Source organism: Cupriavidus sp. 94F1, assembly GCF_057798875.1.
Map to the genome: position 1 here is coordinate 1 of NZ_JBYOJT010000001.1, position 230,686 is coordinate 230,686.

The following is a 230,686-nucleotide window of genomic DNA, read 5'->3' on the forward strand; positions in this document are numbered from 1 at the left end:
CGCGGGACCTGGCTGACCTTCTACAGCCTGTACATGCACCTGCAGGACCTGGCTGGCTACGAGGACAGGAAGACGTTGCCCCGCCCGGCCCATTGGTCACCGGAGTTCAAGGTCACGACGTTCGCCCGGGATCAGCCACGCGCCAGGCCGGGCCTGCGCGCTGCGCCCGCCAAGCAGAAGGGGCTGCGCGTGCGGTCAGCACGGGCCGGCGGCACGGCGCTTGGCATCCTGCCGCAGGGCACACAGTTCAGTATCAGCGAGCGCACTGGCAACTGGGGAAAGATCGCACGCAGCGGCCCGCCGATTCCGGCCAGCGTTGGAGACTTCGTGGCGCCCGATGCTGCGGTCGGCGGCTGGGTATTCCTTGGGCGCGAGCATGGTGGACAGGTGGTCGAGGAATTCATACCCGACACCGCGCTCGACTGCATAGTCGTTCCTCCAAAACCGATCAAGGTCAAAGCGGGCCAGTTGCTCGGCCACCTTGGCCGGTACGACTCGCTCAATCATTCGGCGCCCACCCGCATGGTTCACATCGAGTTCTTCTGCGGCGAAGACATCAAGACCTTTCTTCAGACGAGCCGAGCCTGGATCCAGGAACACTCGCCGTATCCCGCGCGCTGGAAGGCGTTGGGGTTACCCGGCGAAGCCACGCTGCTGCGTATCGACAGGCGAACAAAGCTCTATAAGGCGGCCCATCAGGAGGGAAAGGACGCTCCGCGCACCGATGTCGTCCTAATGCTGTCGTTAGCGGAACTGGGCCGGCGAAAGGAACACAAGTTCAAAGAGACAAGCCCAGGCGCGGACAACCTGAAGCTCAACTGGTGGAAAGTGCACAGCGCCAATATGCTTGGCAACGAAATCAGTGGCTGGGTACGAGAACAGAATTTCGCGGGCGGTCGCGTCACGCGCGAGTATCCGCAGGGGTGGGTGGACTTCCAGACCATCGAGGGCGCGCATGACTCCGCCCATACGCTATGCGCCAAATCAGAAGCGTACGTCGACTATGCCTGCGACAAGGACATGCCGGCCACCGCTGCGCTGGACAAACTTAGTCCGCTAATGAAAAGCGTCTATCAGGCAATTTGCCCCGGCAGTAACGGCGACCGTGCCATCGACGAGCTATGCGTGGCCGCGAAAGACAGATGGCAGTCGCTGCGCGCGTCGCGCCTGATTATTCGGCACGAAAGCGAATGGGCCAACCCGTCCAAATGGAAATCGCTGACTGCGGAACTCGAAAAGGAAACGGGTGCGAATGCCCAGTACGCAGCCGAGCAACGGCGTATCGAGAAACTGGTGTGGTGGGAAGAGGTCAAGGCGAGACTGCCTGATTTACCTGGTCCGGCGGTGTTTCATATGCATCCGGTGGGGGTGGTGGGGAACTTCCAGGCAAAACATCCCTTAATTACCATCGAAATGCTTGTTGCGGCCAACCCATCAGGGTCAACCACCTATCACGAGAGCCTGCTAGTGCATCTCAATACGTTCGCCGAAAAATACAATGTCACAACACCAAAAAGAATCGCGCATTTTCTTTCGCAAATTGAAGCAGAAAGCAAATTTAGGAATGTCGAAGAGAATCTGTTTTACAACTCGCAACAGATGAAAGTGATCTTTGGATGCAAACCAAAACCACGTGGCGCGAGTGCCCCAGCAGTGACAATTTCCGAGAATGACGTTGTATGCAATTACGGAAAACTTCGACCCAAGCTTTGGTCAGAAACTGACATTTATGAAAATAATCCGGAAAACCTGGCGAATTACGTCTATGAAAACAGGTATGAAAATGGGGCGGAATCAACCGGAGATGGATATCGATATCGAGGAAGAGGCCTTATTCAGACAACTTTCAAAGCCAACTATAGGGTTCTTACTGAAGAACACAATCGTAGGTTTCCGGATGACCCACAAGATTTTGTAGCCCATCCAGATCTGCTTCTCACCAACCTGGCATATGGGATCGAGTCTGCATTTGTTTACTGGACCGTTACCCGCAATATTAACCCAATAGCGGACACGGGAGACGTTGCCACCGTATCCCGATTCGTGAATGGAGGAACCCATGGAATCGCGGCAAGAAGAGCGTCATATAACCGCCTCGCTCTCTTACTGGATCTTTCGATTGATCCCGGCCAATAAGGCGGCCTTCCAAAGAGGCTTACTGCTCGCCGCGTGTGTTGCATTTTGCACACCAGCCTTGTCACTTGACAACGAAAAATCAAGTGCCGCCGTTTGCCCCAAGATTTCCCCGAAAGAACAAACGTTTTCCGCCAAGAAACTAGAACAAGATAGCATCATAGCTATAGAGAGAAACAATTCGAGCTCCAGCCACCTGATATTTTATCGGAACGAAGGCAGTTATTGTCGCCGACAGGAAATAGCCACCTATCGCTGGGAGGGTGGCCCTCCCAGCGTGGATTCATTGTTCTTCGAAGAGATAGCGGGAAAGATGAATCTAATTACAATAGTCCGTTGGACGATAAATCATCGCGGGCTTGGAACATTTGGAAACCTCTACCAGGTTAGTGCATACCAAATGGATCCCGCAGGCACAGTCATTGAAAACAACGATTTTCTGAAAATGGGACAATGGACTGGGATTGACGGATATTCTGAGCACGAAGCGTCATCCTTTCCTTTTCGTACGGCGGCCAGCGTCAGAAAATACCTCAGAAGCATTAATAAAAACCAATCAAAGCCAAAAAGCCGATCAAAGTGACAACCCGCGACACCGGTTCGATGTCCGAATCTCCTCGACCGCCCCCTACTTCAACATAAACGCCATCGCCGAACAGCAATTCAGCATCCGCACTGCCGCCTGTACCGTCGGCGCCGTGAACGAAAGCGTTACGCCGTCCACGCGCTCGAATGTGGGCCATTGGCAGAACAGGTCGGCGTGGGCTGTGGTCAGGGTCTGCAGGCGGCAGGTTACCGGGCCGGACAGTTCGAAGCAGCGGGCTTCGGGGTGGGCGATGGCCTGGCGGGTGACCGCTTCGGCGGCCTGGGCGATGGCGTCGCGGGCGGCGGCAGGGGACAGCGTCGTGCCGCTGCCCTGCCCGCCTGCCGTCTTGGTCTGCACGTAGCGCACCCAGGGCATCAGCGGCCGGGTTTCGGCGATGAAGACGTCGTCGCCGCTGGCCATCAGCACGGGGACGTCGAATTCGCCGGCCAATGCGGCGTAGATGCCGGCCTCGCCCAGTTCCAGCCCGTTGAACCAGACGCGCGCGAACGCGCCGCTATTGATGGTGTGCGCCAGCACGCCGCGGCTCTGGGCGCGGCCGTGGTAGCCGATCATGAACACGCCGTCGCAGTCCTGATCGACGCCGGCCATCATGCTCAGGTAGCGTGGCTTGCCCAGCACCAGTTGGGCGCGCGGGTCGATCTGCTCGGGCAGCAGATTTCGAAAGCCGCCGTGCGAATCGTTGACCAGGACTTCGGTCGCGCCGCCGGCGAACGCGCCTTGCACGGCGGCATTGGCTTCGGCGGTCATCCAGGCGCGGGCGCGTTCGTATTCGCCATTGCCGGCACGCGTTTGCTCGGCGTGGAATACGCCGGCCACGCCTTCGATATCAGCGGAAATCAGGATCTTCATGGATTCGGGCTTTACAGCAGGTCTTGCAGCAGCTCACTCAGCGCGCGGCGGGTATGGCCGTCGCGGCCTTGCACGGTTTCGGCGTGCCAAAGCGCGTGGACGATGGCCTGCTCAACGCTGTCGGCCGCGGCGCGGAACAGCGGGTCGAGTTTCGATTCGTGCATCATCGGCACGGCCGGCATCGGCGCATCGGCCAGGTGCGGCACGGTATAGGCCGTCGAGAAGGCCAAAGCGATATCGCCCGATCCATGGCCGTAGATCGAACCGGTTCGCGCCAGCCCCGTGCCGGCGCGCATCGACAGGCGACGCAGCTGGCGCGCGTCCAGCGGGGCGTCGGTCGCCACGATCATGATGATCGAGCCCTTCTCCGGCTCCGCCGGTTGCTTCAGGCGGGCGGTGAGTTCGGCGCCCAGCGGGCGGCCGGCAAGGATCAGCGATTCCGGCGTACCGAAGTTCGACAGCACCAGCGCCCCGACCGTATAGCCGCCAGCCAGGCGCGATGCCGTACCGATGCCGCCCTTCGCACCGAACGACGACATACCGCGCCCCGCGCCGACAGCGCCTTGTGCGACGTCCGCGCCCGCCGTTACCAGGGCCGCGTCGTAGTGCTGGCCCTGCACGGCCATCGCCTGGATGTCATTCAGATAGCCGTCATTGCACTCGAATACCAGCGGATTGACGGTGGGCCACTTGCGCCCGATCTCCGGATTTGACGCAATCGCGTGACGGATCTGCGCCTGCGCCAGCGTGCCGACCGAGAACGTGTTGGTCAACGCGATGGGCGTTTCCAGCACGCCGAGTTCGTCCACCTGTACCAGCCCGATGCTCTTGCCGAAGCCGTTGAAGACGGTGGCGGCAGCGGGCACCTTGTCGGTGTAGACGTTCCCCGCGTGCGGACGGATCACGGTTGCGCCGGTCTGACAGGCGCCGTCGGCCAGCGTGCAGTGGCCGACCGAGACGCCCGCCACATCGGTCATGGCATTGCGCGGGCCGGCCGGCAGGCTGCCGACGATGGGAGCGTTGGCCATGGAATCAGCGACGGTCGATCTTCGGGTCCAGCGCGTCACGCAGGCCGTCGCCAAGCAGGTTGAATGCCAGCACCGTCAGGAAGATCGCCAGGCTTGGGAAGATGGCCACGTGCGGCGCGGTCACCATGTCGGCGCGCGCCTGGCTCAGCATCGCACCCCATTCCGGCGTGGGCGGCTGTGCGCCGAGGCCGATGAACGACAGGCCCGCGGCCGTGATGATCGACGTACCGATCCGCATCGAGAAATAGACCACGATCGACGACACCGTGCCCGGCAGGATGTGGCGCATCAGGATGGTCCAGTCGGACGCGCCGATACTGCGCGCCGCCTCCACATAGGTCAGGCGCTTGAGCATCAGCGTATTGCCGCGCACCAGGCGTGCAAACGCCGGCACGCTGAATACGGCCACGGCCATGATCACATTGACCATGCCATTGCCCAGGATGGCCACGATGGCGATGGCCAGCAGGATGCCGGGAAAGGCGAACAGCACGTCGCAGATGCGCGTGACGATGCGGTCCCACCAGCCTTCGTAATAGCCGGCCAGCAGGCCCAGCAGCGTGCCGATGATGGCGCCGATCACCACCGAGAACACGCCGGCGGCCAGCGAAATGCGCGTGCCGGCCAGGATGCGGCTGAAGATGTCGCGGCCCAGCGAGTCGACGCCCATCCAGTGGGCGGCCGACGGGCCGGCGTTCAGCGCGTCGTAGTCGAAGTAGTTCTCGGGGTCGTACGGCACGATGTGGGGGGCCAGGATGGCGATCACCACCAGCAGCAGCACGAAGACGCCGGCAACCAGCGCCAGATGCTGCTTGCGGAACTTGCGCCAGAACTCGGTCCAGGGCGTGCGGACGGCTTCGGCGGCCGGAGCCGGCGTGGCGGTGGCGGACGTGGAAAGCTCGGTCATGTCAGCCTCCTTACTTGTAGCGGATGGTGGGGTTGATCACGGTGTACAGCAGGTCCACCACCAGATTGATCAGGATGAATTCCAGCGAGAACAGCAGCACTTCGGCCTGGATCACCGGGTAGTCGCGCATTTCCACGGCGTCCACCAGCAGGCGGCCCAGGCCCGGCCAGTTGAACACCATCTCCACCAGGATCGAGCCGCCCAGCAGGAAGCCGAACTGCAGGCCCATCATCGTCACCACAGGAATCATGGCGTTACGCAGCGCGTGCTTGATCACCACCACGGTCTCGCGCACGCCCTTGGCGCGCGCGGTGCGTACGAAGTCTTCCTGCAGCACCTCGATGAACGACGCGCGCGTGAACCGCGCCATCACGGCGGCCACGGCGGCGCCCAGCGTCAGGGACGGCAGGATGTAGTGCTTCCAGCTGTCGGCCCCGATCGACGGCAGCCAGCCCAGCTGCACCGAGAAGATTTCCATCAGCAGCATGCCCAGCGCAAAAGCCGGGAACGAAATGCCCGACACGGCCAGCGTCATGCCCAGTCGGTCGGGCCACTGGTTGCGCCATACGGCCGAACTGATGCCGATGGCCATGCCGAAAATCACCGCCCAAACCATCGACGTGACGGTCAGGTACAGCGTCGGCAGGAAGCGTTCACCGATTTCCTGCGAAACCGGGCGCTTGGAGCGCAGCGATGTACCGAACTCTCCCTGCAGCGCATTCGAGAAGAAGCGCACGAACTGCTCGTGCATCGGGCGGTCGAGCCCCAGGTCCTTGCGGACCAGTTCGACAGTGGCCTGATCGGCTTCCGGGCCTGCGGCCAGCCGCGCCGGATCGCCGGGCAGCAGGTGGACGAACAGGAATACCAGCACTGCCACAAGCAGCATCGTCGGTATGACGCCCAGAAATCGTTTGAGGAAGTAATTCAGCATCCTGACACCAGAAAACCAGAAATTTGAGACCGATGGCCGCCCGCCCTTTCACCCCGCATACACGGGCAGGCGGCCTCTCGGCTTACCGCATTTATCAACAGCTTGTTATGTACTGCTTACCGCGACTGCTACCACTTCTACTGCACCAGCTACCCTCTCCCGCGTGCGGGAGAGGGGAAAAAACTGCCAGTCAGGCCCAGGCTTACTGCTTGATGTCGATCTCGTCGAAGTTGAACGAGCCGTCAGGCATCACGTAGGCACCGGTCAGGCGCTTGGCACGGGCGTACAGGATCTTCTCGGTGACCAGGAAGGCCCATGGCGCGTCGTTCCAGATGCGTTGCTGGGCATCCTTGTACAGCTTGGCCTTCTCGGCGCGATCGGTCGTGCGCAGCGCGCCGGCGATGTCGGCATCCACCTGGTCGTTCTTGTAGTACGCCGTGTTCAGCAGCTTCGGCGGCATCGATTCCGACGCCAGCAGCGGACGCAGCGCCCAGTCGGACTCACCGGTCGACGACGACCAGCCCACGTAGTACATGCGCACGCCGGCTTCTTCCGGCTTCTGCACCGATTCCACGCGCTCCACGCGCTGGCCGGCTTCCAGGGCCAGCACCTGGGCCTTGATGCCCACCTGCTGCAGCTGCTGCTGCACGAACTGGATCACCTTCTGCGCGGTGGTGTGGTTATAGGCCGACCACAGCGTGGTCTCGAAACCGTTCGGGTAGCCCGCTTCCTTCAGCAGTTCGCGTGCCTTGGCCGGGTTGTACGGCCACGGGCCCAGCTTCTCGGCGTAGTCCACGCCATGGGGCACCACGCCGTCGGCCGGCACGGCGTGCCCGGCGAAGGCCACCTTGGCCAGTGCTTCCTTGTTGATGGCGTAGTTGATGGCCTGGCGCACCTTCGGGTCGTTGAACGGCTTCACCGTCGTGTTCAACGACAGATAACGCTGGATGATCGACGGCGAGTCGATCAGGTCCACCTTCGGGCTGGCCTTGAGCACGGCGGCCTGCTCGAACGGAATGCTGAACGCGAAGTCAGCCTCGCCCGTCTGCATCACGGCCGAACGCGTGTTGTTGTCCACCACCGGCTTCCACGTGATCGAGTCGATCTTCGGGTAGCCCGTCTTCCAGTAGCCGGCAAACTTCTTGCCCTTCAGGTAGTCGGTCTGCTTCCACTCCACGAACTCGAACGGGCCGGTGCCCACCGGGTGGAAGGCGATTTCCTTGCCGTACTTCTTCAGCGCGGTCGGGCTGATCATCACGGCCGACGGGTGGGCCAGCACGTTGATGAACGGCGAGAACGGCTCCTTGAGCGTCACGCGGGCGGTGTACGGGTCAACCACCTCGGTCTTGGCCACGCGGTTGAACAGCGTATAACGCTTGAGCTTGTTGGCCGGATCGGTCACGCGGTCCAGGTTGGCCTTGACGGCCGTGGCATCGAACGTGGTGCCGTCGTGGAACTTGATGTTCTTCTTCAGCTTGAACGTGTAGACCAGGCCGTCCTTGCTGACGTCATAGCTTTCGGCCAGCACGTTGACCAGCTTCAGGTCCTTGTCGAAGCCGAACAGGCCCTGGTAGAACGATTTGGTGGCGGCCTGCGACAGCGTGTCGTTGGCGTCGTACGGATCGAGCGTGGTGAACGTCGAATACACGGCCATCACCGCATCCTTGGCGGCAAAGGCCGGCGCGGCGGCCAGCATACCCATGGCGCCGACTGCGGCAGCACCGGCCATCAGCCGGAAAGAAACCTTGGACATCTCTTCTCCTCTATCGGGAAAGCAGGAATACAGGGGATACAGCGACTTCGGTACTACGGAATTGGTCAATAGGCACCGCCAATGGCATGCCGTGCCACGAAGTGGCCATGCGCGCCACTGCCGGCCACGGCCACCAGCGGCTGCACCACGGGTTCGTCGCCGACCATGCGGATCGGGCTCGGAATCTCGTCATTCAGCGGTTCGCGCTTCAGATGGCGTCGCGCGGGGTCCGCAATCGGCACCGCCGACATCAGCTTCTTCGTATAAGGATGCTGCGGGTTCTCGAAGATGGCGCGGCGCGGGCCGATCTCGACGATCTGGCCCAGGTACATCACCGCCACGCGGTGGCTCACGCGCTCCACCACGGCCATGTCGTGCGAAATGAACAGGAAGGCCACGCCGAGTTCGCGCTGCAGGTCGAGCATCAGGTTGACGATCTGTGCCTGGATCGACACGTCCAGCGCCGACACCGACTCGTCGGCCACCACCACCTTTGGGTTCAGCGCCAGGGCGCGGGCGATGCAGATACGCTGCCGCTGGCCGCCCGAGAACTCGTGCGGATAACGCGACGCGTGCGCCGCCGTCAGGCCCACCTTTTCCAGCAGCCAGGCCACGCGAGCCTCGGCTTCCTTGCCGCTGGCCACCTTGTGCACCAGCAGCGGCTCCATGATCGAGTAGCCCACCGGCACGCGCGGGTCCAGCGACGCAAACGGGTCCTGGAAGATGAACTGGATATTGCGGCGCAGCGCCTGCAGCGCCGGACCCTGCATCTTGCTGATGTTCTGGCCCGCGAATTCGATCGTGCCGCTCTGGGCATCGACCAGGCGCAGCAGCGAGCGGCCCGTGGTGGATTTGCCGCAGCCCGATTCGCCCACCAGCGCCAGCGTTTCGCCGGGATAGAGGTCGAAGCTGACCTGCTCCACCGCATGCACGCGGCGCGTGACCTTGCCGAACAGGCCGCCTGGCACGTCGAAGCGCGTGACCAGGTCGCGCACGCGCAGGATCGGCGCGGCGCCCGCCGGCACCGTATCCTGCGGCACTTCCTTGACCGGGGCGGCGCCGTCGCTCACCTGCACCAGCGGGAAGCGGGCCGGCAGGTCCGTGCCCGACATCGCGCCCAGCTTGGGCACGGCCGACAGCAGCGCGCGCGTGTACGGATGGGCCGGCGCGTGGAACACGTCGTCGGACGTGCCCTCTTCCACCTTCTCGCCGCGATACATCACCAGCACGCGGTCGGCCACCTCGGCCACCACGCCCATGTCGTGGGTGATAAAGACCACGCCCATGTCCATTTCGGCCTGCAGGTTGCGGATCAGCTGCAGGATTTCGGCCTGGATCGTCACGTCCAGCGCCGTGGTCGGCTCGTCGGCAATCAGCAGCGCCGGCTTGCACGACAGCGCCATGGCGATCATCACGCGCTGGCGCATGCCGCCCGACAACTGGTGCGGAAAGCGGTCCAGCACGCGGCGTGCCTCCGGAATGCGTACCAGTTCCAGCATGCGCAGCGCCTCGGCACGCGCCGCGGCCTTGCCCTTGCCCTGGTGCAGGCGGATCGATTCGGCAATCTGCTCGCCCACCGGGAACACCGGATTCAGCGACGTCATCGGCTCCTGGAAGATCATCGCCACGTCGGCGCCGCGCACGCTGCGCAGCCGCGCTTCCGTTGAGTTGACCAGATCCAGCACCTCGCCCGAACGGCGGCGCAGCAGCATGCTGCCGTTGGCGATCTTGCCGCCGCCGTGCTCCACCAGGCGCATCAGCGCCAGCGACGTCACCGACTTGCCCGAGCCCGATTCGCCCACCACGGCCAGCGTTTCGCCGCGATCCACGTGGAAGGACAGGTTGCGCACCGCCTCGACCGTGCGTTCCGAGGTGGAAAAGCGCACCGTCAGGTTGTCCACCACCACCGCGCGTTCGGGCGGCAGCACGATGCCGTGCTTGGAAACAGTATTCTGCATATCAGCCGTAAATCCAGACGTTGACCGGTTCGCCGACGCGGGCCAGGCCGCGATACATGCCTTCGGTGTTGAACGGCAGCGTCACGTTGCCGGCGCGATCTACCGCGATCAGGCCGCCGCGGCCATGGATGGCCGGCAGCTTCTCCATGACCACGCGGCGCGCCGATTCCTCCAGCGACAAACCCGCGTAGCGCATCTGCGCCGACACATCGAACGCAGCCGCCGTGCGGATGAACATCTCGCCGGTGCCCGTGGCCGACACGGCCGCCACGTCATCGGCATAGCAGCCGGCGCCCAGCACCGGCGTATCGCCCACGCGACCCACCTGCTTGTTGGTCACGCCGCCGGTGGACGTTGCCGCGGCCAGGTTGCCGTGGGCATCGCAGGCCACCGCGCCGACCGTACCGAATTTCTTGTCCGCATCGAGCGGGTCGGCCTTGCCTTCCTGCGCGGCCCTGGCGGCCAGCGCGGCGGCATCGTGATCCAGCAGCGCCATGCCGGTGGTGCCCTGTGCGCGCTGCCACTGATCGTAGCGGGCCTGCGTGAAGTAGTATTCCGGCGCCACCAGCTCCAGTCCTTGCGCTTCGGCAAAAGCCTCGGCCCCTTCGCCGGCAAACAGCACATGCTCGCTCTTTTCCAGCACGGCGCGCGCGGCCAGCACCGGATTGCGCACGCGCTTGACGCAGGCCACGGCGCCGGCGTTCAGCGTGGCGCCATCCATGACCGATGCATCAAGCTCGTAAGTGCCGGCGTGCGTCAGCACGGCCCCCTTGCCGGCATTGAACAGCGGGCATTCTTCGAGCAGGCGCACGGCTTCGGTCACGGCGTCCAGCGCGCTGCCGCCTTCGGCCAGCACGCGCTGGCCGGCCAGCAGCACCTGTTCCAGCGCGGTGGTGTATTCGCGTTCGCGGTTGGCGTCCATGGCCGCACGGGTAATCGTGCCGGCGCCGCCGTGGATGGCGATAACAGCTTGAGGCATAGGTCCTTCTACTTCCCTTCTTGACTTCAGTCTGAGGATTTCTGCGTGCCGCGGTCGTCGCGCGCACCGGGCGCGCCGTACAGCCACGGCAGCAGGAATTCGGTCATCTCGGCCGCCGCCTTCACCGCGCGCACGGACCGGTAGGACACCGCCCCGCACAGCGCCTCGATCAGCGCCAGCACCGTGGCTTCCGAATTGGCGGACAGGCGGTTGCCGGCGTTGGCGTAGAGCGAAATATCGGCCAGCGGCGCCAGCGGTGAGGTCGGGCCATCAGTCAGCGCCAGCAGCCGGCCGCCGTGCGCCTTCACGCGCTGGGCCAGCTTCATCGAATCGGTCACATAGCGCGGAAAGGCGATGCAGACCACCAGGTCCTTCGGCGTCAGCTTGAACAGCTGCCGCGCCGCGTGCGAGGCCCCGCCCACCGTCGACACCGATGTCACCATCCGGCAATGCATTTCCAGCCCGTGCTGCATCAGGCCCGCCAGGTAGCCGCTGGCGCCAAAGCCCATCACGTAGACACGCTCGGCTTCCAGGATCGCATCGACGGCCCGCTCGATCGATTCCGGATCGAGGTTGCGGCGCGTGGATTCCAGGTTGCGGGCACCGTCCTCCAGCGACGCGGCAAACACGTCGGCCACCGTGCTCGGGCGCGCCAGTTCGTCGCGCAGCCGTTCCACCGGCGCCAGCGTGGCCTCGAATCCGCGCACCAGTTCGGCGCGAAACTGCGGATAGCCCTCGAAGCCCAGCGCCTTGGCGAAACGGTTGGCGGTGGCGACCGACACCTCCACGGCCGTGGCGAATTCGTCGATCCGCATCGTGGCCGCGCGAAACAGGTTGTCCAGCACGTAGTTCGCCATGCGCTGGTGCGCGGGCGTCAGTGTGGGCAAGGCGCGAGCGATGCGTTCGGAAATCGTCTGGCCGCTGGACATGTGAGGACGTCGGGGTAAAGGTTGGCACCGCCTTGAAGCATCGCCAACGGCACTGGCGACGATCCGGCAATGAAAAGGCACTTTCGCAGTGCAGCAAGCAATGTAAATAAATTTACACGCAAATGACGTGCCCGCAATGACCTAAGTGGTCGAATACGGGAAATCCCTCAATACATGGAAGCGGACATGCAAGCCGCCTGAAAGCCGGCGTCGCCGCCCGCGGGCCGGGCGACGGGCCAATGGCCCCCGGCGCGCTACAATGCCGGCCTGCCGAACGATCGGCTGCCCTGCACCATCCAGCCTGAAGCCCTTCACGTGATACGTATCGACCAGCTTGTCCTCCAGCGCGGCACCAAGGTGCTGTTCGACCACACCAGCGTGACGCTAAACCCGGGCGAACGCGTGGGCCTTGTCGGCGCCAACGGCAGCGGCAAGTCCACCCTGTTCGCGATGCTGCGCGGCGAACTGCATGCCGACGGCGGCGATGTGACCGTGCCCAGCCAGTGGCGCATCGCACATGTGGCGCAAGAGACACCGGCAGTGGATCGTACGGCCGTGGATTACGTGATCGACGGCGACACGCGGCTGCGCGAGATCGAATCGCGCATCGCCGCCGCGCAGACCAGCGGCGACGGATCGGCCGAAGCCGAGGCCCATGGCGCCTATGCCGATGCCGATGGCTACACCGCCGCCGCGCGCGCCGAGGCGCTGCTGCTTGGCCTGGGCTTCACGCTGCCGCAGGTGACGCAGCCGGTGGCATCGTTCTCGGGCGGCTGGCGCATGCGCCTGAACCTGGCGCAGGCGCTGATGTGCCCGTCCGACCTGCTGCTGCTCGACGAACCGACCAATCACCTGGATCTGGACGCCATCGTCTGGCTTGAAGACTGGCTGGCCCGCTACCCCGGCACGCTGGTGATGATTTCGCACGACCGCGAATTTCTCGATGCTATCTGCACCGTCACAGTGCATATCGAAAACCAGCAGCTCAAGCGATACGGCGGCAACTACACGCTGTTCGAAACCATGCGGCTGCAGCAGATGGCCCAGCAGCAGGCCGCCTACACGCGCCAGCAGAAGGAAATCGCGCACCTGGAATCGTTCATCACGCGTTTCAAGGCCAAGGCCACCAAGGCGCGCCAGGCGCAGAGCCGCGTCAAGGCCCTGGAAAAGATGGAACGGCTGGCCCCGGTGCACGTGGCGGCCGGGTTCGCATTCGAGTTCCGCGAGCCCGATTCGGCGCCCAACCCGATGATGGTGCTCGATCACGTCGACTGCGGTTACGCTGAAGCCGACCCACCCGTGACCATCCTGCACAAGTTGATGCTGTCGATCCAGAACGGCCAGCGCATCGGCCTGCTCGGCGCCAACGGCCAGGGCAAGTCGACGCTGGTCAAGACGCTGGCCGGCACGCAGCCGCCGCTCAACGGCACGGTGCGGCTGGGCAAGGGCCTGGTCATCGGCTACTTTGCCCAGCACCAGCTGGAAACGCTGCGCGACCACGATTCGCCGCTGCAGCACCTGGCACGGCTGGCTCCCGACGTGCGCGAGCAGGAATTGCGCGACTTCCTGGGCAGCTTCAATTTCCGCGGCGACATGGCAACTTCGCCAATCGAACCGTTCTCGGGCGGCGAGAAGGCCCGGCTGGCCCTGTCGCTGATCGTCTGGCAAAAGCCCAACCTGCTGCTGCTTGACGAACCGACCAACCACCTGGACCTGGACACGCGCGAGGCGCTGACCATGGCCCTGGCCCAGTTCGAGGGCACGCTGATCCTGGTTTCGCACGACCGGCACCTGCTGCGCGCCACGTCCGACCAGTTCATGCTGGTGGCCGACGGTACCATCAAGCCGTTCGACGGCGACCTGGACGACTATCGCGACTGGCTGCTGCAACAGGCCGCCGCCAAGCGCAATGCCGCCACGGCCGCCCACGCCGCCGAATCCACCCCGGCAGTCAATCGCCGCGATCAGCGCCGCGCCGAGGCCGACGAACGGCAGCGGCTGTCGGTGCTGCGCAAGCCGCTGACCAAGGAACTGGAAAAGGTGGAAAAGCGGATGTCGGTGCTGCAGGCCGACAAGACCGTGATCGACGCCTTCATGGCCGAATCTTCAAGCTATGAGGAAGCCAACAAGGCGAAGCTGATGGAGATGCTCAAGCGCCAGGGCGAGGTCACGGGCGAGCTGGACCAGCTGGAGGAACGCTGGCTGGAACTGCAAGAGCAGATCGAGCAGATCGCGTAATACCTGCCGAGCCGTAGTTGTTTGCTCCCCCCTCCCGCCTGCGGGAGAGGGGAGACAACCGCAGGCAGAACCGCCTCCAGCGGCTTGCTCCCTCTAGCGGTAGTTCTTCTCGCGGCGGATCAGCCCTACCGCAAGCGTCAGCGTCAGGATCACGAGCCAGATCAGCGACCAGGCCGGGATCGACAGGCCGAACAGCGGCGGCAGCGGCGCCGTGCACAGGCCGTCCGAATAGAACACCTGCGGCAGCAGCTTGGCCGTCGGCAGCGCGTTGACCCAGTTTTCCAGTGGATCGATGCCGCACGATGCCTTGGGGTTCAGCAGCAGCGACACGTGGTAGCCGGCCACCGCGATACCGGCCACGCCGGACAGCATGCCCAGGCCCTGCCACAGCGTGCGCGTGTTTTGCGCGATGGCCGCCAGCAGCGAAAACAGCCCGATGCCCAGGAACGCAAATCGCTGCATGATGCAGAGCGGGCATGGCTGGTAGCCCTCCACGTACTGCATGTACAGCGCGGCACCGAGCAACGCGAACGAGACCACGGCGATCAGCAGGAAATAGGCGCGAGAATTGGCTTGCATGGTGTGTCGAGGGCAAGATTGGCTTCGACGCGAATTATTACCCATTTTCCGTTGCGACACCGGGGTGCCCGAGCAATCCGCCACGGGGTGCAGTGTGGCGGATTGACGCACCTGCCCTTCCCCGCGGCCGACCGGCCAACTTTCCCGCCCGCTCGCGCGCCGTCAGCCTGCCGCCGGCGCGCCCAGGTACCGCTTGCGCCAGGGCTTCAGCACGGCAATGGCCAGCACCGCCGTGACGATGTCGAGCGTGATGGCCACGCCGAAGACCGGCATCCAGCTACCCATGCGCTCGTGCATCAGCGCCGCCAGCGGGCCGCCGAAGATCGAGCCGATGCCTTGGGAGATATAGAGCCAGCCGTAGTTGGTCGTGGCGAATTTGGTGCCGAACGTGTCGGTCAGCGTCGAGGGAAACAGCGAGAAGATCTCGCCCCAGCCCAGGAACACCACGCCGGACAGCAGCACGAACAGCACCGCGTTCTCGCGCGTCAGCAGCCACAGCGTCATGGCCACCGCTTCCAGCGCAAAGGCGAAGCACATCGTATTTTCACGACCCCAGCGGTCCGAGATCCAGCCGAACATCGGCCGCGTCAGGCCATTGGTCAGGCGGTCGATGGTCAGCGCCAGCGGCAGCGCGGCCATGCCGAACACCACGGCATTGGACACCCCGAAATCCTTGGCGAACGCGGCCATCTGCGACGTGACCATCAGGCCCGAGGTGGACATCATCGTCATCATCGCGAACAGCAGCCAGAACAGCGGCGTCCTGAGCATCTTGCGGGTCGGCACATCGGCCTCGTTCGACGGCGTGTAGGCCGGCCGCACCGCCACTGGTTCGCCGGCGGCCGGTGCGCGCAGCCCCTGTGACGCCAGGAAGCCGATCACCGCGAAGATCAGGCCGAATTGCCAGAGCGTCGATTCCAGCCCCTTGCCCGCCAGCGCGGCGGCAATCGGGAAGGTGGTCAGGATGGCGCCCATGCCGTAGCCGGCCGCGACCATGCCCACGGCAAAGCCGCGCCGGTCAGGGAACCAGCGCACCATCTGCCCCACCACGCCCACGTAGACGATGCCCGTGCCGAGCCCGCCCACCACGCCGTAGGTCAGGTAGAGCATGCTCACGCTCTGCGCCGACGCGGCCAGCACCCACGACAGGCCCGACAGCACCGTGCCCAGCGCGATCAGGCGGCGCGGCCCGAACCGTTCGATCATCGCGCCCTGGAATGGCGAGAAGAATGTCTGCAACACGATCAGCAGCGAAAACGTAACCTGCAGTTCCGACAGCGGCACGCCCAGCTTGGCGGAAAGCGGCTTGGTGAACAGCGTCCAGACATACTGCGGACTGGAAATCGCCATCATGCACACGAGCCCCAGCAGCAGCTGCAGCCAGCGCGTGCGCGCCAGCGGCACGGCGTGCGGCACACCCAGGGCCGCGTTATCAGCAACGGTACGCATCGAACCACTCCTTCAGACAGACTTCGAGAGAGATGCGTGGCCACGCGGCACCACGCCTTGTTGGAATCCAGTGCGGGGCGGCGCCCGTCTAGGTCACGACAGTTCCGCGATTTATGTATACATAAATTTCCCGCGTGGAACGGTCGCAATAGGCATGCCATGGGGGCCCCTACTGGCGAAGGGGGACGGATGCCGGACGGGCGCGAAGCGGGCTATGCCGCGTGGCGTGGGGGATAGCGGGCGATAAAGCGTCGCGACGCGATGCCGCGCGAAGTCGCCGGGGAAGAAACCGCTGGGATCAGCCGAACCGGCGGCGGCGCGCCGGTGCACCGGATTCGGTCGACGGCACGAAGCTGGTGCGGGCTTCCTCGAGGCGCGCCATGGTCAGGCGGCTGACTTCTGCGCGGCCATCCTCGATATGCGTGGACAGCAGTGCCACCGCGCGGCCGGCATCGGCATCGGCCAGCGCGGCCAGGATCGCGCCGTGTTCGTCGTAGGTCAGCGAGACCCGCTCGCCGAACGCGAAGTCGAGCCGGCGGATGATGCGGATGCGGTCGGTCACCTGCTGATGCACGGCCGCCGCTTCGGCGTTGCCCGCCGCATCGACGATGGCCAGGTGAAATGCCTCGTCAAGCTGCGCCACGGCGTTGCCGTCGGCCAGGCGCCGGGCTTGAGGCACGCGCCAGATGGCACCGAGCATGGCTACCAGCGCGGCGCGGCGCGTCGCGTGCGACGGCTGGCACAGGCGCGTCACGGCATGGGTTTCCAGCAGCGTGCGCAGTTCGTACAGGGCTTCGAAGCGGCCCAGGTCCAGCGGCACCACTTCCCAGCCGTTGCGGTAGTAGCCCCGCACCAGACCATCGCCCTGCAGCCGCTGCAGCGCCTCGCGCACGGGCGTGCGCGAGATGCCCAGCCGTTCGGCCACGTCGTTTTCGGTAAAGCGGTCGCCCGGCAGCAGCCGGAACGCGAAAATGTCGTCGCGCAGCGCGTGGTAGGCGGCCTGCGACCGCTTGCCACGCGCCACCGACCGCGACGCTGCGTCTTGGGTATCCCCGGCAGCATCGGCCATTGCGTCAGTCCAGATGCCGTACGCGGTCGATCGCCTGCTCCAGGCGGTCCACCGCAATGACTTCCAGCCCGTCGATGGCCTGCTTGGGCGCGTTGGCCTTGGGGATCACGGCCATCGTGAAACCGAGCTTGGCGGCTTCCTTGAGCCGTTCCTGCCCGCGTGGGCTCGGGCGGATCTCGCCGGCAAGCCCCACTTCGCCAAACACCACCAGCCCGCGCGGCAGCGGCTTGTTGCGCATCGACGAGTGGATCGATAGCAAAACCGCCAGATCGGCGGCCGGCTCCGTGATCTTGACCCCGCCGACCGCGTTCAGGAACACGTCCTGGTCGAAGCAAGCGATGCCGGCGTGCCGGTGCAGCACGGCCAGCAGCATCGCCAGCCGGTTCTGCTCCAGCCCCACCGCCAGCCGGCGCGGATTGGGCACGTTCGCCGTATCGACCAGCGCCTGCACTTCCACCAGCAGCGGGCGCGTGCCCTCCTGCGTCACCAGCACGCACGACCCGGCCACCTGCTCCTCATGCTGCGACAGGAACAGCGCCGACGGATTGCTGATGCCGCGCAGGCCGCGCTCGGTCATCGCAAAAACGCCAAGTTCATTGACCGCGCCGAAGCGGTTCTTGAATGCGCGGATCAGCCGGTGCGACGAATGCGTGTCGCCCTCGAAATACAGCACCGTATCGACGATGTGCTCCAGCACGCGCGGCCCGGCCAGGCTGCCTTCCTTGGTCACATGGCCCACCAGGATGATCGTGATATCGCTGCTTTTGGCGATACGCGTCAGCTGCGCCGCGCATTCGCGCACCTGGGCCACCGACCCAGGTGCCGACGTCAGCGCCTCGGAATACAGCGTCTGGATCGAGTCGATCACGGCCACTTCGGGCTTGTCGGCCTCCAGCGCGGCCTGGATCTTTTCCAGCTGGATCTCGGGCAGCAGGCCCACCGTGGCGGCTTCCACCCCCAGCCGCTGCGCGCGCAGCGCGATCTGGGCGCCCGATTCCTCGCCGCTGACGTAGAGCACGCGCCGGCTGGCCGACAGGTTGGCCAGCGTTTGCAACAGCAGCGTCGATTTGCCGATACCGGGATCGCCGCCGATCAGCACCACCCCGCCCGACACCAGCCCGCCGCCCAGCACGCGGTCGAACTCGTCGATGCCGGTGGTAAAGCGCGGCACCTCGGCGGCTTCGATATCGCTGAGCTTGCGGACCACGGCGGACGCCGCCAGCGGCTGGAAACGGCGCGCGGCCGACGATCCCGATTCGGCCACGGTCTCGACGAGCGTGTTCCAGGCATTGCACTGCGGGCATTGGCCCGCCCAGCGCGGCGTGGTACCGCCGCATTCGGTACAGGTATAGACAGTCTTGGTCTTGGCCATCGAAAAATCCGGACTCGGGCTGGATGGGGGCGCAGGCTGTCTTCAGGAGACGGAATCGGCCGTGGTCAGCATGGCCACGGTGGTCGGCACGCGCGGCGCCAGCGCGCACATCAGTTCATAGCCCACCGTGCCGCTGGCGGCGGCCACGTCGTCAATCGGCAGCCCGTGGCCCCAGAGCGTGACCGGCGAGCCAACCTTGGCCTTGGGGCACGGCGTCAGGTCCACGCAGATCATGTCCATCGACACCCGGCCCACCAGGTCGGTGCGCACGCCGTCCACCAGCACCGGGGCGCGCTTGTCGCCCCAGCCCGACGCGTGGCGCGGGTAGCCGTCGGCATAGCCGCAGGCCACCACGCCGATGCGCATTGCCCGGTCGGCCGTAAACATCGAGCCATAGCCAACCGTATCGCCCGGCTGCAGGTCCTGGATGCCGATCAGTTCGCTGTGCAGCGACATCGCCGGCTGCAGGCCGGTATCGGCGATGTCCGCCGACAGGCCCGTGGGAGAACCGCCATACAGGATCACGCCCGGCCGCACCCAGTTGCGATGGGCCGACGGATGCCAGAGCACGGCCGCCGAATTCGACAGGCTGACCTCGCCGGGCAGGTTGGCCGTGGCCGTCTCAAACGCCTCGATCTGGTGCGCGATGCCGCGCGCGCTGTCGGCATCGGAGAAATGGGTCATATGGACGATACTGCCCACGCACGGCATGGTGCGGGCGCGTTCCCAGGCCGCCCGGTACTGGGCAGGCCGGAAGCCCAGCCGGTTCATGCCGGTGTTGAGCTTGAGCTGGATGGCCAGCGGGCCCTTGGGCCGGGCCTGTTCCAGCATGCGCAACTGCTCCTCGCAATGGATGGCGGTGGTCAGGCGATATTGCTCGATGACGGGAACATCCTGGGGCTGGAAGAATCCCTCCAGGAGCAGGATCGGCCCCTGCCAGCCCAGTTCGCGCAGCAGCACGGCTTCGTTGAGGTCCAGCAGGCCAAAGCCGTCGGCGGCCTTCAGGCCGGCAAAGGCGCGGCGAATGCCGTGGCCATAGGCATTGGCCTTGACGACCGCCCAGACGCGGGAATCCGGCGCATGGCGGCGCACCACTTCCAGGTTGTTGGCCAGCGCGGGCTGGTGGATGACAGCGTGAATGGGTCTTGGCATGGATATGACTGCTTGCGTGGGCTGTCGAACGATGTTCTGCACCAGATGCGGGAAGACCCGGTCGGCAGGCCACTGGATTCGGGCGTTGAGGTGACACACACTGTGCGGTAACAGGCCTTCGGGACGAACCGGCCGGCGCGGACAAGCCGGCGCCACCTTGCGCAGGCGATATTTGACCACATCCGCAGGTCGATTCCGGGAATCCATCCGGGCATGTACTGTCCAATGCGCGTCCGCCGGTGTGCTGAAATGTCGCGGATTCGTGATATAAAGCCGGACGCTCCGGCCATGTTTTAAAAGAGAAGCAATATGTCAATGACGGTCAGGCAAGCCGCAAGGCGCGCGAAAGTAGCGTCGCCGCCCCACTTTGACAAGGCAGGCGCAGCAGGTTCCCGCCAAGCGACGGCACTACCGGCCGGTGCGCTTTTGCCCGTCCACATGGACGCCCGCGATGGAGACAAAGTCCAAGGTATGAAGAAGGGTTTCTACACGATCATGGCCGCGCAGTTTTTCTCGTCGCTGGCCGACAATGCCCTGCTGATCGCAGCCATTGCCCTTCTTGCCGAATTGCATTCCCCGCAGTGGATGACGCCGCTGCTCAAGCTGTTCTTCGTACTGTCCTATGTGGTGCTGGCGGCATTCGTGGGCGCCTTCGCCGATTCCATGCCCAAGGGCAAGGTGATGCTGATCACCAATGCCATCAAGATCGTGGGCTGCGCCATCATGATGTTCGGGCTGCACCCGCTGCTGGCCTATGGCGTGGTCGGTTTCGGCGCAGCGGCCTATTCGCCGGCCAAATACGGCATCCTGACGGAGCTGCTGCCGCCCGAGAAGCTGGTGATGGCCAACGGCTGGATCGAGGGCCTGACGGTCGGCTCGATCATCCTGGGCACGGTGGTGGGCGGCGCGCTGATCTCGGTGCAACTGTCGAGCCTTCTGCTGCACTTCGACCTGCCCTATGTCGACACCGGCATCAACACCCCGGCCGAAGCGGCGATGGTGGTGATCATGCTGTTCTACTTCATTGCCGCCGTCTTCAACCTGTTCATTCCGGACACCGGCGCCCGCTATCCCCAGCAGGAAAAGAACCCGATCAAGCTGATTGCGGAGTTTGGCGACTGCTTCATTGCGCTGTGGCGCGACAAGCTCGGCCAGATCTCGCTGGCCGTGACCACGCTGTTCTGGGGCGTGGGCGCCACGCTGCAGTTCATCGTGCTCAAGTGGGCCGAAAAATCGCTGGGGCTGAACCTGTCGCAAGGCGCCCTGCTGCAGGCCGTGGTGGCAGTGGGCGTGGCGGTGGGCGCTATCGCGGCCGCCGCGCGCATTCCGCTGCGCAAGTCGCTGTCGGTGCTGCCGTTCGGCGTGGCCATGGGCGCCACCGTGATCCTGATGGCGTTCTACACCAAGGACACCATGCCGGCCGTGACGCTGGACGTGCTGGGCATGGCGATGCCGCTCTACATGGCCATCGCCTACGTGTTCCTGATGATCGTGGGTGCCATGTCGGGCTACTTCGTTGTGCCGATGAACGCCCTGCTCCAGCACCGTGGCCATGTGCTGCTTTCGGCCGGCCATTCCATCGCGGTGCAGAATTTCAACGAGAACGTTTCGGTGCTGCTGATGCTGTGCCTGTACGCGCTGCTGATCAAGCTGAACGTGCCGATCGGCTTTGTGATCGTCGCGCTGGGCCTGTTCATCGTGGCGACCATGGCGCTGGTGATGCGCCTGCACAAGCACAATGTGAAGATGTACAACTCGCTGGCGATGATCGGCGAGGACAAGCACCACTGATCACACGCGGGGCGTCAGCCTTGCCGGCTCGCCCCGGTTCTCAGGGCGCCGCGGCCCGCAGCGCGGCCCGCGCCTCCCAGTCGTCCGGCACCACGAATCCGCGCGAGCATTCGCGCCAGATGCCGGGCGCGTCCTGATCCTGCACCAGTTCACAGACCATGACCGGCGCCTCGCGGCGCCACGCGTGGATCGGGTCGGCAAAGCGTTCGGCCAGCGCATCGTGCATGACCGCCGCCGTTTCGGTCGCGGCCTCGGCCACACGGGCCCCCGACAGCCAGTCGGACCTCGACAGCCGGCACCAGCGCACATGCCCCCTGGCGGAGTCCGACGCACGGGCGCGCCAGTCGGCCAGCGGCGCCCACCACCCGTTCAGGTGATCCGGCGCAATCCCCAGCGCTTCCAGGCCGGCCGGCACGACGCCGTCGCGGTAGAACAGCCAGCCCAGCAGATAGACTTCGCTGCGATCCACGGGATGCCCGACCAGCGCCTGGGCCTCGGCGGTGCGGCCCAGCGGCAACTGGCGCCGCACGATGTGATCGAGCTTGTCGCCCAGCCGGTCAACCAGGTTCGGCCCGACAAAGGCCCGATGCCCGGCCACGCCGTCCACCATCAGGTAGAACTTGGCCGCCATCTCCCAATGGACGACGGCCGCGCTGGCGGGGTCGCGCCAGATCACGTCGAGTTCGCCCAGCGTCTGCACGCCATGGCCGTTCGCACGCCGGATCGGCACATTGGCCGCCAGCAGATCCACGCCTTGCGTGTGCCGCAGCGCGAAGTGCAGAAGCCGCTCGGCATGACGGCCCAGGCGCAGGCTGCGGCTGCCGGTCGGCTCCGGATGCTGGCTCAGTTCGACGATGGTTTCGGGCAAGGTGGCCGGATCGGCCTGCGACAGCCAGGCCTGCCACCCCGCCTGCGCGCCGGGCGGCCATTCGGCCAGCCGGGCAGGCCCGTCTTGGTAGCCATCGGGCAGATGGGACAGCAGCGCAGGCGACAGCGAACACCAGGCCAGGTCGCGCGTGCGCTGCGAGGCCGCGCGACACCACAGCGGCAAAGGCGCGTCCGCCCCGGTCGGCGCGCAGCCGCCCGGTGGCGTTATCTGGGCGAAATCAGGCTTGAGCTCCCGCACGATCGTGGACCTCGCGCGCCAGGCACAGGTCTTCCCAGGCACGCGCCTTGTCGGTCAGCGTGCGCAGCAGGTAGGCGGGGTGATAGGTCACCACCACGGGGATGCCCTCGTAGGTATGCACCGTACCGCGCAGCTTGCCGATCGGCGTGGTCGATCGTAGCAGCGACTGCGCCGCAAAGCGGCCCAGCACCACGATGACCTTCGGCTTGATCAGCGCAATCTGGCGCTTCAGGTAAGGCTCGCACTGGGCGACTTCCTCGGGCTCGGGATTCCGGTTGCCCGGCGGCCGGCACTTGAGCACGTTCGCGATATAGACATTGCGTCCGCGCGCCAGGCCCAGCGCCCCCAGCATGTTGTCCAGCAGCTTGCCGGCCTGGCCGACGAACGGCTCGCCCTGCAAGTCTTCGTTCTCGCCCGGCGCCTCGCCCACCAACATCCATTCGGCCTGCGGATCGCCCACGCCAAACACGGTGTTGGTGCGGGTGCCGCAGAGGCCACATGCGGTGCAGCCTGCAACGCTGTCGGCCAGCTCCGGCCAGGGCATCCCGGCGATGGCGGCCTCGCGGCCAGCCTGCCCGGGCAGACGGACCAGCGGCTTGTCTCCGTGCGGGGCCACCGGCCGGTCCGGGTTCGGTGCATCGAAAGCCTCGACGGTCGCGGCCAGTTCGGTGGCGCTGATGGCGCTGTCGCCGGCGTGATCGATCCCGGCCGGCTCGTCCGCCAGCACATCGGCCAGCGGTCCGGTCGAAAGAGTCGAAACTTCGGGCGGCTCGGGCGGACGGGCGGACGGCGACGCCCGGACTTCCGCCAGCACTGCGGCTGCGGGTGCGGCGCTCGCATCGCCCACCGCTTGTGCGACCACAGCTTCCGCCGCCACGGCTTCGTCTGCCGCTTCGTCAATGGCCTGCGCCCGGCGTGGCACCCACTCGGTCGGAATGCCCAGGGCTTCCAGGAACAACGCGCGGCGGTTCATGCCGGTTCTCCGTCAACCCTGGCGGGCCAGACGCGGCGCAGCACCAGGGCGTCCTCGCGCCCCAGCGCCGTGGCCGGATAGTAGCCCTTGCGGCGACCGATCTCGACGAATCCTGCTTCGAGATACAGCGCCAGCGCGCCGATATTCGACGGACGCACCTCCAGCAACATCGTGTGCAGCCGGTGCGCATGCGACGTGGCCAGTGCGATGGCCAGCAGCAGCCGTCCGTAGCCCTGTCGCTGGTGGGCCGGATCGATCGTGATATTGAGCAGGTGCATCTCGTCAACCACCGGCATCAGCATCGCGTAGCCGATCAGCGCCGTCGAGGGGTCGCGCAGCGTCAGGCCGAAATGCCCGGCCTTGAGTGAGTTCTCGAAGTTGCCACGCGTCCACGGATGGCTGTAGGCGCGCTGCTCGATCTCGGCCACGGCCGGCAGGTCGCGCGCGCTCATGTGATCGAGCGCCCAGCCCTGCGCCAGCGGCGGCATGACCGGCACCGCCGGCCACTCGCGGTGGTCCGGACGCTCGGGCGGCAGCAGCGCGGCGCTCATCGGGCCGCTCCCTGCGCGGCCAGCGCGGCGGTCTTGGCGGCGGCCACGGCCTCGCGCTCGACGATGGTCTGGGCAACCTTGTCGCGCACATAGATCGGCATGGCATCCGCCGCGGCAATCGTCTCGCCACGCGACAGCGCACGCTGGGCGATCGACACCATCGCGCGGGCGTCGGGCATGGCGTCCGGCACGGTGCGCGAAGCCCCGGCCGCCGTCGCCAGGCGGTCGCCAAAGACGGTCAACGCGTTGCCGGCCAGCCAGAAATCGCCATCGGGTGCCACGATCGATTCCGGCGCGCCCACCTGCATGGCGCCTTCCATGGCCCATTCGTTCGCGGCATCGTCCCAGCGGAACGTGGCAGCATAGGCTTCGTCCATGCGGGCGTCGATGGCGACCAGCACCGCCGCGCCCGCAGGCAGCGTTTCACCGCCGCACGTGCCGTTGCGGACGCTTTCGGCACATGCCATCAGCACGTTGACGGGGATGACGGGAAGGTCCGCGCCGAAGGCCAGGCCCTGCACCACGCCGCAGGCGGTGCGCAGGCCGGTAAAGGAACCGGGACCCGCGCCAAAGGCGATGGCGGCGCAGTCGGCCAAGCGGATGCCGGCCTCGGCCAGCACCTCGCCAACGGCAGGCAGCACCCGCGACGACGAACGCGCGCCGGTGTGCTCATGACGGGAGAAACACTCGGCGGCGCGGCCGAGTGCGACGGAACACCACTCTGTGGAGGTCTCGACAGCAAGAATCCAGGACATGGCAGCGATTGTATCCGCTGGCGGGGCAAAGCAGTATTGGCAACGGCGCGCCCCCCCGCGCTGGCCGCCAGCGGGGCAACCTGAAAGCTTCCTCGACTTTTTTGCACCGAAACGGACGCCGGCGGCGCTTATCATCGCCTGTCCAACGCATTGCCACACGGAGACCCCATGAGCGACCTGCAAGCCCAATTCGACCAGGCCCAAATCGACGTCAAGACGCTGTCGGAGCGCCCCAACAACATGACGCTGCTGCGCCTGTACGCGCTGTACAAGCAAGGTGCCGAGGGCGACGCCCACGGCGACAAGCCCGGCATGACCGATTTCGTCGGCCGCTACAAGTTCGAGGCCTGGGAAGCCCTCAAGGGCACCACCCAGGACGAGGCCAGGCAGAAGTACATCGAACTGGTGGGCGACCTGCTGGCCGGCCGCGCCAGCTGAACCTGGCCTTGCCCCTGCGGACGGTCCCGGCCGTCCGCCGCTTTTGCTCCCCCCATTCAGCCCCTTGTCTTTCCTGCCGATAACCAGACCATCCGCAATGTATCTGGCAACAGTGTCGTGATTCAGGAAGACATGAAGACCTACCGAGTGCTGTTCAGCGTTTGCGCGCTGACGCTGTCCACGGCGCTGATGGCCGCGCCGCGTGCGCCGTCCCGTCCCGCCGAGCCTGCGGCCCCGGCCTACGATCCCGTCCGTTACAAGTCCTGCACCGTCTATGCCGCGACGGCGATGTCCGCCGCGGTGGACATGCGCACGCACGGCTATGGCGCGAAGCGCGCGCTGGTCGAAGGCGGCAACCCGCCCTCCGCCCCCATGGTGGCGCTGACCGAATTCGCCGTCTCGGCCATCCAGGCCCGCCCGGCTGGCGGGCGCGAAGCCGCGTCGGTGCTGAGCGGATTCCTGGCCGGCGTCTGCTACCAGCGCAACGAACTGCCCTTGCTGCAATAACCATCGGAAACGCCCGCAGGCGCGGGCGTCAGTTCCCGGGCAGCGGCCGCGGGCGGATACGCCACGCGGCCAGCATGGCCGTGGCGATCACGATCCCCACGGCCAGAAAGGTTTCGTCGAAGGCCTGGATGCGCGCGGCCTGCGCCGCCGCGTCGCCGCCGCGGCCCAGCACCGCGCCATGCTCGGCCAGGCGCCATTGCAGGCCCACCCCGGCCAGGCTCACGCCAATCGCCCCACCCAGCTGCCGCAGGAAGTTGATGCAGCTGGAACCCTGCGGAATCATCGAGAAATCGACGCCCCGCATCGACCCCAGCGTCAGCGAAGGCAGGATGCAGCCCAGGCCGATGCGGCCGATCACCGCGTACAGCACCAGCAGCACGTATGGCGTGGCCATCGATCCGGTGGCCATCAGCAGGAACGAGCCCGCCAGCAGCGCCAGCCCGAACGACACCTGGCGGTGCGGCAGGATGCGGTTGGTCAGGCGGCCGGCCACCGCGATGGTCACCGCCAGCGCAATGCCGGCCGGCATCAGCACCAGGCCCGCCGCCGACGGCGTATAGGACAGCGCCATCTGCATGTAGACCGGCAGCAGGTAGGTGGACCCGAACAGCCCCGCGCCATAGATGAAGGCCACCACGGCACCGGCCGAGAACTGGCGATAGCTGTAGAGACGCATGTTCATCAGCGGATCGGGCGCGCGCAACTGCCACGCCACGAACGCCGCCAGCATCAGCACGCCGAACACGGCCAGCCCGACGCCTTCGCCGGCGTTGGTGCGCATTTCCACCAGGCCGTTGAGCAGGCTCACCGTCGCCACGCCCACCAGGGCCAGGCCGCGCCAGTCCAGCGGCTTGCGCTCGCCCATCATCGCCGAATCGACGGCCATGTAGCGCCGCGCCATCCACCAGCCGGCCAGCGTCAGCGGCACCACCACGAAGAAGATGGACCGCCAGCCGAACAGCTCGACCAGGAAGCCGCCGACGCTGGGCCCGATGGCCGGCGCCAGCACCACGCCAAACCCGAACAGCGACAGCGCCTTGCCCTGCTCGCGTTCATCGAACACGCGCAGGATGAAGATATTGGGCAGCGGCTGCATGATGCCGGCCGCAATGCCCTCGGCCACGCGCATGGCCAGCATCACGCCGAAGGTGGGCGAGAATCCGCCGATCAGCCCGCCCCCGCCCAGCAGCACCAGCGTGCCGATGAACGTGCGGCGCAGGCCGTAGCGGTTGAGCAGCCACGGCGTCAGCAGCATCGACAGCGTCATGGCGATCATGAAGCTGGCCGCCACCCATTGGGCGCGCTCCTGGCCCAGGTCGAAATGCCGACTCAGATCGGGGATGGCAACGTTCACGATGGTCGACGACACGATCGACGACATCGTGCCCAGCATCAGCGTGACCAGGATCAGCCAGCGCAGGCGGTCGCCATGGCGGGCGCGCAGGTCGGCACGGGTCGGGCCGCCGCGACGCCCGGACGATGGCTCCGTCTCCCCGGGTCCGCCCGGCGCCTGCGGTCCGCCAGTTCCTCCTCCGTTGGCATCCCCGCTGCCGGTACGTGCCGGCGCAGTGGATGGGCGGCTCACCCGAGCCGTCCCGTCGCAGCGATTTCGCGAATCTTGCGGACCGTATCGAGATCGGTCTCGTGATAGGCGGATTTGACGATCTCGGCGTAGCGGTTGTCGCCGCTGGCGTCCACGTTGGGCATGGTGGTCTGGTAGATGAAGCGGACCAGCAGCGCGCCAGGCGCCGGGGTCTCGATGATCATCTCCAGCGTACCGCCCGCGTGCTCGGCCGTCGGGGCCGACTCGTACCGCACCGCGCGGCGCGGCTCGTAGGCCACGCGGTCGCTCACGCTGGCCTTGCCGAAATGCAGCACGCGCTCGATCCAGCCGTCGCCCCGGCCGACGATCTCGGCGCTATCGAGCCCGAGCATGAACAGTTCCGGCGATTCCGCCCGCAGCACAAGGCCCTGCCAGAGCTGGTCCGGCGTCAGCGGCTCCAGCGTGGGGTTGCCTGGGTCATTGATTTCCACCAGGTGTTCGAATCGCAACTTGACTCTCCAGATCGTAGATTTCCGTATTATGGGGCCTCCCGCGCGCCGCTGTCCGTCCCCGGGCCACCCGTTCGGGGTGGCGGCCTGCACATCACTCCTGACAGCTTGTGTCAGGAGGCCGGGCGCACAATGCTGGCCCGGTGTCCGGAATGCGTCAGGAGCCGTCAGGAGCGGCCGCCCTGCGCCGCGCATCGGGAGAACGCTCAGGAGGCAGGCATGGAGTTGTTGATCAACATCGACGTCGATGACCTTGACCGCGGCATCGGCTTTTATGAGGCAGGACTGGGATTGCGGCTCAACCGCAAGCTGTTCGACGGCACGGTGGCCGAGCTGCACGGCGCCTGCGCGCCGGTGTATCTGCTGGCCAAGGCGCCGGGCACGCTGGCCACTACCCGGGCCGACACCCGGCGCGACTACGTGCGGCACTGGACCCCGGTGCATCTGGATTTCGTGGTCGAGTCGCTGGAACCGGCCATCGAGCGCGCGCTCAGCGCCGGTGCGGAAATCGAAGACTGGCCACGGGAGTTCGACTGGGGCCGCCAGGCGATGCTGTCCGACCCGTTCGGGCACGGACTGTGTTTTATCGAGTGGAAGGGAACCGGCTACGGCGCGCGAGCAAGCGCCTGAGGGGGGCGCCTCTCCCGCATGCGGGAAAGGCGTTTGGGGGAGAGGGTCGGCGGTTCTGCCAGCCCCTCTCCCCTCTCTTCCGCCCCGCTCCCACAGGCGGGAGCGGGGCGCACACACAAGGCAACGGAGGGTCAGACTTCCTCGTACAGCGGCAGGGTCAGGAATTCGGCAAAGTCTTCGGACGTCGACATTTGCTCGAAGATCTTCGCGGCGCGGTCGTAGGTCGGGCCGCTGCCGGCCACTTCCTTGACCTTGGCCAGTTCTTCCGGAATCAGCGCGCGCACCAGTTCGGCGGTGACCTTGCGGCCGTCCTCGAGCTTGCCCTTCGGCGAGCGAATCCACTGCCAGACCTGCGAACGCGAGATCTCGGCCGTGGCGGCGTCTTCCATCAGGTTGTGGATCGGCACGCAGCCGTTGCCGGCCAGCCAGGCACCCAGGTAGTGGATGCCGACGTTGATGTTCATGCGCAGGCCGTGTTCGGTGATCGGCGTTTCGGGCTGGAAGTTCAGCAGGTCGGCGGCCTTCACTTCCACGTCCATGCGCTGCTTCTCGAACTGGTTCGGCTTGTCGCCCAGCACGGCCACGAATTCCTTCATCGCCGGCTCGACCAGGCCCGGGTGGGCCACCCAGCCGCCGTCGTAGCCGTCGGTGGCGTCACGACGCTTGTCGCTGATGATGCCTTCCATGGCGATGGCGTTCTTTTCCGGATCGTTCTTGATCGGGATCAGGGCGCTCATGCCGCCGATGGCGGGCGCGCCGCGCTTGTGGCAGGTCTTCAGCAGCAGCAGCGCGTACGAGCGCATGAACGGCGCGGTCATCGTCACCTTGGCGCGGTCGGCCAGGCAGAAGTTCTTGTCCACCTTGAACTTCTTGATGCACGAGAAGATGTAATCCCAGCGGCCGGCGTTCAGGCCGGCGCTGTGGTCGCGCAGTTCGTATAGGATTTCCTCCATTTCGAACGCGGCCAGGATGGTTTCGATCAGCACCGTGGCCTTGATCGTGCCTTGCGGCAAGCCAACTTCCTTCTGGGCCATCACGAAGACATCGTTCCACAGCCGCGCTTCCAGATGGCTTTCCATCTTCGGCAGGTAGAAGAACGGGCCGGCGCCGCGGGCGATCTGCTCGCGGGCGTTATGGAACAGGAACAGCGCGAAATCGAAAATGCCGCCCGAGACGCGCTTGCCGTCGATCGTGACGTGCTTTTCGTCCAGGTGCCAGCCGCGCGGACGCACCTGCAGCGTGGCGATCTTGTCGTTGAGCTTGTAGTGCTTGCCGTTGCTGTCCAGCGTCAGCGTGCGGCGCACGGCGGCCTTCAGGTTCACCTGGCCCTGCATCTGGTTGTGCCAGTTCGGGGTGTTGGAGTCCTCGAAGTCGGTCATGTAGCTGTCAGCGCCCGAGTTGAAGGCGTTGATGACCATCTTGGCTTCCACCGGGCCGGTGATTTCCACGCGGCGGCATTCCAGCGCCTTGGGCACCGGGGCAACCTTCCAGTCGCCTTCGCGGATGTGCTTCGTTTCCGGCAGGAAATCGGGAATTTCGCCGGCGTCCAGGCGCTTGGCGCGTTCCACGCGCGCGGCCAGCAGTTCCTGGCGGCGCGGCTCGAAGGCGCGGTGCAGCTTGTCGACCAGGGCCAGGGCTTCCGGCGTGAGGATGTCTTCGTAAGCCGGCAGGATCTCGCCGGTAATCTTCATGCCCGCGGGCAGCGTGATAGCCATCAGTCTTCTCCTGTAGGTGCGATGGTGCGATGGTGTGTTCAAGGGGGCCCGCCTGTCAGACCGTTGCGCCCGAGGCGGCAACGAAGGCAAGCAGGTCGTTCATGTCGTGCCCGGTGCCGGTGGGCGCCACGTCCAGGCGCTCCGCCGGATGGCCGGCACGGTTGATCCAGTAGGTGGTGTAGCCAAACCACGTGGCGCCACAGGCATCCCAGCAGTTCGACGAGACAAAGAGGATCTCGCCGGCCGGCAGGTCGAAGGCTTTCGGGCCCAGCGCGTACGCGGCCGGCGCGGTCTTGTACTGCTTCACGGCATCGACCGACAGCACATGGTCGAACAGCCCGTGCATGCCGGCGCTCTTGACCGCGATATCGAGCATCTCCGGGTTGCCGTTGGACAGGATGCCCAGCGGCAGGTTGGCCCGCCGCAGGCGCTTGAGCGCCGCCAGGTTTTCCGGAAACGCCGACAGGCACGCATATTCCTTGAGCAGCTGCGCCTGCGCGGTGTCATCGAGCTTCAATGCCAGCCGCTCGGCGGCATAGCGCAGGGCATCGATCGTGATGTCCCAGAACGGCTTGTAGCGCGCCCCGTCCGGCGCGGCCAGCGAACGCAGCCGGGTGTAGTCGATCTGCCGCTCGCGCCACAGCAGGGCCAGCGCCTCGCCCTTGCCCGGGAACAGCTGCTCGGCGCGCGCCGTGACCGAATACACGTCGAACAGCGTGCCGTAAGCATCGAAGAGGACCGCGCGGATTTTGTTCATCTCTCAAAACGCCAAGGACTGAATGGACCTGTACACGATTGAATGCATGGAATTCTAGTGATGCGCTGCAGTGCGGCAAATAGGCGCGCTGTCACTTGATCTTTTACTTTTGCACTACTAATCTTGGCCATCCTTCTCAAGACTCGCCTACAACCGAGCTATCTTTCGTGGACCACTTCAAGCAACTGGAGACATTTGTATCGGTGGCGTCACGTGGCAGCCTGTCCGCTGCCGCAGCCGCCGAAGGCGTTGCGCCGGCCATCATCGGCCGCCGCATCGATGCCCTGGAAGAGCGGCTGGGCGTCAAGTTGCTGGTGCGCACCACCCGCAAGATCACCCTGACGTTCGAAGGCTCCGCGTTTCTCGAAGACTGCCAGCGCATCCTCAACGACCTCCACAATGCCGAAGCCAGCGTCTCCGCCGGCGGGGTCAAGGCCAGCGGCCACCTGCGCATCACCGCGCCGGCCGGTTTCGGCCGCAAGCACGTGGCGCCGCTGGTGCCGCTGTTCATCGAATCCCATCCCGACGTCACGCTCACGCTCGACCTGTCCGACCGCGTGGTCGACCTGGTCAACGAGGGCTTTGACTGCGCCATCCGCCTGGGCGACCTGCCCGATTCCAGCCTGGTGTCGATCCGCCTGGCCGAAAACCGTCGCGTGGTCGTGGCGTCGCCCGAATACCTGGCGCGCGCCGGGACCCCGGCCCTGCCCGATGACCTGGCCCGCCACAACTGCCTGCACTTCGGCGCCAGCGCCAACGTGCAGCGCGGCTGGGTGTTCCAGCAGGACGGCCGCGCCGTCACCGTCAAGGTGGGCGGCAACATGGAATGCACCGACGGGGCCGTGCTCCACGCCTGGTGCCTGCAGGGTCACGGCCTGGCCTGGCGCTCCTGGTGGGAAGTGGGGCAGGAAATCGGCAGCGGCCGGCTGGTGACCGTCCTCGACGAATTCCAGGCGCCGCCCATCGGCATCCACGCCGTCTTTCCACAACGCAAGCACCTGCCGCTGCGCGTGCGACTGTTTATCGACCATCTCAAGAACACCTACGGCAACCCGGCCTACTGGCGCCGCGCCGAACAGGCGCCCAGCAGCGCCGCCGCCGAAGTCCACGCCGTCGTCGCGTAGCACCGTCCGTGCGCTGTCAATCGCAGAATCTTGATATTTCACAATGACGAACACTGCACACTGACTACAATCGATGCAGACAGGCGCCGCGCTGGCCTGCACCCGTTCCCACTCGCGAAAGGAGTCCGGTATGTTCAAGCACATCCTGCTGCCCACCGACGGTTCGGAGCTGTCCAAGAAGGCCATAGACGGCGGCCTGGAACTGGCCAAGGCCATCAATGCCCGCGTTACCGCCTACGTCTGTCTTGAGGAATATCCGTATACGCCCTTCAGCGAGATCGTGGTCGAGGCGCCCCAGGCGTTCAAGGAACGCATCGAGAACCAGGCCCGGCTGTACCTGAAGGAAATCGAGAACGCTGCCGTGGCCGCCGGCCTGCCCTTCGACGCCGACATGACCACCTTCGCCGTGCCGTACCTGGGCATCATCGACGCGGCGGAACGCCATGGCTGCGATGTGATCTTCATGGCCTCGCACGGCCGGCGCGGCCTGTCAGGCCTGCTGCTCGGCAGCGAAACGCAGAAAGTGCTCACGCATACCGATATTCCGGTGATCGTCTACCGATAGCTCCCACACCGAGAGGTGCCAGAAAAACGAAGGTGCCTCCCGAAAAAAGCCGCGCCGCAGGTCTTGCGGCGCGGTGCCAAACTGACGGCGCGATGGTCGCGCGCCGTCCCCGAATCCCCTTTCCGGTCAGGTGGCTCAGGCCACCTTCTTGTCGAAGAACTGTTCGTCTTCGGTCGATCCCTTGAGCGCGGTCGTCGACGACTGGCCGCCTTCGATGGTCTGCGTCACGGCGTCGAAGTACCCGGTGCCCACTTCGCGCTGGTGCTTGACGGCGGTGAAGCCCTTCTCGGCGGCGGCAAACTCGGCTTCCTGCAGTTCCACGAAGGCCGACATCTGGTTGCGCGCGTAGCCGTGGGCCAGGTTGAACATCGAGTAGTTCAGCGAATGGAAGCCGGCCAGCGTGATGAACTGGAACTTGTAGCCCATGGCGCCCAGTTCGCGCTGGAACTTGGCGATCGTGGCATCGTCGAGGTTCTTCTTCCAGTTGAACGACGGCGAGCAGTTATAGGCCAGCATCTTGCCGGGAAATTTGGCATGCACGGCTTCGGCAAACTTCTTCGCAAACTCCAGGTCCGGCTTGCCGGTTTCGCACCACACCAGGTCGGCCACTTCGGCGTAGGCCAGCGCGCGGGCAATCGACTGGTCGATGCCGGCCTTTGAACGGAAGAAGCCTTCCACGGTGCGCTCGCCGGTCAGGAACGGCTGGTCGCGCTCGTCCACGTCCGAGGTCACCAGATCGGCGGCCTCGGCATCGGTGCGCGCGATCACCAGCGTGGGCACGCCCGACACGTCGGCGGCCAGGCGCGCGGCGGTCAGCTTGGCCACGGCCTCGCGGGTGGGCACCAGCACCTTGCCACCCATGTGGCCGCACTTCTTCACCGACGCCAGCTGGTCTTCGAAATGGACGCCGGCGGCGCCCGCTTCGATCATCGACTTCATCAGTTCGAATGCGTTCAGCACGCCGCCGAAGCCGGCCTCGGCATCGGCCACGATCGGCGCGAAGAAGTCGGTGTCGCCCGTACCTTCGCTCCACTGGATCTGGTCGGCCCGCTGGAACGTGTTGTTGATGCGCTTGACGACCATCGGCACCGAGTTGGCCGGGTACAGCGACTGGTCCGGGTACATCTCGCCGGCCAGGTTGGCATCGCCAGCCACCTGCCAGCCCGACAGGTAGATGGCCTTCAGGCCGGCCTTGACCTGCTGCAGGGCCTGGTTGCCCGTCAGCGCACCCAGCGTATTGACGAACGGCTCGGTGTTCAGCAGCTGCCAGAGCTTTTCCGCGCCCCGGCGGGCCAGCGTGTGCTCGATCTGGACCGAACCCCGCAGCCTGACCACGTCTTCGGCCGTGTAATGACGTTGCACGCCCTTCCAGCGCGGGTTGCTATCCCAGTCCTTTTGAAGGGCATCGATCTGTTGTTGGCGGGTCGTCATGTTCACTCTCCTGTAGCAATGTCGAGATGGCATGGAAATCGGCGACGGCTCCCCGGCGGCGGCTTGCCCGGGGGACCCGGGACGCTGTGTCTTTGGCGTCTCAGGTCATGTGTCTTATATAAGAGTGTAGAGAACCTTCCCGCGTTGCAACAAGCGCCGATGGTCGCCGGCGCACAGTTTTTTAATTGATAAAAATCAAAGCGTTAGCTTCGTCTTTTCACGATACGGCAAGACATTTTTCAGGATGAGAAATGCCGGGGCCGTTATCACGCCCGGATTTTTGCGGACCAAAACATCATTCCGCATCATGAAATTCTGGCAGCCTCCGGGTCGACACGGGCGGCTTCCAGCGCAGGTGAAGCGGCCGCGCCATCGAGATGGTCGACAAACTCGCCCACCATCGCCGCCATGCGTTGCGGATGCGACAACGGCAGCCAGTGATGCGCATCGATCTGGCGGCGCCATAGCCGGGCCACCCAGCGGCCCAGATCCTCGGTCACGGCGGGCCGCACGTAGCGGTCGCGCGTAGGCACGATGACCTGCACCGGCGCATGCGCCCGGCGTTCGCGCGGCGCGCGCAGCCGTGCGCGGAGATTGGCGCGATACAGCCGCAGCCCGTGGATGCCGTCCGCCGTCTGCGTGGGATTGGCTGGCACGTGCAGCCCTTCGGTGTGGCGCAGCCAGAACGGCCAGCCGCGCCCGAGCCAGAGCTTCCAGTTCCATTCGGGCAGCAGCGGGATATGAAAGAACACGATGTACCACGACGCCAGCGCCTGGCGCAGCGTGGCGCCCCATTGCCCGAGACTGCGGCGGCCACCGGCACGCAACGCGCTGGCGGCGTGGTCCAGGCACGGCCCCGAGCACGACGTGAACGAGGCGATGCGGCCGTACAGGCGCGGATCGGTCACGAACTCCCAGCCCTGGATCGATCCCCAGTCATGGCCCACCAGATGCACCGGCCGGTCCGCCGACACGGCGTCGATCACGGCAATGAAGTCGTCGGCCAGCCGTTCCAGGCGATAGTCGGCCACGTCAGGCGGTGCATCGGACTGCCCCGCCCCGCGCACGTCGTAGGCAATGACATGGAACCGCGCCGCCAGTGCCTGCGCCACGCCGTGCCACACCTCGCTGTTGTCGGGATAGCCATGCACCAGCACCACCACGGGATGCGTGGGATCGCCCCAGGCCGAGGCGGCAAGGCGGACACGGCCGGACTGGACATGGAATCGAAGCGGAGCCCTTGCGGAAGGCGCGGGCGGGGGCGGCTGGGTCATGGGCGGGCGTTGTGCGTTGACAGCACCGGATGTCATCGCCAGCCATGCTACCGCCGTCACGTGCCGCGTGACGGCGTTTGAAATGTTTCGTCTTCAGGCCGCCGCGGCGGTGTCACGCGCCTGGCGATAGGCCACCCAGTCACCCCCGTCGATGCGGGCCAGCCCGGCCACCGCAGCGTCCGCCACCGGGTACAGCAGGCAATCGGTCGGCGCGCCGTCCAGCATCACGGCCTGCGTTTCGCGGATGAACAGCGTGGCCTGCCCGGGATAGACCTCTTCGATCTCGTCGAGCACCGGCAGCAGCGCGTCGGGAATGTCGTACACGTCGCCCAGCACCGGGCCGGCCGACGCATCGAGCACCAGGCCGGGATACGTGCCGAAGTCATAGAGCCGCCCGGCAATGCTGGCCGTGCCGACCAGCGTCGCCGCGCCGATGCCATGCCGCGCGGCGGCCCGGTTCAGATCGTTGACCTCGCCGGCACGAAGGGTGCCGTAGACAAACACTCGCTGCATGGCGCAATCCTTGGCTGACGGAACAGGGAACAGGGAACAGGGAACAGGGAACAGGGAACAGGGAACCCCATGGTAGAGGAAGCCGCGTGGCAGCGGAACCTTCGCGCCCGTTTTCCCCGCCGTGGTGCAGGCGGCCCATACCGGCCCGGTCGGCCCCGTTCGGCACCGGCCCGGGAGGCCCTACATCTGCTTGAACAGGTGCGCGTACTGCCGCGCAACCGGCAGCGACTCCGGCCGGTCGCGCAGCTTCAGCGACAGGCGCCCCAGCGACTGGTTCACGGCGCTGGCCACGCAATCGATATTGACTACCGTGCCGCGATGGATCTGCCAGAAGCGGTCGGGGTCCAGCTGCTGCGTCAGTTCGCGCAGGCTGGTGCGGATCAGCGCCTCGCCGCCGGTGGACACCACGTTCACGTACTTGTCGGTGGCCTCCAGATACACCACTTCATCGACCGGGATGATGCGTACTTCCTGCCCTACCAGCGCCTTGATAAAGCGCAGGTAGTGGCCGCGCGGGGCGGCGGCGGGCTGCTCCAGCGACTCCAGCCGCTGCAGCAGTTGCGCCAGCCGGTCGGTGTCGACCATGGTGCCGATGTCGGTGGCGGCTGCCTCGTCGCCGTCATCCCCCTCGTCGTTGCCGGCCGCCCTGCCCGCTTCGGCGGCCTTGGCACTCAGGCGCGCCTTCAGGCGCCCCACCGTGGCCTCCAGCCGTTCGTGCTGCACGGGCTTCAGTACGTAGTCCACCGCCGCGCGCTCGAAGGCTTCCAGCGCAAACTGGTCGTACGCGGTGACGAACACCACCAGCGGCGGGTGGTCGAACTCGATCAGTTCGCGCGCCACGTCCATGCCGCTCATGCCCGGCATGCGGATATCCAGGAAGGCCACGTCGGGCCGGTGGGCGCGCGCGGCGTCCAGCGCGGCCATGCCGTCATGCACCACGGACACGATCGTGGCTTCGGGCCACAGGGCTTTCAGTTCGGCTTCGAGAACGCGGGCGAGCAGCAGCTCGTCGTCGGCGATCAGCAGGGTCGGAGACATGGGGGACGGATGTCAGGGACAGAACGGTTCAGGGGGCGGGGCTCGGGCGCGCTCAGGTACGGGAGATGGCCGGCGCCACGGTGGCGGGCGGCGCAGGGCGCGCGTCCGGCGCGGCGCGCATCGGCACGAAGGTCGGCTCGGTGCTGCGCGTGAGCGGCAGCGTCAGCCGCACCACCACGCCGCGCGGCACGTTTTCTTCCATCTGCATCGTGGCCGCCGCGCCAAAAATGCGCGCCAGCCGTTCGCGCACATGGGTCAGGCCCAGGCCGGACCCGCTCTTGCCGCTCTGGCAGAAGCCCACGCCGGTATCGGCAATCAGCACCTGCAGGCTGCCGTCCTCGGCCTGACGTGCGGACAGCACGATCTTGCCGCCGCGCATGCAGGGTTCGATGCCATGCGTGACCGCGTTTTCCACCAGCGGCTGGATCAGCATCGGCGGAATCTCGGCATCGGCCAGCGCCGGCGGCAAATCCACGGCGTAGTCGAGCCGCACGCCGAAGCGCATGCCCTGGATGTCGAGGTAGCTGCGCAGCAGTTCGAATTCCTGCGCCAGCGTGCAATGCTCGGCGCGCGTGTGCGACAGCGACATGCGCAGGAAGCCGATCAGCCGCTGCAGCAGCTGGCGCGCCGCACGCGGGTCGGTGGCGATCAGGCCGTCCAGGTTGGCCAGCGAATTGAACAGGAAGTGCGGCTCGATCTGCGCCTGCAGCGCCATCAACTGGGCGCGCACCAGCTGCTTTTCGGCCTCCTCGCGCTGCAGGGCGTCCAGCGCCGCCTGGCGTTCCAGATAGGCCAGCTTTTCACGCGACCAGTAGAAATAGATCATGCTGGCCGACGCCAGCATGCCGACGATCAGGCACATGCGCAGCATGTCGCCGGTGGCGGCCGCGGATTTCTCGGGCAGGTGCAGCAGTTCGCGCGTGGCCCAGCTGCCCAGCACCACGCCCATCGGCACGGCTACCACGGCCAGGCACATGAACGGCCAGCGGCGCGGGCGGTCGTTCCACCAGATCAGCACGCGCGGCACGTCGATCAGTACCCAGATCGACAGGCCGATCAGCTGGCTGTAGACAAAGTTCTGTACCAGCGTGCCGCCGGTCTGGAAGCCATAGTTGAGGCTGACCGCGATGACGGTGTTCATGCAGAGCACGAACAGCAGGTCTCGCGCAAGAATATTGAGCCGTGACGGCACCGCGCACGACATGCGCATATCTCTCTCCCTCCTTCTGCTCCACAAACCGCGTGCAAATCTGTGATGCACTGCAGCATAGGCAGCGGCCCGGGCATTCGGTGGCTGCCGGGCGCTGCGATGAAGGGCACTTTACGCCGGAGCGCGACGGGAAGAAAGCGTCGTGCGACGAACCGGCGGGAAATGGCGCGATTGGTGCAGGGATTCGACCAGCGGGTCGTACGCCCGTTTGAAGGCATGCGGCGTCCCGGGCTGGCGCGGGACGGCCCGCCCGGGCGGTGCATCGGGTGGCGGGCCGGTGGCTGCCCGGATGGCCCGGGCAGCGGTCAAGGCGGCGATCGGGCCAGTATCCGGCGGCCCTCAGGCGGCCTCAGGCCGCCACGGCCAGGCGACTGGTCGCTTCGGCCAGCGCGGTTGATACGGTGTCGCGCGACAGGTGCGGCGCGAACATGTTGATGAACGCATGGGCGTAGCCGCGCAGGTAGGCGCCGCGCCGCACGGCCACGCTGGTGGTATTCGGCTCGAACAGGTGAGCGGCCGAAATCTGCGTCAGGCCGGCGTCCTTGCGCGAGTCGTAGGCCATCGACGCGATGATCCCCACGCCCAGTTCCAGTTCGGCATAGGTCTTGATCACGTCGGCATCCATGGCGGTCAGCACGATCTCCGGCTGCAGCCCGGCGGCGGCAAACGCGCCATCGATCTTGCGGCGCCCGGTAAAGCCGGCGTCGTAGGTGATGATGGGGAAGTTGCACAGGTCCTCTAGCGTGGGCTCGGGCAGGCGCGTCAGCGGATGCTCCGGCGACACCACGATCACGTGCTGCCAGCTATAGGCCTCGAACGACGTCAGCCCCGCCTCGCTCGCCACCGCCTCGGTGGCGATGCCGATATCGGCCTGCCCCGTCAGCAGCAGTTCCACGATATGCGACGGCGACGCTTCCTGTAGCGCCAGCGTGACGTGGGGATATTCGCGCCGGAAGCTCTGCACCACCTTGGGCAGCGCGTAGCGCGCCTGCGTGTGCGTGGTGGCCACGGTCAGGCGGCCGGTATGGCGGCCCGCGAACTCGTCGCCGGCCTGGCGCAGGTTTTCGGCTTCGAGCAGCAGCCGTTCGACGATGCGCACGATCTCGCGCCCCGGCTCGGTCAGGCCGGTCAGCCGCTTGCCGTAACGCTCGAAGATCTCCACGCCAAGCTCTTCCTCGAGCTCGCGGATCTGGCGCGACACGCCGGGCTGCGACGTGTACAGCGCGTTGGCCACTTCGGTCAGGTTGAACTGGCGGCGCACCGCCTCGCGAATCGAACGCAGTTGCTGGAAATTCATCGTGCCGCCCCTTGTTCCTGTGTTGTTGTCTGGTTGCGGTTGAACACGCGCAGCTGGCGCGGACGCACCGCCAGCAGTTCGCCCTCGCGGAAGCCCTGGTGCCGGAAGCGTTCCAGCGGCAGCGCCACCTCGATCACGTCCTGGTTGTCTTCGCGCTCCAGTTCCAGCTGGGCCACCGGGCCCAGCGTCAGCGCACGGCGCAGCGTGACAGCAATGCCATCGGTGCCCGGCGCGTAGCGTTCCAGTTCCAGGTCGTGCGGCCGGACGTAGGCCACCGCATCGCCCGCCGTCTCGTGGCCGCTGCCCACCACGGGCAGCACCGCCTCGCCCGTATGCAGCAGCCCGCCGCTGTCGCCCACTTCCAGCCGGCCGTGGAACAGGTTCACGTTGCCGAGGAAGCCGAACACGAACGGTGTGGCCGGATGGTTGTAGACCGCCTCGGGCGTGCCGAACTGCTCCACGGCGCCACGGTTCATCAGCACCACCTGGTCGGCCACTTCAAGCGCCTCTTCCTGGTCGTGGGTCACGAACACGCTGGTCACGTGCAGTTCGTCATGCAGGCGGCGCAGCCAGCGGCGCAGTTCCTTGCGCACCTTGGCGTCGAGCGCACCGAACGGTTCGTCGAGCAGCAGCACACGCGGCTCCACGGCAAGCGCCCGGGCCAGCGCGATACGCTGGCGCTGGCCGCCCGACAGCTGTGCCGGGTAGCGGTCGCCCAGCCAGTCCAGCTGCACCAGTTCCAGCAGCGACTTCACCTTCTCGCGGATCCTGGCCTCGGACGGGCGCTCGGCGCGCGGTTTCACGCGCAGGCCGAAGGCCACGTTCTCGAACACAGTCATGTGCTTGAACAGCGCGTAGTGCTGGAACACAAAGCCCACGTTGCGCTGGCGCACATGCGTCGACGAGGCATCCTGCCCGGCCAGCACCACCTGGCCCGCGTCGGCCCGTTCCAGGCCGGCGATGATGCGCAGCAGCGTGGTCTTGCCGCAGCCGGACGGCCCCAGCAGCGCCGTCAGTTCTCCTTCGGCAAAGTCCAGCGAGACGTCGTTGAGCGCCACAAAATCGCCAAACCGCTTTTGCACGTTCCTGACCTGAATGCTCATGATGGCTGCCCTTCCGATGCGTGTTCACGGCTGGCGCGCACTTCCACCAGCGTCTTGATTCCGAGTGTGACCAGCGCCAGCAGCGTCAGCAGGGACGCCACGGCGAACGCGGCCGCGAAGTTGTATTCGTTGTAGAGAATTTCCACGTGCAGCGGCATGGTGTTGGTCAGGCCCCGGATATGGCCCGATACCACCGACACGGCGCCGAACTCGCCCATCGCCCGCGCATTGCACAGGATCACGCCGTACAGCAGACCCCAGCGGATGTTTGGCAGCGTCACGTGCCAGAACGTCTGCCAGCCCGACGCACCCAGCACGATGGCCGCCTCTTCCTCTTCGCTGCCCTGCGCCTGCATCAGCGGAATCAGCTCGCGCGCCACGAACGGGAAGGTCACGAAGATCGTGGCCAGCACGATGCCCGGCACCGCGAACATGATCTTGATGTCGTGGGCCTCCAGCCACGGGCCGAACCAGCCCTGCGCGCCGAACATCAGCACGTAGATCAGGCCCGAGATCACCGGCGACACCGAGAACGGCAGGTCGATCAGCGTGATCAGCAGGTTCTTGCCCCGGAAGTCGAACTTGGCGATGGCCCAGGCCGCCGCCACGCCGAACACCACGTTCAGCGGCACCGCGATGGCCGCCACGGTCAGCGTCAGCTTGATGGCCTCCACCGCGTCGGGCTCGGTCAGCGCCGCCAGGTAGGTGTCCAGGCCCTTGCGCAGCGCCTCGTAGAACACCGAAGCCAGCGGCACGAACAGGAACAGCGCCAGGAACAGCACCGCCACGGTAATCAGCGTATAGCGCACCCACGGCGATTCGCCCGTGGCGTCGTGCGGATGTCGGGCGGCAGCCTGGCCGCCCAGTCGGGATACAGCGCCGGCCATGTCAGTTCGCCTCCGGGTTGCCGTCAGGCAGCGCGGCCGCGCGGGCACCGGTCTGGTGGCGGCGCGTCCAGGCCTGCAGCAGGTTGATCAGCAACAGCAGCACGAACGAGATCACCAGCATCACCACGGCCACCGCGGTGGCGCCGGCATAGTCGTACTGTTCCAGCTTCGAATAGATCATCAGCGGCGCGATCTCGGACACCATCGGCATGTTGCCGGAGATGAAAACCACCGATCCGTACTCACCGGTGGCACGCGCGAACGACAGCGCGAAGCCTGTCAGCAGCGCCGGCAGGATGGCCGGCAGGATCACCCGCCCGAACGTCTGCAGGCGCGACGCGCCCAGGCTGGCCGCCGCTTCCTCCAGTTCGCGTTCCACGTCTTCCAGCACCGGCTGTACCGTGCGCACCACGAACGGCAGCCCGATAAAGGTCAGCGCCACCACCACGCCCAGTGGCGTGAACGCCACCTTGATCCCGTGCGGCTCCAGCCAGCGGCCGATCCAGCCGTTGCCGGCGAACAGCGCGGTCAGGGCGATACCGGCCACGGCCGTGGGCAACGCGAACGGAAGGTCTACCAACGCATCGATAAATCGCTTGCCGAAGAAGCGGTAGCGCACCAGCACCCAGGCCACCACCAGCCCAAAGGCCGTGTTGACGATGGCCGCAATCAGCGACGCGCCAAAGCTCAGTTCCAGCGATGCCACCACGCGCGGGTTGCCCACCGTCGCCCAGAAGCCATCCCAGGTCAGCGTGAAGGTCTTCAGGAACACCGCCGACAGCGGGATCAGCACGATCAGCGTCAGGTAGAAGATCGTGAAGCCAAGCGACAGCCCGAAACCCGGCAACACGGTAAATCGCTGGGCCGGCGCCGCGCGCAGGGGCGCGGCATTGACCGTCGGCGGGGGCGCGTCCGCCAGGGATATCGAGGAAGGCATGCGTGTCTCGTCTTATGAAACCGGCGCATAAGGCGCCGGCGTACGAGACAAATTTTGCAGATGCGCCCTTATAAAAAGAACGAATCTTTCCGAATTTTCTTAGACGTTTTAGATATAAGGCGATGTCTGTGCGACATCCGCGGACGCTTCCCAGCTGTCCGATCCATCGCCAAGGTGCAGGATACGGCCCTCGGAGTCGATCCGTTGCAGCAAAGTGGCGAGCAAGGCTTGGCCTGCCGGCCAGTCGTCGAGGTGCGAATCGGCATTGATATGGCCAAGCGCCCCCGCATCCACCAGTTCGCTGCCCCACAGCGTGCCCCAGCTGAACGCGGTGCGTTGCGACATCCACGGATCATTGGTGCTGGCCACCAGCACCGTCGGAAACGGCAGCCGCCACGTGGGCAGCAAGCCGCCCACGCCGAACTTGTCCGGATCGGCCGGGGCCACCAGCAGCGCGCCGGCGATGCCCACCGGATCCAGCGACGCCTGGCGCAGCGTCGCCAGGCAGCCAAAGCTGTGCGCCACCAGCACCGCGCCGCGCGACGCCACGCGAAGTGCCCGCGATACCCCTTCCGAGACCCGCTCGGCCCACAGCGGCAGGCTGGGGCGTCCCCAGTCGTGCTGCTCGATGCGCTGCCAGTCCGGGTAGAGCCCTTCCCAACGGCTTTGCCAATGTGCGGGCCCGCTGCCATGCAGGCCCGGTACGGTCAGGATCTGCAGGCCGCGCGGCACTTCCAGCCGCGCGACACCGCCCGATAGAGTCGATGCCGCCATACGCGCTCTCCTTCTCTGCTTCGGTGCTTCGTTGTTCAGGACTTATGGGGAACTGCAACAAGATCGCCGAGCGCCGGTCGATGTTCGCAGACAGGCGCTACCGGCCAGCCAGTGCCGCCAGGGCGATGCCGCCTAGGAAGCACTGCCTGTCTGCAACGGCTCTCGCAAATGCCGTGCCGGCACCGGACCGCCGGCCACGGCCTCGCCCTGCCCCAGCGCGATGCCCGCGTTCTGCAGCCGCTCCACGGCTTCGTCGTTCTGCAGCCGCCGGCCGATCAGCGTGACACCGGCGCCCTCGGCGCTGGCGCGCAGGCCGGCAAGCTGGCGGTCCGTCCAGATACGGCGCATGTCGAGCTTGAGCCAGTCGGGCAGCGCATGCGCCATCAGTGCGCCGGCCTCGGCCGGGTCGGATGCCTGCAGGCTCACCGCAAACCCGTTGCGGCGATAGTTGCCCACCACGTGCAGCAGCAGCGGCAGGTCGTCATTGGCGCTGGCAGGCACCTGAATCACGAAACGGTCCACGGGCAGGCCCAGCGATTCCAACGCGCGTCGGAATGCCGCGCCGTGATCGTCGGCCACCGCCGCCAGCAGGCGGTTATGCACATTGAGCACGAGCTTGCGCTCGCCGTGCGCCGCGAAGTAGTTCATCGCGTGCACCAGCCGCGACAGGCGGTCCAGCGACACCAGCGACGCATCGTCGGCCGCCATCGCGAACAGCTTCCAGGCGGCCAGCCCCACGCCGTCTTCGGCATAGGTGCGGATGGAGCCCTCGTGGGCCACCACCTCGCGGTCGGCCAGCGTCACCAGCGGGTCGAACGCGCTGGTCAGCGAACAGTTGAAGTACTGGCCCTGCACCTGCCCGCGCGCGTCGCGCCACAGCTCGCGGCCGGGCACCGGCTCGCGCGGCAGTGTTTCAAGGTAGCGTTCGAGTGCGGAGGTTGCGGAAGGTGCAAAAGCTGCGGAAGCGTGGCTCATGGTGACGTCCATGTCGGTACGCGCGGTTCGCCTGATTGCTCATGATAGAAGCTCCTCGGCGGGCCGGGCGTGAAGATTCGTTGATGGTGCAGACACTGTCGATGGCTGCCGCATCACGCGGCGCAGGACGGTGTCTTCGAGTTGCGCAAACGCCGCCGATCCGCGCTGGCGCGGACGCTCAAGCGCCACGCGCTGGTCCAACGCGATGCGGCCGTCCTCGATCAGCACCACGCGATCGGCCAGCGCAATGGCCTCCGATACATCGTGTGTGACGAGTAGCGCCGTGAAACCGAGCCGGCGCCACAGCGATTCGATCAGCGCCTGCATGTCGATGCGGGTCAGCGCATCGAGCGCGCCCAGCGGCTCGTCCAGCAGCAGCAGGCGCGGATGGTGGACCAGCGCGCGCGCCAGGGCCACGCGCTGGCGCTGGCCGCCCGACAGCCGCGCAGGCCATTCGTCGGCACGCTCGGCCAGCCCCACCTGCGCCAGCACGGCCGCGGCATCGGCGCGGCGCTCGCGCGGCAGGCCCAGCGCGACGTTGTCGAGTACACGCTTCCAGGGCAACAGCCGCGCATCCTGGAACATCACGCGGATACTGTCCTGCAAGGTCCGGCTTTGCTGGCGATCCAGCTGGCGCCCATGCTGATGGTCGAGCAGCACCGCGCCCTCGTCGGCCGGCTCCAGCCCGGCCACCAGCCGCAGCAGCGTGCTCTTGCCGCAGCCGCTGCGCCCGACGATGGCGACGAACTCGCCCGGCGTCACATCGAGGTCGATGCCATGCAGCACTTCGCGGCCGTCGTAACACTTGACCACCTGCTGCACGCGCAGCGCGATGCCAGCGGCCGCCGGCGTCTGGCGCGCTTCGGCAGCTGCCTCGCGGCGGGCCACGTCACGCCGGGCCAGATCGCGCTCGGCCCACGCCAGCGCGGCCTGCTCCACGGGAAATAGCGTTTGCATGGGGATCTCTCCTTGTCAGTTGGTCTGGTAGCCCGGATGCCAGCGCAGCCAGAACCGCTCCAGCGCGCGCGACAGCACATCGGCCAGCTTGCCCAGCAGCGCGTAGAGCAGGATGCCGACCAGCACCACGTCGGTCTGCAGGAATTCACGCGCATTCATCGTCATGTAGCCAATGCCCGACTGCGCCGAAATGGTCTCGGCCACGATCAGGATCACCCACATCAGGCCCAGCGAAAACCGCACGCCCACCAGGATGTTCGGCAGCGCGCCGGGCAGGATCACTTCGCGATACAGGCGCCAGCCCGACAGGCCATAGCTGCGCGCCATTTCGACCAACCCCGGGTCCACCGCGCGGATGCCGTGGTACGTGTTCAGGTACACCGGGAAGAACACCCCCAGCGCCACCAGGAACAGCTTGGCGGTCTCGTCGATGCCGAACCACAGGATCACCAGCGGGATCAGCGCCAGCGTGGGGATGTTGCGCACCATCTGCAGCGTGCTGTCGAGCAGCGTGGCCGCCGTGCGGAACGTGCCGGTCAGCAGGCCCAGCGCCAGGCCCAGCCCGCCGCCCACGGCCAGCCCGATCAGCGCCCGCCAGGTGCTGACCCAGACGTGGCGCCAGAGCTCGCCGGATACGGCCAGCGACCACGCCGCCTCCACCACGGCCAGCGGTGCCGGCAACACCCGGTTCGACAGCCACCCCAGTTGCGAGGCGGCCTGCCAGACCACGATCAGCAGCACCGGCACGATCCACGGTGCCACGGCCTGCGCCGGGGTTCTCTTCGCCGCCTTGTTCGCGGTTTTTTTGGCGGCCTGGTTCGACAGGGGCGTCGTCATGTGTGCGCCTCCTCAACTCTGCGATGCCCGTGGCACGATGCCGGTGGCCATCACTTCGCCAAACGGGCCCGACAGCACCTGCCCGGGCAGCTTGTCGCGCACCGAGCGCGGCAGCAGCGGGAAGACCAGTTCGGCAAAGCGGTACGCTTCTTCCAGATGCGGATAGCCCGAGAAAATGAACGTGTCGATGCCCAGCGCGGCGTATTCCTCGATGCGCGCCGCCACGGTCTGCGGGTCGCCCACCAGGGCCGTGCCCGCGCCGCCGCGCACCAGCCCCACGCCGGCCCACAGGTTCGGGCTGATTTCCAGCGCCTCGCGGGTCCGCTTGGCGCCGCCGGCATGCAGGGCCGCCATGCGGCGCTGGCCTTCGGAATCCATCTTCGCGAAGACGGCCTGGGCACGGGCCACGGTGTCGTCGTCGAGCCGGCTGATCAGTTCGTCGGCAGCCGCCCATGCCGCCGCTTCGGTTTCGCGCACGATCACGTGCAGGCGGATGCCGAAGCGCACCGTGCGGCCATGCTTCGCGGCCCGGGCGCGCACATCGGCGATCTTCTTCGCCACCTCTGCCGGCGGCTCGCCCCAGGTCAGGTAGGTCTCTACCTGCTCGGCAGCCAGGTCATGCGCGGCCGCCGACGATCCGCCGAAATAGACCGGCGGATGCGGGCGCTGCACCGGCGGGTACAGCACCCGCGCGCCCTTCACGGTGATGTGCTTGCCCTCGAAGCTGATGTCGCCGTTGTCGTGGCTGGCCGCCAGCACGTCGCGCCAGACGCGGATGAACTCGGACGACGCCTCGTAGCGCGCCGCATGATCCAGGAACAGCCCGTCGCCTTCCAGCTCGGCCACATCGCCGCCGGTCACCAGGTTCACCAGCAGGCGGCCGCCCGACACGCGGTCGAACGTGGCGGCCATGCGCGCAGCCAGCGTTGGGGTCATCAGACCCGGCCGCACGGCCACCAGAAACTTCAGCTGGCGCGTCACGGCAGCCAGGGCCGACGCGGCCACCCAAGGGTCTTCGCACGAGCGGCCGGTGGGAATCAGCACGCCTTCGTAGCCCAGCGTATCGGCGGCCACGGCGATCTGCTTCAGGTAGTCGAAGTTGACTTCGCGCGCCCCTTCGGAGGTGCCTAGGTAGCGGCTGTCGCCGTGGGTGGGGATGAACCAGAAAACTTGCATGTCGAGCCTCTTGTTTTATCGGTTGCGATGTACGGCCTTGGCGATTCGACGATTCGGCGATTCACCGCTTCAGCGTTGCGCCGTGGCGGCCGGCGGTTGCCAGGCGGCATCGGCCACCTTGATCGGCTTCGGAATCAGCTTCAGCGTCACGAAGGCGTCGGCAATGCGCTGTTGTTCGGCCAGCACGCCAGCCGTCACAGGCTTCGCGCCATAGGAAAATCTTGAAACAGCAAGATCCAGCACGCTCGGGTCAAGCCCGGTTTCCTTGGCCAGGAACTGCGTGGTGTCCTTCGGATTTTTCTCAGCCCACTGGCCCAGTTGCGCCAGTTCGTCGAGGATCGCGTTCACCACGTCGGGGCGGGCATTCGCATAGGGGCGCGACGCCAGGTAGAACTGATGGTTGCTGACCAGGTTCTTGCCGTCGGCGGTACGGCCATCGGCCAGCACGCGGGCATCGAGCTGCTTTTCGGCGGCGGCCAGGAACGGGTCCCAGATCACCCAGGCATCCACGGCGCCGCGCTCGAACGCCGCGCGGGCGTCGGCGGGCGGCAGGTAGACGGGCTGGATCTCGCTCCAGGGAATGCCGGCCTTTTCCAGCTGGCGCACCAGCAGGTAATGCACGTTCGAGCCCTTGTTCAGCGCCACGCGCTTGCCGCGCAGGTCGGCCACGGACTTCAGCGTCGAGGTCTTCGGCACGACGATGGCTTCGGACGTCGGCGCCGGCGGCTCGTTGCCGATATAGGCCAGCTGCGCCCCCGCCGCCTGCGCGAAGATCGGCGGGGCCTCGCCGACGGTGCCGAAGTCGATGGCGCCCACGTTCAGGCCTTCCAGCAACTGCGGGCCGGCCGGGAACTCGGTCCACTTCACGGTGATGCCCTGCTGCGCCAGGCGCTTTTCCAGCGTGCCCCGCGCCTTGAGCAGCGTCAGCGTGCCGTACTTCTGATAGCCGATGCGCAGCTGCTTCGGATTCACGGTCTGCGACTGCGCCTGGGCCGGCTTGGCCAGCAGGCCGTAGGTCAGGCCGGTGGCCACCACGAGCGCGCCCAGCAGCAGGCGCCGGCGCAGGGAAAGCGGTTTGAACGATGTCATATCGGGGTTCCGGATGAGGAGAAGTTCGAAATCGATGGCGGCACGACGCCCTGCCGGCGCCAGCGCGCGGCATGCGGAAAACGTCATGCGTGGAGGAAACTTCAGGTCAGGCGGGACATCGCCCCATGGCGACGCGGGAAGGCAGGACAGCGCGAACAGCGGACATCTCGGGCTCCTTCGTCAGGCGCACCGGGGCGGCGGGCACGATCGCTGGCGCAATCGGCCGGGGCCGCCCCCGGCACTGTGATTACCGCTTGCCGGGCTGGTACACCTGGTCAAACGAACCGCCATCGGCAAAGTGCGCCTTCTGGGCCTTGGCCCAGCCGCCAAACACTTCGTCGATCGTGAACAGCTTCACCTTCGGGAAGTTGGCGGCGTACTTGGCAGCCACCTTTTCCGAGATCGGACGGTAATAATTCTTGGCCGCGATTTCCTGGCCCTCGTCGGTGTACAGGAACTGCAGGTAGGCCTCGGCGGCCTTGCGCGTGCCCTTCTTGTCCACCACCTTGTCCACCACGGCCACCGGCGGCTCGGCCAGGATGGAGACCGACGGCGCCACGATGTCGAACTTGTCCGGACCCAGTTCCTTGATCGCCAGGATGGCTTCGTTTTCCCATGCGATCAGCACGTCACCCAGGCCACGCTCGACGAACGTGGTGGTGGCGCCGCGCGCGCCCGAATCCAGCACCGGCACATTCTTCAGCAGCTGTCCCACGAATTCCTTGGCCTTGGCTTCATTGCCGCCCGGCTGGCGCAGCGCATAGCCCCAGGCAGCCAGGTAGTTCCAGCGGGCGCCGCCCGACGTCTTCGGGTTCGGCGTGATGACCTGCACGCCCGGCTTCACCAGGTCGTTCCAGTCCTTGATTTGTTTCGGGTTGCCCTTGCGTACCAGAAAGACGATCGTCGACGTGTACGGCGAGGCGTTGTGCGGCAGGCGCTTCTGCCAGTCGGGCTTCAGCAGGCCCTTCTCGGCGATGGCGTCGATGTCGTAGCCCAGCGCCAGCGTGACCACGTCCGCGTCCAGGCCGTCGATCACCGACCGGGCCTGCTTGCCCGAACCGCCGTGCGACTGGCGAATCTGCACCGTATCGCCGCTTTGCGCCTTGTAGGCCTTGGCAAACGCGGCGTTCACGTCCACGTACAGCTCGCGCGTGGGGTCATAGGAAACGTTCAGCAGGTTGGTGTTGGCCAGGGCGGCCGGCGCCGCGCCGATTGCGGACAGTACTGCGAGGCCCAGGGCCAGCTTGCGAATCATGTTCAATTGCTCCCGTCAGAGTTGTCGTGAATGCCCCCGCCTGGATCGGCGGGGTTTCTGTCAGGGAGAAAGGCTACCGGCCGGCCCTTCTGAACGGAACGAATGGTTTCGCCGATCCAAGCACGTTTTCTGCATAAGATCGGACGGGAATATGGGAATGCTGGAAAACGTGCGTCATGCTCTTGACAACGCAACATAAATGTTGCATTTTCAACGTTGTCAGGCACAACATATATGTTGCACAATGCCCGCCTCTCAACCGACAAGGGAGGGGCATGAAATACAGCGAGTTCAAGCGGTGGCTCGAACAGCAGGGTGCGATCTTCCAGAAGCACCGCAGCGGCTCCAGCCACTACCGGGTCACGCTGAATGGCTTCACGACGATCTTTCCCTACCACGGCAGCAAAGAGATGGGCAAGGATCTGGAACTGAGGATCAGAAAGCAACTCGGCCTGAAGTGACGGGCAGGCCCGCGAAGGGCCTCCTCTCACTCGAACTCGCCATCCCGTACCTGGCATCGACGACTTACTACAGGACGCACCACATGTTCTCGTACCCCGTAACGCTGACGCCCGATAGCAACGGCACGCTGCTGGTCACGTTTGCTGACATCCCCGAAGCCAATGCCGTCGGCGTCGATGAAACCGACGCGCTCAAGCAAGGGCTGGACGCCCTTGAAGCCGCCCTGGACATCTATTTCGACTTGCGCCGTCAGATTCCGCTGCCGTCCAAGGCCCGTCGCGGCCAGCCAACGGTCACGTTGCCAGCGTTGGTCACCGCCAAGGTGCTCCTTGCCAATGAGATGCTGGCACAAGGCGTGCGCAAGGCAGAACTCGCGCGGCGGCTCGATGTTCACATGCCGCAGGTGGATCGGCTCCTGAACCTGCGGCACTCCTCCAAACTGGAAATGATCGAAAAGGCGCTGGATTCGCTGGGTCGGAGGCTCGACGTCCAGCTTGCCTGATCGCCGGGCTGTCACTGCGCGTCCGGATGGGCGGGCCGTCGCCCTTTCCGGCGGCCGCTCAAAGAAAAAACCCGCAGCACCGGAGTTGCGCTGCGGGTCAAGTTTCCATTCCGGAAACGGGTAGACAAGTCATGAAGAGCGCCCCCGCATCTCCATGACGGTTCAGATATTAGCCATCCGCTCCCATTTGCAAGTTGATGCAGGTCAACCACCCCACAATCGGAGGCGGTGGGCAGCGAAATCAGGCCAACGCGGCCGGATGGCCCTGCGGAACGGTGCAGTTCAGGCGGCAGTCATGGCGTGAAGGTGTTGCCCAGCACAACGCCCTCGCGCCGGGCGTCGGTGCCGCCCTGCAGCACGGGCGCGCCGCCGGCCTGGCTGCGCAGGATCGTGTTGACGCCGCTGGACTGCGCCGAGGTGGAGATCGTGTGCCCCAGCGCCTTGAGGCCGGTGATCAGCGGATCGTTGGCGCCGCCGTTGCTGGCATCGATATCGGGATGCTCGCCGCCGAGGGTGGTGGTGGCGCTGTTGCTGGCGCCAAAATCCACCAGGTTCGACGCCTGCTGCGCGTCCAGCCCCCAATCGAGCACGCCCACGAGCGTCTTCACCACGTATTGCGGAATGGTGCCGCCGCCCGGCGACCCCGTGGCCATCAGGAAATCGCCCATCGACCCGTCCGGCGCCTTGCGGAACACCAGCGTGGGTGCCATCGAGCTGCGCGGCCGCTTGCCGGGCTGCACCCGGTTGGCCACCGGGTTGCCGCTGGCGTCGGTCGGGGCGGCCGAGAAGTCGGTCAGCTGGTTGTTGAGCAGGAAGCCGTTGGTCATATGAAACGAGCCCATGCTCGACTCCACCGACGTGGTGGCGCTGACCACATTGCCCTGCGCGTCGACGATCGAGTAGTGGTTCGTGCCGTGCTCGACCAGCGGCACCACACCCAGGGGCACCGCACCGAAGTTACCCGCCGTGGCCGTACCCATCGAACGGTTCGGATCGATCAGCGCGGCGCGCGTCTGCAGATAGGGCTTGTTCAGCAGCGTGTCCCACGTTCCGCCGGGCAGCGGCACGAAGTCGGTATCGGCCACGTACTTGTCACGGTCGGCATAGGCCAGCCGTTCGGCCTCGCTCACCCGATGCACGCCCTGCACGGTGGGCTTGCCGCCTTCGTTGTCGACGGGGTTGGGCTTGAGCGACGCCATATCGAAGTTCTCGATGATCTGCATCGCCGATGCCACGGTGATGCCGCCCGATGTCGGGGGCGGCGCGCCGCAGATCCAGTACGCGCGGTACGTCACGCAGACTGGCGTGCGCAGTTTGGCCTCGTACGCGGCCAGGTCGGCCAGCGTGGTCTTGCCCGGGGTGGTCGGCGTGCCGTCCGTGGCGGTGGTCGCCCCGATCTTGGCGATGATGTCGTTGGCGATGGCACCCTTGTACAGCGCGTCGGCGCCCTGCGCGGCCATGGCGGTCAGCGTGTTGGCATAGGCCGGGTTCTTGAGCACCGTGCCCAGCGCCTTGGGCGTGCCATCGGCGTTGAAGAAATAGGCGGTGGCTTCGGGGTCGCGTTTCAGGCTGGCAGCGTTCGACGAGATGGCCTGCGCGAGCCGCCCGCCGATGGGGAAGCCGTTGGTGGCCAGCGAGATGGCGTCGCCAAACAGGTCCTTCCAGGCCAGCTTGCCGTGTTCCTTCTGCACGCGCTCGATCAGCCGGGGCACGCCGATGGTGCCGATCGACCGGCCGCTGGCGCGCGCGCTGGGCTTGGGCGGCGTCTGGTCGGTGGCGTCGTCCACGTAGCGCAGGTAGTTCTCGGTGGCCGCCGCCGGCGCCGTTTCGCGCCCGTCGTAGGCCTGCACCGTCTTCGCGGCGGCATCGTAATAGAGCATGAAGCCGCCCGACCCCATCCCCGTGGCCTCGGTGACGGTCAGGCCCAGCACGGCCTGCACGGCCACGGCGGCATCGGCGGCCGTACCGCCATGCTTGAGCACCGCGCAGCCCGCCGCGCTGGCGTAGGCGTTCGATGTCGACACCATATAGGTCCTGGCGTAGACCGGCTTCAACCCGGTGCGATAGCCGGTGGCCGCTTCCGGCAGTGCCGGGTCGCCGGGCTGGTTCGACCCGACCACCACCGTGCTGCCGTTGCTGGCCAGCACCTGGCAACTGTTGTCGGCCTGTGGCGTGGTGGGCGTGGTGGGCTTCGAATTGTCGTCGCTGCCACCGCAGGAAACGACCAGCAGTGTGCCCGCAACCGCGGCAGCCAGGGTCAGGGGGACCTTCCGTATTGGCAACACCATATTTCCTCCAGACTACAAAGAAGCGCCAGGGGGAGGCGCGATCCGCGGATGTCGGACGGGCAGGCGTGGCGCAGCAAGCAATGGGACGTCTGCCGTTATTTTGTTGGATGCAAGGACGAACGGAGGCCGCCGGGCTGCATGGCTCGGAAAATTCAGGCGACGGACCGGGAAGCAAGGATTGCCCGCGCGGCGGCGCGGGCGCGGCGCGCTATGACGAATTGGTCAGGGCAACAGGGGGATTCATGACCGTGCTGACTGTTGGCTTGTCAATCAATGCAATGTGTCAACACTAGACCATCGGGATCGTGATGGCCAAGTATCTTTCGCGCGGTATGGGTGAGGCAGCGGACATACGCCCTGCCCCACCTTCCGGCATCAGCCTCAGGCCGCGGCCGCCTGCTCGATTACCGCTTCGCACCGGATCGGAAAATTGACCGAATTGGCGATGTAGCACTTCTCGTGCGCCACGTGATGCAGGTGCGCGGCGCGTTCCGCATCGTCGCCGGCCCGGATCGTCACGCGCGGGCGCAGCACGATTTCCGAGAACTGCCCGCCTGCCGGGCCATCGGTCATGGTGCCCTCGGCGTGGTCCACATAGGCCAGCACCGCAATGCCGGCGTCCGAGCACAGGTGCAGGTACCAGAGCTTGTGGCAGGCGCTGGCCGACGCAACGAGCAGGTCTTCCGGATTCCAGCGCGTGGCATCGCCCAGGAAGGCCGGGTCAGAGGAGCCGGGGATCTCCGGCTTGTCGCCGGCGCGGATCGTGTGATCGCGTCCGTAGGCGCGGTAGCCGCTGGTGCCGGTGCCGCGGTTGCCAGTCCATTCCACGGTGACGTGGTACTTGTGCTCGCCATGAGCCATGGGATTGCTCCAGGGGGTGGGAATCGGGCAGAGCCGGTATTGTGGCGCAAAAGGCCGAAGCCAACAGACAAAAAAAGGACCTCCGAAGAGGTCCCTGGTTCTGTGGCGATGCCGGCGATGCCGCCGGCCGCCCGGCTTAGTGAACGACGCGTCCGAACGTGAAGTGATCGCCCTCGTAGTCCACCGGCACCACGTCCTTGGCGGCAAACTTGCCTTCGAGGATGGCGCGGGCCACCGGGTTCTCGATCTGCTGCTGGATCGCGCGCTTCAGCGGACGCGCGCCGAACACCGGATCGTAGCCCGCGCTGGCTATCTTCTCCAGCGCACGCTCGCTGATATCCAGCGTCATGTCCATGCGTGCCAGGCGCGACTGCAGGCGCTGGAGCTGAATCCGGGCGATGGACTCGATGTTCTTCTGGTCCAGCGCGTGGAACACCACCACCTCGTCGATCCGGTTCAGGAACTCGGGCCGGAAACGCGTGCGCACCTCCTGCCAGACCGCGCCCTTGACCGCTTCCTGCGGCTCGCCGGACATGGCCTGGATGATGTGCGAACCCAGGTTCGACGTCATCACGATCACCGTGTTCTTGAAGTCCACGGTACGGCCCTGCCCGTCGGTCAGGCGGCCGTCGTCCAGCACCTGCAGCAGCACGTTGAACACGTCCGGGTGGGCCTTCTCGACCTCGTCGAGCAGGATCACCGCGTACGGCTTGCGGCGCACGGCCTCGGTCAGGTAGCCGCCCTCGTCATAGCCCACGTATCCCGGCGGCGCGCCGATCAGCCGGCTCACGCTGTGCTTTTCCATGAATTCGCTCATGTCGATGCGGATCAGGTGCTCTTCCGAATCGAACATGAACTCGGCCAGGGCCTTGCACAGTTCGGTCTTGCCCACCCCGGTCGGCCCCAGGAACAGGAACGAACCATACGGCTTGTTCTCGTCCGACAGCCCGGCGCGCGAGCGGCGGATGGCATCGGACACCAGCCGCACGGCCTCGTCCTGCCCCACCACGCGCTGGTGCAGCTTGTCTTCCATCTTGAGCAGCTTCTCGCGCTCGCCCTGCATCATCTTGGCGACGGGGATACCGGTGGCGCGGCTCACGACCTCGGCGATTTCCTCGGCCCCGACCTGCGTGCGCAGCAGCTTGTTGGGCTGCTTCTGCTCGGCCGCCTCGGCCTTGTTCGCGGCCTGCAGCTTGCCTTCGAGTGCCGGCAGCTTGCCGTACTGGAGCTCGGCCACCTTGTCCAGCTTGCCTTCACGCTGCAGGCGCGAGATGTCGAGCTTGATCTTCTCGATCTCTTCCTTCAGCGCGGCCGCACCCTGGGCGGCGCCCTTCTCGGCGCGCCAGATTTCATCCAGGTCCGCGTATTCCTTCTCCAGCCGCGTGATTTCCTGCTCGATCAGTTCCAGCCGCTTGCGCGATGCCTCGTCGGTTTCCTTCTTCACCGCCTCGCGCTCGATCTTGAGCTGGATCGTGCGGCGTTCGAGCTTGTCCATCGCCTCGGGCTTCGAGTCGATTTCCATCTTGATGCGCGCGGCCGCCTCGTCGATCAGGTCGATGGCCTTGTCCGGCAGGAAGCGGTCAGTGATATAGCGGTGCGACAGCTCCGCCGCCGCCACGATCGCCGGGTCGGTAATCTCCACGCCATGGTGCAGTTCGTACTTTTCCTGCAGGCCGCGCAGGATGGCGATGGTCGATTCCACGCTCGGCTCATCGACCAGCACCTTCTGGAAGCGGCGCTCCAGCGCGGCGTCCTTCTCGATGTACTTGCGGTACTCGTTCAGCGTGGTGGCGCCGATGCAGTGCAGCTCGCCGCGCGCCAGCGCCGGCTTGAGCATGTTGCCCGCGTCAATCGCGCCCTCGGCCTTGCCCGCGCCCACCATCGTATGGATTTCGTCGATGAAGACGATGGTCTGGCCTTCGTCCTTGGCCACGTCGCTCAGCACGGCCTTCAGCCGTTCCTCGAACTCGCCGCGGTACTTGGCGCCCGCCAGCAGGCCGGCCATGTCCAGCACCAGCACGCGCTTGTTCTTGAGCGTCTCGGGCACTTCGCCGTTGACGATCCGCTGCGCCAGCCCTTCGACGATGGCGGTCTTGCCCACGCCCGGCTCGCCGATCAGCACCGGGTTGTTCTTGGTGCGACGCTGCAGGATCTGGATCGCGCGACGGATTTCGTCGTCGCGGCCGATCACCGGGTCGAGCTTGCCCGCGCGGGCCCGCTCGGTCAGGTCCACCGTGTACTTCTTGAGTGCCTCGCGCTGCGATTCGGCGTCGGCACTGTTCACGTTCTCGCCGCCGCGCACGGCCGTGATGGCCGCCTCCAGCGACTTGCGCGACAGCCCGTTCTCGCGCGCGATGCGGCCGGTGTCGCCCTTGTCGTCGGACACGGCCAGCAGGAACAGCTCGCTGGCGATGAACTGGTCGTTGCGCTTGATCGCCTCCTTCTCGGTGGCGTTCAGCAGGTTGTTGAGGTCACGGCCAACCTGGACCTCGTTGGTGCCCTGCACCTGCGGCAGACGGCCGATGGCCGCATCCAGCGCGGCCTGCAGGCCGTTCACGTTCACGCCGGCACGCGACAGCAGCGTACGGGCCGAGCCGTCTTCCTGGGCCAGCAGCGCACGCAGCAGATGCTGGGGTTCGATATATTGGTTGTCGTGCCCCAGGGCCAGGCTTTGCGCTTCGGCCAGCGCTTCCTGGAACCGGGTAGTGAGTTTGTCAATTCGCATCAGGCGCCCTCTCTCTAGTCGATGAGTGTGTCCTGCTGCGGGGCGGCGGCGTGGCAGCACAGCGGCTGCCGTTCGCGGATGCCCTGCCGGACACGGTACTCCCGAAAGATAGGGCTTTGCATTGACATTTCAAGACACCCGCCACACAACTTGTACAGACTGCAAGTGCATGGCGGGCTACATCACCTTCCGCGCGCTGCCGCGCGGCTAGTTCGGCACGTCGACGGTCGTACCGCTGACCGAAATCGTATCGGCGGCGGCCGGGTTGGCCGCGATAGGCGGCACGTTGGAGGGCAGGATCTGCGGCCCCACCGCGACGGTGTTGCTACCGCCACGCGGGGTGGTCCGCACGACCTGCGACGGTGGCAGCGCGGTGCCGTTCTTGAGGTTCGCGTAGACGGCGTCAAGTGCGCGGTTCAGATACAGGTGCATCGGGATATACCGCGCACCGTAGCCGGCGATCACGTCGATAAAGCCGTCGAAGTGCTGCCCGTTTGTCACCTCGATATACGACAGCCGGCTGGCGCTGCCCTCCACCGACTTGTTCAGGCCCAGGTAGGGCCGCGACGTGTGGTTGACCGGCAGCAAGGCATCGCTGCGGCCGTGGACGATCATCGCCGGCTTACCGCGCAGGTTGCCGTTACGGTACGTCTGACCGATCCCGGCCATCAGCGCCGCGTTCCGGTTGTCGAGCAGGGCACGCAGACACAGGGCGCCGTCGAGGTTGGCATCGGCCAGGTTGGTCGATGGCGATTGCGAGACCAGATCGCGGAACGGGCCGCTGGGGTTGGCGTCGTTGATCAGCGTGACGGGCCCGGTCGGCGGAATGCCATTGCCGGTCGAGAACATGCCGACCAGCGATGCCGCCGGGATCGCCACCGGCGTCAGCGCCGTACCGACCGCCGCAAAGCTGTAGTTGCACAGCCGGTCCGTCACACTGGCGCGCGAATAGGCGTTGGCATAAGTGACCGAGATCGAACTGGCAACTTCCAGCGCCGACAGCGACGAATGCAGCTCATCGGATTCCGTTTCCCACCCAGCGGCATGCAGGGCCGCCAGTGCCGAGGTGCCCCGGTCGCCGGCAGTGGCCCCGGTCACCTTGCCCTTGCCGGTCAGCGACGCGCAGCGGTTGATGCCGATCTGGCCTGGCGCCGCCGCGAGCGGCGCGTTGACCAGCGTCGGGTCCTGGCTGGCACACAACTGGAACAAGTTCGCCGTCGTCGTGTAGTCATAAAGATGCTTGCCGGACGCCGCCACCTGCGTACCGCCGCGCCGCACGGTAATGACCGGGCTCGGCGGCATTTCCACGTTCGGCTCGCCCACGGCCACGCCGTCGATCAGTCCGTCGGTGTCCTGCTCGGCCGCTGCCACTGCCGCCCCGCCGCCATTCGAGATGGCCGACGCGATGACCAGCACGTTGTTCTTCGTAAAGGTGGCCTGCCGCACGCCGTCCGAGCCCATCGTGCCAAAGCGGTCATTGATGGCGAACAGGGCAAACTGGATGGCCTGCAGCGTGTTCTTGCCCCAGTCGGCTTCGGGGTTCTGCTGCGAATGGGCGTGCTTGAACGCCAGTCGGTGGGGGTTGGCCGTGGTGAAATCCGCCAGCGATTGCGCGCCCGGCTGGGCCGCAAACTGGGCCGCCTTGCCCGCGCCGCGCCGGTCGGCGCGCGTGCCGTCGATCAGCGGCACGGTGTCGGTATCCAGGTCGTGCGGTGCCGCGCCCGTGCCCTTGTCGGTATAAGCCACCGCACAGCCGCGCTTCAGACCCCACTCGCCGACCGCGATGCCACCGTACACCCCGCGCGAGCCGGACGACGTCGCGGAAATGACGCATGGGTTGCTTTTATCGAACGAATCCGGCACTTGCACCATCATCGTTACGTTTTTCGTGCCAGTACCGTCATCGGCAAAAGCCAGGTATTCGGTGCCGGGCACCTTGCCCTGGCTGTTTGTGACATTGCCTTGGGCGTCGACGTTCGGCCCATACAGCGAGCCGTATCCACCGGCCGCCTGCACGTCCACGATGGCTCGGTAGTTGACGAAGATGGCATTGCGGCGCAATTCCGCGGCCGTGGGCGCCGTCGGATCGGCAAATGCCGGGGCCGCAGCGGCCGCCAGCCCGTCCTTGCCCAGCCCTGCCGTCAGCAGGTCGTCCGATGTGCCGTCGTAGGATTTGACCGAAATCGTCCCGACAATAAACGTCGGCCGATTGTTTGGATTCTGTGTAGTGCTGCCTCCGCCACCTGGCGTGCTGTTTGAATCCCCGCCTCCACAGGCCGAGATCAACAGGGTGGCAGCGGCCGCGGCGACGGCGGTCTGCTGGAACCGGCGCCGCAGTTGCGGGCTTGCGGACGAGGCATGGCGATGCTGCATGGGGATGTCTCCTTGTTATGAACGGAACGGTAAGCCGCGATAAGACAAGGACTGCTTGGGGCAAAAACTGATGGCCACCGACGGATCGCCGGATTCTTGAAGGCCACGGCGGGCCGGCAAGCGACCGTAGCTGCACTTTCTAATGATTGTGAAAGCAGACAGGCAAACCGCGCGAGGTGCGTTGCACACCTCAATGCCCATGCGGGAAATAGTAGTCGGTCCCGGACGGCCCGGCAGTAGCAAAAGTATCGGGAATGTTACCTATGCCCCAGAACGGGGGATTCGTGCGGGAACTCCCGCCCGGTCCGACGGTTCACGACAGCGTGCGGTACGTCCAGATGCCCAGCGCGGTCAGCAGCAGCGAACCGCCCAGGTGGGTGGCCAGATGCGCCAGCGCCCAGCGATAGTCGCCAGCCAGCAGATTGCCGATCACCTCGCTGGAAAACGTCGAAAACGTGGTCAGGCCGCCGAGGAAGCCGGTGACGGCGAGCAGGCGCCATTCCGGCGGCAGCGACGGATGGGTGTCGAAGAACGCCACCGCCAGGCCAATCAGGTAGCCACCGACCAGGTTCGACGCCAGCGTGCCGTACGGCAGCGCCGGATTGATGGCATTCCACATCACGGAAAACCCCCAGCGCAGCCATGCCCCCAACGCGGCGCCCACGCCGACCGCCACAAACCCCATCGGACCCATCGATTCGACCTTTCGTCCGTTCGAATGCTTTCGAACTTATTTGTTGTTGTCGGGCGTGCCCGCCGCGTCGGCGTTGAACGATTCGATACCCCAATGGCGCAATGCCGCATCGTCCGACACCCGTGCATCGACCCAGCGCGCGCCCTCCGGCGTGTCTTCCTTCTTCCAGAACGGCGCCTCGGATTTCAGGTAATCCATGATGAACTCGCACGCGGCAAAGGCGTTGCCGCGATGCGCGGAAGCCACCGCGACCAGCACGATCTGGTCCAGCGGCTGCAACAGCCCCACCCGGTGCACGATCGTCACGCCCAGCAGCGCCCATCGCTGGCACGCGGCGGCCTCGATCCGGGCCAGCGCCTTCTCGGTCATGCCCGGGTAGTGCTCCAGTTCCATCGTGCTGACGCGGGTGCCATCGCTGACATCGCGCACCGTGCCGATAAAGCTGGCCACGGCACCCACGCCCGGGTTGCCGGCGCGCAGCGCGGCCACTTCGGCACCGAGATCGAAATCCTCCTGCTGCACACGGACCGTCATTTTCAGCCCCCGGTCACGGGCGGGAAGAACGCCACCTCGCAGCCGTCGGCCAGCGGGGTGTCGGCACGGGCCACGGCATGGTCCACCGCCATGCGCAGCGCCCGGCCTTCGGCCAGCGTCTCGGCCCAGGCACCGCCGCGCGCGCGCAGCCAGCCACGCAGATCGCCGACGGTACGGACGTCGGCGGGCACCTCGGCGCGTTCGGCGGCCCGGCCTACCTGCTCGCGCACACTGGCGAAATAACGAAGTTCAAGTTGCATCGGATAAAACCTAGGCCAGCAGGCTGGCAAACGGGATGAACTGCACGGTGTCGCCTCGCGCAATGGGCTGGTTGGGTGGATTGTCGATCAGGCCATCGCCCCAGACCGTGGACGTCAGCACGCCCGAACTCTGATTCGGGAACAGGTCGAGCCCGCCCGCATCGTTCAGGCGCGCGCGCAGGAATTCGTTGCGGCGGTCGCCTTTCGGCAGGTCGAAGTCGGCGCGCATGGCAATGCGGCGCGGCGTCACGTCCGCGACGCCCTGCAGGCGCAGCAGGAATGGCCGCACGAACAGCAGGAACGTGACGAAGCTCGACACCGGATTGCCGGGCAGGCCGATAAAGAAGGTCGGCTGGTCGGTGCCGTTGGCCACCTCGCCGAACGCCAGCGGCTTGCCGGGCTTGATCGCGATCTGCCAGAGATCCAGGCGCCCTTCCGCCGTCACGGCCGGACGGATATGGTCCTCCTCGCCCACCGACACCCCGCCCGACGTGATGATCAGGTCGTTGCCTTCGGCCGCGCGCCGCAGCGTGTCGCGCGTGGCGGCCAGGGTATCGGGCACGATGCCGAAGTCGGTGATCTCGCAGCCCAGGTTTTCCAGCAGGCCGCGCAAGGTGAACCGGTTGGAGTTGTAGATGGCGCCCGGCTTGAGCGGCTCGCCCGGCATCGCCAGTTCGTCGCCGGTAAAGAACACGGCCACGCGCACGCGGCGAATCACATCGAGCCTGGCCTGCCCGACCGAGGCAGCCAGCCCCAGCGCCTGCGGCGACAGCCGTGCGCCCACGGGCAGGATCTGGCTGCCGGCCTCGATGTCCTCGCCCGCGCGGCGGATCCACTCCCCCGACGCCGGCACATGGTTCACGATCACCGCATCGCCGTCGGCCTGGCATTGCTCCTGCATGACCACGGCATCGGCGCCCGGCGGAATCAGGCCGCCCGTGAAAATGCGCGCGGCCGTGCCCGGCGCCAGTTCGGACCCGACATGACCGGCCGGAATGCGCTGCGACACCGGCAGGCGCGTGCCTTCGGCCGGCACGTCGGCCGCGCGCATCGCGTAGCCGTCCATCGACGTGTTGTCGGCGGGCGGCACGCGCAGCGTACTGGTCACGGGCGCCGCCAGCACGCGGCCGTTGGCATCGAGCGTATCGACGGTTTCCGTTTCGGTGATGGGACGAACGCCGGCCATCAGGGCTTCCAGCGCCTGGGCCATCGTCAGCATCGGGGGGCGCGCTGCGGGTTGGGTCATGGGGGTCTTGGGGATCTGGGTTGGCCCCAGAAAGCAAAACAGCCCCCGGGGGTAACGTCCGGGGGCCGTGGCAGCGGGGCCCGGCAAACCCGATTGTAGCGAGTTGGCGCCGGAACCACAGGGGTCTGTGGCAATACCCCTTATTACAGGCCCGTGTGCTGCACGATATACGCCTTGACCGTGTCGGCGTCGGCCGGCATGACCTCGAACCGCTGCGGCAACGACTCGATGCCGTCGAACGCAGCCGGACGCTCGGGCTCGTGGCCCAGCGCCTCGCGGATCGTGTCGGCAAACTTGGCCGGCAGCGCGGTTTCCAGCACCACCATCGGCACGCCGGCCGACAGGTGCTCGCGCGCCACCTTCACGCCATCGGCGGTATGGGTGTCGATCGTCACGTCGTAACGCTGCTTGACGTCGCGGATGGTCGCCAGCCGGTCATCGTGCGTGCTGCGGCCCGACACGAAGCCGAACTGGCGGATGCGGTCGAATTCCGGCGTGCCGGACAGGTCGAAGCCGCCCTTGGCGTCCACGTCGCGGAACAGCGCGGCCAGCTTGCCGGCGTCCTGGCCCAGCAGGTCGAAGATGAAGCGTTCGAAATTCGACGCCTTCGAGATGTCCATGCTCGGGCTCGACGTGTGGTACGTCTGCGCCGACGTGCGCACGCGGTACGTGCCGGTGCGGAAGAACTCGTCCAGCACGTCGTTTTCGTTGGTGGCCACCACCAGCCTGTCGATCGGCAGGCCCATCATGCGCGCGATATGGCCGGCGCAGACGTTGCCGAAGTTGCCCGACGGCACGCAGAACGACACCTTCTGGCCCGGGCCATCGGTGGCCAGCAGCCAGCCCTTGAAGTAGTACACCACCTGGGCCACCACACGCGCCCAGTTGATCGAGTTCACGGTGCCGATGCACTGGCGCGCCTTGAACGCGTGGTCGTTCGACACGGCCTTGACGATGTCCTGCGCGTCGTCGAACACGCCTTCGATGGCGATATTGAAGATGTTCGGGTCCTGCAGGCTGAACATCTGCGCGGTCTGGAACGCGCTCATCTTGCGGTGCGGGCTCAGCATGAACACGCGGATGCCTTCCTTGCCGCGCATTGCGTACTCGGCCGCGCTGCCGGTGTCGCCCGACGTGGCACCCAGGATGTTGAGCTTCAGCCCGGCGCGCTTGAGCGCGTACTCGAACAGGTTGCCCAGCAGCTGCATGGCCATATCCTTGAAGGCCAGCGTCGGGCCGTTGGACAGGCCCAGCAGTTGCAGCCTGGTGCCGCCTTCCTCGCCCAGCGTGCGCAGCGGGGTGATGTCGGCGGTGTTGTCGCCCGGGCGCGCGTTGCAGTACACCTCGGCCTTGTACGTCTTGCGCGTCAGCGCGCGCAGGTCGTCGGCCGGGATGTCGTCGCAGAAGCGCGACAGCACTTCGAACGCCAGGTCGGCGTACGGCAGCTTGCGCCACGCTTCGAGTTCATCGGCGGTGACTTGCGGATACTGCTTCGGCAGGTACAGGCCGCCGTCCGGGGCCAGGCCTCCGAGCAGGATCTCGGAGAACGATTGCGGCATGTCATGGCCGCGCGTCGACTGGTATTTCATGGCAATTCGTCCAGTTTCGGCGTCTTAGTTCAGTTCTTCCATGCGCAGGCGCGTGACCGGCGACAGCACGGTCTGCAGGCCTTCGATGCTGCGGATGGCGGCATTGACGTGCTTTTCGCGCGTCAGGTGCGTCAGGATGATGATGTCGGTCTGCGGCTCGCCCTCGCGCGATTCCTTTTGCAGCATCGCGTCGATGCTGATGCCGGCTTCGGCCAGGATGCGGGTGATTTCGGCCAGCACACCGGTCTGGTCGGCCACGCGCATGCGCAGGTAGTACGAGCTGGTGACTTCGTCGATCGGCAGCACCGGCACGCTCGACAGTTCGTCCGGCTGGAACGCCAGGTGCGGCACGCGATGGTTCGGATCGGCCGTGTGCAGGCGGGTCACGTCCACCAGGTCGGCAATCACGGCCGACGCAGTCGGCTCGGCGCCGGCGCCCTTGCCGTAGTACAGGGTGGCACCCACGGCGTCGCCCTGCACGAGCACGGCGTTCATCGCGCCTTCCACATTGGCGATCAGGCGCGAGGCCGGCACCAGCGTCGGATGCACGCGCAGTTCCACGCCGTCTTCGCGGCGGCGCGTGATACCCAGCAGCTTGATGCGGTAGCCCAGTTCCTCGGCGTACTTGATGTCGATGGCGGCCAGCCGGGTGATGCCCTCCACGTGGGCGCGGTCGAACTGCACCGGCATGCCGAAGGCGATGGCGCTCATCAGCGTCACCTTGTGCGCGGCGTCGATGCCTTCGATGTCGAAGGTCGGATCGGCCTCGGCATAGCCCAGCTGCTGCGCTTCCTTGAGCACGGTGTCGAAATCCAGGCCCTTGTCGCGCATCTCGGACAGGATGAAGTTCGTGGTGCCGTTGATGATGCCGGCAATCCACTGGATGCGGTTGGCCGTCAGGCCTTCGCGCAGCGCCTTGATGATGGGGATGCCACCGGCCACGGCCGCCTCGAACGCCACGATCACGCCCTTCTTGCGGGCGGCCTCGAAGATCTCGTTGCCATGCACGGCCAGCAGCGCCTTGTTGGCGGTGACCACGTGCTTGCCGTTTTCGATGGCCTTCAGCACCAGCTCGCGCGCGATGCCGTAGCCGCCGATCAGCTCGACAACGATGTCGATGTCGGGGCGCGTCACCACGTCGCGGGCGTCGCTGACCACGTCCACGGTACCCCCGGTCAGTTCCCGGGCGCGTTCGGTGTTGAGGTCGGCCACCACCGCAATCTCGATGCCGCGGCCAGCACGGCGGCGAATTTCCTCCTGATTGCGCTTGAGCACGTTGAACGTGCCGCTACCGACGGTACCGATGCCGAGAAGGCCGACTTTGATGGGATTCATGGACGTCTGACTCTGGGTTGCTTGATACGAAAAGGGGGCGCCCCGGCGGCTCAGGCCGTGCCGTGACGTTTGCGATAGTTCTCAAGGAAGCGCGCCACGCGGCTGACCGCCTCGCGCAGGTCTTCCTCGTGTGGCAGGAACACGATCCGGAAATGGTCCGGCGCGTCCCAGTTGAAGCCCGTGCCCTGCACCAGCAGCACCTTCGACTCCTGCAGCAGCTCGTAGATGAATTCCTGGTCGTCCTGGATCGGATACATCGACAGGTCGAGCTTCGGGAACAGGTACAGCGCCGCCTTGGGCTTGACGCAGGTAATGCCGGGGATCTGCGTGATCAGTTCGTGGGCCAGGTCGCGCTGCCGGCGCAGACGCCCGCCTTCGGCGACCAGGTCGTTGATGCTCTGATAGCCGCCCAGCGCGGTCTGGATTGCCCACTGGCCCGGCACATTGGCGCACAGGCGCATCGACGACAGCATGTTCAGGCCTTCGATATAGTCCTGCGCCGGGCGCTTGTCACCCGACACCACCATCCAGCCGGCACGGTAGCCGCACGAGCGGTAGTTCTTCGACAGGCCGTTGAAGGTCACGGTCAGCACGTCGGTGGACAGCGAGCCGATCGACGTGTGCGCGTTGCCGTCGTACAGGACCTTGTCGTAGATCTCGTCGGCGAAGATGATCAGCCCGTGCTCGCGCGCGATGGTGACGATCGATTGCAGCAGTTCGTCCGAATACAGCGCACCGGTCGGGTTGTTCGGGTTGATCACGACGATGGCCCGCGTGTTCGGCGTGATCTTGCGGCGGATGTCGTCCAGATCTGGCATCCACTCGTTGGCCTCGTCGCACACATAGTGGACGGGCGTGCCGCCCGACAGGCTCACCGCGGCCGTCCAGAGCGGATAGTCGGGCGCCGGCACCAGCACTTCGTCGCCGCTGTTGAGCAGCGCGTTCATCGACATCACGATCAGCTCGGACGCGCCGTTGCCCACGTAGATGTCGTCCAGCTCCACGCCCTGGATTTTCTTTTCCTGGGTGTAGTGCATGATCGCCTTGCGCGCGGCGAAAATGCCCTTGGAATCGGAATAACCTGCCGAATTCGGCAGGTTGCGCATCATGTCCTGCTGGATTTCCTCCGGCGCATCGAACCCGAACACGGCCAGGTTGCCGATGTTCAGCTTGATGATCTTGTGCCCCTCTTCCTCCATCTGCTTGGCCTTTTCCAGCACCGGGCCGCGGATGTCATAGCAAACGTTCTGGAGCTTGTTCGATTTCTGGATGGGTTTCACGGCGGTTTCGGCGATGTCAGGGCAAGCTGCCGGTCTCGGCGGCAGCGGTCTTGGGAATCTTCTGGATTGTCCTGGACGTCTGGCGGCGCGCGTCGCTGGGCAGCAGTCGGGCGTGGCAGACCGGGAGGGTAGGGTAGGAGAAGGTCATTACTGACCCCCTCCCCCCTAAGAACCGTACGTGCGAGTTTCCCCGCATACGGCTCAAGCCTCTACAAAGTATATGGACGAATCATACACCGGCTTCACAGCAACTTGGCCGTGGAAATGGACTTGAACATGACAATCGGGGTGCACCAGAACGCGGTTTCCTAGAGCATCCGAGCCCCCGGATACCCGAGGTTCGATGTGATGGTCATCCCATCCTGTCTCTTTGGTAATCTTGCTCTGGCATACCGCACACAAGCCCCGCTGGGACATGAACAGCTTTGCCCACTGCCTTCGGTACGACATGCTTTCTGCCATACGTTCCTGCCGCAGCGTTTCGCCATACATTTCCTGCGCTGGGTCGAAGGGATGGTAGTCCCCGCGAACCTTCTTGTGCCTCCGGATAGGCGTACTCGGCATCGAATACAGTTCCATCCAGTAGCGCTCACCCGCCCTATTCCACATCGTGGCACCGAACACCCAGTTCCGGTTCCCAACTGAGGCGAAGTATGTCCTTCGCACCCACTCGGTATCCTTCCTTCGGTGTCGCCGCTTTGCCCACCTCCATAGAGACCTAAAGATCAGATGCTCCATGCGGGCGAACATCGCTTTCGCAACCACTGGGCTGTGATACTGCGCCCAGCCCCTCAGCATCGGGTTCAACGTCTGGATTAGATCTGCCGTCCGTTTCCCCCTATGTGCTCCGATGACCTCCGTGACCTTGCGATAGAACGCTTGCGCGTTTTTCTTGCTCGGTTTGATGAGCAGCGTTCCCGAGTATTTCCGGAAATTCCACCCAAGAAAGTCAAAGCCGTCAGCGATGTTGACGATTCGTGTTTTCTCCGTGGAGAGCGTCAGTCCCCGTGTTGCTAGGAACTGTTCTACCCACGGCTTCACTTCGTGCTCCAAAACTTCCGGCGTGTTGCCGGTAATCACAAAGTCATCCGCGTACCGTACGACGTTCACTTTCAGCTTCTTCGTGTTGGCAACGCCCAGTCTTGCCCGCAAGGACTCGATCAGTTGTTGTTCCAACCCGTTCAGTGCCACATTTGCCAAGGTCGGGGAAATGATGCCCCCCTGTGGTGTTCCAGCATCGGTCGCCTGAAACTGGCCCTGAAATACCACGCCCGCTTTCAACCACTTCCGTAGGATTGCTTTATCCATTGGGACATTGCGCTCCAGCCAGTCGTGGCTGATATGGTCAAAGCACCCTTTGATGTCTGCTTCCAGCACCCATTGAGCCGAGGCTTTCTTGGATAGGGAAACAAACAGCTGGGACATGGCATCCGCAGTAGAGCGATTGATCCGAAACCCGTAAGAGTTCGGGTCGCTCGTTCCTTCGGACACCGGTTCCAGCGCCAGCAGATACAGCGCCTGCATGGCCCGGTCGTGCATGGTCGGAATGCCCAGAGGGCGTTCTTTCCCATTTGCCTTGGGGATGTACACCCGCCTTAACGGCAGCGGGCGATACCCCCGGCGCTTCAACCGCCCGATGGCTTCCCATCGGGCTTCAGGTGAGTCCCACTCTACGCGGTCGACTCCTGCCGTCCGCGCACCTTGGTTCATCGCCACTCGCCTCACCGCCGATGCTTTGGCGGAAAACGAGCGGGTCAGGGATCGTTGCAGGGCTTTCACCCTGCGCCAATCCCCTTCCTGTGTTGCCTTCGCAATTCGAATCTGCATTGCCCGAACATTCCGGTCGACGCGGCGCCAATTGATGTCGCCCCATCGCTGCGGGATGCCGGAGGGCGCAGATTCATCCTCGCGGATCAATGCTTCCATGCTGCTCTCCTATCTTGAGGACTTCCCCAAACAGCAGAGACAACATGCCCCCTTGGGGGCATGTCACCCCCCAAAGGGAAGAAAATTAAACAAGCGAGTTCAGTCAGCCGTCTTGCGACGAAAGACCAGTTGGAAGTCTGCCCGCTTTCGCGTGAGGTAATGTTTCAACCCCTATCCGGATCATTACAACCCGGCGTTCGCTTTCTCCAACCTCCCATACCCGCACAGCCAACAGCGTCCCTTGCGGTTCGCCTGCCAGAGCCATATGGCGCTCCGGCAGCCATACGGGCTTACCACGTTCCCTGCGCATTACACGACTGGGTTAGGGCCTGCCTCTTCGCCGGTGATCTATCTAGCGACGTACTCCGACTTTCGAGCGGAGCATCCGATCACGTACCGTTTGGTTAGTGCCTATCAGCAGCTTTGGCACCGCCTTATTTACGACGTTTATCAGCAGTTCACTTACATTGCCCATACCAGTCAGCCTGGCTCCTTGACCCCATTGCTGCTCGGAGTCTCTGCGAACCTATCTCACGACAGGGACGCACCCTTACAGGGGCTACGTTGTCAGGAGAGCTTCACACCCCACCGTTACCAGTGACGCATGTCTCCCTAGGCTACTGCTAGTCGCATAGCAGGTTCTCTATCGAGGCACCCTCGCGGGTGTATTCGACCGAACCATAACGCGCAGAGCTATCGCTCCGGGAACCTCACTTCATTGCTTCAGTGCCTCCGTGCTGGCAGGCGCTTGACGACAGACGGGCTCTTGCGAGCGCATGGTCTGCGTCCCAAAGAACGTAGCGCCGCCCCTATTGGGCCGGTTTAAATGCTATGTAGCGAACACGCAGCGAAACTGCTGCTGCATGTCCACCCGCACCCTCCGGGGAGCGTGCGTACTGCAAAGACACCTGCCCAAAGGCAAGCGTCCACGCCTTTGGGCAATGGCTGGAAATCCATCCAGCAGAAAGCAAGCTGTGTGTTAGCCGATACGCTGGCCTTCCCACAACACATGGACTCGCTCCAACCTTGCGGCTGGGCTTGTCAAAGCAAGAAATGGCTGAGATTGGACGGTTCAGGCCGAGGCCTTCCCCTTGTCTCAGCAAAGGTCGATGCTCTATTGAGCGTGCTCTTAACGATGAGCTACCGGACACGAAAAGTGCGTGTCGCACCAAAAGCTATAAGATATCGGATTATGACAGACTTCGGCATGGATTCTTGCATTGCAGCGAGCCTTTTGGCTCCCCGCGCGCACGATCCTGCCACCAACCCGCCGCCCGCCCCTTCCGTAGCCGATCCGGCCGCCCGTCCCACCCCAGGGAGCGGCCTCCGGACACCCCGGGCGGCATGAGGCCCCCTCCTTGAAACTCCACGCCGACCAACCCCAGAACCTGAATACCGTGACCGGCTACGGCCCCGGCTATGTCGAAATCAATGCGGTGCGACACGACCAGTCGGTGCTGGTCATGCCCGAGGGCGATGTCGCGCCCTGGCCGGTGGGCCGCTTCGAAGACCTGGAACCGACCCACTTCGAGGCGCTGCTGGAGAAGAAGCCGGAAGTCGTGCTGCTGGGCACCGGCAACCGGCTGCGCTTTCCGCATCCGCGCCTGACGGCAGCGCTGGCGCGCCTGCATATCGGCGTGGACGCCATGGACCTGCAGGCTGCATGCCGCACCTACAATATTCTGATGGCCGAGGGCCGCAAGGTCGCGGCGGTGCTGCTGGTGGAGCCCGCTGCACAGGGCTGACGTGTCGGTCTCGGCTGCCCAGGCGCCGCTTTTTTGCCGGGTTGCGGCTGCGCCACGCTTGAAGTCCGGCCAACTGCCCCAATCTGCACCCGCCATGGCGCAGGTCCGGGCGAACACCACCAATAATCGGCCGCTGCCGTCACCGATGATGCACTGCCATCCAGGAGAGCCACCAGCATGACCGTCAGTCTCAACAAGGCCGTTCCCGACTTCCAGGCCCCCGCTACGGGCGGGGATTTCCGTCTTGCCGACCAGCGCGGCAAGACCACGGTGCTGTACTTCTACCCGAAGGACAACACGCCGGGCTGCACCACCGAGGCCATGAATTTCCGGGACCAGCATGACGCCTTCGAGGCCGCCGGCGTAAGGGTCTTCGGCATTTCGCGCGACAGCCTGAAGTCGCACGAGAACTTCAAGGCCAAGCTGGAGCTGCCCTTCGAGCTGATCTCCGACGCGGACGAAGCCATCTGCAGCCTCTTCGATGTCATCAAGATGAAAAAGATGTATGGCAAGGAAGTGCGCGGCATCGAGCGCAGCACCTTCATCCTCGACGCCAAGGGCGTGCTGCGCCACGAAATGCGGGGCATCAAGGTGCCGAACCACGTGGACGAGGTGCTGGAAATCGTCAAGGGGATGTGAACCGGAACATCCTCGGCGAGGCAACCCGCGCGTTGCGCGGCCCGATGACAGTTGCGCAACCGCGACGAGAGTCTGACCGATTGCAAAAGCCAAAACCTTCGGGTAGATTTGGCCTCAATGCGTTCCGATCACAGTTGCCACGCTGCAGTAACGTCCCGGCCCGACAGGCACAGTCCCAGGGCTGGTAGCGGACCTGCCGCGTCGCGGGACCGCAGACAAGCCGCCACCCCTGTATTCCAGGACTGGCGGCTTTTTTGTTTCCTGGTTGGTTTCCTTCCGGGACGCCTTGCGTCCCGCCACTCCGGTTTTCCCGATTTCCGCCGTTTCCTGGTTGTACGCCCGGCTGTAAGCCAGCTTTTTCGCCCCCGTTTGCTCCCCTGAAAGGAAAGCCAAGCATGCCGCTGCCTACCATGCCCGCCAAGCCTGCCCAACTGCTGGACCCGAGCGAGTTCGCTCCGGTGACACTGCCCAAGGCCAAAGCCGCGCAGGGTAAGAAACCCGTGCCGGTCCTCGAGCGTGTGGCACTGCTCGAGACCGGCGACACCGAGGCGCCCGCCACCCGCGCACGCGCCGGCAGCACAACCCGGGCCAAGACCGCCGACGCCCCGGCGCCGGTCGCCACCCCGCCGGCATCGCCGTCCGTCAGCCTGGTCAAGCCGGCCGCCGGCCCCACGCGCCGCACGCGCAAGTCCGCAGGCCCCAGCAAGCTGTTCGTGCTCGACACCAACGTGCTGATGCACGACCCGAGCTCGCTGTTCCGCTTCGAGGAACACGACATCTATCTGCCGATGATGACGCTCGAGGAGCTGGACAACCACAAGAAGGGCATGAGCGAAGTCGCACGCAACGCGCGCATGGTCAGCCGCACGCTGGACCAGCTCGTGGGCGGCACCGACGGCGTGCTCGACGAAGGCCTGCCGCTGGCCACGCTCGGCAACCGCGACGCGGCCGGCAAGCTGTTCTTCCAGACCCGCCTGAACGACATCAAGCTGCCCGAGGGCCTGCCACAAGGCAAGGCCGACAACCAGATCCTGGCCGTGGTCAGCGCGCTGCAGCAGCAGTATCCGGAGCGCCAGGTGGTGCTGGTGTCGAAAGACATCAACATGCGCATCAAGGCCCGCGCGCTGGGCCTGCCGGCCGAGGACTACTTCAACGACCAGGTCCTGGAAGACAAGGACCTGCTGTACTCGGGCGTGATGCAGCTGCCCAACGACTTCTGGGCCAAGCACGGCAAGGGCGTGGAAAGCTGGCAGGACCCGAAGTCGGGCACGATGTTCTATCGCCTGACCGGCCCGCTGGTGCCGTCGTTCCTGGTCAACCAGTTCGTCTATCTGGAGCCGATGGACGGCAGCCTGCCGCTGTACGCCCAGGTCAAGGAGATCAACGGCAAGACCGCCCTGCTGCAGACGCTCAGGGACTACACCCACAACAAGAACAACGTGTGGAGCGTGGTGGCCCGCAACCGCGAGCAGAACTTTGCGCTGAACCTGCTCATGAGCCCCGACGTCGATTTCGTGACGCTGCTGGGCCAGGCCGGCACCGGCAAGACGCTGCTGGCGCTGGCAGCTGGCCTCGAACAGGTGCTGGACCAGAAGCTCTACAACGAGATCATCGTCACGCGTGCCACCGTGCCCGTGGGCGAGGACATCGGCTTCCTGCCGGGCACCGAGGAAGAGAAGATGCAGCCGTGGATGGGGGCCTTCGACGACAACCTCGAAGTGCTGCAGAAGAGCGACGACAGCGCCGGCGAATGGGGCCGCGCGGCGACGCAGGAACTGATCCGCTCGCGTATCAAGGTCAAGAGCATGAACTTCATGCGCGGCCGTACCTTCGTCAACAAGTTCGTGATCATCGATGAAGCGCAGAACCTGACGCCGAAGCAGATGAAGACCCTGGTTACCCGGGCGGGCCCCGGCACCAAGATCATCTGCCTGGGCAATATCGCGCAGATCGACACGCCGTACCTGACCGAAGGCTCGTCCGGCCTGACCTACGTGGTGGACCGCTTCAAGGGCTGGAGCCATAGCGGCCATGTGACGCTGGCCCGCGGCGAGCGTTCGCGCCTGGCCGACCACGCTGCGGACGTGCTGTAACGCGTCAGTCACTGCAAACCTGGCACTTCCACGGCCGGCCTGTTCCATGGCCGGCCGTGGCCGCATCGCGTAGTGTGGTGCAACCCACAGCGTCGGCGTTTGGCCGACAGCCAGCACCGCACGACCCGGCTATGATGACCGGGTGTTCATGTCGATACGGAGGCGTCGATGAACAGGCAACAGTCTTTCAGCAGATACCTGTCCACCAGTAGGACCCTGTTTTCCCATAACGCGCGCGCCGCCCGGCGCAAGCGCCTTGCCGTGGCTGCGCTGATTGGCGCCACGGTCATCGTGGCGGCCGCCCTGCAGCCGGCCAAGGCCGCGGACGCCAGCACGCCGGCAGGCAGTGCCCCGGCAGCGAGCGCCCCGGCAGGCAATGAAATGGTGATCCGCACCATGGGCCCGGTCAGCTATGTCTGCGGCGGCATTGCCGAGGACGAACGGGCCAGGCTGGCCGAACAGGAGAAGAACTTCAACATGGGCATCCTGTTCACCCGGGGGGCCAATGGCGAATACCTGGCCGATGTTGACGTAAAACTGACACGCGACGGCCAGAATGTGGCCGATTTCCGTGCGGGCGGCCCGCGCTGCCTCATACGTGCGCCGGAAGGCAGCTACAATATCGAGGCCAGTTACAAGGGTCAGCCAAAGTCCATCAAGATCAGTACCGGTACGCGCAACGCGCAGTTGCGCTGGTAGTGCTACTTGGTAGTTCCACCTGGAAATTTTCGCTGGCACCCACCCTGTACGGTGGGGCGGACGCCTGACCCGGCAACCGAACGACAAGAAGGATGCCGCAGCGCCCGCTTTTATTGCCGCCCTCACCGCGCCCGGCGCGTGTGTCGATGTCCCCGGCTCCGCCATCGCGGAGTTCGTCCCGGCTCGCCCTGACTGCACTGTGTGCCAGCGCCCTGTTGCTGGCCGCTTGCGCCGGCGGCCCCCCTGCCCGCCATACGTCTTCGCTGCCCCGGACCCCGGGCAAGCCCATGATCGACCCGAGCGCCGGCCTGGAAGAAATCTCGATCCAGGCGATGTCGCTGGTCGGCACGCCCTACCGCTACGGCGGCAACACGCCCGATTCCGGCTTCGACTGCAGCGGCCTGGTCCGCTACGTGGTGCAGCGCGCCGCCAGCGTCAACCTGCCGCGCACCACCGAGCAGATGGGCCAGCGCGGCGTATCGCTCGACCGTAGCGACGTGGCATCGGGCGACCTGGTCTTCTTCAATACCACCGGCCGCGCCAACTCGCATGTCGGCATCTATGTCGGACAGAACCGGTTCGTGCACGCGCCGGCCACCGGCGGCACGGTCCGGCTCGAAGACATGGGCAAGTCCTACTGGGCCTCGCGCTACAACGGCGCGCGGCGTGTCGTGGCGGCCAGCAATCTGCCAATGACGCCTGCGCCTGCGCCGGCCCCTGCACCGTCGATCACGCCCGCCCCGACCTCGCCCATGCCGGCGCCCGCCGCACCCTCAGCCCCACCGCCGGACGACGACCCGATCGCGGCATTCGCTAATCAATAGCAAAAAAGCCAGGCGCAATGCCTGGCTTTTTCATCTGCCGATACGTCCGGCAAGGCTTACAGGATCTGCTTGCCGATCCACCAGGCGATGGCCGACATGAACGCCGATGCTGGAATCGTCAGCACCCACGCCCATACGATATTGCCCGCCACGCCCCAGCGCACGGCCGACATCTTCTGCGCCGAGCCAACGCCGACGATGGCGCCGGTGATGGTATGCGTCGTCGACACCGGCACGCCCAGCGCCGAAGCGATGAACAGCGTAATCGCGCCGCCGGTTTCCGCGCAGAAGCCGCCCACGGGCTTCAGCTTGGTGATCTTCTGGCCCATGGTCCGCACGATCCGCCAGCCGCCGAACAGCGTGCCCATGCCAATGGCCACGTAGCAGCTCACGATGACCCACATCGGCGGCTCCGCACCGCCGACGGCCACGTGGCCACTGGCGATCAGCAGCATCCAGATAATGCCGATGGTCTTTTGCGCGTCGTTGCCGCCGTGTCCCAGGCTGTAGAGCGACGCCGAAACCAGCTGCAGCCGGCGGAACCAGCGGTCCACGCGCGACGGCGGCGTCCGGAAGAACGTCCAGCCCACGATCACCATCATCAGCGAGCCCAGGATAAAGCCCAGCAGCGGCGAGATCAGGATGAAGGCCACCGTCTTCAGCAGGCCGTTGCCCACCAGCACGCCCGTGCCGCCCTTGGCCACCGCGGCGCCCACCAGGCCGCCGATCAGCGCGTGCGACGACGACGACGGAATACCGTACAGCCAGGTAATCACGTTCCACGCAATAGCGCCGACCAGCGCGCCGAAAATCACGTAGTGATCGACGATATGCACGTCAATCGTGCCCGTACCCACCGTGGCCGCCACCTTCAGGTGGAAGATGAAGATCGCCACCACGTTGCACATGGCCGCCATGGCCACGGCATGGTGCGGCTTCAGCACGCCCGTGGAGACCACCGTGGCAATCGAATTGGCCGCGTCGTGAAAGCCGTTCATGAAGTCGAACAGCAATGCCAGCGCCACCAGCAACCCGATGACCCACAAGCTCATTTGTACTGTTTGCATGCCAGTGGGAGCCTCAGGCGTTTTCCAGGACGATGCCTTCGATGATGTTCGCCACGTCCTCGCACTTGTCGGTGATGGACTCCAGCTGCTCGTAGATCGCCTTCAGCTTGATCAGACGCTTGACGTCGGTCTCGTCGCGGAACAGCTTCGACATGGCCGAGCGCATGACGCGGTCGGCTTCCGATTCGAGCTGGTCGATCTGCTGGGCCGTCTTCAGGATCGTGCTGGCGTTGCCCATGTCTTCGAGCAGTCCCACGGCGATCTTGACGGCTTCGCAGCACTGCACGCAGATCGTGGCCAGCCGGCGGGCTTCGTCGGTCAGGTGCGTGACGTCGTACAGCGAGATCGTCTCGGCCACGTCCTCCATCAGGTCCAGGATGTCATCCATGGTCGTGATGAGCTTGTGGATCTCGTCACGGTCCAGCGGCGTGATGAAGGTCTTGTGCAGCAGGTCGATCGTGTCGTGCGTGATACGGTCTGCCTTCTTTTCGGTAGCCTGCACGCGTCGGGCATGGCCTTCGGCGTTGGGCAGGTCATTGACCAACGCTTCCAGCTCGTGCGCGGCGGTAACGGCGCAATCGGCGTGCTGGTTGAAGTATTCGAAGAACTTGCCCTCGGTGGGCATGAAACGGCCGAACATGAAATGTCCTTGTGGCGTACCTGACGGCACGCTCGGTTGTGTGTTGCAAATGGGAGGCAGAGCAATCGCACGACAGCCGCCTCGTGGGCGGCTGTCATCAAAGCGCAATATTTTACAGGGTTGCACCGTCCAGCGGTGTAACCCCCTGAGAATCAGGTGTCGTTGTCGAAGAACGCCGGGCCGCCGCTGAAGTTGTCGAACTTCGTGAATTGACCCAGGAACGTGAGCCTAACGGTGCCGATCGGCCCGTTACGCTGCTTGCCGATGATAATTTCGGAAGTCCCCTTGTCCTGCGAGTCAGGGTTGTAGACCTCGTCGCGATAGATGAACAGAATGACGTCGGCATCCTGTTCGATGGCGCCCGATTCGCGCAGGTCGGACATGACGGGGCGCTTGTTCGGACGTTGCTCCAGGCTTCGGTTCAGCTGCGACAGCGCGATAACCGGGCAGTTGAGCTCCTTGGCCAGCCCCTTCAACGACCGAGAAATTTCGGAAATTTCCGTGGCCCGGTTTTCCCCGCCACCCGATCCCGACATCAGCTGCAGGTAATCGATGATGATCAGGCCCAGCTGGCCGCACTGGCGCGCCAGCCGGCGCGAACGGGCCCGCAATTCCATTGGATTCAGCGCAGGCGTCTCGTCGATGAACAGCTGCGCATCGTTCATGCGCTGGATCGAGTGCGTCAGCCGCGGCCAGTCCTCGTCCAGCAGGCGGCCGGTACGCAGGCGGTGCTGGTCCAGGCGACCCACCGAGCCCAGCATACGCATGGCCAGCTGCACGCCTGCCATTTCCATCGAGAACACGGCCACGGGCAAGCCCTGCTCTACCGCCACATGCTCGCCAATATTCAGCGAAAACGCGGTTTTACCCATCGAGGGGCGACCGGCGACGATAATCAGGTCGCCCGGCTGCATACCGCTGGTCATGCGGTCCAGGTCGATGAAGCCGGTCGGCACGCCGGTCACGTCCGTGGTGCTGTCGCGGTGATAGAGCTCGTCGATCCGCTCCACCACCTGCGTCAGCAGCGGCTGGATCTCCTGAAAGCCCTTCTGGCCACGCGAGCCTTCTTCCGCAATCGCAAAAACCTTGGATTCGGCCTCGTCGAGCAGTTCGCGCACCTCGCGCCCCTTGGGCGCGAAAGCCGCGGAAGCGATGTCGTCGGCAACCGTCACAAGCTTGCGCAGGACCGAGCGTTCCCGAACGATCTCGGCGTAGCGACGGATATTGGCTGCGCTCGGCGTATTCTGCGCCAGCGAATTCAGATAGGCCAGCCCGCCCACTTCCTCGGCCTTGCCGGCCACCTGAAGCATTTCGAAGACCGTGATCACGTCCGCCGGCTTGGTGGCGGAGATCAGGCGGGCGATGCTCTGGAAGATCACCCGATGGTCAAACCGATAGAAATCGGCTTCGGACAGGAAGTCGGCGATGCGGTCCCAGGCGGCGTTATCCAGCAGCAACCCGCCAAGCACCGATTGTTCGGCCTCGATCGAGTGCGGAGGAACCTTGAGGTTGTCTAGTTGGGGATCTGCGGCGGGCGCGTTCATGGGAGGGAATTATAACGGCGCCGGGCGCCACGCAAAAAACAAAAAAAGGCAGGAGCGTGGCTCCTGCCTTTTTTGTGCATCCGACGCGCCGGTCCGGACCGGCACATCGTGGACGCGTACAGCTTAGACGTGCTCGCCCAGCACCGAAACGGTGATGTCGACCAGCACGTCGGTGTGCAGCGACACGCCAACGGCGTAGTCGCCAACCATCTTCAGCGGGCCGTTCGGCAGGCGCACTTGCGACTTCTCGACCTTGAAGCCTTGGCCTTCCAGGGCTTGGGCGATGTCGGCGTTGGTCACCGAACCGAACAGACGGCCGTCCACGCCCGACTTCTGCGTGATCTGGACGGTCAGACCGTTCAGCTTCTCGCCTTCGGCTTGCGAAGCAGCCAGCTTGGCGGCAGCGGCCTTTTCCAGCTCGGCGCGCTTCACTTCGAATTCGGCGATGGCGGTTTGCGTAGCACGGCGAGCGCGCTTGGTCGGGATCAGGAAGTTACGTGCGTAACCGTCCTTCACGCGAACGATGTCGCCCAGGTTGCCCAGGTTGATGACTTTTTCCAGCAGAATGACTTGCATCGTGTATTTCTCCTTGCGGTCCCGGGACTATCAGTTCTTGTGCAGGTCGGTGTACGGCATCAGCGCCAGGAAGCGGGCGCGCTTGATGGCCGTATCCAGCTGACGCTGATAGTGCGCCTTGGTACCGGTCAGACGAGCCGGCGTGATCTTGCCGTTGTCGCCGATGAAGTCCTTCAGCGTGTCCAGATCCTTGTAGTCGATCTGTTCGACGCCAGCCACGGTGAAGCGGCAGAAGCGCTTGCGCTTGAACAGCGGGTTCTGTTGCTGGAAGCGCTTCTTGTTCTTGTTGTCACGTTTGACGAATGCCATGATTCAATCCTTTTCGAATGCTTTACATCGAGTGATGTGAAAGACCAGTGTCTTGCTGTTGCGGTGCTTGCGGGCCAGAAAGCCTTCGCAGTCGAGCAGCGTGCCGAGCGGCATGCGCTCGAGCCGCTGGCCAATCGGGCCGATGCCCATGGCCACCACTGCGAATTCCACCTGCCTGGGCGTTTCCGCCTCCATCACCTCGCCGGCATGCTGCAGGATGCAGTTGACGACAGGGATGCCGGCTGGCGTATAGCGCAGCGTATCTCGCTCGGCGAGCGTGGCGGTCAGCCGAAGCTGGTTCACCGCGACACAGCAGTCCGCACTCAGGCGGCCTGGCCTTCCGTGGTCGTTTGCGCGGCCTTGCGGGCTTCTTCGCGCTGCACTTCCTTCATCATCGGCGACGGCGCGGTTTCAGCCTTCTTGGTCTGGACGATCAGGTGACGCAGCACGGCGTCATTGAACTTGAACGCGTGCTCGAGTTCAGCCAGCGTGTCCTTGCCGCATTCGATGTTCAGACAAACGTAGTGAGCCTTGGCCAGCTTCTGGATCATGTAGGCCATCTGACGACGACCCCAGTCTTCCACGCGATGGATCTGGCCATTTTGCGACGTGACGAGCTGCTTGTAACGCTCGATCATCGCCGGCACTTGTTCGCTTTGGTCCGGATGGACGATAAATACGATTTCGTAATGACGCATTGACGCTCCTTTTGGGATGAGCCACCCGGGCGTCACGTCCGGTGCGGCAAGGTTGAATAGCCGGCGAGTATAGCCCGGAAACCCGGGAATCCGCAAGGTACGCGGTGCAGGCGGCTCAGCAGGCGGCAAAAAGCGACTGCAGGCGCCCGGCATCGACGCCGAGCGCGGGGTCGGCTGCCAGCGCCACCAGCAGCAGCACGCGCGCCTTGTAAGGGTTGAGGTCGGCCGCCGACGCAAACAGGCCAGCCCCCGCCGCCGGCCGCGCCGGAATCGACACATGGCCGGCGCCAGTACGTGAACTGCGCACCACTGCCACACCAGCCGCCGCCGCATCGGCCAACGCCGCCACCAGGGTTTCGTGGACCGAGCCATTGCCGGTGGCGGCCACGACCAGCCCCTTCACACCAGCCGACACCAGTGCATCCACGGCCACCCTGCCCGGCTGGGCATGGCTGACCACGATCTCCACCATCGGCCAGGCCGACGGCACCGGCAAGCACGGCGCCTCCCGCCGGGACGGCGTACGCGTGAATCGAATATAGGCGTCCTGCACGTAGCCGACCGGACCGGCATTCGGCGAGACAAAGGCATCGACGGCGGACGTATGCGCCTTGGTCACGTCGCGCCCGGCGTGGATCTGCTGGTTCAGCACCACCAGCACAGCCAGGCCCCGCGCGTCCGGATGGGCCGCGACGCGCACCGCATCGAGCAGGTTCAGCGGGCCATCCGCCGACAGCGACGTTGCCGGGCGCATCGCCGCAGTGATGATCACCGGCACGGGACACGGCTGCGTCAGGTGCAAAAACATCGCCGTTTCTTCAAGCGTATCGGTGCCGTGCGTAATCACGATGCCGGCCACGTCCGATTGGCCGGACCAGTACGCCACCCGCGCCGCCAGCTGCTGCCAGAGACCGAACGTCATGTCCTTGCTGTCGACCTGCGCCACCTGCTCGGCCTCCACGCGCGCGACATCGGCCAGCGCGGGCACGGCCTGGACCAGTTGCGACACCGGCACGGTAGCCGCCTGGTACTGGGCACTGCTGGCGGGGTCGCCGGACGATCCGGCAATGGTGCCGCCGGTGGCAAGCACGACGACACGGGGCAACGATGAGGAAGACGCTGACATGTAAATAGGCTGACTGAGGGGGCTGGCCGGGCGGGCGCGGCCCGGGATCTGGCCGACGATTGTAACTGCCACCCCGCCCCAGCGCCCCCTTGGCAAACCCGCGAAGCCACCGGTGCCGCCGTCGCCCATGTAGAGCCCACTGCGCAAATTGTGCTTGCACTTCACACGATACTGTATAAAATCACAGCATACTGTTTAAACATACAGTGCTTCGGCACGAGAGACCGGCGAACCATGGCGACCCTGACACCCCGGCAGCAGCAGATTTTCGATCTGATCCGCGACACGATCCGCAACACGGGCTTCCCGCCCACGCGCGCAGAGATCGCCGCCGAGTTTGGTTTTTCCTCGCCCAATTCGGCCGAGGAACATCTGCGGGCGCTGGCACGCAAGGGCGTCATCGAACTGACCCCCGGCGCATCGCGCGGCATCCGGCTCAAGGTGGCACGCAGCGATTCGGAACGTTCCGACCAGTTCTCGCTGCCAATGGCAGGCGTGCTGCAGTTGACGCTGCCGCTGGTCGGTCGCGTCGCTGCGGGCAGCCCGATCCTTGCCGCAGAACATATCGACCGTCAGTACCAGGTGGATGCATCGGTCTTCGACGAGCGTCCGGACTACCTGCTGCGCGTACGCGGCCTGAGTATGCGCGACGCCGGCATTCTCGATGGCGACCTGCTGGCCGTGAAGAAAGCCAGCGAGGCAGCCAACGGCAAGATCGTCGTAGCCCGCCTGGGCGAGGACGTCACGGTCAAGCGCCTGAAGAAACGCGGCGACACGATCGAACTGATCGCAGAAAACCCCGATTTCCAGAACATCGTGCTCCATTCGGGCCGCGACGAGTTCTCCCTTGAAGGTATCGCTGTCGGCCTGATCCGATCGTCAGGCTTCTAGCGTGATCGGAGGCGCCTGACAGCGACTCCGGCTCCCGAGACTTAGGCAGCACGGCCGTCTGCCCTGGTCACCCGCTTTGCTTTGCCCATGCCGCCCCGTCCTTGCTGGACGACGGGCGCGGACCACTGCTGTCGCAAATTACGAGGTGTTGCCATGCTGCAATCGAATCCCATCGCTTCCCGCCGCCCGGTCAAGCCGGTCCCGTTCCGGCAAATCAAGGGCGTCCGCGTCTACCAGGGCGCGCAACGTCGCACGATGGTCGGCAACATGGCAGCCATCTGCCGCATGCTGGAACTGGCAGAACCGACCACGAAACTGCTCGATTGAAATCTGGCCGCGTGCCACGCGGATCAGCGCGCAACCGCATCACTGCGCATTCGCGTCATGCGCAGAACCGGACCTTGTCGACCCCGCCAACGTCCGGTTTTTTTCGCCCATCGACCGGCTTCGCCTTGGCGTATGCGATCGCAATCGGATGCTGTCAGGTCGGTTGCACCAGGCGGAAGGGATGGTGGGAAGGGATGCGTGCAAAGCAAAACAGCCGCTTGACTAAGCGGCTGTTTTGCAAGGGAATTCTTTGGGGTGGCTGATGGGACTCGAACCCACGACGACAGGAATCACAATCCTGGACTCTACCAACTGAGCTACAGCCACCGTAGAGATTTTTCGTTGACCGTTGTGTCGATCAGCGAAGAACAAGACTATACAAGCATTCTCTGCTGATGGCTAGTATTCCGCACAAAAAAATTTCGGATTCGCTGGCGGATGGCTTCCGGACTTCATCGGGGGCCCACCCACTTCGCTTCCAGCAGCACGGCTTCCTTGATCGCAGCGATGATCTCTGCCTCGCTCGGAAAAAGTCCAAGCAAGCGTTTCGACTTGCCATTCAGGACGTCGCGCTGCAACGCCTTGCCGGCGTCGATCGATGTGCCTGGGTGCCAGCAATAGCGCGCAGTCCATTTGCCGTCCTGCAGTTGCTCGGCTACCCAGATCACCCGGTAGTCCTCGAAGACTTCACCGAATGGTTCTTCCGCTTCCATTTCGTTTCCTCAGGGCTCGCTTCCGATTCACTGGCTTCGACATTCCCCGTCACACCGCTCGAACCGGCCAGCCCAACTGCTTTTCCCCCACTTGGCGCCGCATCCGTGAAGATACGACTCCCACGCCATGCCGGCTAATGTCGCGGCATTTTTCAGCGCATCGTAACATGACCTACGCGCCGCTCGACAGGGCATGTCTTAACAATAGCCCGAGCTTGACGTATCGGCCTGCCCTTCAAAAGCGGAGGTCTTGCCCCACCACGGCAGGGTTCTGTCGCAAATAATGCTGTTGGATACTCTTCCCCGAGGGACATTGACCCCCTCGACATTCCCGACAGGCGATCACTCCCGACGAGCATCGCCTGCTTTTTTTTTGGTGTTCAGGTACGCCACGGTTTTATGCGCGATTCGTGCATGGCGCGACCCACGAAAAAAAAGAGCCCGCTCGCAAGCGGACTCTTAAATTAGCGATCTCAATGCCCTGAAGGCACATTCAATGTAGACCCCGAACGCACGGCGCACCATCCGGGCAAACCCACGGTTGCTGTGGTAACAACGAGACGGGGCAGAAAAAAAGCCCGCACACGGCGGGCTCAAAAATCAGTTGAAGAAAGCCCTGTATTCGAGGGCAGGCACAGTGTAAGAACATGCCGCAGGACTGGCGAATTAGGGGAATCCCTTTGCCCACGCGGGTTTCCAGTCACCTCAACCGCCGCAAACGCCCTTGGGGCATACATTTGCGGCATGTGCATAGCACGATCGTTCGAAATTAGAGTTTTTCCTCCAGTCCAGCCCGCATACGATCGTCACGTTCGGGGGTCGCTCAGGCCGCCTCCAGGAGGTCTGGACGCAGATGGGAACGCGCTTCTTCGAATAGCGCATCCACGTCGGCCCGGGTGCGGGCAGCGTTCATGCGCCGTGCATCCGACAGCACCCGGCGCCAGCCGCGTCCGCCATAGACCCCGCGATGGAGGCCCAGCATATGCCGGGTGGCAGCGCCCATATAGCCGCCCCGCTCCACCAGATGGCCGATATAGGCTTGCATGGCCATTTCGGCGTCTTCGCGCGTTGGAATCGGCGATTCAACGCCGTAGAAACGGCTGTCCATTTCGGCGAGGATATAAGGATCGTGGTAAGCCTGACGGCCGATCATTACCCCATCCACGTGGCGCAAATGTTCTTCCATTTCGCCATAAGAGACAATGCCGCCGTTAATCAGGATTTCCAGCTGCGGAAATTCTTTCTTCAGCTGGTATGCAACTTCGTACCGCAACGGCGGAATTTCCCGATTTTCTTTCGGGCTAAGGCCTTTCAGAATGGCATTACGGGCGTGCACGATAAATGTTTCGCAACCGGCGTCGGCAATAATGCCAACGAAGTCGCGAACAAAGTCATAGTGCTCGATCGTGTCGATACCAATGCGATGCTTCACCGTCACGGGCACCGACACCACATCCCGCATCGCCTTGACGCAATCGGCAACCAGCTGGGGCTCTGCCATCAGGCACGCGCCGAACGCACCGCGCTGCACGCGCTCCGAGGGGCACCCGCAATTGAGGTTGATTTCCTTGTAGCCCCACTGCTCACCCAGCTTCGCCGCCTGCGCGAGATCGGCAGGTTCACTACCGCCCAGCTGCAGTGCCACGGGCTGCTCGGCCGCGTCGAAATCGAGATGCCGCGCCACATCGCCATGCAGCAGCGCGCCCGTGGTGACCATCTCGGTATAAAGCCAGGTGTGCTGGCTCAGCGCGCGATGGAACGTGCGGCAGTGGCGATCAGTCCAGTCCATCATCGGGGCAACCGAGATGCGGCGCGGATTTGCAGTCATGGGTATGGCGTCGAGGGAGCGTCCGGGTACGGTTCTGGGTCCACGGACTGAGGAAGACCCGCAAGTATACGCGAGATGACGTTCCTGAGCAGCGCCCCGGAACGCTCACATCGGGTGCGCGGCACGCGGCCAGTAAAAACGGCGCCCGGAGGCGCCGTCTCTCATGTTGGGCGGGCTGCACTCAGTGCATGAAGAGCCAGATCAGGATCAGGACGAAGGCCGGGACGCCGAGCAGCCAGGCGAGAATGTACGGCATGGTGTTTCCTCCTTGTCTATGTGTTTGAACATGGCTTCACTATAGAAAGCAGGGGTCACTGCCGGTGTCGGGTCTCCCCCGCTTCGCCTTGTAGGACGGGGCTTACCGACGTTTGAATCGGACTGGCGCGATCGGCGGCCGACTGTCAGCGCGCCGCGGCGTTGCGGTCGATCCAGGCCGCGAAGGTCGTCAGGTACTTGCTCAGGAAGCCCCGGGTCGAGTCGTTGCTGATGCCGCCCTGCTCATCGAACAGCTTGTCCACCCCGCTGATATAGGCTTCCGGCTGTTGCAGCACCGGAATATTCAGGAACACCAGCGACTGGCGCAGGTGGTGGTTGGCGCCAAAGCCGCCGATATTGCCCGGCGACGCGCTGATCACGCCACCCGGCTTGCCGTCCCAGGCGCTTTCCCCATACGGGCGCGATCCCACGTCGATGGCATTTTTCAGCACGCCCGGCACCGAGCGGTTGTATTCAGGGGTAACGAACAGGACGGCATCGGCGCGGCGGATACGGTCACGGAAGGCCACCCATTCCGATGGCGGATTGGCGTCGTCATCCTGGTTGTAGTGGGACAACTGGCGAATCTCGACGATATCGAGCTTGAGCTGCGGCGGCGCAATCGCGGCCAGGGCCTTGGCCAGTTTCAGGTTCAGGGATTCCTTGCGCAGGCTTCCCACCAGTACGGCGACATCACGAGGATTGCTCATTACGGTTCCTTTCACTGTTCACACACGGTCGAAGTGAATCACAGGCCGGCTCCGGCAGCAGGGCCAGCCCTGCCCACACTGTACTTGACTTGCATGGCCGCCGCCGGCCACCGCGCGCAACGCCCATGCCGATGCAAATGGCGCAGCGGGCGGAGCGACTACGCCAGCGATGCCAGCGGATGTTCCTCGCGCCGCCACTTGCTGTCGAAGAACGCGCGCACGCGGCCCGGCGTCACTTCGTCAAGGCGGGCCGGATTCCATTTCGGCTGGTGGTCCTTGTCGATGACCAGCGCGCGGATGCCCTCGATGCCGTCGCCATGACGGAACACGTCGTACATCATGTCGAGCTCCATGCGCAGCTCGTCTTCCAGCGTCATCGTGCGCGCACGGCGGATCTGTTCCAGCGTGACGCAAAGCATCAGCGGTGACCGGCTGCGCAGCGTGGCGGCGGTCTGGGCCGCCCAGTCGCCGGCCGTGTCACTGACCGCGCTCAGAATCTCCTGCGCCGTGGCGCCGGCAAACAGCGTGTCGATCATGCCGGCATGCTGGGCCAGCGGGCTGGCGTGCGGCACGCACGCCGCCGCGTGCTGACCCGTGAAGGTGGCGATATGGGCCAGCACGGCGTCGCCGCTGTCAAACGCATGCGCCTGCAGCGATGCCGCCAGTTCCGCCATCACATTGGCCGGCAGATAGGCATCGGCCAGCTTCGCGTACAGGGCGTCGGCGGCGTGAATCACCGTGCCGGTCAGGCCCAGGTACTCGCCGATATGGCCCGGCGTACGCGCCAGGAACCAGCCGCCGCCCACATCGGGGAACAGGCCGATGTTCGTCTCCGGCATCGCCATCTTGGTACGGTCGGTGACGATGCGCAGCCGGGCGCCCTGCGAGATGCCCATGCCGCCGCCCATCACCACGCCGTCCATCAGGGCGATATAGGGCTTGCGGTAGCGGTGGATCAGATGGTTGAGCGCGTACTCCTCGACAAAGAACTGGTCGAGCATCGGGTCGTTGGCGTAGTACGCCTGATGGAACCAGCGGATATCGCCGCCGGCGCAGAACGCCTTGCCGCCCGCGCCGGCCACCACCACCGCATGCACGGCGGCATCGGTTTCCCACTGCTGCAACGCCTGCGTGATCGCGCGAATCATGTCGAGCGACAACGCATTCAGGGCCTGCGGGCGGGTCAGCGTCAGATAGGCCACACCGCCCTGCACCGCCGTCGATACAAACTCCGTCATATCCGTCTCCGTTCCAGTAGGCGGCAATTTTACGCCACCTGCCTTGCCCGGATTCGATGACGGCGCCGTTTCAGAATCGGCTTATCGTCTGTCGAGCCGCTGCAGCCCTGGCGATCACGCCAGCCGGAAGGCCGACATCAGCCCTGTCAGCCGTTGCGCCTGGTCTTCGAGCGACCCGGCCGCCGCGGCGGCTTCCTCCACCAGCGCCGCGTTCTGCTGCGTCATGCCGTCCATATGCGAGACGGCCACGTTCACCTGTTCGATGCCGCGCGACTGTTCGTCCGACGCCGCGCTGATGCCGCCGACGATATCGCTCACGCGGCGCACCGCATTGACGATGTCCTGCATGGCGCGCTCCGCGTCGTCCACCAGCGATGTGCCTTCGCGCACATTCGACACCGAGGCGCCGATCAGCGTGCGGATTTCCTTCGACGCCGCCGCGCACCGCTGCGACAGATCGCGCACGTCGCCCGCCACCACCGCGAAGCCACGGCCGTGCTCGCCGGCCCGCGCGGCCTCCACGGCCGCATTGAGCGCCAGGATATTGGTCTGGAAGGCGATCTTCTCGATCACCTCGATGATGTCCACCACCTTGTTGGCGCCGGTGTCGATCTGCTGCATCGTGCTCTGCACCCGCGACACGGCCTGGCTGCCGGTCTCTGCCAGCCGGCGCGCATCCACCGCCAAGGTGCTGGCCTCGCGGGCGCTATCGGCGTTGTGGCGCACGGTGCTGGTCAACTCCTCCATGCTCGAAGCGGTCTCCTGAAGCGACGCGGCCTGCTGCTCGGTACGCTGCGACAGGTTGGCATTCCCGCTGGCAATCTGCTGGCTCGCCGCCGCAATCGAATCGGCGCCGCTGCGCACTTCGCCCACCATCTCGGCCAGACGCCCCTGCATGCGCCCCAGCATGCCGAGCATGCGGCTGGTCTCGCTTCTTGCGTGCTCGTCGGCGATTGCAGCGCCATCGCGCATCGCCGAAATACTAAGATCGCCGTCCGCCATGCGCGCGAAACGGCCAATGGCGATATCCAGCGGATGGACGATCGACGCACGCAGGCGCCAGGCCACCACGGTGCTGAACGCCAGGCCAAGCACCAGGACCGCGATGGAAACGGTCAGCAGCCTGTCGTAGCGATGCTGGGAATTCTCGTAGACGGCCTTGGCGCTTTCCACTTGCAGGCGCCCAAGTTCCGTATTGACGGCGGTGAACTGGATATCGAGTTTCGGAATTGTCTCCATGACCGCCTTCATCATCGCCTCGCGGTTGCCCGCGTTGAGGGCGGCGATCATCGGCGTCACGCCCTCCTGGAACAGCGCGCGGCGTTTCTCTGACACATTCTCGGTGGCGCGTGTCTGCTCGTCGGTTCGCGGAATGGCCAGATACGACTGCCATGCGGCGTCGGACAGCCGCGCGAAGTCCTGGGCCGTGGCGGCGCGGGCCTTGGCATCGGCCGCCTCGGTGGCAAAGGCCGCCTGGTCCAGCAGCACACGCACCAGCAGTTGATTCGAGCGCGCCTCCGCCAGATACGTGGCGGCCGACAATTGCTGCTGGTAGATCTGGCGCGTGGCGTCGTTGCTACGCGACATGCCGATCCAACCAACGGCACCGACAATCAACAGCAACAAGTTTGTGACAATTGTCAGAAGCCACAAACGGGTTCCAATCGTAGTGTTGCGAAACATGGGGCAGTTCTCTCCGTGACTTGAATATCGGCCACTCCTCCATGGCCGTCGCCCCAATGACGGCATTGTCGTGGCCGACTTGATTGCCTCCCGGTGATAGTCAGTCCTTCATTTTCGTGATGGATCGCAAAACGTTAAGCGGGCGCCACTTGACGTGCGTATGGAGGAAATCCTCGGTGCGAATCTGGCGGAAATATGCACACTTGCGCCATGACATCCTCCATGACATCGGGCGCTACCCCCGCCCAGGGTTTTGACCCCGGCCTGATCCTGCTAGCCTTCGCGCCAGTCTTCGTGCTGACGATTGGCTGGGAGGCCTGGTACTGGTCCAGGCGCGACCGCTCGGTCTACAGTTGGCGCGACACGCTGTCGAACGCCACGCTGGCGCTGATGCACCAGGCATCGGACGCCTTCTTTCTCTGGTTGATGATCCGCACGGTCTACACATGGTGCTACGCCCACGGCCTGCGCGCCGTGCCCCAGACGTGGTGGTCTTTTGCGCTGCTGTTGCTGCTGCAGGACTTTCTTTATTACTGGTTCCACCGCGCCAGCCATCGGGTGCGATGGATGTGGGCGTCGCACGTGGCCCATCACTCGTCGGAAGGCATGAACTTCTCCACGGCGTTCCGGCAAAGCCTGACCTATCCGGTCTCGGGCATGTGGATGTTCTGGATTCCGCTGGCTTTTATCGGATTTTCTCCAGATTGGGTCATCCTGGCCGTCGGCCTGAACCTCGCGTTCCAGTTCTTCGTCCATACGCGGCTCGGACAACGCTGGCCGATCGTTGAGAAGATCGTCAATACGCCAAGTGTGCACCGCGTACATCATGCGAAGAATCCGCAGTACATCGACCGCAACTACGCCGGCGTGCTGACGGTCTGGGACCGCATGTTCGGCACCTTCGTGCCCGAGCAGGAGGCGCCGCAATACGGCATCACGCGCCAGGTCCGTACCTACAACCCGCTGACGCTGACGTTTCACGAATGGCGCGACATGTTTGCCGATGTGCGGCGCGAGCGCGATCTCCGGTATTTGTGGAAGCCGCCGGAGTGGCGAGGACCACGGGCTGCGGCTTCGGAGGTTGATATGCTTGCCCTCTCCCCCGGCCCCTCTCCCGCGAGCGGGAGAGGGGAGCAAACCTAAGTCGGGCGACGAAAAAAAACCGCGCCACATGGGCGCGGTTTTCGTTTCCAAGGACCGGCCAGCAGGCCGGACGCCGGAAATCAGTTCGCGTCGCGCGAAGCACGCTTGCGCTCGTGCTCCTTCAGGTGACGCTTGCGCAGACGGATGCTCTTCGGCGTGATTTCCACCAGTTCGTCGTCGGCGATGAATTCCACCGCGTATTCCAGCGACATCTGGATCGGCGGCACCAGGCGCACCGCTTCGTCGGTACCCGACGCGCGCACGTTGGTCAGCTGCTTGCCCTTGATCGGGTTCACGACCAGGTCGTTGTCGCGGCTGTGGATGCCGATGATCATGCCTTCGTACAGCGCATCGCCCGGCTTCACGAACATGCGGCCGCGATCCTGCAGCTTCCACAGCGCGTAGGCCACGGCGTCGCCGTCGTCCTGCGAGATCAGCACGCCGTTGTGGCGCTCGCCCAGGCCGCCTTCGCGCACCGGCGCGTAGTCGTCGAAGATGTGGCTGATCAGGCCCGTACCACGGGTCAGCGTCAGGAATTCACCCTGGAAGCCGATCAGGCCACGCGCCGGAATGCGGTATTCCAGGCGGGTACGGCCCTTGCCGTCCGACGCCATGTCGAGCAGTTCGCCCTTGCGGCGGCCCAGCTCTTCCATGACCGAACCCTGGTGGCCGTCTTCGACGTCCACGGTCAGCAGTTCGTACGGCTCGTGCTTGACGCCGCCGATGTCCTTGAACACCACGCGCGGACGCGACACGGCCAGCTCGTAGCCTTCACGGCGCATGTTTTCCAGCAGAATGGTCAGGTGCAGTTCGCCACGGCCCGACACTTCGAAGATGGTGTCGTCGCCGGTATCGGCCACGCGCAGCGCCACGTTCGACTTCAGTTCGCGGTCCAGACGCTCGCGCAGCTGGCGGCTGGTCACGAACTTGCCTTCACGGCCGGCCAGCGGCGACGTGTTGACGCAGAAGTTCATCGTCAGCGTCGGCTCGTCCACCTTCAGCATCGGCAGCGCGTCCTGGGCTTCCGGGGCGCACACGGTGCAGCCGATGCCCAGTTCCTCGATACCGTTGATCAGCACGATGTCGCCGGCTTCCGCCTCGGCCACGATTTCGCGCTCCAGGCCGCTGAACTTCAGCACCTGGTTGATACGGCCCTTGATCGGATTGCCTTCCGGGCCGAACTTGACCACCACGTCCTGCAGCGGCTTGGCGCGGCCACGGGAAATGCGGCCCACGCCGATCTTGCCGACGTAGCTCGAATAGTCCAGCGAGATGATCTGCATCTGCAGCGGGCCGTTCGGGTCGTCGTTACGCACCGGTACCTTGTCCAGCACGGTCTCGAACAGCGGCTTCATGTCGCCGTCGCGCACGTCCTCGGTCAGGCCGGCGTAGCCGTTCAGGCCCGACGCGTAGATCACCGAGAAATCGAGCTGGTCGTCGTTGGCGCCCAGCTTGTCGAACAGGTCGAAGGTCTGGTTGATCACCCAGTCCGGGCGGGCGCCCGGGCGGTCGATCTTGTTGATCACCACGATGGGCTTCAGGCCCAGGGCCAGTGCCTTGCGCGTCACGAAACGCGTTTGCGGCATCGGGCCTTCCACGGCGTCCACCAGCAGCAGCACGCCGTCGACCATCGACAGGACGCGCTCCACTTCACCGCCGAAGTCGGCGTGGCCCGGGGTATCGACAATGTTGATGTGCGTGCCGTTGTACTCGACGGCACAGTTCTTCGCGAGGATGGTAATCCCGCGTTCCTTTTCCAGGTCGTTCGAGTCCATCACCCGTTCGGCGATTTGCTGGTTGTCGCGGAAGGTGCCTGCCTGGCGCAGGAGTTGGTCGACCAGGGTGGTCTTGCCATGATCGACGTGAGCGATGATGGCGATATTACGGATGGCGCGGGTCATTCGGCGTCCCCTGAAGGCGGAGCTATCGGAAAAAATTAACCCGACATTCTAGCATGTTGCAGCGCAGAACACCCTATTGCTGTCCAGCATAGATCAAGACGCGTCATTGCGTTTTCCGCAATAACAAATTTCAGTGCTTGAACATCACTTGCGGCATGCTTATATTTGCCCAGGCAAAGATTGCAGCGACAAGAGATGACCTACCCGACACCCCTACCCCCGCCCGAAGACCTGTTCGACCCGGCCGACTATGAAATCGGCAAGAGCGTCGGCTACCTGCTGGGGCGCGCCAAGAACACGCTGTCGCAGGGCGTGGAGCAGGAGGTCAGCAGCCTGGACATGACCCAGGCCCAGGCAAGCTGCCTGATGATGCTGGCCAAGGGCGAGGCCACCACGGTGACCGACCTGGCCCGCAAGCTGAACACCGATGCCGGATCGGTCACGCGCCTGCTGAGCCGCATGGAAAAGCGCGGCCTGATCGCGCGCACGCGCCGCGACGACGACCGCCGGGTGGTGGACCTGTCGATCACCCCGGCCGGCAACGCCATGGTCGAAAAGCTCCCGGCCGTCTTCTGCAATGTCATGCGCCGTCATTTCGAGGGCTTCACCCATGACGAGATCGAGGCGCTGCGCGGCATGCTGCTGCGGATCCTCGCCAACCACGGCGGCCCCGACCCGGCGGGCTGTCCCTTCGAGCGCAACACAGGATAGGCGGGCCGCCCCGACACCGAAGAAGAATTCCAATCGTCAGACACGCCATTCCTGAAATCGCCAGACCGCGTCACAGTTCACCGCCTATGACCACCGCTCATTCTCTTTCCCACCGTGCCAGCCGCGCGGGCCAGCTTCGCCGCACGGGCACGCTCGCGCTGACCGTGCTGGCCGCTGCCGTGCTGGCCGGTTGCGCCGCGCTGGGCAATTCGCACAGCACGCAGACCATGACCGACGCCGGCACGCTGGCATCGCCGCAGACCTTCGCCAGCGAACACGGCCAGTGGCCGTCGCAGGACTGGGTCGATCAGTTCCACGATCCGCAACTGCGTGCGCTGGTGGACGAAGCCATCCAGGGCAATCCGAACCTGCAGGTGGCCTTTGGCCGCCTGGAAGCCTCGCGCGCGATGGCCGATGCCACGCGTTCGGCGCTCTACCCCGGCGTGGACTTTGAAGGCAGCCTGGTGCGCCAGCGTTTCTCGGAGACCGACCTGTTTACGGGCACGCCGCTGGCCGGGTCATGGCAGAACCAGTCGCGCCTGCAGCTGGGCCTGTCGTGGGACCTCGATTTCTGGGGCAAGAACCGCGATGCGCTGGAAGCCGCGCTGTCCGATGACCGTGCGATGGAAGCCGAGACCCAGGCCGCACGGCTGATGCTGACCACATCGGTGGCCCGCGGCTACAACCGCCTGGCCGCGCTGTACGCGCAGCGCGACGTGGCCGAACGCGCCATCGCCCAGCGCCGCGACCTGACCGACCTGTCGCGCCAGCGCCTGGCCGCCGGCCTCGACACCCAGGTGGAAACCACCCAGGCGCGCGGCACCGTGGCCGCCGCCCAGACCGACCTGCAACGCGTTGACGAGGAAATCGCGCTGGCGCGCAACCAGATCGCCGCGCTGCTGGGCAAGGGGCCCGACCGCGGTCTGCAGATCACGCGGCCCACGCTGCTGGCCAACGCCACGCCGCAACTGCCCGACGACCTGACCATCGGCCTGATTGGCCGCCGCCCGGACATCGTGGCCGCGCGCTGGCGCGTGGAGGCTTCGTCCAAGGACATCACCGTGGCGAAGAAGGAATTCCTGCCCGATGTGAAGCTGACCGCCTTTGCCGGGGTGGCCTCGCTCGATCCGTCGAACCTGCTGATGAGCATGAGCCGCACGTTCGGCGTGGGGCCGTCGGTCACGCTGCCGATCTTCCAGGGCGGCCGCCTGCGCGCCAACCTCAAGGGCAAGTACGCGCAGTACGACATCGCGGCGGCCAGCTACAACCAGACGCTGGTCGACGCGCTGCGCGAGACCGCCGATACCGTGACCAGCATCCGCAGCGTGGACCAGCAGATCGAGACGCAGCGCGAGGCGCTGAACCTGGCCGAACATGCCTACGCACTGTCCACCACGCGCTACAAGGCCGGCCTGGGCACGCAGCTGACGGTGCTCAACGCCGAAAGCAACGTATTGCAACAGCGCCGGCTCGCCACCGATCTGCAGGCGCGCCGGCTGGACCTGCAGATGAGCCTGATGAAGGCGCTTGGCGGTGGCTACCAGGAAGCCGAGGGCGCCAGTCACGGCGCATCCGGCAAGCCTGCAAGCGCGGCCCCGGGCACGCAGGGTTGAGGGCAGCGCCTGACGGAAACGGCTGAAACCAGACAAGACGACACATCGCAGAGATTCGAGAGATCCCATCATGAGCACCAACCAGCAAGCAGCCCCCGCGGGCGACAACAACGGCAAGCGCAAGCGCCTGCTCGTTTCCCTGACCGCCGCGGTCGTGGTGGCCGGCATCGGCTATGGCCTGTACTGGGGCCTTTACGCCCGCCATTTCGAGAACACCGACGACGCCTACGTCGCCGGCAACGTCGTGCAGGTCACGCCGCTGGTGGGCGGCACCGTGGTGTCGATTGCCGCCGACGATACGCAGCTGGTGACCGCCGGCCAGCCGCTGATCCAGCTCGATCGCGCCGACACCCAGGTGGCGATGGAGCAGGCCGAAGCCCAGCTGGCCCAGGCCGTGCGCGAGGTGCGCACGCTGTACGTCAACAATGGTTCGCTGTCCGCACAGGTGGCGTTGCGCGAAGCCGATGTGGCCAAGGCGCGCGATGACCTGCGCCGCCGCCAGGCCATTGCCGGTTCGGGCGCGGTGTCGAGCGAGGAAATCGCCCACGCCCAGACCGCGCTGAAGGCGGCCGAGTCGGCGCTGGTTGCCGCCCGCGAGCAACTGGCCTCGAACCAGGTACTGACCGACCAGACCACGGTGGAAAAGCACCCGAACGTGCAGCGCGCCGCCGCCAACCTGCGCTCGGCCTATCTGGCGTTCGCGCGCTCGACGATGCCGGCGCCCGTGACGGGCTACGTGGCCAAGCGTTCGGTGCAGGTGGGCCAGCGCGTGGCGGCCGGCACGCCGCTCATGGCCGTGGTGCCGCTGGATCAGGTCTGGGTCGACGCCAACTTCAAGGAAGTGCAGATCACGCATATGCGGATCGGCCAGCCGGTGGAACTGGAAGCCGACGTCTACGGATCGAAGGTCAAGTACACGGGTCATGTGGAAGGCTTTTCGGCCGGCACCGGCGCCGCGTTCTCGCTGCTGCCGGCGCAGAACGCCACCGGGAACTGGATCAAGGTGGTGCAGCGCCTGCCGGTGCGGATCGCGCTGGACGCGCAGCAACTGAAGGACCACCCGCTGCGCGTGGGCCTGTCGATGAACGTCACGGTCGACGTGCGCAAGGAAGAAGGCGCGTCGCTGGTCAGCGCCAAGTCCGCCAGGCCCCTGCAGACCGATGTGTACGACAAGGTGGCGCAGGACGCCGACGCGCTGATCGCCCGCATCATCGCGGTCAACAACGGCGGCCGCCCGCCGGCGCCGGGCGCGGCGGGTGCCGCAAGCGCGGCCAGCGCGGCCGCGGCGCGTGCGGCGGCCAAGCCCGCCCGTACCTGAATCGATCCGATCCGACCTGTTTGACTGGCTGACTGCCCATGGCAAATTCCACCACCGCGACGCCGGACAGCGGCGCGGCACCGGCCCCGAAGCCGGCGCCCGCCCGCCCCGCCGCGCATCCGCCGCTGACCGGCGGCAAGCTGATTCTGGGCACCATCGCGCTGTCGCTGGCCACGTTCATGAACGTGCTCGATTCGTCGATCGCCAACGTGTCGATCCCGGCCATCTCGGGCGACCTTGGCGTGTCGCCGAACCAGGGCACCTGGGTCATCACGTCTTTCGCGGTCGCCAACGCAATCTCGGTGCCGCTCACCGGCTGGCTGACCACGCGCTTTGGCGCGGTGCGGCTGTTCGTGCTGTCGATCCTGCTGTTCGTGGTGTCGTCGTGGCTGTGCGGCGTGGCGCCGAACCTCGAAACGCTGCTGGCCGCCCGCGTGCTGCAGGGCGCCGTGGCCGGCCCGATGATTCCGCTGTCGCAGGCCCTGCTGCTGGCCAGCTATCCACCCGCCAAGAGTTCGATGGCCCTGGCGCTATGGGGCATGACCACGCTGGTCGCGCCCATCATGGGGCCGCTGCTGGGCGGATGGATCTCGGACAACATGACCTGGCCGTGGATCTTCTACATCAATGTGCCGATCGGCATCGTCACCGCCTGGGTCACGTGGTCGATCTACCGCGAGCGAGAAACGCCCACCAAGATGCTGCCGATCGACCGCATCGGCCTGGCGCTGCTGGTGATCTGGGTCGGCTCGATGCAGCTGATGCTGGACAAGGGCAAGGAGCTCGACTGGTTCCATTCGGGCGTAATCGTGGCGCTGGGCGTGACCGCCGTGGTCGGCTTCCTGTTCTTCCTGGCCTGGGAACTCTACGAAAAGCATCCGATCGTCGACATTCACCTGTTCAAGGGCCGCAACTTCGCGGCCGGCGTGGTGGCGATCTCGGTGGCTTACGGCCTGTTCTTCGGCAATCTCGTGATCCTGCCGCTGTGGCTGCAGACCATCGTCGGCTACACCGCCACCGATGCCGGCCTGGTGACCGCGCCGGTGGGTATTTTCGCCATCATCCTGTCGCCGATCATCGGCCGGGTGCTGCCGAAGATCGACGCACGCTGGGTGGCCACCACGGCGTTCATCACGTTCGGGGCGGTGAGCTTCATGCGGGCCGGCTTCACCACGGGCGTGGACACGCGGGCGCTGGTGATCCCCACGCTGATCCAGGGCGCGGCCATGGCGATGTTCTTCATCCCGCTGACGTCGATCATCCTGTCGGGCCAGCCGCCCGAGAAGATTCCGGCAGCCTCGGGCCTGTCGAACTTCGTGCGGATCACGTTCGGTGCCATCGGGGCGTCGATCTCGACCACGGTCTGGGAAAACCGCTCGGCGCTGCATCATGCGCAGCTGGTCGAACAGGTCAACCCGTACAACCCGACATACCAGGCCCAGCTCGATCACCTGATGGCAATGGGCATGTCGAAGATGCAGGCCATCGGGCTGATCGAGCGGAACATCTCGCTGCAGGCGTCGATGCTGGGCGCCAACGACATCTTCTGGATCTCGGGCGTGCTGTTCTTCGCGCTGATCGGCTTTGTCTGGCTGACCAAGCGTGCCAAGGGTGGCGGCGGCGCCGACGCGGCCGGGGCGCACTGACCGGCCGGCTTGCGGCATGTGGCATGCGCCACGCGGCATGAAAAAAGGGCATCGATGCTGGTCGATGCCCTTTTTCTTTGGGATGCTTGCCGTCGGAGCCGGTAAAACTCAGAGTTTTACGAGCCGCTCGGGCCGCAGCGCGCCTTCCTTCATCCGCGCCACGCCCAGCAGTTTGCCTTCGGCATAGACGCGCGCCAGCGTGCCCGCTTCCGGCGCCTGGCCTTCGGGCAGGTCACGGTGCGCGATACGTTGGCCCTGCAGGAAGCGTCCGGCCGACACCGCATCCAGATGAACCGGCGGGCAACGCTGCAGCAGCGCGTCTACCGGCGCGAGCAGCGTCGGACGCACATCGTCCGCCTGTGCGTCGATCTGTTCCAGCGTTACTGCGCCGTCCAGCGTCAGGTCGCCCACGCCCGTGCGCCGCAGCCCGGTCAGATGCGCACCGCAACCGAGCGCCTCGCCGATATCTTCGGCCAGCGTGCGAATGTACGTTCCCTTGCTGCAGGTCACTCGCATCGTAAAACGGCTATTTTTCAGATCGACTTCGAGCAGCGTGATCGCGCGGATGGTCACCTGGCGTGCCGCGCGCTCCACGGTCTGCCCTGCCCTCGCATATTCGTAGAGCGGCTTGCCGTCCCGCTTCAGCGCCGAGTACATCGGTGGCACCTGTTCGATCTCGCCCGTGAAGCCCACGATTGCCGCATCGAGCGCCGCACGGTCGCACGTGACCGGACGTTCGCTGACGATATCGCCCTCCGCATCGCCGGTGGTCGTGGTCGCCCCCAGGCGCACGGCGGCTTCGTAGGTCTTGTCGGCATCGAGCAGATCCTGCGAAAACTTGGTGGCCTCGCCAAAGCACAGCGGCAAGAGGCCCGTGGCCAGCGGATCGAGCGTACCGGTATGGCCGGCCTTGTTCGCGCGCAGCAGACGCTTGGCGCGCACCAGCGCATCGTTGGACGACAGGCCAAGCGGCTTGTCGAGCAGCAGCACGCCATGCACGTCACGGCGCGGCAGCCGGGGCGGACGGTTGGCTTGGGAATCGGTCATTGCGGGGGGAAGAGGTTTGCGGCGCCAGCCCGGAGGCCGGCTCGCGAGAAAACGGCAAAAAACGCCGATGCCTTATTCGTCGTCCTTGGCGCGCGTCGAATTGGCTTCGTTGATCAGCTTCGACATCTCGATGGCATGCTCCACCGACGTATCGTGATGGAAATGCAGCGTCGGGACGGTATGGATGTGCAGGCGCTTGAACAGCAGCGAATGCAGGTAGCCAGCCTTTTCCCGGAGGACGCCGGCCGCCACTTCGGGCTCTGCGCCGAGCACCGTGAAGTAGACCTTGGCGTGCGCGTAGTCGGGCGTCAGCGCCACCGACTGCAGCGTGACCAGCCCCAGGCGCGGATCGCGGAGCTCGCGCTGGATCATCTCGGCCAGTTCCTTCTGGATCTGGTCGGACAGGCGCAAATTACGGGAGGAGATATTGCCTTTCTTGGCCATGCAAAACTTTTTGCTTTACCGATGATGTGAAAACGGCAGGCCGGAGCCTGCCGTCTTTGCGTATCGCCTTACAGCGTACGCGCCACCTCGGTGATTTCGTACACCTCGAGCTGGTCGCCTTCCTGAACATCGTTGAAGTTCTTGATCGACAGACCGCACTCGAAGCCCTGCTTGACTTCCTTGACGTCGTCCTTGAACCGCTTGAGCGAGTCCAGTTCGCCGTCGTGGATCACCACGTTGTTGCGCAGCACACGGACCAGCGACGTACGCTTGACCAGGCCGTCGGTGACCATACAGCCGGCCACGGCGCCAACCTTCGGCACGCGGAAGACCTGGCGGACTTCCACCTGACCGATCGTGGTCTCGCGCTTCTCCGGCGCCAGCATGCCCGACATGGCCGCCTTGATCTCGTCCACAGCATCGTAAATGATGTTGTAGTAGCGGATGTCGATGCCATTGTGCTCGGCCAGCTTGCGCGCACCGGCGTCGGCACGCACGTTGAAGCCGATGATCACCGCCTTCGAAGCGGTGGCCAGGTTGACGTCCGATTCCGAGATGCCACCCACGCCACCGTGCACGATCTGCACGCGCACTTCGGCGGTCGACAGCTTCTGCAGCGACTGCACCAGTGCTTCCTGCGAACCCTGCACGTCGGCCTTCACGATCAGCGGCAGCGTCTGGACTTCGCCCTCGGCCATCTGCTCGAGCATCGTTTCCAGCTTGGCCGCCTGCTGCTTGGCCAGCTTCACGTCGCGGAACTTGCCTTGACGGAACAGGGCGATTTCACGCGCCTTGCGCTCGTCCGGCAGCACCAGCACTTCCTCACCGGCGGCAGGCACTTCCGACAGACCCTGGATTTCCACCGGGATCGACGGGCCGGCTTCCTTGGCCGGCTTGCCGTTTTCGTCCAGCATGGCGCGCACGCGGCCATAGGCACTGCCGGCCAGCACGACATCGCCGCGCTTGAGCGTACCGCTGCTCACCAGGATCGTCGCGATCGGGCCCTTGCCCTTGTCGAGCTGGGCTTCCACCACCAGACCCTTGGCCGGGGCGTCCACCGGGGCGCGCAGTTCCAGCACTTCGGCCTGCAGCAGCACGTTCTCGAGCAGATCCTCGATGCCCTGGCCAGTCTTGGCCGACACCGGCACGAACGGCGAATCGCCGCCGTACTCTTCCGGCACCACCTGTTCCGCCACCAGTTCCTGCTTGACGCGGTCCGGGTTGGCTTCCGGCTTGTCGACCTTGGTGATTGCCACCACGATCGGCACGCCGGCAGCCTTGGCGTGCGCAATCGCTTCCTTGGTCTGCGGCATCACGCCGTCGTCGGCCGCCACCACCAGGATGACGATGTCGGTCGCCTTGGCGCCACGGGCACGCATGGCCGTGAAGGCCTCGTGACCCGGGGTGTCCAGGAACGTGATCACGCCACGGTCGGTTTCGACGTGGTACGCGCCAATGTGCTGCGTAATGCCGCCGGCTTCGCCTGCGGCAACCTTGGTGCGGCGGATGTAATCCAGCAGCGAGGTCTTGCCGTGGTCGACGTGACCCATCACGGTCACCACCGGCGGACGCGGCAGCAGCTCGGCATCGGTCTGCTCTTCGCCTTCCGTCACCAGCAGCAGGGCTTCCGGATCGTCCAGCTTGGCGGCATATGCCTTGTGGCCCATTTCTTCCACCACGATCATGGCGGTTTCCTGGTCCAGCACCTGGTTGATCGTCACCATCTGGCCGAGCTTCATCATCTGCTTGATGACCTCGGATGCCTTGACGGCCATCTTGTGGGCCAGATCGGCCACCGAGACGGTCTCGGGCACGTGCACTTCGCGCACCACCGGCTCGGTCGGCGCCTGGAAGTTGCTGCGGCCATCGTCACCATGCTGCTTGCCGCCACGGCCACGCGGGCCGCTGCGCCAGCCGCCGGTACCGCCCGACGAATCGCCACGGGTCTTCAGGCCACCGCCCTTGCCCTTGCCACGGCTGTCGTCCTGCCAGCTGCCGCCGCCCTTGCCCTTGCCACCCTTCTTGTCAGCGGTGGCAGTGGTCGTCGTGGCGGCCGGCGCGGCGGCGGTCTTCTTCTCGTCCTTCTTGACTTCGGTGCCAGCCGGCTTCACCGGCTTGTGCAGCGTGCCGGTCTGCTCGGCCTTCTTTTCCTCGGCCTTGCGCTCCGACGGCGCCTTCAGCACGCGGGGCGGCGCATTCAGCATCTGCTGGATGGCGCGGGCCTCGGCTTCGGCGGCTTCGCGGCGACGGCGCGCGGCGGCGTCCTGCTCGGCACGTGCCTTGTCGGCCGCAGCCTTGGCGCTGTCCTGCTCGGCGCGGGCCTTGTCGGCGGCAGCCTTGGCGTCGTCGGCGTTCTTCTGCGCCTGGGCGCGTTCGGTGGCCAGACGTGCCTTGTCTTCTTCAGCCTTCTTGCGCGCGGTTTCCTCGGCGGCGTCGGAGGCTGCCTGGGCGGCAGCGGCTTCCTCGGCAGCCTTCTGGGCCAGCAGTTCAGCCTGGCGGCGCTGTTCGGCCTCCAGGGCTTCCTGCCTGGCGCGGCGGTCGGCTTCCTCGCGCTCGGCGGCCTCGCGGGCCGCCTGGGCTTCGGCTTCCTGGCGTGCCAGGGCCTCGGCCTGCTCGCGGCGCTGTTCCTCGTCGCGACGGGCCAGCTCGGCAGCCGCCTCGGCTGCGTGGGCGTCGGCACCGTCGTCGTGCGATTCGACGTCGTCGCGCTTGATCAGCACGCGCTTCTTGCGCACCTCGACCTGCACGGTGCGGGTCTTGCCGGTGGAGTCGGATTGACGGATTTCGGACGTTTCGCGCTTGGTCAACGTGATTTTCTTGCGTGCGCTGTCATCGGCCTGACCGTGCGACCGCTTCAGGTAATCCAGCAGCCGGGTCTTGTCCGATTCGGTAATGATGTCTTCAGGCGTCGCCTTGCCCACCCCAGCTGCCTGCAATTGTTCCAGCAGTGCAGCAGGGCTGCGGCTCAGTTCTGCGGCCAGTTGGGCAACTGTTGTGCTTGCCATTCAAACCCTTTCAATGCTCGGTTTCTACGTCGGGACAATTCGTGTGCGGAAAGCGCGTCCGGGCGTTGAACCCGGACGTGTCCCTCAGTTAAACCAATGTTCCCGTGCTTTCATGATCAGCGCCTTGGCTTCATCCTCGCCAACGCCGGCCATCTCGACCAGCTCGTCCACGGCCAGTTCGGCCAGGTCGTCACGCGTATGGATGTTGCCTTCGGCCAGTTTGCCGATCAGCTCGGGGGTCAGGCCGTCGAGCGAACGCAGATCCTGCGACACCTCTTCCACCTTTTCTTCCCGGGCCAGTTCCATCGTCAGCAGCGCATCGCGGGCGCGGTTGCGCAGCTCGTTGACGGTGTCTTCGTCGAAGGCCTCGATTTCCATCATTTCGCTGATGGGCACGTAGGCCACTTCTTCCAGCGTGGAGAAGCCTTCCTCGATCAGGATGTCCGCCACTTCCTCGTCCACGTCCAGCTTGGCCATGAACAGCTTGCGCACCACTTCGCTTTCCTCGGCCTGCTTCTGCGCCGATTCTTCCTGCGTCATGATGTTGATCTGCCAGCCGGTCAGCTCCGACGCCAGGCGTACGTTCTGACCGCTGCGGCCGATGGAGACGGCGAGGTTTTCCTCGTCGACCACCACATCCATGCTGTGCTTCTCTTCGTCGACCACGATCGACTGCACCTGTGCCGGCGCCAGCGCGCCGATCACGAACTGCGCCGGGTCTTCAGACCACAGTACGATGTCCACGGCCTCGCCGCCAATCTCGTTACGCACCGCCGTGACGCGCGTGCCACGCACGCCCACGCAGGTGCCGATCGGATCGATGCGCTTGTCGTGCGCCACCACGGCGATCTTGGCGCGCACGCCCGGGTCGCGGGCCGCCGCCTTGATTTCCAGCAGGCCCTGTTCCATTTCAGGCACTTCGTTCTCGAAGAGCTTGATCAGGAACTCGGGCGCGGTGCGCGACAGCTCGATCTGCGGGCCACGCGCGGCGCGGTCCACGTTCAGGATGTACGCACGCACACGGTCGCCGGTGCGCAGGTTTTCCTTCGGAATGATCTGGTCGCGGGCCAGCAGCGCTTCCACGCGGCCGGATTCGACGATCAGACCCTTCTTGTCGGCGCGCTTGACCGTGCCGGTCATGATCTTTTCGCCGCGATCCAGGTAGTCGTTCAGGATCTGCTCGCGCTCGGCGTCGCGGATACGCTGCAGAATCACCTGCTTGGCGGCCTGCGCGCCGATACGGCCAAACTCCACCGACTCGATCTGCTCTTCGATGAAATCGTCCAGCTGGATGTCGGCGTTCTGGTCGCGGGCTTCGAACAGCAGGATCTGCTTGTCCGGTTCCTGCAGACCCTGTTCGTCGGGGACGACAAGCCAGCGGCGGAACGTTTCGTGCTCACCGGATTCACGGTCGATATGCACGCGGATATCCACGTCTTCCTCGAAACGCTTCTTGGTGGCCGAGGCCAGCGCGGCCTCCAGTGCACCAAAGACCACATCCTTGTCAACGTTCTTCTCGCGCGCTAGCGCATCGACGAGCAACAGAACTTCGCGGCTCATTGCTTGTTCCCTTTTCTTTGATTTCCCTTGAAGTCGATCACAGGCACCAGACGGGCCTTGTCGACATCGGATATGGCGAATTCCAGCAGTGCAGCGCCGTCCTTGCCCTCGAATTCCAGGCCGATCTTCTCGGCCCCGGCCTCGCCTGCGGGTTCGCGCAGGATGCCGACGAAGTTCTTCTGGCCGTTGACCGGCAGGCGCAGCGTGACCCTGGCTTCCTCACCGGCGAAGCGGACAAAATCGGCCAGCTTCTTGAGCGGACGGTCCAGGCCCGGCGACGACACTTCGAGGCGCTCGTAGTCGACGTTCTCGACCATCAGCACGTGCGTGAGCTGGCGGCTGACTTTCTCGCAATCCTCAATGACGATGCCGGTTTCAGGCTGATCGATATAGACACGCAGAAGTCCGGCCGGGGCACGCTCAAGCTCAACCAACTCGTAGCCCATGCCGTTAAGGGTGGTTTCGATCAAATCTGCCAGATGCACTGTATTCCCGAGTAGTGGCTTTCAATACCTTGGCAGACACCGGACAACACAACGTTCTGAAATCGAGGTTCCGAAACGGCCTGTAAGCCCTGCCTGCCCATCATCCCCACCAAACCAGCGCGTCATGTGACGCAATCCAGCCGCAAGCACAAACGGGCGAACCAAAAAAAAATGGGCGCAATGCCCATCATTCGCCCATCCTCGCCGAGGATGATACTTTTGAATAGACTTGGATTATACGCGGATTATGACTAAAAGGCAAAAGCCTGCTGGGATCCGCGCCGGAACGCGGCCGATCCCGGACTTTTCCGGCATCGGCCCCTTCCGAATCAGCGTTGACCGCTCCGGCCACCGCCGCGCGGCCGGCGATTGCCGCCGCCACCACCGCCGCCGCCCTTGGCGGCCTTCGGCATCACATTGCCGTTGACGTCACCGCCGCCCCGGCGCTGGCGGTTTCCGCCTGCGTTTCCCGCATTTCCGGCGTTGCCGCCCATGCCGCCGCGTCCGCCACGCCCGCCGCCAGCACCCTTGCCGCCCGCGGCGCCACGCATGCCGCCCGTGCCGCCCGTGCCGCCCGTACCGCGCAGGGCGCCGGCGCCACCCAGGCCGCCACTGAACTTCGTCGTGTGCGACGTCAGCGGTGCCGGCCCCGACGGGATGTAGCCCATCGAGGTCTGCATCGGATCAGGCTGGCCCCGCCCGGCGTTGCCGCCGCCGCGGTTGCCGCCTGCCTTTTCAAAGCGCGGCAGGCCGTCCATGCCCGTGTGCATTGGCATGCCCGCAATGGCGGCTTCGGTACGCGCCTTGCGGCCGCCCACCTTTGTCACGCCACCCTTGCCACCGCCCTGCTCGGCCTTGGCCGGCGCCTTCAGGCCGATGTTGGCCATCAGGTTGCGCACGTCCGTGGCTTCCAGCTCCTGCCAGCGGCCGCGCTTGAGACCACGCGGCAGCAGGAACTGGCCGTAGCGGGTGCGGATCAGGCGCGACACGGTCAGGCCGACGGCTTCGAACATCCGGCGCACTTCGCGGTTCCGGCCTTCGGTCAGCGCCACGTGATACCACTGGTTCACACCCTCGCCACCGCCGTCGGCGATGCGCAGGAAGTTGGCCTCGCCGTCGTCGAGCTGAATGCCATGCAACAGCGCCTGGCGATCGGCTTCCGCCAGTTCGCCCAGCGTCCGCACCGCGTATTCGCGCTCCACGCCGTAGCGCGGATGCATGAAGCGGTTGGCGATATCGCCGGACGTGGTAAAGATCAGCAGGCCTTCGGTGTTGAAGTCCAGGCGGCCCACCGCCACCCACTTGCCGTTCTTGATGCGCGGCAGGCTGTCGAATACGGTCGGACGGCCTTCCGGGTCCGACTGGCTGACGATCTCGCCGGACGGCTTGTGATACAGCAGCACACGCGGCGGCTTGGTCGTTACCTTGCGATGAATCAGCTTGCCGTTCACGCGGACCTGGTCGGCCGGCAGGATGCGCTGGCCGATATGCGCGGGCAGACCGTTGACGGACACCCGGCCCTGCAGGATCAGCTCTTCCATCTCGCGGCGCGAGCCCAGGCCGCCTTCGGCCAGCACCTTGTGCAGCTTCGGCGCATCGTCATCCGACGTCAGTTCGCGCACCGGCTTGGCCTTGGTGCGCGGCACGACGGTATCTTCCTCGTCGAACTGCTCGGAGATCACGAAGCGGAACACGTCCTCGGCACCGGCGGCAGCCTTGGCGCCACCGGTCTTGCCGGCCGGCTTCGCCGACTTGTCGCCCTGACGCTGTTCGCCACGGGCGCCCTGCTTGCCGGCACCCCCCTGATTCTTGCGCTGGCCATTGCGATTGCGCTTGCCGGCCTGTTCGGCCGCCGGCTTGTTGTCGCCGTCGACCAGTGCGGCCTTGCGCTGCGGCTGCTGGCGGCGCTTGCGCTGACCAGGCTGGGCCTGTGCCTCGCCACCGTCTGCCTGCCGCGCCTCTGGCGCACCGGCATCGGCGGCAGGCGCCGGCTTGCGGCGACCACGGCTACGCGGCGCGGCGGGCTGGGCGGTTTCGCCCCCCTCGGCCGGTGCCGGCGCGTCGCCATCGGCGCGACCCGCGTCCCGATCCTGCGCGGCCTGGCGGCGCGAAGCCACCAGATTGCGCAAACCGCGGCGGAGCCCCTTGCGGCGCGGCGCGCCGTCGGCGTCATTTCCCGTATCGGGGGCGCCGGTGTCACCCGGCACGTCCGGCTGGCGGACGTCTTGCTCAGCGGAATCAGACAAAGTATTCACTATCGATGTTGCATGTTGTTCAGTTGGACACACGCTCGTCGTCGTCCTCGGTCGAGAACGGCATATCGCCATTCCGGTCCGCAGGGTCGGCGGGCGCCGCTTCGGGCGCCCCGGTGTCCATGTGGAAGCCGTTGGCATGAGCCACCGGCGCGTCTTCCTGCCCGTCGTCTTCAGGCATCCGGGCGGCGCTGATATCGTCTTCGGAGGCATCGCCGTCGGCGACTTCCTCGCTGGGGGCGGCAGGCCCCGCTTCGTGTTGCTGTCCCGCCTCGACAGGCCCGGCGCCCACCTCCGGCCCGGCGGCCTCGACGGTCAACGCGGCTGCCGGTTCGGCAAACGCTTCCTCGTCGCCGGCAGGCGGGTTAGCCGTGGCGATTTCTTCAAAATCGATGGCCTGCTGCTCCAGGAGCGCCGCTTGCGCCTGCGCCTGGGCATCCTCCAGCGGGGGCAGTTCGTCCAGCGAACGCAGGCCAAGGTCATCCAGGAACGCCTTGGTCGTCGCGTACAAGGCGGGACGACCGGGCACGTCGCGATGGCCGATGACTTCGATCCAGCTGCGATCCTCGAGTTTCTTGATCACGTCCGTGCTGACCGTCACGCCCCGGATTTCCTCGATATCGCCACGGGTGACAGGCTGGCGATACGCGATGATCGCCAGGGTCTCCATGACCGCACGCGAGTACTTGGGGGGCTTTTCCGGATTCAGCCGGTCGAGAAATTCCCGCATCTCGGGGCGGCTCTGGAAGCGCCAGCCGCTGGCCAGCGCCACGAGTTCGACCCCGCGCGGCTGCCAGTCCTGCCGCAGTTCCTCGAGCAGCACTCGGATCGTGTCGGCACCGACGTCGTCGGCAAACAACCGTCGCAGATCGCCAACGCGCAGCGGCTCCTGCGCACAGATCAGCGCGGTCTCGAGGACGATCTTCGCCTCTTGGGTATTCATGTGATTGCGTGCAGCCTGTCTTTGCACCTGCCCCCGGACGAATCCCGGAGCACTGGAGATTGCAGATACAGCGAGGCCGAAGCCGCCGCCATTTCATCGCGCAGCCAGCTCGCCTGCCTAATGCAGCGCAGCCGTGCGCACCTCGTTCTTTTGCATCGAAATGCCGGGTCGATCCGGCAGGAGATCGTCCGGCGCTGGCCAGTTTCACCAGTCAACGGACCTCTTGCGTCGCGCCTTCTCCCTTCGGGGCGGACATTCGCCAGGGCCACCAGATGGCCAAGACGGCAAGAAACAAAACGGTATCGGCTCAGGCAACCCTGCCCTGACCGGCGCCATTTCCCAACCGCAGCCGGTCTTTTAACCAGATCTTTTGAACCGGATGGACTGTTGAGACGTTCTCGGCGCACCGGAGTGGCCAAAAACCCTGGGCACGCTCCCCAGATCAGGAATGCGGCCCCAGCGGCGCCCCGAGCAATGGTGCGGCGCGATACCGTGGTTCCGTCGATTGTATGGCATTCCCGGCCCCGCCCGCAACCCGCCCTTGTGGCCGATTCAGAACACCACGCAAAAGCCGTGTTGGGCCAGCGTGTCCGGGAGCCAGATCGACCGGGCCACGCCGAGCACGCCGAAGCCGATCACCAGCAGCCCCGACGCGACCCGCACCACAGGTTTGCGCGAGAGTTGCCGCAGGTACCCCGACAGCCCGGAGATCACCAGCAGGTTGGGCAGCGTGCCGAGCCCGAACGCGCCCATCACCAGCGCGCCCGACACCGCGTTGCCTGCCAGCAGTGCCAGCGCCAATGCGCCATAGATCATTCCGCAAGGCACCAGCCCCCAGGCCAGACCCATACCGTATCGGCGCAACAGCGGCGTTGCGCGACGCTCGCCACGTAGCCGCACCGGCAGTCGGGCGGTCATGGCCCGCGCACGCTGCACCACGTGCACGGCGGCCAGAGAGGCGAGCCGCTCGATCCAGTCGGAACGCATCACGCGTCCACGCAACAGCCACACACCGGTGAGTACCAGCATCATGCTGCCCCCGGCATAAAGCCATCGCTGCAATGGCAGATACTCCTGCCGCCACGCCGTCGCACCGACAGCACCCATCACCGCACCCAGCAGCATGTATGTCGTGATGCGGCCTGCATGCATGATGCACAGCGCAGTCCACCACTGACGAGCGGTACGGTGTATGACAATTGCCACATCGCGGTGCTGTTTCTGCTCCGCGGCAATAGCAATTCCTCCACACATGGCCGCGCAATGCATGCCACCGAGCAATGCCATCAGAAAAACGCTTAAAAGCACACCAAAAGGCAACTGTTCCTCGCTTCTGCGTCACATGACGCTGTAAAATGCCTGCATCGCGCCCTCGCTGCAAGCGCATTCATAACGAGCACTTCAATTGTTGACTTCCATTCCCGTCACCGAGATGTCGCCCCGTTGCTCAACGTGTGCCATGGGCCAGCTTTGCCTGCCCGTGGGCATGTCGCAACAAGACCTGGCGAAGATGGACACGCTCGTGCAGGAACGCGTGCGTGTTCACAAGGGCGAAACGCTTTACCGCATGGGCGAACCGCTCAATGCGGTCTACGCCATTCGCTTTGGCACACTGAAGACGCACGTCACGATGGAAGACGGGCGCACACAGATCACGGGCTTCCATCTGCCCGGTGAAGTCATCGGCCTCGATGGCCTCAGCGAGATGCAGCACGCCTCCGACGCCACCGCGCTGGAAGACGCCGAAGTCTGCGTCGTACGCTACGACGACCTGCAATCGCTGTCGAGCATCCTTCCCTCGCTGCAAGGCCAGTTCCTGCGCCTGATGAGCAAGGAAATCTCGCAGGACCAGGTCATGCTGATCACGCTCGGATCGATGCGCGCCGAAGAACGTTTGGCTGCGTTTCTCGTCAACATGTCCGAGCGTCTGTCGGCGCGCGGTTATTCGTCCACCGAGTTCGTGCTGCGCATGAGCCGCGAGGAAATCGGCAGCTACCTGGGCCTGAAACTCGAGACCGTCAGCCGCCTGTTCTCGCGCTTTGCCGAAGCAGGCCTGATCCAGATTCGTCAGCGACATGTGAAGCTCGTCGATATGGCAGGCATCAAGCAGGTGTACAGCCGGTCCTGCTGAAAGCCAGGGCCACGCATCACGACAAAGGCCGCGCCGGAGCCATCCAGCGCGTCCTTTCTGTTTGCAGCGCCTGTTCTGCATTGCTATTCGAGTTCATCGGTGTCGCTGAGCTTCACCGGCATCGTGTACAGCGTGAGCCCGCTGGACAACGCGCAGAACAACCACGCGACCAGGAAGCCAACGGTGTAGATCGCCTGCCGGGAAGCTTCTACCGGTTGTCCGAAGAAGCTGAGGTCTCCGGGATCCACCACCGAGAACACCACCGCCGTGGCCGCACCGCCCATCAGAAACGCCGGCCATAGCACCCACATCAGCCAGCGCAGTCTCATGGGCGCCTCGCAGCGGGTTCAGCGCGATCGGCACCGGCCTTCTCGACCACTAGTCCGTGGCGCGTGGCATCGTTCACCGGCACATCGGCATGGGTGTTTGCCAGCCAGATCGTGATACCGCAAGCGACCATCGCCAGCAGCGGACCACTCATCAAAATCCAGGGCCATGGCTCCCTGTACCAGGGCTTTGCGGGGTGTTGGGTCATTGCGCTCTCCTATTGGCATTCGTCCCGGCTCACCATCCGTGACAGCATCACAGATCGCGAGGCACGATGAAACTCGTGCTTTGCCGGATATCCACTTTCCGATCGGTTTCGGTCTCGGCGGTGACCGTCACCTCGATCTTGTGCGTACCCTGCTTCGCATCGTCGATCGGCACACGAATCCGGATCGGCAGCAGCCGGTTCGACGTGGGCGACAGCGATTCCGCGCCATGGTCGTACTCCACGACCATGCCCTGCAACGCGTCGCTCTGCGCCTGCACGTGAAACTTCATCGGCGCCTCGGTGGCGTTGATCAGTTGCAGCCGGTACACGTTTTCGATCCAGCGCCCTTCCACTTCGCGCCCGAGCGCGCCACGATCGCGAATGATGTCGACCTTGAGCGGCGCGCGCATGGCCAGCGATGTGACGAAGCCTGCCGTCAAGGCGAGCCAGATCGCCGTGTAGACAATCGTGCGCGGACGCATCAGCCGCTTGCGGGCGTCCGATGCCGACAGCTTCTTGCGCATCGCGTTTTCCGATGTGTACCGGATCAACCCGCGCGGATACTCCATCTTGTCCATGACCTGGTCGCAGGCGTCGATGCACGCGCCGCAGCCGATGCACTCGTACTGCAGGCCGTCGCGGATGTCGATCCCGGTCGGACACACCTGTACGCAGATGCTGCAGTTCACGCAGTCGCCCAGGCCAGCCGCGTGGTGGTCCGCCTTGCGCGACCGGCTGCCGCGCGGTTCGCCACGGCCCACGTCATAGGTCACGACGTAGGTGTCGCGGTCCACCATCACGCTCTGGAAGCGCGCGTACGGGCACATGTACTTGCACACCTGCTCGCGCATGAACCCGGCGTTGCCCCACGTGGCAAACGCATAGAACAGCATCCAGAACGCCTGCCACGGACCGAGGGTCCAGTGCAGGACCTCGCCGCCCAGTTCGCGGATCGGTGCGAAATAGCCGATGAACGTAAAGCCCGTCCACAGCGCGATCAGGATCCACAGCGCGTGCTTGGTCGCCTTGAGACGAATCTTGCGCAGGCTCCACGGATCGCCGTCCAGCCGGATGCGGGCGATGCGGTCACCCTCCACCCGGCGCTCGATCCACATGAAGATCTCGGTATAGACGGTCTGTGGGCACGCGTACCCGCAGAACAACCGTCCGGCGATGGCCGTGAACAGGAACAGTGCCAGCGCCGAGATGACCAGCAGCACCGCCAGGTAGATCACGTCCTGCGGCCACAGCACAAGGCCGAAGATGTAGAACTTGCGGGCGCCGAGATCGAACAGGACGGCTTGCCGGTCGTTCCATTGCAGCCACGGCGTGCCGTAGTAGACCAGTTGCGTGAGGATGACCAGCCAGACCCGCCAGCTCGAAAAAGCGCCCGTGACCGAGCGCGGGTAGATTTTGCGCCGGACTTCGTACAGGGCCTCTTCGGTGGCGTCGGCCGCCGGCTTTGGCGGCGGTGCGGGCCGCCAGGCGGCCTCGCTTGATTCGCGTGTAGTGGGGGGAGATTCCAGGGGCGCGCTCATTGTTCAGCCCTCATGCCCCCGGTCCGGATGGCGTGGCCTCCGGACCCCGGGGGACGGTTTGTCATTGCCCTGTGGATGCGGCGTTCGCGTTGCTGTTCGACAGGCCCCAGACGTATGCCGTCAGCATGCGAATCCGTTCGGGCGTCAGGATTTCCTCATGAGCCGGCATATGGCCGTTGTGCCCCTTCAGGATGGCCTCGACGATCACGCCCTCCGAACTGCCATACAGCCACACGTTGTCGGACAGGTTGGGCGCGCCAAGTGCCTGGTTGCCCTTGCCGCTCGCGCCATGGCAGGCCGCGCAGGTGGACTTGAACGTGCTTTCGCCGCGCGACGCCCGGATCGGGTCGTAGGTCAGCCCCGACAGCGACCGCACATACTGCGCCGTATCGCCGGCCAGCTTGGCATCGATCGTGCCGGCAAACGGCGGCATCACGCCGTTGCGGCCCTTCGCGATCGTTTGCTGGATCGTGTCGGGATCACCGCCATACAGCCAGTCGTTGTCGGTCAGGTTCGGGAAGCCGCGGCTGCCGCGCGCGTCCGAGCCATGGCACTGGGCGCAGTAGTTCAGAAACAGGCGCTGGCCGATTTCGCGCGCATCGGGGTCCGCGGCCACCTGCTTGACATCCATCTTCAGGTACTTGGCGTAGATCTCGTGCTGCATCTTCTCGGCCGCTTCCCGATGCGCGGCAAGTTCGCCCTGCGTCGAGAACTTCAGCACGCCGGCGTAGGTGCCCAGGCCCGGATAGAGCACCAGGTATGCCACGCTGAAGACGCAGGCCAGCAGGAACATCCACATCCACCAGCGCGGCAGCGGATGGTTCAGTTCGCGCAGGTCGCCGTCCCAGACGTGACCGGTGTCGTCGGTGGTACTGATGCCCTTCGGCATCTTCCGTTGCGAAAACAGCAGCCATACGCACCAGACAATACCAATGAGCGCGATGGCCGTGATGTAGTAGCCCCAGAAATCGGAAATGAAATCGCTCATGGTTACTAGTTCCGGCTTGGATTGTTATGTTCGTCCGGCAAGGCAAACGGCAGCATCGCCGATTCCTCGTTGGCAGCCTTGCGGCCCGCCGACCACGCCCACCAGCAGATGGCCAGGAACGTCAGCATCGACAGGACGGTGGCAATGGAAGTCACGATCACCATGGCGTTACTCCTTGGCGGGTGCGGCCGTCTCGGCCGCGGGCGCTGCCGCGGCGGGCGCGGGGGCCGTATCCAGACGGACATTGCGACGGTTCAGGCCCAGACCCTGCAGGTACGCGACCATGGCGTCCTCTTCGGTCTTGCCCACCAGCTCTTCCGGTGCGCCAGCGATGTCGGCATCGGTATAGGGCACGCCCAGACGCTGCAGCGCACGCATGCGGGCCTGGACCGAATCGGTCGGCAGCGGCGTCTTTTCGAGCCACGGATACGACGGCATCACCGATTCGGGCACCACGTCGCGCGGATTGCGCAGGTGAATGCGCTGCCAGTCGTCGGAATACCGGCCGCCCACGCGGGCCAGGTCGGGGCCCGTACGCTTCGAACCCCACAGGAACGGGTGGTCATACACCGACTCCCCCGCCGTGGAGAAATGGCCATAACGCTCGGTTTCGGCCTGGAGCGTGCGCACCTGCTGCGAATGGCACCCCACGCAGCCTTCACGGATATAGATGTCACGCCCCATCAGCCGCAACGGCGAATACGGCGTGATGCCCGGATCGGGCTGGGTGGTGGAGTGCTGGAAAAACAGCGGCACGATCTGCACCAGACCGGCAATGCTGACCACGATGATTGTCGCGATGATCAGCCAGCCGACGTTCTTTTCCAGCGTCTCGTGCCTGAAAAATCCTTGATTCTGAGACATTGTTTGCGTCCTCGGCTCTGGTCAGTGGGCGGAAGCCGGCAGGCTGGCCGGAATCGGCGCGTCCACGGCCGGCTTGCCGGCGATGGTGCGGAACACGTTGTAGGCCATGATGAACATGCCACCCAGGAAGCACAGGCCACCGGCCAGTCGGATCAGGTAGAACGGATACTTGGCCTTGACCGCTTCCACGAACGCGTAGGTCAGCGTGCCGTCCGGCTGCGTGGCGCGCCACATCAGGCCTTCCATCACACCGGCGATCCACATCGAGGCGATATAGAGCACCACGCCAATCGTGGCCACCCAGAAGTGCAGTTCGATCAGGCGCGTGCTGTACATCTGCTTTTCGCCGAACAGGCGCGGGATCAGGTAGTAGAGCGAGCCAATCGAGATCATCGCGACCCAGCCCAGCGCGCCCGAATGGACGTGGCCGATCGTCCAGTCCGTGTAGTGCGACAGCGCGTTCACGGTCTTGATCGACATCATCGAGCCCTCGAACGTGGCCATGCCGTAGAACGACAGCGCCACCACCAGGAACTTGAGGATCGGGTCAGTACGCAGCTTGTGCCACGCGCCGGACATGGTCATGATGCCGTTGATCATGCCGCCCCACGACGGCGCGAGCAGGATTAGCGAGAACACCATGCCCAGCGACTGTGCCCAGTCGGGCAGCGCGGTGTATTGCAGATGGTGCGGGCCGGCCCACATGTAGGTGAAATTGAGCGCCCAGAAGTGGACGATCGACAGGCGATACGAATAGATCGGCCGCTCGGCCTGCTTCGGGATGAAGTAGTACATCATCCCCAGGAAGCTGGTGGTCAAGAAGAAGCCCACCGCGTTATGGCCGTACCACCACTGGATCATGGCGTCCTGCACGCCCGCATAGGCGGAATACGACTTCCACATCGACGCCGGCATCTCGATGTTGTTGACGATATGCAGGATGGCGATGGTCAGGATGTAGGCGCCGAAGAACCAGTTGGCCACGTAGATGTGCCGGGTCTTGCGCTTGACAATCGTGCCGAAAAAGACGATGGCGTAGGCCACCCAGACCAGCGTGATGAGGATGTCGATCGGCCATTCGAGCTCGGCATACTCCTTCGAGCTTGTGATGCCCATCGGCAGCGTGATCGCGGCGGCCACGATGACGATCTGCCAGCCCCAGAACGTGAATGCCGCGAGCGGTCCGCAGAACAGGCGTGCCTGGCAGGTGCGCTGCACCACGTAATACGACGTGGCAAACAGTGCGCTGCCGCCAAAGGCGAAGATCACTGCATTGGTATGCAATGGTCGCAGTCGGCCGAACGACAGCCACGGCGTATTGAAATTCAGATCCGGCCAGATCAGTTGCGCCGCAAGCAGAACGCCTACGGCCATGCCGACGATGCCCCAGACAACGGTCATGACGGCAAACTGCCGCACTACACCGTAGTTGAAGGTGTCGACGCGTGGAGACGCGGTGGTGACAGCCATTCAGACCCCCAAGCTAAGTAAGAATAAACCTATTGACTGTGTGACTTTAGAAAAACAGCGCGCTCGTCGCGTTGACTTCAATCAATCCTTACGCACCACGCACGAACTGTTTTCGCCGGGTAATGTCTGTGCACCGGTCTTGCACCAGGACGCATCGGCCGATTCGCCCTACCGGGCTTGTTCGGGCCCCTGCGGCTTGTCGTTATCGAGCAGGATCGATTCGGCGGGCCGGTCCAGGTCGTCGTACTGACCCGCATGCAGCGCCCACCACAAGACCCCGGCGATCAATGCCACCAGCACCAGGCTCATCGGCACCAGCAGATATAGCGTTTCCATCAGGCTTTCCCCTCCCGCGCTTCCGGGGCTTCCGGCACTTCGGGCGCCGCTGCCTTGACGCGCAGCAGCCGCCACGCATTGGCCACCACCAGCAGCGATGACACCGACATGCCGATCCCGGCCATCCAGGCCGTGACGTGGCCCGTCGCGGCCAGCGGGATGGCCACCACGTTGTAGGCAAAGGCCCAGCCCAGGTTCTGCCGCACCACGCGGCGCGCGCGGCGTGCGGCGGCAACGGCGGTGGCGATCTCCGCCACCCCGCCGTGCGTCAGCACCGCATCGGCCCCCGCCTGCGCCAGCGGTGCACCGCTGCCGATGGCGATCGATACCTGCGCCTGCGCCAGCACCGGGGCATCGTTGATGCCGTCGCCCACCGCCAGCACCACCGCGCCGCGCTGCTGCAGTGCGGCCACGTACTCGCGCTTGCCTTCTGGCGTCACGGCGCCCAGGGCGGTATCCATGCCGAAACGGCCGGCCCACCAGCGCACGGCCGCCGTGCCATCGCCCGACACCAGGTGGCAGCGCACGCCCAGCGAATCCAGCGCGCGCAGCAATGCACGGGTCTGGCCGCGCTCGACATCGGCGAGCAGGAAGCAGGCGAGCAAGCCGGTGGTGTCGCCCAGCCACACCTGCGTGGCGCCCGGATGGCTCCCGTGCCCGCATTCATCGGCCTCTGCGCTCGATGAGAGGGCGGCCGCGTACTCGCGGCGCCCCAGGCGAAGCCGGCAGCCGTCGACCGACGCTTCGAGCCCCTGCCCCGGCACATTGCGCAGTTCGCTCACAACGGGATGATCCGCGTCCGCGTCGTCGCAGGACTCAGCGAACGCCCGCGCAATCGGATGCTCGCCGCCGCGTTCCATGGCGGCCGCGACGCGTTGGCAAGCCAGGGCATCGAGCGCCCCGAACGTCTGCGTGGACACCAGCGCAAAGCGCCCTTCGGTCAGCGTGCCGGTCTTGTCGAGCACCACGTCGGTCACCCGGGCCAATGCTTCGAGGGCATGCGCGCGTGTCAGCAGCATCCCGCGCCGGGACAGCGCCGCCCCCGCGGCCGCCAGCGCGGCCGGCGTGGCCAGCGACAGCGCACAAGGGCAGCTGACGACCAGCACCGCCACCGTTACCAGCAAGGCGCGCGACGGATCGATCCATAGCGCCCAGACCGCCCCGGTCACCACGGCCATGATCAGCAGCGTGCCGACGAACCAGCCGGCCACGCGATCGGCCACTTGCGCCAGCCGGGGCTTGTCCGCCAGCGCACGGTCGAGCACGGCGACGATCTCCGCCAGCCGCGTTTGCGCGCCAATCCGCTCGATACGTATTTCCAGCGGGCTGGCGGCATTGAAGCAGCCCGCCAGCACCGCGTCGCCTGTCGCGCGCTTCACCGGGCGCGCCTCGCCCGTCAGCATCGATTCATCAAGCTCGCTCGCGCCGGCCAGCACCACCCCGTCGGCGGGCACGATCTCGCCTGCCTTGACGCGGATGCGGTCGCCCGGCTGCAATCTGGCGACCGGGATGCGCTCGCCCGCCCCGCCGGCCTGCGCCAGCCGCTCGCAGGTGGCTGGCAGCTGCCGCGCCAGCATTTCCGCGCCGCTGCGCGATGCCTGGCGCACGCGCAGTTCCAGGTAGCGCGCCAGCAACAGGAACGCGACGAACATCGTCACGGAATCGAAATAGACCTCGCCCACGCCGCGCGCGGTGGCAACGGCGCTGGCCAGGAACCCGGCCGCCACGCCAATCGCGACCGGCACGTCCATGCCCATGTGGCGGTGGCGCAGCGACCGCCAGGCGCCGGCAAAGATCGGCCACGCGGAATAGAGAACGACCGGAACGGTCAGTGCGAAGCTGGCCCAGCGCATCAGCTGCAGCTGGCCGGGATCGATCGTGGCCTCATGCGTGTAGAGCGGCCACGCGTACATCATCACCTGCATCATGCCGAGCATGGCCACCGCCATCCGCATCAGCAGGCTGCGGCGTTCGCGGCGGTCCTGCTGGTCGGAGCGCGACACCTCGAACGGCCACGCCGCATAGCCGATATCGGCCAGGCTGGACAGCAGGTTGGCCACGCCTTGCGAGGCGTCGCGCCAGCGCACGATCACGCGGCGCGTCGCCACGTTGGCCACCACCGATTCCACCCCGTCGAGCTGCCCCAGATGCTGTTCGATCAGCCAGGCGCAGGCAGCACAGCGGATGTTTTCCGGGGCCAACGTCACCTCGGAACGGCCCTCTCCCGCCGGTCGCACGAACTGGCCGCGCAGTTCCGGGCTGTCGTAGGCCGCCCAGACCGGCTCGGCTTCGCGCCGCGCTTCGGCGTCGATCGGCCGCGCAAAGCGCGTGACATCGCCATAGAGATGACCGAAACCGGCCGCGTGCAGCGTCTGCGCCAAGGTCTGGCAGCCGCCACAGCAAAAGCTGCGCGATTGGCCGTCAATCTGGGCGACAAATGGCACGGCGGCCTTCAGCGGCTGGCCGCAATGGAAACAATCGGTGGAGTCAGAGGCTATTGACGCAGAAGACGCCAATGCCCGCCCGGGAGAACGGGCGTCCGGATGGTCGGCAAAGGTACTGGCCGGAACGGCGGCAGATACCAGACCTGGCGCGAGGGGGGCGGGAGTTGGAGACGACATGGCGCGCTTTTATTACCCAGTGGATACTAGGTACCTTGCGCGCGCCCTACCTTGATACAAATCAAACTTGGGGGAACGATCTCAGAATCGCCCCCGCAGGTGTCCGACAAACAACGGAGGCTTGCCGGATGCCTTGACGTGCCTGGACTTCAGGCCGGTCAGGTCAGCGAAGTGTCCATCACCCGGCGTTCCGACTCCAGGTATTCCCGCGACTGCATCTCGATGATCCGCGACACGGTCCGGTGGAACTCGTTGGCCATCTGCCCTTCCGTGTACAGCTCGTCGGCCGGCACTTCGGCCGAAATCAGCAGCTTGACCTTGTGGTCGTAGAACACGTCGATCAGCCAGGTGAAGCGGCGCGCCTCCGACGACATCCGCGGCGTCATCTTCGGCACGTCCGAGAGAATCACGGTGTGGAATTGCGAGGCAATTTCCAGATAGTCGTTCTGCGAACGCGGTCCGCCGCACAGCGTGGCGAAATCGAACCAGACCACGCCGTTGGCCTTGCGCAGCGCCTTGATCTCGCGATGCTCGATATGGAGAATCGGCGATTCATCGGCAGTTCCCGCGATCGACACGAACGCGTCGCGCAGTGCGGCGCTTGCCTCGCGGCCCAGCGGCGTGTGGTACGCCTGCACCTGTTCCAGCGCCCGCTTCCGGTAATCGATGCCGGCGTCGACATTCAGCACGTCGAGCTTCGTCTGCAGCAGGTGGATGGCCGGCAGCACGCGGTCGCGATGCAGGCCGTCCGGATACAGCAGGTCCGGGCGATAGTTCGAGGTCATCACAAACTGCACGCCGTTGTCGAACAGCTGCTGCAGCAGGCGGTGCAGGATCATGGCATCCGCCACGTCGCTGACGTGAAACTCGTCGAAGCAGATCAGCCGGAATCGGCGCGCAATGCGCCTGGCCAGTTCGTCGAGCGGATCGGCGCGGCCCCGCAGCTCCTCGAGCTCGCGATGCACCTCGCGCATGAATTCGTGGAAATGCAGCCGGGTCTTGCGCACCACGGGCACGCAGGAATAGAAGCTGTCCATCAGGAACGACTTGCCGCGCCCCACCCCACCCCACAGGTACACGCCCTTGGGCACATCCGGGTGTACCAGCAGCTTCTTCAGCGCGTTGTTGCGGCGGCTCTTGTACGCCACCCACTCGTCGTAGCACTGCTGCAGCCGGGCCACGGCGCGCAATTGCGCCTCGTCGGACTGGTAGCCGCGCTGCTTGAGTTCGTGTTCGTAAAACTCGGTGACGTTCATGTCGGGGCTCGGAAATGCCGGGGGGCTTCAAGCGAAAACGGCGCGCCGCAGGAATCGCGGCGCGCCGGTGTTCACCAGGAGGTGAACGGGTATTACATGTTCAGCTGACGCTTGTCGACGGCCAGCGCGGCTTCGCGCATGACTTCCGACATCGACGGGTGCGGGTGGCAGACACGACCGATGTCTTCGCTTGCCGCCTTGAACTCCATGGCCACCACGGCTTCGGCGATCAGGTCCGAAGCATTGGCTGCCACGATGTGCACGCCCAGGATCTCGTCGGTCTTGGCGTCGGCCAGCATCTTGACGAAGCCGTCGGCCGCGCCCATGCCCAGTGCACGGCCGTTGGCCATGAACGGGAACTGGCCCGACTTGTACTCGCGGCCTTCTGCCTTGAGCTGTTGCTCGGTCTTGCCGACCCACGCGATTTCCGGGAACGTGTAGATGACCCACGGAACCGTGTTGAAGTCGATGTGCGGCTTCTGGCCGACGATGCGCTCGGCCACGGCCACGCCTTCGTCTTCCGCCTTGTGGGCCAGCATCGGGCCACGCACCACGTCGCCGATGGCCCAGATGCCCGGCACCTTGGTCTGGCAGTGGTCGTCGACTTCGATGAAGCCACGCTGATCCACGCCCAGGCCAACCGCTTCCAGGCCCAGGTTGTCGGTATTGGGCACGCGGCCAACCGATACGATCAGGCGATCGACTTCCAGCGTCTGGTCCTTGCCGTCCTTGTCGGTGTAGGCAACGGTGACGTTGTCCTTGCCGGCCTTGACTTCGTTGACCTTGACGCCCAGGTTGAACTTCAGGCCCTGCTTGGTCAGCAGCTTCTGGGCTTCCTTGGCCACGCCTTCGTCGGCGGCGCCCAGGAACGCGGGCAACGCTTCCAGCACGGTCACGTCGGCACCCAGGCGGCGCCAGACCGAACCGAGTTCCAGGCCGATCACGCCAGCGCCAATCACGCCCAGCTTCTTCGGCACCGTCTCGAACTTCAGCGCGCCTTCGTTGTCGCTGATTAGCTTGTTGTCGACGGGGATACCCGGCAGATGGCGGGCCTTCGAGCCCGTGGCGATGATGACCTGCTTGGCGGTCAGCGTTTCGCCGTTCACTTCGACCTGGAAGCCTTCGGCGGCCTTGCCTGCGAACTTGCCGTAGCCCTTGAACAGCGTGATCTTGTTCTTGCGGAACAGGAACTCGATGCCCTTGGTCATCTTGCCGACGATGTCGTCCTTGCGCTTGAGCATCTTGGCCACGTCGACCTTGACGTCGCCCACGGTGATGCCGTGGTCGGCCAGGTGGTGCGAGGCGTTCTCGAACTCTTCCGAGGAAGCCAGCAGCGCCTTGGACGGGATGCAACCCACGTTCAGGCAGGTGCCGCCCAGGCGGGCTTCGCCCTTGGGATCGTCATAGGCGTTGCCTTCCAGGCAGGCCACGTTCAGGCCCAGTTGGGCAGCACGAATGGCGGCGATGTAGCCGCCGGGGCCGGCGCCGATCACCAGCACGTCGAATTGTTTGCTCATGGGAAATATCTCTTTGGCACGTCATGCCCGCGCCAATATGGCAGGCATCCGGCGGCATCGTGCAGATGCGCTCGCCGGGTCCCCGCACCGTAGTGCGGGGACGACGACAAACGAAAGACGGAGTGTCTGTCTGGGGACAGGACCGATTACAGGTCCAGCAGCAGGCGGGCCGGATCTTCCAGCGCTTCCTTCATGGCCACCAGACCCAGGACGGCTTCGCGGCCGTCGATGATACGGTGGTCATAGGACATGGCCAGGTAGTTCATCGGACGGATCACGATCTGACCGTCTTCCACCACGGCGCGGTCCTTGGTGGCGTGAACGCCCAGGATGGCCGATTGCGGCGGGTTGATGATCGGGGTCGACAGCATCGAACCGAACGTACCGCCGTTCGAGATCGAGAACGTACCGCCGGTCAGGTCGTCCAGCGACAGCTTGCCGTCACGGGCCTTGGCACCGAACTCGGCAATCTTCTTCTCGATGTCGGCCAGGCTCATCTGGTCGGCGTTGCGCAGGATCGGCACCACCAGGCCACGCGGCGAACCAACGGCGATACCGATGTCGAAGTAGCCGTGGTAGACGATGTCGTTGCCATCCACCGAAGCGTTGATGATCGGGTACTTCTTCAGCGCGTGGACGGCGGCCTTCACGAAGAACGACATGAAGCCCAGCTTCACGCCGTGTTCCTTCTCGAAGCGATCCTTGTACTTGTTACGCAGATCCATGACCGGCTTCATGTTCACTTCGTTGAACGTGGTCAGGATGGCGTTGGTCGATTGCGACTGCACCAGGCGCTCGGCGATGCGGGCGCGCAGGCGGCTCATCGGCACGCGCTCTTCCGGGCGGTCGCCCAGCGCGGCGAAGTCGACCTGGGCCGACACTTGCGGCAGGGCCGGCTTGGCAGCGGCCGGAGCCGGCGCAGCCTTGGCGGCCGGCGCCGAACCGGCGGCCAGCACGTCACCCTTGGTGATACGGCCGTCCTTGCCGGTGCCGGCCACTTGCGAGGCCGACAGGCCGCCTTCGGCCATCAGCTTGGCAGCCGACGGCATGGCGATGGCGCCAGCGGCAGCGGGCGCGGCAGCCGGGGCAGCGGCCGGAGCCGGTGCGGCGGCGGCGGGAGCCGGGGCGGCGGCGGCCGGAGCGGCGGCGCCAGCAGTGGCTGCCGTGTCGATCTTGGCGATGATTTCGTCGGCAACAACGGTGTCACCGTCGTTCTTGACGATCTGCGACAGCACGCCAGCCGACGGGGCCGGCACTTCCAGCACAACCTTGTCCGTTTCGATTTCGATCAGGATTTCGTCCTGAGCAACGGCTTCGCCCGGCTTCTTCTTCCAGTTCAGCATGGTCGCTTCGGCGACCGATTCAGACAGTTGCGGAACCTTGACGTCAACAATAGCCATGGTTTGTTAAATCCTCGATGTATGCGTGTGTGTTTCGTTTCAGGCAGGTAGTCCCGCGGCGCGCATCCCTGAGCGCCGCCGCGGGGTACCAACGAATTACTTGGTCAGAACAAAGCCCTTGAGCTTGGAGAACGCGGCTTCCAGCAGCGCCTTCTGTTGCTCGTTGTGCTTTGCGTAGTAGCCCACCGCCGGCGAAGCCGAGGCGGGACGACCGGCATAACCGAGCTTCTGGCCTTCCGTCATGTTTTCCATGATGTAGTGCTGGACGAAGAACCAGGCGCCCTGGTTCTGCGGTTCGTCCTGGCACCACACGATTTCGGTCGCGCCGGGGTATTTCTTGAGTTCCGCGGCCACGGCCTTGTGCGGGAACGGATACAGCTGCTCCAGGCGGATGATCGCCGTGTCGGTCGCCTCGCGTTCCTTGCGGGTGTTGACCAGGTCGTAGTAGACCTTGCCCGAGCACATGATCACGCGCTTGACCTTGCTGGCGTTCAGTTCCTCGTGATCGGGGATCACGGTCTCGAAATGGCCCTTGGCCAGATCGGACAGCGGCGACACGGCGTCCTTGCTGCGCAGCAGCGACTTCGGCGTCATGATCACCAGCGGCTTGCGGAACAGACGGATCATCTGGCGGCGCAGCAGGTGGAAGATCTGGGCCGGCGTGGTCGGCTGGACCACCTGCATGTTGTGGTCTGCGCAGAGCTGCAGGAAACGCTCGATACGGGCCGAGCTGTGTTCCGGACCCTGGCCTTCGTAGCCGTGCGGCAGCATCATCGTCAGGCCCGAGGCGCGGCCCCACTTCACTTCACCCGACGAGATGAACTGGTCGATCACCACCTGGGCGCCGTTGACGAAGTCGCCGAACTGGGCTTCCCAGATCACCAGCGCGTTCGGTTCGGCGGTCGAGTAGCCGTATTCGAAGCCGAGCACGGCCTCTTCCGACAGCACCGAGTCGATCACCGTGAACGGTGCCTGGTTGTCCGACACGTTCTGCAGCGGCACGTACGAACCGGCATCCCAGCGTTCGCGAGCCTGGTCGTGCAGCACGGCGTGACGGTGCGTGAAGGTACCGCGGCCGGCATCCTGGCCGGTGATACGCACCGGGTAGCCCGAAGCGACCAGCGAGGCGAAGGCCAGGTGTTCACCCATGCCCCAGTCCAGCATCTGCTCGCCCTTGCCCATGTTGGCACGGTCCTTGATGACCTTGTCCACCAGCGGGTGCAGCTTGAGCTGTTCCGGGATCGTGGTGATGCGCTCGGCCAGACGCTTCAGTTCCGTCATCGGAACGGCGGTGTCGGCGGCATCGGTCCACTTGCGGTTCAGGAACGGCATCCAGTCGACGGCGAACTTGTTCTTGAAGTTCGACAGGACCGGGTCCACCGTGTGCTTGCCGGCGTCCATGGCGGCACGGTAGCCCTTGACCAGCTCGTCGCCGAAGTCGGCGGCGGTCAGGTTCTGGGCCACCAGCTTGTCGGCGTACAGCTTGCGCGTACCCGGGTGCTGGCCGATCTTCTTGTACATCAGCGGCTGCGTCATGGCAGGGGTGTCCTGCTCGTTGTGACCCAGCTTGCGGAAGCAGATGATGTCGACCACGACGTCCTTGTTGAATTCCATGCGGAAGTCAACGGCCAGCTGCATGGCGTACACCACGGCTTCGGGATCGTCGCCGTTCACGTGCAGCACCGGGGCCTCGATCATCTTGACCACGTCCGTGCAATACAGCGTCGAACGCGCATCGCGGGGGTCAGACGTCGTGAAGCCGATCTGGTTGTTGATGACGATGTGCATCGTGCCGCCCGTGCCGTAGCCGCGGGTCTGCGCGAGGTTCAGCGTTTCCATCACCACGCCCTGGCCTGCAAAGGCGGCGTCGCCGTGCACCTGCACCGGCAGCACTTCCTTGTGACCGGCGTCGCCACGGCGTTCCTGGCGGGCCTTCGACGAGCCTTCCACCACCGGGTTGACGATTTCCAGGTGCGACGGGTTGAACGCGAGCGACAGGTGAACCGGGCCGCCTTCGGTCGAGACATCGCTCGAGAAGCCCTTGTGGTACTTCACGTCGCCAGCCGGCAGGTCATCGACGTGCTTGCCTTCGAATTCGGCGAACAGGTCGGCCGGCATCTTGCCCAGCGTGTTGACCAGCACGTTCAGACGGCCGCGGTGGGCCATGCCGATCACGATTTCCTGCACGCCCTTGGTACCGGCGTGCTGGATCAGTTCGTCCATGGCGGCGATGAAGCTCTCGCCACCTTCCAGCGAGAAACGCTTCTGGCCGACATACTTGGTGTGGAGGAATCGCTCCAGGCCTTCGGCCGCGGTCAGGCGGTCGAGGATGTGCTTCTTCTTCTCCAGCGTGAACACGGGCTTGGAACGCGTGGTTTCCAGGCGCTCCTGCCACCAGCGCTTCTGCGCCTGGTCGCTCACGTACATGAACTCGGCGCCGATGGTGCCGCAGTAGGTCTCACGGAGGTTGTTGAGCAGCTCGCGCAGGCTCATCGACTCCTTGCCGAAATACGTGTTGCTGGCATTGAAGACGATGTCGAGGTCGGCCTCGGAAAAACCGTAGAACGCCGGATCCAGGTCAGGCAGGGGCGGACGCTCCTGGCGCTTGAGCGGATCGAGGTCGGCCCAGTGCGAACCGATGTTGCGGTAGGCGGCGATCAGCTGCGTGGCAGCGACGCGCTTGCGACCCATGTCGGAGTCGGCCGAGGCAACGATGGTCTTGATGGGGCCCGCCTTGGCGCGCTCGGCGAACGAGGCGACGATCGGTGCGTGGGGGATATCGCGGGCGTTGGAACCATCCACAGCCGGGACATTCTGCATCGCGTCGAAATACGCGCGCCAGTTGTCGGGAACCGAGCTGGGATTCTGGAGATAGGCCTCGTACAGCTCTTCCACATAGGGGGCGTTGCCGCCGAAGAGGTACGAATTGCTTTGATACTGCTGCATCATGGGGCGCTCACTATTCTCCGGGTATGCCGGAGTTAAGCGGGTTCATCAACCTTCCGCGACACGGCCTGACCGGTTAGCGGATTGCAAACAACTCTTGGGGGTCCTGCGGTTACCACCTTGAACGAACGGCACCCGGGGGTGCCGTCTGTCTCGGTCTCGCCGCCAGACCCGAAAGGGCAAGTTGTGCGGGAAGGACCTAAGTCTTCACTCGCAGAGCATAGCATGTAATCCCCCAGACAGTGGGGACTTTTCGTGATGCAAAATCGAGACAGTGTGTTCAGGAACGTTACGGTTGCGGTTCGATCCGGTCAACCGCATCGGTAATGAGGCCATCGAGCCCCCAGGACAGCAGATCCTGGGCGCGCGAACGGTCGTTGACCGTGTAGCACAGGACCTTGAAGCCGGCCGCATGGGCGTCGGCAATGACCTTGGCGTCGAGTTCGCGATGATTCGAATCCAGCGCCACGCAGTCCAGACGCCGCAGCCGGTCGAGCCAGTCGGCCGGCAGCTTGTCCAGCAGCAATGCACGCGGCAGGCCCGGCGCGGCCAGGCGCGCCGCTTCGAGCGCGACCTCGGAAAACGACGATAGCAAAGGGGGTACCGCGGCGCCCTTCCACAGCGAAAGTGCGTCGAGCGCCACCGCAGCACCAGTGCGATATTCGGCACCCGGCACCGGCTTGATCTCGATATTGACCAGGAAGCCGTTGGCCTGCGTATAGCGGGCGATGGCCGCCAGCGTGGGCACGGGCTCGCCGGCAAAGGCCGGGCTGTGCCAGCTGCCGGCGTCCAGCAAGGCGATCTCGCCCGCCGTCAGCGCATCGACGCGCCCGTGGCCGGACGTGGTCCGGTCCAGCGTGGCATCGTGCATCAGCACGGGCTTGCCGTCGCCGGACAGCTTCACGTCGAACTCGAACATCCGGTAGCCAAACGACGCGCCGTGGCGAAACGCCGCCAGCGTGTTCTCGGGCGCCAGCTTGCCGGCGCCACGGTGCGCGATATGACGCGGATATGGCCAGTTCGTCCGGATATCGCTCATGCCAGCGCCTCGATCCGCCTGCCGTGCTCCATGTCGAAGAAATGCAGGTGGTCGGCCGATGCCGTGATCGGCAGCTTGTCGCCGGCACGCACCGGCATATGGCTGTCCAGCCGCACCACGATCGGCTGGCCGCCGAGCGTGCCGTACGCGAACGAGTCGGCGCCCAGCGCCTCCACCACGCGCACATCGACCTCGGCAATCGCCTCGTGCGTCGCGCACGGCTCGATGTGCTCGGGGCGCAGCCCCATCAGCGCCTGCTCGGGCAGGTGCAGGCCCATCGGCAGATGACCCAGCGTGGCCGCCGCGCCCTGCCCTTCCTTGGGCAGCACGCGCATCTGCGCCTCGCCGCCGGCGGTACCCTGCCCCGCGCCATTGCGCGCCACCGGCACCAGGTTCATCGGCGGCGAGCCGATAAAGCTGGCCACGAACGTGCTGGCCGGGCGCGAATAGACTTCCAGCGGCGTGCCGATCTGCTCGACACGCCCGCCGTTGAGTACCATCATGCGGTCGGCCAGCGTCATGGCCTCCACCTGGTCGTGGGTCACGTACAGGCTGGTGGTCTTCAGGCGGCGATGCAGGTCCTTCAGTTCCAGCCGCATCTGCACGCGCAGCTTGGCGTCGAGGTTCGACAGCGGCTCATCGAACAGGAACACCGCCGGCTCGCGCACGATGGCGCGCCCCATGGCCACGCGCTGGCGCTGGCCGCCCGACAGCGCGCGCGGCTTGCGTTCGAGCAGCGGGGCCAGTTCCAGGATGCCGGCCGCATGCGTCACCCGCTGCTCGATCTCGGCCTTCGACATGCCGCGGATCTTGAGGCCGTACGCCATGTTGTCGTAGACGCTCATGTGCGGATACAGCGCGTAGTTCTGGAACACCATCGCGATGTCGCGCTCGGCCGGTTCCAGGTCGTTCACGACCTTGTCGCCAATATGCACCTCGCCGCCGGTGATCGTTTCCAGCCCCGCCACCATGCGCAGCAGCGTGGACTTGCCGCAGCCGGACGGGCCGACGATCACGATGAACTCGCCGTCGGCGATTTCCATATCGATGCCATGCACCACCTGGGTGCCGCCGGCGTAGGTCTTCTGTACGTTTCGAAGAGACAGCTTTGCCATGTCTGACCTTATTTTTCCGTTTCCACCAGGCCCTTGACGAACCAGCGTTGCATCAGCACGACCACCACGGCCGGCGGAATCATCGCCAGCATCACCGTGGCCATCACCAGGTTCCAGTCGGTGGCCGCATCGCCCGAGCGCGAGATCATCTGCGTGACGCCCACCACCACGGGCGTCATCGATTTCTGCGTGGTGATCAGCAGCGGCCACAGGTACTGGTTCCACCCGTAGATAAACTGGATCACGAACAGCGCCGCGATGCTGGTGCGCGACAGCGGCAGCACCACATCCCAGAAGAAGCGCAGCGGGCCGGCGCCGTCGATGCGGGCCGCCTCGGCCAGTTCATCCGGAATGGTCAGGAAGAACTGGCGGAACAGGAACGTGGCCGTGGCCGACGCGATGATCGGAATCGTCAGCCCGAAGTAGCTGTCCAGCAGGCCCAGATCCGACACTACCTTGTAGGTGGGCAGGATCCGCACTTCCACCGGCAGCATCAGCGTGATGAAGATCATCCAGAAGAAGAGCTTGCGCAGCGGAAAGCGGAAATAGACCACCGCGAAGGCCGAGATGATCGAGATCGCGATCTTGCCCAGCGCGATGCCCAGCGCCATGATCAGGCTGTTCTTCATCATCGTGGACACCGGCGATGCCGACTCGCCCACGCCCTGGAACAGCACCGTGCGATAGTTTTCGATCAGGTGGCTGCCCGGGATCAGCGTCATGGGGGCATCCAGCACCTGCTCGGCCGTCAGCGTCGACGCCACGAAGGTCAGGTACACGGGGAATGCCACCACGACGATGCCCAGGATCAGCACCACGTGGGTAATGAAGTCCAGTACAGGACGACGCTCTACCATTGCCTATCCTCCTGTCAGTACTGGACCTTGCGTTCCACGAAGCGGAACTGCACCACGGTCAGCGCGATCACGATCACCATCAGCACCACCGACTGCGCGGCCGAACCGCCGATGTCCATGCCACGGAAGCCATCGTGGAACACCTTGTACACGAGCGTGTTCGTGGAGTTGAACGGGCCGCCGTGCGTCACCGCGTCGATGATCGCGAAGGTGTCGAAGAACGCGTAGACCACATTGATCACTAGCAGGAAGAACGTGGTCGGCGACAGCAGCGGGAACACGATCGACCAGAACCGCTTCCACGGCCCGGCGCCATCGATGGCCGCCGCTTCGATCAGCGACTTGGGAATGCTCTGCAGCCCGGCCAGGAAAAACAGGAAGTTGTAGCTGATCTGCTTCCACGCGGCCGCCAGCACCACCAGCGCCAGCGCCTGGTTGCTGTCCAGCAGGTAGTTCCAGTCCACGCCGATCTTGCGCAGCGCGTACGACACCACGCCCAGCGTCGGGTTGAACATGAACATCCAGAGCACGCCCGCCACGGCAGGGGCCACGGCGTACGGCCAGATCAGCAGCGTCTTGTAGCCGGTGGCGGCGCGCACCACGCGGTCGGCAAAGTACGCCAGCAGCAGCGCCACCGACAGGCCCACCACCGTCACGCCGATGGCGAAGACGGCGGTCACCTGGAACGATTCGATGTAGTTCGGATCGTTCCAGAGCGTGACGAAGTTGTCGGCGCCGACAAAATCGAGATGGATGCCGAAGGCATCCTGCTGCAGCATCGACTGCCACAGCGCCTGCCCGGCGGGCAGGAAGAAGAAGACCAGCGTGATGACGATCTGCGGCAGCACCAGCAGATACGGCAGCCACGGCGACCGGAATACGACGCGTTTTTCCATGGGATGGAGTCCGCCCTGAGACTAAACGACCAAACGACCAAACGACTGAACGACTGAACAAACGTCAAGCGGGCGACGGTGTTGCCGCCGCCCGCTCGGGCGCTGCACCGGCCGGGCTTACTCCCGGGCGGTCTTCTGGAAGCGTTCCAGCTGTTCGTTACCGCGTGCCACGGCCGCGTCCAGCGCCGCCTTCGGTTCCTTCTTGCCGGCCCACACCGACTCCAGTTCCTCATCGACGATCGTGCGGATCTGCACCAGGTTGCCCAGGCGCACGCCGCGCGACTTCTCGGTGGTCTTCACGACCATCTGCTCGACCGATACGTCGGCACCCGGGTTCTTGTCGTAATAACCCGATTTCTTGGTCAGTTCATACGCGGCCATCGTCACCGGCAGGTAGCCGGTGGCCTGGTGCCAGTCCGATTGGATCTCGGGCTGCGACAGGAACGTGAAGAACTTGGCCACGCCCTTGTATTCTTCGGCCTTCTTGCCGCCCATCACCCACAGCGACGCACCGCCGATGATCGTGTTCTGCGGAGCCCCCTGCACGTCCGCGTAGTACGGCAACTGCGACACGCCGAACTGGAACTTGGCGTTTTTACGAATGTTGGCCAGCGACGCCGACGAGCCGGTGAACATCGCGCATTCGCCGTTATAGAACTTGGCCTGCGACTCCGACTTGCGGCCGCCGTAGCTGAAATAGCCCTTCTTGACCATTTCCTGCAGGTTCGTGATGTGCTTCACGTGCAGCGGGCTGTTGAACACCAGGCGGGCGTCGGTGCCGCCAAAGCCGTTGTTCTTGGACGCGAACAGCGTGTTATGCCAGGCCGAGAAGCTCTCCAGGTGCACCCAGCTCTGCCAGTCGGTCGTGTACGCGCAGCTGCTGCCGGCCGCCTTCAGCTTGGCCGAATACTGCATGACCTCGGGCCAGGTCTTCGGCGGCGCCGACAGGCCGGCCTTCTTGAAGGCGTCCTTGTTGTAATAGAAGACGGTGGTCGAGCTGTTGAACGGGAACGACAGCATCTCGCCCTTCGACGAGGTGTAGTAACCCGCCACGGCCGGGATATAGGCCTTCTGGTCGAACTTCTCGCCCGATTCCTTCATGACGACGGACACCGGCTTGATGGCGCCCTTGGCGCTCATCATCGTGGCGGTACCCACCTCGAACACCTGAAGGATGGCCGGGGCGCCGCCAGCGCGGAACGCGGCAATGCCGGCGGCCATGGTTTCGTCGTAGTTGCCCTTGTTCACGGGCACGATCTTGTAGTCGGACTGGCTGGCGTTGAACTTGTTGGCGATCTCGTTCACCTTGTCGTTCAGCGCGCCCTGCATGGCGTGCCACCACTGGATCTCTACGGCTGCGTGGGCCGTGCCGGCAAGGGCCAGGCTGGCCACTGCGGCGAATTTCACTGCGAAGCGCGGGAAGGACATGGTATTTCTCCTGAGGCCGTTCGGTGCGACAGTTTTTTTTGAAAAAGCGACCGACTGTATGCATTTTTTGTGACAGGCATGTTACGCCGCTCCGTTGTCATCGAACACCGGGCAAACCCGCCCTTGCGCAAGAGAATGTTGCAGCATATTGACGACAGACAATTGCCACGCCGGGCGCGGTTCGCCACGGCTACAATGCCCCGCCATGACCGTACCGACCTCCTTTTCCGCCCTGCCCGACAGCGCGCTGCGCCGTGTCCGCGGCATCCTGACCGACATCGACGGCACCCTGACCACCGACGGCCGCCTGCCCGCTTCCACCTACGTCGCGCTCGACCGCCTCAAACGGGCGGGGCTGCACGTGATTCCGGTCACGGGGCGCTGCATCGCGTGGGCGGAAATCCTGACCCGCCTATGGCCAGTGGATGCCATCATCGGCGAAAACGGTGCGTTCTATTCGCATCTTGTCGATAACAAACTCATCACACGTTTCCTGGACGACGCCGCCACCCGCGAGGCGAACCTGTTCCGCATCCACGCACTGGGCCAGGAAATCCTGCGCGAAGTCCCCGGCTGCGCGCTGGCCTCGGATCAGGCATGGCATGCGGCGGACCTGGCCATCGACCACGCCGAGGACGTATCGCCGCTGCCGCAGGCCGCCGTGGACCGCATCGTGGCGATCATGCGCGGCGCCGGCATGACGGCCACGGTCAGCTCGATCCACGTCAATGGCTGGTTCGGCCATCACGACAAGCTGTCGATGAGCCGGCTCTGTGTAGAGGAATTACTCGGGGACGACATCGACGCGAGGCGCGACGAATGGCTGTTCATTGGCGATTCGGCCAATGACGTGGCGATGTTCGGGCATTTCCCGCTATCGGTGGGCGTCGCCAACGTGCGCGACATCCTGGACAAACTGCCAGTGAAGCCGGCCTACATCACCGATGCGTCCGGCGGCGAAGGATTTACGGAAATGGCCGAAAGGGTCTTAAAGCTGAAACAGTTGGCATGATGGCCGTCAAGTAATCTCGATTTCCCCTCGTGTGGACGGCGAACCCGCCATCCACGCCGGTATAAGCACCGCTGCGCCGCGATGGCGCCCGGCTTCGCCAACCGACATTCGAGGGGGAATCGTCATGACAAACACGTCGCGCATCCTTGCGCATTCGAAGTCCGTATCCGCAGCACTACTGGCTGCCGCCACGCTCGGCGGCTGTGGCGGTGGTGGCGATGGCGAACCGTCCGCGCCACCCACGACGGTCGCGGCGCCAGCACCCGCGCCAGCCCCCGCACCCGCACCCGAAACACCGCCACCCGCGCCGCTGCCGGACCCGCCCAGTACGGTGTCGCCGGCCTGCAGCAACTGCGGCACTGTCAGCGCGAACACCTATGCGGGCAATGGCGTGGGCGTGTGGCAAGCCATCAACGCCTCTGCCACCCCGGCCAGGATCCCGGTCCGGATCGACGGCCTGAACGGGCAGGACGTCACGCTCGTCTTCACAAACCAGACCGCCGTGCCGAAGATCATGCCCACGATTTCGCTGACGACGCCGCAGGCGTCCCCGGTCGCGGCGAACGCACTGCGATGGAACGAGGATGGCGGGCAGGCCGTCCGGCAACGCATTGCGGACTTCAATCGCGAAGGCTGGGCGGCACTCGCCGGCCAGCGCAGCAACATGTCGGTCTTCTCGGCACGGCAGAGCCAGGCCCCTGCGGTCGTGAACACTACCAGAACCTGGTATCACGCCGACGATACGGCGCGTTCGGCCACGCTGGTGCTCCAGCGCGCCACCAGCGACGGCACCACCGTCAATTTCTGGGTGGAGGAATCAGAAAATACGCCAGACAGGGTGAGCCCTGAAATCGTGGCGCTGCTTGCAGACAGTTTTACGCCCGCCGGACGGCTCTACGACACGCTCATCTCGGTCGGTGGCCCACTGTGGGGGCCGCACGACTATTCCGAGTTGATCCCCGCCACCGGGCAGCCCATCGACATCGTGATCCTGAATTTCAACAACGACGAGCGTCCGACCGGCATGCTCGGGTATTTCTATGGACGGAATGCCATCGCCCGGCATCCAGCCACCAATCCTTACAGCAACGAGTCGGTATCGCTGTACATGGATGCCGAGGCGCTCTATCTGGGCGGCCCCGAGGCCCTGACGGAAATGGTCTCGACGATGATTCATGAAGCGATGCACCTGCAGAGCTTCTACCGCCGAGGCGTGGTCAAGGGCCCCGCGTACATATTTGAACGGTGGCTGGAGGAAGCTTCAGCCATGATGCTGGAGGATCTCGTCAGCGATTCCGTCAGCCCGGACTACAACACGATCCGCGACATGCGCTTTCCGGACTACGTCGGCTACCGGGCCGGTTCCTATAACTGCAGCCTGCTCGACTTCAGGGTTGCATCGGCGTCCTGCAACAGCTATGCCGTTTCCGGATCGCTCGGCGGATTTCTGACCCGGCAGCTCGGACTCGACTTCTATAAAGCCCTGCTGAACGATTTCAGCAGCACCAATTCGGTCCAGGTTCTGGATTCGGCCATCCGCTCGGTCAAGGACACTTCCGGTTTCGGCGAACAGCTACGCGCGTTTGCCGCGACCGCGGGCGCGTTGATGAAAACGCCAAGCCCTGCCGGCTTTGGCTTCCCGGCACGGGTGGACGGTGACTTCAGGTTGCCGCCGATCGATCCCCAGGACCTCCTGCCGATTCGAACGCTGACGCAGTCGGTGCCGCTTCTGCTGCAGCCCTACGGCAGCCTGCCGATCGTCCGCAGTGCCGTGACCGGGACATACAGCGAGACAGTCGAGGTCCCTGCGGGCACATCGCTGTCTGTCGTGGTCCAATAAGGCGTTGGCGGGGTGCGCCGTCACCCCACACTTCCGGAGACCCGGCGTGAAAGCATGCTTCGGCGCAATCCTCGCACTCCTCGCCGCACTGGCCATCACGGCATGTGCCGCCGCCCCGCCCGTCGAGCCGCCGCAGACGCTGGTCGGAGAGATTCAGATCCGGGGTAACGACCCGTTCCCGACGATCATGCTGGAAACGGACGCGTTCGACTTCTGGGAATTGCGCGGCATGACGGTCCGGCAGGCCCGCGCGCTGGCCGGCAAGCGGGTGTCGGCGCGTGGCAGGATTCTGGTGGCGCCCGGGCCCGACGTATGGCTTCCCGCGTTCCAGGTGGATGAGGCGCCCGAGCCGGTCAGTCCCTAAGCGATTCCCGCGTTCCCCATTGAAAAAGGGAGGCCCGACCGAGCCTCCCTTCACGTTTGCGCGTTGCGCGGCACTGCGATCGGGGTTCAGTCGAATCCCAGCTCCTGGAGCTTCCGCGTAATCGTATTCCGGCCAATTCCAAGCCGGGTCGCGGCTTCCACGCGGCGGCCGCGCGTGACGCCGAGCGCGGCTTCCAGCACGGCCTTTTCGAACCGGCGCGTCAGCGCGTCCATGACTTCCGGCTGGCCGGATTCCAGCATCGACTTTGCCTCGCCGGCCAGCAGACTTTCCCAGCTCTGCGTGACGGCCGGCGCGGCATAGGCCGGCGCCATGGCCGACGATGTCGTCACCATGGGCGGACGCGTTGCCACCAGGGTGTCGCCATCCCCGCCCGGTGCGCCCATGCCGTAGTCGGACGTGTCCACTGACTCGTAGTCACCGGCAGGCCGCATGTCGGGCGCCGGCGGACGCGACGCCGACAGGCTTTCGCCATGCCCGGCGTCGATCATCTCGCGCGGCAGGTCCTTGACCTCGATGGTCTGTGCCGGGGCCATCACGGTCAGCCAGTTGCACAGGTTCTCAAGCTGGCGCACGTTGCCCGGGAACGGCAGCGTGCTGACGTAGGTCAGCGCCTCGTCCGACATGCGCTTGGGCTCGACGCCCAGTTCCTTGGCGCTCTTCTGCAGGAAATGCCGCGCCAGCAGCGTGATGTCCTCGGGCCGCTCGCGCAGCGGCGGCAGGCGCAGCCGGATCACGTTCAGCCGGTGGAACAAGTCCTCGCGGAACAGCCCTTCCTTGACCCGCGTTTCCAGGTTCTGGTGGGTGGCGGCGATCACCCGCACATTCGCGCGCAGCGGATTGTGGCCGCCGACGCGATAGAAATTGCCGTCCGACAGCACGCGCAGCAGCCGCGTCTGCAGATCGAATGGCATATCGCCGATTTCATCGAGGAACAGCGTACCGCCCTCGGCCTGCTCGAAGCGGCCGCGCCGCATGGTCTGCGCGCCCGTGAATGCGCCGCGCTCATGGCCGAACAGTTCCGATTCCAGCAGATCCTTCGGAATCGCCGCCGTGTTCAGCGCGATGAACGGGCCGTTGGCGCGCGGGCTGTGCTTGTGCAACGCCCGCGCCACCAGTTCCTTCCCGGTACCGGACTCGCCGGTAATCATCACGGTCACGTTCGATTGCGACAGGCGGCCGATGGCGCGGAACACGTCCTGCATGGCCGGCGCCTGGCCCAGGATCTCGGGCGCATCGACTAGCCGGTCGTCCATTTCCTCCTCGCGCAGGCTTTCCTCCAGCGCGCGACGGATCAGCTCGACAGCCTTGTCGACATCGAACGGCTTGGCCAGGTATTCGAACGCGCCGCCCTGGAAGGCGGCCACTGCGCTGTCCAGGTCCGAGTACGCGGTCATCACGATGACCGGCAGCCCGGGGTGGCGCGCCTTGATCGCCTGCAGCAGGTCCAGTCCCGACCCGCCAGGCATGCGGATATCGGAAATCAGGACTTGCGGCTCGTCCTCTTCCAACGCCGCGAGCACGTCGCGCACATTGGTAAAACTGCGGGAGAGCAGGCTTTCACGGGCAAGGGCCTTTTCCAGGACCCAGCGGATTGATTGATCGTCGTCGACTATCCAGATCGGCTTCATGTGCGTCGCTTGTCTGCTCGGTGTCATGTGGTCTCCCGTATGACCCGCTGGATCGCCGCGTGGGACGCGTCGATGTCTGGATCGGCGGTCAGTGCAGCGGCAGCAGGATACGGAAGTCGGTACAGCCCGGCCGGCTCTCGCATTCGATCAAGCCCTCGTGCTGCTGCACGAAGGTTTGAGCGAGTGTGAGACCGAGACCGCTACCGCCATCCCTCCCCGACACCAGCGGATAGAAGATGCGTTCGCGAATGTCGTCGGGGATGCCCGGGCCGTTGTCTATCACATGCAAGTCCAATGCCAGCTTGTACAAACGCTTGGCAATCGTGACCTGGCGGGCCACCCGGGTCCGCAGGACGATCTGCGCGTCGCCTTGGGCGATGCGCTCGTGCAGCGCCTGCGCCGCGTTGTGGACGATGTTCAGCACGGCCTGGATCAGTTGCTCCATGTCCCCGCGCAGCTCCGGCAGGCTGGCATCGTAGTCGCGCACGATATCGAGCCCGTTCGGGAATTCGGCCAGCACCACCGAGCGCACCCGCTCCAGCACTTCGTGGATATTGAGTTCGGAGACGATGTGCGGGTGACGATGGGGCTCCAGCAGGCGGTCCACCAGCGTCTGCAGGCGGTCCGATTCCTTGATGATGACCTGCGTGTACTCGCGCAGCGCACGCTCGGGCAGCTCGAATTCCAGCAGCTGCGCCGCCCCGCGGATACCGCCCAGCGGGTTCTTGATCTCGTGCGCCAGATTTCGGATCAGTTCCTTGTTGGCCGATGTCAGGTCGATCAGGCGTTCCTCGCGGTCGCTGCGCACCTTCTGCTCGTTAAGCAGGATCTCGACCAGCGCCGTGCTGGAATTGCCCTCGATGCCGCCCACCACCACGTGGGCGTGCAGCGGTTCCTGCAGCGGCGGGCGCAGCACCAGGTCCTGGCGGCGCACGTCCACCTGCCGCGCCATGACGGAGTCGATCATGGTGTCGAGCTCTTCCGACGCGCCGAACAGGTCGGGCAGCGTCAGTTCCACCATGGCCTTGCGCGACATGGCAAAGCTGGCCTCGGCGGCCGGATTGGCGTAGACCACCCGCAGCCCCGGCTGGCGCACCAGCAGTACCGGGTTGGCCACCACGTCCAGGCCGGGATGCAATGCGAAATCGCCCAATGGCAGGATATCGGCATCACGCACTTCCGGGGCCTCTGAACCAGCCACGTCCGGCTTGCGGTCGGCCCCGGTAACCTTGCGCGAAACTCCGCGAATCAGGCGACGCATCGGTTTCAATCCTTCAGATTCGACAGTTCCCGCCGAAGCGAAGCCACATTGGCTTCACTACGCGCAACGTCATCGCGCAGCCGTGCCGTGCGATCCAGATACTTTTGATAATTACGCTCGCCGCCCTGGCGCTCCGGCTCGCCGTTGTTGTACTCGGCGCGCAGCCCGGCCAGCCTGGCTTCCTCGGACTGCAGCTCCTGCTCCAGCACCGTGCGGCGTTCGCCATCGCGGGTCTTCTGCGTGGCACTGTCCACGCGCGGGAATGCCGCCGGCGACGTGGCGGCCGGCCTGGCGGCCGCCGTGGCGCCACCGCCGCCGGTACGCGTGCCGGGCACCGTCATCACGTCGGGCAGGTTGAGCTTCTTGCAGTCCTTGCCGCCGCCGCTGCCGTTGCGGTACTCGGGCACGCCGTTGGGGCCCTTGCACATGTACACGTCCGACGACTGCGCCGCGGCCGGCGCGGCCCAGACGGCCAGCGCCACGGCGGCCATCGTCACCAGAATAGGGAAACCCACACGCATTTGGTGCGGCAGCGCGCCGCCGGCCATGCTGAAACCGTTGTTCGAAATGGCGTTCATGAACATCGACATGAAGGTTGGGAAAAGGAGCCCCATTCTAGCGAGCAACGTCGCCGCAAAACAAAAAGGGACAGCCGAAGCCGCCCCTTCCTGGTGCAAGTGTTGCCCGGTCACAACCTGGCAACCCACTTATCGCTTTACAGCGAGTAGTACATGTCGAACTCGATCGGGTGAGTCGTCATGCGGAAACGCGTGACTTCTTCCATCTTGAGTTCGATGTACGCATCGATCATCGAGTTCGAGAACACACCGCCGCGGGTCAGGAACTCACGGTCGTTGTCCAGGTACTCCAGCGACTGGTCGAGGCTCGAGCAGACGGTCGGGATCTTTGCGTCTTCTTCCGGCGGCAGGTCGTACAGGTTCTTGTCGGCAGCTTCGCCCGGGTGGATCTTGTTCATCACGCCGTCCAGGCCGGCCATCAGCAGTGCCGAGAAGCCCAGGTACGGGTTCATCAGCGGGTCCGGGAAACGCGTTTCGATACGGCGGCCCTTCGGGTTCGCCACGTACGGAATACGGATCGAGGCCGAACGGTTGCGGGCCGAATAGGCCAGCTTCACCGGGGCTTCGAAGCCCGGCACCAGGCGCTTGTACGAGTTCGTGCCCGGGTTGGTGATGGCGTTCAGGGCGCGGGCGTGCTTGATGATGCCGCCGATGTAGTACAGCGCGAACTCCGACAGGCCGGCGTAGCCGTTGCCTGCGAACAGGTTCTGGCCGTCCTTCCACACGGACTGGTGAACGTGCATGCCCGAACCGTTGTCGCCCACGACCGGCTTCGGCATGAACGTGGCGGTCTTGCCATAGGTGTGCGCAACGTTCTGGATCACGTACTTCTGCAGCTGCGTCCAGTCGGCGCGCTGCACCAGCGTGCTGAACTTGGTGCCGATTTCGTTCTGGCCCTGGCCCGCCACTTCGTGGTGGTGCACTTCGACCGGAATGCCCAGCGATTCCAGAATCAGGCACATTTCCGAACGCATGTCCTGGAACGTGTCGATCGGGGCAACCGGGAAGTAGCCGCCCTTCTTGCCCGGACGGTGACCGCTGTTGCCGTGCTCGAATTCCTTGCCCGACGACCACGGTGCTTCTTCCGACTGGATCTTCACCGAGCAGCCCTGCATGTCGATGTTCCAGGTCACGCCGTCGAAAATGAAGAACTCGGGTTCCGGACCGAAGAAGGCGGTGTCGCCCAGGCCGGTGCTCTTCAGGTAGGCCTCGGCGCGCTTGGCGATCGAGCGCGGGTCGCGGTCGTAGCCCTTGCCGTCCGACGGTTCAATCACGTCGCAGGTCAGGACCAGGGTCGGTTCTTCATAGAACGGGTCGATGTAGGCGGTACCCGAATCCGGCATCAGCAGCATGTCCGAGGCTTCGATACCCTTCCAGCCCGCGATGGACGAACCGTCAAAGGCGTGGCCGCTTTCGAACTTGTCCTCGTCGAAGTGCGACGTCGGCACCGACACGTGCTGTTCCTTGCCCTTGGTATCCGTGAAGCGGAAATCGACGAACTTGACGTCGTTTTCCTTCACGAGCTTCATCACATCTGCAACGCTCTGCGCCATGCCTATCTCCTGGAAATTCGAGGCTGTGTCTGAGAAAGCCATTGTTGGTGCGACCTCCGGACCTGCCGATCTGGCCGCCCCAAAAGGGACGAGGGATGTTAGCAGAAAGCGTGCCAACGCCTGGCCCCAGCGGGGCGCCAATCGCACAGACTTCCCGAAAAACGTGCATCTGCCTGTCAGGCCGCACCGCGACGGGGGATGCGGATTGCATGCAATCCCGGCTGCCGGCCTGAGCCTGCCTGGCTTTGCCGCCGCGGCTCGCCAGCCCCGACATCCATGACACACCATTATGGTGCATCATTCAAGTCATAGCACCGTGACAGTGCCAAACCGTGAGAAATGCACCAGTTTGGCACCAAAACGGCGCATCCGGTTTGCCACCATTTTTCGGGCCGCTCGCAACGGCCGGGCGCTAGAATAGCGCCGATTCGGGCTGGCTCCCAGCAAAGATTGGGCTTTCTTGCGATCGCCCCCCCAAGCCGTCCGAGCGCGCCAGTTTTGATCGCTTTCTTATTGACTTCGTCACACAGAATGACTACCCGAGACACCCTCCTCCAGGCCGCCCACGCACGTCGGCAACAGGGCCAGCTACCCTACTACGGCGCCCTCTCCCCGCAGGAAGCCTACGCGCTGCTGCAGGCCGACCCGAAGGCCGTACTGGTCGATGTACGCACCCAGGCCGAACTGGACTGGGTGGGCGGCGTGGCGCTGCCCGACGAACAGTTCGCGCATGTCGAATGGTCGACCTACCCGGGCGGCACCCAGAACCCCAATTTCGTGGCCGAACTGAAGGCGCGCGTGCCGCAGGACGCCCCGGTGCTGTTCCTGTGCCGCAGCGCGGCCCGCTCGAAGCATGCGGCGCGCGTGGCGACCGAGGCCGGCTACACGCTGGCCATGGATGTGCTGGAAGGCTTCGAGGGCCCGCGCGACGAGGAACACCACCGCAAGACCGTGGAAGGCTGGTGCTTCCGCGGCCTGCCGTGGCACGGCGCCTGAGTCCGGGCAACGCCGGCCAACGCCCCACGAGGCCCCACACGGCAAACAAAAAAGCGCATCACCACCGTGATGCGCTTTTTTTAGGCCAGTCGAGCTGACGCCCCGCCCTACTGCTCGACGATCTCGAATCCCATCGCGCGGACACCTTCGAGCAGCATCGCGTAGGCCGGCGGCACCAGGTCGGCTGGTCCCTTCACCCCCAGGTCGATATGCCGCCGCCCAAGGCGGTCGCCTCGGGTCACGTCGCCCACCGACGGCAGGCTGAACACGCGGATGCCCGGGAACGTGGCCTCCACCTGCTCCATCAGCGGCGTCAGCGTGGATTCCGGTGCCTCGAACACGTAGAACGCCCGCGACTGCTCGGCGTCCAGGTGGAACAGGTGCGTGTAGTAGTGGTCGAGCACCCACTCCATCATCGGCCAGGCCATCACCGGGAAGCCGGGCATGAAGTGGTGATCGGCCACCGAGAAGCCCGGAATCCGGTTGTAGCTGTTCGGGATGATGCGCGCGCCCACCGGAAATTCGCCCATCTTGAACCGATGCTGGTTCTCGGGCGCATTCAGGTCGGCCTTGACCGGATCGCCGTTGGCGGTCTCCGCGATGCGCAGCGCGATCTGCTCGCGCGCCTCCGGGTGCAGTGCCAGGTCCACGCCCAGTGCCGCCGCCGCGCACTGGCGCGTATGGTCGTCCGGTGTGGCGCCGATGCCGCCCGTGCAGAACACGACATCGGGACCTGCGAACGTCCGCCGCAACGTGGCGGTAATGCGCCCGCGTTCGTCGCCCACGTACTCGGCCCAGTCCAGCGCCAGTCCGCGCTCGCCGAGCAGTTCGATGGCGCAGCGCATGTGCTTGTCCTCGCGCCGTCCGGAAAGGATCTCGTCGCCGATGACAATCAAACCGAAACCCATGATGCCCCTCTTGGTTGAAGACTCAGGATGGAAAGCTCACGCTGCCGTGGCGTCTGCCATCACGACTGCCCGATCTGGCGCACGTCGGACGGCGCCAGGTCGATCACGTCGCCCGGCGTCGGTGGCGGCGGTGCCGCAGCGGCCCGTTCGGCACGCAGGTCCGCCAGCGCGCGCAGGCAGAAGTGGCCGAACCACAGCGCCGAGAAAATGAAGATCAGCACGTACAGCCAGAGCGTGCCCGCCAGCACGACCGGAAACAGAAAGATGATGACAGCCGACCATACCCACAGCAAGGTGGGGGCGGAGCCCAGCAGGCCCACCACCACGCCGATCGTCAGCAGCGGAATGCGGTGGCGCTTCATCAGCGTCTTGCGCTCCTCGGCCGTGGCGTGCTCGGACAACGCGTCGTACGTCATGACGCGGTAGGTCAGCCAGCCCCACAGCACCGGCGGGATCAGCGCAAAAAACGGCGGAATCAGCCACAGCGGCAGCGTGACCAGCACCAGCAGCAGGAAGACCACCGTATTGCCCAGCGCCTGGAACACGCTGCCGGCAATGCTGCCGCCGTGGGCCTTCTGCAGGTCCGGATAGGCGCGCTCCAGGTGCTTCACCACGGCAGGCACCGAGAACAGGCTGATGAAGATCAGCATCGACGCAATGACCAGCGGAATCGCCAGCGTCAGCACGAACAGCGGCGCCACCACGGTGCGCAACGACTGCAGGCCGAGCCAGTCCAGCATGGAGTAGATCCAGCTCGTGAAGACCGAACCTTCCAGCAGCGCGCGGGCGGTGCCCATGATCGGGTCCCAGCCCCACCAGATCAGGCCGCCCCACAGGGCCGTGGCCAGGACAAACGGGATGACGGTCAGCATCAGCATGCGCGGATGCAGCTGGCTGACCACGGCGCGCCCAAACGCGCGAAGGATATCGTTCATGCAGCGATCTGCGAAAAAGAGTGTTCAGGAAAGCCACCAGAGCCTAGCACAGCCCAGGGGGCCTTCCCATCACCCCAGACGCAAAAGCCGCTTGATGCCCAGCCATTGCTGGGACAGGAAGCCGCCACCATAGTTGCGCCCGCGCCCCGTGGGCGGCGGCAGTTGATCGCGGATGCCGGTGGGATAGTAGACGTCGGTGAAGACGGCGGTGCGGAACAGCATGTCCCACCACGGGAAGATCACGCCGTAATTGCAGCCGCCCAGCCGCACCGGCCGGCCATCGCCGCCGGCGCGCTCGTGGCCCAGCCCGACCGCATGATGCGTGCGATGAAAGCGCGGCGAGATCAGCAGCCGCTCGCCCAGCCAGCCGAAGTGCAGCTTCAGGTTGGCGTGCTGCAGGCTCTGCAGCAGTTGCGACAGCGCCACCAGCAGCACGTACTGCGACGGCTCCACGCCGACGGCCAGCGCGGCCGTGGCGAACACGGCGTCGCGCAGGATGTCGTCGAGCAGGTGGTTGCGGTTGTCGCTCCACAGCGTCATCTGCTGCTGGCTGTGATGCACCGCGTGCAGGCTCCACCACCACCGGTAGGTGTGCGATAGCCGGTGATACCAGTAGTCGAGCAGGTCGAACAGCAGCAGGTAGACGAAGAAGCTGACCAGCGGCACCGACGTCACGCCCGGCCACCAGTCTTCCACGTTGATGCGCTGCCAGCCCAGCAGGCGCAGTTGACCTTCCAGGCCGTCCATCAGCGGCGCCAGCAGGAAGAACATGGCCAGCCGGAACAGCCCCAGGCGGTGGATCACCGTATAGAACATGTCGGTCCGGATGGCGCGCCGGTCGGTCACGGCCTCCACCGGACGCAGCTTTTCGAGCGGCCCCAGGATCAGCACCATGACGGCGATCTGCACCACGCCCACCAGCAGCCATTCGGTGCCGGTAAAGGCGTCCTCCGCATAGCCGCCAAAACCGAGGTTGTAGACCACGGGCAGGATCACGTCCTGGAAGACCGTGGCCTCGATCTGGCCGACCCAGAGATTGAGCCAGTTAGTGAAGGCGTCCCACATTACCGTTTCGACCCGGAAATTGGTTGCGCGCCGGCTTCCACCGCGCCGTGCTGCGCGATCCAGTTCTTGTATAGCGGATGTTCGCGCAAGGTGGCAAAGCAGAATCCCTTTTGCTCCAGCCCCGTCAGCAGTGGATCGAGGACGGCCGGCGCCCACGGGTCCTTGCGCGACCAGATGCCCAGGTGGGCCATCGTAATATCGCCATCGCGCAGGTCACGCAGTGCCTTGTCCAGCAGCGCCTGGTTCGGAAATGTCTCCGACGACAGCTCGTCGCCCAGGAAGCCGGCCGGCGCCCAGCCCACATGCCGGAAGCCGCACTGCTCGGCCCACGCCAGCGTCTGCGGCGCGGTGCGGCCGCCCGGGGCGCGCCACAGCGGCACCATCGGCTGGCCCGTCATCGACTGGAACGCCTGCGCACTGCGGCGCAGTTCGGTACAGAACGACGCCTCGTCCATGACCACATCGCGGCCGCCCTGCGCGCCGAACTGCGGACGCATGGTGACCTTGCCGCCCTTGACGCTGCGCAGGTACACATGGTCGTACGTATGGGTGCCGAAGGCGTGGCCGTCAGCGGCCAGCGATTTCCAGTACGGCGCCCACGCCGGGTCCAGCGAATTGTCCTTGTTGATGGTCGGTTCGCTGGCCAGGAAGAAGGTGGCGCGAATATGGTGGCGGCGCAGCGTGCGGGCAATCAGCTCGGCCTGGCTCATGCTGCCGGTGTCGAAGGTCAGGTACAGCGTGCCGGCGCGGCACGCGCCAGCCTCCTGTCCAACCGCCCCGGCGGCCAGCGCCACGCCGGCCACCGAAGCCGCCACCGGTGCCAGCACCAGCGCGGCAATGCGCGAAATCATCCGGCGCATGTTGTCCTCAGACTTGTCAGGTCAATATCAATACAGCGGCGCGCGGGTCTTGAAATAGATGCCGTGCGGCGACTTGCCCACGCGAATCGTCTTCACCATCTTGCGGCTGGCCACGTCGATCAGGCCCACCGAGCGCGCCCAGCGGAACGTCACCCACAGCGTCTTGCCGTCGGCGGTCAGTTCCATGTCGTCCGGGCCGGGCAGCAGGCCCGTGATATCGCCCACCTTCGACAGCGTCTGCTGGTCGATGATGCTGATCGATCCCTGCACGCGGTTGGTCAGGAACAGATGGCGCTTGTCGCCCACGGCGCGGAAGTTGTGCGCGCCCTTGCCGGTCTGGATCTGCTTGACCACGGTGCGCGTGCGCCAGTCGATCACGGCCACGTAGTCGGCACCGGTCATGCCCACCAGCAGGTACTTCTGGTCAGGCGTGACCCATACGCCGGCCGGCGCCGAGCCCGCCTCCATGACCCACATCACGTTGAGCGTGGTCAGGTCGATGGCGGCAATCTGGTTGGAATCCTGCAGCGTGATGAAGGCGATCTTGCTGTCGGCGGTGAAGGCGATATGGCTGGGCGTCTTGGCCAGCGGGAACTGTTTGGCGATCTTGAGCTGATGGCCGTCCCAGCGGTAGACGTCCACGCGATCCAGCCGGTTGCCGGTGGCGATGAACCACTTCTGGTCCGGCGAGAAGCCCACCTGGTACGGATCGTCGATGCCCGGCACGCGCTGCTGCACCTTGCCGGTGACCGGGTCCAGGAAGACCAGGTCGTTGCCGACCGCGTTGGCCACGATCAGCGATTTCTCGTCGGGCGTGGCGATCAGGTGGTGCGGCTCCTTGCCGATCGGGAACGTTTCCAGAACCTTCTGGGTGTCCTTGTCGATCAACGTGACGCTGGCGTCACCGGAATTCAGGATCGTCACCACCTCTGCCCGGGCGGACGCGGAGACCATTGCCAAAGCCAGGGCGCCTATCGACAACACCCCCGCCACAACACGACGCAATGCAAGCATAAGACCGCCATTTCTACACGAATCGCGCATTCTAACGTTTCGTCTGACGGTTGCGATGACGAGTACAACGGATTCTTAAGCGTAACTTACATTTGGATACATGTGAGCGGCACTTTCCATCGCGAACGCCCGCTGCGCCTCGGTTTTCCCGGTCATCGCTGGATCGACTCCCAGACCTTCTGCAGCCGCTTGACCGAGATGGGCTGTGGCGTGCGCAGTTCCTGGGCAAACAGCGCCACGCGCAGTTCTTCCAGCATCCATCGGAATTCGTCCAGCCGCACGTCGGCGGCACCCCTGCCCTGGCTGCGCAACTGCTTTTCGGCGCGCTGCCATTGCTGGACCAGCGGCGCCATATCCTGGATGCGCTGGCTGTCGCGGCCCGGGTCGCCCTTGACCTTGTCCACCCGCATCGCCATGCCCTTCAAATAGCGCGGATAGTGGACCAGCTGCGTGTATGGCGTATCGATCACAAACGACTTATTCATCAACCGGCCGAGCTGGGCTTCCAGGTCCTGGTAGGCCGAACCGAACGGCTTGGCCTGCAACAGCTTGCGCGGCAGCGATGCATATTCGGCCAGGATGGTGCCGACCAGCCGCGCGATTTCCTGCGCCAGCAGCGACAATCGCGCCCGGCCTTCGTCCTTGCGGGCATTGAACTCGGCCTCGTTGCGCGGCAGCGGCGCCTGCAGGCAGGCGCGCTCCAGCGCCATCAGCACGATCTGGTTGCGCAATTCCTCCTGCGTGCCCAGCGTCATGTACTGCATGGCCATCTGCTGCAGGTTCGGAATGTTCTTTTCGATGAACTTGACCTGTTCGCGCAACTGCAGCGCGAACAACCGCCGCAGGCCCGCGTGGTGGATGCGCGCCGCCTCCTGGGGATCGTCGAACACCTCCACGTCACAGTGGTCGCCACGGTCCACCAGCGCCGGGTAGCCGAACAGCGTCTGGTTGCCCTTGCGGATTTCCAGCAGTTCGGGCAATTCGCCAAACGACCATGAGGTCAGGTTCTCGTACTGCCCCGCCTCGACGGCCGGCACATCGCGCGCGGCGATGTTCTGGAACGACTGCTGCGCCTGCCCGCCCAGTTCGGCGCGCAGTTGGGCCAGGTTGCGGCCCATATCCAGCTGGCGACCGTGCTCGTCGATCACCTTGAAGTTCATCGTGTGGTGCGCCGGCAGCGTTTCCAGCTTGAAGTCGGCGCGCCGGATCATCGTCCCGGTCTGCTCGCGCACGTCTGCGATCAGCACGTCGAGCAGGTCGCCCTCGCCGAACGGCTGGCGGTCGACAAACCCGGCCGCGTAATCGGGCAGCGGCACGCAATGGCGGCGCAGCTTCTGCGGCAGCGACTTCAGCAGCAGATGCACCTTTTCCTTGATCATGCCCGGCACCAGCCATTCGGCGCGCTCGGGCCTGACCTGGTTCAGCGCGTACAGCGGCACGGTCAGCGTCACGCCGTCGCGGTGGCTGCCGGGCTCGAAGTGGTACGACAAGCCCATGTCGATGCCGGCGACCGGCAGGATCTTCGGGAACAGGTCGGTGGTGATGCCGGCCGCCTCGTGCCGCATCAGTTCGTCGCGGTTCAGGTACAGCAGCTTGCGGTCCCTGGCCGATTCGGCCTGGTACCACTTCTCGAAGGCCACCTGGTTGTGGATGTCCGTCGGAATGGCCTTGTCGTAGAACGCGTAGATCAGCGCATCGTCCACCAGCACGTCCTGCCGGCGCGACTTGTGCTCCAGGTTCTCGATCTCGCGCACCAGCCGCTGGTTATGGGCGAAAAACGGCAGCCGGGTGTCAAACTCGCCTTCCACCAGCGCGCTGCGGATAAACAGCTCGCGCGCCTCCGCGGGGTTCATCGGGCCGAAATCCACCCGCCGATGCTGGTAGACCGGCAGCCCGTACAGCGTGCCGCGTTCCAGCGCCAGCACCTGGCCGGCCTTTTTCTCCCAGTGCGGCTCGCTCCAGCTCACCTTGAGCAGGTGCTTGCCCACCTGTTCGACCCATTCGGGCTCCACGCGGGCCAGCGTGCGGCCATATAGCCGGCTGGTTTCGACCAGCTCGGCGGCGATGATCCAGCGGCCCACCTTGCGCGCGATCAGCGATCCCGGCCACAGGTGGAACTTGATGCCGCGCGCGCCCAGGTACTCGCGGCCCTTGCCGTCGGCCTCGTCGAGCTTCAGGCCCACGTTGCCCAGCAAGCCCGTCAGCAGCGCCTTGTGCAGCTGCTCGAAGGTCGGCTCGGACTCGTTCAGGCGCCAGCCCTGCTCGCTGACCGTGGTGTGCAGCTGCGAATGCACATCGCGCCATTCGCGCAGGCGCACGTGCGACAGGAAGTTGCTGCGGCACTGGTCCTGAAGCTGGCGGTTGGTCTTCTTGTGCGCGACGGCTTCCTCGAACCACTTCCACAGCTTGACCCATCCCAGGAACTCGGACTTTTCGTCCATGAACTTGCGATGCGCCTGGTCGGCCGCTTCCTGAGCTTCCTGCGGCCGTTCGCGCGGGTCCTGCACCGACAGCGCGCTGGCGATGATCAGCACTTCCTTCAGGCAGTGGTGGTCGCGGGCGGCCAGGATCATGCGGGCCACGCGCGGATCGAGTGGCAGTTTCGCCAGTTGGCGGCCGGTGCCGGTCAGCTGGTTGCCTTCGTCGAGCGCACCGAGTTCCTGCAGCAGCTGGTAGCCGTCGGCCACGGCGCGGCCCAGCGGCGGCTCGATGAACGGAAAGGCCTCGATATCGGTCAGGCGCAGCGCCTTCATGCGCAGGATGACCGCCGCCAGCGACGAGCGCAGGATTTCCGGGTCGGTAAAGCGCGGCCGGCCCACGAAGTCGCTTTCCTCGTACAGCCGGATGCAGACGCCGTCGGCCACCCGACCGCAACGGCCGGCCCGCTGGTTGGCGGCCGCCTGCGAGATCGACTCGATCTGCAGCTGTTCCACCTTGTTGCGGTACGAATAGCGTTTCACGCGCGCCAGGCCCGTATCCACCACGTAGCGGATGCCGGGCACCGTGAGCGACGTTTCCGCCACGTTGGTGGCCAGCACGATGCGCCGGGCGTTCGACGGCCGGAACACGCGCTCCTGCTCCTGCACGGACAGCCGCGCAAACAGCGGCAGGATCTCGGTATGCGGCGGATGATGCTTGCGCAGCGCCTCGGCGGCCTCGCGGATCTCGCGCTCGCCGGGCAGGAAGACCAGCACGTCTCCCGGGCCCAGCCGGCACAGTTCGTCCACGGCATCGACGATACCGTCGTAGAGGTCGCGTTCCTTCGCCTTTTCCGTGCGCGGCGCGGCCGCCTGACCCGGTGCCGGCTTGTCTTCCTGGATCGGGCGGTAACGGATTTCCACCGGATACAGGCGGCCGCTGACCTCGATCACGGGCGCCGGCTTGCCATCGCGCGCGAAATGCTCGGCAAATCGCTTCGCATCGATGGTGGCCGACGTGATGATCACCTTCAGGTCCGGCCGCCTGGGCAGGATCTGGCGCAGGTACCCGATCAGGAAGTCGATATTGAGGCTGCGCTCGTGCGCCTCGTCGATGATGATCGTGTCGTAGGCGCGCAGCAGCGGGTCGTTCTGCGTCTCGGCCAGCAGGATGCCGTCGGTCATCAGCTTGACCGACGCACCCGCCGACATGGTGTCGTTGAAGCGCACCTGGTAGCCCACGTGCTCCCCCACCGGCGTGCCCAGTTCCTGCGCGATGCGCTTGGCCGTGGACGTGGCGGCAATCCGCCGCGGCTGCGTGTGGCCGATCAGGCCGCCGCCGGGCTTGCCCTCGCGGGCCGGCCCACGCCCGACCGACAGCGCGATCTTGGGCAGCTGCGTGGTCTTGCCCGAGCCGGTTTCGCCGGAAACGATCACCACCTGGTTGGCCAGCAGCGCCTGCGCGATCTCGTCGCGGCGCGCCGACACCGGCAGGGCCTCCGGGAACGTGATCTCGGGCAGCGGATTGGCCAGCCGCACCGGCTGGGGCGGGCGCGGCGGACGCTGGCCGCCTTCCGCGCGAGGCGGACGCTGGCCGCCTTCCGGGCGGGCAGCCTGCTGCCCGGCCTCGGGGCGCGCCGGTCGCGGGGTGCCGCCCTGGCGCGGCGGACGGGGCTGACGCGGCTGCGGCGGATGCTGCGCCGGCTTCTGCGACTGTTGTGGCGGCTGTTGTGGCCGCTGTTGTGGCGGCCGTTGCTGCGCCTGTTTCGGGGGGCGAGCACCACCGCCCGCGTCGCGCGGAGCGGGGTTCTGGCTGGCCTGGGCGGAGGTAGCCTCGGCGGGGTTGGCCGGGGCAGGCTTGGCGGGGCGTTGTGCTGACATTGGCCGGGATTATAATCCGCCGCATGAACGCCAGAACCGACTCCCCGCAGCAGGACCCAGATCCTGCCGACCCGCCCTCGCCCGCCGATCCGTCGACTGTCCCGATGACCACTGCCGAGCCCGCCACGCCCATCCCGTCAGCGTCGGCCGGCGCCGATCTGGCCGAGGCCAGCGGCCCCGACCAGCAGCAGTTCGTCGACTGGCTGCGCGCCGTCGCCCCGTACATCCACACGTTCCGCGGCAAGACCTTCGTGATCGCCTTCAGCGGCGAACTGGTCAAGGCCGGCGTGCTCAACGCACTGGTCAACGACGTGGCGCTGCTGCACGCCATGGGCATGCACGTGGTGCTGGTCTTTGGCTCGCGCCCCCAGGTGGAAGAGCAGTTGGGCCTGCGCAACGTGCAGTCGCAGTTTGCCGATGGCGTGCGGATCACCGACAACGCCGCGCTCGAATGCGCCAAGGAAGCGGCCGGCGAACTGCGTCTGGACATCGAGGCGGCCTTCAGCCAGGGCCTGCCCAATACCCCGATGGCCGGCGCCCAGCTGTCGGTGGTGTCGGGAAACTTCATCACGGCGCGGCCGGTCGGCATCGTCAACGGCGTGGATTACCAGCACACGGGGCTGGTGCGCAAGATCGACGATGAGTCTATGCGCATGTCGCTGTCGCACGGCAAGATCGTGCTGCTGTCGCCACTGGGCTTCTCGCCGACAGGCCAGGCGTTCAACCTGTCAATGGAAGACGTGGCCAGCGCCACGGCCAGCGCGCTCAAGGCCGACAAGCTGATCTTCATCACCGAGGTGCCGGGCGTGCCCGACGCCGTGGGCAAGCTGATGAAGGAAATGTCGCTGCGCACCGCCGTGGAGCGGCTGCAGAACAACCACCTGCCGCCCGACGTGGCGTACTACCTCGAGCATCTGGTCAAGGCGCTCAAGGGTGGCGTGCCCCGCGCCCACCTGATCCCGTTCGACATGGACGGCTCGGTGCTGCTGGAGTTGTTCCTGCACGATGGCGTGGGCACGATGGTGTCCGATACCGACCTGGAAAGCCTGCGCGAAGCCACCCTCGACGACGTGGGCGGCATCCTGCAGCTGATCGCGCCGCTGGAGGCCGACGGCACGCTGGTGCCGCGCGGGCGTCACCTGATCGAGCGCGACATCGACAAGTTCTCGGTGATCGAGCACGACAACGTGCTGTTCGGCTGTGCCGCGCTGTATGCGTTCCCGCGCGAGAACATGGGCGAGATGGCCTGCCTGACCGTATCGGCCGAGGCCCAGGGCACCGGCGACGGCGAGCGCCTGCTCAAGCGCATCGAACGCCGCGCCCGCTCGCTGGGCCTGGACCGCCTGTTCGTGCTCACCACGCGCACCGAGCACTGGTTCCTCAAGCGCGGTTTCGTGCACGCCACCGTGGATGACCTGCCGGAAGACAAGCGCAAGCTCTACAACTGGCAGCGCAAGTCGATGGTGCTGATGAAGAAGCTGTAACCCCGCAACGTCCGCAAAGACAACAGCCGCCGCAGGGGCATGGGCCACCGGCCCCGCCCCGCCGGCGCGGCTTGGCTACAATAGCGGCCACACGAAAAAGGAGTCCCTCATGGCCCGCATGGTCCATTGCGTCAAACTGAACAAGGAAGCCGAAGGCCTCGACTTCCCGCCGCTGCCGGGCGATCTCGGCAAGAAGATCTGGCAGAGCGTATCGAAGGAAGCCTGGGCTGGCTGGCTCAAGCACCAGACCATGCTGATCAACGAGAACCGCCTGAACATGGCCGACGTCCGCGCGCGCCAGTACCTGCTCAAGCAGACCGAGAAGTATTTCTTCGGCGAAGGCGCCGACCAGGCCGCCGGCTACGTGCCGCCGCCTTCGGCGTAACCGCACGGGGCCCGCGCACACCGGGCCCGCCCGCCGCCCCTCCTGCCTCTCCCTGACCGTCAGCACCAGGGAATCCACTGCCGCACGCCGCGCCGGACCCCTCGGGGCCGGACGTGCCGTGCGGCAAATCCATTCTCAGGCCAGTACCTTGCCTCCTATCCTGCGCTGACGCCTGCGCATGGTGCGCAGCGTTCACAGGCAGGGAGGCAACAGTCATGGCAATCCTTTTCGACATCAAGGTGGAAAGCGGGGCATCGCAGTGGTATGGCGTGATCAACATCGCAAACATCCGCCATGCCGATGGTTCGTCAGTCGGCATCGATCATTTCCTTGGCCTGGCGTTCAAGTCCCCGGCCGCGGTGCAACCCACGGACTTCAATGTCCAGCTCTGGCGCTGGCAGGCCACGACGGCCCACACCGAAAACGCCCGGATCGACAGCACGACCTGGGGCGTCGAGGCCACGCTCGACTTCGAGACGCCCCACACATTCGCCGCCCAGGACACGATCAAGATCGGCATCAACGGCGACCTGACCGGCCCCAATGCAGCGGCCTACCTGTCGTCCTTCGCCCTGGAAGCCGACGCGATCCCCGATACCCGCGGTACGGTACGGGTCCAGGCGGACTCCCCGCCCGACGCCGCGCTTTACTCGGCGGCACAAACCATCACGTTCACCCAGGGCTCGCAGACGCACGTCGAAACGGTGGCAGCCGGCGCCACCACGCCGGTGGCGCTGCCCGCCGGCACCTACGCGGTCAGCGTCGACGCGCTGTCCAATGCCGCCTACACGGTGGTGGCCGACGCCGTCGCGCACCCCACCACGGTCACCGTCACCCCCGGCAGCACCGCCGCAGTGGTCGTCAGCTATTCGGATGCGCGGTATTACGGCCGCCTCAATGTGGCGATCGAGCGCATCCAGCCACTGCTGGACGAAGAACTCGACATCAGCGTGGTGGTGCGCAACACGGGCGACCTGCTGGTGGAATTCCTGCTGCCGCCGGGTGGCATCATGCCGCTCGGCGGGCTGCCGCGCGCGGGTGTCGTCGATATCAGCGTGGCGCCCTATCCGCTGAACAACGTCCGCTACACCTTTCCCGCCAAGTTTCGCGACCTTGACGCCAACGTCCAGAACGTGCTGTTCTCTTCCGCGGAAATGCATGCCACGGCCGTCGATACCACGGGCTTTGTCAAGCTGCCGGTCGAGATCGTCTCCGACGTCGGCGTCAGCGTGCCGCTCGAAGTGCGGCTGGTGGCCGCCAACATGACCTATCGGCAGGATATCCCGGTCGAGGCGGGCGCCCACTCGTACGAGCTGGCCGTGCCCGTGCAGCCCCAGACCTATACCGTGGAGGTAGCGGACTTCCTGATCGACGGCCAGGTCTATCACGTACAGGCGCCCGATACCCTGCGCGTGGCGCAGAACGGCGTGTCGCGGCTTACGATCGAGGTGGCCCGCGGCGCGAACCTGAACGTGCGCGGGTTCCCCGACTTCCTGAGTTTCGGGGGCTGCGCCGACCTGACACCGGGCAACGCCGCCGACTTCGTGGCGGCCCGCGCATCGTCGGTGTTCAAGTACGCGGGGTTCGATGGCGCCGGCGATGCCAATACCTACCTGAGCGCCGACAACCAGACCACCGCCACCGTGCTGCTGGCGCGCGATATCGAGCGGCAGATCGGCGGCGGCCACCAGGTGCTGCCGGTGCTGGTTTCCTATACCTGCAACCTGTCGCTGGGCGACACGCCGACGCAGCTGGCAAACAAGCAGGGGCTGGCCCACAGCCTGGCCAACCTGATCCTGTCGCTGAACCTGGCGAAGGAACATACCGATGCCAGCCATCCGGTGCCCGCGGGCTATGTCATCAATCCGGACTTCCTCGGGGCCTGCCAGCAAGGCGGATTCGGTCCGGCGTACGCCATGCCGGTCCGCGAGCCGTTGCGGATGGCGCTCGATCACTGGAACGTCCAGGCCACGATCCCGCAGGACATCGAGGAAAACATCCGCGGCTATATCGCCGCCGTGAACTGGTTGATCCGCACCGTGGCGCCCGCCATCACCTTCGGCTGGCAGGTCAACCTGTGGGGTGTCGGGGCATCGGAATGGATTTACGCATCCGGCGACGAGCCAGTCCAGAATGCCCGGGCCACGGCCGAGTTCATCCGGGCCATGCGCGTCCACGAGGGCCCGAACGCGCCGGACTTCCTGGCCGTGGACCGCTATGAAGCCGACGATTTCACCATCCGCAGCTATGCCAATGGCTATTGCTACTGGACCCACGAGTGGGAGCGCTTCTTCGACTTCTGCGCCGAGCTGAGCCGTGACCTCAAGGTTCCGATCATGCCCTGGCAGATTCCGGCCAGCCATGCGCCGCTGGTGTCGGACACCGTCAACGAAGACTTCGACACGCAGAACTGGGGGACGGGCGGCACCTACATCTTTGGCGATCCGGCGATTGGGTCGGACTATCACAACATCCATCCCCGGATCGTCGCGCTGAAATTCCCGGCCGCGTTCCACTGGGCCATGGGCGCCACCGCCGAAGACATGTTCAAGCGATCGGAGCCATTCGATGTGAGCGGGCCGGCCTACGCCGACTTTCCGTATCGCGGCATCTTCACGCTGCTGCTCGGCGGCGGCGCCACGACAGGCATCATCTCCAGCGTGGGTGACGACACGTCGTTCGTGCGCGACAAGCTCAACGCCTATATGAATGCGCCGATTCCGTTCTCGGAAAACCCGTACGGAGGAGAACGCCAGCCCGCCAACGCGGTACGCAGGCCGCGCCGCCGCCGCGCGGCACGCTGGTGCGGCGGCCGCGGCGCCGCCAGGCTCGTGCGCTAGGCGTCCCAGGCCATGGCAGGGCGGGGGCCCGTCACCCGTTTTGCCTGATGCATCCGATTTGATCTAAATCATGAACCTGTCGCAGCGAGCCTGGTTGCCGCCACGCCGGCCATTGGCGCCAGGCCCGCTGTAACCGCTGCCCCACGCGGCTTTCCGGCGGGCCTATGCCGAAAGAACTAGTACGCTCGGCATAGCCCCGCCCGCTTCCGGCTGTACGGCCGGCGAATGTTCCGCGCAGACCCGCAGGCCTACTCTGGCATCACTCCTCAAAGTGACTCCGGAACCCGGCCATGCCCACCGCACCCCACTCTTCCCAAGCCTCGCAAGCCGTACCGCCCGGCGCCTGGACCACGCTCTGGTCCAGCACCTTCGCGTTCACCATCTGCTTTGCCGTCTGGATGATGTTCGCGGTGCTCGGCATCCCGCTCAAGAACGAACTCGGCCTCAACGACACGGAATTCGGCCTGCTGGCCGCCACCCCGGTGCTCAGTGGCTCGCTGATCCGCGTACCGCTGGGCATCTGGACCGACCGCTACGGCGGCCGCGTGGTGTTCTTCGTCCTGATGCTGCTGACGGTAATCCCGATCTGGCTGATTTCCTATGTCTACACGCTGTGGCAGCTGCTGGTGCTGGGGCTGTTCGTCGGGCTGGCCGGCGGCTCGTTCTCGGTGGGCACGCCGTATGTGGCCCGCTGGTTCCCGCGCTCGCGCCAGGGGCTGGCGATGGGCATCTTCGGGGCCGGCAACTCGGGCGCCGCGCTGACCAAGTTCGTGGCCCCGGCGTTGATCCTGGCTGCCGGCACCTGGGAAATCGTGCCCAAGGTCTACTCGGTGGCGATGCTGGTCACGGCCATCGTATTTTTCCTGTTTTCGCGCAGCAACCCGGCCCACCGTTCCACATCGGCCACGAGCTTTCGCGCCCAGCTGGCCGTAATGCGCGACCCGCGCGTGTGGCGCTACTCGCAGTACTACTCGGTGGTGTTCGGGGGCTACGTGGGCCTGTCGCTGTGGATGACCAAGTACTACATCGGCGAATACGGCTTTGACATCAAGACCGCCGCCTTCCTGGCCGCCTGCTTCTCGCTGCCCGGCGGCGTGCTGCGCGCGATCGGCGGCTGGATCTCTGACCGCTACGGCGCCCACCGCACCACGTGGTGGGTGATGTGGGTCAGCTGGGTGGGCTTCTTCCTGCTGAGCTACCCGAAGACCGACTTCGTGATCCACACGGTCACTGGCCCGCAGAGCTTCCAGATCGCCCTGACGCCTACGCTGTTCACGATCCTGATGTTCGTGGTCGGCATCGCCTTCGCCATCGGCAAGGCGTCGGTCTTCAAGTTCATCTCTAACGACTTCACGCACAACATCGGCGCGGTGTCGGGCGTGGTGGGCCTGGCCGGCGGCCTGGGCGGCTTCATCCTGCCGATCCTGTTCGGCGCGCTGGCCGACCTGACCGGCATCCGCAGCAGCTGCTTCATGCTGATGTACGGCACGGTCTGCGTGAGCCTGGTCTGGATGCACTACAGCCACCGCGCGGAGCAGCGGCGTGCGCGGCCCCAGCCCGAGGCGTCCGCCGCGCTGGACCCGTCCACGCAGACCGCCTGATCCGCGATTTCCCAACTTTCCTGTCTCGCACACCATGACCAGTACCGTACTGACCCGCTGGGAGCCCGAGAACGCCACGTTCTGGCGCGACCGGGGCGAACGCATCGCCTACCGCAACCTCTGGATCTCGATTCCCGCCCTGATGCTGGCCTTCGTGATCTGGATGCTATGGAGCGTGGTGGCCGTCAACCTTGACCGCGCCGGCTTTCAGTTCACCAAGAACCAGCTGTTCTGGCTGACCGCGCTGCCCGCCCTGTCCGGCGCCACGCTGCGCATCTTCTATTCGTTCCTGGTGCCGGTGTTCGGCGGCCGCCGCTTCACGGCGATCTCCACCGCGCTGCTGCTGATTCCGGCGCTGGGCATGGGCTTTGCGCTGCGCGACCCTTCGACCAGCTACCCCACGCTGCTGGTGCTGGCCCTGCTGTGCGGGCTGGGCGGTGCCAACTTCAGTTCGTCGATGGCCAATATCAGCTTCTTCTTCCCGAAGGCGAAGAAGGGGCTGGCCACCGGGCTCAATGCCGGCATCGGCAACCTCGGCGTGTCCGTGGTGCAGTTCGTCACGCCGCTGGTGGTGTCGGTGGCCGTGTTCGGCGCGTTCGGCGGCGAACCGCAGGGCTACCAGGCCGGCGGCGCCACGCAAAGCCTCTGGCTGCAGAACGCGGGCTTTATCTGGGTGCCGTTCATCGTGGCGGCATCGCTGGCCGCGTGGTTCGGCATGAACGACATTGCCGATGCGCGCGCGTCGTTCGCGGAACAGGCGGTGATCTTCCAGCGCAAGCACAACTGGCTGATGTGCTGGCTCTATATCGGCACGTTCGGCTCGTTCATCGGCTTCTCGGCCGGACTGGCGCTGCTGACCAAATCACAGTTTCCGGGCATCAACCCCACGGCCTATGCCTTCCTGGGCCCGCTGGTCGGCGCCCTGACCCGCCCCGTTGGGGGCTGGATCTCCGACAAGCTTGGCGGTGCGCGGGTCACGCTCTGGACCTTCATCGGCATGATCGCGGCCGTCTGCGCCGTGCTGTCCGCCCTGCCCCATGACGGACAGGCGGGCAACTTCCAGGCCTTCCTGGCCGCTTTCATCGTGCTGTTCGCCCTGACCGGCATCGGCAACGGCTCCACGTTCCGCATGATCCCTGTGATCTTCCTGACCGAGCGTCAGCGCGACGCCGCCGGCAAGGGCGACGCCGCGCAGAAGCAGGCCCAGCAGGACGCCGGCAAGGAATCGGCCGCCGTGCTGGGCTTCTCGGGCGCGATCGGTGCCTATGGCGGTTTCTTTATTCCGAAGAGCTTCGGCACGTCGCTGGAACTGACGGGCTCGCCCGATGCCGCGCTCTACGGCTTCATCGCCTTCTATCTGAGTTGTGTACTGGTGACCTGGTGGTACTACGCACGCCGGAACGCCCCCATGCCCTGCTGAGGCGGCATCACCCACAAAAAGCAAGCGGAGAACATAAGAAATGTCTCATTTTCTGGATCGACTGAAGTTCCTGTCGCGTGTGAAGTCCACGTACGCGGACGGACATGGTGCGGTGGTCAACGAAGACCGCACGTGGGAAAACAGCTACCGCAGCCGTTGGCAGCACGACAAGATCGTGCGATCGACGCACGGCGTGAACTGCACGGGGTCGTGTTCGTGGAAGGTGTACGTCAAGAACGGGCTGATCACCTGGGAAACCCAGCAGACCGACTATCCGCGCACCCGTCCCGACCTGCCCAACCACGAACCGCGTGGCTGCCCGCGCGGCGCGTCGTACAGCTGGTACGTCTATTCGGCGCAGCGCGTGAAGTATCCGATGATCCGCGGCCGCCTGATGGAGATGTGGCGCGAGGCGCGCAAGACCATGGACCCGATCGCCGCGTGGGCATCGATCAGCCAGGACCCCGAGAAGGCCGCGCGCTACAAGAGCGTGCGCGGCCAGGGCGGCTTTGTGCGGGCGGACTGGGATACGGCCACCGAGATGATCGCCGCCGCCAACGCCTTCACGGTCAAGCAGTACGGCCCGGATCGGGTCATCGGATTTTCGCCAATTCCGGCCATGTCGATGGTCTCGTACGCGGCCGGGGCGCGTTACCTCAGCCTGCTCGGCGGGGCCTGCCTGTCGTTCTATGACTGGTACTGCGACCTGCCGCCCGCCAGCCCACAAATCTGGGGTGAGCAGACCGACGTGCCCGAATCGGCCGACTGGTACAACAGCACCTACCTGATGGTCTGGGGCTCGAACGTGCCGCAGACGCGTACCCCTGACGCGCACTTCTATACCGAAGTCCGCTACAAGGGCACCAAGACCGTCGCCGTGTCATCGGATTTCGGCGAAATGGTGAAGTTCGGCGATATCTGGCTGGCCCCGAAGCAAGGCACCGATGCCGCGCTGGCGATGGCCATGGGCCACGTGGTGCTCAAGGAATTCCACGCCACCGGCAAGTCATCGTATTTCCGCGATTACGTGAAGCAGTACACCGACATGCCGATGCTGGTGCTGCTGCGCGACCAGGACGGCACGCTGGTGCCCGACCACTTCCTGCGCGCCTCCCATCTGGACGGCAACCTGGACCAGTCCAATCATCCGGAATGGAAGACGCTGGTGATCGATCAGGCCAGCGGCGGGATCGTTGCGCCCAACGGCTCGATTGGCTTCCGCTGGGGCGAGGCCGCCCATGACGACGGCGCCAGGGTGGGACGCTGGAACCTGGAAATGAAGGATGGCGGCAGCGGCCGGGACATCGACCCGCGCCTGTCGCTGATCGGTGTCGAGGACGAAGTGGCCGAGGTGGGCTTCCCCTACTTTGGCGGCGAGCACGACGCGCTGCTGCGCCGTCGCGTGCCGGTGCGCCGGCTGACGCTGGCCGATGGCACCGTGGCGCGTGTGGCCACCGTCTACGACCTGCAGCTGGCCAACTACGGCGTCGACCAGGGCCTGGGCGGCCCCAACGTGGCCGCGTCGTTCGACGACGACGTGCCCTACACGCCGGCCTGGCAGGAAAAGCACACCACCGTGCCGCGCCACCTCGTGATCCAGGTGGCACGCGAGTTCGCGGACAACGCCGATCGCACACATGGCAAGAGCATGGTGATCGTCGGCGCGGCGCTGAACCATTGGTACCACAACGACATGATCTACCGCGGCATCATCAACCTGCTGATGATGTGCGGTTGCGTGGGCCAGAGCGGTGGCGGCTGGGCCCATTACGTCGGCCAGGAAAAGCTGCGCCCGCAATTCGGCTGGGCGCCGCTGGCCTTCGGCTCCGACTGGTCGCGCCCGCCGCGCCAGATGAACGGCACATCGTTCTTCTACAACCACACGAGCCAGTGGCGCCACGAGAAGCTTGGCGTGGACGAGATCCTGGCGCCGACCGCCGATCACAGGCGGTACGACAACCTGTCGCTGCTGGACCTGAACGCCAAGTCCGAGCGCATGGGCTGGCTGCCGTCGGCGCCGCAGCTAGGCCGAAACCCGCTGGATGTGGTGGCCGACGCCCGCGCAGCCGGCAAGGACCCGGTCGCCCACACCGTCGAACAGCTCAAGTCCGGTGCGCTGCAGTTTGCCTGCGACGATCCCGACAACCCGGCCAACTTCCCGCGCAACATGTTCGTATGGCGGTCGAATATCCTGGGCAGCTCGGGCAAGGGCCACGAGTACTTTCTCAAGTACCTGCTCGGCACGCAGAACGCGGTGTTCGGCGACGAGAACGACGCGATCAAGCCGAGCGAGGTCACGGTGCGCCCGGCCGCGGAGGGCAAGCTCGACCTGCTGACCGTGCTCGACTTCCGCATGAGCACCACCTGCCTGTACGGCGACATCGTGCTGCCCACGGCCACCTGGTACGAAAAGGACGACCTGAACACGTCGGACATGCACCCGTTCATCCACCCGCTGTCCGAAGCCGTGCAGCCGCTGTGGGAAAGCAAGACCGACTGGGAAATCTACAAGGCCATCGCGAAAAAGTTCAGCGAGATTGCCGGCCCGTACCTGGGCACGCGCGAGGATCTGGTGTGCACGCCGCTGCTGCACGACACCCCGGGCGAACTGGGCCAGCCGTTCGAGCCGAAGGACTGGAAGCATGGCGAATGCGACCTGATCCCGGGCAAGACCGCCCCGTCGATGACGGTGGTCGAACGCAACTACGCCGACATCTACAAGAAATTCACGTCGGTCGGGCCGCTGCTGGACAAGCTGGGCAACGGCGGCAAGGGCATCAACTGGGACACGAAGCATGAGGTCCACGAGATCGGCCACCTGAGCAAGACCGTGACCGAGCCGGGCATCAGCCACGGCCGTCCGAGGCTGGAAACAGCCATCGACGCCGCCGAGATGATCCTGACCTTTGCCCCGGAAACCAACGGCCACGTGGCCGTGAAGGCCTGGGACGCGCTGTCGAAGATCACCGGGCGCGACCATACGCACCTGGCCGCGGGCCGCGAGCACGACAAGATCCGCTTCCGCGACGTGCAGGCCCAACCGCGCAAGATCATTTCGGCCCCGACGTGGTCGGGCCTGGAATCGGAGGAAGTCAGCTACAACGCCGGCTACACCAATGTCCACGAACTGATTCCATGGCGCACGCTGACCGGCCGCCAGCAGTTTTACCAGGACCACCGCTGGATGCTGGACTTCGGCGAAGGCGCATGCGTCTACAAGCCGGCCATCGACACCAAGACGGTGAGCCCGATGCTGGGCCGCAAGCCGAACGGCAATCCGGAACTGGTGCTGAACTGGATCACGCCGCACCAGAAGTGGGGCATCCACTCCACCTACTCGGACAACCTGCGCATGCTCACGCTGTCGCGCGGCGGCCCGCACGTCTGGATCTCGGAAGCCGAGGCCAAGGCCAACGGCATCCGCGACAACGACTGGGTGGAAGTGTTCAACGTCAACGGCACGCTGACCGCCCGGGTGGTGGTGTCGCAGCGGGTGCCCCAGGGCATGTGCCTGATGTATCACGCACAGGAAAAAATCGTCAATGTGCCAGGTGCGGAAACCAGCGGCATGCGCGGCGGCATCCATAACTCGGTCACGCGCGCGGTGACCAAACCCACGCACATGATCGGCGGCTACGCGCAGCTGGCCTATGGCTTCAACTACTACGGCACGGTTGGCAGCAATCGTGACGAATTCGTGATCCTTCGCAAGATGAACAAGGTGGACTGGCTGGAAGGTCCGCGCAAGGAAGCACCCTCCCCCCAAAACAAGGCAGAAAAGACTGAAGGAGCATGGCAATGAAGATCCGCGCGCAAGTGGCCATGGTGCTGAACCTCGACAAGTGCATCGGCTGCCATACCTGCTCCGTGACCTGCAAGAACGTCTGGACCAGCCGCGAAGGCGTTGAATACGCCTGGTTCAACAACGTCGAGACCAAGCCCGGCATCGGCTTCCCCAAGGAGTGGGAGAACCAGGACAAGTGGAACGGCGGCTGGAAGCGCAATGCCGACGGCAGCCTGACCCCGCGCCAGGGTGGCAAGGGCAAGATCCTGTCGAACATGTTCGCCAACCCGAACCTGCCGCAGATCGACGAATACTACGAGCCGTTCACGTACGACTACGAACACCTGCAGAAGGCCCCGCTGGTGGAGACCCCGCCGACGGCGCGCCCCGTCTCGGCCATTACCGGCCAGAGGATGGAGAAGATCGAATGGGGCCCGAACTGGGAGGACGACCTGGGCGGCGAATTCGACTCGCGCAGCCGCGACAAGCTGTTCGACGAGATCCAGAAGGACATGTACTCGACCTTCGAGAACACGTTCATGATGTACCTGCCGCGCCTGTGCGAACACTGCCTGAACCCGACCTGCGTGGCATCGTGCCCCTCGGGGTCGGTCTACAAGCGCGAGGAAGACGGCATCGTGCTGGTGGACCAGGACAAGTGCCGCGGCTGGCGCATGTGCATCTCCGGCTGCCCCTACAAGAAGATCTATTTCAACTGGCAGAGCGGCAAGGCCGAGAAATGCGTGTTCTGCTATCCGCGCATCGAGGCCGGCCAGCCAACGGTCTGCTCGGAGACCTGCGTGGGCCGCATCCGCTATCTGGGCGTGATGCTGTACGACGCCGACCGCATCGAACAGGCCGCCTCGGTGGCCGATGAGCGGGACCTGTACCAGTCGCAGCTCGACATCTTCCTGGACCCGAACGACCCGGCCGTGCAGGCCGAGGCGCTGCGCCAGGGCATTGCGCAGCGCTGGATCGACGCCGCGCGCAAGTCGCCGGTCTACAAGATGGCCGTCGAATGGAAGGTGGCCTTCCCGCTGCACCCGGAATACCGCACGCTGCCGATGGTCTGGTACATCCCGCCGCTGTCCCCGATCCAGTCGGCCGCCGAAGCCGGCTTCATGGGCATGAACGGCGTGATCCCCGACGTCAAGAGCCTGCGCATCCCGGTGAAGTACCTGGCCAACCTGCTGACCGCCGGCGATGTCATCCCGGTGCTTGGCGCGCTCGAAAAGATGCTGGCCATGCGCGCCTACAAGCGCGGCCAGCACGTGGATGGCATCGAGGACATGGCCGTGCTCGAACAGGTGGGCCTGACGCCTGCGCAGGTTGAGGACATGTACCAGACCATGGCCATCGCCAACTACGAGGACCGCTTCGTGGTGCCGTCGTCGCACAAGGAAATGTCCGAGGACAGCTTCGACGAGAAAGGCAGCTGCGGCTTCAGCTTCGGCAACGGCTGCTCGGGCGGCACATCGGACGGCACGCTGTTCGGCCGCAAGAAGCCGCAGCCCGAAGTGGCCTATGCCGACCTGCCGCGCTCGCGCAAGGCGCAGGCCACCTGAACGATTCCGGAGAACGCCATGACTATTCATCGAGTGCTGAGCGCCATGCTCAGTTATCCGGACCAGGCACTGGTCGACGGCATGGCCGAGATCGACCTGGCCCTGGCCGAATGGCCGCAGGCGCGCGACATGCTGGCGCCGCTGACCGAAATGCTGCGCCGCGAACCACTGATCCGGCTGCAGGAAAACTACGTGGCCACGTTCGACCGCAATCCGGCCCATTCGCTGCACCTGTTCGAGCATGTGCACGGCGAAAGCCGCGATCGCGGCCAGGCGATGGTGGACCTGCTGCAGGAATACCGGCGCGACGGCTTCGACCTGACCACCTCCGAACTGCCGGACTATGTCCCGCTGTTTCTGGAATACCTGGGCGCCCTGGCCATGGACGGCAAGCCAGAACGTGCCGGGCAGCTGCTGGGCGACGCCATCCACGTGCTGGCCGCCATCGGCGACCGCCTGGCCCGCAGCGAAAGCCCCTATGCCGCCGCATTCCGGACGCTGCGCACGCTGACCGACGTGCAGCCGCAGCCACAGGAAGAACCGCCCGTGCGCGACATGGACGAGGCCATGGAAACATTCGGCCCCGGCGCGGACGGCGTGGAGCCGCTGCTGGCCCGCAAGCCCGACGTCGAGACGGTGCGCTTCTACAAGCGGGACGCCGCGCCCGCCGCGCGCGGCAAGCCGTCAGCCATCCACCCCAGCTAACCGAGCACCCTCACCATGACTCTGGTCCATCAATTCCTGTTCGGGATCTACCCGTATATCGCCGCCGCCATCTTTCTGTTCGGCAGCCTGGCGCGCTTCGAGCGCGAGCAGTACACATGGAAATCGGACAGCTCGCAGATGCTTTACCGCGGCAACCTGCGCACGGGCAACATCCTGTTCCATGTCGGCATCCTCGGCCTGTTCTTCGGCCATCTGGCGGGCCTGCTCACGCCGGTGGCGGTGTGGGACGCGCTGGGTGTCTCGCACAGCCTCAAGCAGGCCGTGGCCATGACGGCCGGCGGCGTCATGGGCACCATGTGCCTGGCCGGGCTGCTGATCCTGCTGCACCGCCGCCTGACCAACGCCCGCGTGTCGGCCGTCACCCGTACGGGTGACAAGGTGCTGCTGCTCTGGCTGCTGGTCACGCTGCTGCTGGGTCTGTCCACCATCTTCGCGTCGGCCAGCCACATGGACGGCCACATGATGGTGCAGCTGATGACCTGGGCCCAGCACATCGTCACGCTGCGCGGGGATGCCGCCAGCTACGTGGCCGACGCACCGCTGGTCTTCAAGGCGCATCTGTTCATGGGCATCTCGCTGTTCGCGATCTTCCCGTTCACCCGGCTGGTGCATGTGTGGAGCGGCTTTGCGTCAGTGGGCTATCTCGGGCGCGCCTGGCAGCTGGTGCGCAGCCGGTAAGGCATCGCCATGCATACGATCGAGCGCCTCCTGAAAGGGTTCGAACGTTTCCAGCAGCATTACTTCGAGGATGCGCCGGCGCTGTTCGATGCGCTGCGCGCCGGACAGCATCCTCAGACTCTGCTGATTGGATGCAGCGATTCGCGCGTGGACCCCGGACTGCTGCTCGGCAGCGATCCGGGCGATCTCTTCACTGTCAGAAATGTGGCAAATCTGGTGCCGCCATGTAGCGAAAGGGAGACTGGACGGCTCCACGGGGTATCGGCGGCCATCCAATTTGCGGTAGAGCAACTGCGCGTCGCCAGAATTATTGTCATGGGTCATAGCGGATGCGGCGGAATTCGCGCATTGTTGGCGCGGCCCGAGGCTGAGGGCGACGCGGCACCGGCGCGTGCCGGCCCGGATTTCATTGGTCCCTGGGTGCGCATTGCGGCACCCGCCCGCCAGATGGTGGAGCAGACCATGCCAGACGCAAGCGCCGAGCAACGTCAGCATGCCTGTGAACAGGCATCGATCCTGGTGTCGCTGCGCAACCTCGAGTCGTTCCCGTTCGTGCGCGCCGCGTGCGAGCGTGGCGAACTGACATTGCATGGCTGGTATTTCGATATTGCCGCCGGCGCGCTGCTCGCTTATTCCGACCGCGCCGACAGCTTCCTGCCGCTGGTTTGCCCGCTGCCCGACGCCCCCGTACGCGATGTCCGTAACACAGTCACCGCCGTTTGCCCCTGATGCAAAACAGCAAAACACTATCCGGAATGGACTCATGACAGAACACTGGCTGAAACTCGCTGGAAGGCGACTGCTGCCGCTCGTCCAGGGCGGCATGGGCATCGGCATCTCCGCCCATCGACTGGCGGGCACCGTGGCCGCCAACAACGGCGTCGGCACCATTGCCAGCATCGACCTGCGCCACCATCACGAAGACCTGATGGCCCAGACGCGCGGGACCCATGACAAGGACAAGATCGAGGCGGCGAACCGTGTGGCGCTCGATCGCGAAATCCGGTCCGCGCGCGCGCTGTCGGGCGGCCGCGGCCTGATCGCCGTCAACGTGATGAAGGCCGTGGGTTCCCACGCCCAGCTGGTGCGGCAAGCCTGCGAAAGCGGCGCCGACGCCATCGTCATGGGCGCCGGGCTGCCGCTCGATCTGCCCGAACTGGCCGCCGACCATCCGAAGGTCGCCCTGATCCCGATCCTGTCCGAAACGCGTGGCATTGGCCTGGTGCTGCGCCGATGGATGAAAAAGGGCCGCCTGCCCGACGCCATCGTGATCGAGCATCCCGCGCACGCCGGCGGCCATCTTGGCGCCGCCACCATCGAGGATCTTGGCAACGATCGATTTTCGTTCGCCCGCGTGCTGACCGAATGCCGCGAACTGTTCCAGACACTGGGGCTGGCCTGGGACAGCATCCCGCTGATCCTGGCTGGCGGCATCAATTCCCACGAGAAGGTGCGCCACTGGCTGGGCGAAGGCGCGTCGGCCGTGCAACTGGGCACCGCATTCGCCGTGACCGAGGAATGCGATGCCCATCCCGACTTCAAGCAGGTGCTGGCCACCGCCACGCCGGACACCCTGCGCGAATTCACCAGCGTGGCCGGGCTTCCGGCGCGAGCCGTGCTGACACCGTGGCTATCGCGCTATCTGTCGAGCGAAAGCCGGCTGCAGCGTCGCGCCAAGCCGCGAGACTGCCTGGAGGGCTTCGACTGCCTGCAGGCATGCGGACTGCGGGATGGCGTGGCCAAGATCGGCCAATTCTGCATCGACCTGAAACTTGCGCAAGCCGTGCGCGGCGATGTGGAACGCGGCCTGTTCTTCCGTGGCAAGGGCAAACTGCCATTTGGCGAAACCATCCGCCCCGTGGCCGAGCTGATGCACTACCTGCTGACTGGCGAAAAGCCCGCCGCGCTGGCCCGGGCGCCGGTCACCGCTGCTGCGGCGTGACGATAAACGGCCTTTCCTCGGCCACGCCACAATCGGCCCACGAATGACACATTTCTTGATCTGGCGCAGAAATCACCTGCCCCATCACGCCGAAAATCGGATCCAAGGTTGCGCACGCCCCCCGCCCGCCTCTTGTGCCAACCCGATCCCATGCCAGCCCCCACGACTCCAACGCCCCTAGACAACCCCACGGCAGCCTCTGCTTCGGCTGCCGCCACGCCGCATCCGCTGCCGGAGACCGGCCACGTCCCCGACACCGTCCGGCTTACGCCGCCACGCTACCGGTTGTCCACGCGCATCATCCTGCTATCGCTGGTGTCGCTGCTGGCCGTGCTGACGATGATCGCCGGCACGCTCTACCTGTCCTGGAAGCTCGAAGGCGCGGGCGCCGCCATCAATGACGCCGGCAGCCTGCGCATGCGCGCCAATCGTGTCGCCATCGAGCTGTCGTTGTCGGCATCGGGCAAACCCAACAGCCTGGCCGAGCAGATCACCACGCTCGACAACACGCTGGCCCAGTTGCGCAAGGGCAATCCGGCCCGCCCGCTGTTCCTGCCCGACGAACCCGCCATCCATGCACAGCTTGACGCCGTGCTGGCCGACTGGTCGCAGCAGCTCAAGCCGCTGGCGCTGGCCGGCAACGCCAGCCAGTACGTCCGGGCGCTGCCGGGATTTGTCAATCGGGCTGACCGGCTGGTCCGTCAGATCGAGAACAACAGCGCACGCAAGACCGACATGCTGCGCCTGTCGCAAGTCGGCCTGGCCGTCATGGCCTGCGTGGGCACCGTGGCCGTCATCTATCTGCTCTACCTCTGGATCATCCTGCCTGTGCTGCGTCTGCAGGATGGCCTGCGCCGCATGGCCGCCCGCGAATTTTCGCTGCGCCTGCCGGTGGAAACCCGCGACGAATTCGGCACGCTGACCTCGGGCTTCAACCGGATGGCTGCCGAATTGCAGGATCTCTACCAGGACCTGGCCGCGCGGGTGACCAGCAAGACGGCGGAACTGGCCCGCCAGAATCGCGACCTCGAGGCGCTCTACGACATGGCCGCCTTCCTGAATCAGGCTGGCGATTCCGAAACCCTGGCGCAGGGCTTCCTGGCGCGCGTGATGCCGCAGTTCGGTGCCGATGGCGGGTCGGTGCGCGTGTACGACGCCCGCCAGGGCAAGCTCCATCGGCTGGCATCGGCGGGCTTGTCGATGACGTTGGCCGACAACGATCACTGCGCGAACATCGATGCGTGCCACTGCGGGCATGCCACGCAAGCCGGCATTGTCACGGTGGCAGACCTGCGCCGTTCCATGCCCCCGGCGCAGGTCCCGACGCCTCCGGCGCTGCCCTCGCCTTGCCGCCGCGAAGGCTTCCTGTCGATGGCCGCGTTCCGGCTGGACACCCTGCGCGGGCCGGTCGGCACGCTGACGCTGCACTTCCGGGTGGCGCGCGAACTGCCGCCATCGGACCGGCAGTTGCTGGAAACGATGGCCCAGCATCTGGCCACTGCGCTGGAACACATCCGCCTGTCGGCCAGTGCGCGCCAGCTGGCCGTCGTGGAGGAACGCCACCTCGTGGCCCAGGGGCTGCACGACAGCATTGCGCAGGGGCTGAATTTTCTGAATCTGCAGGTGCAGTTGCTGGAAGACGCCGTGGACCGGCGTGCCGATGGCGAAGTGCAGGAAATCATCCCGCTGCTGCGCCATGGTGTGGAAGAGAGCTACCAGGACGTGCGCGAGCTGCTGCACAACTTCCGGTCGCGGCTGACCACCGGGGGCCTGCGCCCCGCCGTGGAAGAAACCGTGGCGCGCTTCCGGCGCCAATGCCGCACCGACGCCACGCTGACCATCGACGACAAGGGCCTGCCGTTGCAGCCCGAAGACCAGCTGCAGCTGCTGTTCATCCTGCAGGAAGCATTGTCGAACGTGCGCAAGCACGCCATGGCCGAACACGTGACGATCTCGATCCGGCACGACCGGCTGTTCCGGCTGGTGGTGCAGGACGATGGCGACGGATTCGACGCCGGCCGGCTGGACGAACACGACGCCAGCCACATCGGCCTGCACATCATGCGCGAGCGCGCGGCCAGGCTTGGCGCGCAGCTTGCCATCGACGCCCGCCCGGGGCTTGGCGTCCGGATCGAACTGACCCTGCCGCGCGACGTTGCGCCCGACGGCCGCCCCGCCCCAACCGCCCACCTGCCGGACGCTGCACCGGCCACCACACCGGCCAGCATACCGGCCTGAGGCCCATCATCATGACCATCCGCATCCTGTTGATCGACGACCATACGCTGTTCCGCTCGGGCATTCGCGCCCTGCTGCAGCGGCAAGCGGATTTCGAGATCGTCGACGAGGCGGCCGACGGCGTGGAGGGCATCAAGCGCGCCAAGCAGCATCGGCCCGACGTGATCCTGCTGGACCTGAACATGCCCGGGCTGTCCGGACTCGAAGCCCTGCATCTGCTGGTGGAAGACCTGCCCGACAGCGCCGTGGTCGTACTGACCGTGTCGGAAGAGGCGGACGAGCTGGCAACCGCCCTGCGCAGCGGCGCGCGCGGCTATCTGCTCAAGAACATCGAGACCGAAGCCCTGACCAGCGCCATCCGGCGGGCGGCGGCCGGCGAACCGGTGATCTCGGAAGGCATGACGGCGAAGCTGGTGCAGCAGTTTCGCGCGCCGAACATCGCGTCCGGCGCGGCACGCGGCCACGAGGGTAGCCAGCGGAGCGCCCCGCTCACCGTGCGCGAGCGCGACATCGTGCAGGGGCTGGTGCGCGGCGAAAGCAACAAGGAAATCGCGCGCGAGCTTGGCGTGGCGGAAAGCACCGTGAAGATTCACGTGCAGAACATCCTGAAGAAGCTCAACCTCGCCAGCCGCGTGCAGGTGGCGGTCTACGCCGTCGAGCATGGGCTCGCGGGCTGACCGCCGGCGCGACCCGGCTCAGTAGTCGGTGCGCTGCACGCCCTGCTCGGTGCCCAGCAGCAGCACGTTGGCACCGCGCAGCGCGAACAGGCCCACCGTCACCACGCCGGGCAGATGGTTGATGCGCTGCTCCAGGGCTTTCGGATCTTCGATCTTCAGCCCGGCCACATCGAGGATCACATTGCCGTTGTCGGTCTTGTAGATGCCGCCTTCCTTGGTCATGCGCAGGCGCGGCTGGCCGCCGAGCGCGGCCAGCTGGCGGGCGACCGCGGCGCGTGCCATCGGGATCACCTCGACCGGCAGCGGGAAGGAGCCCATGACCGGCACCAGCTTGCTGCCATCGGCGATGCAGACGAAGCGCTCGGCCACGGACGCCACGATCTTCTCGCGCGTCAGCGCGCCGCCACCGCCCTTGATCATCGCGCCCGAGGCGTCGATCTCGTCGGCGCCGTCAACATAGACGGGGATGGTGTCGACCTCGTTGAGGTCCAGCACGGTGAAACCATGCTGCTGCAGACGGCGCGTGGACGCTTCCGAGCTGGAAACGGCGCCGCTGAAACGTTCCTTGAACGCCGCGACGGCGTCGATGAAGAGATTGGCGGTGGAGCCCGTGCCCACGCCGAGAACGGCACCTTGGGGCACTTCCTGCTTCACATAGTCGGCGGCGGCTTGCGCGACCTGCGCCTTGAGTTCATCCTGAGTCATGACAACAGCCAGAATTGCGTTGGGAAGGGCGTAGTGTAGCGGATCGCAGCCCCCGCCCGGCGATTGCCGCCCCGGTGCCGAGCTTGTGCGCCGCGGCTTCTGCGGGCTACATGACCTTGCCGCATCACGCCGCGCCGTTACAATGGCCCATTCCCGGCGAGCTCCGCCCCAGACTTCTTTCAGACGGAACCAGATCATGAACGCGCTCGAACAACTGAAGCAGTTCACCACGGTAGTGGCCGATACCGGCGACTTCCAGCTGATGAAGCAGTACACGCCGCAGGACGCGACCACCAATCCGTCGCTGATCCTCAAGGCCGTGCAGAAGCCCGAGTACCGGCCGCTGCTGGAGCAGGCCACGCGCGACCATCACGGGAGCGCTGGCGTGGAGGCCGTCATGGACCAGTTGCTGATCGCCTTCGGCTGCGAGATCCTGGCCATCGTGCCTGGCCGGGTATCGACGGAAGTCGACGCGCGCCTGTCGTTCGACACGCAGGCCACCGTCGACAAGGCGCGGCACCTGATCGGCCTGTACGAGCAGCGCGGCGTGGCCCGCGAGCGCGTGCTGATCAAGATCGCCTCGACCTGGGAAGGCATCCAGGCCGCCGCCGTCCTGCAGCGCGAGGGCATCCGCTGCAACATGACGCTGCTGTTCTCGCTGGTACAGGCCGTCGCCTGCGCCGAAGCGGGCGCCCAGCTGATCTCGCCGTTCGTCGGGCGCATTCTGGACTGGTACAAGAAGCAGGCGGGCGACCAGTGGGACGCCGACGCCAACGCGGGCGACAACGACCCGGGCGTGCGCTCGGTGCGCCAGATCTACGATTACTACAAGAAGTTCGGCTACGACACCGAGGTGATGGGTGCCAGCTTCCGCGGCACGGGCCAGATCCTGGCGTTGGCGGGCTCCGACCTGCTGACCATCAGCCCGGAACTGCTGGAGCAACTGGCGGGCAGCCAGGCCCCGGTGGAGCGCAAGCTGTCGGTGGAGCAGGCCCAGGCCGGCAACATCGCACGCATCGCCGCCGACGAGCCAGCGTTCCGCTGGCAGCTGAACGAGGATGCGATGGCCACCGAGAAGTTGTCGGAAGGCATCCGCCTGTTCGCTGCGGACGCGGTGAAGCTCGAAAAGCTCGTGGCGGAACTTGCGGGCTGAGCGCGCCCGCCTTCCGGACTCGCCTGCCCCGCCTGCATTGGCGGGCAAGGCGGGCACCGGGATCACCGGGATCACCGGGATCACCGGGATAAGGCGGTCAGGCGATCAGGCCGCGCCTTGCGGCCACAGCATCGGCAGACACTGCCCTGCGGGCGCGGACAGCACCAGGTCTGCCGTGGCATCCAGGGCCGACGGTTGCGGATTGACCATCAGCACCCGGGCCCCGTGTTCCTTCGCCAGGCCCGGCAGCGCGGCCGCCGGATAGACCATCCCCGAGGTGCCGACGACCAGGCAGAGGTCGCAGTGCTGCGCCGCGTGATCGGCGCGAAAGCGCGCCACGCGCGGCAGATCCTCGCCAAACCACACCACGCCGGGGCGCATCATCGCCCCGCACAGCGCGCAATGTGGCGGCTCGCCCGGCACCGGCGGCACCGTATCGCAGCGGCCGCAGCCGTCCAGCCATTTGTTGGCGAACAGGTTGCCGTGCAATTCCACCACGTGTTCGCTGCCGGCCTGCTGATGCAGGCCGTCGATATTCTGCGTGACCAGCGTCAACGATTTCTGGCCGGCCAGTGCCGCCAGCGCGTAGTGGGCGGGATTCGGCCGGGCGGCCGACACCAGTTCGCGCCGGTGCTCGTACCACTGCCACACCAGCGCCGGCTGGCGCCGAAAGGCTTCCTCCGTGGCCAGCTCCTCGGGATCGAAGCGCGCCCAGAGCCCGGTCAGGGCATCGCGGAAGGTCGGCACGCCGGATTCCGCCGAGATCCCCGCGCCGGTCAGCACGAAGATGTTTTGCGCGGCGTCGATCCACTGGCGTGCCTGCTCCAGCGCGGCGGCATCGAGGATCATGTCAGCCCCGGCGCTGGCGCACGGCCTCGTACAGGCACACGCCGCTGGCTACCGAAACATTGAGGCTTTCCACGCCGCCGGCCATCGGAATGGCCACCAGCTCGTCACAGGTTTCGCGCGTCAGGCGGCGCATGCCCTCACCTTCGGCCCCCATCACGATGGCGGTCGGGCCCTTCAGGTCCATGTCGTAGAGCGACTTGTCCGTGCCGTCTGCCGTGCCGATCACCCAGATGCCGCGCTCCTGCAGTTCGCGCAGCGTGCGCGCCAGGTTGGTCACGGTGATATAGGGAATGGTTTCGGCAGCGCCACTGGCCACCTTCGCCACGGTGGTATTGAGACCGACGCTGCGGTCCTTCGGCGCGATGACCGCATGGGCGCCGGCACCATCGGCCACGCGCAGGCATGCGCCGAGGTTGTGCGGATCGGTCACGCCGTCCAGCACCAGCAGCAGCGGCGTACCTTCGATGCCGTCCAGCAGTTCGTCCAGATTGAGGGCGAGCGAGACATCCTCGGCGCGCGCCACCACACCCTGGTGGCGGTCGGTGCCGGCCATGCCGCGCAGGCGGTCGGCATCCACGGGATGCAGCGTCACGCCAAGGCCTTCCGCCAGCCGGACGAAGTCCAGCATGCGGCGGTCCTTGCGGTTCGCTTCGATGTAGATGTCGGAAACGCTCTGCGCATTCTGGCGCAGGCGTGCGTTGACGGCGTGAAAGCCGATCAGGAGTTTGTGTTTGGCCATGGCGCGCATTGTACCCGCCATGGCCTCACCACAACGCCGATTTGCTTACCGCTTGCGCGCGGGGCGGCTCGTTTTGCCGGCCGGCTTCGGCGCCCGCTTGGCCGCGGACTTCTTGGCCGTTTGCAGGTGCGGCGGCTTGGGCTTGGCCGCCCGCTTGGACGGCTTGCCCGCCGGCGCCTTGCGGCCCGAATGCGGCGCATGTCCGACATTCGCCTCACGCGGCTTGACCGGCGTGATCACGGCCTCGAACACAGGCTGCTCTTCGATCACGCGGTCCAGCGTTTCATCGAACGATTCCTCGGGCTTCGAGGTGCCGCCGAGCAAGGCCGCCAGTTGCCGGCCCTTCTTGCGCGCCGGCACCGCATGGGCGGCAGGCACGCGCGGCTGCTCGGGGACGCCGGCACGACCGCGCAGCGTCTTGGCCGACGGCTCCTGCACCAGGCGGAAATCGATCTTGCGCGCATCGAGGTCCACGCGCGAGACCTGCACGCGCACGCGGTCGGTCAGCCGGTAGCGGATGCCCGTCCGTTCGCCGCGCAGTTCGTTGCGGGCCTCGTCGTACTGGAAGTAGTCGCTGCCCAGCTCGGTGACGTGCACCAGCCCTTCCACGTAGAGCTCGTCGAGCTGCACGAAGATGCCGAACGACGTGACCGCACTGATCGTCCCGGCGAAATCGCTGCCGAGCTTGTCGCGCATGAAATAGCACTTCAGCCAGGCTTCCACGTCGCGCGAGGCCTCGTCGGCCCGGCGTTCGTTGGCCGAGCAGTGCAGGCCCAGTTCGTCCCAGATGCCCTCGTCGCGCTTGGCGCGGGCGGCGGCGTTCTCGGCACGCTTCTCGGCGTCGGCGGCCTGCATGCGGCGCGCCTTGGGCGAGATCTGCGTGTTCAGTTCAGTGCCCGGGATAAAGGCCGGCCGGTACTTGGTATGCGCCAGGATGGCCTTGATCGAGCGATGCACGAGCAGATCGGGATAGCGCCGGATCGGGCTCGTGAAGTGCGCGTAGGCCTCGTAGGCCAGACCGAAGTGGCCGATGTTGTCGGGGCTGTAGACGGCCTGCTGCATCGAGCGCAGCAACATCGTCTGCAGCATCGGCGCATCGGGGCGCGACTTGATCTTGTCCATCACCTCGGCGTAATCCGAAGCCTGCGGCTTGTCGCCGCCGCCCAGGGACAGACCCGCCGTCCTCAGGAATTCACGCAGGTTCTTGAGCTTTTCCTCGCTCGGGCCCGCGTGGATCCGGTACAGCGCCGGGTGCTTGAAGCGTTCGAGGAAGTCGGCCGCGCAGACGTTGGCCGTCAGCATGCATTCCTCGATCAGCCGATGCGCATCGTTGCGGGTGCGCGGCAGGATCTGTTCGATCTTGCCCTGCGCGTTGCAGACGATATACGTCTCGGTCGTGTCGAAGTCGATTGCCCCGCGCTCGCGGCGCGCCTTGAGCAGGACCTGGAACAGTTCGTAGAGGTTCTGCAGGTGCGGCACCAGCCCGGCACGCTTGTGCGCCTCGGGGCCCTTGGTGTTCGACAGGACGGCCCAGACCTCGTTATAGGTCAGTCGCGCCGCCGAGTGCATCACGGCCGGATAGAACTGGTAGCCCTTCAACTCGCCCTTGGCCGTGATCACGGCATCGCAGACCATGCACAGGCGGTCGACGTTCGGATTCAGCGAGCACAGGCCGTTCGACAGCTTCTCCGGCAGCATCGGGATCACCCGGCGCGGGAAGTACACCGACGTGGCGCGGTCGAGCGCATCGGCGTCCAGCGGCGTGCCGGGGCGCACGTAGTGAGACACGTCGGCAATGGCCACGATCAGGCGCCAGCCCTTGGCGCGGCCGATCTTGACCGGCTCGCAGTAAACGGCATCGTCAAAGTCGCGCGCATCTTCGCCGTCGATCGTCACCAGCGGCACGTCGCGCAGGTCGATGCGATGGTCCAGGTCGGCCTGGCGCACTTCGTCAGGCAGCGCCTGCGCTTCCTTGGCGGCAGCCGCCGAGAACTCGTGCGGCACGCCGTACTTGCGCACGGCGATCTCGATTTCCATGCCAGGATCGTCGATGTCGCCCAGCACTTCCACCACGCGGCCCACGGGCTGCACGTAGCGGTCCGGCCACTCCATCAGCTCCACGCTGACCACCTGGCCCACGCGCGCCTTGCCTTGCGACTTGGGCGGGATCAGGATGTCCTGGCCGATGCGCTTGTCTTCGGGCGCCACCACCAGCACGCCGTTTTCGGACAGCAGACGGCCGATCACGAAACGGTTGGCCCGCTCGACGATCTCGACGATCTGCCCTTCCGGACGTCCGCGGCGGTCGTAGCCCACCACGCGCACCTGGGCGCGGTCGTTGTGCATCGCCTTCTGCAGTTCGCGCTCGGGCAGGAAGATATCGTCCTCGCCATCGTCGCGAATCAGGAAGCCAAAGCCATCGCGATGGCCCTGTACGCGGCCGACGACGAAATTCGGTTGATGGGCCAGCTCGTAGCGGCCCTTGCGGTTCAGTTCGATCTGGCCGTCGCGTTCCATCGCGGCAAGCCGTTTCTGAAAGCCGTCATGCTCCTTGCGCGTGACGGCCAGGGCCTTGGCGATATCGCCGGCCGACAGGGGCGACCCCGAAGTTCTCAGTACGCCGAGGATTTCTTCCCGGCTGGGGATCGGATAGTTGTTCTGATTCAATTTTTCTCGAAACTATTTGACAAACGTTTGACGGTCGCTATAATGGCCGCTTCGGTTGTTTCGACACCTGCCCAGGTGGCGGAATTGGTAGACGCACTAGGTTCAGGTCCTAGCGGTGGCAACACTGTGGAGGTTCGAGTCCTCTCCTGGGCACCAAGATTCAGCAAGGAACCCGCAACGTGAGTTGCGGGTTTTTTGTTTTCTGCTGCTGAATCCTTCAAATTCCCTCCCTCTTGCCTCGTTAGCCTTGTCGGCCTTGTTGCCGCGTCCATGGCTCTTTTCTGACTTTGAGCCGTGGATGAGTGTATCAGTTTCAGTGCCGATTCCGGCATTATCTCGCCATCTTCGCAACTTCCATCGCGAAAAATACAGCAGCCCCACCATTCAATCTGGTTGTTGACGGTTGGTTGATCTGTAACTATGATAGTTTCACATCGAGATTTCCGCATGAGCACCAGCAGCCGGTTTGCCGTCGCCGTCCACATTCTCACCCTGCTGGCGCAAGCCGAGGGGCCGGTGCCGTCGTCGATGATCGCCGGCAGCGTGGGAACCAACCCCGCGCTGATCCGCCGGATGATCGGCACACTGACCGAAGCAGGGTTCGTGACCACGACGATGGGCAGCACCGGCGGTGCGATGCTGGCGCGGCCCGCGTCGGACATCACCCTGCTCGACGTCTTCCGCGCCACCGAGACGACGGCGCTGATCACGCTGCACCAGAGCGCGCCAAATCCGGCCTGCATGGTGGGCCGCGAGATCACCGGTGCCCTGCAGACCGTGGCCGATCGCGCGCAGGCCGCCATGGATGCGTCGCTGGCGGAAATCACGATTGCCAGCATGCTCAACGAGGTCGAGCATGCCGCCCGGCGCCGCAGGCGCTGATTTTTTTACCTCGATATGTAACCGAAGTGGTTTCACATAAACCTTAGCCTGAAGGAATCCATCATGAAGATCGCCATCATTGGCGCCACGGGTAACGTGGGCAGCCGCCTGACCGATGAAGCCCTGCGCCGCGGCCACACCGTGACCGCCCTGGCCCGCCAGGCGTCGAAACTCCCCGCCCGGGAAGGCGTGACGGCACGTGACGTGGACGTGGCCGAGACATCGGCCCTGGCCCATGCGCTGCGCGGCAGCGATGTCGTGATCAGCACGGTGCGCTTCCTGCAGACCAGCGCCGCGCAGATCGTGGCCGCGGTCAAGGCCGCTGGCGTCGAGCGGCTGCTGGTGGTAGGCGGCGCAGGCAGCCTTTTCGTGGCGCCCGGCGTGCAACTCGTCGATACGCCAAATTTCCCGGACGCCTACAAGGCCGAGGCTCTGGCTGGCCGCGACTTCCTCAATGCCCTGCGTGGCGAAACGGCGCTGGCGTGGACCTTCCTCTCGCCCTCGGCCCTGTTCACGCCGGGTGAGCGAACCGGGAAATTCCGTCTGGGGAACGACGATCTGCTTACCGCCGCCGACGGCAAGAGCTGGATCTCGATGGAAGACTATGCCATCGCCATGCTCGACGAAATCGAGCAGCCGAAGCATGTGCGGGAACGGTTCACGGTCGGGTACTGATCGCCGACCCGTGTTGGACGCCCCACACCCGCGTTCGGGTGTGGGGAACAAACGAAACGCTTACGCGGCGCTATCGTCTTCCAGCAGGCTGGCGCGCTTGCCGCGCTTGAGCCAAGCCGCCAGATTGTGCGGGCGCAGCGTGTCGTATTCCTCGAACGGCTGATGGATCCACGGATTCGACGGCAGGAACGTCACGTGATAGTCGGGCTCCACCTTCGAGCAGGCCTTGTACCAGAGCACGGCCGAGCGCACATCGGTGACCGCGGGATAGCGTTCCTTCAGATGACGGCCCACGCGTTCCAGCGTGACGCCGGAATCGACCAGGTCATCCACGAGCAGGATCTTGCCCGACAGCTCGCCACGGGTCATCGTGATGTATTGCGCGATGTCCAGGTCGCCTTGCTGCGTGCCAGCGGCTTCGCGGTACGAACTCGTGGCCAGGATGGCCAGCGGCACATCGAAAATGCGGGACATCTGGTCGCCCACGCGCAGGCCGCCGCGGGCCAGGCACAGGATCTTGTCGAACTTCCAGCCCGACTCATGCACATTCAGCGCCAGGCGCGCGACCAGGCGGTGATACTCATCCCAGGAGACCCACAGGTTCTCCTCGTCATTGGTTGGCAGGTTCATGGCGTATTTTCTTCAATTGGCCGGATCATTGGCCAGTGGATAAAGCATCGGCCCGCATGTCGCGGGCCGAATGGCTTTGGTGAGGCCGCGACGCTCATGGCGCCACGGTCATGCTCACGGATACTGCCGTCGCGTCAGGCGACCTGGTACGGGTGGCGCAGCAGGATCGTCTCGTCGCGGTCCGGACCGGTCGAGATCATGTCGATCGGAATGCCGACCACTTCCTCGACGCGCTTCAGGTACACGCGTGCCTGTTCGGGCAGCGCGTCCCAGGTCTTCACGCCGAAGGTCGACTCGTTCCAGCCAGGGTATTCCTCATAGATCGGCTTGCAGTTCGCCACGGCGTCCGAGCCGCGCGGCAGGATGTCTACCTGCTTGCCGTCGAGCTCATAGCCCACGCACAGGTTGATCGTCTCCAGACCGTCGAGCACGTCGAGCTTGGTCATGCATAGCCCCGACACGCCATTGATCTGCACCGACCGCTTCAGTGCGGCGGCATCGAGCCAGCCCGTGCGACGCGGACGGCCGGTGACCGAGCCGAATTCCTTGCCGACGTTGGCCAGGCGCACACCCACGGCGTCCTGACGTGTCGGGTTGTCGTTGTCATACAGTTCGCTCGGGAACGGACCTGCACCCACGCGCGTGCAATAAGCCTTGGTGATGCCCAGGATGTAGTTCAGACGGCCCGGGCCCACGCCGGCACCGGCGGCGGCCGCACCGGCCACGCAGTTGCTCGACGTCACGAAGGGGTACGTGCCGTGGTCGACGTCCAGCAGCGTGCCTTGCGCACCTTCGAACATCAGGTTGCCGCCGGCCGCGTTCACCGCGTACAGCTCGGCCGACACATCGGCCACCATCGGCTTCAGGCGCGGGGCGTAGGCCAGCATCTCGTCCAGGATCTGCTGGTAGTCCACCGCTTCGGCACCCAGGTACTGGGTCAGCATGAAGTTGTGGAATTCGACGTTCTCGCGCAGACGCTCGGCGAAATGCTTCGGATCGAACAGGTCCTGCACGCGCAGCGCGCGGCGCGCCACCTTGTCTTCGTAGGCCGGGCCGATGCCGCGACCGGTCGTACCGATCTTGGCCGCGCCACGGCGAGCCTCGCGCGCCTTGTCGATGGCGACGTGGTACGGCAGGATCAGCGTGGTGGCTTCAGAGATGCGCAGGCGGTTCTGCACCTGCAGGCCAGCGCCTTCGAGCTCTTCGATTTCACGGAACAGCGCCTCGGGAGACAGCACCACACCGTTGCCGATATAGCAGACGGTGCTTTCGCGCATGATCCCCGACGGGATCAGTCGCAGAATGGTCTTCTTGCCGCCGATGATGAGCGTGTGGCCAGCGTTGTGGCCGCCCTGGAACCGCACCACGCCTTTTGCATGATCGGTAAGCCAATCGACGATTTTCCCTTTGCCTTCGTCACCCCACTGGGTTCCGATCACGACGACATTGCGTCCCTGGCCTACTGCGGATGCGGACATGTTGAATTGGTCAGAAGGTTAAAAACGTATTCTACTCTCGTTGTTCGACGGTTCCGGGTTTTCACGAGTCCGCGGAACAGACGTTTGCCATCCATTCCGGGCGATCATAGGCCACCACGGGCAGCAAACGTCATTTGAGAGCAGGTGGAAAAGCGCCGGCACGAAACGGCCGGCACCCAAATCAGCGAATCAACGCGGCACTACGACCCACGCATCGCCCTGGCGCTGCAGCTGGCGGTCGCAGTTGAACTCGTCAAGCTCGTGCGTATGACCCGGCAGCGACTGGATCACGATCTCGCCGGCCGCACGCAGCGTGGCAATGGTGGCACGCAGGGCGGGATCGGCGTCCCACGGGGCAAAGATGGCCAGCGCACGGACTTCCACCGGCGACAGGGCCGCCACCTCGCGCAGATCGAGCGAGAAGCCGGTCGCGGGTCGTGCACGCCCAAACGCCTCGCCCACCTTGTCGTAGCGGCCGCCGCGCGCCACGTAGTTCGGCAGCCCCGACACATAGGCCGTGAACATCACGCCGCTGTGATAGTGGTAACCGCGCAAATCCGACAGGTCGATGTTCACGCTCGCGCCCCGCACGTGACCAGCCAATGCGGCCAGTTCGTCGAGCGCACGCCCGATGGCCGGGCTCGCCGGCAGCGTAGTACGCGCCCGTTCGATCACTTCGACGCCGCCATACAGCGTCGGCAGCGCCAGCAGCGCCTTGCGCTCGGTCTCGGGCAGCCCTTCGGTCAGTTCGCGCAGGGCCGGCACATCCTTGGTTTCGAGTGCCGCAAACAGTGCATCCTCGATATTGCGCACCGATGGCAGCGCCGACAGCAATGCCTCGAGAATGCCGGCGTGGCAAAGATCCAGCCGGATATCGGCCAGACCGGCAGCCTGCAACGCGGCCAGCATCAGTTCCTGAATTTCGACGTCGGCTTCCAGGCCGGCATGGCCGTAGATCTCGGCGCCGATCTGGATCGGCTCGCGCGTGGCGTGGAAACCTGCCGGCCGCGCATGCAGCACGTTGCCGGCGTAGCACAGGCGCGTCACGCCCGGGCGGTTCAGCAGGTGCGCGTCGATACGTGCCACCTGCGGCGTAATGTCGGCACGCAGGCCCATCGTACGGCCCGACAGCTGGTCCACCAGTTTCAGCGTACGCAGGTCCAGGTCATGGCCGGTACCCGTCAGCAGCGACTCCAGGTACTCAAGCATCGGGGGCATGACCAGCTCGTAGCCATAGGTGCGAAACAGGTCCAGCATGCGGCGACGCAGTTCTTCGATCTTGCGCGCCTCCGACGGCAGGACGTCGGCAATGTTTTCGGGCAGGAGCCAGCGGTTGGACATGGGGGTCTCTTCTATCAAAATCCGGGCCGGCGGAGCGCAAGCCCCTCCAGCCGGACAAAACCCCGGCGGACCGGGGTTCTGTCGAATGTTGCGTTTCAGGGTCCCCGCTTGGAGCAGGAGGCCCGGTGCGCGCCGTGCGCGCTACTTCTTGCCGCCGGTGCCGGAAGCCGGCGCCGCGTTGCCGCCCGCCGACCGCATGTAGCGGAAGAAGTCCGAATTCGGCTCCAGCACCATCACGTTGCCCTTGTCGCGGAACGTGTTGCGGTAGGCTTCCATGCTGCGCCAGAACTGCGCGAAGTTCGGGTCCTTGCCGAAGGCATCGGCGTAGAGCTGCGACGCCTTGGCATCACCCTCGCCCTTCACAATCTGGGCGTCGCGATACGCCTCGGCCAGCACCACCTCGCGCTGACGGTCGGCATCGGCACGGATTTTCTCACCTTCGGCGGCGCCCGTCGAACGCAGTTCATTGGCCACGCGCTTGCGCTCCGCTTCCATGCGGCGATAGACCGACTCGCTGATCGCGGGCAGCAGGTCCACGCGCTTCAGGCGCACATCGAGGATTTCGACACCCACGGACTGCGCATACTCGGCCATGCCCAGGCGGATGTTCTGCATGACCTTGTCACGCTCGCCCGCCACCACGTCGGCCACGGTGCGCTTGCCGAACTCCTCGCGCGCCACGGCGTCGATACGCTGCGTCATGCGGTCCTGTGCGCCGCGGACGTTGCCCGCGAAGGCCACGAAGAACTTACGGGGATCGGTAATTCGCCATTTGACGAACCAGTCCACCACCATCGACTTCTTCTCGGCGGTCAGGAAACGCTCGCTGGCCGCCACGTCGATCGTCTGCAGGCGGCGGTCCATGAAGACCACGTTCTGCAGCGGCGGCGGCAGCTTGAAATGCAGGCCGGGCTCGCGCACCACCTGCTTGATCTCGCCGAAGGCGAAGACCACGGCATATTGACGCTGATCGACCACGAACAGCATCGACGACACGACAGCCAGCAGGATAAACAGGCCGATGGCGAAGGAAATCAGTCGGTTCATGACGGGTCTCCTTAGCGAACGTCGCGGTCGCGGTTGCGCATCGACTCACGCGAACGGATGTCCGGCGTGGGCGTGTCGGTCGTGGCCGGCGTGCTCGCGCCTGGCGCCGATGCAGGCGCCGCAGCTTGCGGCAACTGCGACATCAGCTTGTCCAGCGGCAGGTACAGCAGGTTGTTGCCCGCCTTGGCGTCGACGAGAATCTTGTTCGCGTTGCTGTAAATCTGCTGCATGGTCTCCAGATAGATACGGTCGCGCGTCACTTGCGGCGCCTTGGCATATTCGGTCTGCACCGAGCGGAAGCGCGCGGCGTCGCCCTCGGCCTGTGCCACCACACGGGCACGGTAGGCTTCCGACTCTTCCTTCAGGCGCGCAGCGGTGCCCCGGGCACGCGGCAGGATGTCATTGGCGTAAGCCTGGCCCTCACTGATCGCGCGCTCGCGATCCTGACTGGCCTTGTTCACGTCATCGAACGCGGCCTGCACCTGCTCGGGCGGCTGCACGCTCTGCACGTTGACGGAGATCACGCGGATACCGGTCTTGTAAGCGGTCAGAATCGACTGGATCGACTTCGCCAGGCCCTGGGCGATCTGCTCGCGATTCTCGTAGAGCACCGCGTCCATCTTGTTGCGGCCCACGATCTCGCGCACCGACGTCTCGGCGGCCTGCGTCACCAGTTCCTCATCGCCACCGCGATCGGTCTTGTTGTAGAACAGGAATTCGCTGGCGTCCTGGATGGCGTACTGCACCGTGAAGCGGACGTCGATGATGTTCTCGTCCTGCGTCAGCATCGACGAGTCCTTGAGGTTGCTGTCCTTGATCGACGTGGCGCGGCCCACTTCCACCGAGCGCACCGCCGACAGGTTCACCACCTCGGCCGACTGGATCGGCCACGGTGCGCGCCAGTTGATACCGGGGCCCGTGGTGTACTTGAACTTGCCGAACTGCAGGATCACGGCGGTCTGGCCTTCCTGCACCATGAAGAAGCCGCTGGCCAGCCAGATGCCGACCACGGCCGCGACGATCACGCCGACACCGACGTTCGAGCCCTTGCCCGGGGGACGCGAGCCAAAACCATTGCCCTGCCCCCCACCGCCATTGTCCTTGCGGCCCAGCAGCCCGTTCAGGCGGCGGTTGAAGTCACGCCACAGCTCGTCCAGATCGGGCGGGCCGTCCTGCGGACGCTGGTTCTGCTGGCGACCTTTGTCCTTGTTGTCTTCATCGTCCTGTCCGTTACGACCCCAGCGCGGGTCGTTCAACGAGAAGATGGCGCGCAGGCGCGGCCAGCGAGCAAGCCGCGCGGCGCGGCTGCCTGGCACGAAGTGCGAGTCAGGATTCCGAGGGAACAGGGGCATGTAGGGCACGGGTCCGGGAAAGTTTGGAACAGGGGGATTCTAGCAGCCATCTTGATCACTTTTGCTCAAATTCCCCCAATCGGCACGCCATTCGCAGCGAACGGCTATCAGTCTGGGTGATCGGCACCCCGGTCCGGGCTGCTTTGGGCACCCTCGCTGGGGTCCTCGGCGTCCCAGGCATCGTCGCCGGCCGGGGGCGCAATGCCCTCCAGCCGCGGATCGAACGGTCCCGGCTCGTCCGGCCGCGAAGCCAGCCACTGGGCAACTTCCACCACGGCTTCGCGCAAGGCATCGAGACCCAGCCCGTCGCGCGCCGAAATGAACACGCGCGTGGGCACGCCGTCTTCGTTGCGCTCGATGCGAGGGCCCTGCTCCAGCAGTTCCGGCGCCGCATCGATCTTGTTCATCACCACGATCTGCGGGATGTCCAAGGCGTTGATTTCCGCCAGTACGCGGTTCACCTGCTCGATCTGCTCATGGCGCACGGGGCTCGACGCGTCCACCACGTGCAGCAGCAGGTCGGCATGGACCGTTTCGTCCAGCGTGGCGCGGAACGCCGCGACCAGTTGCGTCGGCAAGTCGCGGATGAAACCGACCGTATCGGACAGCACCACATTGCCGAGTCCATCCAGAAACAGCCGGCGCGACGTGGTGTCGAGCGTGGCGAACAGCTGATCGGCCGCATACGCCCGCGCCTTGGTCAGCGCATTGAACAGCGTCGACTTTCCTGCGTTGGTATAGCCGACCAGCGAAATGCTGAGCGTATCGTTACGGGCGCGGGCGCGGCGCTGCGTATGGTGCTGGCGCTGCAGGCGCGCCAGATCGGTCTTGAGCCGCTTGGCGCGGTCATCGAGCATCCGGCGATCCAGTTCGAGCTGTCGCTCGCCAGGGCCGCCGCGCATGCCGATACCGCCCTTCTGGCGCTCAAGGTGGCTCCACGCCCGCACCAGGCGCGACGCCTGGTATTGCACCTGGGCCAGTTCCACCTGCACCTTGCCCACGTGGCTTTGCGCACGCTGGCCGAAGATATCGAGGATCAGGCCAGTACGGTCGATCACGTGACGCCCCAGGAATCGCTCCAGGTTACGTTGCTGGGCCGGGCTCAGTGCGTGGTTGAAGACAACCACATCGGCATCCAGGGCGTCCGCCGCCTCCTTGAGCTCTTCCGCCTTGCCCGAACCGATGAACAGCGCCGGATCGGGGCGCGATCGCTTGCCGGTCAGCGTATGCACCGGCACCGAGCCGGCCGTGGAGGTCAGCAGCGCCAGTTCGGAAAGGCTTTCCTGGAAGTCATGCTTGCCGAAATCCACGCCGACAAGGATCGCGCGCGAAGGATCGGTCTGGGAGGTAGCTCTGGGTTGCAAGCGGGTGGACGCGAAGCGCCGGAAAAATTGGTTGGAAAACGGGGTTGGAACCGATTGTCAAGACAATGGCAGGCCGCGCTGCGGCAAGCTGTCGCACACCAGCGCCATGGGGCTCGGTGACGGATGCAGGCTGGATCGGGAACCGGCTTCGGAAGATGCCGACCGGTCAGGGCAGCGCCGGCGGCGCAGGCCGGAGAACAGCTGGGGCGGGAACGTGCAGCGTGACGGCCGCATGCGGATGCGGCCGCCCACAAACGAGGAAAAATCAGGCCTCGGAAGAATCATCCACACGGAAATTCACCGCGCGCGCCGGCACGACGGTAGAAATCGCATGCTTGTACACCATTTGCGTCACGGTGTTACGCAACAGCACGACATATTGGTCGAACGACTCGATATTGCCTTGCAGCTTGATGCCATTGACGAGGTAGATGGAAACCGGCACGTGCTCTTTGCGCAGCGCGTTCAGGAACGGGTCTTGTAGCAATTGCCCTTTGTTGCTCATGGCACACTCCAAAATTATAGATTTAGTGATGGATCATGGGGACGAAAGTCCCCGGTTCAAGTCAGTTGGCGCAAAAACGCGCCAGAAAAAAGATCAAAACGGTACCAAGCTGGCATCAACGCAGCAGGGCTACCCCTGCTACTCGTGAATTTAGCCGCAGTTCCAAACGAACGCAAACGAAACTTCGGACGAGGAACGGCACCTTTTGGGCTCAATCCTTCGATTCGGCGTAAGGGTTTTTGTTCGTACGGAATTCGATGCGCAATGGCGTGCCCTTGAGCTTGAACGCCGTCCGGAAGCGGTTTTCCAGATAACGCTTGTACGCGTCCGTCACGTTCTGCAGTCCGTTGCCGTGGATGACCACGATCGGGGGATTGGAACCACCCTGGTGCGCGTAGCGCATCTTGGGGCGCGACACCCCCGCGCGCTTCGGTTGCTGGAATTCCACCGCTTCCTGCAGCACTCGCGTGAGTTGCGGCGTGGGCAGCTTGACCATCGCGGCGGCATACGCATCGTCCACCGAACGCAGTAATGCACCAATTCCGGTACGTTCCTTGGCCGACACGTAATGGACGTTGGCGAAGCTCAGGAACTGGAGCTTGCGCTCCAGGTCATGCTTCACGCGGTCGCGGGCGTGGCCGTCCAGGCCGTCCCACTTGTTCACGCCCACCACCAGTGCGCGGCCGGACTCCACGATAAAGCCGGCGATATGCGCGTCCTGCTCGGAAATGTCCTGCTGGGCATCGAGCAGCAGCACCACCACGTTGGCATCGGCAATCGACTGCAGCGTCTTGACCACCGAGAATTTCTCGATCGCCTCGAACACCTTGCCGCGCTTGCGCAGGCCCGCGGTGTCGATCAGCGTGTAGGGCTTGCCACCGCGCTCGAACTCCACATAGATCGCGTCGCGCGTGGTACCCGGCATATCGAACGCGATCACGCGCTCTTCGCCAATCAGCGTGTTGACGAGCGTGGACTTGCCCACGTTCGGCCGGCCCACGATGGCGATCTTGGTGCCGCGCTGGCCGGCGTCGTCCTGGTCGGCCAGTTCCGGACGCTCCTGCACGGCAAGCTCCAGCGCCTCGTCGACGAGTTCGCCCACGCCGTCGCCGTGCGTGGACGAGATCGCGTACGGATCGCCCATGCCCAGCTCGTAGAAATCGGCCGCCACCGAGGTGTACCGCATGCCCTCGGCCTTGTTGACGGCCAGCATGATGCGCCGACCCGTCTTGCGCAGGTAGTCGGCGATCACGCGATCCTGCGGCGCAAGCCCCAGGCGACCGTCCACCAGGAAGATCACGACATCCGCTTCCACCACGGCCTGGCGCGTCTGCTTGGCCATTTCGGCCACGATGCCGTCCTTGGCAACGGGCTCGAAGCCGCCGGTGTCGATCACGATGAACGGACGATCGCCGATACGGCCCTCGCCGTAGTGGCGGTCCCGTGTCAGGCCCGGCAGATCGGCGACGAGAGCGTCGCGCGAGCGGGTCATGCGATTGAATAGCGTCGACTTGCCCACATTGGGACGGCCGACGAGTGCGATAACTGGTTTCATTCAATAAACGGAAACAGGGGCCGGCACGCGCCGTCCCCCAGCAATTCCGGAGTCATGTTGATCCGACAACCACCGTGATGTGTCCACGGCTGGCCGCTTTTCCTGTCGGGGCGGATATGGAACCGCTGTTCCAGTCCGCTATGTTGGCACGACCAGGGATCATGCTACCGGATTGGCGCCACCCATGCGACAGGGGCATGGGCGGCCTTGCGTGCGCAGGCACGCTTTTATTCTGGCGCCATCGCTGGCGCCCCTGGCAATCAGCCGATCAGTTCGGTACGAAGCCGTAGACGTCGCCGTCACGGGTCTGCACCACCAGCGTCTGGCCGGCAATCACCGGTGCCGCGCTGACCGCACTGCCGTCCGTCTTCATGCGCGCCAGGATGGTGCCATCCTCGCGCGACAGGAAGTGGACAAATCCTTCATAGTCGCCCACGACCACCGAACGGCCGATGGACGCCGGGGCGCCGAGGCTGCGGTAGCGCAGGTCCGTATTCTTCCAGCGCTCGTTGCCGTTCTGGCGATCGAACGAGAACACCGCCGACGTCTCGTCGCTGGCGAACAGCGAGCTGTCGTCCTGCGTCAGGCCCATCGGCGACGAGAAGTCCTTGCCCCACTGCGGCTGGCCGTTGGCCAGTTCCAGGCAGGCGATGCGGCCCTGGAACGTGGTGGCGCAGACCTGGCGGCCCATCACGGCCGGCATGCCCGTCACATCGTTCAGGCGCTCGATCTCGGACACGCCCTTCGGATACGACACCGTGCTTTCCCAGCGCAGCACGCCATTGCCCGGCGCCAGCACGCCAAGCTTGCCACCCGGGAAACCCGTGACGATGCCGTCACCGGCATACACCATGCCCATCGCGGCACGCAGGTTCAGCGGCGACTGCGAACGCTGGTAGATCCAGCGGCGGTCGCCGGTGCCGGCATCCAGTCCGATGATGCGGGTGTCGGTGGTACGCACCACCACCAGGCCGTTGCCGACCAGCGGTGCCGACAGGACCTCGCCGTTGACCTGCTTCTTCCAGATCTGCTTGCCGCTCTTGTCGAACGCGTAGATCGCGCCCTTCTCTGCGGCCACGGCGGTCGTGTCGCCGTCCGAACCCGGACCCGAAGTCAGGTCGAGATCGGTCTTGGCCTTCCAGAGCGTCTGGCCGCTGGTGGCATTGATCGCCATCACCGCGCCGCTCTTGCCCGACACGAACACCACATCGCCAGCTGCCACCGGGGCCATGACGTACGGGCCGCTCTTGCCCACGTCGGCCTTCCAGGCCTGCTTGACCGACAGCGTGGCCGAAATCGGCTTCAGTTCGGTGGGCGGGTGCTTGTTTTCCTTGCTGAACAGCGAGCAGCCCGTCAGCAGGCCCAGGCAGGTGCCGGCCACGAGCGTACGGGTTGCGGCTGTGCGAAGCAATGACGTCATAGGATGCGATCCTGTATTTTTTGAAAGGGTCCGCGGTCCGCTCACGCGGTGCCCAGCGCGTCGAGCTTGAACTGGATGATCTGGCGCATGCCGCCTTCGCTCGCGCCGAGCTTTTCCAGCGCGCGGCGGTAGGCGGTACGTGCCTCGTCGCGCTTGTCCTGGGCGGCCAGCAGATCGCCACGGCGATCAGCGAACAGTGCCTCGTACTGCGCAGGCGCATCCTTGAGCAGCGCCAGGCCCTGGTCGTAGGCCTTCTCGTCGAGCAGCACGCCGGCCAGACGCACGCGCGCCAGCGGCGCGTAGTCGTCGCCACCATGGTCGATGGCCCACTGCAGCTGCGTCTTGGCGCCGGCCAGGTCGCCCGCGTCGTACAGCACCTTGGCTGCCGTCAGCGCGCTCATCGGACCATAGGCGGTGCGGCCGAACTTGTCTTCCAGATCGGTAGCCGCGCGCTTGACGCGCTCGGCGTCGCGCGCCTCGGCGGCCTTGGTCACCTGCTCGTACAGCACCGCCGCGTCGCCGGCCTGCTTGCGCTGCCAGTAGTTCCAGCCGGACCAGCCCGCGAACGCCAGCAAGGCGACAATCAGCGCCCAGGTGACGGCATTGCCGTACTGTTTCCACCAGGCCTTGAGGCTCTCAAGCTGTTCCTGTTCTTCTAGATCGTAAGCCATGTCGAGGCAGTTACCCGCGTTGGTTGAAATTGACACGGCCGCTTCCTGACAGGACAGCGGCCGTGCGGCGCGATTCCGACGGCGTGCTTATTGCTCGTCGTCCTCGTCGTCCGATTCGATTTCGTCGACCATCCTGTCGATGATGAAGTCGACAACGTTCTCGGCCGGCACGCTGGTCTGCGGGCCGCCTTCGGCTGCATTGCCGCCGCGCAGCTGCTTGACCTGCACCGTGCCGGCGGCGATTTCGTCCTCGCCAATGATAACGGCAAAGGATGCGCCACTTGCGTCCGCGCGCTTCATCTGCGACTTGAAGCTGCCGCTCTTGCCGTCGGGCGTGGCATGGAAGACCACGTCCAGGCCCGCGTCGCGCAGGCGCTCGCCCGCAATCATCGCCTGCTCGCTCGCGGCCTGGCCCTGGTGGACCATATACACGTCGCAGCCTTGCGATTCCGGCACCAGCTTTTCCTCGCGCAGCAGTTCGATGATGCGCTCGATACCCATCGCCCAGCCGCAGGCCGGCGCGGGCTTGCCACCCATCTGCTGGATCAGCGGATCGTAGCGGCCACCGCCGGCGATCGTGCCCTGGGCGCCGAGCTTGTCGGTGATCCACTCGAACACGGTCAGGTTGTAGTAGTCCAGACCACGCACCAGGCGCGGATTGATCTTGAAGGGGATATTGTTCGCCTTCAAGATCCGCTGGACGCCGTCGAAGTGCGCCAGCGATTCCTCGCCCAGGAAGTCGATCAGCTTCGGCGCGTTGGCCGCCATGTCCTGCAGCGCCGGATTCTTGGTATCCAGCACGCGCAGCGGATTGGTGTACAGGCGGCGCTTGCCATCCTCGTCGAGGATGTCCTTGAAGCCTTCCAGGTACTTGATCAGCTCCTCGCGGTGCGCGGCACGCTCGTGTGCCTGGCCCAGCGAATTCAGCTCCAGGCGGACGCCGACCAGGCCCAGGTCGTCCCACAGGCGCTGGCACATCAGGATGATTTCCGCATCCACATCCGGGCCGGCAAAGCCCAGCGCCTCGGCGCCAAGCTGGTGGAACTGGCGATAACGGCCACGCTGCGGCTTCTCGTGACGGAACATCGGGCCGGTGTACCACAGGCGCTTCGGGCCGTCGTACAGCAGATTGTGCTCGATGGTGGCACGCACGGCCGCCGCGGTGCCCTCCGGACGCAGCGTCAGGTTCTCGCCGTTCAGGGCGTCGGTGAAGGAATACATTTCCTTCTCGACGATGTCGGTCACCTCGCCGATACCGCGCACGAAGAGCTGCGTATGCTCGACGATCGGCGTACGGATCTGCTGATAGCCATAGGCACGCAGCATGCTGCGCGCGGCGTTCTCAAACATTTCCCACAGCGGGGCGTCGGCGGGCAGCATGTCGTTCATGCCCTTCACGCCCTGCAGTGCCTTGTCGGCCTTCGTCTTGTCTTCGCTCATTGTTCTCTTCGTGATACCGATGCTGACCTGGCGCCCCTGCGCTCAGGCCACCGCGCCCTGCTTTGCCTGCGTGGCATTCGGGCCGTAGTGCGAGCGGACGTACTCGTCCACGATCGCCTGGAATTCCTGGGCGATGTTCTCGCCGCGCAGCGTCTTGACCTTCACGCCGTCGACGAACACCGGCGCCGCCGGCGATTCGCCCGAGCCGGGCAGCGAAATGCCGATATTGGCGTGCTTGCTCTCGCCGGGGCCGTTGACGATGCAGCCCATCACGGCCACGTCCATCTCTTCCACGCCCGGGAACTCGTTCTTCCAGACCGGCATCTGCTCGCGCAGATAACCCTGGATGCTGGCCGCCAGTTCCTGGAACGTCGTGCTCGTGGTACGGCCGCAACCCGGGCACGCGATCACCATCGGGGTGAAGTTGCGCAGGCCCATCGTCTGCAGGATTTCCTGGCCGACGTAAACTTCCTTCTCGCGCGCGGCACCCGGTTCCGGCGTCAGCGAAATACGAATCGTGTCGCCGATGCCTTCCTGCAGCAGCACCGACAGCGCGGCCGTCGAGGCCACGATGCCCTTGCTGCCCATGCCGGCCTCGGTCAGGCCCAGATGCAGCGCATATTCGCAGCGGCGCGCCAGCTCGCGGTACACCGCCACCAGCTCCTGCACCTGCGAAACCTTGCACGACAGGATGATCTGGTTACCGGCCAGGCCGATTTCCTCGGCCTTCTGCGCCGACTCGATCGCCGAGGTGATCAGGGCCTCGACCATCACGCTCTGCGCCGGCCACGGCTCGGCGCGCCCGGCGTTCTCATCCATGATCCGGGCGAGCAGGTCCTGGTCCAGGCTGCCCCAGTTCACGCCGATGCGCACCGGCTTGTTGTAGCGGCACGCCATCTCGATCATCTCGGCGAACTGCTTGTCGCGCTTGGCGCCCTTGCCCACGTTGCCCGGGTTGATCCGATACTTCGACAGCGCCTGTGCGCACTCGGGATAGTCGTGCAGCAGCGTATGGCCGTTGTAGTGGAAGTCACCCACCAGCGGCACGTTCACGCCCATGCGGTCCAGCTGCTCGCGGACGGCCGGCACGGCCGCCGCGGCTTCCGGCGTATTGACGGTAATCCGGACGATCTCGGAGCCTGCACGCGCCAGATCCTTGATCTGGATGGCAGTGCCGATCGCATCGACAGTGTCCGTATTGGTCATCGACTGGATGCGCACGGGCGCGCCCCCGCCGATCGTCACGATATTGTCGCCCCACACGACGCTGGCCTGGCGCGACACGCGGCGCGGCAGCGGACCCGGAATCACCGGGTGGGAAGCATTCTGGTGCATTGCGTTACCACCTTCAAATGGCATGACTGATTGCGCTGCCCGGCCGCATTACTGCAAGGTCAGGCGCGCCACATTGTTCCGGTCGGCGGACTTGAAGTTCACCGGCGAGCCATTGTGCGCCAGCGACTCCACGCCCTTTACGTTGCCGAGAATGACCTTGTACGGGCCACCCTGGCCGCTGCCAGCCACGGCGTCGCCGCCCTTGGCCGTGCCACCGAGGATCACCTTGCCGGTGCGATCACGCACCTCGTACCAGGTGTCGGAGGCAAAGCGGATCTGCACCGCGCCATCGCCGGACGCCGTCGAAGCGGGTGCTGCGGCGGCAGCGGGCGCCGCGACGGCCGGGGCCGCAGCGGCCGGCGCGGCCGGCTTCGCGGGCGCGTCCGGTGTCAAATTCACGGCGCCGCCCGTTGCCAGCGGCATGCCAGCGGTCGTGGTGGCAACCGGGGCCTGGGCGGGGGCCGCCGTCGCGGGGGCCGGGGCAGCCTTGGTTGCCGGCGCGGCCGGTTCTGCCTTGGCCGTCGCGTCGGCGGGGGCGGCCTCGGACGGTGCCGGCGAATCGTTGCCAGCCATCACCGGCGGCAAGGCCGCGGTCACGGTGCCGTCGCCGTTGCTCTGCGCGCTGCCTTCCTCCGAGACCTTCTCGGCCGGCTTTTCGATTGCCGGGGCTTCCGCCGCGGCCTTGCTGTGTGCATCGAACCATGCCTTGGCGTGGTCGTAGCCGAAATAAACGCCCACTGCCACCAGTGCCAGCACGCAAACCAGCCAGATCCACCGGCCCCCGGCGCCGCCGGTGCTCTTGCTGCCAAAACGCTTGCGGTCGTCGAACGCCTGGTTCAGCGCGCCTTCATGGCGGCGCGTGATGCCAGTCACCGGCGTGGCCTGCGCCCGCGCGTGATACTGGCCAAGCAGCGCGTCGATATCGATCTGGAGCGTGCGCGCGTAGGCGCGCATCACGCCCTTGGCAAACGTCACGTCCATCAGGCTCGACACGTCGCCCGCCTCGATCGCCATGAGCTTGTTGGGCGCCACCTTCAGGCGTGCCCCGACATCCTCCAGCGACAGGCGTTGCGCCTCGCGACCCTCTTTCAGTTGCGCCCCGATCTCGCGGGCCACTGCCTCGCGGTCGGAGTCTGTCGCGCCGCCGGCAACGTGCGTTGCTGCCTGGCTACCGGCGCGCTCTTCTTCATTCATCCCAAGCTCCTCTCTCGTATGCGGTCAGCTCGCGCGAATCGGGGAAACGGTTACGCAGTTCCGCGACCATCGCGCCCTGCGTCTGGGTATCGCCCTGGCGGTGGGCAATGCGCGCACCCAGCCAGAGGGATTGCGCGCTGGCAAAGCGGCTCGCGTTGACGCGGCCGGCAAATTGCCGGGCTTGTCCCATGTCCCCGCGCTGGAAATACAGTTGCGCGAGATTCATGAGCACTGACGGATCGTTACGGTCATATCCGTAGGCCGTTTGCAGATTTTTTTCGGCCTCGGCCATGTTGCCGTTGCGCATCTCGCATATGCCGAGGTTGGTCAGCGGCTTGACCGGACCGTTCATCGAAGGGGTCTGCACCGCGCGTTGCAGCGTGGCCTTGCCCTCGGCGTAGCGGTTGGTCTGGCACAGGAACCAGCCATAGTTGTTCAGCACATCCGGATCGTTCGCCCGCATGTTCAGCGCAGTGCGGAAGCTGTCCTCGGCCAGCGCGTTCTCGTTCATGCCCATGTAGGCCAGAGCACGCACGTGATAGGCGTCGGCGTTCGACGGATCGATACTGATGGCCTGCTTGACCTCGTCGAGCGCCACCGGATACTGGCGCGCCTCAAGATACTGCGTGGCCAGGCGCAGCCGGAGCGACGCACGCTTGTCAGCGGCGGTCTGGTCGGAAGCGGTCTTGATGTCCTGCTGGGGCCCGGTGGGCAGCGTGCAGGCAGACAGCATCAACAGCCCTGACAGGGCAGCGACAAGCAGACGAATCATGCAGGACGGACCTCCCGAGCGGTTCCGGCACCCACCGGAACCAGTGGCGTGATTTTGCCGAACTTGCCGCGCTCGGCCAAACGGGTACGATCCATGACCTCGCCGGCCAGTTGCCCGCAGGCGGCGTCGATGTCGTCGCCCCGGGTCTTGCGAATCGTCGTAACGATGCCCGCATCCATCAACACCTGGGCGAAGCGGCGGATCTGATCGTTGTTCGATCGCTTCAGGCCCGATTCCGGGAACGGGTTGAACGGGATCAGGTTGAACTTGCAGGGCACGTCGGCCGCAAGCTTCAGCAGTTCCCGCGCATGTTCGACGGTGTCGTTGACGCCGTCGAGCATGCAGTATTCGAAAGTAATGAAATCGCGCGGCGCGAATTCCAGGTAGCGGCGGCAGGCCGCCATCAGGTCGGCCAGCGGATACTTGCGGTTCAGCGGCACAAGCACGTCGCGCAGCGCATCGTTCGACGCATGCAGCGACACGGCCAGCGCCACGGGCAGATCCCTGGACAGGCGGTCCATCATCGGCACCACGCCGGACGTGGACAGCGTCACGCGGCGGCGCGACAGCCCGTATGCGTTGTCGTCGAGCATCAGCCGCATGGCCGGCACGACGGCATCGTAATTCAGCAGCGGCTCGCCCATGCCCATCATCACCACGTTGGAGATGACACGGTCGTCCTTCGGACCCCGGCCCAGCTGGGCACGCATGGCGAATTCGGCCATCCACAGCTGGCCAATGATTTCGCCGGTCGTCAGGTTGCGGGAAAAACCCTGCTTGCCGGTGGAACAGAACCGGCAGTTGACGGCGCACCCCGCCTGCGACGACACGCACAGCGTACCGCGCGTGTCCTCGGGGATGTAGACCGTCTCCACCGCGTTGCCGGCGCCGACATCGAGCAGCCATTTGCGCGTGCCGTCAGCCGACAGGTTGTCGGTGATGATGGCAGGCGACCGGATCTCGGCCCGCGTCGCGAGCTTTTCGCGCAGCGACTTGGCGAGATCCGACATGGCGTCGAAGCGGCTGGCACCGAACTGGTGGATCCAGCGTTGCAGCTGCCGCGCACGGAACGGCTTCTCGCCGAGCTCGCCGCAATAGGCGGTGAGCGCGTCCGCGTCGAGGTCGAGCAGGTTGACGAGATCGTTCATGACGGCAGTTTCCAGCTTGACTACAGGTTCAGTCGTGAGTGTCAGAAGACAATCAGCGGCTGTAAACGTTCATGCCCGGGAAGAAGAAAGCCACTTCCACGGCAGCCGTTTCAGCGGCGTCCGAGCCGTGCACGGCGTTGGCGTCGATGCTGTCGGCGAAATCGGCGCGGATCGTGCCCTTTTCGGCCTTCTTCGGGTCGGTGGCGCCCATCAGGTCGCGGTGCTTGGCGATGGCGTTCTCGCCTTCCAGAGCCTGGATCATGACCGGGCCCGACACCATGAAGTCCACCAGATCCTTGAAGAACGGGCGTGCCTTGTGCACGGCGTAGAACTGCTCGGCTTCACCGCGCGACAGGTGAACCATCTTGGCAGCAACGATCTTCAGGCCAGCGGCCTCGAAACGGGCGTAGATCTGGCCGATAACGTTCTTGGCCACGGCATCCGGCTTGATAATCGACAGGGTGCGTTCGATCGCCATGAAAAACTCCGAAAAATGAAGGGGTTACAAATGGATTAAACGTGCAATTCTAGCACGACCGCATGGCGGATTCGAGCACGCGCGCCAATGGCCTCGACGATACTTGCGGTGTGCGCTGTTGCCGCACTTATTGTTATTTATAAATCACATTACATTCGTGAAATGTGGGAACGGCAGCGCAAACCCTTCGTCAAATGTTTGCGTTTTCGGAAAACAACTAATGACAAGGGTGGTTGTGTGGACAAAGCCCCTTGCAAATCCGCAGGCGCGATGCCACATTGGCGCTGTGCCGTCGGGTTGCTCCGGCGCCTCACATGGAACTGAAGACAGGAGTCACGATGAACGACAAGCTGAATACTTACGGATTCGGCAATAGTGCTGCGGGCGTCACCGACGTTGCCGTCCGCAACCGGGTCCTACGCAATACCTACTGGCTGCTGGCCATCTCGATGATCCCGACCGTGCTGGGCGCATGGATCGGCGTGGCTGCCGGATTCGCCGGCCTGGTCGCCGGCAGCCCCGGCATGTCGGCCCTGCTGTTCCTGGCCGTCGCGTTCGGTTTCATGTTCGCGATCGAGAAGACCAAGAACAGCAGCATGGGCGTGGTCCTGCTGCTGGCCTTCACGTTCTTCATGGGCCTGATGCTGGCGCGCATTCTCAGCCTGACGCTGTCGTACTCGAACGGCCCGGCGCTGATCATGTACGCCTTCGGCGGCACTGCGGCGGTATTTGGCGTCATGGCCACGATCGCCACGGTCAGCAAGCGCGATTTCTCGGGCCTGGCCAAGTTCCTGTTCGTCGGCGTCGTGCTGCTGATCCTGGCCAGCATTGCCAACATCTGGCTGCAGATGCCGGCCCTGATGATCACGCTGTCGGTCATCGCCATCGCGATCTTCTCGATCTTCATCCTGATTGACGTGCAGCGCGTGGTAAATGGCGGCGAGACCAACTACATCACCGCCACGCTGGCCATCTACCTGGACGTGTACAACGTCTTCGTGAACCTGCTGGCGCTGCTGGGTATCTTTGGCGGCAACCGCGACTGAGTCGCCCCGCCATCATGAAAATAGCCGCCCAAGGGCGGCTATTTTTTTGTGCGCCGCCGGCTTCGGCCGCGCCCTTCACTCGCGTCAGTCGCGCTCGAATACGGCGATCGACTCCACGTGCGACGTATGCGGGAACATGTTCACCACGCCTGCCCCCGCCAGGCGATAACCGGCCTCGTGCACCAGCAGGCCGGCATCGCGTGCCAGCGTGGCCGGGCTGCACGACACATAGACGATGCGCCTGGGCAGCACGTCGCTGCCGGCCTGATGCAGTTCGCCCAGCGCCTTGCAGACGGCCAGCGCACCTTCGCGCGGCGGGTCCACCAGCCAGCGGTCGAAGCGGCCAAGCGCGGCGATATCCTCGGCAGTCACCTCGAACAGGTTGCGGCAGGCGAACGACGTCTTGTCGGCCAGTCCGTTGTACCCCGCGTTGGCCAGCGCCCGCGTGGTCAGGGCTTCACTGCCCTCGATCCCCATGACCGACGCACCTTGCGTGGCCAGCGGCAGCGTGAAGTTGCCGATGCCGCAGAACAGGTCAAGCAGCCGGTCGGTGGGCTGCGCATCGAGCAGGCGCAGCGCGCGGCCGATCAGGACACGGTTGATCTGGTGATTGACCTGCGTGAAGTCGGTGGGCTTGAACGGCATGCGGATGCCGAATTCGGGCAGCGTGTAGGCCAGCTCCTGCTCGGCCGGATAGAACGGATAGACCGTATCCGGGCCCTTGGGCTGCAGCCAGAACTGCACCTGGTGCTTGTCGGCAAATGCGCGCAGCAGGTCCTTGTCGGCATCGGTCAGCGGCTCCAGGATGCGCAGCACCAGCGCCGTCACTTCGGCGCCAACGGCCAGTTCGATCTGGGGCATGCGGTCACGGATCGACAGCCCCGTTACCAGTTCGCGCAACGGCACGAGCATCGCGGAAACGTGGGGCGGCAGGATTTCGCAGCGCGTCATATCCGCCACATAGCTGCTCTTGCGCTCGTGGAATCCCACCAGCACACCGCCCTTCTTGGCCACGTAGCGCACGGTCAGGCGGGCCCGGTAACGATAGCCCCAGTCCGGGCCGGCGATCGGGCGGAACACCACATCCGGCTTCACTTTCGACAGGTGCCAGAGATTGTCTTCCAGCACGCGCTGCTTGATCGCCAGTTGCGCCCGGGCGTCAAGGTGCTGCATCGAGCAGCCGCCGCACACGCCAAAGTGCTGGCAGCCCGGCTCCACGCGCATCACGGACGGCTGCTTGACCTCCACCAGCTGCGCCTGCTCGTAGCTGGGCTTGCGGCGGTAGCTCTTGTACGAAACGGTTTCGCCGGGCAGCGCGCCCTCGACGAAGATCACCTTGCCGGGTGTGCCGTCCTCGTTATTCTCCAGGCGGCCGACGCCACGCGCCTCCATGTCGAGGCTATGAATAGTGACCACGGGATCGCTGGGGGGCGCGGATGCGGCGGGCGCGGCACCCGGCTTGCCCGCCATTTCGGGCTTGGAAGATTCGACGGCTTGAGACACCGGAGGGACCTGACGTATTGTTTTGCGAAAGCGCGATTGTAGTCCAGTCATCGCGCCGTCACGAAGGTCCGAACGCCGAAAGAGGAAACGATGGAACTGATTTCGTGGAACATCCAGTGGGGACGCGGTGCCGACGGCAAGGTCGACCTGGCCCGCATCGTCTCCACGATCCGCGACATGACCGATCCCGACGTCATCTGCCTGCAGGAGGTCACCCGCGGCTTTTCGGACATGGCAGGCCAGCCGCAGCGCGACCAGGTGGCCGAACTGACGGCGCTGCTGCCCGGGTATCGCGTCATCTTCGCGCCGGGCGTGGACCGCACCCATGGCGACGGCACGCCGCGCCAGTTCGGCAATGTCGTGGCCACGCGACTGCCGGTGCGCGAGATCTTCCGCCATGCCCTGCCCTGGCCGGCCGATCCCGACGTGGCATCGATGCCGCGCGTCGCGCTGGAGGTTACCGTGGAAGCCGGGGCCAGGCCGATTCGGGTCATTAGCACCCACCTGGAGTTCTACTCGAAGCTGCAGCGCGCCGCGCAGGCGGACGCCCTGCGCCAGTGGCATGTGGAGGCCTGCGAGCACGCGCGGCGCCCCGGCAAGTCGGAAAAAAAGCCCGGGCCGTTCACGCCCGAACCACGCCCGACCGAGGCCATCCTCTGCGGCGACTTCAACAGCAAGCCCGATGACGTGGCCTACCAGCGCATGATCGAGCCCTACCCCGATGCCACCGTAAACTGGAAAGATGCCTGGTGCCACATGCATCCAGGCCAGTCGCACGCGCCGACCTGCGCGCTGTACGACAAGGCGCAGTGGCCGGAGCCACCGTTCGCCTGCGATTTCATGTTTGTGACGGAAGACCTGCTGGCCAACGTGACGCGCTGCGAGGTCAATGGCAAGACCGACGCCTCGGACCACCAGCCGATCCACCTGAGCCTGAACCGCTGACGGCCAGTGCCGCTAAGACGCCGCCGCCCGCAGCCGCAGACGCAGCAGTCGTCAGTCGTCTTCCTCGGCCTCGGGCGCCATCGGCTGCAGCTTGAACGCGCGCAGGTACGCCATCCACTGCGCGCCCGGCAGCTCGGCCAGCGATTCCTGGATCAGCGCCACTTCCATGTCGAACTCGCGCGGTGACAGGCCGCCGCGCATCAGCTGGAAGCGGCAGTACATCAGGTACGTGTTGACGACGTCGGTCTCGCAATAGTCGCGGATCTCGTTCAGCTTGCCCTGCTGGAACGCCTGCCACACCATGCTGCCGTCCATGCCCATCTTGCCCGGAAAGCCGCACAGCTTGGCCAGGTCATCGAGCGGCGCGCTGGCCCGCGGCTGGTACATCGCCAGCAGGTCCATCAGGTCCAGGTGCCGCATGTGATAGCGGCTGATGTAGTTGTTCCACTTGAAATCGCGGCTGTCGTCGTCGCGGCCCTCGCCCATCTCCCAGTAGCGTGGCGCGGCCACGCCGTGGACCAGGCCGCGATAGTGCAGCACCGGCAGGTCGAAACCGCCCCCGTTCCACGACACCAGCTGCGGGCTGTAGCGCGCAATCAGTTCGTAGAACTTCTGGATCAGCGTGGCTTCCCCATCCTCGAGCGTGCCCAGCGAACCGACATGGAATACCGCCGAACCATCGCGCTGGGTACGGCGCAGCACGCACGAAATGGCGGCCACGCGCTGCAGATAGTGCGGCAGGAAGTCGGAGCCGGTCTTCTCCCGGCGGGCGGCAAACGCATGCTCGGCGACTTCGGCGTCGCTCATCGATGCGGGATGGTCATGCAAACGGCGCAGGCCGTCGACATCGGGAATCGTCTCGATGTCGAATACCAGCACAGGGGTCATAAAACGGCGTCCTTGCGTACACCTTGCGAAGCGAAATGCCGTTTGAGCTTGACCAGCGCCTCCTGCTGGATCTGGCGCACGCGCTCGCGCGTCAGACCCATTTCCTCGGCCAGCTCCTCGAGCGTGGCCGGCTCGATGTGGTTGAGCCCGAACCGGCGCTCCACCACATAGCGATGCTTCTCCGACAGGCGTGCCAGCCAGAGCTTCATCAGGTTTTCCAGCTCGCGGTGGGCCACTTCCTGATCGGGCGCGGCGTTATGTTCGTCCGACAGGAAATCGAGCAGGCTCGAACCCGGGTCAAGATCGAACGGCGTATCCAGCGAGGTGGTATGTTCATTGAGTGCCAGCACGTCCTGCACCTCGTCCGGCGTCTTGCCGAGCAGGTGGGCGATGTCCTCGAGGCTGGCGTCGCGGCCGTCGGTGCCACCTTTTTCAAGATGACGCTTGGCGCGCAGGACCTGGTTGAGTTCGCGAATCACATGCACCGGCAACCGCACGGTGCGGGCCTGGTTCATGATCGCGCGCTCGATGCTCTGGCGGATCCACCAGGTGGCATATGTCGAAAAGCGGAAACCGCGCGAAGGATCGAATTTCTCGATCGCGTGCATCAGGCCGAGATTGCCTTCCTCGATCAGGTCGAGCAGCGGCACGCCGCGATTCAGGTAGCCCTTGGCAATGCTCACCACGAGACGCAGGTTGCGCTCGATCATGACCTGCCGGGCCGAAAAATCGCCGCCCTTGGCCAGCGTGGAGAAATGCAGTTCCTCCGGGGCCGAGAGCAGCGGCTTGATACTGATGCGATTGAGGTAGTGCTGGACCGTGTCGGCAGCCAGTTCCGTATGCAGGACGGTGCGGAAGTCGTCGGGTTCCGGCGCGGCTTCGGTGCCGGCCTCTTCCTCTTCGTCTTCTTCCTCGTCTTCGTCCTCGGCGTCGTCGGCGCTCAGATCGGCGTTGCGTTCGGTATTTCGGTCGGTATTCCGATCGCCATTGTTGCGCAGGCTGCCGCGCGACACCGGCGCGATGGGCTCGTCGGCCACCGGCACCATGTCCGATGCGGGTTCGAGTTCGACCTCGAATACTTCGGCATCGCCTTCAGCGGCTCGGGTTGCCACACCAGCCTGTCCTTCCGGCTGCTTGGGACGACGGGTCCTGCTGACAACTCCGGATGAAACAGTTTTCTGGCGTGGCATGAAACCTCACTGTGGCGGTAGATACCGCATCGGATCGACCGGTTTTCCGTTCTTGCGAACCTCGAAGTGCAGCTTGACCCTGTCAGTATCACTGTTACCCATTTCGGCAATCTTCTGGCCCTTGCGGACCGTTGACTGCTCTGCCACCAGCACCTTGTCGTTATGACCGTAAGCGGTGAGATACGTGTCGTTGTGTTTGATGATGACAAGATTCCCGTAGCCGCGCAAGGGGCCTACGTGAATCACCCTACCCTCGTCGGCAGCCAGCACCGGATCGCCTTTCTTGCCAGCAATATCGATGCCTTTGTTACCTTTGTCGTCAAATTTACCAATCAATTGTCCGCTCGCCGGCCAGGCCAGGCGGACGTCGCCTGCCGGGGCCGACGCGCCAGCTGCCGCGCTGGCGCCGGCGGCCGCGGCCGGGGCGGCCGCTGCGGGCGTAGCCGCCGGGGCGGAAGATGCGCTCATCGGCGTGCCCACCGGCCGCGTGGCGTCGATCGGCTGCGACTGCACCGTGCCCGGCGCCACCGGCACGGTGGCCACGCCCGGGGCGGCGTTCACGTCGGCGCTCGGGGGCACCACGCGCAGCAGCTGGCCGACCTCGATCTGGTTCGCGTTGGCCATGTTGTTCCAGGCCGCCACGTCGCGATACGACTGGCCATTTTCCAGTGCGATTCGGTAAAGGGTATCGCCGCGCTTGACCCGATAGTATCCGGCAGGCGCCGGCTCGAGCGGTGCGGCCGTCTGGGGGGTGCCGCCGGACGTACGGTCCACCACGGGTGCCGGCATCGGCGAATTGGCGCAGGCGGCCAGTACCGCCGCGCAGGCCAGGATGCTCAGATGTTGTCCGACTCGTGTGAAATTCTTCTGATTCACGATGTTGTGCATAGTTCGACTCAGATGGTGCCCGATTTTAAGGGCACAAAGAAAACGGCTTCAAGCGCGGTCCTGTGAAATCGATGCCGATTGAGGCGCTCGATCAGCAGCAGTTGCTGCGTCACCGTCTGACCCGGCGCGCCGTTGCCAGGTGTCACCACCGGCGCAATCAGACGCCCGCCGATGGCCAGTTGTTCCAGCAGGGCCTGCGGCACCTCCATGCCGGCCGCGGCAAGGATGATCGACGAGAACGGCGCGGCCTGCGGCAAGCCCAGCATGCCGTCGCCGTAATGCAGGCGGATATTCGGCACGCGCAGCGGCCGCAGGTTGGCCTTGGCTTGTTCGTGTAGCGGACGGATTCGCTCGATGGAGAACACTTCCTGCGCGCACAGGCTCAGCACCGCGGCCTGGTAGCCGCAGCCGGTGCCGATTTCGAGCACGCGCGCCAGCGGCTGATCGGGGGTCAGCCCCTCGCGCAGCAGCTCGATCATGCGCGACACGACCGAAGGCTTGGAAATGGTCTGCTGATGCCCGATCGGCAGCGCCGCGTCCTCATAGGCCTGCGAGGCCAGCCCCGGCTCCATGAACAGATGGCGCGGCACCGTGGCGATGGCGCCCAGCACGCGCTCGTCGCGGATGCCGCCGGCGCGCAGGCGCGCGGCCAGCGCGGCACGGGCCCGGTCCGACGCCATGCCGCCGCCGCCAGCCGTGGCCGCCGACGCGCGCGCCTCCACGGCACTGCCCGGCGGGGGCGGTGCGGCAGGCGGGGCGGCAGGCTTGCGGGGCTTTACAGTGGCAGGCGCCGGTGCGGCCGCGCGCTTGCCCACCGCCGGCATGCCGGCAGTGCGCGCGGGCGCTGGCTTGCGTTCGACTACCGCATCCAGCGGCAGCGGAAAGCGGGGGCGGCGCGGCGTGGAACTCATTTCGGATACGGCGCTGGAACCAGGGGAAGGACAAAAACGATGCCGCCGCGCAGCATACCGGCGCGGCGACCGCGAAAAAACGCCTGAGGGGCGCGCGGCGATGACACGCTCACCCCAGCCACTGTTCGATCTGTGCGAGCTGGCCGCGATGCGTCAGGTCCAACTGCAGCGGCGTGAGCGAGACGAAGCCATGGGCCGTGGCATGGAAATCGGTGCCCTCGCTGGCGTCGCGCGCGTCGCCGGCCGGGCCGATCCAGTAAATGGGGTCGCCGCGCGGGTTCACCTGCTGGATCACCGGCTGCGACGGATGGCGCTTGCCAAGGCGCGTGGCGCGGTGCCCGCGGATATGCTCGAACGGCAGGTTCGGAATATTGACGTTGAGCAGGAACGGTTCGCGCGGCGGACGCGCAATCACGTTCTCGACGATCTCGCGCGCCACGCGCGCTGCCGCATCGAGATGCTCCCAGCCATGGTTGACCTGCGAGAACGCGATCGACGGGATGCCGAACAGGTAACCCTCGATGGCCGCGGCGACCGTGCCGGAGTACAGCACGTCCTCGCCCATGTTCTGGCCCTGGTTGATGCCCGACACCACCAGGTCCGGCCGATCCTGCATCAGGCCGGTCAGCGCCACGTGCACGCAGTCCGTCGGCGTACCATTGATATAGCGGAACCCCTTCTGCACGCCTTCCTTCGCCTCGTACACCGAAAGCGGGCGCTGCAGCGTCAGAGAATTCGACGCGCCGCTGTGATTCTGTTCCGGAGCGATCACGGTCACGCGCGCCAGGGGCGCGAGTGCTGCGTGCAGGACGGCGAGCCCCGGCGCAAGGTAACCGTCATCGTTGGCGAGAAGGATATGCATGGCCGCGATTGTACCTGAGCGAAAGGCCGCTGGCGGCACCGCGGATGCACCGGAAACGGGACAGATGCAGCGCCGGCGCCCCCGCCAGCCGGCCGCCATGCGGCGCCCGAATAGGCGACATGCAGCGATTTTTTCCTGCAGAACGATCGTGCTTTTCTTGCGCTACACTTGCCCGGCGTCGTGCCCGGCCGCCCCGGCGTTCCTGCCGGGCACGGCACCGGCAAGACCACATCACACATGGGAGACACAATGAAAGCCGTACTGTGCAAAGCCTGGGGCCCGCCCGATTCGCTGGCGCTGGAAACCCTGCCCGACCTGGTGCCCGGCGACGGCGAAGTCGTCATCGACGTCAAGGCCGCCGGCGTGAACTTCCCGGATGTGCTCATCATCCAGAACAAATACCAGGCCAAGCCCGAGTTGCCGTTTTCGCCCGGCTCGGAGCTGGCCGGGGTGGTCAATGCCGTCGGCGCCGGTGTCACGCATGTGAAGCCCGGCGACAAGGTGATTGCCTATCTGGGCAACGGCGCGTTTGCCACCCAGGCCCGCGCGCCGGCCAAGGCCGTGGTGCCGATGCCGCCCGGCATCGACTTCGACGTGGCCGCCGCGTTCACGCTGACCTACGGCACGTCGCACCACGCCGTGGTGGACCGCGGCGAGCTGAAGGCCGGCGAAACCATGCTGGTGCTGGGCGCAGCCGGCGGCGTGGGCCTGGCGGCTATCGAAATCGGCAAGGCCATTGGCGCCCGCGTGATCGCCGCGGCGTCCACCAACGAAAAGCTGGCGGTCTGCAAGGAACACGGCGCAGACGCCTTGATCAACTACACCACCGAAGACCTGCGCGAGCGCATCAAGGCGCTGACCGACGGCAAGGGTCCGGACGTGATCTACGACCCGGTGGGCGGCGTCTACGCGGAACCGGCCTTCCGTTCGATTGGCTGGCGGGGCCGCTATCTGGTCGTGGGCTTCGCCAATGGCGAAATTCCGAAGATTCCGCTGAACCTGGCGCTGCTCAAGGGCGCGTCGCTGGTCGGCGTGTTCTGGGGCGACTTCGCGCGGCGCGAGCCGAAGGCCAACCAGGCCAACATGGCCCAGATGCTCGGCTGGATGAAGGAAGGCAAGATCCGTCCGCATATCTCGGCACGGTATCCGCTGGAACAGGCCCCGCAGGCGCTCAAGGACATGGAAGCGCGCAAGGTGACTGGGAAGATCGTCATTACCCCGTAAAGCTGCAATGCCCGACCGGTTTGCTCCCTTCTCCCGCTCGCGGGAGAGGGGAGAAAACCCTCAACGAACGATCAGAGTTTCTCCGTCTCGCCGCTCTGCGGCTGCCACTTCATCAGGCGCTTTTCGCCCGCCGTCACCATCCAGTCCAGCACCAGCGCGAAGGCCGTCAGGACCACGATGCCGGCAAACACCGTGTTGATGTCGAACGTGCCCTCGGCCTGCAGGATCAGGTAGCCGACGCCGCGCGCGGACCCCAGGTACTCGCCCACCACCGCCCCCACGAACGCCAGGCCCACCGACGTATGCAGCGACGAGAACACCCAGCTCGTGGCGCTGGGCAGGTACACATGGCGCAGCAGCTGCTGCTTGTTGGCGCCCAGCATGCGGGCGTTGGCCAGCACCACCGGGCTCACTTCCTTCACGCCCTGGTAGACGTTGAAGAACACGATGAAGAACACCAGCGTGACGGCCAGCGCCACCTTCGACCAGATGCCGAGGCCGAACCAGACCGCGAAGATCGGCGCCAGGATCACGCGCGGCATCGAGTTGGCGGCCTTCACGTAGGGATCGAGCACGGCTGACGTGAACGGGCTCAGCGCCAGCCACAGCCCCACGCCCAGCCCGGCCACGGTGCCGATGCCAAAGGCCAGCACGGTTTCCAGCAGGGTCACGCCCAGATGGATATAGATATCGCGTTCGACGACGAACCAGTTCCAGATCCGCTGCGCCACCATCAACGGTTCGCCAAAGAAGAACGCCACCTCCTGCGAGCGCGTGGCGACGTGCCAAACGACCAGGATCACCACCAGGAGCAGCAGCTGCCAGACGCGCAGCATGCCTTTGGAATCAGCACGAAAAGCCATGATCTTGTTATTGTCGGGTCCGGTAAATCAGGCCACCTTGCGCTGCTGCGCGTAGCCCTTGAGCACTTCCTCGCGCAGCACGTCCCAGATGGCGGCGTGCAGTTCCACGAAGCGCGGATGGTTGCGGATCTCGGCCACATCGCGCGGACGCGGCAGGTCGATCGTAAATTCGCCAATTGGATGGGTGCCCGGGCCGGCCGACAGCACCACCACGCGGTCGCTCATCGCAATCGCCTCGTCCAGGTCGTGGGTGATGAACAGCACGGCCTTGCGCTTGGCGGCCCACAGGTCCAGCACTTCGTTTTCCATCAGCTGGCGGGTCTGGATGTCCAGCGCCGAGAACGGCTCGTCCATCAGGATGATGTCGGGGTCCATCACCAGCGTTTGCGCCAGGCTCACGCGCTTGCGCATGCCGCCCGACAGCTGGTGCGGATAACGGTCGCCAAACCCGCCCAGGCCCACGCGGCGCAGCCATTCCTCGCCCTGCGCCACGGCGTCGGCGCGCGGAACGCCACGGAATTCCAGGCCGGCGATCACGTTGTCCAGCGCGCTGCGCCACGGCATCAGTGCCTCCGCCTGGAACATGTAGCCGGCGCGGGTATTGATGCCGGCCAACGGCTCGCCGAAGACACGCACGGTGCCGCTGGACGGCTCCAGCAGGCCGGCCGATACATTCAGCAGCGTGGACTTGCCGCAGCCGGTAGGCCCCACCACGGAAAGGAATTCGCCAGGCTGGATGGACATCGTGACATCGCGCACAGCGGTATACCGCTGCGAGCGGTCTTCGCGCGAGACGAAGGTGCAGGTCACGTTTTCAAGGGAAAGTGCAGGCGTGCTCATGACGGCATGACTCTGAGAAACGTTTCGCCCGCCGGGCGCCCATGCAGGGCGGGCGCGGCGGGCGACGAAAGACGCCCCGGACGGGGCGCAATGCTCACTTGTACTTGGCGTTGGCTTTCTGCACGAACGAATTCGTAAAAGTGCCATCCAGCTTGATCGCCTTGCCCTTCAGGTCGGGATCGAACTGCTGCAGCGTGTTCAGCGCGGTCTTGGGGCCGTCGGCCGGCATCAGGCCGTCCGGCGAGATCGCTTCCTTTACCTTGTCCCAGGCCGCCAGGTACAGCGCGCGGTCGCCCAGGAGGTAGCTCTCCGGCACGGTCTTGACGATGTCCGACGGGCCGGCCGCCTGCAGCCACTTCAGTGCGCGCACCATGGCGTTGGTCAGCGCCTGGGTCGTGTTGGGGTTCTGCTCGATGAACTTCGTCGACGCATACAGGCAGCCCGACGGCATGTTGCCGCCGAACACCGACTGCGTTTCCTTGAGGGTGCGCGTGTCCGAGGCGATCTTGACCTCGTTCTTCTGCGTCAGCATCGAGATCACCGGGTCCAGGTTCGCCATGGCGTCGATCTGCCCCGAGCGCATCGCGGCCACCGCGCCGGCGCTCGCGCCCACGCCGATGAACGACACGTCCGACGGCTTCAGCCCGGCCTTGGCCAGCACGAAATTGGCCATCATGTTGGTCGACGAGCCCGGCGCGGTCACGCCGATCTTCTTGCCTTTCAGGTCGGCAATCGACTTGAAGTTGGGCATGGTCTTGTTCGACGTCACCAGCACGATCTGCGGGGCGCGGCCCTGCAGCACGAATTCCTGGTAGTGCTGGCCCTTGGCCTGCAGGTTGATGGTGTGCTCGTAGGCTCCCGACACCACGTCGGCGCTGCCGCCCACCACGGCCTGCAGCGCCTTGGCGCCACCGGCGAAATCGACGATCTCCACGTCGAGTCCTTCTTCCTTGAAGTAGCCCAGCCGCTCGGCAATCGTCAGCGGCAGGTAGTAGAACAGGTTCTTGCCACCCACGGCGATGGTCACCTTCTGCTTCTCGGGCTTGCCCTGCGCGAAGGCGCTGCCGAACGTGAACCAGCCGGCCAGGAACAGCGCCAGTGCAATCAGCAACTGCTTCCAGAAAGGTTTGTTGTACATGGGGGTCTCCTGCCTTTTCCGATTCCTGCTTCTGTTTGGATGAGGGCGCGCCGCGTGCCGACGCACGAAAGCCGGGACGCCGCCCAAGCGGCTCCCGGCGATGCTACCGGACACAGCCAGTGTCCGCATCGGGATCAACACCTAATGTCGGCACAATGAGGCAGCCGCGACGGCCGTGCCGCCGCCACGGGCCTTCCATCCGCTGGCCTGCCCTGCCCGGCGGCTTATTCCGCGTGGATGTTGGCGGACTTGATCACCTTGGCCCAACGCTGCAGTTCGGCCTTCTGGTACTGGTCGAGCTGTTGCGGGTTCATGTACTTCGCCTCGGCGCCAAGTTCCTCGGCCTTCTTGCGGAACGCCTCGGTCTTCATGATCTTCTCGATCTCGGTGGTCAGCTTGTCCACCACGGCCTTGGGCGTGCCCGCCGGCGCGTACATGGCAAACCACGACGAGACATCCAGGTCGGGGTAGCCCGCTTCCGGTGCCGACGGTACCTCCTTGAGGCTTTCCAGGCGCGACTTGCTCGTCACCACCAGCGGGCGCAGCTTGCCGGCGGCGATATGGCCCATCAGCGGCGGCGGCGTGGTGATCGTCATGTCGACGTTGCCGCCCAGCAGGTCGGTCATGGCCGGGCCGGTCCCCTTGTAAGGCACGTGCGTGATCTGGATGCCGGCCATCTGGTTCAGCAGTTCGGTGGACACGTGCTGCAGCGACCCGTTACCCGACGATGCGTAGTTGAGCTTGTTCGGATTGGCCTTGGCGTAGGTCACCAGTTCCTTGAGCGACTTCACCGGCAGGCTCGGGCGCACCACCAGCACCTGCGGCGCCGACAGCAGGTTGGCCACGGGCTGGAAATCCTTGACCGGGTCCCACGACGTTTTGGTCAGCAGCGGCGTGATCACGTGGTAGCCCGAGTACTGCACCAGCAGCGTGTAGCCGTCAGCCTTGGCGCGCTGCACGGCTTGCGCGGCGATGGTGCCGTTGCCGCCCGGCTTGTTGTCGACCACCACCGACTGGCCCAGCGCCTTCGACAGCGGCTCGGAGATCAGGCGCGCCGCCAGGTCGGTGGTGCCGCCGGCGGCCGCCGACACCACCAGCATGACCGGGCGATTGGGATAGGAGCCGTCCTGGGCCTGGACGGTGGTGCCGACAGTCAGGCCGGCAGCGGCCAGCGCGGCGCAGGCGCCGATGAGGTTGCGTTTCATGCTTTGTCTCCGTATGTCTTATTTGGGGGACCCGAAAATCCGAAAATCCTGTTGTTCTGCGGCCCGGTCAGGCGTTGGCGAAGAACTCCGCCATCCAAGCGGGCGGCTGGTGCGTGCGCAGGCGCGGGCCGGCGCGCAGCAGCTGGCTGGGCACGTCGCGCTGCACCAGTTCCGACACCCCGCCCACCACGTTCAGCAGCGCGTCGAGGTCGACGCCGGTATCGACGCCCATCGCCGCGAACATATGCACCAGTTCCTCGGTGCTGACGTTACCGCTGGCGCCCGGCGCGTACGGGCAGCCGCCCAGGCCGCCGGCCGCCGCGTCGAAGCGCGTCACGCCGGTCTGCCACGCCGCGATGGCATTGGCCAGGCCCATGCCGCGCGTGTTGTGCAGGTGGATCGTCAGGCCGGTCTGCGGCAGCGCGCGCTGGAACGTCTCGCACAGCGCGGCCACCTGGTTCGGATAGGCCATGCCCGTGGTGTCGCACAGCGTGATGCCGGCCGCGCCGGCGTCGGCAAACGTGCGCGCCAGCGCCATCACGTCGGCGTCGCTGACCTCGCCCTCGAACGGGCAGCCAAACACCGTGGACAGCGAGACGTTGACCGGCACGCCGGCCTTGCCGGCCTCGTCGATCATCGCCAGCAACTGGGCCTTCGACTGTTCGCGCGTCATGCGCAGGTTGGCGCGGTTATGCGTCTCGCTGGACGACATCACCAGGTTCACTTCGTCCGGGCGGCACGACAGCGCGCGCTCCAGGCCGCGCAGGTTCGGCACCAGCACCGTGTAGCGCACGCCCGGCACGCGCTCGATCTGGTGCATCACGGCCTCGGCATCGGCCAGGGCGGGAATGGCCCGGGCCGACGTGAACGAGGTCGCCTCGATGCGCGCAAACCCGCAATGGGCCAGAGCGTTGACGAAGGCGACCTTGCCTTCGGTGGGCACCACGAACGGCTCAATCTGCAGCCCGTCGCGCGGCGCCACGTCGTTGATCTCGATGCGCGCCGGCCCTGCCAGCGGATAGGTCTGGGCGATGGGTTGACTCATGCGATCACTCCACGGGCGCGCAGGTCGGCAATGGCCGCCGCGTCGAAGCCGGCCTGCGCCAGCACGTTGTCGGTATGCTCGCCCAGCGTGGGCGCGCGGTCATGGATGGCACCGGGATTGCTCGACAGCTTCGGGAAGACGCCCGGCACTTCCACGGTGAGGCCCTTGGCCGACGTCACCGTCTCGATGACTTCGCGGGCGCGGTAGTGCGGGTCTTCGGCGATGTCCTTGACCGTATAGATGCGGCCGGACGGCACGTCGGCGGCGCGCAGCACTTCCAGCGCCGAGGCCACCGTCTGCGTGCGGGTCCAGGCGGCAATTGCGGCGTCGATGTCGTCCACCCGCTTGACGCGGCCGTCGTTGCGGGCCAGGTCCGGGTCCTCACCCAGGTCGTCGCGGCCCATCGCGGCCATCAGCCGCTTGAAGATCGCGTCGCCATTGGCGGCGATCAGCACGTATTCGCCGCAGCCGCACGGATAGGCATTGGACGGCGCGATGCCCGGCAGCGCCCCGCCCGCGGGCTGGCGCACCGCGCCAAATGCCGAATACTCGGGCAGCAGGCTTTCGCTGAGATTGAACAGCGACTCATAAAGCGCCACGTCGATGACCTGGCCCTTGCCGCCGCGCGCGTCTCGCTCGTACAGCGCCAGCAGCACGCCCAGCGCGCCATGCAGCCCGGCAATGGTGTCGCCCAGCGACAGGCCGGCGCGCACCGGCGGCCGGCCCGGTTCGCCCGTCAGGTAGCGCAGCCCGCTCATGGCCTCGGCCACGGCGGCAAAGCCGGGCTCGTCGCGCTTCGGTCCCGTCTGGCCGTAGCCCGACACGCGCAGCATGATCAGCCTGGGGTTGGCCGCGTGCAGCACATCCCAGCCCATGCCCCACTTTTCCATGGTGCCCGGACGGAAGTTCTCGATCAGCACGTCGGCCTCGGCGGCCAGTTGGCGCACGAGGTCCTGCCCTTCTCGCTGGCGCAGGTCGATGGCAATCGACTGCTTGTTGCGCGACTGGGCTTCCCACCAGACCGAGGTATCTTCGTGAAGCATGCGCCACTTTCGTAGCGGATCGCCCTGGCCGGGCGGTTCCACCTTGACCACGTGCGCACCAAAATCGGCAAGGGTCTTGGCGGCAAAGGGGCCGGCGATCAACTGGCCCAGTTCGAGGACCTTGATGCCATTGAGAATCTGTTGCGCCATGCTGGAAATGTCTCCGTGAAACTGACCCATGCGGGGGATTTGGCTTGGTTTCGACGGAGTGTGCCGCAGCTTCGGGGTGACGCGGAATCGGCATTCCGGAAAGCGGGCTATCTCGGAATGCGAAAGATTGGGGCTAACCCTGACGAGGGGATGGGTCAACTTCCGGTCCGGAGTTGCCGTTATCCGGGACACCTCCCGGGCGCAGTTCCGGCACCGTTCCGGCACGCTGCGCGCCCGCCACCCACCCTCCGCGGCTTCGTCACCATGCGATTTTTCCGCTTCTGCCGGATTCTCTGCGCCGCCTGCGCCGGCTGGATGGCCACGTCCGCGCTGGCGCAGACGCCCGCCACGACGACCATCGTGCTGTATTCGGAAGCCGCCCAGCGGCCGCTGTCCTATGAGGAAAACGGCGTCCCCCGGGGCGCCTACATCGACAGCGTGCAGCGCGTGCTGAAACGGCTGCCGCCCGAATACCGGGTCGAGATCCGCTTCGCCTCATGGGCGCGCGTGGTCGAGGAGGCCAGGTCCGGCAACAGCGCCGGCATCCTGGGCGTCTACTACCGTCCGAAGGAACGGCCCTACCTGAACCATTCGAAGGCGTTCTACGCCGAGGACGTGGCCGTCCACTGCAATCGCGATGCCGTGGAAGGCCGTACCTTCCGCACCTATCCCGACGATTTTGCCGGCCTGAAGTTCGGTAACCAGCGCGGCTACCTGGCCCCGGGGCCGCGATTCTTCCAGTTCGCCCGGGAAGGCCGGATCGAGGTTGTCGAGGGCCACGAGTTCCAGGACCTGGTCAAGAAGATGCTGGTGGGAGAGATCGACTGCGTGGTCAACCCCAGCGTGGTCCTGAACGAGGCGCTGGTCACGCTGGAGGCGCGCGGCCTGCCCGAGCGCATGCGCTACAAGTCCAGGCGCGTGCTGAACGTCAAGACCGAGACCGTGCATATCGGCTTCAGCAAGCAGTACGAGGCATCGCATCCGGAGCTGGCCCGCTTCCGCGCGCTGTTCAACAAGGCAGTGGATGAATAGAATCCCTCCCTGAATCCTCCAGGATCGAGCCCTTCATGCCACTGCTGCCCCCGGTTCATTCGATCCGGAACAGAATGATCGTGCTGTTCATCGTTGTCACCACGACAACGCTGGGGGCCTTTGCCGCGCATCGCCAGTGGCAGTTGCAGCAGGAACTCGCGCGCCGCTTCGAGCGGACCCGCGCGGAGATCATGGATGGCCTGGGCCAGAGCCTGGCCGAACCTGCCTGGGCGCTCAATGTCGGCATCCTGCGCTCCCGCCTGGAAGCCACGCTGGTGCACCCCGAAGTCTCCGAGGCCTGCGTGTTCTCGCCCGACGGCAAGGAATCCTATGCCATGGCCGGCCGCCCTGCCGCGCCGGGCACCGCCCCTTGCACCGTGGCCGGACCGCACGACGTGCTGAGCGAGGTGCGGATCTACCCGCCGGCCAATATCGATGCCGCGCGCCGCGAGCAGTCGATCGGCACGGCCGTGATCCGGTTCTCGCGCCAGCCGATGCACCGGGCGCTGCGCGCGGCGATGATCCAGGGCATTACCGAAGTGGCCGCCATCGACGTGGTGCTGGTGCTGCTGCTGACCTTTGGGCTGCGCATGGTATTCCGCCCGCTGGAACACCTGCAGCGCGCGCTGTTCCAGCTGGCGTCGAGCCACGGCGACGAGCTCGACGAACTATCGCGGCTGGGCCGTACCGAGTTCGACAGCGTCATCGACGGCTTCAACCAGGTGTTGCGCAAGCTCAAGCTGATCATCGCCGAACGGACCGAAGCCGAACTGACGGTGCGGGCCGCCATCCAGCGCAGCCACGAGGCCTTTGCACAGATCCAGGCCACCCAGGCCGAACTGGTCGAGAAGAATCTGCAGCTCGAGGCGCTGTCCAAGACCGACCAGCTGACCGGCGTGTTCAACCGGCGCCATCTGGACGCGGTGCTGATCAGCGAGCTGGAACGCCACCGACGCGACGGCAGCCTGTTTTCGATCATCCTGATCGACGTGGACCGCTTCAAGGCCATCAATGACAACCATGGCCATCAGATCGGCGACCGGGTGCTGGTGGAAATGGCCGAGCGCATCCTGGAAATCACGCGCGATGCCGATACCGTGGGCCGCTGGGGCGGCGAGGAATTCCTGATCATCTGCCCCGACGCCACGCCCGAGGTCGCCGTGCAGTTTGCCGAACGGCTGCGCCGCACGGTGTCCGAGCGGGCGTTTTCGGTGACGGGAGACATGACCGCCAGCCTGGGCGTGGCCAGCGTGCAGCCCGGCGACACCATCCACGGGATGATCTCGCGAGCCGACCAGGCGCTCTATCGCGGCAAGAACAACGGACGAGACCGCGTGGAGTACGCGGACGAGGGCTTGACCACCCCATAGCCCGGCGGGGCAGTGCTCAGAACGGGGCGCGGTCCCCGCACAGGTGGGCAATCAGCAGCCGGGCCGACACGGTCAGGCCGGCTGGGTCGCGCATGCCGATCAGCAACGACCGGCGGGCCCAGGCATCGCGCAACCCCACCAACGACAGCCCCATCGACTTCACATGCGGCTCGGCGGCGATGCGCGGCAGCACACCCACCCCCAGCCCCGCCATCACCATGCGGCACATCGCGTCGAAGCTGCGCACCTGGATGCGCAGGCGGAACTGGCGTTCCAGCCGGCTGCTCTCTTCGAGCAGCCGCGCGGCCAGCGACGTCACCTGGGGCAGGCTGACGAAGTCGTATTCGAGCGCATCGGCGTAATGCACCGGACCGTCCTGGGCCAGCGGATGGCCCGGCGGCGTGATGATGACCAGTTCGTCCTGCCGGTATTCGACCGTGACCAGCCCGGTGCAAGGCGTGCGGTCGGCAAAGATGCCGACGTCGGCCCGGTTTTCCATCAGCGCGGCCACGATGTCGCTGCTGTTGTGCTCTTCGAGCTCGATGCGGATGGTGGGATGCTGGCGCATGAATTGCGCCAGGTCGTCGGGCAGGAACTGGGTAATGGCCGACGTGTTGGCGCAAACGCGCACCTGGCCGCGCACGCCGGACGCATAGTCGGACATCACGCCGGCCATGCGCTCAACGTCCTGCAGGATGGTCAGCGCGTGGTGAAAGCAGGCCTGCCCCGCCTCGGTCAGCTGCACCCCCGCCGCATGACGGAAGAACAGCGGTGCGCCGACGGCGGTTTCCAGGTCGGAAATCCGCTTGCTGGCGGCCGCCACGGCCAGATGCGACTGGCGCGCGCCGGCCGAGATGCTGCCCTGCCGGGCCACGGCCACGAACAGGCCCAGCGTCACGAGATCGAAGCGCGCCAGGTTCATGGTCAGAGCGTGCGCCGGTCCATCACGGCGCGGGCAATGGTACCCGCGTCCACGTATTCGAGTTCGCCACCCACCGGCACGCCGCGCGCCAGGCGCGACACCTTGAGCCCGCGCGCCTTGAGCATTTCGCCGATGTAGTGCGCGGTGGCCTCGCCTTCGCTGGTGAAGTTGGTGGCGACAATCACCTCGGTGGCCGGACCGCCGTACTCCGGGTCGGTGGCACGCGCCAGCAGGCGATCCAGATGAATTTCCTTCGGGCCGATGCCGTCGAGCGGCGACAGCCGCCCCATCAGCACGAAGTACTGCCCGCGATAGGTCAGGGTCTGTTCGATCATGACCTGGTCGGCGGGCGTTTCCACCACGCAGAGCAGCGCGGCGTCGCGGGCGGGGTCGCGGCAGGTCTCGCAGATGTCCTGCTCGGTGAACGTATTACAGCGTTCGCAATGGCGGATGCCATCGGCGGCGCCACGCAGCGCGTCGCCCAGTTTGCGCGCGCCGTCGCGATCATGCTGCAGCAGGTGATACGCCATGCGCTGGGCCGATTTCGGCCCCACGCCGGGCAGCACCTTGAGCGCCTCGATCAGCGCCTGCAGCGAAGTGGGCGGCGCCGCCTTCATGGCACCGCCTGGAACAATGCGCGCATGGGGACGTCGATCAGAACGGCAGCTTGAAGCCCGGGGGCAGCGGCAGGCCCGAGGTCATCGAGCCCATTTTTTCCTGCGTGGTGGCCTCGGCCTTGCGCACGGCGTCGTTGAACGCGGCAGCGACCAGGTCTTCGAGCAGGTCCTTGTCGTCGGCCAGCAGGCTCGGATCGATCGTCACGCGCTTCACGTCGTTCTTGCAGGTCATCAGCACCTTCACCAGACCGGCGCCGGACCGGCCCTCGACCTCGATCTGGGCCAGCTGCTCCTGCATCTTCTTCATGTTGTCCTGCATCTGCTGGGCTTGCTTCATCAGCCCCGCCAGTTGGCCTTTCATCATGGCATCACTCCTTCGATATGTGTGTATGGGGTGGGACGGCGCCGCATGGTGTCGATCCAGGCGGGCCGCCTCTCGAAATCAGGCAGCGCGCGGCTGCACGGAGCCGGGCACGATCTGCCCGCCGAATTCGCGCAGCAGGCCCTGTACGAACGGGTCCCGGTCAATCTCGGCCTCGGCCTCGCGCTGGCGCTCGGCACGCGCCGCGGCTTCGACGGCCGCCGCGGTATGGGTCACGGCGCCGATCTCGCAATGCACGCGGACCTCGACGCCAAAGTGTTCATTGAGCGCCGTTTGCAGGCGCTCGGCCACATTGGCCTCGCCAATGGCCGCCACCGGCACGCGCAGATGCAACGTCCGGCCCACCACGCGGTGCAGCTCGCTCTGATGCGCCAGCTGCTGCGCCAGGCCCTTGAGCGGCAGGCTGGCGGCCAGCGCCGGCCAGTCGCCCGTGAAGACCGGCGGCGTACCGTCGTCGGACGCGCTCGGCGCCACCGGCGGCACGGCCGGTGCCAGCGCGACCGCCGGCTCGGGCTCGGGCGCCGCCTTGCGGGCCTGGGGCTGGGCGGACTGGCCCGGGGCAGCACGTCCGGCGCCACGCGGCGCGCGGTCGAAGCCTTCCGATTCGAACCCGTTGTCGTACCCGCCAAAGTTGGGGTCGAAGCCCGGATCGCTATCGTAGGGGCCGATCACCGGCATGTCGGCCGGCATGGCTTCCCACGGCGGGACATCGCTGCCACCGGCGGCTTCCCACGGCGGCACATCGGCGGCAGGCTGTGCCGGCCGAGCGGGGCTGGCGGCAGCATGCGCCGGGCGCTCGCGCATGGGCTCCGACGCGGCCGGGGCCTGCTGGGCGACTGCCCCAGGCACGGCGGGCGCAACAGGCACGGCGGCCGCGGCGGGCGCAGCCGGTGCGGCGGCAGTGGGCCGGGCCGGTGGCGCGGATGCGGGTGCCGGTGCCGGTGCGGCCGTGGTCGCCGGGCGCGAAGCCGAGGGCGGACGCAGCGGCTGGGCCGCCGGGCGCTGACTGGACGCGGCTGCGGCGCCAGCCATCGGCGGCGCGCTGGCGCCGGCCGGACGCGAAGCACCCTTGCCCGCCGACGCCTGACGCGCGGCTTCCAGGGCGGCACGGGCCGGAGACATGGCGGTGCGGCTGCTGGCCGGCGCGGCGGGCGCTTCGGCAACGACCGGGGATGCGGGGACTTCGGCACGCGCCGGCGCGGCTGCCATGGGCGTTGCAACCGGTTCCGCTACCGGCTCGGGCATGGGCGGAACGACGGCCTTCGCCACATCGGCAACTGGCGTCTCGGCGTTCGGTGCAAGCGCCCGGGCCACGGGCGCTTGGGGCGCGGCAGCCTTCACCGGCACGGCTTCGGGAGCCTGAGCCACCGGCGCAGCCGGCATGGCACGGGGCGCGGCGGCCGGCGGGCTGGCCGGACGCGGCCGCGCCACGGCCTGGCCGCCACCGCCCTGCCCGCCCAGCGGCGCGGCAGGCGTGGCCGACGGCCGGAAGGCCAGCATGCGCAACAGCGTCATCGTGAAGCCGGCATATTCGTCCGGCGCCAGCGCAAGCTCGCTGCGGCCCAGGTTGGCGATCTGGTAGAACAGCTGGATTTCCTGCGCGTCGAACTGGCCGGCCAGGCGACGCACATCCTCGGCTTCGGGCCATTCGTCCTGCACCGATGCCGGCACGGCCTGGGCCAGCGCGATCTTGTGCAGCAGCGAGCCCAGGTCCTGCAGCGCGCCGGCAAACGACAGGCTTCGGTCGGCCATCGAATCGGCAATGCCCAGCATCGCGGCGCCGTCCTCGGCGGCCAGCGCATCGAGCAATTGCACCAGGAAGCTCTGGTCGATCGCCCCGAGCATGCCGCGCACGGCTTCCTCGGACACCTGGCCGGCGCTGTACGCGATGGCCTGGTCGGTCAGCGACAGCGCGTCGCGCATCGACCCATGGGCAGCCTGCGCCAGCAGGCGCAGCGCACTGCCGTCGTGGTGGATACCTTCCTGGCCCAGGATATGGTCCAGGTGCGACACGATATGCCCCGGCGGCATCTGCTTCAGGTTGAACTGCAGGCAGCGTGACAGGACGGTGACGGGGATCTTCTGCGGATCGGTCGTGGCCAGGATGAACTTGACGTGCCCGGGCGGCTCTTCCAGCGTCTTCAGCATCGCGTTGAAGGCGTGGTTGGTCAGCATGTGCACTTCGTCGATCATGTAGACCTTGAAGCGGCCGACCGTCGGCGCATAGACCGCCTTGTCGAGCAGCTGCGCCATCTCGTCCACGCCACGGTTCGACGCCGCGTCCATCTCGATATAGTCGACGAACCGCCCGCTATCGATCTCCAGGCAGGCCTTGCACTGTCCGCAGGGCTGGGCGGTGATGCCGCCGCTGCCGTCCGGGCCCGTGCAATTGAGCGCCTTGGCCAGGATCCGGGACAACGTGGTCTTGCCGACACCGCGCGTGCCGGTGAACAGGTAGGCGTGATGCAGCCGCTGCTGTTCCAGCGCATGCGTGAGCGCGCGCACCACGTGCTCCTGGCCGACCAGCGTGGTGAAATCCCGTGGGCGCCATTTGCGCGCTAGAACTTGATAACTCATGGCGGCGATTGTAGCAAAAGGCGGGCCTCGGCAATCGGGAGCCGGCCCGGCAAACCCCGGCCGGCCGGCGCCTACGAAAAAGCCCCGCCGTGGGGCGGGGCTTCGTGTCACATCGGGCTGGCCGGCCGTCAGTGAATCACCATCTGCGTGAACGGATGCACATACGCCTGCAGCGTCACGAAGAGGCCCACCAGGATGGCCAGCGAGATCGAGTGGAAGAACACGTAGCGCAGGATCTCGCCCTCGTGGCCGTACCACTTGGTGGCCGTGGACGCCACCACGATCGATTGCGCGTCGATCATCTTGCCCATCACGCCGCCGGAGCTGTTGGCGGCCGCCATCAGCGTCGGCGACAGGCCCAGCTGCTCGGCCGTGGTCTTCTGCAGGCCGCCGAACAGCACGTTCGATGCCGTGTCGGACCCGGTCAGCGCCACCCCCAGCCAGCCCAGCATCGTGCCGAACAGCGGGTACAGCACGCCGGTCTGGGCAAACGCCAGGCCCAGCGTGGCGTCCAGGCCCGAGTAGCGGGTCAGGTAGCCAATGCCGAACATCGCGCAGATCGTCAGCAGTGAATAGCGCACGAGCTTGATGGTTTCCCAGTATTCCTTGAACAGGCGCGGGATCGAGTAGCCCATCAGCAGGCCGCCCACCACCGCCGACACCAGGATGCCGGTGCCGGCCATCGACAGCACGTTGAAGTTGAACACGGCGCCTTCGGCGATTTCCTTCGGCACCACCGGCGGGCCCTTGATGACGGCCTTGTCAAGGCCCGGGATCGGGAATTTCCACTGCCAGATGCCGTCCATCAGCTTCTTGAACTCGGGCACGCCCCAGACGAACACGAACACGGTCAGGATCACCCACGGCATCCAGGCCTTGGCCACCGAGATGCCCACCGATGCGGCGCTGGCCCGCGCGTCGGCTTCCAGTGCCTCGGGATGATCGACCTTGGAGTCGTCGTGGCGGCCCAGGATGCGCGTGGACGTCCAGATTTCCTTCGGTTGCCAGATCTTCAGGAAGCCGGTCAGGCAGCCCATCGAGATCAGCGCCGAGATCACGTCCACCAGCCACGGGCCGTGGAAGTTCGACACCAGGAACTGCGGCACGGCAAAGCTGACGCCCGCCACCAGGATGGCCGGCCAGATCGCCAGCATGCCGCGGAAGCCCGCGAACGCCCAGATCAGCCAGAACGGCACCAGCACCGAGAAGAACGGCAGCTGGCGGCCGATCATCGCGGACAGCTGCACCTGGTCGATGCCCGTCACCGACGACAGGCCGATGATCGGCGCACCCAGCGCGCCAAATGCCACCGGCGCGGTGTTGGCGATCAGCGCCAGGCCCGAAGCGGCCAGCGGCGAGAAGCCCAGGCCGATCAGGATGGCACCGGTCACGGCCACCGGCGTACCGAAGCCGGCGGCGCCCTCGAAGAATGCGCCAAAGCTGAAGGCCACCAGCAGCAGTTGCAGGCGGCGATCCTCGGTCACGCCGGAGATCGAGTTCTGCAACACCTTGAATGACCCGTTTATCGTGGTGAGCCGGTGCAGGAAGATGATATTGAGGACGATCCAGCCAATCGGGAACAAGCCGGACACGATGCCGAGCCCCGCCGCCTTGCCGGCCATGGCCGCCGGCATGCCGAACACGAACGACGCCACGACGATGCCCACCACCAGCGCCAGGCCGGCCGCCAGGTGCGCCTGCATATGAAAGAACGCCAGCGCGGCAAGCAGCACGGCGACCGGAACCCCTGCAGCGATGGTCGAAAGCGCCATGCTGCCTAGCGGGTCATAGACTTGACTCCACACGATTGAATCCTCCTCTGGTTGATACGGCTGCCTGCCTCTGACGGACCTGGACAACCGGACGACATGTGCCCCGCCGAGCGACGCAAGCGCCGCCCGCCGGACAGAAAGGGGATTGTAAGGACGGGTTCCCGGCTCACCGCCCAAAATCCGGTCATCGACCCGATGAGCCGGATTCAGGGATTGTGCGGGGGCAGTCTGGCGCACCTCACATCCTCGCGCGCAGCGTACTCCTTAAAACGATCGTTCGATATAGGTAATGTGATGGAGGCGCGGCCCCGCCCACGCACGGCGGTGCACGGCGGGCCGCCCCCTTCGGCGAGTGCCGGATCAGCCGCATTCGCCCACGTAGCCGCAGTTGGCGCACTTGGCGCAGCCGTCGACCTTGTGCAGCGCATGCGCGCCACATTCGGGACATGGCTTGCCGGTGCCGATGCCGGTCACGGCCGTCGCGGCCTGGGCCGGCGTCGTCGGCCGGGCCAGTGCGACCGCCGCCTCGCCGCCGTCGCGCCGGGCCAGCCGGGCGGCCAGCGCCGTCACGGGCACCTGGCCGCCCTCGTCGTCCAGGAAGCCGCGCTTGATCAGGATGCGCTGCAGCGCGTAGCTCAGCGCCGCCACCTCGGAGTCATGGAAGCGCGGTACCTCGGTGCCATCCTGCCGCACCACCGATCCATAGCGCACGGTGCCCTTGTCCCACACCACGTTGCGCATGTCGGCCAGCGCCTTGGCGATCGGGCCGCCCGAGCGCGCCACCATCGACAGCAGCCGCATCGTGGACGTGATCCACTGCTGCCCCTCGGTACGCTGGCCGGCCGGCATGAAGAACTCGATGGGCCGTTCGATCGTGACCGGCTGGCCGTCCACCGTCCCCGTGACGCGCATGAAGTTCACGGTCAGGTAGACGGTCTTGTGGCCTTCGTAGGTCAGGTACTCGACCTTGGACGTCACGCCTTCCAGATCGCCCAGCGGACGGCTGCCGAACGGCCGGGTCAGCGGATCGTCGCCATTCTGCTGGGCGCCCGGCGTCGTGGCCGCCGCCGCAGGCGCGTCGGGAGCCGGCGCCACCGACAGCACCGCGTCCAGCACCTGGTTGGGCCGGTAGGTGGCCAGCCCCTTCAGGCCGGCCTTCCAGGCTTCGAGGTACAGGTTGCGGAAGGCTTCGTACGGATAGTCCTCCGGCACGTTGACGGTCTTGCTGATGCTGGTGTCGATATACGGCTGCACGGCTTCCAGCATCCGCATATGGTCCAGCGCCGACATCTGCAGCGCGGTGACGAAGCTGTCCGGCAGATGGTCCATGTCGCCGCCCATATGGCGATAGAGCCGCCATGCATGGTCGGCCACCTCGAACGTGCGATAGCTGTCGTCGGGCATGCGTTTGCGGCGGTTGTACGTCCACGAGAACGCGGGCTCGATGCCATTCGACGCGTTGTCCGCGAAGGCCAGCGTGATGGTGCCGGTCGGCGCGATCGACAGCAGGTGCGAGTTGCGCAGCCCGTGCGTGCGAATGGCGTCCCGCACGGCGTCCGGCAGCCGGCTCACAAAGCCGCCGCGCAGGTAGGCGTCGGCATCGAACAGCGGGAAGGCGCCCTTCTCGTCGGCCAGTTCCACCGATGCCAGGTACGCGTGGTCGCGCATCGCTTCGGATATCCGGCCCGCCAGCGCGCGCGCCGCGTCGGTGTCGTAGCGCAGCCCCAGCATTACCAGCGCGCTGCCCAGCCCCAGGAAGCCCAGCCCGATGCGGCGCTTGGCCTGCGCCTCGGCCTGTTGCTCGGGCAGCGGCCAGAACGTGACGTCCAGCACGTTGTCGAGCATGCGCGTGGACACCCGCACGACTTCGGCAAACGCGGCGAAGTCGAAGCTGGCCTCGTCGGTGAAGGGCTGGCGCACGAAGCGCGTCAGGTTGATCGATCCCAGGCAGCAGCAGCCATACGACGGCAGCGGCTGCTCGGCGCATGGGTTGGTGGCTTCGATCGTCTCGCAGTAATACAGGTTGTTGTCCGCATTGATGCGCGACAGGAACAGGATGCCGGGCTCGGCGTGGTCGTAGGTGGCCTGCATGACCTGGTCCCACAGCCGGCGCGCCGGCACGCGGCGATACACCCACTGGCCGTCGTCGCGCCGGTAGGCGCCGGCCGCGATCACGTCCATGCCCGGCTCGGCCTCGTGCACGAGTTCGATTTCCTCGTCGGCCTCCACGGCCTGCATGAAGGCGTCGGTCACGCCGATCGAGATATTGAAGTTGGTCAGTTCGCCACGATCCTTGGCGTGGATGAAGCTCTCGATGTCGGGATGGTCGCAGCGCAGCACGCCCATCTGCGCCCCGCGCCGCGCCCCGGCCGACTCCACCGTGGCGCACGACGCATCGAACACCTTCATGAACGACACCGGCCCCGAGGCGCGCGAATGCGTGGCGCGCACCAGCGCGCCGCCGGGCCGGATCGACGAGAAGTCATAGCCCACGCCGCCGCCGCGCCGCATGGTCTCAGCGGCCTGCGCCACGGCCGTATAGATACTGGGCTTGCCGTCCCGGGACTCGGACACCGAATCGCCCACGGGCTGCACGAAGCAGTTGATCAGCGTGGCCTGGATGCCCGTACCGGCGGCGGAATTGATGCGCCCGGCCGGCACGAAGCCGTTTTCCAGCGCCCAGAGAAAGCGCGCGGCCCAGGTGTCACGGTGATCGGCCGGCTCGACTTCGGCCAGCGCGCGCGCCACGCGGCGGCGCACATCGTCGATGCTGCGCTCCTCGCCCTTGGCGTATTTTTCCTGAAGAACTTCGATGGAGATGTCTTGCGGCACGAGTGCGCCGCGGAGGATCTGGTCGTTTGCGTTCATGCCCCAACCTGTCTGGATGAAAAGTCGGCAGAAAATGCCGTCCGCCATGCTGCCAGCATGGCCGGGCGACACCCCGGTATCAGATCAAACTCCGGTCGAACAACCCTCGTAGAACAACGAAATTGGAAACGTTGCGCCAGGTTGGGTTACAATGCCGGTCGGACGGGCCTCCTCGCATGGTGGCGCGGTCAACCTGGTCAGGTCGGGAACGAAGCAGCCACAGCCGTTTTCCACCAGTGCCGAGGGTCAGGCTCGTCCCCCTTCCTCCTGCTTTTTCTGTCTTCCCGCGAAGTTCTTCGCGAAAATCCCACAAAATAGTGCCTTCCTGCTGATCGCGGCGGACCCGCCATCGCGCGGCAATCCAGCACCTATTCTGCGCCTCTTTTGCGGATCAGAACAACGACCCCTGCTGCGTCGTGGCGATTGGCACAGACGTCCGTGAGGGCGTCCAAGCGCGCAGCACTTCGGCGTCGATCCATTCCCCGGCGGCCGTGGCCACGCCGGCTTCGATCCGCTTGCCCGGGAAGACCGGCTGCACTGCCGCCACATAACGCGCCAGCTGCGCGCCATAGGCGGCGTGTTCCTGCGGCAGCAGGCGCTGCTTGTAGTCGATGATGACCACGCGGTCGTCGAACTCCACCAGCCGGTCGATCCGCAGCAGGCGGCCCCGGCCATCGTAGAGCTCCACCTCGTTGCGCGCCGACACCGCGTCGGGCGCAAACAGCAGCGGCCGCAGCGCCGGCGCCGCCAGCATGGCGCGCAGGTCCGCCACAGCCGCCTCGGCCTGCCGCTGCCAGCGGTCCCGTGCCAGGGGCGCGCCGGCGCCGGCCAGCGGGAACCAGCGCATCACGGTGGCGGCGTCCGGCACGCCGGCAAAGGCCTCCGGGTAGCGCGTCAGCCGTTCCAGCAGCGCATGCACCAGTTCGCCATGCGCGGCAGCCTCGGCGTCGAACACCGTGGCTTCGGGCTCGTCCTCGAAGCCGGCTTCTGCCACCGCTTCGGCTACCACTTCAGCGGTCCCTCCTGCGGCTTCCCCGGCCGCCACCTCGTCCGCGCCGCGATAGCGCAGCCGGAAATCGGTGTAGCGCACGCGCTCGCTGGCCGCGCCGAAGGTGTCGGCGGCCGCGATTTCCGCCTCCGGATAGGCGCTCACCGCGTCGCCGACGCCTGCCCCGGCCAGCCGCACATACCAGCTGCCGGCGATCTCGGCGCCGTTGGCTTCGTCCCTGGCGGCCTTGCTGGCCCGGCCCTTGACGCCACTGACCAGCAGGCCCTGCTGCGCGCGCGTCATGGCCACGTAGAGCAGGTTCCAGTTCTCGCGCTCGGCCAGGGCGGCTTCGGCCTCGAACATCGGCGCCCGTGCCAGGCCGCGCTCGCTGCGCTTGCCGTAGGCCGAGAAATGCCGCGGCGCGTTCGATGCCGGCGGCCAGTCCACCAGGATGCCGCCACGGTCGGCGGCCGGATCGCTGTGGTTGGCATCGAGCAGCACCACGAATGGCGCCTCCAGGCCCTTGGCCGCATGCACGGTCAGGATATGCACCGCGTCAAGCTGGCTGTCGCCGGCGTCGTCGGGCTCGGCCTCGGTGTCTTCCACGCCCTCGCCCATGCCGCCCTCGTCCGGGCTCTCATCCTCGTCGCCGCGCCGGATCTCCTGCAGTTCGTCGATGAACTTCGGCAGGCTCGGGTAGCGGCCGCCGTCCAGGTCCAGCGACAGCTTCAGGAAGGCGTCCAGGTTGGCCAGCACCTGTTCGCGGATGGCCGACGGCGCGGCCTCCGCGTAGCGGCGGCGCACCTCGCCGTGGTGGTAGATATGGTCGATCAGGTCGTGCACGGGCTCGTGCGGCGCCAGCGCCAGCCAGGCGCGCAAGCGGGCGACGCCGGCGCGCAGCGCGTCCGACGCATGCTCAGGCAGCCCGTTGGCCATGCGCGACCACCAGCCGCCTTCGCCTTCGATCGACGCCAGCAGGATCAGGTCGTCGTCGGTGGCGCCAACGATCGGGCTCTTCAGCACATGCGCCAGGTCGAGATCGGACTCCGGCGTCATCAGGAACGCCAGCAGCGCCGAAATATCGAGCGCCTCCAGCGTCGTCAGCAGGCCGCCGCGGCGCGGGCTCAGGCACGGGATACCGGCTTCGCGCAGCGCGCGCTCGTAGTCGGGCAGATAGGTCTTGCGGCGCACCAGCAGGTGCATGTCGCGCCAGGTGGCGGGCCGCGACACGTCGCCCTCGCGCACGGGCACCTGCTCGCGCAGATAGTGCAGCCACGCGGCCACGCGCCGGCCTTCCTCGAAGCGCAGTGAATCGCCCTGCTGCACACGCGGCTGCGTCAGCGTGTCGCGATGGCCGTCACCGGCAGGCCGATCGTCGTCGGTGCCCACCGCTCCGTCCACAGCTTCATCCACGGCTCCCTCGGCTGCGCCCGCCCCGGCGGTGTCTTCCGCCTCGACCAGCGGCAGCAGCCAGACCGGGCCGCCGGGTTCTTTCAGCGCCGTGGTCTGGGTCTCGTAGAGCGGATACCGGCCGTCGGCGCGCGCATGATCGAACACCGCATTGACCCAGTCCAGCACTTCGGGACGATTGCGCCGCGTGCGGTTGGTACGCAGCACCGTGGCGCGAAACTCGGCTTGCAGCATGTCGCGTGCGGCATCGAACAGGCGCGCATCGGCCCGGCGGAAGCGATAGATCGACTGCTTGGGGTCCCCCACTAGGAACACGGTCGGCTTGTCGCCCAGGCCCTGGTAGCCGGCCAGCCAGCCCTGCAGGATGCGCCACTGCAGCGGGTTGGTGTCCTGGAATTCGTCCAGCAGCAGGTGGCGATAGCGCGCATCGAGCCGCACCTGCAGATAGGTGGCGGTTTCCTCGTCGGCCATCAGCCGCGCGGCCAGCCATTCGAGGTCGGCGAAATCCATCGCGCGCTGCTCGCCCTTGTATCGCTGGTAGCGTTCCAGCAAGGCGTCACCGAGCCGGTAGAGCGCCAGGTTGATGGCCAGCACGGCGGCCTCGCAGCGGCGGGCCGCGATATCGTCGAGCCGCGCGCAATGGCCGGCCACGCGGGCGATCAGGTCTTCGGCACCGCCTTCGCCGCCGCAGATCTTGACCAGCGCGGTGGTGGCCTTCATCGAGCGCGGCTTGCCGGCGTCGGTGAAAAACGCGGCGCGCAACTCGCCGAAGGCCTGGGCGGCGGCGTCGCCGGGCGCGGCGCCGGCATCGAGCCAAGCCCGGACCGCGCGCAGGCCGTCCATCAGCCGCGACGCGTGGGTCTGCTCGGTTTTGCCGGCCCGGCCCAGGGTCAGCGCCAGCTGGGCGCATTCCTCGAGCCAGTCGTCGTCGGCCAACGCCTCCACCAGCACGTCGGCCGTGGCGTCATCGCCGAGATCCTGGGCGAGCCGCTGCGCCGGATCGCCAGCATCCCGGAACGCCCACCACTCGTTGCGCGCGTGGAACATGCGATCAAGCAGGCTGCGCGCCTGGAAGTCGCCCACCGCATCGACCAGCTGTTCATAGGCTTCGCGCAGATCGGCATGCTGCGGATGGGCCAGCGCCCGCCAGAACGGCGCCCAGGCCTCGCGCTTCATGCGCAGGGCGTCCTCGCGCAGCGACGCACCGGGCACGATGCCCGACGACAGCGGCGCGCCACGCAGCAGCGTGCCGAACCAGCCGTGGAAGGTGTCGATGGCCATGCGGCCCGGCGATGCCAGCACCTGCGCATGCAGCAGGCGGGCGCGCGGCAGCGCGGCGCGCGCGGCATCGGGGGACAGGCCGCGCATTTCCAGCTGGGCCAGCACGGCGTCGTCCGACCCGCTGGCCAGTTGGGACAGCACTTCCAGCAAGCGTTCGCGCATCTCCTCGGCGGCCTTGCGCGTGAACGTGATGGCCAGGATCTCGTGCGGTGCGGCGCCGGCCAGCAGCAGGCGCACCAGCCGCGCCACCAGCAACCAGGTCTTGCCGCTGCCCGCGCAGGCCTCGACCACGACCGAGCGTGCCGGGTCGCACGCGGCGCGTGTGAAATCGGCCTCACCCACCGGCTGGCCATCGCGCAGATAGGGGTGGATGTCCTGACTGGCGTTCATGAGCGAAGATCCGGCAAGGCGGTGGATTCCCAGAAGCCCTTGCGGCACAGGCCGCGCGCTTCGCAATAAGTACAGGCCGCGGCATCGCCGAATGCGGGCAGCTTCGCGCCCTGCCGCAAACGGCCGACGTCATGCCGCAGCTGACGCTCTAGCCACGTCACGGCGGCCTGGAATTCGGGCAGATCGACTTCGCGCTGCGCGCCGGGGGCGCTGTCGCGGCCGCCCTGCTTCACGCCTTCCAGCGCCACCCAGCTGCCGGCCACGGCATCGGCGCGCAACAGGCCGTAGAACGCCAGCTGGCAGTCTTCCTCGGCATCGCCCACTTTGCGGCGCAGGCGGCTGGCGGGCTGCGTCTTGTAGTCGAGCACCGCGTGCGCGCCGTCCGGGCCCTTGTCGAGGCGGTCGATCCGGCCGGCCAGCCGCAGCGGCACGCCGTCGGGCATCGCCACATCGACGCCGGCGTCCAATTCGCCGCCGCGCCAGTGCCAGCCCATTTCCTCGCGGGCGGCCTGCCACGCCACGTACGACGGCAGCACCTCGCACCAGCGGCGGTAGTAGCTGATCGCGTTACCGTCCTCCGCGATCTGCTTGCCGAACACGGTGTCGGAGATCTGCTGCAGGCGGGCCAGCCGCCGGGCGTCGTCGCGCTCGCCGGTGTCGTGAACTTCCTGGTGGTACTGCAGCAGCACGCGGTGCAGCAGGTTGCCGATATCGCGCTTTTCGAGGTCGTCGTTGAGCGATTCGAGCCCGGCCAGGCCCAGCATGCGGCCCGCGAAAAACTGATAGGGACACCGGCGCAGCATGTTGTACGCCGCCGCGCTCCAGCGGGCCGGCACGCGTTCCGGCGCGATCGGCGCGGGCATATGGCCGGGCTGCGCGAAGGTGTCGAGCAGCGGCGGCGCGGCGCTGGCCTCGATCGGCGCCCCGGCGCGCGCGCAGCAGGCGGACAGCCGCTCGATCCAGCCCGACACGTGATGCGGCTCGCCCCGGCTGCCGTAGCGTTGCCAGGTCAGCACCACGTCGTCGTTGTTGAGCAGCACTTCGGCCAGGTCGCGCGCCTGCTGCGCGAAGCGTGCCTCGCGATCTTCCAGGCCCAGTTCGCGCCGCATCTGGTTCGAGAAGAACATCAGCTCGGCCGCGCTGGACGGCAGCTGGGCATCATCGCACCCCACCACCACCACGCCGTCGAAGCGGCGCATCCGCGCGCCGTTGAGCGGCAGGATCGTGATGCGCGACTGGCTCTGCGCCAGCGGCTCCTTGTAGGCCACCGTTTCGAGCAGCGCGGCCAGCATGGCGCGGAATTCCTGCTGGTTCAGCGTGGCATGGCTGCCGGTTTCGTCGTCGGCCAGTTCGGCCAGCCGCGCCAGCGCATCGAGCAATTGCTGGCCGGCATCGTCGGCGGCCAGCGCGGGACGCATCGCCAGCGCGTCGAGCGTGGCATCGAGCCGCCCCAGCCAGACCGACAGCGGCTGCTGGGCATGGCCGCGCGGCCACTGGCCGGCTTCATCGGCCAGCGTGGCGATCAGGCCGCGCGCGGCGGCGCGCACGTGCAGCGTCGCGTCGCTGGCCTGCATGGCCTCGGCATCGGCCACCACCGTCCCCTCGCGCTCCGCGAACAGGTGGCGCAGCCGGGTCCAGCCGCCGGTAATCACGTCGCGCCGGATCTGCCGCTCCAGCAGCGCGATGGCCGCGCCACGGTGGGCGGCGTCGGGCAGGCAGAACGGCGACTTCAGCAGGTCCAGCAAGGCGGCGGTATCGCCGTCGCGCACGAGCACGTCAAACCAGCGCATCAGCGCGGCGGCCGCGCGCGTGGTGGACAGCTTCCAGCCCGTTTCATCGCGTACCGGCGCACCGGCCCGCTTCAGCAGCGCGCGCGTGCGGCGCGCCACCACGCGATCGTGCGCCACCAGGGCCACATGCTTGCGGCCCTCGTTCAGCCATTGGACGAGCTGGGCCGCCGCAGCGGCGGCTTCGTCCTCGAAACGGGCACTGCCGATGACCCGCACGCGCGGGCGTGCCGCGGGCAGCGTCCGGGGCAGCGCGGGCAGCGTGGCATCCGTGGGCAGCCTGCCGGCACCATCATCCGCGCCGGCCTCGCCGTCGTCCCCGCCCGGCTGCGCCGGTTCGGCACGGCGCGCCTCGGGCCACAGCGCCAGCAGCGTCTGGTACCAGTCGGCGTCGGCTGCCGCTTCGCCGCCGGTCCAGTCGTAGCCCACTTCCAGCGTCGGCACCGCCTCGCCGGCCTGTTGCAGGAAGCTGGCCTCGATGGGCTCGGGCGGCGTCGGACCGATCCACACCACCGGCCCGGCTACCTGCTGCGCCAGGCGCTGGAGGGCGCGGCGACGGGCCGGCAAGGGGTCGTCCGGGCCGGACAGCATCTGCCAGAAGGCCAGCACGATCTGGGCCTCCTGGCCAAGAAACCGCTCGGACAGATGGGCGTAGGTACGCTGCAGCGCACCTTGCAGCAGCGCGGCGCGGTCGTCGCCATCCACGTCGTCATCCTCGCGGATGGCGGCGTCCTCGAGCCATCGCGCGCTCAGTTCGTCGCTGATCGACAGCAGCGTCTGCGCCAGCCCCCAGGCGGCGCCCTCGGTCTGGGCGCCGAACGCGGTGCGCAGCCAGTCCTGCGCGCGAATGGCCTGCTGCACGGCCAGCAGGCGCGCGGCGTGGCTGCGCGCTGGGGCCGGTTCGGCATCGAGATCGGGAGGCAGGTCCAGCAGCCAGTGGCCCAGCGTCAGCACGCGCGGCAGCAGGCGCGGCTGCCCGGCCGCGCGTGCCGCGGCATCGAGCGCCTGGCGCACGCCGGGAATCTGCGCGGCCGTCGGCACGACCACGTGCGCGGCCGACGCTGCAGGGCCGCAGTGGTCAAGGAAGTACCACGTCGCCGTGGCAGCCTGTTCGAGAAACGACGGGCCTGGAGGAAACGAAAGCCGGGTCATGAATGGTAGGGACCGATACGTATCAGCGATGCGGGGCGACCCGGGCGCCCCGGACGCACGCGAAGGTCAGTTGCCGCCCCGTCCGCCACCTTCCAGGCGGGCACGCAGTTCGCGGGCGGTTTCCAGCAATCCTTCATAGCCGGAGCGCGCGTGCTCGGGCAAGTCGGGGTCGCCAATCAGCGTGCCGAGGGTTTCCATCACGCTGTACACCAGGCCCCTGGCGGCGCCGGTGGCGATGCTGTTGGTTTCGACGGCGCTGTTCAGGTGTGCCAGTGCTTCGCTCAACTGGTCCGCATCGGGGGTATCGGTATCGGGCTTGCGAGGATCGGGCGTCATGATCGATGGCCTATGTCGGAAGAGGCAAGGTTTGCGCATCCGGCCTGCCATTCTACGCGCAGCGCGGATGCGGTCCGTCCAAGTGCATTCTAGATCATGCCCCGCGCCTTGTTCTACGGGAAATCCCCAGCGGCGGGGGCGCTGCCCGCCACAAATACCTCCGATGAGGGATGCCGATTGAGCCGGTCTCTCGCGCCGATTGAAACTATCATCGGCAACGGAAGCCGGGGCGCGGCACAATGTGCCCGTGACCGGCGCGAACGCCCTGTGGCGCGCGGCGCGCGGCGGGTGAGGCCGGGGCTTGAAATCCGGCAAGCTGGTAACATATCGGCGTCAATGGCGGCGCGTGTCGCCACGCATTGCCGTCCGGCGTCCCTGCACGATCTCGTGTAAGGTAACGGTTCAGCCCCACGGCAGTTGCCCGCCTTCAACATAAACTGAGCAAAACCTGAGGTTCCCCGCCATGAGCGACCAAATCAAGTATGTGAGCGACGCATCGTTCGACACCGATGTGCTCAAGTCCGACAAGCCCGTGCTGCTGGACTTCTGGGCTGAGTGGTGCGGTCCCTGCAAGATGATTGCCCCGATCCTGGACGAAGTCGCGAAGGACTACGGCGACCGCGTGCAGATCGCCAAGATCAACGTGGACGAAAACCAGCAGGTGCCGGCCAAGTTCGGCATTCGCGGCATCCCGACGCTGATCCTGTTCAAGAACGGCGAAGTCGTGGCCCAGAAGGTTGGCGCGCTGTCGAAGTCGCAGCTGACCTCGTTCCTGGACGCACAGGTCTAAGCCACCGACCTCCGGCGGGGGCCTCGAGCCCCGGCCTGGCATGATCCGGCCTCGCGGGCGCCAGTTCTGGCGCGCCGGCCGGATTGTGCTAAGATGCGACCCAACAACTTCCCCGAGCGTTCGCTCATTCCTTCCCCCTCCTTAGGTCTTGCCCGTCCGGGCCCTTCTGTACCCCTTGTCTATGCACCTGACAGAACTCAAATCGCTTCACGTGTCTGCGCTTCTCGAAATGGCGGCTACGCTCGAGATCGACAACGCACAACGGATGCGCAAACAGGAACTGATGTTTGCGATCCTGAAGAAGCGCGCCAAGATGGGCGAAACCATCTACGGAGACGGCACGCTGGAAGTTCTGCCCGATGGCTTCGGTTTCCTGCGCTCGCCGGAAACGTCGTACCTGGCCAGCACGGATGACATCTACATCAGCCCGTCGCAGATCCGCCGCTTCAACCTCCACACCGGTGACTCGATCGAAGGCGAAGTGCGTACGCCGAAGGACGGCGAGCGGTACTTTGCACTGGTCAAGGTGGACAAGGTCAACGGGCAGCCGCCCGAAGCGGTGAAGAACCGCATCATGTTCGAGAACCTGACGCCGCTGCATCCGAACCGGCCGCTCACGCTCGAACGCGACATCCGCGCCGAAGAGAACATCACCGGCCGCATCATCGACATGATCGCCCCGATCGGCCGTGGCCAGCGCGCGCTGCTGGTGGCGTCGCCGAAGTCCGGCAAGACCGTGATGCTGCAGCACATCGCCCACGCGATTGCCAACAACCATCCGGAAGCCGACCTCTTCGTGCTGCTGATCGACGAGCGCCCGGAAGAAGTGACCGAAATGCAGCGCTCGGTGCGCGGCGAGGTGGTGGCGTCGACGTTCGACGAGCCGGCCATCCGTCACGTGCAGGTGGCCGAAATGGTCATCGAGAAGGCCAAGCGCCTGGTGGAACTGAAGCGCGACGTGGTGATCCTGCTGGACTCGATCACGCGTCTGGCCCGCGCCTACAACACGGTGGTACCGGCCTCGGGCAAGGTGCTGACCGGCGGTGTGGACGCCAACGCGCTGCAGCGCCCGAAGCGCTTCTTCGGTGCCGCGCGTAACCTGGAAGAAGGCGGTTCGCTGACCATCATCGCCACGGCGCTGATCGAAACCGGCAGCCGCATGGACGACGTGATCTACGAAGAATTCAAGGGCACCGGCAACATGGAAGTGCACCTGGAACGCCGCCTGGCGGAAAAGCGCGTCTACCCCGCCATCAACCTGAACAAGTCCGGCACGCGCCGCGAGGAACTGCTGATCAAGCCGGAAATCCTCCAGAAGATCTGGATCCTGCGCAAGTTCATCTCGGACATGGACGAAGTCCAGGCCATGGAATTCATCCTGGACAAGATGAAGCCGACGAAGAACAACGCAGAATTCTTCGACATGATGCGTCGCGGCGGCTGATACCGGCCAGTTGCCACCGGCATGAAAAGGCGTACCCTTCGGGTGCGCCTTTTTCTTTTCCGATTCCGCTCCGACCCCGCATTCACGCCTTCGACATGTTCGGCAAACTGTCCAGCTACCTGCGCGCCCGCTCGCGCGAACGCAAGCTCGCGCACTACGCCATCCCGGACGACCTGTGGACCCGCACCGTGGCCGCCCTGCCCTTCGTCCAGCGCTATGGCACCGACGACCTGGCCGCGCTGCGCGAACTGGCCACGCTGTTCATCGCCAGCAAGGAATATTCGACCGCCCACGAGCTGGAGCTGACCGACGAGATGGTGGTGGGCGTGGCCGTCCAGGCCTGCGTACCGATCCTGAAGCTTGGCATCGAGTGGTATCGCGGCTGGCACGGCATCGTGCTGTATCCGGGCGAATTCCTGATCCGCAAGACCGTCGAAGACGATATCGGCCTGGTGCATGGTGTGGAAGAGGAAGCCAGCGGCGAAGCCTGGGAGCATGGCCCGGTGATCCTGTCCTGGCAGGACGTGAACATGCCCGGATCGGGCGTCGACAATGGATCGGACTCCTATAACGTGGTCATCCACGAGTTCGCCCACAAGCTCGACATGCTCGACGGCGAACCCGATGGCGTACCGCCGTTCTCGCGCGTGCTGCATCCCGGCATCGATGCGGAACAGTGGGCCGAGTCCCTGCTCACGCAGTACGATGCGTTCGCCGACGCCTGCGAGGCGGTGCCGGATGCCAGCTGGGACCACCCGGCACGCCTGCCGCCCCGGCTGTGCGTCATCGACCCGTATGGCTGCGAGGCGCCGAGCGAATTCTTTGCCGTGGCGTCCGAGTCATTTTTCGTCGATCCGAAGGGCCTGCGCGAACACTGGCCGGCGCTCTACGCGGTGCTTGGACAGTTCTACCGGCAGGACCCCGCATCGAGTGCTACATAGATCACCAACAATCGCAGCGGCACACCGGAAATCGTGGCCCGGATATTGCCCAGGCTCTTGTTTTTCTGCCATAATCCCGGTTTGCCCGTTATCGGCAAGTGGTTCGCTCGTCGCAAGCAGGCTGCGGCACCACGGAGCGGACTGGCTACCCAACCTGAAAGGAAGCACCATGAAAGAAGGCATTCACCCGAATTATCGCGAAGTCCTGTTCCACGACGTGTCGAACGACTTCAAGTTCGTGACCCGCTCGACGATCCAGACCAAGGACACGATCGAACACGAAGGCAAGACCTACCCGCTGGCCAAGATCGAAGTGTCGTCGGAATCGCATCCGTTCTACACCGGCCAACAGAAGATCATGGACACGGCCGGCCGCGTCGAGAAGTTCCGCCAGAAGTTCGGCAGCAAGCTGGCCGCCAAGAAGTAATTGGCCGACGCTACCAAGCGACTGCGGCGCGCAACAGGACAGATGCTCCTGGCACGCGCAACCTGACAAAGAGGCAGCATCGGCTGCCTCTTTGCATTTGTGGCCCACAATAGCGTTTCGCGCACGCTCAACCAGGGCTACCCCGATTTTCCGCCGATGTCCCAAGCCACCAAGACCTCTCCCGTCCACCTGACCGCCGCCGCCACCGGCGCGCTGCCGCGCTATCTGCTGCTGGCGATCTGCATCATCTACGGACTGACCGGGCTGTTCGGCCGCGACCCGTGGAAGAACGAGGACGCCGCCGGATTCGGCGTGATGTGGCAGCTCGGCTCGGGCAGCCTGCAGGACTGGCTGATGCCCAATATCGTGGGCCGCCCGTTCAGCGAGGACGGCCCGCTGGTGTACTGGGTGGGCGGCCTGATGATCCGCCTGTTTGGCGGCTGGCTCGGTGCTCCCGACGCGTCCCGCCTGGCCACGGCGCTGTTCTATTTCGCCACCTGCGCGTTCATCTGGTATTCGACCTACCTGCTGGGCCGCCGCGACGAGGTCCAGCCGTTTGCCTTCGCCTTCGGCGGCCAGCCCGACGCACGGTCCTATGGCCGCGCGCTGGCCGACGGGGCGCTGCTGATTTTCCTGGCCTGCGTGGGCCTGGCCGTGCGCGGCCACGAAACCACCGCGCAGGTTGGCCAGGTCTGCTTTATCGCCTTCATGCTGTACGGCATGGTGCGCAGCCTGGACAAGCCGGTTCAGGGCAGTCTCTGGTTCGGCGTGGGGCTGGCCGCGCTGTGCATGGCCAGCGGCCCGATTCTGGCCGCGGCGCTGCTGGCAGCGGCGCTGATCGCCGGCGCGGTCTCGCAGCCGGTACCGTCGAAGCGGTTGCTGACCATTGGCGTGCCCGTCGCACTGGCGCTGGTTGCCGCCTGGATGGTCGTGGTCTACCTGGGTGCGGCCGACGCCGAAGACGGCGTGACCTATATCCGCGAGTGGGCGCGCTACGATCGCCGCACCTACGGCCTGCCGACGCTGCCCAC

Annotated in this window: 194 protein-coding genes, 2 tRNA genes and 1 other RNA gene (1 of these 197 cut by a window edge); 56 read left to right on the plus strand and 141 right to left on the minus strand. The window is 65.6% G+C overall.

Annotation, left to right across the window (positions count from 1 at the left end; genetic code table 11):
- Nucleotides 1-2,136 (plus strand): glycoside hydrolase family 19 protein (locus AC3FJ6_RS00005; RefSeq protein WP_488770259.1); only part of this gene is annotated, 2,136 nt, incomplete at its 5' end.
- Nucleotides 2,060-2,716, plus strand: a complete 657-nt coding sequence (locus AC3FJ6_RS00010) for a hypothetical protein (RefSeq protein WP_488770260.1) — start codon at nt 2,060-2,062, stop codon at nt 2,714-2,716. The genes AC3FJ6_RS00005 and AC3FJ6_RS00010, both read left to right, overlap by 77 nt.
- Before the next feature lie 45 nt (nt 2,717-2,761).
- Here the strand turns inward: AC3FJ6_RS00010 and AC3FJ6_RS00015 are convergent, their stop codons facing one another.
- The 8 genes from AC3FJ6_RS00015 to AC3FJ6_RS00050 form a co-directional block, all read right to left on the minus strand.
- On the minus strand, nt 2,762-3,589 hold the full coding sequence (locus AC3FJ6_RS00015; RefSeq protein WP_488770261.1) for a M55 family metallopeptidase: 828 nt from the start codon (nt 3,587-3,589) through the stop codon (nt 2,762-2,764).
- Between the two features lie 11 nt (nt 3,590-3,600).
- Nucleotides 3,601-4,617, minus strand: a complete 1,017-nt coding sequence (locus AC3FJ6_RS00020) for a DmpA family aminopeptidase (protein ID WP_488770262.1) — start codon at nt 4,615-4,617, stop codon at nt 3,601-3,603.
- A 4-nt stretch (nt 4,618-4,621) separates the two neighbouring features.
- Nucleotides 4,622-5,524: a glutathione ABC transporter permease GsiD gene (gsiD, locus tag AC3FJ6_RS00025; protein WP_488770263.1), complete on the minus strand. Its 903-nt coding sequence runs from the start codon at nt 5,522-5,524 to the stop codon at nt 4,622-4,624.
- A 10-nt stretch (nt 5,525-5,534) separates the two neighbouring features.
- Entirely contained in the window at nt 5,535-6,455 is a 921-nt protein-coding gene (gsiC, locus tag AC3FJ6_RS00030) for a glutathione ABC transporter permease GsiC (protein WP_488770264.1), read from the minus strand.
- Between the two features lie 202 nt (nt 6,456-6,657).
- A complete protein-coding gene (gene gsiB / locus AC3FJ6_RS00035) occupies nt 6,658-8,208 on the minus strand; it encodes a glutathione ABC transporter substrate-binding protein GsiB (protein ID WP_153945152.1) in 1,551 nt (516 codons plus the stop codon).
- Nucleotides 8,209-8,273: 65 nt separating this feature from the next.
- On the minus strand, nt 8,274-10,166 hold the full coding sequence (locus AC3FJ6_RS00040) for a dipeptide ABC transporter ATP-binding protein (protein WP_488770265.1): 1,893 nt from the start codon (nt 10,164-10,166) through the stop codon (nt 8,274-8,276).
- A gap of 1 nt (nt 10,167) precedes the next feature.
- Nucleotides 10,168-11,145: an isoaspartyl peptidase/L-asparaginase family protein gene (locus tag AC3FJ6_RS00045; protein ID WP_488770266.1), complete on the minus strand. Its 978-nt coding sequence runs from the start codon at nt 11,143-11,145 to the stop codon at nt 10,168-10,170.
- Between the two features lie 26 nt (nt 11,146-11,171).
- Nucleotides 11,172-12,074: a MurR/RpiR family transcriptional regulator gene (locus tag AC3FJ6_RS00050; RefSeq protein WP_488770267.1), complete on the minus strand. Its 903-nt coding sequence runs from the start codon at nt 12,072-12,074 to the stop codon at nt 11,172-11,174.
- A gap of 315 nt (nt 12,075-12,389) precedes the next feature.
- On the opposite strand from AC3FJ6_RS00050, the gene AC3FJ6_RS00055 reads away from it, so the two are divergent.
- Entirely contained in the window at nt 12,390-14,312 is a 1,923-nt protein-coding gene (locus AC3FJ6_RS00055) for an ATP-binding cassette domain-containing protein (RefSeq protein WP_488770268.1), read from the plus strand.
- A gap of 93 nt (nt 14,313-14,405) precedes the next feature.
- Here AC3FJ6_RS00055 and AC3FJ6_RS00060 read toward each other — a convergent pair whose 3' ends face one another.
- From AC3FJ6_RS00060 to alr, 5 genes are all read right to left on the minus strand, one after another.
- On the minus strand, nt 14,406-14,891 hold the full coding sequence (locus AC3FJ6_RS00060) for a disulfide bond formation protein B (protein WP_153945156.1): 486 nt from the start codon (nt 14,889-14,891) through the stop codon (nt 14,406-14,408).
- Between the two features lie 162 nt (nt 14,892-15,053).
- Nucleotides 15,054-16,340: an oxalate/formate MFS antiporter gene (gene oxlT, locus AC3FJ6_RS00065; protein ID WP_488770269.1), complete on the minus strand. Its 1,287-nt coding sequence runs from the start codon at nt 16,338-16,340 to the stop codon at nt 15,054-15,056.
- 298 nt (nt 16,341-16,638) lie between these two features.
- Nucleotides 16,639-17,409, minus strand: a complete 771-nt coding sequence (locus AC3FJ6_RS00070) for a GntR family transcriptional regulator (protein ID WP_488770270.1) — start codon at nt 17,407-17,409, stop codon at nt 16,639-16,641.
- A gap of 4 nt (nt 17,410-17,413) precedes the next feature.
- Nucleotides 17,414-18,781 carry a DNA repair protein RadA gene (gene radA, locus AC3FJ6_RS00075; protein WP_153945159.1) on the minus strand — a complete coding sequence of 456 codons (1,368 nt, stop codon included), beginning with the start codon at nt 18,779-18,781 and terminating at the stop codon, nt 17,414-17,416.
- A 42-nt stretch (nt 18,782-18,823) separates the two neighbouring features.
- On the minus strand, nt 18,824-19,933 hold the full coding sequence (gene alr, locus AC3FJ6_RS00080) for an alanine racemase (RefSeq protein WP_488770271.1): 1,110 nt from the start codon (nt 19,931-19,933) through the stop codon (nt 18,824-18,826).
- A gap of 471 nt (nt 19,934-20,404) precedes the next feature.
- On the opposite strand from alr, the gene lplT reads away from it, so the two are divergent.
- Nucleotides 20,405-21,724, plus strand: a complete 1,320-nt coding sequence (gene lplT / locus AC3FJ6_RS00085) for a lysophospholipid transporter LplT (protein WP_400394825.1) — start codon at nt 20,405-20,407, stop codon at nt 21,722-21,724.
- 40 nt (nt 21,725-21,764) lie between these two features.
- Here the strand turns inward: lplT and AC3FJ6_RS00090 are convergent, their stop codons facing one another.
- The 4 genes from AC3FJ6_RS00090 to tsaB are packed head-to-tail and all read right to left on the minus strand — an operon-like array spanning nt 21,765 to nt 25,129.
- Complete coding sequence (locus AC3FJ6_RS00090) at nt 21,765-22,850, minus strand: DUF1853 family protein (protein ID WP_488770272.1); 1,086 nt, start codon at nt 22,848-22,850, stop codon at nt 21,765-21,767.
- Nucleotides 22,831-23,823, minus strand: coding sequence for a uracil-DNA glycosylase (locus tag AC3FJ6_RS00095; protein ID WP_488770273.1), 993 nt, complete (start codon nt 23,821-23,823; stop codon nt 22,831-22,833). The genes AC3FJ6_RS00090 and AC3FJ6_RS00095 overlap by 20 nt, the downstream gene beginning before the upstream one ends.
- Nucleotides 23,820-24,374, minus strand: coding sequence for a ribosomal protein S18-alanine N-acetyltransferase (gene rimI, locus AC3FJ6_RS00100; RefSeq protein ID WP_488770274.1), 555 nt, complete (start codon nt 24,372-24,374; stop codon nt 23,820-23,822). Before rimI ends, AC3FJ6_RS00095 begins: the two co-directional genes overlap by 4 nt.
- Complete coding sequence (tsaB, locus tag AC3FJ6_RS00105) at nt 24,371-25,129, minus strand: tRNA (adenosine(37)-N6)-threonylcarbamoyltransferase complex dimerization subunit type 1 TsaB (protein ID WP_488770275.1); 759 nt, start codon at nt 25,127-25,129, stop codon at nt 24,371-24,373. The genes rimI and tsaB overlap by 4 nt, the downstream gene beginning before the upstream one ends.
- Nucleotides 25,130-25,297: 168 nt before the next feature.
- Here tsaB and AC3FJ6_RS00110 point away from each other — a divergent pair, with 168 nt between their 5' ends.
- Entirely contained in the window at nt 25,298-25,567 is a 270-nt protein-coding gene (locus AC3FJ6_RS00110; RefSeq protein ID WP_474226611.1) for an acyl-CoA-binding protein, read from the plus strand.
- 132 nt (nt 25,568-25,699) lie between these two features.
- Entirely contained in the window at nt 25,700-26,074 is a 375-nt protein-coding gene (locus AC3FJ6_RS00115; protein ID WP_153945167.1) for a hypothetical protein, read from the plus strand.
- 28 nt (nt 26,075-26,102) lie between these two features.
- On the opposite strand, the gene AC3FJ6_RS00120 is transcribed toward AC3FJ6_RS00115, so the two are convergent.
- Both AC3FJ6_RS00120 and AC3FJ6_RS00125 read right to left on the minus strand, forming a co-directional pair.
- Entirely contained in the window at nt 26,103-27,518 is a 1,416-nt protein-coding gene (locus AC3FJ6_RS00120) for a DHA2 family efflux MFS transporter permease subunit (RefSeq protein WP_488770761.1), read from the minus strand.
- 137 nt (nt 27,519-27,655) lie between these two features.
- Nucleotides 27,656-28,126 (minus strand): SRPBCC family protein, encoded by a 471-nt coding sequence (locus tag AC3FJ6_RS00125; RefSeq protein ID WP_488770276.1) that lies wholly within the window; start codon nt 28,124-28,126, stop codon nt 27,656-27,658.
- A 219-nt stretch (nt 28,127-28,345) separates the two neighbouring features.
- Between AC3FJ6_RS00125 and AC3FJ6_RS00130 the strand changes: the two genes are divergently transcribed.
- Nucleotides 28,346-28,756, plus strand: a complete 411-nt coding sequence (locus tag AC3FJ6_RS00130) for a VOC family protein (protein ID WP_153945168.1) — start codon at nt 28,346-28,348, stop codon at nt 28,754-28,756.
- A 131-nt stretch (nt 28,757-28,887) separates the two neighbouring features.
- Here AC3FJ6_RS00130 and aceB read toward each other — a convergent pair whose 3' ends face one another.
- Both aceB and AC3FJ6_RS00140 read right to left on the minus strand, forming a co-directional pair.
- Nucleotides 28,888-30,471 (minus strand): malate synthase A, encoded by a 1,584-nt coding sequence (gene aceB, locus AC3FJ6_RS00135; protein WP_153945169.1) that lies wholly within the window; start codon nt 30,469-30,471, stop codon nt 28,888-28,890.
- Nucleotides 30,472-30,526: 55 nt separating this feature from the next.
- A complete protein-coding gene (locus AC3FJ6_RS00140) occupies nt 30,527-31,228 on the minus strand; it encodes a haloacid dehalogenase type II (protein WP_400394846.1) in 702 nt (233 codons plus the stop codon).
- A 167-nt stretch (nt 31,229-31,395) separates the two neighbouring features.
- On the opposite strand from AC3FJ6_RS00140, the gene AC3FJ6_RS00145 reads away from it, so the two are divergent.
- Together AC3FJ6_RS00145 and AC3FJ6_RS00150 are read left to right on the plus strand one after the other, a co-directional pair.
- Entirely contained in the window at nt 31,396-32,352 is a 957-nt protein-coding gene (locus AC3FJ6_RS00145; RefSeq protein ID WP_488770277.1) for a substrate binding domain-containing protein, read from the plus strand.
- A gap of 130 nt (nt 32,353-32,482) precedes the next feature.
- Nucleotides 32,483-32,917: a universal stress protein gene (locus AC3FJ6_RS00150; protein WP_153945171.1), complete on the plus strand. Its 435-nt coding sequence runs from the start codon at nt 32,483-32,485 to the stop codon at nt 32,915-32,917.
- Between the two features lie 135 nt (nt 32,918-33,052).
- Here AC3FJ6_RS00150 and aceA read toward each other — a convergent pair whose 3' ends face one another.
- The 16 genes from aceA to AC3FJ6_RS00230 form a co-directional block, all read right to left on the minus strand.
- A complete protein-coding gene (gene aceA, locus AC3FJ6_RS00155; protein ID WP_488770278.1) occupies nt 33,053-34,348 on the minus strand; it encodes an isocitrate lyase in 1,296 nt (431 codons plus the stop codon).
- Nucleotides 34,349-34,653: 305 nt separating this feature from the next.
- Nucleotides 34,654-35,622, minus strand: a complete 969-nt coding sequence (locus tag AC3FJ6_RS00160) for an alpha/beta fold hydrolase (protein ID WP_488770279.1) — start codon at nt 35,620-35,622, stop codon at nt 34,654-34,656.
- Nucleotides 35,623-35,715: 93 nt separating this feature from the next.
- The gene (locus AC3FJ6_RS00165) at nt 35,716-36,135 is read right to left on the minus strand and encodes a gamma-glutamylcyclotransferase family protein (RefSeq protein ID WP_488770280.1); all 420 of its coding nucleotides are present in this window, start codon (nt 36,133-36,135) and stop codon (nt 35,716-35,718) included.
- A 180-nt stretch (nt 36,136-36,315) separates the two neighbouring features.
- Nucleotides 36,316-37,173, minus strand: coding sequence for a LytR/AlgR family response regulator transcription factor (locus tag AC3FJ6_RS00170; protein ID WP_488770281.1), 858 nt, complete (start codon nt 37,171-37,173; stop codon nt 36,316-36,318).
- 52 nt (nt 37,174-37,225) lie between these two features.
- Nucleotides 37,226-38,383: a sensor histidine kinase gene (locus AC3FJ6_RS00175; protein ID WP_488770282.1), complete on the minus strand. Its 1,158-nt coding sequence runs from the start codon at nt 38,381-38,383 to the stop codon at nt 37,226-37,228.
- Between the two features lie 349 nt (nt 38,384-38,732).
- Nucleotides 38,733-39,680: a CysB family HTH-type transcriptional regulator gene (locus AC3FJ6_RS00180; protein ID WP_153945177.1), complete on the minus strand. Its 948-nt coding sequence runs from the start codon at nt 39,678-39,680 to the stop codon at nt 38,733-38,735.
- On the minus strand, nt 39,677-40,783 hold the full coding sequence (locus tag AC3FJ6_RS00185) for a sulfate/molybdate ABC transporter ATP-binding protein (protein WP_400394866.1): 1,107 nt from the start codon (nt 40,781-40,783) through the stop codon (nt 39,677-39,679). The genes AC3FJ6_RS00180 and AC3FJ6_RS00185 overlap by 4 nt, the downstream gene beginning before the upstream one ends.
- Nucleotides 40,780-41,670, minus strand: coding sequence for a sulfate ABC transporter permease subunit CysW (gene cysW, locus AC3FJ6_RS00190; protein WP_488770283.1), 891 nt, complete (start codon nt 41,668-41,670; stop codon nt 40,780-40,782). The genes AC3FJ6_RS00185 and cysW overlap by 4 nt, the downstream gene beginning before the upstream one ends.
- Nucleotide 41,671: 1 nt before the next feature.
- Complete coding sequence (gene cysT, locus AC3FJ6_RS00195) at nt 41,672-42,607, minus strand: sulfate ABC transporter permease subunit CysT (RefSeq protein WP_153945180.1); 936 nt, start codon at nt 42,605-42,607, stop codon at nt 41,672-41,674.
- 108 nt (nt 42,608-42,715) lie between these two features.
- Nucleotides 42,716-43,381: an RBBP9/YdeN family alpha/beta hydrolase gene (locus AC3FJ6_RS00200; RefSeq protein WP_400394859.1), complete on the minus strand. Its 666-nt coding sequence runs from the start codon at nt 43,379-43,381 to the stop codon at nt 42,716-42,718.
- Nucleotides 43,382-43,513: 132 nt separating this feature from the next.
- Nucleotides 43,514-44,356, minus strand: a complete 843-nt coding sequence (locus AC3FJ6_RS00205) for an EAL domain-containing protein (protein ID WP_488770284.1) — start codon at nt 44,354-44,356, stop codon at nt 43,514-43,516.
- Between the two features lie 39 nt (nt 44,357-44,395).
- Entirely contained in the window at nt 44,396-45,313 is a 918-nt protein-coding gene (locus AC3FJ6_RS00210) for an ATP-binding cassette domain-containing protein (RefSeq protein WP_488770285.1), read from the minus strand.
- A 15-nt stretch (nt 45,314-45,328) separates the two neighbouring features.
- Nucleotides 45,329-46,150: an aliphatic sulfonate ABC transporter permease SsuC gene (gene ssuC / locus AC3FJ6_RS00215; protein ID WP_488770286.1), complete on the minus strand. Its 822-nt coding sequence runs from the start codon at nt 46,148-46,150 to the stop codon at nt 45,329-45,331.
- A 12-nt stretch (nt 46,151-46,162) separates the two neighbouring features.
- Nucleotides 46,163-47,326: an FMNH2-dependent alkanesulfonate monooxygenase gene (ssuD, locus tag AC3FJ6_RS00220; protein WP_400395017.1), complete on the minus strand. Its 1,164-nt coding sequence runs from the start codon at nt 47,324-47,326 to the stop codon at nt 46,163-46,165.
- Between the two features lie 69 nt (nt 47,327-47,395).
- Complete coding sequence (locus AC3FJ6_RS00225; RefSeq protein ID WP_153945185.1) at nt 47,396-48,415, minus strand: sulfonate ABC transporter substrate-binding protein; 1,020 nt, start codon at nt 48,413-48,415, stop codon at nt 47,396-47,398.
- 247 nt (nt 48,416-48,662) lie between these two features.
- Nucleotides 48,663-49,670, minus strand: coding sequence for a sulfate ABC transporter substrate-binding protein (locus tag AC3FJ6_RS00230; RefSeq protein ID WP_153945186.1), 1,008 nt, complete (start codon nt 49,668-49,670; stop codon nt 48,663-48,665).
- A gap of 275 nt (nt 49,671-49,945) precedes the next feature.
- On the opposite strand from AC3FJ6_RS00230, the gene AC3FJ6_RS00235 reads away from it, so the two are divergent.
- A complete protein-coding gene (locus AC3FJ6_RS00235; protein WP_153945187.1) occupies nt 49,946-50,131 on the plus strand; it encodes a type II toxin-antitoxin system HicA family toxin in 186 nt (61 codons plus the stop codon).
- Between the two features lie 83 nt (nt 50,132-50,214).
- Nucleotides 50,215-50,634, plus strand: coding sequence for a type II toxin-antitoxin system HicB family antitoxin (locus AC3FJ6_RS00240; RefSeq protein ID WP_487523698.1), 420 nt, complete (start codon nt 50,215-50,217; stop codon nt 50,632-50,634).
- 293 nt (nt 50,635-50,927) lie between these two features.
- Here AC3FJ6_RS00240 and AC3FJ6_RS00245 read toward each other — a convergent pair whose 3' ends face one another.
- The 12 genes from AC3FJ6_RS00245 to ltrA form a co-directional block, all read right to left on the minus strand.
- Nucleotides 50,928-52,910 carry a gamma-glutamyltransferase family protein gene (locus AC3FJ6_RS00245; RefSeq protein ID WP_488770762.1) on the minus strand — a complete coding sequence of 661 codons (1,983 nt, stop codon included), beginning with the start codon at nt 52,908-52,910 and terminating at the stop codon, nt 50,928-50,930.
- A 393-nt stretch (nt 52,911-53,303) separates the two neighbouring features.
- Entirely contained in the window at nt 53,304-53,783 is a 480-nt protein-coding gene (locus tag AC3FJ6_RS00250; protein WP_488770287.1) for an OsmC family protein, read from the minus strand.
- A gap of 136 nt (nt 53,784-53,919) precedes the next feature.
- Nucleotides 53,920-56,508, minus strand: coding sequence for an ATP-dependent chaperone ClpB (gene clpB, locus AC3FJ6_RS00255; RefSeq protein ID WP_488770288.1), 2,589 nt, complete (start codon nt 56,506-56,508; stop codon nt 53,920-53,922).
- A 207-nt stretch (nt 56,509-56,715) separates the two neighbouring features.
- Nucleotides 56,716-58,881, minus strand: a complete 2,166-nt coding sequence (locus tag AC3FJ6_RS00260) for a D-(-)-3-hydroxybutyrate oligomer hydrolase (protein WP_488770289.1) — start codon at nt 58,879-58,881, stop codon at nt 56,716-56,718.
- Between the two features lie 313 nt (nt 58,882-59,194).
- On the minus strand, nt 59,195-59,575 hold the full coding sequence (crcB, locus tag AC3FJ6_RS00265) for a fluoride efflux transporter CrcB (RefSeq protein WP_488770290.1): 381 nt from the start codon (nt 59,573-59,575) through the stop codon (nt 59,195-59,197).
- Nucleotides 59,576-59,611: 36 nt separating this feature from the next.
- Nucleotides 59,612-60,109 carry a molybdenum cofactor biosynthesis protein MoaE gene (locus tag AC3FJ6_RS00270; RefSeq protein WP_488770291.1) on the minus strand — a complete coding sequence of 166 codons (498 nt, stop codon included), beginning with the start codon at nt 60,107-60,109 and terminating at the stop codon, nt 59,612-59,614.
- A gap of 2 nt (nt 60,110-60,111) precedes the next feature.
- Nucleotides 60,112-60,369, minus strand: a complete 258-nt coding sequence (moaD, locus tag AC3FJ6_RS00275; RefSeq protein WP_488770292.1) for a molybdopterin converting factor subunit 1 — start codon at nt 60,367-60,369, stop codon at nt 60,112-60,114.
- Between the two features lie 10 nt (nt 60,370-60,379).
- Nucleotides 60,380-61,615: a molybdopterin molybdotransferase MoeA gene (locus AC3FJ6_RS00280; protein WP_488770293.1), complete on the minus strand. Its 1,236-nt coding sequence runs from the start codon at nt 61,613-61,615 to the stop codon at nt 60,380-60,382.
- 143 nt (nt 61,616-61,758) lie between these two features.
- Nucleotides 61,759-63,204: a threonine synthase gene (gene thrC, locus AC3FJ6_RS00285; protein ID WP_029051690.1), complete on the minus strand. Its 1,446-nt coding sequence runs from the start codon at nt 63,202-63,204 to the stop codon at nt 61,759-61,761.
- Between the two features lie 24 nt (nt 63,205-63,228).
- Nucleotides 63,229-64,539: a homoserine dehydrogenase gene (locus tag AC3FJ6_RS00290; protein WP_488770294.1), complete on the minus strand. Its 1,311-nt coding sequence runs from the start codon at nt 64,537-64,539 to the stop codon at nt 63,229-63,231.
- Nucleotides 64,540-64,589: 50 nt separating this feature from the next.
- A complete protein-coding gene (locus AC3FJ6_RS00295; RefSeq protein ID WP_400393186.1) occupies nt 64,590-65,819 on the minus strand; it encodes a pyridoxal phosphate-dependent aminotransferase in 1,230 nt (409 codons plus the stop codon).
- Between the two features lie 201 nt (nt 65,820-66,020).
- Nucleotides 66,021-67,745: a group II intron reverse transcriptase/maturase gene (gene ltrA / locus AC3FJ6_RS00300; RefSeq protein ID WP_488770295.1), complete on the minus strand. Its 1,725-nt coding sequence runs from the start codon at nt 67,743-67,745 to the stop codon at nt 66,021-66,023.
- A 1,358-nt stretch (nt 67,746-69,103) separates the two neighbouring features.
- Here ltrA and AC3FJ6_RS00305 point away from each other — a divergent pair.
- The 5 genes from AC3FJ6_RS00305 to AC3FJ6_RS00325 all read left to right on the plus strand — a co-directional run bounded on the left by AC3FJ6_RS00305 (nt 69,104) and on the right by AC3FJ6_RS00325 (nt 73,745).
- A complete protein-coding gene (locus AC3FJ6_RS00305) occupies nt 69,104-69,490 on the plus strand; it encodes an Mth938-like domain-containing protein (protein WP_488770296.1) in 387 nt (128 codons plus the stop codon).
- Nucleotides 69,491-69,667: 177 nt separating this feature from the next.
- Complete coding sequence (locus AC3FJ6_RS00310) at nt 69,668-70,129, plus strand: peroxiredoxin (protein WP_488770297.1); 462 nt, start codon at nt 69,668-69,670, stop codon at nt 70,127-70,129.
- A gap of 395 nt (nt 70,130-70,524) precedes the next feature.
- The gene (locus AC3FJ6_RS00315; RefSeq protein WP_488770298.1) at nt 70,525-72,222 is read left to right on the plus strand and encodes a PhoH family protein; all 1,698 of its coding nucleotides are present in this window, start codon (nt 70,525-70,527) and stop codon (nt 72,220-72,222) included.
- Between the two features lie 168 nt (nt 72,223-72,390).
- Nucleotides 72,391-72,921 (plus strand): hypothetical protein, encoded by a 531-nt coding sequence (locus AC3FJ6_RS00320; protein ID WP_488770299.1) that lies wholly within the window; start codon nt 72,391-72,393, stop codon nt 72,919-72,921.
- Between the two features lie 146 nt (nt 72,922-73,067).
- Complete coding sequence (locus AC3FJ6_RS00325) at nt 73,068-73,745, plus strand: C40 family peptidase (protein WP_488770300.1); 678 nt, start codon at nt 73,068-73,070, stop codon at nt 73,743-73,745.
- A gap of 56 nt (nt 73,746-73,801) precedes the next feature.
- Here AC3FJ6_RS00325 and AC3FJ6_RS00330 read toward each other — a convergent pair whose 3' ends face one another.
- From AC3FJ6_RS00330 to AC3FJ6_RS00365, 8 genes are all read right to left on the minus strand, one after another.
- Nucleotides 73,802-74,812 carry an inorganic phosphate transporter gene (locus AC3FJ6_RS00330; RefSeq protein WP_092594047.1) on the minus strand — a complete coding sequence of 337 codons (1,011 nt, stop codon included), beginning with the start codon at nt 74,810-74,812 and terminating at the stop codon, nt 73,802-73,804.
- A gap of 13 nt (nt 74,813-74,825) precedes the next feature.
- Nucleotides 74,826-75,452: a DUF47 domain-containing protein gene (locus tag AC3FJ6_RS00335; protein ID WP_029051063.1), complete on the minus strand. Its 627-nt coding sequence runs from the start codon at nt 75,450-75,452 to the stop codon at nt 74,826-74,828.
- A 152-nt stretch (nt 75,453-75,604) separates the two neighbouring features.
- Nucleotides 75,605-76,996 carry a replicative DNA helicase gene (locus tag AC3FJ6_RS00340; RefSeq protein WP_029051062.1) on the minus strand — a complete coding sequence of 464 codons (1,392 nt, stop codon included), beginning with the start codon at nt 76,994-76,996 and terminating at the stop codon, nt 75,605-75,607.
- 123 nt (nt 76,997-77,119) lie between these two features.
- The gene (rplI, locus tag AC3FJ6_RS00345) at nt 77,120-77,572 is read right to left on the minus strand and encodes a 50S ribosomal protein L9 (protein WP_029051061.1); all 453 of its coding nucleotides are present in this window, start codon (nt 77,570-77,572) and stop codon (nt 77,120-77,122) included.
- 30 nt (nt 77,573-77,602) lie between these two features.
- Entirely contained in the window at nt 77,603-77,881 is a 279-nt protein-coding gene (rpsR, locus tag AC3FJ6_RS00350; RefSeq protein WP_006163606.1) for a 30S ribosomal protein S18, read from the minus strand.
- Between the two features lie 3 nt (nt 77,882-77,884).
- A complete protein-coding gene (gene priB / locus AC3FJ6_RS00355; RefSeq protein ID WP_029051060.1) occupies nt 77,885-78,184 on the minus strand; it encodes a primosomal replication protein N in 300 nt (99 codons plus the stop codon).
- A 20-nt stretch (nt 78,185-78,204) separates the two neighbouring features.
- Entirely contained in the window at nt 78,205-78,579 is a 375-nt protein-coding gene (gene rpsF, locus AC3FJ6_RS00360; RefSeq protein ID WP_029051059.1) for a 30S ribosomal protein S6, read from the minus strand.
- A gap of 115 nt (nt 78,580-78,694) precedes the next feature.
- Nucleotides 78,695-79,705 (minus strand): asparaginase, encoded by a 1,011-nt coding sequence (locus tag AC3FJ6_RS00365; RefSeq protein WP_488770301.1) that lies wholly within the window; start codon nt 79,703-79,705, stop codon nt 78,695-78,697.
- A gap of 234 nt (nt 79,706-79,939) precedes the next feature.
- Between AC3FJ6_RS00365 and lexA the strand changes: the two genes are divergently transcribed.
- Nucleotides 79,940-80,596 (plus strand): transcriptional repressor LexA, encoded by a 657-nt coding sequence (gene lexA, locus AC3FJ6_RS00370; RefSeq protein WP_153945205.1) that lies wholly within the window; start codon nt 79,940-79,942, stop codon nt 80,594-80,596.
- A gap of 153 nt (nt 80,597-80,749) precedes the next feature.
- The gene (locus AC3FJ6_RS00375; protein WP_194946421.1) at nt 80,750-80,923 is read left to right on the plus strand and encodes a hypothetical protein; all 174 of its coding nucleotides are present in this window, start codon (nt 80,750-80,752) and stop codon (nt 80,921-80,923) included.
- 251 nt (nt 80,924-81,174) lie between these two features.
- Here AC3FJ6_RS00375 and AC3FJ6_RS00380 read toward each other — a convergent pair.
- The 6 genes from AC3FJ6_RS00380 to AC3FJ6_RS00405 form a co-directional block, all read right to left on the minus strand.
- Nucleotides 81,175-81,250: transfer RNA gene (locus AC3FJ6_RS00380), tRNA-His, on the minus strand.
- A 125-nt stretch (nt 81,251-81,375) separates the two neighbouring features.
- Nucleotides 81,376-81,636 (minus strand): hypothetical protein, encoded by a 261-nt coding sequence (locus AC3FJ6_RS00385; RefSeq protein WP_488770302.1) that lies wholly within the window; start codon nt 81,634-81,636, stop codon nt 81,376-81,378.
- A gap of 823 nt (nt 81,637-82,459) precedes the next feature.
- Nucleotides 82,460-83,464: a tRNA dihydrouridine(20/20a) synthase DusA gene (gene dusA / locus AC3FJ6_RS00390; RefSeq protein ID WP_488770303.1), complete on the minus strand. Its 1,005-nt coding sequence runs from the start codon at nt 83,462-83,464 to the stop codon at nt 82,460-82,462.
- 401 nt (nt 83,465-83,865) lie between these two features.
- Nucleotides 83,866-84,429, minus strand: coding sequence for an NADPH-dependent FMN reductase (locus AC3FJ6_RS00395; protein ID WP_153945208.1), 564 nt, complete (start codon nt 84,427-84,429; stop codon nt 83,866-83,868).
- Between the two features lie 158 nt (nt 84,430-84,587).
- The gene (locus tag AC3FJ6_RS00400) at nt 84,588-85,667 is read right to left on the minus strand and encodes an enoyl-CoA hydratase/isomerase family protein (protein WP_488770304.1); all 1,080 of its coding nucleotides are present in this window, start codon (nt 85,665-85,667) and stop codon (nt 84,588-84,590) included.
- A 114-nt stretch (nt 85,668-85,781) separates the two neighbouring features.
- Complete coding sequence (locus AC3FJ6_RS00405) at nt 85,782-87,350, minus strand: methyl-accepting chemotaxis protein (protein WP_488770305.1); 1,569 nt, start codon at nt 87,348-87,350, stop codon at nt 85,782-85,784.
- A 222-nt stretch (nt 87,351-87,572) separates the two neighbouring features.
- Here AC3FJ6_RS00405 and AC3FJ6_RS00410 point away from each other — a divergent pair, with 222 nt between their 5' ends.
- Nucleotides 87,573-88,493, plus strand: coding sequence for a sterol desaturase family protein (locus AC3FJ6_RS00410; protein ID WP_488770306.1), 921 nt, complete (start codon nt 87,573-87,575; stop codon nt 88,491-88,493).
- Between the two features lie 80 nt (nt 88,494-88,573).
- Here the strand turns inward: AC3FJ6_RS00410 and typA are convergent, their stop codons facing one another.
- Nucleotides 88,574-90,394 carry a translational GTPase TypA gene (typA, locus tag AC3FJ6_RS00415; RefSeq protein WP_029051050.1) on the minus strand — a complete coding sequence of 607 codons (1,821 nt, stop codon included), beginning with the start codon at nt 90,392-90,394 and terminating at the stop codon, nt 88,574-88,576.
- A gap of 195 nt (nt 90,395-90,589) precedes the next feature.
- Between typA and AC3FJ6_RS00420 the strand changes: the two genes are divergently transcribed.
- From AC3FJ6_RS00420 to AC3FJ6_RS00435, 4 genes are all read left to right on the plus strand, one after another.
- Nucleotides 90,590-91,105, plus strand: a complete 516-nt coding sequence (locus AC3FJ6_RS00420) for a MarR family winged helix-turn-helix transcriptional regulator (protein WP_488770307.1) — start codon at nt 90,590-90,592, stop codon at nt 91,103-91,105.
- A gap of 86 nt (nt 91,106-91,191) precedes the next feature.
- The gene (locus AC3FJ6_RS00425) at nt 91,192-92,718 is read left to right on the plus strand and encodes an AdeC/AdeK/OprM family multidrug efflux complex outer membrane factor (RefSeq protein ID WP_488770308.1); all 1,527 of its coding nucleotides are present in this window, start codon (nt 91,192-91,194) and stop codon (nt 92,716-92,718) included.
- 70 nt (nt 92,719-92,788) lie between these two features.
- Complete coding sequence (locus tag AC3FJ6_RS00430) at nt 92,789-94,036, plus strand: HlyD/EmrA/EmrK family protein (RefSeq protein WP_153945215.1); 1,248 nt, start codon at nt 92,789-92,791, stop codon at nt 94,034-94,036.
- A gap of 38 nt (nt 94,037-94,074) precedes the next feature.
- Nucleotides 94,075-95,682, plus strand: coding sequence for a DHA2 family efflux MFS transporter permease subunit (locus AC3FJ6_RS00435; RefSeq protein WP_488770309.1), 1,608 nt, complete (start codon nt 94,075-94,077; stop codon nt 95,680-95,682).
- A 108-nt stretch (nt 95,683-95,790) separates the two neighbouring features.
- Here AC3FJ6_RS00435 and truB read toward each other — a convergent pair whose 3' ends face one another.
- The 8 genes from truB to AC3FJ6_RS00475 form a co-directional block, all read right to left on the minus strand.
- Nucleotides 95,791-96,729, minus strand: coding sequence for a tRNA pseudouridine(55) synthase TruB (gene truB / locus AC3FJ6_RS00440; RefSeq protein WP_488770310.1), 939 nt, complete (start codon nt 96,727-96,729; stop codon nt 95,791-95,793).
- A gap of 72 nt (nt 96,730-96,801) precedes the next feature.
- Nucleotides 96,802-97,173, minus strand: coding sequence for a 30S ribosome-binding factor RbfA (gene rbfA, locus AC3FJ6_RS00445; protein WP_488770311.1), 372 nt, complete (start codon nt 97,171-97,173; stop codon nt 96,802-96,804).
- A gap of 68 nt (nt 97,174-97,241) precedes the next feature.
- Complete coding sequence (gene infB / locus AC3FJ6_RS00450; protein WP_488770312.1) at nt 97,242-100,178, minus strand: translation initiation factor IF-2; 2,937 nt, start codon at nt 100,176-100,178, stop codon at nt 97,242-97,244.
- Between the two features lie 84 nt (nt 100,179-100,262).
- Nucleotides 100,263-101,738 (minus strand): transcription termination factor NusA, encoded by a 1,476-nt coding sequence (gene nusA / locus AC3FJ6_RS00455; protein WP_153945219.1) that lies wholly within the window; start codon nt 101,736-101,738, stop codon nt 100,263-100,265.
- Nucleotides 101,735-102,223 carry a ribosome maturation factor RimP gene (rimP, locus tag AC3FJ6_RS00460; protein WP_029051042.1) on the minus strand — a complete coding sequence of 163 codons (489 nt, stop codon included), beginning with the start codon at nt 102,221-102,223 and terminating at the stop codon, nt 101,735-101,737. Before rimP ends, nusA begins: the two co-directional genes overlap by 4 nt.
- Nucleotides 102,224-102,552: 329 nt before the next feature.
- Nucleotides 102,553-104,469 (minus strand): 23S rRNA pseudouridine(2605) synthase RluB, encoded by a 1,917-nt coding sequence (gene rluB, locus AC3FJ6_RS00465; protein WP_488770313.1) that lies wholly within the window; start codon nt 104,467-104,469, stop codon nt 102,553-102,555.
- Nucleotides 104,470-104,497: 28 nt separating this feature from the next.
- Nucleotides 104,498-105,418, minus strand: coding sequence for an SMC-Scp complex subunit ScpB (gene scpB / locus AC3FJ6_RS00470; protein WP_488770314.1), 921 nt, complete (start codon nt 105,416-105,418; stop codon nt 104,498-104,500).
- A gap of 552 nt (nt 105,419-105,970) precedes the next feature.
- The gene (locus tag AC3FJ6_RS00475) at nt 105,971-106,738 is read right to left on the minus strand and encodes a sulfite exporter TauE/SafE family protein (protein WP_488770315.1); all 768 of its coding nucleotides are present in this window, start codon (nt 106,736-106,738) and stop codon (nt 105,971-105,973) included.
- Nucleotides 106,739-106,823: 85 nt separating this feature from the next.
- Here AC3FJ6_RS00475 and fnr point away from each other — a divergent pair, with 85 nt between their 5' ends.
- Complete coding sequence (gene fnr / locus AC3FJ6_RS00480; RefSeq protein WP_153945224.1) at nt 106,824-107,549, plus strand: fumarate/nitrate reduction transcriptional regulator Fnr; 726 nt, start codon at nt 106,824-106,826, stop codon at nt 107,547-107,549.
- A gap of 83 nt (nt 107,550-107,632) precedes the next feature.
- Here the strand turns inward: fnr and AC3FJ6_RS00485 are convergent, their stop codons facing one another.
- The 18 genes from AC3FJ6_RS00485 to ugpB all read right to left on the minus strand — a co-directional run bounded on the left by AC3FJ6_RS00485 (nt 107,633) and on the right by ugpB (nt 128,355).
- On the minus strand, nt 107,633-107,878 hold the full coding sequence (locus AC3FJ6_RS00485) for a hypothetical protein (RefSeq protein ID WP_487523691.1): 246 nt from the start codon (nt 107,876-107,878) through the stop codon (nt 107,633-107,635).
- Complete coding sequence (locus AC3FJ6_RS00490; protein ID WP_488770316.1) at nt 107,875-108,084, minus strand: hypothetical protein; 210 nt, start codon at nt 108,082-108,084, stop codon at nt 107,875-107,877. Before AC3FJ6_RS00490 ends, AC3FJ6_RS00485 begins: the two co-directional genes overlap by 4 nt.
- A gap of 47 nt (nt 108,085-108,131) precedes the next feature.
- Nucleotides 108,132-109,622, minus strand: coding sequence for a cytochrome c oxidase accessory protein CcoG (ccoG, locus tag AC3FJ6_RS00495; protein ID WP_487523690.1), 1,491 nt, complete (start codon nt 109,620-109,622; stop codon nt 108,132-108,134).
- A 61-nt stretch (nt 109,623-109,683) separates the two neighbouring features.
- Nucleotides 109,684-110,610, minus strand: a complete 927-nt coding sequence (gene ccoP, locus AC3FJ6_RS00500) for a cytochrome-c oxidase, cbb3-type subunit III (RefSeq protein ID WP_153945227.1) — start codon at nt 110,608-110,610, stop codon at nt 109,684-109,686.
- Between the two features lie 5 nt (nt 110,611-110,615).
- Complete coding sequence (locus tag AC3FJ6_RS00505; protein WP_153945228.1) at nt 110,616-110,774, minus strand: cbb3-type cytochrome oxidase subunit 3; 159 nt, start codon at nt 110,772-110,774, stop codon at nt 110,616-110,618.
- 4 nt (nt 110,775-110,778) lie between these two features.
- A complete protein-coding gene (ccoO, locus tag AC3FJ6_RS00510; protein ID WP_153945229.1) occupies nt 110,779-111,474 on the minus strand; it encodes a cytochrome-c oxidase, cbb3-type subunit II in 696 nt (231 codons plus the stop codon).
- Nucleotides 111,475-111,495: 21 nt separating this feature from the next.
- Entirely contained in the window at nt 111,496-112,944 is a 1,449-nt protein-coding gene (gene ccoN, locus AC3FJ6_RS00515; protein ID WP_153945230.1) for a cytochrome-c oxidase, cbb3-type subunit I, read from the minus strand.
- Between the two features lie 168 nt (nt 112,945-113,112).
- Nucleotides 113,113-113,280: a cbb3-type cytochrome oxidase assembly protein CcoS gene (gene ccoS / locus AC3FJ6_RS00520; RefSeq protein WP_488770317.1), complete on the minus strand. Its 168-nt coding sequence runs from the start codon at nt 113,278-113,280 to the stop codon at nt 113,113-113,115.
- Nucleotides 113,280-115,901, minus strand: coding sequence for a heavy metal translocating P-type ATPase (locus AC3FJ6_RS00525; protein ID WP_488770318.1), 2,622 nt, complete (start codon nt 115,899-115,901; stop codon nt 113,280-113,282). The genes ccoS and AC3FJ6_RS00525 overlap by 1 nt, the downstream gene beginning before the upstream one ends.
- A 158-nt stretch (nt 115,902-116,059) precedes the next feature.
- The gene (gene zapE / locus AC3FJ6_RS00530; RefSeq protein WP_153945233.1) at nt 116,060-117,157 is read right to left on the minus strand and encodes a cell division protein ZapE; all 1,098 of its coding nucleotides are present in this window, start codon (nt 117,155-117,157) and stop codon (nt 116,060-116,062) included.
- Between the two features lie 92 nt (nt 117,158-117,249).
- Nucleotides 117,250-118,674 (minus strand): dihydrolipoyl dehydrogenase, encoded by a 1,425-nt coding sequence (lpdA, locus tag AC3FJ6_RS00535; protein ID WP_488770319.1) that lies wholly within the window; start codon nt 118,672-118,674, stop codon nt 117,250-117,252.
- 146 nt (nt 118,675-118,820) lie between these two features.
- Nucleotides 118,821-120,074, minus strand: a complete 1,254-nt coding sequence (gene odhB / locus AC3FJ6_RS00540; RefSeq protein ID WP_092594059.1) for a 2-oxoglutarate dehydrogenase complex dihydrolipoyllysine-residue succinyltransferase — start codon at nt 120,072-120,074, stop codon at nt 118,821-118,823.
- Between the two features lie 96 nt (nt 120,075-120,170).
- Entirely contained in the window at nt 120,171-123,023 is a 2,853-nt protein-coding gene (locus AC3FJ6_RS00545) for a 2-oxoglutarate dehydrogenase E1 component (protein WP_153945236.1), read from the minus strand.
- A gap of 286 nt (nt 123,024-123,309) precedes the next feature.
- Nucleotides 123,310-124,059, minus strand: coding sequence for a glycerophosphodiester phosphodiesterase (ugpQ, locus tag AC3FJ6_RS00550; RefSeq protein WP_488770320.1), 750 nt, complete (start codon nt 124,057-124,059; stop codon nt 123,310-123,312).
- Nucleotides 124,056-125,174, minus strand: a complete 1,119-nt coding sequence (locus AC3FJ6_RS00555; protein WP_488770321.1) for a sn-glycerol-3-phosphate import ATP-binding protein UgpC — start codon at nt 125,172-125,174, stop codon at nt 124,056-124,058. Before AC3FJ6_RS00555 ends, ugpQ begins: the two co-directional genes overlap by 4 nt.
- Nucleotides 125,175-125,182: 8 nt before the next feature.
- Nucleotides 125,183-126,031, minus strand: coding sequence for a sn-glycerol-3-phosphate ABC transporter permease UgpE (ugpE, locus tag AC3FJ6_RS00560; RefSeq protein WP_488770322.1), 849 nt, complete (start codon nt 126,029-126,031; stop codon nt 125,183-125,185).
- 14 nt (nt 126,032-126,045) lie between these two features.
- A complete protein-coding gene (gene ugpA / locus AC3FJ6_RS00565) occupies nt 126,046-126,927 on the minus strand; it encodes a sn-glycerol-3-phosphate ABC transporter permease UgpA (protein ID WP_092594064.1) in 882 nt (293 codons plus the stop codon).
- A 117-nt stretch (nt 126,928-127,044) separates the two neighbouring features.
- A complete protein-coding gene (ugpB, locus tag AC3FJ6_RS00570; protein WP_092594065.1) occupies nt 127,045-128,355 on the minus strand; it encodes a sn-glycerol-3-phosphate ABC transporter substrate-binding protein UgpB in 1,311 nt (436 codons plus the stop codon).
- 205 nt (nt 128,356-128,560) lie between these two features.
- Here ugpB and AC3FJ6_RS00575 point away from each other — a divergent pair, with 205 nt between their 5' ends.
- From AC3FJ6_RS00575 to AC3FJ6_RS00585, 3 genes are all read left to right on the plus strand, one after another.
- Nucleotides 128,561-129,367, plus strand: coding sequence for an HAD-IIB family hydrolase (locus AC3FJ6_RS00575; protein WP_488770323.1), 807 nt, complete (start codon nt 128,561-128,563; stop codon nt 129,365-129,367).
- A 124-nt stretch (nt 129,368-129,491) separates the two neighbouring features.
- Nucleotides 129,492-131,207, plus strand: a complete 1,716-nt coding sequence (locus AC3FJ6_RS00580; protein WP_488770324.1) for a M30 family zinc metallopeptidase — start codon at nt 129,492-129,494, stop codon at nt 131,205-131,207.
- Between the two features lie 46 nt (nt 131,208-131,253).
- Nucleotides 131,254-131,571, plus strand: coding sequence for a hypothetical protein (locus AC3FJ6_RS00585; RefSeq protein WP_488770325.1), 318 nt, complete (start codon nt 131,254-131,256; stop codon nt 131,569-131,571).
- 86 nt (nt 131,572-131,657) lie between these two features.
- Here the strand turns inward: AC3FJ6_RS00585 and ntrC are convergent, their stop codons facing one another.
- The 4 genes from ntrC to AC3FJ6_RS00605 form a co-directional block, all read right to left on the minus strand.
- The gene (ntrC, locus tag AC3FJ6_RS00590; RefSeq protein ID WP_488770326.1) at nt 131,658-133,220 is read right to left on the minus strand and encodes a nitrogen regulation protein NR(I); all 1,563 of its coding nucleotides are present in this window, start codon (nt 133,218-133,220) and stop codon (nt 131,658-131,660) included.
- Between the two features lie 88 nt (nt 133,221-133,308).
- Nucleotides 133,309-134,481: a nitrogen regulation protein NR(II) gene (gene glnL / locus AC3FJ6_RS00595; protein WP_488770327.1), complete on the minus strand. Its 1,173-nt coding sequence runs from the start codon at nt 134,479-134,481 to the stop codon at nt 133,309-133,311.
- Between the two features lie 5 nt (nt 134,482-134,486).
- Complete coding sequence (locus AC3FJ6_RS00600; protein ID WP_488770328.1) at nt 134,487-135,059, minus strand: DUF4124 domain-containing protein; 573 nt, start codon at nt 135,057-135,059, stop codon at nt 134,487-134,489.
- Nucleotides 135,060-135,196: 137 nt separating this feature from the next.
- The gene (locus tag AC3FJ6_RS00605) at nt 135,197-136,612 is read right to left on the minus strand and encodes a 3-hydroxylaminophenol mutase (RefSeq protein WP_092594071.1); all 1,416 of its coding nucleotides are present in this window, start codon (nt 136,610-136,612) and stop codon (nt 135,197-135,199) included.
- A gap of 531 nt (nt 136,613-137,143) precedes the next feature.
- Here AC3FJ6_RS00605 and AC3FJ6_RS00610 point away from each other — a divergent pair.
- The gene (locus tag AC3FJ6_RS00610) at nt 137,144-137,608 is read left to right on the plus strand and encodes a rhodanese-like domain-containing protein (protein ID WP_488770329.1); all 465 of its coding nucleotides are present in this window, start codon (nt 137,144-137,146) and stop codon (nt 137,606-137,608) included.
- Nucleotides 137,609-137,715: 107 nt separating this feature from the next.
- Here the strand turns inward: AC3FJ6_RS00610 and AC3FJ6_RS00615 are convergent, their stop codons facing one another.
- The 6 genes from AC3FJ6_RS00615 to hrpA all read right to left on the minus strand — a co-directional run bounded on the left by AC3FJ6_RS00615 (nt 137,716) and on the right by hrpA (nt 146,688).
- Nucleotides 137,716-138,516 carry a competence/damage-inducible protein A gene (locus AC3FJ6_RS00615; protein WP_488770330.1) on the minus strand — a complete coding sequence of 267 codons (801 nt, stop codon included), beginning with the start codon at nt 138,514-138,516 and terminating at the stop codon, nt 137,716-137,718.
- A gap of 59 nt (nt 138,517-138,575) precedes the next feature.
- The gene (locus tag AC3FJ6_RS00620; protein WP_488770331.1) at nt 138,576-139,451 is read right to left on the minus strand and encodes an EI24 domain-containing protein; all 876 of its coding nucleotides are present in this window, start codon (nt 139,449-139,451) and stop codon (nt 138,576-138,578) included.
- Nucleotides 139,452-139,520: 69 nt separating this feature from the next.
- Nucleotides 139,521-140,516 (minus strand): sterol desaturase family protein, encoded by a 996-nt coding sequence (locus AC3FJ6_RS00625; RefSeq protein WP_400395232.1) that lies wholly within the window; start codon nt 140,514-140,516, stop codon nt 139,521-139,523.
- A complete protein-coding gene (locus AC3FJ6_RS00630) occupies nt 140,516-141,376 on the minus strand; it encodes a polysaccharide deacetylase family protein (protein WP_488770332.1) in 861 nt (286 codons plus the stop codon). The genes AC3FJ6_RS00625 and AC3FJ6_RS00630 overlap by 1 nt, the downstream gene beginning before the upstream one ends.
- Before the next feature lie 27 nt (nt 141,377-141,403).
- Complete coding sequence (locus AC3FJ6_RS00635; protein ID WP_400395226.1) at nt 141,404-142,390, minus strand: YVTN family beta-propeller repeat protein; 987 nt, start codon at nt 142,388-142,390, stop codon at nt 141,404-141,406.
- Nucleotides 142,391-142,542: 152 nt separating this feature from the next.
- On the minus strand, nt 142,543-146,688 hold the full coding sequence (gene hrpA / locus AC3FJ6_RS00640; RefSeq protein ID WP_488770333.1) for an ATP-dependent RNA helicase HrpA: 4,146 nt from the start codon (nt 146,686-146,688) through the stop codon (nt 142,543-142,545).
- Between the two features lie 104 nt (nt 146,689-146,792).
- On the opposite strand from hrpA, the gene argA reads away from it, so the two are divergent.
- The 13 genes from argA (at nt 146,793) to AC3FJ6_RS00705 (ending at nt 166,028) form a co-directional block, all read left to right on the plus strand.
- Complete coding sequence (argA, locus tag AC3FJ6_RS00645; protein ID WP_488770334.1) at nt 146,793-148,172, plus strand: amino-acid N-acetyltransferase; 1,380 nt, start codon at nt 146,793-146,795, stop codon at nt 148,170-148,172.
- Nucleotides 148,173-148,281: 109 nt separating this feature from the next.
- The gene (locus tag AC3FJ6_RS00650; protein ID WP_066733742.1) at nt 148,282-148,557 is read left to right on the plus strand and encodes an oxidative damage protection protein; all 276 of its coding nucleotides are present in this window, start codon (nt 148,282-148,284) and stop codon (nt 148,555-148,557) included.
- A 215-nt stretch (nt 148,558-148,772) separates the two neighbouring features.
- On the plus strand, nt 148,773-151,397 hold the full coding sequence (locus AC3FJ6_RS00655; RefSeq protein WP_488770335.1) for a hypothetical protein: 2,625 nt from the start codon (nt 148,773-148,775) through the stop codon (nt 151,395-151,397).
- Between the two features lie 290 nt (nt 151,398-151,687).
- On the plus strand, nt 151,688-152,998 hold the full coding sequence (locus tag AC3FJ6_RS00660; protein WP_488770336.1) for an MFS transporter: 1,311 nt from the start codon (nt 151,688-151,690) through the stop codon (nt 152,996-152,998).
- A 34-nt stretch (nt 152,999-153,032) separates the two neighbouring features.
- Nucleotides 153,033-154,418 (plus strand): NarK family nitrate/nitrite MFS transporter, encoded by a 1,386-nt coding sequence (locus AC3FJ6_RS00665; protein WP_488770337.1) that lies wholly within the window; start codon nt 153,033-153,035, stop codon nt 154,416-154,418.
- A 40-nt stretch (nt 154,419-154,458) separates the two neighbouring features.
- On the plus strand, nt 154,459-158,220 hold the full coding sequence (locus AC3FJ6_RS00670) for a nitrate reductase subunit alpha (protein ID WP_488770338.1): 3,762 nt from the start codon (nt 154,459-154,461) through the stop codon (nt 158,218-158,220).
- Entirely contained in the window at nt 158,217-159,767 is a 1,551-nt protein-coding gene (gene narH, locus AC3FJ6_RS00675; RefSeq protein WP_488770763.1) for a nitrate reductase subunit beta, read from the plus strand. The genes AC3FJ6_RS00670 and narH overlap by 4 nt, the downstream gene beginning before the upstream one ends.
- Nucleotides 159,768-159,785: 18 nt before the next feature.
- A complete protein-coding gene (narJ, locus tag AC3FJ6_RS00680; RefSeq protein ID WP_488770339.1) occupies nt 159,786-160,472 on the plus strand; it encodes a nitrate reductase molybdenum cofactor assembly chaperone in 687 nt (228 codons plus the stop codon).
- A gap of 15 nt (nt 160,473-160,487) precedes the next feature.
- The gene (narI, locus tag AC3FJ6_RS00685; RefSeq protein ID WP_487523674.1) at nt 160,488-161,171 is read left to right on the plus strand and encodes a respiratory nitrate reductase subunit gamma; all 684 of its coding nucleotides are present in this window, start codon (nt 160,488-160,490) and stop codon (nt 161,169-161,171) included.
- A 9-nt stretch (nt 161,172-161,180) separates the two neighbouring features.
- Nucleotides 161,181-161,900, plus strand: coding sequence for a carbonic anhydrase (locus tag AC3FJ6_RS00690; RefSeq protein WP_488770340.1), 720 nt, complete (start codon nt 161,181-161,183; stop codon nt 161,898-161,900).
- A gap of 34 nt (nt 161,901-161,934) precedes the next feature.
- A complete protein-coding gene (locus AC3FJ6_RS00695) occupies nt 161,935-163,113 on the plus strand; it encodes an NAD(P)H-dependent flavin oxidoreductase (protein ID WP_488770341.1) in 1,179 nt (392 codons plus the stop codon).
- 150 nt (nt 163,114-163,263) lie between these two features.
- Nucleotides 163,264-165,351 carry a type IV pili methyl-accepting chemotaxis transducer N-terminal domain-containing protein gene (locus AC3FJ6_RS00700; protein ID WP_488770342.1) on the plus strand — a complete coding sequence of 696 codons (2,088 nt, stop codon included), beginning with the start codon at nt 163,264-163,266 and terminating at the stop codon, nt 165,349-165,351.
- A gap of 11 nt (nt 165,352-165,362) precedes the next feature.
- Nucleotides 165,363-166,028 carry a response regulator gene (locus AC3FJ6_RS00705; RefSeq protein WP_153945261.1) on the plus strand — a complete coding sequence of 222 codons (666 nt, stop codon included), beginning with the start codon at nt 165,363-165,365 and terminating at the stop codon, nt 166,026-166,028.
- 18 nt (nt 166,029-166,046) lie between these two features.
- Here AC3FJ6_RS00705 and rpiA read toward each other — a convergent pair whose 3' ends face one another.
- Complete coding sequence (rpiA, locus tag AC3FJ6_RS00710) at nt 166,047-166,733, minus strand: ribose-5-phosphate isomerase RpiA (RefSeq protein WP_488770343.1); 687 nt, start codon at nt 166,731-166,733, stop codon at nt 166,047-166,049.
- Between the two features lie 196 nt (nt 166,734-166,929).
- Here rpiA and tal point away from each other — a divergent pair, with 196 nt between their 5' ends.
- Nucleotides 166,930-167,886 (plus strand): transaldolase, encoded by a 957-nt coding sequence (gene tal / locus AC3FJ6_RS00715; RefSeq protein WP_488770344.1) that lies wholly within the window; start codon nt 166,930-166,932, stop codon nt 167,884-167,886.
- 105 nt (nt 167,887-167,991) lie between these two features.
- Here tal and AC3FJ6_RS00720 read toward each other — a convergent pair whose 3' ends face one another.
- The 3 genes from AC3FJ6_RS00720 to rnr are packed head-to-tail and all read right to left on the minus strand — an operon-like array spanning nt 167,992 to nt 172,141.
- The gene (locus AC3FJ6_RS00720; protein WP_488770345.1) at nt 167,992-168,735 is read right to left on the minus strand and encodes an SIR2 family NAD-dependent protein deacylase; all 744 of its coding nucleotides are present in this window, start codon (nt 168,733-168,735) and stop codon (nt 167,992-167,994) included.
- A gap of 1 nt (nt 168,736) precedes the next feature.
- Nucleotides 168,737-169,474, minus strand: a complete 738-nt coding sequence (gene rlmB / locus AC3FJ6_RS00725) for a 23S rRNA (guanosine(2251)-2'-O)-methyltransferase RlmB (protein WP_092594522.1) — start codon at nt 169,472-169,474, stop codon at nt 168,737-168,739.
- A 45-nt stretch (nt 169,475-169,519) separates the two neighbouring features.
- The gene (gene rnr / locus AC3FJ6_RS00730; RefSeq protein WP_488770346.1) at nt 169,520-172,141 is read right to left on the minus strand and encodes a ribonuclease R; all 2,622 of its coding nucleotides are present in this window, start codon (nt 172,139-172,141) and stop codon (nt 169,520-169,522) included.
- A 69-nt stretch (nt 172,142-172,210) separates the two neighbouring features.
- Here rnr and AC3FJ6_RS00735 point away from each other — a divergent pair.
- From AC3FJ6_RS00735 to AC3FJ6_RS00745, 3 genes are all read left to right on the plus strand, one after another.
- Nucleotides 172,211-172,297: transfer RNA gene (locus AC3FJ6_RS00735), tRNA-Leu, on the plus strand.
- Nucleotides 172,298-172,588: 291 nt separating this feature from the next.
- Nucleotides 172,589-173,023, plus strand: coding sequence for an Rrf2 family transcriptional regulator (locus tag AC3FJ6_RS00740; protein ID WP_153945266.1), 435 nt, complete (start codon nt 172,589-172,591; stop codon nt 173,021-173,023).
- A gap of 63 nt (nt 173,024-173,086) precedes the next feature.
- Complete coding sequence (locus AC3FJ6_RS00745) at nt 173,087-173,698, plus strand: NAD(P)-dependent oxidoreductase (RefSeq protein WP_488770347.1); 612 nt, start codon at nt 173,087-173,089, stop codon at nt 173,696-173,698.
- A gap of 60 nt (nt 173,699-173,758) precedes the next feature.
- Here AC3FJ6_RS00745 and AC3FJ6_RS00750 read toward each other — a convergent pair whose 3' ends face one another.
- From AC3FJ6_RS00750 to ndk, 16 genes are all read right to left on the minus strand, one after another.
- Complete coding sequence (locus tag AC3FJ6_RS00750; protein ID WP_153945268.1) at nt 173,759-174,328, minus strand: phosphoribosyltransferase; 570 nt, start codon at nt 174,326-174,328, stop codon at nt 173,759-173,761.
- A 134-nt stretch (nt 174,329-174,462) separates the two neighbouring features.
- A complete protein-coding gene (locus AC3FJ6_RS00755; RefSeq protein ID WP_153945269.1) occupies nt 174,463-175,806 on the minus strand; it encodes an adenylosuccinate synthase in 1,344 nt (447 codons plus the stop codon).
- A gap of 189 nt (nt 175,807-175,995) precedes the next feature.
- Entirely contained in the window at nt 175,996-177,147 is a 1,152-nt protein-coding gene (locus AC3FJ6_RS00760) for an ATP phosphoribosyltransferase regulatory subunit (protein ID WP_153945270.1), read from the minus strand.
- A 141-nt stretch (nt 177,148-177,288) separates the two neighbouring features.
- Nucleotides 177,289-178,194, minus strand: coding sequence for a protease modulator HflC (hflC, locus tag AC3FJ6_RS00765; protein ID WP_488770348.1), 906 nt, complete (start codon nt 178,192-178,194; stop codon nt 177,289-177,291).
- 11 nt (nt 178,195-178,205) lie between these two features.
- On the minus strand, nt 178,206-179,546 hold the full coding sequence (gene hflK / locus AC3FJ6_RS00770) for an FtsH protease activity modulator HflK (protein WP_488770349.1): 1,341 nt from the start codon (nt 179,544-179,546) through the stop codon (nt 178,206-178,208).
- A gap of 107 nt (nt 179,547-179,653) precedes the next feature.
- Nucleotides 179,654-180,910 carry a GTPase HflX gene (hflX, locus tag AC3FJ6_RS00775; protein WP_488770350.1) on the minus strand — a complete coding sequence of 419 codons (1,257 nt, stop codon included), beginning with the start codon at nt 180,908-180,910 and terminating at the stop codon, nt 179,654-179,656.
- Nucleotides 180,911-181,175: 265 nt separating this feature from the next.
- Nucleotides 181,176-181,415, minus strand: a complete 240-nt coding sequence (gene hfq / locus AC3FJ6_RS00780) for an RNA chaperone Hfq (protein WP_153945274.1) — start codon at nt 181,413-181,415, stop codon at nt 181,176-181,178.
- A gap of 211 nt (nt 181,416-181,626) precedes the next feature.
- A complete protein-coding gene (gene der / locus AC3FJ6_RS00785; protein ID WP_488770351.1) occupies nt 181,627-182,970 on the minus strand; it encodes a ribosome biogenesis GTPase Der in 1,344 nt (447 codons plus the stop codon).
- A gap of 268 nt (nt 182,971-183,238) precedes the next feature.
- Entirely contained in the window at nt 183,239-184,390 is a 1,152-nt protein-coding gene (bamB, locus tag AC3FJ6_RS00790; RefSeq protein WP_488770352.1) for an outer membrane protein assembly factor BamB, read from the minus strand.
- Nucleotides 184,391-184,431: 41 nt separating this feature from the next.
- Nucleotides 184,432-185,061 (minus strand): YfgM family protein, encoded by a 630-nt coding sequence (locus AC3FJ6_RS00795; protein WP_066733811.1) that lies wholly within the window; start codon nt 185,059-185,061, stop codon nt 184,432-184,434.
- Nucleotides 185,062-185,148: 87 nt separating this feature from the next.
- Nucleotides 185,149-186,501, minus strand: coding sequence for a histidine--tRNA ligase (hisS, locus tag AC3FJ6_RS00800; RefSeq protein WP_488770353.1), 1,353 nt, complete (start codon nt 186,499-186,501; stop codon nt 185,149-185,151).
- Nucleotides 186,502-186,543: 42 nt separating this feature from the next.
- Nucleotides 186,544-187,836, minus strand: a complete 1,293-nt coding sequence (gene ispG, locus AC3FJ6_RS00805; RefSeq protein WP_488770354.1) for a flavodoxin-dependent (E)-4-hydroxy-3-methylbut-2-enyl-diphosphate synthase — start codon at nt 187,834-187,836, stop codon at nt 186,544-186,546.
- Between the two features lie 48 nt (nt 187,837-187,884).
- Nucleotides 187,885-189,030 carry a RodZ domain-containing protein gene (locus tag AC3FJ6_RS00810; RefSeq protein WP_488770355.1) on the minus strand — a complete coding sequence of 382 codons (1,146 nt, stop codon included), beginning with the start codon at nt 189,028-189,030 and terminating at the stop codon, nt 187,885-187,887.
- Nucleotides 189,023-189,802: a type IV pilus biogenesis/stability protein PilW gene (pilW, locus tag AC3FJ6_RS00815; protein WP_488770356.1), complete on the minus strand. Its 780-nt coding sequence runs from the start codon at nt 189,800-189,802 to the stop codon at nt 189,023-189,025. Before pilW ends, AC3FJ6_RS00810 begins: the two co-directional genes overlap by 8 nt.
- Complete coding sequence (rlmN, locus tag AC3FJ6_RS00820) at nt 189,799-190,950, minus strand: dual-specificity RNA methyltransferase RlmN (protein WP_488770357.1); 1,152 nt, start codon at nt 190,948-190,950, stop codon at nt 189,799-189,801. Before rlmN ends, pilW begins: the two co-directional genes overlap by 4 nt.
- A gap of 52 nt (nt 190,951-191,002) precedes the next feature.
- Nucleotides 191,003-191,428 carry a nucleoside-diphosphate kinase gene (ndk, locus tag AC3FJ6_RS00825; RefSeq protein WP_092594111.1) on the minus strand — a complete coding sequence of 142 codons (426 nt, stop codon included), beginning with the start codon at nt 191,426-191,428 and terminating at the stop codon, nt 191,003-191,005.
- Between the two features lie 338 nt (nt 191,429-191,766).
- Here ndk and AC3FJ6_RS00830 point away from each other — a divergent pair, with 338 nt between their 5' ends.
- Nucleotides 191,767-192,474, plus strand: a complete 708-nt coding sequence (locus tag AC3FJ6_RS00830; RefSeq protein WP_153945281.1) for a Bax inhibitor-1/YccA family protein — start codon at nt 191,767-191,769, stop codon at nt 192,472-192,474.
- A gap of 84 nt (nt 192,475-192,558) precedes the next feature.
- On the opposite strand, the gene rlmD is transcribed toward AC3FJ6_RS00830, so the two are convergent.
- The gene (gene rlmD / locus AC3FJ6_RS00835; RefSeq protein WP_488770764.1) at nt 192,559-193,944 is read right to left on the minus strand and encodes a 23S rRNA (uracil(1939)-C(5))-methyltransferase RlmD; all 1,386 of its coding nucleotides are present in this window, start codon (nt 193,942-193,944) and stop codon (nt 192,559-192,561) included.
- A gap of 123 nt (nt 193,945-194,067) precedes the next feature.
- Here rlmD and AC3FJ6_RS00840 point away from each other — a divergent pair, with 123 nt between their 5' ends.
- On the plus strand, nt 194,068-194,922 hold the full coding sequence (locus AC3FJ6_RS00840; protein ID WP_488770358.1) for an endonuclease/exonuclease/phosphatase family protein: 855 nt from the start codon (nt 194,068-194,070) through the stop codon (nt 194,920-194,922).
- A 51-nt stretch (nt 194,923-194,973) separates the two neighbouring features.
- On the opposite strand, the gene AC3FJ6_RS00845 is transcribed toward AC3FJ6_RS00840, so the two are convergent.
- The 5 genes from AC3FJ6_RS00845 to surE form a co-directional block, all read right to left on the minus strand.
- Nucleotides 194,974-195,810 carry a 3'-5' exonuclease gene (locus tag AC3FJ6_RS00845; protein ID WP_153945283.1) on the minus strand — a complete coding sequence of 279 codons (837 nt, stop codon included), beginning with the start codon at nt 195,808-195,810 and terminating at the stop codon, nt 194,974-194,976.
- Nucleotides 195,807-197,000 carry an RNA polymerase sigma factor RpoS gene (gene rpoS / locus AC3FJ6_RS00850; protein WP_488770359.1) on the minus strand — a complete coding sequence of 398 codons (1,194 nt, stop codon included), beginning with the start codon at nt 196,998-197,000 and terminating at the stop codon, nt 195,807-195,809. Before rpoS ends, AC3FJ6_RS00845 begins: the two co-directional genes overlap by 4 nt.
- Before the next feature lie 6 nt (nt 197,001-197,006).
- A complete protein-coding gene (locus tag AC3FJ6_RS00855) occupies nt 197,007-197,888 on the minus strand; it encodes a peptidoglycan DD-metalloendopeptidase family protein (RefSeq protein WP_488770360.1) in 882 nt (293 codons plus the stop codon).
- An 8-nt stretch (nt 197,889-197,896) separates the two neighbouring features.
- The gene (locus AC3FJ6_RS00860) at nt 197,897-198,799 is read right to left on the minus strand and encodes a protein-L-isoaspartate(D-aspartate) O-methyltransferase (RefSeq protein ID WP_092594117.1); all 903 of its coding nucleotides are present in this window, start codon (nt 198,797-198,799) and stop codon (nt 197,897-197,899) included.
- Nucleotides 198,800-198,908: 109 nt separating this feature from the next.
- Nucleotides 198,909-199,661, minus strand: coding sequence for a 5'/3'-nucleotidase SurE (surE, locus tag AC3FJ6_RS00865; protein ID WP_488770361.1), 753 nt, complete (start codon nt 199,659-199,661; stop codon nt 198,909-198,911).
- Nucleotides 199,662-199,910: 249 nt separating this feature from the next.
- Here surE and AC3FJ6_RS00870 point away from each other — a divergent pair, with 249 nt between their 5' ends.
- Complete coding sequence (locus AC3FJ6_RS00870) at nt 199,911-200,885, plus strand: NADPH:quinone oxidoreductase family protein (RefSeq protein ID WP_488770362.1); 975 nt, start codon at nt 199,911-199,913, stop codon at nt 200,883-200,885.
- 71 nt (nt 200,886-200,956) lie between these two features.
- On the opposite strand, the gene AC3FJ6_RS00875 is transcribed toward AC3FJ6_RS00870, so the two are convergent.
- The 6 genes from AC3FJ6_RS00875 to AC3FJ6_RS00900 form a co-directional block, all read right to left on the minus strand.
- Entirely contained in the window at nt 200,957-201,748 is a 792-nt protein-coding gene (locus AC3FJ6_RS00875; RefSeq protein ID WP_488770363.1) for an ABC transporter permease, read from the minus strand.
- A 27-nt stretch (nt 201,749-201,775) separates the two neighbouring features.
- Complete coding sequence (locus AC3FJ6_RS00880; protein ID WP_488770364.1) at nt 201,776-202,588, minus strand: ABC transporter ATP-binding protein; 813 nt, start codon at nt 202,586-202,588, stop codon at nt 201,776-201,778.
- Between the two features lie 94 nt (nt 202,589-202,682).
- A complete protein-coding gene (locus AC3FJ6_RS00885) occupies nt 202,683-203,726 on the minus strand; it encodes an ABC transporter substrate-binding protein (protein ID WP_400394631.1) in 1,044 nt (347 codons plus the stop codon).
- Nucleotides 203,727-203,950: 224 nt separating this feature from the next.
- Nucleotides 203,951-204,931 carry a Bug family tripartite tricarboxylate transporter substrate binding protein gene (locus AC3FJ6_RS00890; protein ID WP_488770365.1) on the minus strand — a complete coding sequence of 327 codons (981 nt, stop codon included), beginning with the start codon at nt 204,929-204,931 and terminating at the stop codon, nt 203,951-203,953.
- Nucleotides 204,932-204,998: 67 nt separating this feature from the next.
- Nucleotides 204,999-205,976 (minus strand): hydroxymethylglutaryl-CoA lyase, encoded by a 978-nt coding sequence (locus AC3FJ6_RS00895; RefSeq protein WP_488770366.1) that lies wholly within the window; start codon nt 205,974-205,976, stop codon nt 204,999-205,001.
- The gene (locus tag AC3FJ6_RS00900; protein ID WP_488770367.1) at nt 205,973-207,169 is read right to left on the minus strand and encodes a CaiB/BaiF CoA transferase family protein; all 1,197 of its coding nucleotides are present in this window, start codon (nt 207,167-207,169) and stop codon (nt 205,973-205,975) included. The genes AC3FJ6_RS00895 and AC3FJ6_RS00900 overlap by 4 nt, the downstream gene beginning before the upstream one ends.
- Nucleotides 207,170-207,433: 264 nt before the next feature.
- On the opposite strand from AC3FJ6_RS00900, the gene AC3FJ6_RS00905 reads away from it, so the two are divergent.
- Nucleotides 207,434-208,201 (plus strand): substrate-binding periplasmic protein, encoded by a 768-nt coding sequence (locus AC3FJ6_RS00905; RefSeq protein WP_488770368.1) that lies wholly within the window; start codon nt 207,434-207,436, stop codon nt 208,199-208,201.
- 35 nt (nt 208,202-208,236) lie between these two features.
- A complete protein-coding gene (locus AC3FJ6_RS00910; protein WP_488770369.1) occupies nt 208,237-209,571 on the plus strand; it encodes a GGDEF domain-containing protein in 1,335 nt (444 codons plus the stop codon).
- Between the two features lie 16 nt (nt 209,572-209,587).
- Here AC3FJ6_RS00910 and AC3FJ6_RS00915 read toward each other — a convergent pair whose 3' ends face one another.
- The 6 genes from AC3FJ6_RS00915 to AC3FJ6_RS00940 all read right to left on the minus strand — a co-directional run bounded on the left by AC3FJ6_RS00915 (nt 209,588) and on the right by AC3FJ6_RS00940 (nt 218,709).
- A complete protein-coding gene (locus AC3FJ6_RS00915) occupies nt 209,588-210,493 on the minus strand; it encodes a LysR family transcriptional regulator (RefSeq protein ID WP_153945295.1) in 906 nt (301 codons plus the stop codon).
- A gap of 2 nt (nt 210,494-210,495) precedes the next feature.
- Nucleotides 210,496-211,110, minus strand: coding sequence for a recombination mediator RecR (gene recR, locus AC3FJ6_RS00920; protein WP_153945296.1), 615 nt, complete (start codon nt 211,108-211,110; stop codon nt 210,496-210,498).
- A 37-nt stretch (nt 211,111-211,147) separates the two neighbouring features.
- Nucleotides 211,148-211,474, minus strand: a complete 327-nt coding sequence (locus tag AC3FJ6_RS00925; protein WP_488770370.1) for a YbaB/EbfC family nucleoid-associated protein — start codon at nt 211,472-211,474, stop codon at nt 211,148-211,150.
- A 78-nt stretch (nt 211,475-211,552) separates the two neighbouring features.
- Nucleotides 211,553-214,069 carry a DNA polymerase III subunit gamma/tau gene (locus AC3FJ6_RS00930; protein ID WP_488770371.1) on the minus strand — a complete coding sequence of 839 codons (2,517 nt, stop codon included), beginning with the start codon at nt 214,067-214,069 and terminating at the stop codon, nt 211,553-211,555.
- Nucleotides 214,070-214,197: 128 nt separating this feature from the next.
- Nucleotides 214,198-215,874, minus strand: coding sequence for an L-lactate permease (locus tag AC3FJ6_RS00935; protein WP_400392893.1), 1,677 nt, complete (start codon nt 215,872-215,874; stop codon nt 214,198-214,200).
- 327 nt (nt 215,875-216,201) lie between these two features.
- The gene (locus AC3FJ6_RS00940; RefSeq protein WP_488770372.1) at nt 216,202-218,709 is read right to left on the minus strand and encodes an adenosylcobalamin-dependent ribonucleoside-diphosphate reductase; all 2,508 of its coding nucleotides are present in this window, start codon (nt 218,707-218,709) and stop codon (nt 216,202-216,204) included.
- 161 nt (nt 218,710-218,870) lie between these two features.
- On the opposite strand from AC3FJ6_RS00940, the gene ffs reads away from it, so the two are divergent.
- Nucleotides 218,871-218,969, plus strand: an RNA gene (gene ffs, locus AC3FJ6_RS00945) — signal recognition particle sRNA small type.
- Between the two features lie 131 nt (nt 218,970-219,100).
- Here the strand turns inward: ffs and AC3FJ6_RS00950 are convergent.
- From AC3FJ6_RS00950 to AC3FJ6_RS00960, 3 genes are all read right to left on the minus strand, one after another.
- Nucleotides 219,101-222,778 (minus strand): UvrD-helicase domain-containing protein, encoded by a 3,678-nt coding sequence (locus AC3FJ6_RS00950; RefSeq protein ID WP_488770373.1) that lies wholly within the window; start codon nt 222,776-222,778, stop codon nt 219,101-219,103.
- Nucleotides 222,775-225,717, minus strand: a complete 2,943-nt coding sequence (locus AC3FJ6_RS00955) for a PD-(D/E)XK nuclease family protein (protein ID WP_488770374.1) — start codon at nt 225,715-225,717, stop codon at nt 222,775-222,777. The genes AC3FJ6_RS00950 and AC3FJ6_RS00955 overlap by 4 nt, the downstream gene beginning before the upstream one ends.
- A gap of 66 nt (nt 225,718-225,783) precedes the next feature.
- The gene (locus AC3FJ6_RS00960; RefSeq protein WP_487523662.1) at nt 225,784-226,053 is read right to left on the minus strand and encodes a hypothetical protein; all 270 of its coding nucleotides are present in this window, start codon (nt 226,051-226,053) and stop codon (nt 225,784-225,786) included.
- 463 nt (nt 226,054-226,516) lie between these two features.
- Here AC3FJ6_RS00960 and trxA point away from each other — a divergent pair, with 463 nt between their 5' ends.
- From trxA to AC3FJ6_RS00985, 5 genes are all read left to right on the plus strand, one after another.
- On the plus strand, nt 226,517-226,843 hold the full coding sequence (gene trxA, locus AC3FJ6_RS00965; RefSeq protein ID WP_066734371.1) for a thioredoxin TrxA: 327 nt from the start codon (nt 226,517-226,519) through the stop codon (nt 226,841-226,843).
- 181 nt (nt 226,844-227,024) lie between these two features.
- Nucleotides 227,025-228,287 carry a transcription termination factor Rho gene (gene rho / locus AC3FJ6_RS00970; RefSeq protein WP_066734373.1) on the plus strand — a complete coding sequence of 421 codons (1,263 nt, stop codon included), beginning with the start codon at nt 227,025-227,027 and terminating at the stop codon, nt 228,285-228,287.
- Between the two features lie 95 nt (nt 228,288-228,382).
- On the plus strand, nt 228,383-229,228 hold the full coding sequence (locus tag AC3FJ6_RS00975; protein ID WP_488770375.1) for a M90 family metallopeptidase: 846 nt from the start codon (nt 228,383-228,385) through the stop codon (nt 229,226-229,228).
- Nucleotides 229,229-229,397: 169 nt separating this feature from the next.
- Nucleotides 229,398-229,655: a type B 50S ribosomal protein L31 gene (locus AC3FJ6_RS00980; protein ID WP_061959698.1), complete on the plus strand. Its 258-nt coding sequence runs from the start codon at nt 229,398-229,400 to the stop codon at nt 229,653-229,655.
- A gap of 156 nt (nt 229,656-229,811) precedes the next feature.
- Nucleotides 229,812-230,686 carry the beginning of an ArnT family glycosyltransferase gene (locus tag AC3FJ6_RS00985; protein WP_488770376.1) on the plus strand. 910 nt of this gene lie beyond the right edge of the window, so only the first 875 of its 1,785 coding nucleotides appear in the window; it begins with the start codon at nt 229,812-229,814; its stop codon lies off the right edge, out of view.

Coding starts and splice junctions, on each gene's coding strand:
- AC3FJ6_RS00915 (WP_153945295.1), bottom strand. CDS start 210,493: ATGAACCTGGCGCGCTTCGATCTCGTGACGCTGGGCCTGTTCGTGGCC.
- AC3FJ6_RS00325 (WP_488770300.1), top strand. CDS start 73,068: ATGTCCCCGGCTCCGCCATCGCGGAGTTCGTCCCGGCTCGCCCTGACT.
- truB (WP_488770310.1), bottom strand. CDS start 96,729: ATGACCGATTCCCAAGCCAACCGTCCGCCCCGGCTGCCGCGCCGTGAC.
- AC3FJ6_RS00670 (WP_488770338.1), top strand. CDS start 154,459: ATGTCTCATTTTCTGGATCGACTGAAGTTCCTGTCGCGTGTGAAGTCC.
- crcB (WP_488770290.1), bottom strand. CDS start 59,575: ATGGGTCCGATGGGGTTTGTGGCGGTCGGCGTGGGCGCCGCGTTGGGG.
- AC3FJ6_RS00435 (WP_488770309.1), top strand. CDS start 94,075: ATGGCAAATTCCACCACCGCGACGCCGGACAGCGGCGCGGCACCGGCC.
- AC3FJ6_RS00750 (WP_153945268.1), bottom strand. CDS start 174,328: ATGAACCTGCCAACCAATGACGAGGAGAACCTGTGGGTCTCCTGGGAT.
- AC3FJ6_RS00115 (WP_153945167.1), top strand. CDS start 25,700: ATGAAGACCTACCGAGTGCTGTTCAGCGTTTGCGCGCTGACGCTGTCC.
- glnL (WP_488770327.1), bottom strand. CDS start 134,481: ATGCGTCGCCTGATTCGCGGAGTTTCGCGCAAGGTTACCGGGGCCGAC.
- AC3FJ6_RS00340 (WP_029051062.1), bottom strand. CDS start 76,996: ATGAACGCGCCCGCCGCAGATCCCCAACTAGACAACCTCAAGGTTCCT.
- AC3FJ6_RS00950 (WP_488770373.1), bottom strand. CDS start 222,778: ATGAACGCCAGTCAGGACATCCACCCCTATCTGCGCGATGGCCAGCCG.
- AC3FJ6_RS00045 (WP_488770266.1), bottom strand. CDS start 11,145: ATGCCTCAAGCTGTTATCGCCATCCACGGCGGCGCCGGCACGATTACC.
- AC3FJ6_RS00650 (WP_066733742.1), top strand. CDS start 148,282: ATGGCCCGCATGGTCCATTGCGTCAAACTGAACAAGGAAGCCGAAGGC.
- AC3FJ6_RS00015 (WP_488770261.1), bottom strand. CDS start 3,589: ATGAAGATCCTGATTTCCGCTGATATCGAAGGCGTGGCCGGCGTATTC.
- AC3FJ6_RS00095 (WP_488770273.1), bottom strand. CDS start 23,823: ATGAACCGCCGCGCGTTGTTCCTGGAAGCCCTGGGCATTCCGACCGAG.
- AC3FJ6_RS00545 (WP_153945236.1), bottom strand. CDS start 123,023: ATGATGCAGCAGTATCAAAGCAATTCGTACCTCTTCGGCGGCAACGCC.
- ugpA (WP_092594064.1), bottom strand. CDS start 126,927: ATGGAAAAACGCGTCGTATTCCGGTCGCCGTGGCTGCCGTATCTGCTG.
- gsiC (WP_488770264.1), bottom strand. CDS start 6,455: ATGCTGAATTACTTCCTCAAACGATTTCTGGGCGTCATACCGACGATG.
- AC3FJ6_RS00210 (WP_488770285.1), bottom strand. CDS start 45,313: ATGCAAACGCTATTTCCCGTGGAGCAGGCCGCGCTGGCGTGGGCCGAG.
- AC3FJ6_RS00230 (WP_153945186.1), bottom strand. CDS start 49,670: ATGATTCGCAAGCTGGCCCTGGGCCTCGCAGTACTGTCCGCAATCGGC.
- hfq (WP_153945274.1), bottom strand. CDS start 181,415: ATGAGCAACAAAGGGCAATTGCTACAAGACCCGTTCCTGAACGCGCTG.
- AC3FJ6_RS00365 (WP_488770301.1), bottom strand. CDS start 79,705: ATGTCAGCGTCTTCCTCATCGTTGCCCCGTGTCGTCGTGCTTGCCACC.
- AC3FJ6_RS00960 (WP_487523662.1), bottom strand. CDS start 226,053: ATGACGCCCGATCCTCGCAAGCCCGATACCGATACCCCCGATGCGGAC.
- AC3FJ6_RS00270 (WP_488770291.1), bottom strand. CDS start 60,109: ATGACGGTCCGTGTGCAGCAGGAGGATTTCGATCTCGGTGCCGAAGTG.
- radA (WP_153945159.1), bottom strand. CDS start 18,781: ATGGCCAAGACCAAGACTGTCTATACCTGTACCGAATGCGGCGGTACC.
- der (WP_488770351.1), bottom strand. CDS start 182,970: ATGAAACCAGTTATCGCACTCGTCGGCCGTCCCAATGTGGGCAAGTCG.
- ndk (WP_092594111.1), bottom strand. CDS start 191,428: ATGGCGATCGAACGCACCCTGTCGATTATCAAGCCGGATGCCGTGGCC.
- AC3FJ6_RS00740 (WP_153945266.1), top strand. CDS start 172,589: ATGAGCACCAGCAGCCGGTTTGCCGTCGCCGTCCACATTCTCACCCTG.
- AC3FJ6_RS00555 (WP_488770321.1), bottom strand. CDS start 125,174: ATGGCAAAGCTGTCTCTTCGAAACGTACAGAAGACCTACGCCGGCGGC.
- AC3FJ6_RS00395 (WP_153945208.1), bottom strand. CDS start 84,429: ATGAGCAATCCTCGTGATGTCGCCGTACTGGTGGGAAGCCTGCGCAAG.
- oxlT (WP_488770269.1), bottom strand. CDS start 16,340: ATGCGTACCGTTGCTGATAACGCGGCCCTGGGTGTGCCGCACGCCGTG.
- ispG (WP_488770354.1), bottom strand. CDS start 187,836: ATGCACCAGAATGCTTCCCACCCGGTGATTCCGGGTCCGCTGCCGCGC.
- AC3FJ6_RS00690 (WP_488770340.1), top strand. CDS start 161,181: ATGCATACGATCGAGCGCCTCCTGAAAGGGTTCGAACGTTTCCAGCAG.
- AC3FJ6_RS00315 (WP_488770298.1), top strand. CDS start 70,525: ATGCCGCTGCCTACCATGCCCGCCAAGCCTGCCCAACTGCTGGACCCG.
- AC3FJ6_RS00130 (WP_153945168.1), top strand. CDS start 28,346: ATGGAGTTGTTGATCAACATCGACGTCGATGACCTTGACCGCGGCATC.
- AC3FJ6_RS00405 (WP_488770305.1), bottom strand. CDS start 87,350: ATGTTTCGCAACACTACGATTGGAACCCGTTTGTGGCTTCTGACAATT.
- AC3FJ6_RS00490 (WP_488770316.1), bottom strand. CDS start 108,084: ATGACCCAACACCCCGCAAAGCCCTGGTACAGGGAGCCATGGCCCTGG.
- gsiB (WP_153945152.1), bottom strand. CDS start 8,208: ATGTCCAAGGTTTCTTTCCGGCTGATGGCCGGTGCTGCCGCAGTCGGC.
- narI (WP_487523674.1), top strand. CDS start 160,488: ATGACTCTGGTCCATCAATTCCTGTTCGGGATCTACCCGTATATCGCC.
- ccoO (WP_153945229.1), bottom strand. CDS start 111,474: ATGTCTCAGAATCAAGGATTTTTCAGGCACGAGACGCTGGAAAAGAAC.
- AC3FJ6_RS00605 (WP_092594071.1), bottom strand. CDS start 136,612: ATGGCGCAGAGCGTTGCAGATGTGATGAAGCTCGTGAAGGAAAACGAC.
- AC3FJ6_RS00205 (WP_488770284.1), bottom strand. CDS start 44,356: ATGAGCCACGCTTCCGCAGCTTTTGCACCTTCCGCAACCTCCGCACTC.
- AC3FJ6_RS00845 (WP_153945283.1), bottom strand. CDS start 195,810: ATGACCCCTGTGCTGGTATTCGACATCGAGACGATTCCCGATGTCGAC.
- aceB (WP_153945169.1), bottom strand. CDS start 30,471: ATGGCTATCACGCTGCCCGCGGGCATGAAGATTACCGGCGAGATCCTG.
- AC3FJ6_RS00225 (WP_153945185.1), bottom strand. CDS start 48,415: ATGACATCGTTCAAACCGCTTTCCCTGCGCCGGCGCCTGCTGCTGGGC.
- AC3FJ6_RS00320 (WP_488770299.1), top strand. CDS start 72,391: ATGAACAGGCAACAGTCTTTCAGCAGATACCTGTCCACCAGTAGGACC.
- recR (WP_153945296.1), bottom strand. CDS start 211,110: ATGAAGGCGGCGCCGCCCACTTCGCTGCAGGCGCTGATCGAGGCGCTC.
- rpoS (WP_488770359.1), bottom strand. CDS start 197,000: ATGCCACGCCAGAAAACTGTTTCATCCGGAGTTGTCAGCAGGACCCGT.
- AC3FJ6_RS00110 (WP_474226611.1), top strand. CDS start 25,298: ATGAGCGACCTGCAAGCCCAATTCGACCAGGCCCAAATCGACGTCAAG.
- AC3FJ6_RS00425 (WP_488770308.1), top strand. CDS start 91,192: ATGACCACCGCTCATTCTCTTTCCCACCGTGCCAGCCGCGCGGGCCAG.
- AC3FJ6_RS00910 (WP_488770369.1), top strand. CDS start 208,237: ATGCCACTGCTGCCCCCGGTTCATTCGATCCGGAACAGAATGATCGTG.
- AC3FJ6_RS00525 (WP_488770318.1), bottom strand. CDS start 115,901: ATGTCGTCTCCAACTCCCGCCCCCCTCGCGCCAGGTCTGGTATCTGCC.
- ssuC (WP_488770286.1), bottom strand. CDS start 46,150: ATGACGACGCCCCTGTCGAACCAGGCCGCCAAAAAAACCGCGAACAAG.
- nusA (WP_153945219.1), bottom strand. CDS start 101,738: ATGAGCCGCGAAGTTCTGTTGCTCGTCGATGCGCTAGCGCGCGAGAAG.
- AC3FJ6_RS00615 (WP_488770330.1), bottom strand. CDS start 138,516: ATGGGTTTCGGTTTGATTGTCATCGGCGACGAGATCCTTTCCGGACGG.
- AC3FJ6_RS00655 (WP_488770335.1), top strand. CDS start 148,773: ATGGCAATCCTTTTCGACATCAAGGTGGAAAGCGGGGCATCGCAGTGG.
- surE (WP_488770361.1), bottom strand. CDS start 199,661: ATGCATATCCTTCTCGCCAACGATGACGGTTACCTTGCGCCGGGGCTC.
- rpsR (WP_006163606.1), bottom strand. CDS start 77,881: ATGGCATTCGTCAAACGTGACAACAAGAACAAGAAGCGCTTCCAGCAA.
- dusA (WP_488770303.1), bottom strand. CDS start 83,464: ATGACTGCAAATCCGCGCCGCATCTCGGTTGCCCCGATGATGGACTGG.
- AC3FJ6_RS00580 (WP_488770324.1), top strand. CDS start 129,492: ATGACAAACACGTCGCGCATCCTTGCGCATTCGAAGTCCGTATCCGCA.
- trxA (WP_066734371.1), top strand. CDS start 226,517: ATGAGCGACCAAATCAAGTATGTGAGCGACGCATCGTTCGACACCGAT.
- hisS (WP_488770353.1), bottom strand. CDS start 186,501: ATGAGCGAAGACAAGACGAAGGCCGACAAGGCACTGCAGGGCGTGAAG.
- AC3FJ6_RS00885 (WP_400394631.1), bottom strand. CDS start 203,726: ATGTACAACAAACCTTTCTGGAAGCAGTTGCTGATTGCACTGGCGCTG.
- ugpQ (WP_488770320.1), bottom strand. CDS start 124,059: ATGAGCGATATCCGGACGAACTGGCCATATCCGCGTCATATCGCGCAC.
- gsiD (WP_488770263.1), bottom strand. CDS start 5,524: ATGACCGAGCTTTCCACGTCCGCCACCGCCACGCCGGCTCCGGCCGCC.
- AC3FJ6_RS00905 (WP_488770368.1), top strand. CDS start 207,434: ATGCGATTTTTCCGCTTCTGCCGGATTCTCTGCGCCGCCTGCGCCGGC.
- AC3FJ6_RS00720 (WP_488770345.1), bottom strand. CDS start 168,735: ATGATCCTCGATGCCGCCGCGCTGGAGCAGGCACGCCAGTGGATCGAC.
- AC3FJ6_RS00070 (WP_488770270.1), bottom strand. CDS start 17,409: ATGGCCGATGCTGCCGGGGATACCCAAGACGCAGCGTCGCGGTCGGTG.
- argA (WP_488770334.1), top strand. CDS start 146,793: ATGACCACTGCCGAGCCCGCCACGCCCATCCCGTCAGCGTCGGCCGGC.
- rpsF (WP_029051059.1), bottom strand. CDS start 78,579: ATGCGTCATTACGAAATCGTATTTATCGTCCATCCGGACCAAAGCGAA.
- tsaB (WP_488770275.1), bottom strand. CDS start 25,129: ATGTCCTGGATTCTTGCTGTCGAGACCTCCACAGAGTGGTGTTCCGTC.
- rimI (WP_488770274.1), bottom strand. CDS start 24,374: ATGAGCGCCGCGCTGCTGCCGCCCGAGCGTCCGGACCACCGCGAGTGG.
- AC3FJ6_RS00310 (WP_488770297.1), top strand. CDS start 69,668: ATGACCGTCAGTCTCAACAAGGCCGTTCCCGACTTCCAGGCCCCCGCT.
- AC3FJ6_RS00240 (WP_487523698.1), top strand. CDS start 50,215: ATGTTCTCGTACCCCGTAACGCTGACGCCCGATAGCAACGGCACGCTG.
- AC3FJ6_RS00235 (WP_153945187.1), top strand. CDS start 49,946: ATGAAATACAGCGAGTTCAAGCGGTGGCTCGAACAGCAGGGTGCGATC.
- cysT (WP_153945180.1), bottom strand. CDS start 42,607: ATGCCTTCCTCGATATCCCTGGCGGACGCGCCCCCGCCGACGGTCAAT.
- infB (WP_488770312.1), bottom strand. CDS start 100,178: ATGGCAAGCACAACAGTTGCCCAACTGGCCGCAGAACTGAGCCGCAGC.
- hrpA (WP_488770333.1), bottom strand. CDS start 146,688: ATGTCAGCACAACGCCCCGCCAAGCCTGCCCCGGCCAACCCCGCCGAG.
- AC3FJ6_RS00840 (WP_488770358.1), top strand. CDS start 194,068: ATGGAACTGATTTCGTGGAACATCCAGTGGGGACGCGGTGCCGACGGC.
- tal (WP_488770344.1), top strand. CDS start 166,930: ATGAACGCGCTCGAACAACTGAAGCAGTTCACCACGGTAGTGGCCGAT.
- rplI (WP_029051061.1), bottom strand. CDS start 77,572: ATGCAAGTCATTCTGCTGGAAAAAGTCATCAACCTGGGCAACCTGGGC.
- ccoN (WP_153945230.1), bottom strand. CDS start 112,944: ATGGCTGTCACCACCGCGTCTCCACGCGTCGACACCTTCAACTACGGT.
- AC3FJ6_RS00410 (WP_488770306.1), top strand. CDS start 87,573: ATGACATCGGGCGCTACCCCCGCCCAGGGTTTTGACCCCGGCCTGATC.
- rlmN (WP_488770357.1), bottom strand. CDS start 190,950: ATGAACGATCTCGTCAACCTGCTCGACCTCGACGCGGACGCGCTCACC.
- AC3FJ6_RS00700 (WP_488770342.1), top strand. CDS start 163,264: ATGCCAGCCCCCACGACTCCAACGCCCCTAGACAACCCCACGGCAGCC.
- AC3FJ6_RS00505 (WP_153945228.1), bottom strand. CDS start 110,774: ATGGTGATCGTGACTTCCATTGCCACCGTCCTGTCGATGCTGACGTTC.
- narH (WP_488770763.1), top strand. CDS start 158,217: ATGAAGATCCGCGCGCAAGTGGCCATGGTGCTGAACCTCGACAAGTGC.
- AC3FJ6_RS00880 (WP_488770364.1), bottom strand. CDS start 202,588: ATGAGCACGCCTGCACTTTCCCTTGAAAACGTGACCTGCACCTTCGTC.
- AC3FJ6_RS00665 (WP_488770337.1), top strand. CDS start 153,033: ATGACCAGTACCGTACTGACCCGCTGGGAGCCCGAGAACGCCACGTTC.
- scpB (WP_488770314.1), bottom strand. CDS start 105,418: ATGAATACCCAAGAGGCGAAGATCGTCCTCGAGACCGCGCTGATCTGT.
- clpB (WP_488770288.1), bottom strand. CDS start 56,508: ATGCGAATTGACAAACTCACTACCCGGTTCCAGGAAGCGCTGGCCGAA.
- AC3FJ6_RS00810 (WP_488770355.1), bottom strand. CDS start 189,030: ATGAATGAAGAAGAGCGCGCCGGTAGCCAGGCAGCAACGCACGTTGCC.
- aceA (WP_488770278.1), bottom strand. CDS start 34,348: ATGACGACCCGCCAACAACAGATCGATGCCCTTCAAAAGGACTGGGAT.
- AC3FJ6_RS00010 (WP_488770260.1), top strand. CDS start 2,060: ATGGAATCGCGGCAAGAAGAGCGTCATATAACCGCCTCGCTCTCTTAC.
- bamB (WP_488770352.1), bottom strand. CDS start 184,390: ATGACGTCATTGCTTCGCACAGCCGCAACCCGTACGCTCGTGGCCGGC.
- AC3FJ6_RS00385 (WP_488770302.1), bottom strand. CDS start 81,636: ATGGAAGCGGAAGAACCATTCGGTGAAGTCTTCGAGGACTACCGGGTG.
- lpdA (WP_488770319.1), bottom strand. CDS start 118,674: ATGAGCAAACAATTCGACGTGCTGGTGATCGGCGCCGGCCCCGGCGGC.
- AC3FJ6_RS00895 (WP_488770366.1), bottom strand. CDS start 205,976: ATGAGTCAACCCATCGCCCAGACCTATCCGCTGGCAGGGCCGGCGCGC.
- AC3FJ6_RS00160 (WP_488770279.1), bottom strand. CDS start 35,622: ATGACCCAGCCGCCCCCGCCCGCGCCTTCCGCAAGGGCTCCGCTTCGA.
- AC3FJ6_RS00695 (WP_488770341.1), top strand. CDS start 161,935: ATGACAGAACACTGGCTGAAACTCGCTGGAAGGCGACTGCTGCCGCTC.
- AC3FJ6_RS00955 (WP_488770374.1), bottom strand. CDS start 225,717: ATGACCCGGCTTTCGTTTCCTCCAGGCCCGTCGTTTCTCGAACAGGCT.
- AC3FJ6_RS00925 (WP_488770370.1), bottom strand. CDS start 211,474: ATGATGAAAGGCCAACTGGCGGGGCTGATGAAGCAAGCCCAGCAGATG.
- AC3FJ6_RS00165 (WP_488770280.1), bottom strand. CDS start 36,135: ATGCAGCGAGTGTTTGTCTACGGCACCCTTCGTGCCGGCGAGGTCAAC.
- AC3FJ6_RS00175 (WP_488770282.1), bottom strand. CDS start 38,383: ATGCGCATGTCGTGCGCGGTGCCGTCACGGCTCAATATTCTTGCGCGA.
- AC3FJ6_RS00375 (WP_194946421.1), top strand. CDS start 80,750: ATGCTGCAATCGAATCCCATCGCTTCCCGCCGCCCGGTCAAGCCGGTC.
- AC3FJ6_RS00660 (WP_488770336.1), top strand. CDS start 151,688: ATGCCCACCGCACCCCACTCTTCCCAAGCCTCGCAAGCCGTACCGCCC.
- ugpB (WP_092594065.1), bottom strand. CDS start 128,355: ATGTCCTTCCCGCGCTTCGCAGTGAAATTCGCCGCAGTGGCCAGCCTG.
- ccoS (WP_488770317.1), bottom strand. CDS start 113,280: ATGGAAACGCTATATCTGCTGGTGCCGATGAGCCTGGTGCTGGTGGCA.
- AC3FJ6_RS00140 (WP_400394846.1), bottom strand. CDS start 31,228: ATGAACAAAATCCGCGCGGTCCTCTTCGATGCTTACGGCACGCTGTTC.
- AC3FJ6_RS00290 (WP_488770294.1), bottom strand. CDS start 64,539: ATGAATCCCATCAAAGTCGGCCTTCTCGGCATCGGTACCGTCGGTAGC.
- ugpE (WP_488770322.1), bottom strand. CDS start 126,031: ATGGTAGAGCGTCGTCCTGTACTGGACTTCATTACCCACGTGGTGCTG.
- lexA (WP_153945205.1), top strand. CDS start 79,940: ATGGCGACCCTGACACCCCGGCAGCAGCAGATTTTCGATCTGATCCGC.
- typA (WP_029051050.1), bottom strand. CDS start 90,394: ATGACCCGCGCCATCCGTAATATCGCCATCATCGCTCACGTCGATCAT.
- AC3FJ6_RS00830 (WP_153945281.1), top strand. CDS start 191,767: ATGAACGACAAGCTGAATACTTACGGATTCGGCAATAGTGCTGCGGGC.
- AC3FJ6_RS00980 (WP_061959698.1), top strand. CDS start 229,398: ATGAAAGAAGGCATTCACCCGAATTATCGCGAAGTCCTGTTCCACGAC.
- ccoP (WP_153945227.1), bottom strand. CDS start 110,610: ATGAGCGATTTCATTTCCGATTTCTGGGGCTACTACATCACGGCCATC.
- ltrA (WP_488770295.1), bottom strand. CDS start 67,745: ATGGAAGCATTGATCCGCGAGGATGAATCTGCGCCCTCCGGCATCCCG.
- ntrC (WP_488770326.1), bottom strand. CDS start 133,220: ATGAAGCCGATCTGGATAGTCGACGACGATCAATCAATCCGCTGGGTC.
- AC3FJ6_RS00890 (WP_488770365.1), bottom strand. CDS start 204,931: ATGAAACGCAACCTCATCGGCGCCTGCGCCGCGCTGGCCGCTGCCGGC.
- AC3FJ6_RS00430 (WP_153945215.1), top strand. CDS start 92,789: ATGAGCACCAACCAGCAAGCAGCCCCCGCGGGCGACAACAACGGCAAG.
- AC3FJ6_RS00755 (WP_153945269.1), bottom strand. CDS start 175,806: ATGTCCGCATCCGCAGTAGGCCAGGGACGCAATGTCGTCGTGATCGGA.
- pilW (WP_488770356.1), bottom strand. CDS start 189,802: ATGATTCGTCTGCTTGTCGCTGCCCTGTCAGGGCTGTTGATGCTGTCT.
- rlmB (WP_092594522.1), bottom strand. CDS start 169,474: ATGGCCAAACACAAACTCCTGATCGGCTTTCACGCCGTCAACGCACGC.
- AC3FJ6_RS00180 (WP_153945177.1), bottom strand. CDS start 39,680: ATGAATTTCCAGCAACTGCGTTCGATTCGCGAGGCGGTGCGCCGCCAG.
- AC3FJ6_RS00200 (WP_400394859.1), bottom strand. CDS start 43,381: ATGGCGGCATCGACTCTATCGGGCGGTGTCGCGCGGCTGGAAGTGCCG.
- AC3FJ6_RS00575 (WP_488770323.1), top strand. CDS start 128,561: ATGACCGTACCGACCTCCTTTTCCGCCCTGCCCGACAGCGCGCTGCGC.
- AC3FJ6_RS00760 (WP_153945270.1), bottom strand. CDS start 177,147: ATGTCCAACCGCTGGCTCCTGCCCGAAAACATTGCCGACGTCCTGCCG.
- AC3FJ6_RS00875 (WP_488770363.1), bottom strand. CDS start 201,748: ATGGCTTTTCGTGCTGATTCCAAAGGCATGCTGCGCGTCTGGCAGCTG.
- AC3FJ6_RS00745 (WP_488770347.1), top strand. CDS start 173,087: ATGAAGATCGCCATCATTGGCGCCACGGGTAACGTGGGCAGCCGCCTG.
- AC3FJ6_RS00150 (WP_153945171.1), top strand. CDS start 32,483: ATGTTCAAGCACATCCTGCTGCCCACCGACGGTTCGGAGCTGTCCAAG.
- zapE (WP_153945233.1), bottom strand. CDS start 117,157: ATGAACGTCACCGAGTTTTACGAACACGAACTCAAGCAGCGCGGCTAC.
- AC3FJ6_RS00860 (WP_092594117.1), bottom strand. CDS start 198,799: ATGAGTTCCACGCCGCGCCGCCCCCGCTTTCCGCTGCCGCTGGATGCG.
- AC3FJ6_RS00870 (WP_488770362.1), top strand. CDS start 199,911: ATGAAAGCCGTACTGTGCAAAGCCTGGGGCCCGCCCGATTCGCTGGCG.
- AC3FJ6_RS00930 (WP_488770371.1), bottom strand. CDS start 214,069: ATGAGTTATCAAGTTCTAGCGCGCAAATGGCGCCCACGGGATTTCACC.
- AC3FJ6_RS00050 (WP_488770267.1), bottom strand. CDS start 12,074: ATGTCCAGCGGCCAGACGATTTCCGAACGCATCGCTCGCGCCTTGCCC.
- AC3FJ6_RS00610 (WP_488770329.1), top strand. CDS start 137,144: ATGACTACCCGAGACACCCTCCTCCAGGCCGCCCACGCACGTCGGCAA.
- AC3FJ6_RS00630 (WP_488770332.1), bottom strand. CDS start 141,376: ATGCGCCGGATGATTTCGCGCATTGCCGCGCTGGTGCTGGCACCGGTG.
- rpiA (WP_488770343.1), bottom strand. CDS start 166,733: ATGACTCAGGATGAACTCAAGGCGCAGGTCGCGCAAGCCGCCGCCGAC.
- AC3FJ6_RS00900 (WP_488770367.1), bottom strand. CDS start 207,169: ATGGCGCAACAGATTCTCAATGGCATCAAGGTCCTCGAACTGGGCCAG.
- AC3FJ6_RS00330 (WP_092594047.1), bottom strand. CDS start 74,812: ATGCAAACAGTACAAATGAGCTTGTGGGTCATCGGGTTGCTGGTGGCG.
- AC3FJ6_RS00040 (WP_488770265.1), bottom strand. CDS start 10,166: ATGCAGAATACTGTTTCCAAGCACGGCATCGTGCTGCCGCCCGAACGC.
- AC3FJ6_RS00060 (WP_153945156.1), bottom strand. CDS start 14,891: ATGCAAGCCAATTCTCGCGCCTATTTCCTGCTGATCGCCGTGGTCTCG.
- odhB (WP_092594059.1), bottom strand. CDS start 120,074: ATGGCTATTGTTGACGTCAAGGTTCCGCAACTGTCTGAATCGGTCGCC.
- AC3FJ6_RS00705 (WP_153945261.1), top strand. CDS start 165,363: ATGACCATCCGCATCCTGTTGATCGACGACCATACGCTGTTCCGCTCG.
- AC3FJ6_RS00185 (WP_400394866.1), bottom strand. CDS start 40,783: ATGAGCATTCAGGTCAGGAACGTGCAAAAGCGGTTTGGCGATTTTGTG.
- cysW (WP_488770283.1), bottom strand. CDS start 41,670: ATGGCCGGCGCTGTATCCCGACTGGGCGGCCAGGCTGCCGCCCGACAT.
- moaD (WP_488770292.1), bottom strand. CDS start 60,369: ATGCAACTTGAACTTCGTTATTTCGCCAGTGTGCGCGAGCAGGTAGGC.
- AC3FJ6_RS00855 (WP_488770360.1), bottom strand. CDS start 197,888: ATGCACAACATCGTGAATCAGAAGAATTTCACACGAGTCGGACAACAT.
- thrC (WP_029051690.1), bottom strand. CDS start 63,204: ATGAAATACCAGTCGACGCGCGGCCATGACATGCCGCAATCGTTCTCC.
- AC3FJ6_RS00260 (WP_488770289.1), bottom strand. CDS start 58,881: ATGCAGCATCGCCATGCCTCGTCCGCAAGCCCGCAACTGCGGCGCCGG.
- hflK (WP_488770349.1), bottom strand. CDS start 179,546: ATGCCCCTGTTCCCTCGGAATCCTGACTCGCACTTCGTGCCAGGCAGC.
- narJ (WP_488770339.1), top strand. CDS start 159,786: ATGACTATTCATCGAGTGCTGAGCGCCATGCTCAGTTATCCGGACCAG.
- AC3FJ6_RS00940 (WP_488770372.1), bottom strand. CDS start 218,709: ATGAACGCAAACGACCAGATCCTCCGCGGCGCACTCGTGCCGCAAGAC.
- AC3FJ6_RS00620 (WP_488770331.1), bottom strand. CDS start 139,451: ATGAACGATATCCTTCGCGCGTTTGGGCGCGCCGTGGTCAGCCAGCTG.
- AC3FJ6_RS00020 (WP_488770262.1), bottom strand. CDS start 4,617: ATGGCCAACGCTCCCATCGTCGGCAGCCTGCCGGCCGGCCCGCGCAAT.
- AC3FJ6_RS00400 (WP_488770304.1), bottom strand. CDS start 85,667: ATGACGGAGTTTGTATCGACGGCGGTGCAGGGCGGTGTGGCCTATCTG.
- rbfA (WP_488770311.1), bottom strand. CDS start 97,173: ATGGCCAAGAAAGGCAATATCTCCTCCCGTAATTTGCGCCTGTCCGAC.
- ccoG (WP_487523690.1), bottom strand. CDS start 109,622: ATGAGCGCGCCCCTGGAATCTCCCCCCACTACACGCGAATCAAGCGAG.
- alr (WP_488770271.1), bottom strand. CDS start 19,933: ATGCCAAGACCCATTCACGCTGTCATCCACCAGCCCGCGCTGGCCAAC.
- rho (WP_066734373.1), top strand. CDS start 227,025: ATGCACCTGACAGAACTCAAATCGCTTCACGTGTCTGCGCTTCTCGAA.
- AC3FJ6_RS00170 (WP_488770281.1), bottom strand. CDS start 37,173: ATGTCTCCGACCCTGCTGATCGCCGACGACGAGCTGCTGCTCGCCCGC.
- AC3FJ6_RS00795 (WP_066733811.1), bottom strand. CDS start 185,061: ATGGCTTACGATCTAGAAGAACAGGAACAGCTTGAGAGCCTCAAGGCC.
- hflC (WP_488770348.1), bottom strand. CDS start 178,194: ATGAACCGACTGATTTCCTTCGCCATCGGCCTGTTTATCCTGCTGGCT.
- AC3FJ6_RS00625 (WP_400395232.1), bottom strand. CDS start 140,516: ATGTGGGACGCCTTCACTAACTGGCTCAATCTCTGGGTCGGCCAGATC.
- AC3FJ6_RS00420 (WP_488770307.1), top strand. CDS start 90,590: ATGACCTACCCGACACCCCTACCCCCGCCCGAAGACCTGTTCGACCCG.
- lplT (WP_400394825.1), top strand. CDS start 20,405: ATGAAGAAGGGTTTCTACACGATCATGGCCGCGCAGTTTTTCTCGTCG.
- AC3FJ6_RS00600 (WP_488770328.1), bottom strand. CDS start 135,059: ATGAACGCCATTTCGAACAACGGTTTCAGCATGGCCGGCGGCGCGCTG.
- AC3FJ6_RS00250 (WP_488770287.1), bottom strand. CDS start 53,783: ATGGCTCATGGCGAGCACAAGTACCACGTCACCGTGGAATGGACTGGC.
- AC3FJ6_RS00485 (WP_487523691.1), bottom strand. CDS start 107,878: ATGAGACTGCGCTGGCTGATGTGGGTGCTATGGCCGGCGTTTCTGATG.
- AC3FJ6_RS00280 (WP_488770293.1), bottom strand. CDS start 61,615: ATGACCCAACCCGCAGCGCGCCCCCCGATGCTGACGATGGCCCAGGCG.
- rlmD (WP_488770764.1), bottom strand. CDS start 193,944: ATGGCGGGCAAGCCGGGTGCCGCGCCCGCCGCATCCGCGCCCCCCAGC.
- AC3FJ6_RS00635 (WP_400395226.1), bottom strand. CDS start 142,390: ATGCTTGCATTGCGTCGTGTTGTGGCGGGGGTGTTGTCGATAGGCGCC.
- AC3FJ6_RS00975 (WP_488770375.1), top strand. CDS start 228,383: ATGTTCGGCAAACTGTCCAGCTACCTGCGCGCCCGCTCGCGCGAACGC.
- ssuD (WP_400395017.1), bottom strand. CDS start 47,326: ATGCAAGTTTTCTGGTTCATCCCCACCCACGGCGACAGCCGCTACCTA.
- AC3FJ6_RS00335 (WP_029051063.1), bottom strand. CDS start 75,452: ATGTTCGGCCGTTTCATGCCCACCGAGGGCAAGTTCTTCGAATACTTC.